Origin of the sequence: Brevundimonas sp. EYE_349, from assembly GCF_023147505.1 — a bacterium.
In the GTDB taxonomy this organism is placed as follows: Bacteria; Pseudomonadota; Alphaproteobacteria; order Caulobacterales; family Caulobacteraceae; genus Brevundimonas.
In genome coordinates, this window is the sequence record NZ_JAHXPB010000005.1 from 1 (window position 1) to 217,801 (window position 217,801).

The following is a 217,801-nucleotide window of genomic DNA, read 5'->3' on the forward strand; positions in this document are numbered from 1 at the left end:
CGAACGGCTCGAAGAACGCCCATTCCTCGTCCGACATCAAACCACGAACCAACGCCACTCTCCGCAAAGAGCAGCCTTGAATCAGTCATCTGGTGATTTGGGAATCCACTTTGTCCACACTACCTAGCGAGTGAGGTTTGGCTTCCCGAGGCGGCTCCGGCGGACGCGCAACTGAAATTCCAAATATACGAGATCGGCGGCGTAGGTTGGCCGGTGCAAGCGCGTTTCGCGGCTACAGAGATATCCAATGGCGTATGGTCGTTTTGGGAAGAAGTGTAAGTCTGCAATAGGTGGACAGCGAAAATCGCTTGATCAGATGATTGCCTTGCGAGCGGTCAGCGAAGCAGCAGTTACGTAGGGCCAGCGGGGATGTGTGACGTAATCGTCGTCCGGTCCGTCCGGCGGAAGGCCATCGATCACCGAGTCGAGTTCTCGTTTCAAGGCGTCGATAAAAGCCACCTCGTCGGTGCTAAGCAACATCGCGCCAACCGACGCTTCACCGAAATCGTTGTCGTCGAACAGGAAGTGGACAACCTGACTTGCGCCTACAACCAGCCTCTCGCGTCTTTGGGCAGCCCAAAGCGGTCGAGTGTCAGGCGTAGCGAGTTCCTGCAGACTTGAGATAAGCTGCGTTCGAATAAACGGATGGCTCAGATGTGCCCAACTGGGAGAGTAGATATCCATGGGCATGAGGCTAAGGGGCGAGGCAATAAGCTGCAACGTCATCAAGGGGTGGTTATCCGACGTTGGCTCCGGTATGGCTAGGCATGGGTATGAGACGGACATTGGCCCTTCGCCTGCTTGCAAGCTGGGTTCTGTCGTTGCTGGGTCTGAGCCTGTTTGCCATGAGCATCGGGGAGGCTAGCGAGGGCTTCTGGGCCGTCAGGCTTCTAAGTCTGTCGTCGTTTCCATTTGTCGTCTTTGCCCTAGCCGCAACCTTCATTTTCCCCCTCTCCATACGGGCGAGACCGACGCTATGGGCGGGCGGCGCAGGATTGCTTTCAATGGCAGCAGGTTTTGCTGTGGCAGCAGTCGCTGGATTGATGTTCGCGGCTCTAATCGCCGTGCCAGCATTCTTACTGTTTGTTGGTTCCGTGAAGGTCTGGCCCGGCTATGCCGACCCGGCAGCTGAGACTGCGAAAGTCCTCTAAGGGTAGATTTGCGACCTAGCCTACCAGTCTCAAAGCGGTCGCGTTACACTGCGACGAACCGGCGTTCCTCAGGAAAGTGTAGGGATTGCACTCCATTTTTGCGGCGCGGAGGAGGTTCACAATGCGTATCGTCTGTTCGGGACTGATTGCACTCTTTGCACTGTGTTTTTCCTCGGCTCAGGCTCAGGACGACGCGCCGCGCTGGTCCCTGGCGATCCACGGCGGGGCGGGCGTGATCGAGCGGGCCAGTCTGACGCCCGAGCAGGACGCCGCCTATCGCGCGGGGCTGCAGGCTGCGCTGGACGCCGGCTCAGCGGTTCTGGCGCAAGGCGGATCATCGCTCGACGCCGTTCAAGCCGCCATCCAGTCCCTGGAGGACAACCCGCTGTTCAATGCCGGGCGCGGCGCGGTCTTCACCGCTGCGGGCAAAAACGAGTTGGACGCCGCAGTGATGAACGGTGCAGACCTGACCGCAGGCGCAGTTGCGGGTCTGACACACACGCGCCACCCGATCGCTGCGGCGCGGGCGGTGATGGAGAAATCGCCCCACGTCATGCTGATCGGCGAAGGCGCTGAGAACTTCGCTGCTTCGGTCGGCCTGGAGCAGGTGGAACCGGGCTTCTTCTTCACCGAAAGCCGCTGGCAGGCCCTGCTCAAGGCCCTGCGCGACAAGGGCCTGCCCCTGCCCGCGCGCCCGCAAGGCGCGCCGCCCGAGCCGACGACGCTCGGCGCGCCGGTTCCGCTGGCCTCGCTCAATGAAGCCCCGCTGGACGAACGCAAGTTCGGCACGGTCGGCGCCGTGGCGCTGGACAGCCAGGGACGGCTGGCGGCGGGAACATCGACCGGCGGCATGACCGCCAAACAATGGGGCCGGGTCGGCGACGTGCCGGTGATCGGCGCAGGCACCTACGCCTCCAACGCCGACGGCTGTGCGGTGTCCGCAACTGGGTCAGGCGAGTATTTCATCCGGGCGACCGTGGCCCGCGACATCTGCCATCGCACCGCCGGGGGCGCATCGGTCCAGACCGCAGCCCAGGCCGAGATCAACGAAGTCGGCGCCATCGGCGGCGACGGCGGGGTCATCGTCATGGGCAAGGACGGCACGCCCGCCTTCGCCATGAACACCTCCGGCATGTACCGAGGCGCCGCCTCTTCGAGCACACCCGCCCATGTCGCCATCTATGCGGATGAGAACTGACCCATGCCCGCAGCCGACGCCGAACTGACCGTGATGGCTCAGGAGGAGCTGGACGCCGCCTGCGCCATGCCCTTCGTCGAGGTCAGGAAGATCACGCCTTGGGGCGACAGCTACGAGGGTTTCGCCCCCTCCGGCCGCACGGTCGAGATCGAGCGGCGCTACCTCTGGGCGGTCGAGCCCAAGGGAGGCGTCATCGTCGAGGTCGAGGTGCGCGACCGCGCCGCCCGCACCGGAGCCGAGGCCCGCGCCCTGCTGACGGCCGCCGATTGATCGGCCCGGTTCCCAATCCCGCAAATCCGGTCTAGGCCTGACGTCATGAAACTCGCCTCGCTCAAGCACGGCCGCGACGGCCGCCTCGTGGTCGTCTCCCAGGACCTGAACTGGTTCACCGACGCCTTCCTGATCGCCCCCACCCTTCAGGCGGCGCTTGACGATTGGGAGAACTGCGGCCCCCGCCTTCAGGCCCTGGCCGAGAGCCTGGAGCATGAGGGCGTGCCGCGCGGCCGCTTCCACGAGCGCGACGCCGCCTCGCCCCTGCCCCGCGCCTATCAGTGGGCCGACGGCTCGGCCTATGTGAACCATGTGGAGCTGGTGCGTAAGGCGCGCGGCGCGGAGATGCCCGACAGCTTCTGGACCGACCCGCTGATGTATCAGGGCGGCTCGGACGGCTTCCTCAGCCCCCGCGATCCCATCCCCCTGGCCGACGAAGCCTGGGGCTGCGACCTGGAGGCCGAGATCGTCGTGGTCGTCGGCGACGTGCCGCAAGGATCGACGCGCGAACAGGCCCTGGCCGCCATCCGCCTGGTCGGCCTGGTCAACGACGTGTCGCTGCGCAACCTGATCCCGGCCGAGCTGGCCAAGGGCTTCGGCTTCGTCCAGTCCAAGCCCGCCAGCGCCCTGTCGCCCGTGCTGGTCACGCCCGACGCCCTGGGCGACCGGTGGAAGGACGGCAAGCTGCACGGAACCCTGTCGGTTCAGCTGAACGGCCAGGACTTCGGTCGCGCCGACGCGGGGGTGGACATGACCTTCGACTTCGGAACCCTGATCGCCCACCTGGCCAAGACCCGGTCGCTGGGCGCCGGGACGATCATCGGGTCGGGCACCGTGTCCAACAAGGACGCCGACGGCGGCCCCGGCAAGCCGGTGTCCGAAGGCGGTCTGGGTTACAGCTGCATCGCCGAGGTCCGCACGGTCGAGACCATCCTGCGCGGCGCCGCCGAGACCCCCTTCCTCAAGCACGGCGACACGGTGCGGATCGAGATGCTGGACGACCGCCACCACACCCTGTTCGGCGCCATCGAACAGACCGTGGCCCCGCTTCCCAGCGTCGGCTGACGGCGCTAGGGTGATCGCGCCGGCCTCGGGGGAGAGGCCGCAAAAGGTCTTTGGGGAGAGACGCGACGTGACGCCTGAATAACTGATCCCGCTGGCGATCATTCCGATCATGCTGGTGCTCGTCCTGCTGAAGAACCGGCGCAAGCGCGTGCTGAAACCCCAGTTGCTGTGGATCATGCCGGCCGTCGTCGTACCCCTGATCGGGCTGGGCATCTGGGGCTCGGCCCAGAACCCTGATGTCGCGCACGCCCCCTTCGGCCCCGACGCCTGGGCGGTGCTGGCCGTCGGCGGCGTGCTGGGCGGGATCGTCGGCTGGTATCGCGGCAAGACCGTCACCATCGCGCGCGAACCGAACGGCGACCTGATGGCCCAGGCGTCGCCGTTGGGCCTGATCCTGCTGGTCGTGCTGTTCGCCGGCCGGTCTCTGCTACGCGACCTGATCGAAAGCCACGCCGCCCAGTGGCATCTGAACGCCCTGGCCGTCACCGACGCCTTCCTGGTCTTCGCCATGGGCCTGATCGTCCTGCAGCGCGTCGAAATGTACATCCGCGCCCGCCGCGTCCAGGCCGGCCGCCTGGACGAGCATGTGGAGGTCGCGGCGTGATCATGGGCGCGTTTCTAGGGCTGCTTCAAACAGCTTCGCCGGACTTGGCCTGGACAACCGTGCAACGCGGCGCCCTCAAAGCGGCATCCGCAGAATACGATGTAGGAATCACCCTGTCCGCTGCTTGCAGAGACTCCAGTTTCGTCGTGGCGATCGCCGGGCTTCCTCCCGTGGAAGGAAATGCCGAATACCGAAAGCTGGATGTTAGCCTGCGCGATAACACCCTTGTATCCTCCAACTGGAACATTGCGCCGAACAGCAGTGGTTCAGTCGTGGTTTCGCTGGCTCCATCCGTATATGCGCGACGTCTTCGCGCGACGGACAGCTTCACAATCCGCATTCCCGCACAGGGGGAAACGCCGGCTCGACGCTACCAACTCGCCCTTCCTTCCGATCACACGGCTCTGGATGCCATTATGGCGAGCTGCGACGTGCCGTTCGAAAATCCTGCGGACGCCGCCTACGATCCCAGCGAAACCCACATAATCTGGGAACGCACGCCTCGGATCACTATCCCCTCGACTCTACCATCAACCGACTATGCGGAGGTTCTGGTGCAGTGTTCGGTGGATGGTGAAGGTCGTCCGCAGGACTGCGCGGTTCTTGAGGAAAGGCCAGCGCGCTCAGGCTTCGCCCGCCACGCCATCCAGATGGTTCGAACAGGAAAGGTGCGCCAGATCAACGGAGAGCCGATCCAGGCCGGCAGCTCCTTTGCGACGGTGATGACATATCGCGTGCAAGACAGCCCAAGATAGATCACTGGCACTAGACCCGCCTCGCCCCTCTGTGGCATGAGGCGGTCCTTCCGCTGCGGGCGTGGTGGAATTGGTAGACGCGCTGGACTCAAAATCCAGTTCCGAAAGGAGTGCCGGTTCGACCCCGGCCGCCCGCACCACTCTTCGTCGGTTCAGCCCAGCTGCCGATGGAAGAACTCCGTCACATCCGCCAGCACCGTCGCCTTCTTGCGGAACAGGGGCGAAAAGGTCGCGATCAGGTCGGCGTGGTCCAGGCCGGGATAGAGTTTGGCCTCCGAGCGTCCGCCCACGGCCCGCATCCGTTCGTCCAGGATGATCGTGTCCTCGTCATGCACCACCGTGTCGGCCGTGCCGTGGCCCAGCCAGATCGGCGGGGCGTCGGCGCGCACGAAGGTCACCGGCTGGGTCAGGGTGGGGTCCGGCGCGCGGCCGAAGGCGTTCTTCGACGCCGCCACGTCGAACGGCAGGAAGTCGTAGGGTCCGGCCAGACCCGCCGCCGCCTTGATCAGGCCAGGTTGGCCGACGGCGGCCATATAGCGGCGATCCAGGGCGATCATCAGGGCCAGATGCGCCCCGGCGGAATGGCCCAGCACGCCGAGACGCTCAGGCTCGCCGCCATAGGCGCCCGCGACCTGGGCCGCCTTGACCGTGGCGGCGCCCGCATCCTCGATGAAGGCCGGGAAGACCACCTGAGGCACGACCCGATAATCCGGCAGGGCCACCACGAACCCCTTGGCCGCAAGGGCCTGGGCGGCCCAGCCATACTGGTCGCGCGACCCTGAATCCCAGCCTCCGCCATAGAAGAAGACCAGGGTCGGATACAGGCCCGGCGCGGAGGGCGCGTAGAGGTCCAGCCGCTGGCGAGGATCGTCGCCATAGGCGATGTCGCGGGCCACGCGCCGCACCCCGGGATCGCGCGGCCCCAGGGTGTTCAACAGGTTCAGCGGCGAACAGGCCGCGGCGACAAACCCCAGGGCGGGGGCGAACAGGCCGCGGCGGGTCATGCGTGAGTGTCCATAGGCCTCAATACGTTCCAAGCGCCGATTCGGTCGTCATCCGACGCGGCGCCCTAGCGCGCCCCGGCGATCAGGCGACCGCAGTCGGCGTCTTCCGCCAAGCCGGGATCGACGAAGGCGAACAGGGCTGTGACCGGCGCCACCACCGCGCCCAGCAGACCAGCCAGCCCGCCCTGCCCCACGACGCTGCCGACATCGACCCCGACCCTGGGCGCGCTCAAGGCCCCGGAGACGGTGATCGGCGCCCACAGGCGCAGCAGGCGCGGCTTCTTGGATTCGCCTTCGATGCGCAGGTTCAGCGTCTCGGCCCCCAGGTCGATCGACCCCTTGCCCTGGGCCAGGACGACGTCGGTGTCGATGACGAAGGTCCGGGCCGTCGCCGTGCCATTGGCGACGCCGAAATCCGCGACGGCGCAACGGATCTGACTCTCGGACTGATCGCCGCTGAGCAGCTTCAGCAGGCCCGCGCTGGCGTTGATGCCCAGCAGTTCGGCGAAGGCCGCACGCATCCGCCCGTTCGGCACCACCAGGCTCATCGACCCCTTGGAGGCGGCGGCGAAGTCGTGGATGGAGGCCCCCGGCCCCTCCAGCCGCGCCCGGCCCAGTGCACGCCCGCTCAACGGAACCGAGCCGTTGCGCGCCGGAATGATCGATTCCAGCGGATAGCCGGACAGTCGCAGGTCCACCGTGTTGTAGGGCGTGTCCCTGGTCGCATTGATGCGGGCCGTGCCGTTCAGTTCGCCGCGATTGAAGTTGAAGCTGATGGGGTCCAGCTTCAGGACGCCGTCCTTCAGATCGGCGCCCAGATTGACCGCGCGCACATCGAACTGGTTCGCCTTCACCGCGACGGCGCGATAGGTCAGAGAGCCGTCCATGGTCCGCAGCCGTTCGGTCTGCAGCTTGGCGTCAGGCAGCAGCTTGCCGCCCACGACCACCGGCGCCTCGGTATTGGTGCCCGCCGCATTGGTACGGGTCCGCGCGCCCAGAACGGCCGCCAGGTCGTCGATGTCCAACCGACGCGACCGCAGGTCGGCGTCCACCCTCAGGCGCTGGGCGGCGTCCACCCGCACCTGGCCCGACAGGTCCGACGCCCCGACCCGGCCGTCGAAATCCTTGAAGGTCCAGACCCGCTCGTTGCGGTTCAGCGCGCCCGACAGGCGATAGGGCGGGGTGTTCGGCAGGGTCACGCCGGTCAACAGATACAGGTCCGACAGGTCCCGACCCTGCATCGTCAGGGTGGCGTCGAACCGGCCCAGGTCGAACGGGCGGGTGATCGCCCCCTTGGCGATCAAAGACGATCCCGCCCCGCTGACATTGGCCTCGAACTGATAGGGTCGGTTGCGGCGGATGTTGATGAAGGGACCGCCCTCGATCTTCAGCGTAAGGGGTGATCCGTTCACCGTGCCGCGTCCCTCCAGCAGGAAGCCGGCGCTTCCGTTGGCCGCCTCACGCGCATTGACGGCGGCCTGCAACGTCATCTTCCGCCGCTGTTCGTCGAAGGACAGCTGACCGTCGGTGATGACCAGTTGCTGGATGACCGGCAGCTTCATTCCCTCGCCGGTGTCGGGCTTGTTGGGGTTCAGGTCCCAGCTCTTGCGGCCGTCCTGACTGGCGATCAGCACCACCCTGGGCCGGGTGAAGCTGAGCAGCGGCATCTCGATCTGGCCGGCCAACAGTTTGCGCAGCCGCACCGAGGCGTGGATCTCGTCCACATCGGCTGTATCCTGCTGGCGCGCCCAGTCCGGCCCGCCGATCTTCAAGCCCCGCACCACCGCCGAAGGCGTCCAACTGAACAGATTGACGTCCAGATCGCCAGTCAGGGCGATCTGGCGATCGTATTTCGCCGAGGCCCAGCGGCCTATCGGTCCACGCAGCATGTTCCAGTCGAAGAGGGCCAGGAACAGCACCACCGCCAGCGTCAGGACCAGAACCACCCCCAGCGCCCATTTCTCGGCTGCGCCGGGATGACGGGCCGCCGCATAGACGGGGTCGTTTTCGCGCACCCAGTCGCGCCAGACGCGCGCCTGCGCCACGGTCGGCGCCACCGCGCGACGGCGAAAATCCGATCCGAAGCTTCGCCAATTCAGTGGGTTGGACAAACGCGCATCTCCCTCTCGGATATGCAAACGCGCCACGATCACTTTGGCGCCGCAAGGTCAACAAAGCCGTGGATGTCGTCGATTTGACGCCTATCTGTCGTATATTCTTTACAATCGAAGAATTTGGCGCATATTTCGTCCGAGTCCTGATCTTAATTCGGGAAATGGAGGAGGTTTCCGATGATCCGTTTCGCTACGCCCGCCCTGATCGCCGCCGCCCTGATGGCCTCGGCCGCCCCGGCCCTGGCCCATTCGCCGCGCGAGGTGTCGCGCCAGACCCTGCGCGCCGAGACCCTGCAGTCCGTCATGGTCTGCGGCGGCGACGCCGAGGCGCGCCGCGCCTATCAGCAGACCTATGGGTCGGCGCCGTCGTTCGTCACCGCGCAAGAAGCCCTGGCCGCGCGTCAGACGGGCCAGCGCTGGGCGACGCCGCGCTGCATGACCGCCCATCAGTACAACCGCCTCGCTGGCCCGGCGGTCCAGCGCGCCTCGCTCTAGGGCTTCGCGTCGAGACCAAAAAAGAGGGGCGCGGTCGGCTGACCGCGCCCCTTTCTCGTGCCTGATCCGAAGCCCGGATCAGCGCGCCGGCGTCAGATATTTGTTCAGCCAGCCGAACACCTCGTTGTGCCATTGCAGGCTGTTGGCCGGCTTCAGCACCCAATGGTTCTCGTTCGGGAAGACGATCAAACGGCTGTCGATGTTGCGGCCCTGCAGGGCGGTGAAGGTCGACAGGCCCTGGGCGGTCGGGATGCGGAAGTCACGGTCGCCCTGAACCACCAGCATCGGCGTCTTCCAGTTGTCGACGTGGTTGGCCGGGTTGAACTTCTGATACCCCTCCGGGTTGCGCCACGGCGCGCCGCCATATTCCCACTCGGTGAACCACAGCTCTTCCGTCGAATACCCCATGGCGAAGGTGTCGAAGACGCCATCGTGGTTGACCAGGCATTTGAACCCGTCCGACCAGTTGCCGGCGATCCAGTTGATCATATAGCCGCCGTAGGAGGCGCCGAGCGCGCAGGCGTTCGACCCGTCCAGGAAGCTGTATTTCTGTTGGGCCGCCGCCCAGCCCTTCTTTAGATCCTCCAGAGGGCGGTCGCCCCAGTGCTGGCTGATCGCGTCGGTGAAGGCCTGGCCGTAGCCGGTCGAGCCGTGGAAATCGATCATCACCACCGCATAGCCCGCGCCCGCATAGGTCTCGGGGTTCCAGCGATAGGACCAGCCGTCGCCGAACGAGCCCTGCGGCCCGCCGTGGATCAGGAAGGCGACCGGATATTTGCGGCCCTCGACGTAGCCGACCGGCTTGATGACATAGCCGTGGACCGTCTCGTTGTTCCAGCCGGCGAAGCTGAACTGCTCATACTCGCCGAACTGTTTGGCGGCGAAGGCGGGGTTCGACTGCGTCAGGCGACGCGGCATCTCGCGGCCCAGATAGGTCTTGAAATACAGGTCGCCCGGCTCACGCAGGCTGTCTTGGGCGAAGACGAAGCCCGAGGGCGTCTGCTGGAAGGCCGAGACGTGGCCGCTGCCTGTGATCGGCGTCACCACCCCGTTGCGCGTATCCACCGCGAACAGCTTGGTCGATCCGACATCGCCGGCGGTGGTGTACAGGGTGTGGCCGTCGCGCGACCATTGCAGCGTATCGGCCGACCGATCCCAGTTCGAGGCGATCTCGCGCTTCTGGCCCGTGGCCACGTCCATCAGCACGATCTGATAGCGGTCGGCCTCGAAGCCCGGCCGCGCCATGGCGCGATAGGCCAGGGTGCGTCCGTCGGGCGAAAACACCGGGCCGGCGTCCCAGGCCTTGTTGTCCGCCGTCAGGTTGGTGAACGTGCCGTCGCCGGTCAGGCCGTTGGTCTTCCACAGGTCGAAGTTGGTGCTCCACGGCTCGGTCTGGCCCGCCAGGCGCGCCGAGAAGACCACGGCGTCGCCCGCCGGCGTGAAGACGAAATCGCTCTCGTCGCCGAACGGCTTGGAGGGCGTGTCGCCGTCGAAGCCCTTGGTGATCCAGGCCGGCGTTCCCGTCGCCTTGCCGTCGCGGCCGATGGACTGGACGAACAGGTGGTTTTGGGTGTGGTCGTTCCACGTATCCCAGTGACGCACGAACATCCGGTCATAGACCTGGCCGGTCGTCTTCCGCTCGGCCATGGCCTTGCCCATCTCGACCGAGGCGTTCAGGTCGGGGGCGTTCGGATAGACGGCCAGCGAGGCCGCCACCTTGTCACCGGTCGGGCTGACGCGATAAGCGTTCACGTCCAGCGGCAGATTGGTCACCTGAACCGGCGCCGAAGTGGGGGAGGCCACGCGCCAGACCTGGCTGGTCCCCGACTTGCCCGAAAGGAAGTACAGATTGCCGTCCGCGCTCCAGCGCGCGGTGTTGGCGCCCTGGTCCGAGATGGCCAGGCGGCGCGGCGCGGCGTCCGGCATGTTCAGGTCCAGCATCCACAGGCTGCCGGCCCGGCGGTTGGCCTCCACATCCGTGGTCGTGACCGAATAGACGACATAGCGGCCGTCCGGCGACACCTGCGGATCGCCCAGCCGATTGGCCGAGATCATGTCCTGATAGGTGAAGGCGTCCGACGTCGCGGGAACCGCCGGCTGGGGCGCCGGCGGAACCTGGGCCAGGGCCACGCCCGGAACGGCGCTCATCAGGGCGACGGCCGCGCAGGCGGCGGACAGAAGGGAACGGTGGCGCATGGGCTCTTCCTCGGAAATCTCGCTGCGGCATGGCGTAGCACCGCCGTTCGCCGGGCGAAAGTTGTCGCGAACGGCCAACTTAGCTAAGATGGTTGGTCCAAGGAGCGCGACATGACCATCGTCACCGTCCACCACGCCAAGACCCACCTGTCCAAGCTGATCGCCGCCGCCGAACGCGGAGAAGAGGTCGTCATCGCCCGCGGCGACAAGCCCGCCGTGCGGATCGTGCCGTTCGAGCCCGCCGCCAGGCCTGATCGCAAGCCGGGCCAGCTGAAGGGTATGGGCAAGTTCGACGAAAGCTTCTTCGATCCGCTTCCTGAGGAAGAGCTTCGGCTGTGGGAAGGACGCGGCGATTGAACATCTTGCTCGATACCCACGCCCTCATGTGGTGGGTCTGGGATGACGAGCGCCTGACGCGATCGGCGAGACAAGCCATTCGATCGGCCGAAACCATATTCGTGAGCAGCGTCTCGGCCATCGAGATCGCCATCAAATATCGGATCGGCAAACTGCCGAACGGCGAGATGCTGGCCGAGCATTTTCTTCAGGTCATGCAGAACGAAGCGTTCACAGAGCTTGCCATAACCTGGCGCGACGCGAGCCTTGCCGGCCGCATGGAGGGCGATCACCGCGACCCCTTCGACCGGTTGCTGATCGCCCAGGGTCTGCTGAACGAACTGACGCTCGTGTCCAACGAGCGCCTGTTCGACCGTTTTGGGGTCGCCCGGGTCTGGTGACCTATTGAGCCGCCGTGTAACGCCCCACCCAGTCCAGAATCTCCTGCTGCCAATCGACCCAGGTGCGGGGTTTCAGCACCCAGTGGTTCTCGTCCGGCACATGGACGAAGCGGCTGGGAACACCCTGACGCTGGAGGGCCGAGAAGGTGGCCAGACCCTGCTCCATCGGCACGCGGAAGTCCTTGGAGCCATGCAGCACCAGCATCGGCGTCTTCCAGTTCCCGACATAGGTTTCCGGGTTGAAGGCGTCATAGACATCCTTGCGCTCCCAGCTGGGTCCGCCGAACTCGTGGATGAAGTTGCCGATATCCATGGCGTTCATCAGTTGCGGCACGTCGAAAACGCCTGCGTGGTTGACCAGGCAGCGCCAGGGCCCGTTCCACTTGCCCGCGATCATATTGACCATATAGCCGCCGTAGGAGGCGCCGGTGGCGCAGGCGCGCTCGCCGTCGATCCACGGATTGTCGGCCAGAGCCGCCTCCCAGCCCTTCTGCAGGTCTTCCAGCGGGCGGTCGCCCCAGTGGTCGTTGATGGCGTCGGTGAAGGCCTGACCATAGCCGGGCGAACCGTGGAAGTTGACCATCACCACCGCATAGCCGGCCGAGGTGTAGATCTGCGGGTTCCAGCGATACGACCAGTTCTCGGTCCAGGGCGATTTCGGCCCGCCGTGGATGATGTAGACCGCCGGATAGCGCCGCCCCTCGACCGCGCCGACCGGCTTGAACACCCAGCCCTGCACCTGTTCGCCGTTCCAGCCCGCGAAACTATAGGCCTCGGCGGCGGGCAGTTGCAGGCGCGCGACCAGTTCGGCGTTGTGATGGGTGATCTGGCGCGGCTCGCCCGCCGTGCGGATGAAGATCTGCGTCGGGGCGACATAGCTTTCATGGGCATAGGCCAGAACGCCCGCGACCTCTTCATAACCGCCGACCGTCCCCTTGCCTGTCAGGGGCGTGACCTGACCCGAGCGCGCATCGACCGAAAAGAGGCGCTGCTGGCCTTCGTCCGCCGCCGAGACCAGCAGGGCGCGGCCGTCCGTCCGCCATTGCAGGCCGCTGGCCCCGCGATCCCAATCCGTCAGTTTCTTCGCGCCCGAACCATCGGCGTTGGCCAGCCAGACCGCCGCCTGATCCCCGCCGACATTCTCGCGCGGGGCCGACAGCCAGGCCAGTTGGCGACCATTGGGCGAGAAGACCGGATTGCCGTCCGCCCCCTTGTTCGCTTCCGTCAGATTGACCGGCGTCCCGCCATCAGGCGCCACGCGGAATACGTCGCTGTTGTTGGTGAAGGGCTCGCCCCGCCCTTGCGTCTGGGCGCCGTAAACCAGCACCTTGCCGTCCGGCGAAAGATCGAAGCTGGCGTCGCCCGCCGACACATCCGCATCCAGACCCGCCATCAGGTCACGCGGTTCTCCACCACCCAGCCCCGAGCCGTTCAGCGGCTGGTGGAACAGATGGGTGCGGCGCGTGTCGACCCAGTGGTCGAAATCGCGCAACGGCAGGCGGTCATAGGCTTGCAGGGTCGATTTGGCCCGCTCATCCAGCCGCGTCTTGGTGCAGGCCAGGGTGTCGCAATCGGTGAAGACCGAAACCGCCAGGATCAGCGAGCGGCCGTCCGGGGCGATGCGGAAGCCCGACACATCGAATGGTAGGGTCGTCACCTGGGCCGCCGCCGCGCCGGTGCGGTCTGTGCGCCAGACCTGGTTCGATCCGCCGCGCGCCGACAGGAAGTAGATCGCACCGCCGTCCGGCGCCCAGCGCGCGCCCGAGGCGCCGCCTTCGGAAATCGCCAGCTTCCTCGGCGCGCCGCCCGCGACATCAGCCAGCCACAGGCTGTTCACGCCCTTGTTGGCGTCCCAGTCGGTCGTGCGGACGGAATAGATGACCTGGCGGCCATCGGGCGAGACGCGCGGATCGCTGACCCGCTCCATCATCGCCATGTCGCGAAGGGACAGGCCGCGTGACGGAGCTTCGGCGGGCGCCGCTGCGGCGGCCACCGGCTGCGCCGTCTGGGCCAAGGCGGGCGCGACGGCCAGCAGCAAGGCTCCGAAGGCCGTGGCGGCCATCCAGCGTGAACGGATCATCTATCTCTGCTCCCCAAACTCAAGATCGCCTTGTTAGGGGGCCGATCCGTCCGCGCCAAGCCGTCATGCCGTCGCGCATCCGGCTTGCCCGTTTCCCGCGAACCGGCGACAAGCGGTCTTTCATGAACACCGCCTCGCCCCCCGCCCGACGCCAGCCGCACATCGTCGATGTGCTGATCGCCGAACGTGCGCCGCGCCTGACCGCCTCGCCCTTCTGGCACGTGGTGCGGCCGGCGCTTTACGGGGTGCTCGGCTATGGGGCGGCGGTGCGGATGGCCGACGCCATTCGGGACCTGTCGGGGGTGGAGACCTTCGACTATGTGTCCGACCTGCTGAAGCTGAAGGTCGCGACCAGCCATCTGGACCGCCTGCCCGTCTCCGGCCGCTGCATCGTGGTGTGCAACCATCCCACCGGCATCGCCGACGGGGTAGCCGTGTTCGATGCGATCAAGCGGCGGCGCAGCGACATGATCTTCTTCGCCAACGCCGACGCCATCCGCGTCTCGCCGCGTCTGGACGAGACCATCATTCCCGTCGAGTGGGTCCATGAGAAACGCACCCGCGAAAAGACCCGCTCGACCCTGAACGCGGCGAAGGAAGCCTTCGAGGCCGAACGCTGCGTGGTCATGTTCCCCGCCGGGCGTCTGGCGCGCGAGGTGAACGGCGTCCTGACCGATCCCGAGTGGGCGCCGACCGCCGCCTCCATGGCGCGCAAATACGATGCGCCCGTGGTCCCGATGCATGTCACCGGCCCATACAGCAAGCTGTTCCACACCTTTGATCGCTTCTCTCAGGAACTGCGCGACGTGACCCTGTTCCACGAGTTGTTGAACAAGGCGGGCAAGGATTTCGGCGTCGACGTCGGCCTGCCCATCCCCGCCGACCGGCTGGACGTGGACGCCGCCAAGGCGACCGAGGCGCTGAAACAGTTCACGGAACTGACCTTGGCCGCCGATCATGACGCGGTGTTTGCATGAAAATCGAACTGCCCGACGCCCGGGCCACCACCCGCCTGGGCCAGATCATCGCCCCCCTGCTGGCGCCGGGCGACAGCGTCCTGCTGTACGGCCCGCTGGGCATGGGCAAGTCGACCCTGGCGCGCGGGCTGATCCGCGCCCTGACCACGCCGGACGAGGATGTGCCCAGTCCCACCTTCACCCTGGTCCAGTTCTACGAAAGCAACCCGCCCGTCGCCCATTTCGACCTCTATCGCCTGACCCGTCCCGAAGAGGCGTTCGAGATCGGTCTGGACGAGGCGCTGGACGAAGGCTGCGCCGTCATCGAATGGCCTGAACGCCTGGGCGATGACCCTGCACGGTTCTTGGGGGCGGACCAGCTGATTATCGAAATCTCGGAACAGGGCGACGGCCGGCTTGCGACCGTTTCCGGCGTAGGCCGATGGGAAACGGGGCTGAAGGATTTGCATGTCTGACCGCGAAACCCTCCGTCTCGACTTCCTGAAGGCCGCCGGTCTGACCGAGGCCGTGCGCGCCCCCCTGCCCGGCGACGCCTCCACGCGGCGGTATGAGCGGCTGACCACAGCCGACGGCGCGTCCCTGATGCTGATGGATCAGGCGCCCGCCGCCGAAAGCCCGCCATGCGATCCGTCATGGACGCCGGATCAGCGCCGCGCCGCGGGCTGGAACGCCGTCGCGCGCCTGTCCGCCGGTCGGATCGAGGCCTTCGCCGCCGTCGCCGCCCATCTGAAACGCTTAAGCCTGTCCGCCCCCCAAATCCCGGCCCTGGATGCGCCGAACGGTCTGGCCGTTCTGGAGGATTTCGGCGACGATCTGTTCGTCCGGGTGATCGCGGACGGCGCCGACGAAACCCCGCTGTATCTTGGCGCCATCGAGGCTCTGGCCGTCCTGCACGACGCCGGAAACCCGCCCGAGGCCCTGCACGGTCCCGCAGGCGACTGGCCGATGCTGACCTATGACGAGACGGCGTTGCAGGGCGGGGCCGATCTGTTCGTCGAATGGCTGCCGAAGCTGGATGATCGGGTGTCGTTCGATGACGCCGCCATCGCCGACTGGCGCGCGGCCTGGGCGCCGATCGTAACCTCGGGCGCGGCGGGCGCCTCGGTCATGGCGCACCGCGACTATCACGCCGAGAACCTGATCTGGCTGCCCCAGCGCGACGGCGCCGCCCGCGTCGGCATGATCGACTTTCAGGACGCGGTGCGCGCCCACCCGTCGTGGGACCTGCACTCCCTGTTGCAGGACGCCCGCCGCGACGTGTCGCCCGCGCTGGAGGCCGAGGCGTTGGACCGCTATTTCGCCCTGCGTCCCGGCGTGGACCGCGCCGCCTTCATGGCCGACTATGCCGGTCTGGCTGCGCTGAACCAGGCGCGGATCATCGGCATCTTCGCCCGCCTGATCGCCCGCGACGGCAAGCCCCGGTATCGTCAGTTCCTGCCGCGCATGTGGCGGCATCTGAACGCCAATCTGGAACAGCCCGCCCTGGCGCCCGTCGCCCGCTGGTTCGACCGCCATGTCCCAGCCGAGGTCCGCGCATGACCGCCGCTCCGAAGACCGCGATGGTTCTGGCCGCCGGGCTCGGCACCCGGATGCGCCCCCTGACCGACGACCGGCCCAAGGCCCTGGTCGAGGTGCGGGGCCGCGCCTTGATCGACCATGTGCTGGACCGGCTGGCGGATGCGGGCGTCGAAAGGGCGGTGGTCAATGTCCACTGGTTCGCCGACCGGCTGGAGCAGCATCTGGCCGGGCGTGGTCGCGGACCGGACATCGTCATCTCCGACGAGCGCGCCGAACTGCTGGAGACCGGCGGCGGGCTGAAGAAGGCCCATCCCCTGCTGGGCGACGATCCCGTCTTCGTGGCCAATATCGACAGCGTCTGGATCGACCGGGGCGACGCTCTGGCCGATCTGGTCCGTCTGTGGAACTCCGAGACGATGGACGCCGCCCTGCTGCTGGCCCGTCGCGAAGGCGCCATCGGCTTTGAGGGCGACGGGGATTTCTTTCTGGACGACGGCAGGCTGACCTTCCGGGGCGAGGCGGCTTCGGCGCCCTTCGCCTATATGGGGGTCCACATCACCCGGCCCGGATACGCCGACCACGGCCCGGACGGCCCCTTCTCGCTCAGCCCCCTGTGGCGCAAGTCCGCCGCAGAGGGCCGCCTTTTCGGTTGCGTCCTGGACGGCGACTGGATGCACGTCGGCGACCCGCAGGCGCGCGACGACGCCGAGGCGAACCTGGCGGGCTTGGGGTGAGCCTGTTCGACCCCTTCGCGGCGTCCGGCTCGCGCTGGTACGCCATTCCGGCGCACCGGCCGTTCCTCGAAGATCTGGCCGCCGGCGTCCTTGACTGGCTGGGCGAACTGCCGCCCGAAACCCTGTCGGACGCCACCATACTGTTGCCCAACCGCCGGGCGGCGCGGGCCTTCACCGGGGCCTTGTCGAAGCTGGCGGACGGGCGGCCCGTCCTGCTGCCGCAGGTGCGGCCTCTGGGCGATCTGGAGGAGGATGAGCCGCCCTTCACGCCCGGCGCCCTGGGCCTCGATCTGCCGCCGGCCATCGCCCCCCTGACGCGCCGGTTCGAGATGGCGCGGATGATCGTGGAGCAGTTCGACAGCGACCTGACGCCGATGCGGGCGCTGGACCTGGCCGACGCCCTGGGCGGCTTCCTCGATTCCTGCCAATTGGAAGAGGTCCAGAACCCCGAACGGGTCGCCACCCTGGTCGACGGCGAGATGGCCGAACACTGGGAACGGTCCGCCGAATTCCTGAGCCTGGGCGTCGTCGCCTGGCCGAAACGTCTGGCCGAACTAGGTCTGGTCGATCCGGCGTGGCGGCGCGCCACCCTGCTGCGCCGTCTGGCCGACCTTTGGGACCGCGAGCCGCCGACCCAGCCCGTCATCGCCGCCGGATCGACCGGCACCGTGCCCGCCGCCGCCGATGTTCTGGGCGCCGTCGCCCGCGCGCCTCTGGGCTGCGTCGTCCTGCCGGGTCTTGATCTCGATCTGGACGACCGCGTCTGGGATCAGATCGACGAAGAGAACGAACAACACCCCCAGCGCGCCCTGAAACGCCTGCTGGAGCGCCATGACATCGACCGCCGCGCCGTGCGCCCGTGGTGCCAGCCGCCGGTCGCCCCCCGTACGGAGCAACGCGGTCTGGCCCGCCAGCGTCTGCTGAACGAAGCCCTGCGACCCGCCGATGCGACCGGAGACTGGCGCGAGGCCATACGCGACATCCGCGCCCGCGCCGCCGAGGCGGGCCGCGCCGCCGACCCCATCGCCGAGGGTCTGGAGGGACTGTCGGTCCTGAACCTGCGCCATGACGAGGAAGCCGCCGCCGCCATCGCCCTGATGATGCGCGAAACGCTGGAGGCGCCCGGCAAGACCTGCGCCCTGGTCACGCCCGATCAAGGGCTGGGCCGCCGCGTCGCCGCGCGTCTGGAACGCTGGGGCGTCGTGCCGGACGCCTCGGCCGGTCAGCCGCTGAACCGGATGCCTGCAGGCGTTCTGGTCGAGCTGTGCGCCCGCTGGATCGCCGCCCCGACCGATCCGCAGGTGCTGCTGGGTCTGTTGAAACATCCGCTGGTGCGGGTGGACCTTGGCGAGATCGACGTCGCCCGCGCCATCGCCGCCTTCGAGGACATGGCCCTGCGCGGCCCGCGCCACGCCAGTTTCGAGCGGATGAACCGCAAGCTGGACCGCGCATTGCGGCCCGACCGGGACGGCGCCCCGCCGTCAGACGGCCGCCTGAAACGCCACGCTCTGGCCCGCGCCCTGTCCGATCACCTGCAGCATCTGGTCGCCACCGCCCGCGCCGCCTTCGCCCCCACCGCCCCGCTGGACGCCGCCGCCCGCGCCCTGACCGTATTGATCGAGGCGCTGGCGGGCCAGAACGCCTGGGCCGGCGCGGACGGCGAATGCGCCGCCGGTCTGTTGTCGAACCTGATCACGGGCGGGGCCTCGCTGGGCGCCGTCTCGGCGGAGGAGACGGTCGAACTGGTCAAGGGTCTGCTGGCCGACGCCGTGGTCCGCACCGGCGGGGCGACCCACCCGTCGCTGCGCATCCTGGGGGCCATCGAGGCTCGTCTGGTGCGGGCCGACCGGATGATCCTGGCCGGACTGGAGGAAGGCGTCTGGCCGCAGGGCGCGCCGGTCGATCCCTTCCTGTCGCGCCCCATGCGAAAGGCGCTGGGCCTGCCCCCGCCCGAGCGCCGCATCGGCCAGAGCGCGCAGGACTTCGTTCAGGCCGCCTGCGCCGACGAGGCCATCCTGATCCATACCGAAAGGCGCGGCGGCCAGCCCGCCGTCCGGTCCCGCTGGCTGTGGCGCCTCGACATGCTGACGCGCGGGGCGAATACGGATGAGACGCCGGTCGCTGTTTCGGCCCCCGTCCATGTCGCCGACTGGACCCGCGCGCTGGACGCGCCTTTGCGCGACACGCCCGACTATGCGCGCCGTCCCGCCCCGACCCCGCCGGTGGACCGCCGCCCGCGCGAACTGCCCGTCACGGGCATCGAGCGCTGGGTGCGAGACCCCTACGCCGTCTATGCCCAGCGGATACTGGGGCTGAAGGTGCTGGACCGGCCCGGCGCCTCGGCCGAGGCCATGGCGCGCGGCAACGCCATCCACGACGCGATCGAACAGATGGTCCGCATCTGGCCCCACGCCCTGCCCGACGACTGCGCCGACCAGATCGCCGACCTGATCGTCAACGCCATGACCGAGGCCGGGTTCGAGGACGCCGCTTTGGCCCGCGAACGCCCGCTGGCCCGCAACGCCGCCCTGTGGCTGGAGAGGTTCGAGCGGGAACGGCGCGCGCGCGGCGCGACCCTGCTGATCGAACAATCGGGTGCCGTCGTCTTCGACGCCCCCGCCGGTCCCTTCACCGTCACCGCCCGCGCCGACCGGATCGAACTGGATGCGACAGGCGCGGCCATCATCGACTTCAAGACCGGCCAGACGCCCAGCCAGAAGCAGGTGGTGCAGGGGTTCGCGCCGCAACTGACCCTGACCGCCGCCATCCTGGCCGAGGGCGGGTTCGCCGCCCCGCCCACCGAGGCGACCGAGCTTCTGTACGTAAAGGTCACCGGCCGCCGCGATCCGGGGACGGTCGATGACGTGTCGCGTCAGGGCCGGGGCAACACCCAGACCGCCGCCCAGATGGCGACGCGCGAACTGGACCGGCTGAAGCTGGGCGTCGCGGCCTTCGATGACGCGGCGACGCCCTACACCTCATGGGTCGCGCCGCAGTTCATGGGCAACTTCGGCGGCAACTACGACCATCTGGCGCGCGTCTGGGAATGGCACGTCGTCGGCGGCGAGGACGAGGCGCCCGAATGACCGATCTGTCGCCCCCCAACCCCGTCGACATGGCCCGCGCCCATCAGGCGACCGCCGCCGATCCCGCCCTGTCGGTCTTCGTCACCGCCAACGCCGGTTCGGGCAAGACCACCACCCTGGTCAGCCGCGTGGCTCGCCTGTTGTTGAAGCGGGTGCGGCCAGGCGAAATCCTGTGCATCACCTACACCAAGGCCGCAGCCGCCGAAATGCAGGCGCGGCTGTTTGAACGGCTGGGCGAATGGGCGGTCGCCGACGACCGGGCGCTGGCGGCCGATCTGGCGCGGCTGGACGGGCGCGATCCCGCCAGCCTGACCGACGCCGAACTGTCCGAGGCCCGCGTCCTGTTCGCCCGCGCGCTGGAGACGCCGGGCGGGCTGAAGATCCAGACCATCCACGCCTTCTGCGAAAAGCTGCTGCGCCGATTCCCGCTGGAGGCCGGGGTGGCGCCGGGGTTCGAGGTGCTGGAGGATCAGGCGGCGCTGGCCCTGTCCCACGCGGCGCGAGAGGATCTGGCCCGTTACGCCCTGAACGACGGCGACGGTCCGGTGGGCCGCGCCTACGCCCATTTCGCCGTCGAGCTGGCCTGGGACGCCTTCCATTCCCTGCTGGACGCCATCGAGGCGAAACGCGAGCCGCTGCTGGACTATCTGGCGCGGATCGAGGCCGGAACCGCCCCCGGTCCGCACGAACGGGTCGGCGTCACCCGCGACGAGACGCCCGCCGAGATCGAGGCCGGGTTCATGGACTGGCTGAACCCCGCCGACTGGCTGGCCGCCGCCGAGGGGTTCGCCACGGGCGGCGCCAACGACAAGAAGCTGGCCGGGCAGATGCGCGATGCGGTTCCGCCCGCCACGACCCTGGCCGCCATGACGCCCATCTTCATCGATTCCAAGGGCGTGGCGCGCGACAGGTTCGGCACGTCAAAGGCCCCGCCCGGCGCGGCCTCCTATCTGGCGGATGTGTCGCTGAAATACGTCTCGACCCTGGACCGGGTGCGCGCCGCGCGCGTGGCGGACGAGACGGAAAAGGTGCTGACCCTGGCTCGCGTCCACGCCGCCCTTTACGAGGCCGCGAAACGGGCGAAAGGCGCGCTGGACTTCACCGATCTGGTCGGACGCACGGTCGAACTGCTGACCAAACGGGCCACCGCCGCCTGGGTTCTGTACAAGCTGGACGGCGGGATCGAGCATGTTCTGATCGATGAAGCGCAGGACACCGCGCCCGATCAGTGGGACATCGTCCGCGCCCTGACGGAACCCTTCTTCGCCGGATCGGGCGCCGAGCGTAAAGACACCGCCATCCCGCGCACGGTCTTCGCCGTGGGGGACGAAAAACAGTCGATCTACTCCTTCCAGGGCGCGCGGCCCGAACGGCTGCGTCAGGAGGCGCGGACCTATGACGCCCTGGTGCGCGAGGCGGGCGCCCACTTCCGCGAAGTACCGCTGGACACCTCCTTCCGCTCGACGGAAGAAGTGCTGCATTTCGTCGACGTCGCCTTCGACAGCCCCAGCCGCACCCGCGCCCTGGTCGGAGAGACGGGCGAAATCGCCATCCACCGCCCGGCCCGTCTGCAGCAGTATGGCGCGGTCGAACTCTGGTCCCTGTTCGAAGACCCGGCGGCGCCCGAGCGCGAGGCCTGGAACGCCCCCGTCGACAAGGAAGACAGCCGCAGCGCCCGCAAGCAGCTGGCCCAGTCGCTGGCCCGTCACATCCGCGAACAGGTTGCGGCGGGCGTCGCCATCTATGACCCGAAACAGCGCGGCGCCCTGCGGCCCGTGCGCTACGGCGACTTCCTGGTGCTGGTGCGCCGTCGCGATGCGACCTTCGAGGAGATCATCCGCGCCCTGAAGACCGAGGGCGTGCCGGTGGCGGGCGCCGACCGGCTCAAGCTGTCGAACCATATCGTCTTCGATGACCTGATCGCCCTGGCCCGGTTCGCCCTGTTCCCCGACGACGACCTGTCGCTGGCGGAAATCCTGCGCAGCCCCCTGTGCGACGTCGCCGATTTCGGGCCTGCCGATGCCCTTTATCCGTTGGCGGACAAGGTGGGACGAGAGGGGCGCAGCCTGTGGCGCGAACTGCAACGCCGCGCACATGAACACCCGGCCTGGACCGCCGCGCGCGATCTGATGACCGCCCTGATCGACGCACGCGACCGCGATCCCTTCGCCTTCTTCTCCGCCGCCCTGAACCGGGTCGGGCCGGACGGTCGTTCCGGCCGCGCCCGCATTCTGGATCGACTGGGCCGCGAGGCGGAAGAGGCCATCGACGAAACCCTGGCTCAGGTTCTGGCGGCCGAGGAACGCGGCGGACGCGATCTGGAAACCTGTCTGGCCCTGCTGGAACAGGCCGATGTCGAGGTGAAGCGCGAGATGGAAGGGGCGCGCGACGAGGTGCGCGTCATGACCGTCCACGGCTCCAAGGGGCTGGAGGCGCCCATCGTCATCCTGCCCGACACCACCGGCAAGGCGAAGCCGCAGGGACCGACCCTGATGCCCGCCACCCTGGGTGATGGAACCGAGGCCTGGCTGATGTGTCCGTCCAGCGCCAAGTCCGACTGCGCCGTCTCCGCCGAAGTGCGTCAGGCGCGCGTGGACCGCACCGACGCGGAATCCCTGCGCCTGCTCTATGTAGCCCTCACCCGCGCCCGCGACCGCCTGATCGTCATGGGCAGGAAAATGAGCCGCCCCAAGGAGACGGGCTATGAGGAGGGCAGTTGGTGGGACGTCATCGCCGGAACCTTCGAACGGCTGGCGCAGGACCGGCCTGACGCGGTTCAGTTGCTGGATGGCGGACGGCTGCGGTTCGGGGCCGATCCTGAAACCACGCTCCGCACTGTGTCGACAGCGGCCAGCGCCGTCCCCATCCCCGCCTGGGCCGCCACAGCGCCGCCCGCCGACGCCGCCGCCCGCTTCGCCTCGCCGTCGCGGATGGAGGGCGCCGCCATCCGCATTCCCGCCCCCTCCCCGCTGGCCAAGACCGAGGCGGGCGGCGCGTCGCTGGGCCGGTTCCGGCGCGGCGACCTGATCCACCGCCTCTTGGAACGCCTGCCCGACATCGCCCCCGCCGACCGCCCCGACGCCGCCGCCCGCCTGCTGTCGCGAGAGGTCGATCTGGACGCGGCCCAGCGCGCCGAAATGATCGCCGCCGCCTTCTCGGTGCTGGACGACGCCCGGTTCGCCCCGGTCTTCGGCCCCGGCTCCCGCGCCGAGGTCGCCCTGACCGGGTCCGCGCCCGACCTGCCCTCCGGCGTGTCGATCAACGGTCGCATCGACCGGCTGGTGGTCACGCCCGAGCGGGTTCTGGTCGTCGACTACAAGACCAACCGCCCCGCGCCGGACGTCATCGAGGCCGTCGATCCGGCCTATGTGCTGCAGGCGGCGGTCTATGTCGCGGTGTTGAAACGCCTCTATCCCGACCGTCCGGTCGAGGCGGCGCTGGTCTGGACCGACGGTCCCAAACTGATGCCGATCCCGCAGGCGATGCTGGAGGCGGCGCTCGCCCCTTGACCTCCGTCATCCTCGGGCTCGACCCGATGATGACGGAGGAAGAACGGCCGTGACGGCAGGAGTTGAATTGCCCGCGATTCGCTCCCACATCTGCGACCGAACCCGGACGCTTCCGGACAACCTCTATTCGCGCAAACAGCCAGGCCTTGCGGGCCGAGCGACAGCGCCCCAAGGAGCCCTTCATGGCGACTGTGAAAGTCACCGACGAAAGCTTTGACGCCGACGTCCTGAAAGCCTCGACCCCCGTTCTGGTCGATTTCTGGGCCGAATGGTGCGGGCCCTGCAAGCAGATCGGCCCGGCGCTGGAGCAGATCGCCGACGAACTGGGCGGTCAGGTCACGGTCGCCAAGATCAACATCGACGACAGCCCCATGACCCCGTCCAAGCTGGGCGTGAAGGGCATCCCGACCCTGATGCTGTTCAAGGACGGCCAGATGACCTCGATGAAGGTCGGCGCCATGCCCAAGGGCAAGATCGTCGAATGGCTGGCCGAGGCCGGCGTCAAGACCGACGCCGCCTGATCCGCTTAAGTCCCGCTGAACGATCGCGCCCGCCGGTTCCGACCGGCGGGCGTTTTCATGCTAGGATGCCGCCATGAGCGACGACGAACACATCACCGCCCCAGCAGCACCCGACGACCTGCCGAGCGAAACCTCGGCGCAAAAGGCGCTGCGTCTGAAGACCGCCAGGATCGACGCCCGGCCCAAGCCGCCGCGCGGGGGCCGGTTCCAGCGCGAGCAGAACGCCAAGATCGCCGCGGGCAAGTCGCGCCCGTGGATGAGCAAATAGGGACGGCGGACGCCTAGACCGGCCAGGTCTCGCGGCTGGCGCCCAGCACTTCGCCGGCCAGATACAACGACCCGCAGATGGCCACCCGGCCAGCGCCCAGACGCAGCGCCAGCTTCAACGCCTCATCGACCGATCCGGCGGGCGTGGCGGCCAGGCCATGTCCGCGCGCCACGGCCGCCAGGGCCGCCGGGTCCGCCGCCGCGCCATCGAAGCCGACAGTGAAGACGGTGGCCTGGCTGTCCTTCACCGCGGCGAAGAAGCCGCCCGCGTCCTTGTTGGCCAGCATGCCGCAGATCAGGGCCAAGGGGCGCGGCGCCCGCGCCTGGCGATCCGCCAGAAACGCCGCCAGCGCCCGCGCGGCGTGGGGGTTGTGCCCCCCGTCCAGCCACAGTTCGGCGTCGGCCGCCTTGGCCGCCTCGCCATAAGGGCCAGCCGAGATCCGTTGCAGGCGCGCAGGCCAGCGCACGGCTTTCAGCCCCTCGGCGATGGCGGCTTCCGGCAGGTCCAGCTCCAGCGCCGCCGCGATGGCCACGCCCGCATTGTCGATCTGGTGTGCGCCCGCCAGACCCGGCGCCGGCAGGTCCAGAAACCGTTCCTGATCCTGAAACGCCAGTCCGCCCCGCTCGGCCCAGGCGTCGAAGTCCACGCCCATGACGGTCAGGGGCGCATGAACCACCTGCGCCGCCCGTTCGATGGCGGCCATGGCGACCTCCTGCTGGCGGGCGATGACGCCCGGCGCGCCCGGCTTCAACACCCCGGCCTTCTCCGCCGCGATGCCCGCCAGGTCGGTTCCCAGGAACTCGGCATGGTCGTAATCGACCGGCGCGATGACGCTGAGCAACGGGCGTTCGATCACGTTCGTCGCGTCCAGCACCCCGCCCAGCCCCACCTCGATGATGGCCAGGTCGGCGGGGGTTTCGGACATGGCGACGAAGGCGGCGGCGGTCGTGCTTTCGAACACCGTCGCCTCACCGGACACGGCCTCGATCCGATCAAGGATGGCGTTCAGTTGATCATCTTCGATCAGCGTCCCGGCCAGCCGGATACGCTCGTTGAACCGCACCAGATGGGGCGAGGTGTAGGCGTGAACCTTCAGCCCCGCCGCCTCGGCGATGGCGCGGATCATCGACACGGTCGAACCTTTGCCATTGGTGCCGGCCACATGGATCACCGGCGGCAGACGCAGTTGCGGATCGCCCAGGGCCGCGCACAGGGCCTTCATCCGATCCAGCGACAGGTCGATCCGTTGCGGATGCCGCGCACGCAGGCGTTCGGAAATCGGATCCATCGGCCAGTCAGGCCGCCTGACGGGTTCCGCCCATCAACATCGACAGAATCTGACCCAGCACGCGCGGCAGTTCGGCGCGCGCCACCACCTGATCGACCATGCCCTTTTCCTGCAGATATTCGGCGCGCTGGAAGCCCGGCGGCAGTTTCTCGCGGATGGTGGCCTCGATCACGCGCGGACCAGCGAAGCCGATCAGGGCGCCCGGTTCCGCCAGATGCACGTCGCCCAGCATGGCGTATGAGGCCGTCACCCCGCCCGTCGTCGGGTCCGTCAGGACCACCGCATAGGGCAGTTTCGCCTGTTTCAGCTCTTCGATGGCCAGGGTGGTGCGCGCCATCTGCATCAGCGACAGGGCGCCTTCCTGCATCCGCGCGCCTCCGGCTGCGGTGAAGCAGATCAGCGGAACCTTGCGGGCCACGGCCTCGCGCGCCGCCTTGATGAAGGCCTCGCCCGCCGCCATGCCCAGCGATCCGCCCATGAAGGTGAAGTCCTGAACGATAACGACCGCATCCTGACCGCCGACCGAACCATAGCCGATGGCCATGGTGTCCTTGCGACCCGCCGCCTTGCGCGCCGCGCTCAGGCGGTCCTTGTAGGACTTGCCGTCCGAGAATTTCAGCGGGTCTTCCGGCACGTCCGGGGTGTCGATCGCCTCATATTTGGCGTCATCGAAGGTGGCGCGCAGGCGTGTCGGCGCATCGATGCGCATATGACGGCCCGACGGCGTGACCCACAGCGAGGTCTCCAGATCCGAGCGATACAGCATCTCGCCGCTGTCGGGATCCTTGACCCACAGATTGTCGGGGGTGTCGCGGCGCGAGACGATCTTGCGCACGCCCGGCGCAAAGCGGCTCAGCCATCCGCCGCGCTTTTCCTGAGGCTTGGTCTTGTCGTTCATCCGCGCGCTCTTAGACGGTTTCCGCCACGGAAGCACTAGCGGCGACGGATCGAACCGCGTCGCCCAGCAGCTTCACCTTGGCCAGAACGCGCGGCGCAGCCGGTTCGTTCGCGGCGACGGCGGCGGCGACTTCCTCGACCAGGGCCGAGCCGACGACCACGGCGTCCGCTACGCTGGCGATGGCGGCGGCCCGTTCCGGCGTCTTGATGCCGAAGCCGACCGCGACCGGCAGCCCCGAGGCGGCCCGCACCCGCGCCACGGCGGGCGCCACGACATCGGCGTCGGCTTCCTTGACCCCGGTCACGCCCGCCACGGCGACATAATAGACAAAGCCCGACGTGCCCTGGACGACGATCTTCAGACGGTCGTCATCGGACGTCGGCGTGGCCAGCCGGATCAGCGAGATCGACACCTTATCCAGCGCCTCGATCAGAGGCGCGGCCTCTTCCGGCGGGCAGTCGACCACGATCAGGCCGTCGATGCCGCAGTCGGCCGCATAGGCGGCGAAGGCGTCATAGCCCAGGCTCTCGATCGGGTTCAGATAGCCCATCAGCACGATGGGCGTGGCGTCGTCGCCTCTGCGGAATTCCTTCGCCAGATCCATGGTCGACCGCAGGCCGAACCCGGCCGCCAGCCCCCGGATCGCCGCCTTCTGGATCGGCGGCCCCTCGGCCATCGGATCGCTGAACGGAAAGCCCAACTCAATGATGTCGGCGCCCGCTGCGGGCAGGCCCTTCAGGATGGCCAGAGCCTCCTCGCGCGACGGATCGCCCCCCATCACATAGGGAACAAAAGCGGCGCGGCCCTCGGCTTTCAGCACCTTGAAACGTGCGTCGATGCGTGCGGTCGTCATTGATCTTTGCCCTCGGTCGCGGGTTCCCCGCAAGTGTCTCTCGCCAGGGCAATCACCATGACAGCCGTCTTTGCAGGATCGGACTCCCCCTCGACCGCGAAGGTCGAAACCAATCCGCCTTCGCAGGATTCAGGATTGTCTAAATCGGCTCCCCTGAGCCGCAAAAAGCCAAAGCTAACCTCGGGAGCTGATCGCACCATGAATCCCTGTTGCTCAAGCGCATGTGTAAAACGCTCACGGACCGCGCGCGCCTTCTCGCGAGGATACGCCAGGCACAAATAACGGTCGCCGCCTTCCTCTGACGCAGGGCACCCGCCGGCGACAACCGCGTCCGGGATATCCGGCAAAACAAACTCATCGCGCCAGTCCGCTTGCGACCCCATCAAGGTAAAGGCGGCAATAGACGCCAGTATCATTTCGGCGGCGTTCCAGCGGCGGCGGGCGCGGCCGATTGGGCCGCGCAGACATCGCCGGGAATGGTGGCGAAGCCCAGATAGGCGGGCAGTTCGGCGACGGCGGTCTTGGTCGTGTCGTAGAAGGCGACCATCTGCATGCCGTCGCAGCCGCCGGCCTCGCGGCGCTTGATGAAGACCACGCGGTTCTCGTCGCCGCCCGCCGCCAGCCAGGTCTTGGACGCCAGGTCTGCGATATAGGCGTCGGCCAGGGCGCCGATCTGACCCAGCGGGGCCGTCACGCACCAGGCGCGACCCGCCAGATTGTTCAGCCCGCCGCAGTCGGCCGACAGTTCCGCGCCGGGCAGCAGGCCGACATCGGCCGGTCCGCCCTGCTGGGCCGATTGGGGCGCGGCCGGCGCCGGCGTCTGAGCTTGAACGGCGGGGGCGCACAGGGCGAGCGCGGCGCTCGCGGCCAGCAGAAGACGCATCACAACTCCACTCCCAGATGTTTGGCGACCTGGAAGATGTCCTTGTCGCCGCGTCCCGACATCAAGAGGACGACATCGCCGCCCTTGCCGACTTCCTTCGCGATCTCGCCCGTCCGCGCCAGGGCGTGGGCAGGCTCCAGCGCCGGAATGATGCCTTCCAGCTTGGAGCACAGCTGGAACGCCTCCAGCGCCTCATTGTCCGTCGCCGAACGATATTCGGCCCGGCCGATGTCGTGCAGCCAGGCGTGCTCCGGCCCGATGCCCGGATAGTCGAGGCCGGCCGAGATCGAATGTCCTTCGACGATGTTGCCGTCCTCGTCCTGCAGCAGATAGGTCCGGTTGCCGTGCAGCACGCCCGACCGGCCGCCCTTCAGCGACGCGGCGTGATCGGGCGTATCCAACCCATGGCCCGCCGCCTCGACCCCGATCAGCCGCACGCCCTCATCCTCGATGAAGGGGTGGAAGGCGCCGATGGCGTTCGATCCGCCGCCGATGCAGGCGACCACGGCCTCGGGCAGCTTGCCCATCTGGACGCGCGACTGGGCCTTGATCTCCTTGCCGATCACCGACTGGAAATCGCGCACCATGGCCGGATAGGGGTGCGGCCCCGCCGCCGTGCCGATGATGTAATAGGTGTCCGAGACATTGGTCACCCAGTCACGCATCGCCTCGTTCATCGCGTCCTTCAGGGTCGCGGCGCCGGCGGTGACCGGAAACACCTCGGTCCCCAGCAGGCGCATGCGGAAGACGTTGGGCTGCTGTCGCTCCACGTCCACCGCCCCCATATAGACGGTGCAGGGCAGGCCGAAGCGCGCGGCGACGGTGGCCGAAGCCACGCCGTGCTGGCCCGCGCCGGTCTCGGCGATGATGCGGGTCTTGCCCATGCGCCGGGCCAGCAGGATCTGGCCCATGCAGTTGTTGATCTTGTGCGCGCCCGTATGGTTCAGGTCTTCGCGCTTCAGCCAGATATTGGCCCCGCCGAAATGGTCGGTCAGCCGCTCGGCGAAATACAGCGGGCTTTCGCGACCGACATAGTGGGTCAGAAAGCCGTCCAGCTCGGCCTGAAAACTGGGGTCTGCCTTGGCCGCCTTATAGGCCGCATCCAGTTCGTGGATCAGCGGCATCAGGGTTTCGGCGACAAACTGCCCGCCATAGGGACCAAACCGCCCCTTCGCGTCGGGCCAGGCGTAGGCGTTCGCCAGAGGGGCGGAATCGGCGGCTTGGAGAGGCGTCTGAGCGTTCACGGGTTCGACTTTCACGCGGGTAGGCGTCGTAATTACGACCGGCGCGCGTTTCGGATGAAGGCTGCGATCCGGCTGGCGTCCTTAACACCCGGCGCGCTCTCGACGCCAGAGGACACGTCCACCATCGGCGCGCCGGTGATCCGCAGCGCCTCGGCCACATTGTCCGGGTTCAGACCGCCCGCCAGGAACCACGGATGCCGGAACGCCCGTTCCGCCAGCAGGGTCCAGTCGAAAGCCACCCCATGTCCGCCGCTGTAGGTCGCGCCCTTGGGCGCCTTGGCGTCCAGCAGCAGATAGTCAGCCGCCGCCTCCATTACCTCCAGCCCGACCAGATCATCCGCGCCGGACACCCCTACCGCCTTGATTACAGGAATCTCGTAATCTGCCCGCGCATTGCGAACTTCAAGCGGCGTTTCCCGACCGTGCAACTGGATCATGTCAGGCTCAAGATCATGAACCAGGGCGTCCATCTCAGGACCGACCATATCCGCAAACAGCAGCACGGTCTTGGCCCGGCCGCGAGCCCGATCCACAAGCCGCTTCGCCAAGCTTGGTCCGGCGTATCGAGGACTGGCCTTCACCATCACGAAGCCGACGAAATCTGCCCCCGCATCCAGTGCGACGTCCAGGGTGTCCGGCGTGGTCAGGCCGCAGATCTTGATCTTGGTCGTCATAGGGAAACGACTTCAACATTTTTTAGCAGAGCAGCCGCAGCGAGATCCTTATCTAGCGTCGCCATGTCGTAGCCATGCCTCAACACCACGGCTAAGTGCAGGGCGTCAGGCGTCCTCAATCGAACCCCTTCGCGCAGCAGCAAGCGACAGCGCGAAAAATCCTGATCGTCCATGCGGCATTCTCCGCGACCTATGCGCCAGTCATCAAACGTGTTTTCGATTTGGTCACGTTTCGCGCTCTTCATGGCGCCAGACCTGACGCGCAACCCAAGGGCCGAACTAAACTCGGTCTCGGTCCACCGGCTGATCACGACATCCATCCTACGGATCAGCAGCGCCGCCGCCCACTCCGAATGAGCGTCCTGCACGAAGGCCGAAACGAGGACGCTTGTATCCAGATAAAGGGCCAAGATTCAGTCTTCGTCACGCATCTGACGAACCAGATCGACAGCGTTCAGTCCATCCGTGGGTTTGGCGCGGACGTGTCTGAACCAGTCCATATCGACGGTTCGAGGCGTCGGAACGACCTCCTGCGCCGGCTCCAGCCGCGCCACGGGCACGCCGCGTCGCGTGATGGTCACCGCCTCGCCCGCCAGCATGCGATCCAGCAGCTTGGGCAGGTTGTTCTTGGCTTCGGCGACGGAATAGCTGGACATGGCCATCAAGATAGCCATCCGCCGCATAATGTTCAATCAGCCGCCCGTCGGCTCCGCGAAGATCGACGCGATCTGCTCGGCGGTCAGCAGTCGCCATTCGCCGGGCGCCAGGTCGGGCGGCAAGACCAGTCCGCCCATCCGTTCGCGATGCAGGGTCTCGACGTGGTTGCCGACGGCGGCGAACATGCGCCGCACCTGGTGATACCGCCCCTCCGTCACCGTCAGCAGGGCCTCGGTCGGCGCCACGACCTCCAGCCACGCCGGGGCCAACGGCTTGTCCTCGCCTTCCAGCATCAGTTCGCCGGCGGCGAACAGATCGCCCTCGGTCCCGGCCAGCGGGCGCGCCAGCCCGGCGCGATAGACCTTGGCCACATGGCGTTTGGGCGAGATCACCCGGTGCAGCAGGTCCCCGTCATCGGTCAGCAGCAGGAGGCCCGAGGTCTGTTTGTCCAGCCGCCCTATGGTGGAGATGGCCGGATCGCGCCGACGCCACCGGTCGGGCAGGATGTCATAGACCAGCGCGCCCTCCTCCTTGTGCGAACAGGTCATGCCCAGCGGCTTGTTCAGCATCAGGACGAGGCCCGGCACGGGGTCCAGCGGCTCGCCGTCGATCTCCATCCGCTGGGTCAGTTCGGGCGTCACCGGGATGCGTTTGGACACATCCGTCAGATCCGCCCCGTCCAGCACGATCCCGCCCGCCTTGGCCATCCGCGCCATCTCGGCCCGCGAGCCATAGCCCATCGACCCCAGCAGGCGGTCGACGCGGGATGTGGGGATCTTGGCCATATCTTTCGTCATCCTCCGGCGAGCGCAGCGAGACCGGGGGACCCAGCGGCGCGCGCGAGCGCGAACCTGTCGCGACGTTGCTTCTCGACCATCAGTATAGCTGAGCCATCGCCTTCGGCGCCGCTGGGTTCTCCGGTCTGCGCCGCAAGCGGCTTGCCGGAGAATAACGAAACGAAGATCACTTCACCGCCTCGAACAGCTTGTAACCGCCCGCCTCCGCGACCAGCCGCACGCGCTTGAACGCCGCATTCAGTTCCGCCTCATAAGGCAGGTGCCGGTTGGCCACGATCCAGGCGACGCCGCCCTTCTTCAACAGCTCGGCGGCCTTGCGGATGAAGGCCTGACCCAGCCGCCGGTCCTCGGCGCCGCCGTCGTGGAAGGGCGGGTTCGAGACCACGAAATCCTTGTCGCCCTTGCCCTCCAGCGTCCGGGCGTCGGACCACCAGACCTTGGCCCGTTCGTCCCGGATGTTCTCGCGCGCGGCGCGGATGGCGCGGCGGTCCAGATCGACCAACTTCAGCTTGGTCACGGCGGGCGACCGCAATACGACCGTCGCCAACGCCCCATAGCCGCAACCCAGATCGACCCCCTCGCCCTTCATCGGCGGCAGATGCTGGGCCAGCAGGGCCGAACCCGGATCGATCCGGTCCCAGGCGAAGATTCCAGGCTGGGACCAGGCTTCCAGGCCCGGCACGATCTGCGGCCCGCCGGCCTGGATCGCCTCGTCGAGTCCTTCCACCCTTTCGGGGCGGATGACGGTGCATCGGCGGTGGTGCGCCTTGGCCGTCTCGGCGACCTCCAGGCCGAACGCCTTCAACTCCTTGCCCAGGCGCGACCCGCCCTTGTCCTTGGGCGCCATGACGTCCAGCCGCCCGCCGACATTCAGCGCTCTCAGCGCCAGGGCCAGGACATAGCGCCGCTCCAGCACGCCGGGCGGGGCGTAGATCATCACCGTATCGGCCGAACCGGGCGTCTGAGCCTCCAGCGCGGCCGAATCCGGGATCAGGGGTGAGGTCTGGGTGGCGCCGCCTGGTGGGTCGAAGACGACCGGCGGCCGGCCATAGAGAAGCGTGGCCATGCCTCAGAACCCCATTTGCAACAGCGCCAGCCCCACGACCCCGACCACGATCCGCCACCAGGCGAACACGCCGAAGCCGCGACGCGACACGAAGTCCAGCAGGAACCGCACCACCGCCAGGGCCGAAATGAAGGCCACCACGAAGCCCACGGCGATCAGGCCTACATCGCTGAAATCCAGCGTCTTGTGGTTCTTCAGCAGGTCGTAGGCGACCGCCGCGCCCATGGTCGGAAGCGCCAGAAAGAAGCTGAACTCGGCCGCAGAACGCTTGTCGGTCTTCAGCAGCAGGCCGCCGGCGATGGTGGCCCCCGATCGCGACACGCCGGGGATCATGGCCAGACACTGGAACAGGCCGATCAGGAAATAGATCCGCATCGGATAGGCCTCGGCGTCCAGCCATTTCGGCTTCTTGTCCATCCGGTCCAGCGCCAGCAGGATCAGCCCGCCCACGATCAGGGCGATGCAGATCACCTGAGGCGTTTCGAACAGCACCCCCTTGATGAAGTCATAGGCCAGGAAACCGATGACCACGGCCGGGGCGAAGGCGACGAGCAGGCCGATCAGGAACCGCCGCGCCTCGGGGTCGAACGGCCAGCGCGTCGCCAGTGTCCACAGCCGTTTGAAATAGACGCTGACGATGGCCAGCAGGGCGCCCAGCTGGATCACGATCTCGAACGTCTTGCCCGCGCTTTCGAACCCCATGAAATGGCCCAGCAGCAGCATATGGCCGGTGGAGGACACGGGAATGAACTCGGTCAGCCCCTCGACCAGACCCAGGATGATGGCCGCCAACCAGTCCGACATGGAAAACCCCGAAAACCAAAGCGCCGGGATCGCCGCGCGCCCGGATGTCTTCCCCTAGAGCATGATCGTTTCGGACGGAACGACCCCTTTGGGCCAGCGGTTGGCTTTCGGCCACGATTGCGCGAGAAGAAGCCGACAATGACGACGCCCGCACCCGCCCCCCTCGAAGACGCCCATCTCGCCACCCGGCGCATCACCCGGCTGTCGGTCGGGGTCGCGGTGGTGTTGATCGCGTTGAAGGCGTTCGCCCTGGGCGCCTCCGGCTCGGTCTCCATCCTGGCCAGCCTGGCGGATTCGGCGCTGGACCTCGCAGCGTCCCTGACCACCTTCTTCGCCGTGCGCTGGGCCGCCGCCCCGCCGGACGAGGATCACCGCTACGGCCATGGCAAGGGCGAGGCGCTGGCCGCCCTGGTCCAGGCCGGGCTGGTGTTCGCCTCGGCCGTCTTTATCGGGTGGGAGGGGCTGCAGCGCATCTTCGATCCCCGCCCGGTCACCGCCGGCGCCTGGGCCGTGGGGGTCATGGTCGCGGCCATGGCCATCACCGGCTGGCTGGTGTGGATGCAGACCCAGGCGCTGAAGAAGACCGGCTCCCTGGCCGTCGCCGGCGACCGCGCCCACTACGCCGCCGACCTGGCGGCCAACGCCGTCGTGCTGATCGGGGTGGCGTCCGGCGCCTTCCTGGGCGCGCCGGGGCTGGATGCGGCGGCCGGCGTGGTCGTCGCCGTCTGGCTGTTCTGGGGCGCGACCGGGATGTTGCGGGCCGCCGCCGACCATCTGCTGGACCGCGCCGCGCCCCAGGCCGACCGCGCCGCCGTCACCCAGGCCGTGCTGGCCGATCCGCGCGTCACGGGCGTGCATCAGTTGCGGACCCGCATGGTCGGGCCGGTCATGATGATCCAGATGCACGTCGATCTGGACGGCGCACTGACGCTGGACGCCGCCCACGCCATCGTGGTCGAGGCCGAACGCCGGGTGCTGGCGCGGTTTCCCGGCGCCGACATCCTGATCCACGCCGATCCGCGCGGACGGCCGCAGGCGACGCTCCCCGCGTCGCCCGATCCAGCTGCCGAGACGCCGGCGGATGCCCCGAATGCGGCCCCCGCCGCCCCGGTCGCCAAGGGCCCGTGGTCGTAAGGCGGTAAACGCCGATTTAACAGGTCGGGGCGCATCACCCCCTGATGGCCGACCCTTGCGTTCTCTTCCACTTCGCCTTCCAGCCCGCCTCTCGCGCCGCGCGTCTGGCGCTGGGCGAGGCGCGGATCGAATGGACGGATACGCCGGTCCGTCCGTGGGAGGAGGACTGCCCGGTCAACGACTTCAACCCGTCGGGTCTGCCGCCGGTGGTGCAGACGACCGACCGTGGGCGCCCGCTGACCCTGTGCGAACTGCCCGCCGTCCTGGGCTGGATCGAGGATCAGCAGAAGGGGCCGCTGCTGCTGCCCGCCGACGCCGGCGAACGGGCCGAGGCCCGCCGCCTGACCGGCTGGTTCGAGCGCCGCTTCATGGACGAGGTCGACGCCGTCCTGCTGCACGAGCGGATGGAGAAGCCCCTGCTCAAGCTGGGTCCGCCCGAGGCCCGCGCCCTGCGCGACGGCCGCGACGCCCTGAAATTCCACCTGGCCATGCTGGAGGACCTGATCGCCGCCCGCGACTGGCTGGCCGGCCGTCGCTTGTCCCAGGCCGACCTGATCGCCGCGGCCCACCTGTCGGTGCTGGACTATTTCGGCGAAATCCAGTGGAAGACCTGGCCCGGGCTGAAAACCTGGTACTCCAAGCTCAAATCCCGCCCCTGCTTCCGCCCCCTGCTGGTGGACCGCTTCGTCGGCGTCCCGCCGTCGGCGTGGTATGCGGATTTGGATTTCTAAAGCTGCAGTTGGCTACCGCATTGATTGAAAGAATAAAAAAGCGTTAACGCTTGGAAACTATACAAGCGACACTATATCGTGATTCAACCCTGGGGAGGACACGTTGGCTAGATGCACCGCACCAATAAGAGGGCATACTGGGGGTGGCGCAGCAAGCTGTCCCGCCTGTAGCAGCCGGTATGGTCGCGGCTCTAGCTGGGGGTATTCGCCGTCATATTCATCGCCGTCTTACTCGCCTCCAGCCACCTCGTCGTCAGGCGGAGGCAGCGGGCGAAGCACCGGCGGGGCTAGCAAGACCTCTAAACCCCGCTGGGCGCGAGCTGGCTCAGCCGTTTGGTACACACCTGCCGAGGTGCTTGAGCTCGAACCCGCACGAGCGCACGTCGAACAGCGAGCGACCGTTCCTGACCTTCGCGACGTATTCCTCTGCCACGCGTGGGACGACAGAAACGGAGCCGCTCAAGAGTTGCACGATCTGCTTGAGGCTCGCGGCGTGAGGGTCTGGTTTAGCCAGAAGGACATCCCGCTCGGAACGCCGTTCATGCGCGAGATCGACAGGGGACTAGCGAAGTCCCGCGTTGGCATCGTTTTGGTGACGCCAAGTTTTCTCAAACGCATCAAGAGTGAGGGAGTCGCTGACAAAGAGCTCTCCGTACTTCTCCATCGCGGCGCTATCGTACCCATCATCCACGGGGCCTCTTTCGACGAGTTGAACAACGAAAGTCCCATGCTGGCTTCTCGAGCCGGCCTCAACACCGAAGACGGATCGATGAGCGAAATCGCGACAAAGCTAGCTGATCTTGTCGCTGTATAATTGATGATACCATTGCCAAACTAAGAGGTGCTTCATGGCCAACATGTTCAAAAAGGGCGACATCGTCCAACTGAAGTCAGGCGGGCCAGCGATGACCGTCGATGCAGTTCCAGGCATAGATCCGAAGTTCAAGCACAAACCCGAGGGCGCCAAAAGGGACGACTATCACTGTGAATGGTTCAAGGGTGCTACAGCGGCCCGGGGCGATTACTCGGAGCATCTACTTCAGCCCTACGTCGCCCCTGTGAAGAAATGACGCTCGACGAGGCTGCGCAATGGATGCTGGAACGCTACGAGGCAGAGCGCTTCCTGTATCAGGAGGCAGCGGCTTCGCACTTGCTCCATCTCCACGATGAAGCCCTTGCCTATTACGACGCCAGCGGCAACGTCTGTGTCGGCAAGGGTGTGCTCGCCATCTTCAACAGGCTGATACCCGACGCGGTATATGAACGCGGGGAAAAATTCTGGCGCGACCGGCTCTCGACGGACCAGCCGGGAAGGCAGCAATAACAGCTGCTTTGCCGCGTCAAATCTCGACAATCAGCTCCCGGATCTGGACGCTGTTGATGGCCGCTACGATCGAATAAGGTTCTCGGCCTCTTCCACCAGCATTCGCGCCTTCAAGACGTCTCAGCGCACTCGTGCTATCCCCCGCCCCGTGTCCGACCGCCTGAAAACCTTCATCCGCCAGCGCGCGGCCGAGCTCGGCTTCGATGTCTGCCGGTTCGCCTCGGCCGCCGACGCCTGGCCGGCGGGCGAGCGGCTGCGGCGCTTCGTGGACGAGGGCCGGCACGGCGACATGGAATGGATGGAGACGACGCTGGATCGCCGCCAGCATCCCACCGCCATGTGGGACGAGGCGCGGACCGCCATCGTCCTGGGCATGAACTACGGCCCCGAGGAGAACCCGCTGGACCAGCTGGCCGACCGTTCGGCCGGATACATCTCGGTCTATGCGCGCGGCGACGACTATCACGAGGTCATCAAGGGCCGGCTGAAACAGCTGGCGGGTCAGATCGCGGCCCGCAACGGGGCCGACATCAAGGTCTTCGTCGACACCGCCCCCCTGATGGAAAAGCCGCTGGCCCAGCGCGCCGGCCTGGGCTGGCAGGGCAAACACACCAATCTGCTGAGCCGCACCCACGGCAACTGGCTGTTCCTGGGCACCATCCTGACCGCCGCCGAGATCGAGCCGGACGCCGCCGAGACCGAACACTGCGGCCGCTGCACCGCCTGTCTAGACGCCTGTCCGACCAAGGCCTTTCCCGCCCCGTTCCAGCTCGACGCCCGGCGCTGCCTGTCCTACCTGACCATCGAGTTCGCCGGGCCCTGGCCAGTCGAGTTCCGCACCCTGACCGGATCGCGCATCTATGGCTGCGACGACTGTCTGGCCGTCTGTCCTTGGAACAAGTTCGCGCAAGAAGCGCGCGAGATCCGGCTTTTGCCGCGCGAGGCCTTCGAGAGCCCGCGCCTGCATGACCTTCTGACGCTGAACGACGCCGCCTTCCGCGCCCTGTTCACCAAGAGTCCGGTCAAGCGGATCGGCCGCGACCGCTTCCTCAGGAACGTTCTCTACGCCGTCGGCAACTCAGGCGACCCGACCCTGATCGAACCGACCCAGGCCCTGCTGGCCGACCCCTCGCCCCTGGTGCGCGGCGCCGCGGTCTGGGCGCTGTGGCGGCTGATGCTACCCGCCCAGTTCGCGACCCTTGCCGAGACTACCACAGAGACCGACCCCCAGGTCTTGGCCGAATGGCGACAGGCGAAAACGCCTCAACCCGCATAATCGCCGCGACGAACCGCAGCGATTTCAACATCCTGAAGACGACCAGCGACCGCTACCCTATCGCCCTCGCACGCTGAGCTATACTGCCCGCCTGGTCTTTGACATTCGCCGCAGAACTGCAAACCACTCGCAAAAACCTGCAGAAAAGTGCACTCAAAAAAACTGCAATGCACTTTGCGTCTCCCCATGAAAGGGGGAGGGGGAGCGCGTAGCGGTGGAGGGGCTCTTGACGTCCCACAGGCGCCTGCGATGCGGCGCACAGCCCCTCCGTCACGGCGCCAAGCGGCGTCGCGCCACCTCCCCCGCTTCGCTGGGAGGAGCCAATCGGCCTCACCCCATCGCCGTGCCCGCGCCCGATCCGCCGCCCGGCACCTTGGCCACGTCCAGCAGCTTCAATCGGAAGATCAGCACGGAGTTGGCCGGAATCTTGGGATTGCCCTGCTCGCCATAGCCTAGCTCCGGCGGGACATAGAGCAGCCATTCGTCGCCCACGCGCATCTTCTGCAGCGCCTCGGTCCAGCCCTTGACCACCTCCTCGGGCGTGAACACCGCCGGAGCCCCACGCGCGAACGAACTGTCGAACACGGTGTTGTCGACCAGCTTGCCCTCGTAATCGACCTTGACCAGGTCGTTGCGGTCCGGGCTGGCGCCGCCCGCCGGGCCGGACTGGACCACCTTGTACTGCAGGCCGCTGGGCAGGGTCTGGACGCCTTCGGCCTTGGCGTTCTTCTCCATGAAGGCGGCCGCCTCGGCCTTGCCCGCATTGGGATCGACCGGCTCGGCCCGGCCGCAGCCCGCCAGCATCACCGCAGCAAGCAGCGCCGCCCTACCCCATCCGAAGTTCATAGCCGCGTTCCTTCAAGGCCTCGCCGATCTCGTCGGCGTGGGCGCTATCGCGCGTTTCGACCATGATGTCGAACTCGGCGCCCTTGGCCGGCACGTCCAGGGCCAGACGGTTATGGACCACGTCGATGATGTTGCCGCCCAGGCCCCCGATCACCGCCGCCATGGCCGACAACATCCCCGGACGGTCGTCGCCGAGAATGCGATAGACCAGCAATCTCCGCTCACGGACCATCTCGCGGTTCAGCACCACGGCCAGCATCCGCGCGTCGATGTTGCCGCCGGTCAGTTCGATGCCGATCTTCATGCCCTTGAAGGCCTCGGGGTTGGCCAGCATGGCGGCCAGACCGCCCGCGCCCGCGCCCTCGCAGACCGTCTTCTCCAGGGTCGCCATATAGGAGACGCCGCGTTCGAAATCGGCCTCCTCGCAGACATAGACCTGGTCGATCAGGTCATTGGCCAGGCCGAAGGGGATGTCTCCCACCGCCTTGATGGCGATGCCCTCGGCGATGGTCTGGCCGGTGCAGACCGGCGGCAGGCCCGCCCGTTTGGCGGTGAATGACGGATAGCGGGCCGCCTCGACCCCGAACACCTTGATCCCCGGCTTCATCGCCTTGGCCGCGATGGCCGTGCCCGCGATCAGGCCGCCGCCCCCGATCGGCACGATCAGGGCGTCGACCTCTGGCGCATCCTCCAGGAACTCGATGCCGCAGACGCCCTGGCCCGCCACAATCCCTTCGTCGTCGAAGGCCGAGACGAAGACATAGCCTTTCTCGGCCTCCAGCCGCTTGGCCTCTTCGGTCGAGCCGGTGAAGTCCAGCCCGTGGATCACCACAGTCGCCCCGTGCGAACGGGTGCCGTTGATCTTGGCGAAGGGAGTGCCCTCGGGCATGACGATGGTGACGGGCACGCCCAGCCGGCCGCCGTGATAGGCCAGGGCCTGGGCGTGGTTGCCGGCGCTGGCCGCCACCACCCCGCGCCTGCGCTCGTCGGCGTTCAGCAGCAGCAGGCGGTTCAGCGCCCCGCGCTCCTTGAAGCTGCCGGTGAAGTGCAGATTGTCGAACTTGACCCAGACCTCGGCCCCGGTCAGCTGCGACAGCCGGCGGGAATAGCGGGTCGGGGTGTGGTCGACCTGGCCCGCGATGCGGGCGCGGGCGGCTTGGATGTCGGCGAAGGTGACGGTCATGCGGCCTGTTTCGCGCGTTGTCGGGCCCCGGTCCAGAGCCGGGGCGTCTTGACCGTGGATGTCGCCCCTTGGGTCGTGCGATAGTGGCGCGGGTCGTTCCCCGCGACCCGTCGCTTTCGGAGGAAAAGCCCATGTCCCGCCGTCTCACCGTCGCCGCCACCGCCGTTGCGGGCCTGGCCCTGACCGCGCTCGCCGCCTGCGCCCCTACCGTTGGCGGCGGCTTGCCCGGCGTCGGCCCCGCCGCCTTCGCCGAATCGGACTTCGCCTGGTCCCAGACGCCCGGCCCCAACGCGATCCAGGGCCAGATCGCCTTCGCCCAGGACGGCAAGGCCTTCGCCTGCGTCGGCAATGTGGGCCTGACGCCCGACACTCCCTATACCCGCGCCCGCTTCCGCACCCTGTACGGCTCGACCGAGCGGGCCGCCGTGCCGGCCGCCGTGGTCCGCGCCCGCACCGTGGCCGACGCCAACGCCAACTACGTCACCTATGTCCGCGACACACAGTGCCGGGCCGGCCGGTTCCAGTTCGACGGCCTGCCGGACGGCGGCTGGTTCGTGATCGCGCCGGTCAAGGCCGATGGCGACCCCATCGTCCTGATGCGCCGTGTCCAGACGCGCGGCGGCCGAGTGGTGTCCCTCACCCTGTGATTCCATCGCCGCGTGTCACGAAGATGGCGACCCCGGTAACGCGGGTCGCCATCTTCTGGCCGCGAGCGACCCGGAGGGGTTAGGGCTTCTGTGTGCCAGTCGGGGGAGCGTCTTCTTTGTCCCAACACAACATCATCGGCTCCGAGGCCTTCACGCGCGGGCCGTCGGTCATCATCCGCAAGTACAAGTCTGGCGGCATGCGCCGCCGCCGCGCCAAGACAGTGGCCACCTTCATCGCCGGAGCTGCCGCCATGCTGACGGCCGGGCTGATCGCCGCGGCCGCCATCTACGGCCCCGCCCTGGCGAGCTGAGGCTAAAGGCCCGACCGAAGCGTCAGGCCAGCCAGACCATCATCCGCGTGTCCGCCTCGGCCGCCCGCGCGCGGCTCCAGGCGCGGCGCGTCTCGCCGGTGTAGAGGAAGCCGGCCTTTTCCAGCACCCGGCCCGAGGCGGGATTGTCGGCGAAATGGCCAGCGACCAACGCACGACGCTTCCACCTGCGGCTGGCCCAAAGCAGGGCGGCGTCCAGCGCCTCGGTGGCGAAGCCCCGACCCCAATACTCCCGCCCGATCCAATAGCCTGTCTCCGGCACGCGATCCTCGCCCTCGAACAGGCCGATCACGCCGATGGGACCGGCGTCCTCGTGATCGATGACGAAGGTGTTGGCCCGCGCCGGGTCTTGGGATGCGACCTGCAGCACGAAGTCGTCGGCGTCGCGAACCCGGAACGGGTGCGGCATCCGCTTGGTCATGCGCGCGATGTCCAGATCGTTGGCCAGGGCGGCGATGCGCGGCGCATCCTGGGGCGCGGGCGCACGCAGCACCAGGCGCCGCGTCTCGACGACGGGGGAGGTTTCAATGACGCACATGGCGATCGCCTCATTCTCTCGACCATCTCCTTGAAGGGCTCGGACGGTCTTCGAGGCGGGGAACGCAAACGGGGAGCCTGGTGATCCAGACTCCCCGCGGAATATTTCCCTGGTCCGGATCGGCTGCTGTCGTGAGCAACGCGATCCGGTGAAATCCCAGCTCGCGTTACTCGGCGGCCATCGCCACTTGGGCGTCGTCGTTCGCCGCGAGAATCGACACGTAACAACGGCCGCCACGTTTGGTCGTGAACTTCACCGCGCCCGGGGTCAGGGCGAACAGGGTGTGGTCGCGGCCCATGCCGATGTTCTCACCCGGGTGGAAGGTGGTGCCGCGCTGACGCACGATGATGTTGCCGGCCAGCACGCGCTCGCCGCCGAACTTCTTCACGCCGAGGCGCTTCGACTCGGAGTCGCGACCGTTGCGCGACGAACCACCGGATTTCTTGTGAGCCATCTTGCCGCTCCGTACTTTCTTGGTGCGCTACCGGCCGTTCGGCCTACTTGAGCGCGTCCGCAACTTAGGTCTGGCGCCGTGAAGCGCCGGTGAATGTCTTAGGCTTCGTCGCCGGCGGCTTCAGCCTTGGGCGCGGCCTTCTTCTTGGCCGGGGCCTTCTTGGCGGGAGCCGAGCTCTCGACCACGACGCCCTTGACCTCGGCGCCGTCCACGTCGGTCACGACCGTCTCGGTCGAACCCAGCGAAGAGGTCGCGCCGCGCGTGGCCAGGTTGCGGGCTCGCAGGTTGATCTCGGCCTTGGTGGTCAGATCGACCGTGCCGTCCCACTTGGCGGTCTCGCCGGCGCCTTCGATGCCGGTGATGCGCAGGACCGATTCCATCTGGCGATGGCCGTTGGTGCGGCGATAGCCCTGACGACGGGTCTTCTTGAAGATCTTGATCTTCTCGCCCTTGCGGGTCTCGACCAGGGTCGCGCCGACGAAGGCGCCGTCGATCAGCGGGGCGCCCAGGGTCACGCCCTTGTCGCCGCCCAGCATCAGGACGCTGTCGAACTTCAGCTCAGCGCCGGCGTCGCCGTCGAGCTTTTCGACGACGATGGTGTCGCCCGGTTGGACCCGGTACTGCTTGCCGCCGGTCTTGATCACCGCGTACATGTTGAAGCCTCAGCGCAAACGCAAAAAAAGATACGCCCCCCGGAGATACCCCCGGCGGCGAAGAGCGGCGACATATACGGAAGGGTGTTCGAGAGTCAACGCCGAACCCAGCGGAAATTCAGCCCCGCCCGGATTATACCTCGTCGTCGCGGCCCGATGACCTCAGTCCCGGCGCCCTCAGTCCAGAGCGCAAACGTCGGGCAGGCCGCGCAGCGCGCCGGCGTGGTCCAGGCCGTAGCCGACCAGGAAACGGTTGGGCGCCTCCCAGCCGACGAAGTCGGGTTCGGGCGCGCGCGGCTTTGGCCAGGGCTTGCGGGCGAAGACGCAGGTCAGGACCTCGGACGCCCCGCCCTCCCTGGCGATGCGGACCGCCTCGGCCAGGGACAGGCCGGTGTCGAACACGTCGTCCAATATAAGGACCCGCCGGCCCGCGATGGGGCGCTGGAACGGCGCGTAGACGTCGATCTTGCCCCGGCTGGACTGTTCGTCGCCATAGGAGGCCAGCCACAGGGCGTCGAAGCGGACGTTGCGGCCGACGCGGGCCAGGGCGCGGGTCAGATCGGCGGCGAACCACAGGCCGCCGGTCAGCAGGACGGCGGCCACCGTCTCGTCGTCGATCACGGGCGCGATTCGCTGGGCCAGTTCGGCGACGATGCGGGCGACATCGGCCTCGGGCAGGAGAACGGTCGGCGTCGGGGAGGGATCAGCCATGATGCGAGGCCGATACCGCCTGGCCATGGGACTTGTCCACCGCCGGCGTGTCGACGGCCGCGCCAGCCGGGCGCGCCTCGACCGGGGCGGCGTGCGACGTATCGGCGCCGGGCGCGGTCGCCGAGCGCAGACCATGCGAGGCGGCGCCCTGCCCCGTCGGGGCGGCGGAAGGCGACGCAGGGCTGGCGGCCGGCTGCGGCGCTGCAGACTGCGGATGATCGCCAGACGGCTTGGCGGGCGCGGGCGGCGGGGCGAAGTCCACGCCAATGCCTGCGCCGTGTCCGCCCGGATCAGGGATCAGGACGGCGAACCCCTGGACCTTGCCTGGCAGGACCGGCGGTCCCTCCATCTTGACGATCTTGGAGCCGACCTCGGCGCCTTGGGCGTCCAGCAGGGCGACGCGAATGGGGGGCGCCACGATCTCGGCGTCGCGCACGTTGCGCACCGCGCCGGACACCAGAACCATGCCCGGCCGGTTCGGCGCCGACTTCGCGGTCAGGGCCTCGAAGTCCAGGCCCACCACATTGACCGGGGCGCCGACCATCGCATAGGCCGAGGCGGCGCGGGGGAAGACCTGAACGATCTGGACCCGAAACACGAGGGCCGCCGCGATCAGGCCGATGAAGACCGCCGCGAGCCCGGCCCAGACCACCCCGTGGGCGGCCGCGCGCCGCAGCTTCTTCTGACGTTCGGCGCGGGCGCGAAAGGCGCGGGGTAACTCCGGCGCGGGCGTCTCGGCCAGACTGGGGGCCTCGGGCTCCGGCTCGGGCGCCGGCGTAGGGGCCAGGGGGGCGGAGACCTCGGGCGTCAGCGTCAGTTCCAGCGGTTCGTCAGGCGTCGCGCGCCACACCTCGCCGCACGACTGGCAGCGCACCTTGCGGCCTTCCGGCCCCACGGCGTCGTCCCTGATGAAATAGCTGGTGGCGCAGGCCGGGCAGGTCAGTATCATGTGGCTGACTGCGAGGCTGTCGCCCCCTCCCGTAAGGCGCGACGTCGCGCCCCTGTTCCTGAAACCCGTCATCCCATGCCGTCCGCCGAACCCGCCCTCATGACCGAGACCATGACCGAGACCGTGCGCCTGTCGGGCGTCGGCTTCGGCTATGCGGGCGCGCCCGACGTATTGCGGGACGTTAACCTCATTTTGCCGCGCGGCTCTTTCCACTTTCTTACCGGCCCGTCCGGGGCGGGCAAGTCCTCGCTGCTGCGCCTGCTGACCCTGGCGGACCGTCCGCTGCGAGGCGGTCTTCGCCTGTTCGGGGCCGATGTCACCCATATCGATCGGCGCGACATCCCCGCCTTTCGTCGCCGCATGGGGGTGGTGTTCCAGGATTTTCGCCTGCTGGACCATCTGTCGGCCTTCGACAACGCCGCCCTGCCCTTGCGGCTGGCGGGGGGCGCCGAAGCCGATTACGCCGCCGATGTGGAGGAGATGCTGAAATGGGTGGGCCTGGGCCGTCGCATGGACGCCCGCCCCCCGGCCCTGTCCGGCGGCGAGAAGCAGCGGCTGGCCATCGCGCGCGCGGTGATCGCCCGGCCCGGCCTGATCGTGGCTGACGAACCGACCGGCAGCGTCGATGCGGTGATGGCCGACAAGCTGCTGCGCCTGTTCCAGTCTCTGAACAAACTGGGCGCCACGGTGCTGATCGCCAGCCACGACCAGGGGCTGGCCGAACGCTCGGGCGCGCGCGTCCTGCGGCTGGAGGGCGGGCGGCTGCACGAGCCGGGGCGGGCCGCCGCATGATCCGCCTTTCGGATTTCAGCCTGACCAGCCGCCGGCCCGGTCTGTTGCCGCCCGCCGCCGCAGGCGAGCCGTGGCTGATGACGGTGATCGCCGTGCTATGTTTCCTGGCCTGTCTGGCCGCCGTGGCCGCCTCCGCCGCAGACCGCGCCGCCCACGGCTGGGCGCGCCAACTGGGCGCCGAGGCCACCGTCCAGGTGCGCCCCCGCGTCGGCGAGACCGGCGACACCGCCGCCGCCCGCGCGGCCGAGACCCTGTCGGGCGTCGCCGGGGTGGAGGAGGCCGCCGCCCTGGACCGCAAGGCGGCCGAGGATCTGCTGCGTCCCTGGCTGGGGGATGCGGTCCTGCCCGACCTGCCCCTGCCGCATCTGGTCACCGTGCGGCTGAACCCCCAGGCCCCCGCCAGCGCCGTCACCCTGAGCCGCGCCTTGGCCGAGGCGGGCCTGGACGCCACGGTCGACGACCACAGCCTGTGGCGCGGCGAGGTGGAGCGTTCGGCCAATCTGATCACCGTCCTGGCCGGGGCCGCCTTCCTGGCCACGGCCCTGGCTGCCGCCGCCGCCATCGCCTACGCCACCCGCGCAGGCCTGGCCGCCGGGCGGGACGTGATCCAGACCCTGAGCCTGAACGGGGCGACGGACGGACGGATCGCCAGCCTGTTCCAGCGCCGTTTCGGTCTGCTGGCCGCCGCCGCCGGCGCCATAGGGGCGGGCCTGGCCGCGATCTTGGTTGCTTTGCTGCGGCTGCTGGGCGGGTCGGGCGGCCTGACGGCGGCGCTGCCCGTGGCGTGGGGCGACCTGTTGCTGCTCTCGCCATGCCCGCTGCTGGCGGCTACGGTTGCGGTTCTGGCCGCGAGATTCGCCGCCATGCGGGTGTTGGCTTCGGGCGCGAGCGGGGGGGACGCATGAGACTGTTGAGCGTCGTCTTCATCGCCGGCCTGATCTGGCTGGTCGGACTGTTCGCCTTCGCCCACCGTGTGCGCGAACTGACGCCCGCCGAGGATCCCGCCCGCGCCGACGCCATCGTGGCGCTGACGGGCCCGTCGTCCGAGCGCGTCAACGCCGCCATCCGCCTGCTGGAACAGGGCAAGGGCGAGCGGGTGCTGATCTCGGGCGTCAACCGCGAGGTGCGCCGCCGCGAGCTGCGCGAACTGACGCCCGGCTCCAGCCGCCTGTTCAACTGCTGCGTCGATCTGGGCTTCGAGGCCGAGGATACGGTCGGCAACGCCCAGGAGATCGCCGCCTGGGCGCGGTCGAAGGGCTATCGCAGCCTGATCGTGGTGACGTCCGACTATCATATGCCGCGCTCGCTGGTGGAGATTCGGGGCCAGTTGCCGGGGGTCAAGCTGACGCCATACGCCGTCTCGACCCCATCGCTGGACAACGCGCGCTGGTGGCGGGCGGCGGTGACGGCGCGGCGCATGACGCTGGAATATATGAAATACCTGGCCGTCCTGGGGCGCGAAGGCCTGCGTCGCCTGACCCGCGAGCAGCCCGCCGCCGCCGCGACGCCCGTTTCCGCCGCCGAAGAAAAGGCCCCCGCTTAGGTGACTATGCTGCGCTCCCTCCTGTTCACCGTCTGGCTGTATCTGTCGATGCCGGTCTTCGCCGTCGGCCTGTCGCCGGCGCTTCTGATGCCGCATGGGTTCGCCATGGGCGTCATCCAGATGTGGGCCAAGTCGGTGCTGTTCGGCCTGCGCTGGATCGCCGGGGTTAGGGTGGAGTTCCGGGGGCTGGAGAACTGTCCGTCGGGCGCCGCACTGGTCGCCTCCAAGCACCAGGGGATGCTGGATATCGTCGCCCTGCTGGCGGTGCTGCCCGACGCCTGCTTCGTCATGAAGAAGGAGCTGATGCCCCTGCCCTTCTTCGGCTGGTTCGCCTGGAAGGCCAAGATGATCGCCGTGGACCGCGCTGGTCACGCCAAGGCGCTGAAGGACATGACCCGCCAGGCCAAGGACCGTCTGTCCGAAGGCCGCCAGATCGTCATCTTCCCCGAGGGCACGCGCAACGACCCCGGCGTGCCGGGCGACTACAAGCCCGGCGTCGCCGCCATCTATCGCGATCTGGAAGGCCCCTGCTGGCCCGTGGCCACCAACTCGGGCGTTCACTGGCCGGCCCACGGCTTTCGCCGCAATCCCGGGGTGGTGGTGTTCGAATTCCTGGACCCCATCCCCGCCGGCCTGAAGCGCGGCGCCATGATGGCGTTGCTGGAAAGTCGCATCGAAACGGCGTCGTTGGGGTTGTTGAAGCCAAACGGCCGGCCCGAGCGTATCGGGTGATCTGAACTACAATCGAGGAACTTCCATGTCCCTGCGCTTCCTGGCCATGACGGCCGCCATCGCCGCAACGGCCTTAGCCGGTTCCGCCTTCGCGCAGTCGCAGCCCTACGAACAGGTCCGGCCCGCCGCCGAAGGCTGGACCGTCGATCTGGGGGCGGGGGTGCTGTATCGTAACGACAGCAATGGCGACACCGGCTCCAAGACCACGGTCGCGCCCTGGATTTCGGCCAACTATCGCGACATCGTCTATCTGACGCCGATCGACGGTCTGGGCTGGAATGTGGTCAAGACCGACGATTTCCGCGCCGGGGTGCAGGTTCGCCCGCGCTTCTCGGCCGATGATATCGAGGGGCTGGCGCTGGACAGGCCTGGCTTCGGCGCCGATCTGGCCGCCTACGCCTTCAAACGCCTGCCAGGCAACGTCGTCGTCGGCGGCCGCATCAGCCGCGACATCAGCGACGTCAGCGAGGGCACCGAATACTACGCCTCCGTCGGCCATCAGCGGGTGACGCCGGTCGGGCTTCTGAACGCCTCGGTCTATGTGCGCGGCGGCGACGCCAAACTGGCCGACGCCTACTATGGCGTCAGCCCCTCGGAAGCGACGGCCAACGGCATCGCCGCCTATTCGCCGGGCGGCGGCCTGCAGGGCGCCGGCGCCAGTCTGATCCTGCTGGTTCCGATCGGCGACAAGTGGGGGGCTGGCGGCCTGCTCAACTATGAACGTCGGCTGGGCGACGTCGCCGACAGCCCCCTGTCCAGGAATGACGACGCCATCCGCACCGGCGTCTTCATCGCCCGTCGCTTCGGCGGCTGACGACGAAAAGGCGGCGACCGATCAGGTCGCCGCAAACTCGCTCATGGCGTCGATCACGGCGCGGTTCTGATCTTCCGTGCCGATCGTGATGCGCAGGCCCTGGGGCAGGCCATAGCCGCCGACCGGGCGGACGATGATGCCCTTTGTGTTCAGATAGTCGTTGGCGGCGGCGGCGCGGTCGGCGGCGTCGAACAGCACCAGGACGAAGTTGCCGGCGCTGGGCAGGACCTCGAAGCCGAAGCCGCGCAGGGCCTGGGTCAGGCGCGGCTTCCACGTCGTGATCAGCTCACGCGACGCCTCCTGGTGCGCCGTGTCGGACAGGGCGGCCGTCGCCGCCTCCAGCCCCGGAACCGAAACGTTGAATGGCAGGCGGATGCGGTCAATGGCCTCGGCCACCGCGACAGGCGCATAGCCGAAGCCGATGCGTAAGCCCCCCAGGCCGTGGATCTTGGAGAAGGTGCGGGTGACGACGATGTTCTCGGCGTCCCTGGCCAGCGGGAATGACGTCTCCCAGTCCGCCTCGGTCACATATTCCGCATAGGCCTCGTCCACGACCAGAATGACGTGCGACGGAAGGGCGGCGTGCAGGCGGCGAATTTCCTCGCCAGTGTTGTAGCTGCCGGTGGGGTTGGACGGGTTGGAGACATAGACGATCTTGGTGCGGTCATCGACTTGGGCCAAGAGGGCGTCGACCTCGGCCTTGAAGTTCGGCTCGGGCGCCAGCTTGACCTGGGCCTCGCAGCCCAGGGCGCTGATGCGGTAGGCCAAAAAGCCGTACTGGCCGCAGACGATGTTGTCGCCCGCCGTCAGATAGGTCTGGTTCAGCAGGGCGAAGACCTCGTCCGAGCCATTGCCGAAGATCAGCCGCTCTGGCTCCAGCCCGTGCAGATCGGACACGGCGGCCCGCAGTTTGCCGGCGCGGCCGTCGGGATAGATGTGGATGTTCCGGACGGCGGCTTCATAGGCGGCGCGCGCCTTTTCGCCTGCGCCCAGCATGTTCTCGTTCGACGACAGCTTCATCGGCTCGGCGACGCCCGCGATAGACGACTTGCCGCCCACATAGGGGGCGATGTCGAGGATGCCGGGCTTGGGCGTCGGGCCTTGGGGCGCAGGGCCTGGGGTCGCGGTCGCGGTCGCGTCGGTCATGAGAAGCCTTGAACTAATAGAGGGGGGCGGCGCCGATGACGCCGTTCAATCGGCCGGGCGCGGTCGTCAGCCGCCCGTCATCGGCCTGCACATAACCTGTCAGCACGAACAGCTTCAACCCGCCCGCCGCCGCCAGCGGGTCGGCGACCAGCCCAGCCTCGCCCAGGGCCTCCGCGATCTTGGTCTCGGACCAGCCGCTGTCGGTGACCCAGAAGCTGCGGTCGGCGCCGGTGGGCCCGGACGTCTCCCTGGCCACGACGAACGCCTGAGGCCGGCCGCGCCGGTCGTCCGGCAGGGCGGCGACGATCCGAAGGTCGGGCCGCGCCAGCAGCCGCCCCCACCACGGGCGGTCGGACGACAGGTCGATCACCGCGCGCGATCCCGAATCCGCCGCCTTCAGCGCGTCCTCTGCCGACAGGGGGCGGATGCCCAGGCCAAACCGATCCGTCGCCAGGGCCTGGGCCACGCCGCCGCTGGCGACCAGGGCCGGGCCGGTCGCCGCCTCCAGCCGACCCCAGACCGTCTTGACAACGGCGGCCTCGACCGGCGACAGGCCGTCCAGCAGCCCGCGCAGAGCGATGGCGGCGGCGTCAAGCCTGTCGCGTGGTCCCGCCGCGATGCGCGCGGCCACGGCGCGGACCACAGCCTGGTCCAGCGCCAGCAGGTCCGCGTCCATTTGCGGTTCGTCCAGCAGGCTCATCAGAACAACTTGGGCGCCGGGGCCAGGGGGAAGGGCCCCAGCCAGGTTCGTCCGTCGCGGAACACCAGCGTCAGCGGCAGTTGCTCCTGCCCCGTCGCCTGGGCCGCGCCCGCCGCTGCGGCCGCCCCCGCCGCGCCGATGCGATTGACCGCGCCCTGGCGCGTCGCCATCAGGCCGGACAGCGCCGGCAACGGCTTTTGCGCCTGCAGTTCCACCTGGCCCGTCAGTCGGCCGTTCGTGTCGGCCTTCAACAGGTCGCTGGTCAATGTGGCGCGGCTGTCGCCCGCCTGAAGATCGCCGCGCACGTCGCGGAAGGCGCCGCCCGCCCTGGTCCAGGCGGAAAAGACCCCGGCGGCGTCCCCGCCTGTCTTCAACAGGCTGGCCCGGCCGACCACGGCCTCCAGCTGGGTCGTCAGATAGCCGTCCTGGGCGAAACCCTCGACCGGACCGTCGGCGCGGCCCTGGCCGCCGACCAGACGGAACATTACGTCGACGTCGTCGGCCGGCGCGGTCGAGCCTTCCAGATGCGGGCGGGCGTAAAGCTCGATCCGTTCGGCGCGGGCGATGGGAAAGGGTTCGGCGCCGGTCTGGGTCGTGAAGATCGGATTGACCATCTCCAGCGCCAGATTGGGCCAGCGCTGGTCGATGCCGCTGGCGCTCATGCGGATGGCGTCGCCCTTGACCGCCACCTCGCCCTTGCCGGCGCGGGTCAGGACCAGCCCCTGCGGCGCCGCCACGACCCATTTGGTCGGCTGATAGGCGTTGGCTTCGGCCGTCAGCTCGGGCGCGGCCAGGGCGTGGCCCGACGGCATGCCGATCACCAGGCGATCCAGCACGACATGGGTGCGGAACGGCCAGCCCGTGATGGTCTTGTCATCGTAGCGCACAGTCCAGCCGCCCTGGCGCAGGGTTTGGACCTGGGCCTCCAGCCGCGTGTCGATCTGGCGCGTCAGATAGAACCACCAGCCGGTCCACCCCGCGAGGACGATCAGCACCAGGATGAAGGGCGCATACAGGCCCTTACGGCTGTGTCTCGCGGGCGGGGTTTCGGTCATGCAGGCTCCGGCGTTCGTCGTCCTATACCGCAGTCGGGCGACGGGTTTCTAGGCGGTCAGATCGGCCATTACGGCGTCGGCGGCGCGCCGGGCGTCCTCGGGCGCGATCTCCAGCAGCAGGCCGCGTTGTCCGGCGTTGATCAGGATGCGGTCGAACAGGATCGCGGTCTCGTCCAGGGCGGTCCTGACGACCTTTCGCTGACCGAACGGGCTGACCCCGCCGACCTTGAAGCCGGTCAGCCGCTCGGCGTCGGCGGGCTTCATCATATGGGCCGACTTGGCTGCGAAGACAGCCGCCAGCTTCTTCATGCTGACCTCGCAGTCGGAGGGCACGACGACGCAGGCGGGCGCGCCGTCGACCAGCGTCATCAGGGTCTTGAACACCTGTTCCGGCGCCCAGCCCAGGGCTTCCGCCGCCTGCAATCCCGTGCGCGGCGCGTCGGGATCGTAGTCGTAGGGGTGCAGGAGGAAGGCGACGCCGGCCTTGGTCAGGGCGACGGTCGCGGGAGTGGTCTTGGACATGGCTCAGGCCGGCTCGGGGTTCAGGAAACTGCGGGTCAGCTCCACCGCATCGGCCAGACCCATACGTTGCACCTCGGTTCCCGGCGGCAGGCTGGCGAACAGGCGGGTGGGGGTGGCGGCGTCCAGCATCAGGAACACCCCCTTGTCGTCGCCACGCCGGATCAGGCGGCCGAAAGCCTGGGCGATGCGTGCGCGGGCGATGGCGTCGTCATAGCCTTTTCCACCCAGACGTTCGCGCCGCGCCTTGTGCAGCAGGTCCGGACGCGGCCACGGCACCCGGTCGAAGGCCAGAACCCGCAAGGACCGCCCCGGCACATCCACCCCGTCCCGCACAGCGTCGGTGCCAAGGAGGCACGCGTTCTCCTCGACCCGGAACATGTCGACCAACGCCCCGACCTCCAGCGGATCGACGTGCTGGGCGTACAGCGGAAAGCCAGACTTCGCCAGGTCCGGCCCCAGCCGCTCATAGACCGCCTTCAGACGACGGATGGCGGTGAACAGACCCAGGCCCCCGCCCCCGGCGGCCAGGAACAGTTCGCGCATCGCCGCCGCCGTCTGGCGGGGATCGTCCTTGATCAGGTCGTTGACGACGATGACCCGGCTGTTGGCGGCGTAATCGAACGGGCTTTCGACCTTCAGGGTGCGCGGCGGCTCGATCAGCCGCGCCGATCCGGTCCGCAGCCGCGCCAGATCGAACGGGTCTTCCTGCAAGGGATCGGACAGGGTCGCCGACGTCACCAGCACCCCATGCGAGGGCACGATCACGGCGGCCTCCAGCGGCACGGTCGGGTCGATCCAGTGGCGGCGCAGGGCCACGTCGTGGATGCGGCCGAACGCCGTCTCGGCCGACAGCCAGTCGACGAAATCCGGGTCCGGTTGGTCGCCGCCGTCCTCCAGCGCCGCCAGCATCGACCGCCAGCCCGGCAGGGTCATGCGCGCGCGCCGGTCCAGTCCGCGCAAGGCGCCCTCGATGCGGGAGCGCTGCGACCCGTCCAATTCGGCGGCCTCGTCGTCCAGAATGTCCTCCAGATGCCGCGACAGGGCCAGCAACGGCGCCTCTATGGCCGCCAGGGCCTGGGCCGCCGCGCGCGCGGTCTCCGCCACAGGATCGGTGACGGGTTTCAGCGCGCACTCCATGCCGAACTCTGGCCCGCCATAGGTATTGGTCTCGGCCGTGCGCGCCCGCAACTGGTCCAGGGCGGCGGCCAGGAAGGCCTCGATCGGACCGATGGGATTGACCTCGCCCGAGGCGGGCGCGACCCGACCCGACACCCCCTCGCCCGGCAGGGCGGCGGCGGCGCGGATGGCGTCCTGCAACGCCTTCAGCGCCGCCTCATTGTCATTGACCATGTCGCCCAGGCGCTGCTCCAGCCCGCGCCCACGACGCCCCCGCCCCTCCGGCCCGCGAATCCAGCGACGCAGCTCCGCCGCCTCCTGACCGGACAGACAGGCGGAAAACGCGCTGTCGGCGGCGTCGAACAGATGGTGGCCCTCGTCGAAGACGATCCGCTTAAGGGCCGCCGTCTCGCCGTCCTGCTGCTGGCCCCGCGCCGACCGCGCGCCGTCGAACGCCGCCTGCGTCAGGACCAGGGCATGATTGGCGATGACCAGATCCGCGCGGCGGCTGGCGCGGATGGTCTTTTCGACGAAACAGGTGCGGTAGTGCGGACAGGCGGCGTGAACGCACTCGCCCCGCCGATCCACCAGGTTCCCCGCCCCCGCCGCATGGGCCGCCGGCTGGGCGAACAGGCCGGGCAGCCAGCCGGGAAAGTCCCCCCCCGTCATGTCGCCGTCGCGCGTATGCAGCGCCCAACGGCCGACCAGCGCCAAGCCGATCAGGTCGCCGTTCCCCAACTGGGCCGCCTGAACCATGTCCTGCAGGTTCAGGACGCACAGATAGTTTTCGCGCCCCTTGCGGATCACCGCCTTCTTCTTGCGCTCGGCCGGATCGGGCCACAGCGAATGGCTCTCGCGGTCGATCTGGCGTTGCAGGGCGCGGGTATAGGTCGAAATCCAGGCCGCCCCCTGGTTCCGCTCGGCCCACAGGGAGGCGGGCGCCAGATAGCCCAGAGTCTTGCCCGTGCCGGTCCCCGCCTCGGCCAGCAGGACGCGGGGTCGTCCCTCGTCGTTGCGCGGCGAAAAGGCGAAGGCGGCCTCGGCGGCGTAGTCGGACTGGCTGGGCCGCGTCTCGTCCAGGCCCGAGGCCTGAAGTAGCTTCTCCAGCCGGATGCGCGCGCTCTCGCTGTCGACCGGGGCCGATCCCGCCTCGCCCCGCGGCGCCTCGTCCTCCCACTCCGTCAGGCGCGACCAGACGTCGAGACCCGATCCGCGATGCTGGCGCGCCCGCACCCCGCCCGCCTCTAGCGCCTGAACCACCCGCTCACCCCAGGCCCAGCCTGCGCGCTGCATCGTCAGGGCCAGGACATAGGCCGCCTCCCGCTCAGGATAGGCCGGCTGCGCCAGTTCGCTCAGCAGCAGACCAGCCGCCTCGCGCAGCGCCGCCGCCTGTTCCTCCGCCGACTTCGGTTCGGCCAGACCTAGCGACAGGGCCAGCCCCGTCGGCGACGGCGCACAGAACCGCGCCGGTCGCACAAAGGCGTAAAGCTCCAACACGTCCTTCAGATCAGATGATCGCGGCGGCGGCGTCAGGCCCAACCGCCGCGCCGTCAGGGACGCATGGGCCACCAGAACCGGCCCGGTGGTGAAGAAGCCCTCAGCCGCCCCACGGCCGATCTTTCTGGCCCCCGCATCATCGCACACGGCCCCCGCGCCCGGCGGCGTCGCCAGTGCGGGCGGCAGGTCGAACCAGAGTTGGCGCCCGGTCTGGATCGTTTCTGCAATGACGGATTCGTCTGACACAGCCGATAGATAGCGAGCCTCAAAGCGAAACGGAACGGGAACATCTAGCGACCGGCGCTCTGGCGCGCTATTTCTGGCTCATGGCCGCCAAGACGAAGCTTCTGACCCCCAAGGGCCTGCTGGCCGTGACCCTGCTGGCGGCAGCGATTGTCGTCCTGATCGGATTCATCGCCTGGCCGCCGCTCAGCGCCGCCATCGCCCAGGATTCCTGCCTGGATTCAGGCGACGCATGGAACGGTCAGACCTGCGTGGGCGCTCGTCTGAGGTGACGTCCCTCCCCCCGCTTTTCGCCGACTGGTTCGCCAGCCGCGGCTGGTCGCCTCGGCGGCATCAGTTGGAGATGGTCGTGGCGGGTCAAGCCGGGGCGCACGCCCTGCTGGTCGCGCCGACTGGCGGCGGCAAGACGCTGGCGGGGTTTCTGCCCAGCCTGATCGATCTGGCGGAGCGGGGGCCGAGGCCTGAGATCGGGCCGGGATCGGGGGTCCACACCCTCTATTTGTCGCCGCTAAAGGCCCTGACCACCGACGTCGAGCGCAACCTTATGACCCCGATCCGCGAGATCGGGCTGAACATCCATGTCGAGACCCGCACCGGCGACACGAAACAGTCCAAGCGCCAGCGGCAGAGGGATTTCCCACCCGACATCCTGCTGACCACGCCTGAACAGCTGGCCCTGTTCTGCGCCTGGGAGGGCGCCCGAGCCTATTTCGCCGACCTGAAATGCGTCGTGCTGGACGAGGTGCATGCGATCTGGAGCGGCAAGCGCGGCGACCTGCTGTCGCTGGGCTTGGGCCGGTTGCAGAGCTTTGCGCCCCAGATGCGGCGGGTGGGGCTGAGCGCAACCATCGAAGACCCCGATCTGATCCGGGGATGGTTGGCGCCGGCTGGAGGCCCTCTCGATACTGTGACCCTGGTCAAGGGCGACCCCGGCGCGCCGGCGGTCATCGACGTGCTGATCTCGGAGGGCAAGGTGCCGTGGGCGGGCCATACGGGGCGGCACGCCATTCCCGAAGTCTATGCCGCCATCCAGCGCTCGACCCTGGCCCTGATCTTCGTCAACACCCGCTGGCAGTCGGAGTTCGTGTTCCAGCAGCTTTGGGCGATCAACGACGACAACCTGCCCATCGGCCTGCACCACGGCTCCCTGGCGGCGGAGCAACGCCGCAAGATCGAGGCGGCGATGGCGCGCGGCGACCTGCGGGCCGTGGTCTGCACCTCCACCCTGGACCTCGGCATCGACTGGGGCGACGTCGATCTGGTCATCCAGATGGCGGCGCCCAAGGGCTCCAGCCGTCTGGTCCAGCGGATCGGCCGGGCCAACCACCGGCTGGACGAGCCGTCGCGCGCCCTGATGGTGCCCGCCAGCCGGTTCGAGATGCTGGAGTGCCAGGCCGCGCGCGAGGCCGTCGCCGCCAACGCCTTCGACTGGGAGCCGATCCACATTGGCACCCTGGACACCCTGGCCCAGCACGTCATGGGCGTGGGCTGTTCCGAACCCTTCGACATGCAGGCCCTGTATGACGAGATCATCGGCTGCGGCCCCTATCGCGACCTGACGTGGGAGCAGTTTGAGGAGGTGGTCGATTTCGTCGCCACCGGCGGATACGCCCTGCGGACCTATGACCGCTTCGCCCGCATCGTGCGGACGCAGGACGGGCGCTGGAAGGTGCGAAACCAGCAGATCGCCCAGCGCCACCGCATGAATGTCGGCGCCATCGTCTCTGCCGGAACCCTGAACGTCCGCGTCGCCAGCCGCCGGGGCGGGGCGTCGCGCCAGCTGATCGGCGGTCGCAAGGTGGGCGAGGCCGAGGAATGGTATTTCGAACAGCTGACGCCCGGCGACACCTTCCAATTCGCCGGCCAGATCTGGGCGTTTCAGGGCATCACGGGCGCCGACGCCTTGGTGACGCACGCCAACGACAGCGACCCCAAAATCCCGTCCTGGGGCGGATCGAAGTTCCCGCTGTCCACCTCCCTGGCCGACCGGGTGCGCGACATGGTCCACGACCGCGACCACTGGCGCGTCCTGCCTCCCGACGTGCAGGAATGGCTGGAGTTGCAGGAAACCCGCTCGGTCATTCCCGACGCCGAATCCATGCTGGTCGAGACCTTCCCGCGCGGCAGCCGTCACTTCCTGGTCGCCTATCCGTTCGAGGGCAATCTGGCCCACACCACCCTGTGCATGCTGCTGACGCGGCGGCTGGACCGGCTGGGCGTCGGGCCGCTGGGGTTCGTCGTCACTGACTATTCGCTGGCCATCTGGTCGATCCGGCCGATGGACAGGATCGACCTGGACGCCCTGTTCCAGCCAGACATGCTGGGCGACGATCTGGAGGCCTGGCTGGAGGAAAGCTTCATGATGAAGCGGTCCTTCCGCAATTGCGCCCTGATCTCGGGCTTGATCGAACGCCGCCAGCCCGGCGCCGAAAAGACCGGCCGGCAGGTGACCTTCTCCACCGACCTGATCTACGACGTGCTGCGCCGCCACCAACCCGACCATCTGCTGCTGAAGACCGCCCGCGCCGACGCGGCTTCCGGCCTGCTGGACGTGTCGCGCCTGGGCCAGATGCTGACACGGATCGAGGGGCGAATCCGCCATCAGCCCCTGACCCGCCCGTCGCCCTTCTGCGTGCCGGTCCTGGTCCAGATCGGACGCGAGAGGGTAGGCGGGGACGCCGCCGAGATGATCCTGGACGAGAGCGCCGAAATGCTGATCGCCGAGGTGATGGACGACGACGAACCGGACGCCGTCACGGGCGGGGCGGTATGAACGCGGCCCTGCGTCAGACCCTGGCCCCGGCGCGCCGGACGTGCGGCTCCCTCAGCGTTCGGGTCGCGGGCGAGGTCTGCGTGCTGCGCTGTTCGGGGGCGATGTGGGTTCCGGCCCACCACACCCTGATCGTCGCCGATCTGCACCTGGAGAAGGGGTCGGCCTTCGCCGTGCGCGGCCAGATGCTTCCCCCCTATGACAGCCGCGCGACCCTTGATCGGCTGGAAGCCGAGGTCGAGGCGCTGGCGCCCGAACGGGTGGTCCTGTTGGGCGACAGTTTCCACGACACCAGGGCGGTTCCGCGCATGGCGGTCGAGGACCGGGCCCGACTGGATCGGCTGGCGGGCGGGCGCGACTGGCTGTGGCTGGAGGGCAATCACGACCGCGAGGCGCTGAAGCGTGACGCCGAAAGCGTCAGCCGCCTGCCCGGACGGATCGTCGGCGACATGATTTTGGGCCCGCTGCGTTTGACGCACGAGCCGGAGCCGCTGTCGGCCGAAGGCGACCGCCATGGCGAGGTGGCGGGCCACCTGCATCCAGCCGCGCGCGTCGCCGCCTATGGTCGCGGGGTGCGGCGGCCCTGTTTTGTAACGGACGGGCGCCGGATCGTGCTGCCGGCCTTCGGCGCCTTCACCGGGGGACTGAATGTGCGCGATCCGGCGGTGGCCAATCTGTTCGCGACCCCGCCGCTGGCCGCCGCCCTCGGACGCGACCGGGTCCATGCGCTGACTTGGTCAGTGCTGCGCTGATCCGTTTGGTGCTGGCGCGGCGTTCGTAAAGCGTTCAGCACGTCGCTTCACCGCGTCTTGGGGCGGGCCATGCACAGTGGGACGGCATCGGATCCAGGGACGCCCGCCTCATGCTCACGCCGCGCCACATCGTCATGGCCGCCCGCCTTATGTTCGTGGCCGCCAGCTTGAGTATGGCGGTGCTGATGCTGGGTCCGTTTCAGGGGGTGGAACAGATGTTCGGCCTGAACGACAAGACCGCCCATGTGGTCGCCTTCTATGGCTTGGCCAGCGGCCTGTTCCTGATCGCCCCGCGTCAGCGTCGCGACGATCTGGCCCTGTTCGTCGTCGCCGCCGCCTTCGCGCTTGAACTGCTGCAGGGGCTGACGGGGCGCACCGTCTCGATCATCGACTTCCTGGCCGGATCGGCCGGCGTCGCGGCCGCCTGGGCGCCAGGCCGTATCGAACAGTTGCGCGCCGCCTTCCGACAGTCGCCCGATCTCACGTTCAACGAGATGGCTCGCGCCGACCGCCGCCTGCGTCGACGGCGCCCACAGAACGAACGGCGCCGGCCGTCGCCCATAGCAACAGTTCGCGACTGACCCGCCTCAGCCGCGCGGCGCGATCCGCCAGACGGTGTTGGACAGATCGTCGGCGACCAGCAGGATGCGCTTGTTCTGGTCGAAGGACACCCCCACCGGGCGACCGCGCGCCTTGCCGTCCTTCAGGAAGCCGGTGGCGAAATCGACCGGCTGGCCGCTAGGCCGGCCATTGTTGAACGGCACGAAGACGACCTTGTACCCGGACGGATCCTGGCGGTTCCAGCTGCCGTGCATGCCGATGAAGGCGCCGTTGGCGAACGGGCCGCCGAAGCCGCCGTTGCGCGCGAAGTCCAGACCCAGCGCCGCCACGTGCGATCCCAGGGCGTAGTCCGGCTTGATCGCGCGCGCCACCAGATCGGGCTTCTGCGGCATCACGCGCGGGTCCAGGTTCTGACCCCAGTAGCTGTAGGGCCAGCCGTAGAAGGCCCCGTCCTTCACCTGGGTCAGATAGTCGGGCACCAGTTGCGGCCCCAGTTCGTCCCGCTCATTCACCACCGACCATAACAGGCTGGTGCCCGGCTCGATGGCCAGTGCGGTGGGGTTGCGGATGCCGGTGGCGATGGTGCGTCGCGCGCCGGTCGCCCGGTCGATCTCCCACACCACGGCGCGTTCTTCCTCGACCTCCAACCCGCGTTCGCCGATGTTGGAGTTGGAGCCGATGCCGACATACAGCTTGGTCCCATCGGCGCTGACCGTCATGGCCTTGGTCCAGTGGTGGTTCAGGCGCGACGGCAGTTCTGTGACCCGCTCGGGCCGGGTGCTGATGCCGGTCTGACCAGGCTGGAACGGGAAGCGGACCAGGGCGTCCTGCTCTGCGACGTAGAGATAGCCCTCCACCCAGGCCAGGCCGTAGGGGGCGTTCAGGTTCTCGACCAGAACGGTGCGCAGTTCCGGCACGCCGTCGTTGTTGGCGTCACGCAACAGGGTGATGCGGTTTCCGCCGTCGATCTTGGTATTGCCCTGTTTCTTGATGACGCCCGCGATGACGTCCTTGGGCCGCACCGCCGGCGCGCCCCCGCCGCGTCCTTCGGCGACCAGAACGTCGCCGTTGGGCAGCACCAGCATCTGGCGCGGAATCTTCAGATCGGTGGCGAAGGCGCTGATGGTGAAGCCTTCGGGCACGGCGGGCGTCTCGCCGTTCCAGGCCGCCGGCGGGCTGATCTTCATGGCTGGGACCAGGGTCTCGTTGACCCGGGGAAGGTCGGGCGTGGCGCCCTTCTGATTCAACTTGGGATCGCTCGAGGAGCCGCACGACGCCACCGTCAGGGCCACGGCCAGGGTCGCGGCGCTGGCGGCCAGGATGTTCTTGTTCATCGGACGATCTCCCGATCGGCATAGGCGGTCCAGCCGGCGACCAGGACCAGCAGGGTGCAAAGAAGCGACAGGATAAGGCCGAACGCGCCGACCGAGCTCCAGGCGTCCTGGCTGTGTTTGAAGGCGTTCACCAGGCCCAGCAGCCAGGCCAGGGCGAGCGTCGCCACATGAACGATCCGCCAGGTCGACCGCCCCCGGCGCAACGACAGCACCAGATCGACGATGGAAAAGACGCCCGCAATCCCGCCGAACACCAGGGCCAGCGCGATCGACCAGGCCGAGAAGTTCGACCATTGCATCTCCGCTGTCCGCAGATAGGCGATGTCGGTGAACAGGGCGAAGGTGAACAAGGCGACCGGAAACGCCAGCAACAGCCTGTGCAGCGGTCGGATCACCGCCCCCGAAATCTCATGGGTGTTCATGCCTGCCCTCTCCCTGTGTCAGGATGGGCTAACCGCCTGATCGCGAAATGGTTCACCGACCCGCAAAGGCCCGCCCTGCGTCATTTCGTTGCGCGGACCTCAGGGCTCCAGTTCGATGTCCCAGTAGAGGTAGTCAAGCCAGCTCTGGTGCAGATAGTGGGGCGGAAAGCGGCGGCCGGCGTCCTGGAGTTGCCAGGCGTTGGGGCGATACGGCTCGCGGCGGATCGGCATCATGGCCTGGCGCGGGGTGCGGCCGCCCTTGGCGAGGTTGCAGGGGCTGCAGGCGGCGACGATATTGTCCCAGGTCGTGCGTCCGCCCTGAGATCGGGGAATGACGTGATCGAAGGTCAGCTCGGTCGATCGCCCGCAATACTGGCAGGCGAACCCGTCGCGTAAAAAGACGTTGAAACGGGTGAAGGCTGGGCTGCGGTCCTGGTCGACATAGGATTTCAGCGCGATCACGCTGGGGAGCTGCATCTCCATGGACGGGGATCGCACCACCTTGTCATACAGGGACACCACGTCGACGCGGTCCTGATAGACCGCCTTGACCGCCTCCTCCCACGGCCAGAGCGACAGCGGATAATAGGACAGAGGCCGGAAATCGGCGTTCAGCACCAGGGCCGGGAAACCGGACGGCGGTCTATGGAGAACCTGCATCAGGCCCTCCCGTTCTGGCGGGGGGATTTTGAGGCGACAGAGGTGAGGACACGTCTCCTTCCCTAGTCTTATGGGGCTAGCCTACGCGCGATTCCCGTTCATCGCCATGACCGACGTGCAGCGTTTTCGTGACGCCCCCGCCTCAACTCCGCGCGGCATGAGTGGGAAAGCCCGGCAGGGTCCAGCCCCACCGCAGCGCCGCCGCTCGCAACAGGAAGCCGCAGAGGGCGGCGGCGATGGCGGCGGGCCACACGCCGACGCCTGGCGCCCGCAGCGCCATATAGACGGTCGCCGCCAGGATGGCCGCCGTGACGTTGATCTCTCGCCGCAGCAGGATGGACGGCTGGCCCGCCAGGGTGTCGCGCACCACCCCGCCGAAACAGGCGGTCAGCGTGCCCATGACGATGCAGATCAGGGCGGGCGCCCCGGCCGCCTCGGCCTTGGCCGCCCCCATGACGCCGTAGGCCGCCAGGCCGATCGCATCCAGCCATAATAGAGCGCGGAAACGCCAGTCGCGCTGCCCCACCAGCCACAGGGCCGTCGAGGCGAACAGGCAGACGGCCAGATAGCGCCAATCCTGAACCCAGAACACCGGCAGGCCCAGCAACAGGTCGCGCAGGGTCCCGCCCCCGACCCCGGTGATGGCCCCGAAGAAGGCGAAGGTGACCACGTCGTGCTTTTCGCGCGCGGCGGCCAGGGCGCCGGTGGCGGCGAAGACGGCCACGCCCGCGAAATCCAGCGCCGAAAGCACGGTCTGGGCGTTGCGCAGCGGCTCGGTCAGGGCGGGATCCAGCGGGGTCATGCGGGCGTCTCCAGCACGATATCGCCGCGCTTGACGCCCGTGTACCAGGCCCACAGCATATGGGTCGCGACCGCGCGATACGGTCGCCAGACCTCGGCGCGGGCGTAGGCCGCCTTCTGATCGGGCCGAACTTCGGCGCCGTCGGCCCAGCGGATCGCCTCCTGCAAGGCCACGTCCCCGCCGGGGAACACGTCCAACCGCCCCTCGCACATCAGAAGATAGGCCTCGGCCGTCCACAGGCCGACGCCCTTTAGCGCCGTCAACGCCGCGATGGCCGCCACGTCGTCCAGCTTCGACAGATGCTCCAGATCGATCTCTCCAGCCATCTGGGCGCGGGCCATGCCCTGGCCGTAGGTCGCCTTCTGACGCGACAGGCCCATGCCGCGTAACTGGTCCACATCGTACGCCAGCAGGCGCTCGGGCGTGATCCCGCCCAACCCCTCGCGCAACCGCGCCCAGACCGAGGCGGCCGAGGCCACCGACACCTGCTGCTCCACAATCATGCGAAACAGCCCCTCGAACCCGCCGATCCTCAACCGCCATTCGAACGGCGGCGTCTGGGCGTGAACGCGCGCCAGGGCCGGATCGGCGGCGACAAGCGCCTCGCGCGCGGCGGCGATGTCATCGGGCGTGGGTTGAAGCGGCATGACCTACCTATGACGCGCCGGGACGCTCAAGGAAATGCGGTCGATGGCGGATTTCGGCTGGCGACAGACCGAGCCAATAACTATTATTGGCTTCTTCATCGAGGAGGCCGCCATGACCATGACCGTCGAACTGGGCGCATTGGAGCAGGTCGTCGACCGGCTGGTGCGCGACGGCCGTTACGGCTCCAAGAGCGAAGTGCTGCGCACCGGCGTCCGACTGGTGCAGGAGCATGAGGCGCGGCTGGCGGTCCTGCTGGGCAAGCTGGAGGAAGGCATAAAGGCGGCTGACGAAGGGCGCGTTCGGCCGCTAGAAGCGGTTCACGCGGAGATTTTGGCGCGGTTCGGCACGGCTCACGACGAATGAAGGTCCTCGTCACCGAACCTGCCCAAGACGACATTCGAGAAATCGGCGAGTATATCCGACAGGACAGTCCCCCCGCTGCTGCACGTTTGGTGGAAGGACTGCTGGCCGCGTGTAGGGAGTTGGCGCGTAATCCCAACCGCTATCCCAAGGCTTCTACGCTTGGCCTGAGGAAACGGGCTCACGGTGCATATCTCATCTTCTATCGCGTCGGCCCTGTCATAGAAGTCGTCCGCATCCTTCACGCGGCCCGCGACTGGACGCATCTGCTGGACACGGACGAAGATTAGCCGTGTTCGCCACCCGCTTCGCCCCGTCTCCCACCGGCCGACTGCACAAGGGCCATGCCTTTTCGACCCTGACGGCCTGGTCGGCGGCGAAGGCGGCGGGCGGGCGGTTCGTGCTGCGGATCGAGGACATCGACCCGACACGATGCAGGCCCGAATATGTGGCCGGGATTCTGGAGGATCTGGCCTGGTTGGGGCTGGATTGGGAGGCACCGGTTCGGCGTCAGTCCGATCATCTGGACGACTACGCCGCCGTTATCGAACGCCTTAGGGCGCGCGAACTTCTCTATCGCTGTTTTCGCACGCGCAAGGACATCCTGAACGCCATCGGCGACGCGCCGCACGGCGCCATGGAGGCGGTGCGGCCGGGCCCCCATTCGGCGCAGGAGGAGGCGCGATTGCTGGCCTCGGGCGCGCCGTTCGCCTGGCGGCTGTCGCTGGATCGGGCGCGCGACGCGCTGGGCGAGGCGGTCTGGAACGGCATGACCTTCGTCGAAGAGGGCGAAGGTCCCGATGGAGAGACGGGCCCCCTGCCCGTCGATCCGGCGGCGGCGGGCGACGTCGTGCTGGCGCGCAAGGATACGGGGGTCGCCTATCATCTGGCCGTGACCCATGACGACGCCCTGCAGGGCGTGACCCATGTGATCCGGGGCCAGGACCTGTTCGCCGCCACCCCTGTGCAGCGGTTGATCCAGACGCTGATGGGCTGGCCGGCGCCGACCTATCGTCATCATCGGCTGCTGGCGGGACCCGACGGGCGGCGCTACGCCAAGCGGGATCGGTCGGTCACCCTGGCCGAGCTGCGCGCCGGCGGGCTGACGGCCGAGGCGCTCCGCGACGAACTGGGGTTCAGCTGCGGCGGCTGAAGATTCGCGAGGCGCCGTAGCCGGTCAGCGCCGCCAGCACGACGCACAGCACGCCGTACAGCCACGGGCGGCGATGGGCGAACTCGTAGATGTCGCGCTCCAGCCCCACCTTCTCGACCGTCAACGTCAGGTTGGAGACCGACTGCGGCTCGCCGTCCTGAAACAGCCAGACCTCGGCGTAGTATTTGCCGGTCGGCGCCACGGTCGGCAGCTTGACCTCGGCGCGGAACAGCCCTTTGTCCACGAACTCGACCCCTTGGGAATCAGTGTCGTAGAGGGCGGCGGCCTCCTTCAGCCGGATCACGGCGCGGCGCCAGTCCAGATAGTCGTCGCCCAGACGGCTGACCACGACGTCGCGCACGCCGTAACGCGAGACCGTGCGGCTCTCCTGCGGCGCGTCGATGCGAAGGTGATCGACCCCGACGCCCAGGCGCCGCAACTGACCGAAGTCGGCGATGTCGCTGAGCGGCCGGGTCGAGGCGGTCATGTAGAAGCCCGGCGCGCCCTCGAACACCACCGGCCGGCTGTTCAGCCAGACGCCCGAGGTGCGGGTCTTCTTGACCAGGCGGATCGGAGCGTCCGGCCCGCGGACCACCACGACGACGTCGGTCGGATCGGGCGTCGGATTGAACACCGCCCCGTACAGGACGATCGACGCGCCCCGGAAACTGGAATCGACATGGACCTGGGCGTCCGTCAGGGCGGCGGCGACGCGCAGGGTCCCGGTGGTCGCCTCCGAGCGGTCGGACGCAGGCGCGGCGACGGCGGCCGGTGCGGGATCGGGCGGCGGCAGGGCCTGGATCATTCCGGAATCCCCGGCGCCAGCATGAAGATGTCGGCAGGCCGCACGAACAGCTCCAGCCCCATCTGGATCCCGACCAGCAACACGATCAGCCCCAGGGCCGCGCGCAGCTCCTCGGCGCGGAACCGGCCGGCGAACCGGGCGCCGATCTGGGCCCCCACCACCCCGCCCAGCAGCAGGATGGTGGACAGAACGACGTCGACCGTCTGGTTGCGTCCGGCCTGCAGGATGGTGGTGATGGCGGTGGTGATGATGATCTGGAACAGGCTGGTTCCCACCACCGCGCCCGCCCGCATACGCAGGATATAAAGCATGGCCGGCACCAGGATGAAGCCGCCGCCCACCCCCATGATGGCCGACAGCACCCCGGCGAAGACGCCCAGGCCGAACGGCGGCAGGGCGCTGATGTACAGACCCGACTTGGGGAACTTCATCCGCAGCGGCAGGCCGTATAGCCACATCGGGCGGCGACGATCCTTGCGCGGCGCCGGCACGCCCCGGCGGCGGCGCAGGATTTCCGTCAGGCTCTCGTTCAGCATCAGGCAGCCGATGGCGCCCAGGAAAACCAGATAGGACAGGGCCACCACCAGATCGGCCTGGCCGAGCAGGCGCAGGTATCGAAACAGCTCCACCCCCGCCAGGGCGCCGACCGCCCCGCCGGTCGCCATGACCGACCCCATCTTGAAGTCGACCGCCCCCTGGCCGGCGTAGCGGATCACGCCCGAGGTCGAGGAGGCCACGACGTGGCTGGCCTGGCTGGCCACGGCGACGGTCGGGGGAATGCCCAGGAACACCAGGATCGGGGCCATCAGGAAGCCCCCGCCGATGCCGAACAGGCCCGAGACGAACCCGACCACCGCCCCCAGGATCACCAGGGTCGGCCAGTTCACCGAAACCTCGGCGATCGGCAGATAGATGTCCAAAGGACGGGCCTTCGGCTGGAGCGGTTACAGGTTCGCCGTCAGGCGGGGCGGAGGCGGTGTCTTAGCCTGAAGCCTGCGACGCTGTCTGCGACAAAGGCCGGGATTGGGCGACGAAGGCGTCGGCGGCGGTTCGGGCGGCGCGTTGATCCACGGCGCTGGCCTGCGGACGCAGCCGCGTCACGGCGGCCTGGGCCTCGGTGTCGCCGCCGCGCGCGGCGATCATGTACCACTTCAACGCCTCGGTCGGGTTCTTGGCCACGCCGTCGGCCCCGGTCTCATAGATGCGGGCGACGTTGTACTGACTGTCGGGCAGACCGCCTTGGGCCGCCTTCAGCAGCCAGGCCAGGGCCTCGGACTGGTTGGTCGCGCCGCCGTCGCCTTCGTACAGCTGCATCCCGTAAAGATGCATCCCGCGCGGATCGCCGCCCTCGGCCGCGCGGCGGCCCCATTGACGGCTCTTGGCCGGATCGGCCGGCACGCCGGCGGCCCCGTCAAGATACAGCTGTCCCAGATAGGTCTGGGCCGGGGCGTAGCCCAGGTCGGCGGCGCGGGTCATGCCCGCCAGGCCCGACATGTCGCCGCCATCCAGCTTGCCGATCGCGGCCTCGTAGTCGGCGGCGCCGGGGCCGGCGATGTCGAAGGCGGCGCGCGGTCCAGTCGGCGTCACGGCCGAGGCGGCGAGAGGCGTCGCCGACGTCTTCTGGTCGCTGGCTGGTTGAGACCCGCCCCCAAGGTTCGGCAGTTCGAAACCGGGCGCGCCGCCGTCCGTCAGCGACAGATAACCATAGACGCCGCCGGTCAGGGCGACCGCCGTGACCGAGGCCAGAAAGGTCTTCTTGACCGTGGAGCCGTCGCGGGCCGCCTGTCGGTCCAGCCGCTCCTGCAGCTTAGACTTGCCGCCGCGCTTCAGGCCGAAGCCTTGACGCGAGGTCGGTTCAGGCTCGGGCGGCGTGGTGATGGCGGCGCGGGCGGCGTCGATGGTGGAGCGGGTCGAGGAGGCGCGACCGGCGGCGGCGGCGGCCCCCATGCTGGCGCGCAACTGGCGCGGATCGACAAACTCGGTCTCGCCGCCGAAATCGTCCTCGTCCGCGTCCAGCGCGTTGGAAGGACGGGGTTCCGAAGCGGACGGCGTGGCGGAGAAGCCAGGCGAGGTCGCCTCCAGCGCATCGTCCACGTCGGCGCCGCCAAAACCGCTGAACGGCTGGATGACGGGTTCGCTCTCGGCGGTCGGCGCCTCGACGGCTTCAGCCTTCGGCTGGGGCTCCAAGAAGGCGCTGGCCGGGAAGGGCGCGGCGTCGGCGACGGCCGGCGTCACCGGATCGCTGGACCAGTCGCCTTGTTCCGTGAAGGTCTCGTCGGGGAAGGCGGCGGCGCGCCAGTCGCTCTCGATCGAGGCGGACTGGATAGGCGCAGGCGTCGTGCGTTCGGCGACCGCGCGAGACGAGGCGCTATCCAGAGGCTTGTCGCGGATCGGCGTCGGCGTGCGCGTCTCCATGCTCTCGCGCGCCTCGGCCAGCAGGCGCGCGGTGCGCTCCTCGCTCATCCGCATCCGCTCGGCCAGTTCGCCCGAGGCGCGGTCGTAGCGCTGCTCGATCTTGTCCGAGCTTTCCGACAGGCGACGGCTGATGTCGTCCAGCGCCTGCTGCGAGCGGCGCTCGGACTGGGCGATGCGGTCGCTCAGTTGGTCCGAGATGCGCGTGATCTCGCCGCCCAGCTTCTCCAGCGCCAGGGCGTGGCGGTCGTCGCTGGCCGTCAGGCGCTGATCGACACGATCCAGATGGCGGGCGAAATCCTGGTCCAGGCGGGCGGCGCGGCGCGCGACCTCGGCCTCGATGGTCTGGCCGACCGCCTCGGTGACGGCGCGGCCGATAGCGTCGGCGCGTCCGGCGCTCTCGCCCTCCACCTTCTGAACGCGGGCGCTCAGATTGCGGGCGATGCGCATGACCTCGCGACCCATGGCCTCCAGGCCCACGGCCGACTTCTGTTCCGAAGCCTTCAGCTGGTCGCCCACGGCCTGGACCGCCCGCTCGATGCGGTCGATCCGTGCGCCGGTTTCGGCGGCGTCCAGCCGTTGCATCATTTCGGCGCGATTGTTCTCGATCTGGCGCGACAGGCTTTCGGCCAGCTTTTCGAAACGGGCGGCGTCGCGCGCGCCTTCCGGCTCGACCCGGCTCTCGGCCGCGCGCATCCGCGCATCCAGTTCGGCGAACGAGCGTTCCAGCGTCCTGAGGGCCTCGGTGGTGCGGTTCTGCGCCGCGTCCAGTCGCGCGCCGACCTGGGCCATCAGTTCGGAGCCGACGCCCGGCCCGGCCGCCTTCTCGACCGCCTCCATCCGTTCGCGCAGGTCGTTGACGCCCAGGCGCTGGCGCTCCTCGATCTCGTACAGCCGCCCCGACAGGGCGCCCAGCGAGGTTTCGACCTTGGCGAAACCCTCCTGCGTCGTCGGACCCGTTTCGCGCTCGAAGGCGCGCAGGCGGCGATGGCCCTCGCGCAGCTCCTCGGCGATGTCGTCGATGCGGCGGGCATGGCCCTGCGTCTCGACGTCCTGGCCGTCCAGCCGACGCATGAGGCCGGCGACCGCCTGGTCCACGCCTTGAATGGCCACGGTCGAGCGGCGCTCGGCGGCTTCCAGCCGCGCAGCGATGGCGTCTATGGAGGCGCTGATCCGATGACCGTCGCTTTCGGGCAGTTCGTAGGCGTCGTCCAGCCGGCGACTGCGGTTGCGGCGCTCATAGCTTTCGGAAATCGGGCCGCGACGCGGCAGGGTGGCGTAACCCTCCTCCTCGTCTTCCATGATCATGGAGTTCAGCCATTCGCCCAGCGTCATGCCGGAACGACGCGCCAGATCCTTGGCGACTTCACGCGCCTTCGGATCGATCCCCTTAACGCTCCACGGCGCCGCTGCGCTCACTGATTCGTCTCCCGGCCCATGCGACGAAGGCTATACCGTCAATATCGAGGGTGTAAACTGATGGTTAACCGCAATATCTAGCAGCGGTCCGCCAATCCTGTGGACAGCGCCTCTGCGGCCCTGGATTACTGAATCATTACGGTTAATGCGCCGTGAAGATTAACCTCCGGGCAAGGGTTTCGCTTGCCAAGGCCCGCCGCTTTCGCCACCTGCGAAACCATGAGCCTGACCCTCACCCTCATCCTGCTGGGCCTGGCCCTCGCCCTCATGGTCTTCACCGGCTGGCGCGGGGCCTTGCCGCCCGATCCGATGAAGGGACCGCGCCTGATGCCCTGGCGGTTTCTCATGATCGGGGCCGCCGCCGTGGCCCTGCTGCTGTTGATCCATCTAGCGACCCTGTTCGGCGCTGAGCGCACGCCCTGGATCCCCGGCCGCTAGATCGGAAAGCTTGGCCTTAGGAACCCGACATGGGCCGGGCGGTTGATGGTGCGACCCATGAACGGAGACGCCACATGAGCGACAAACTGACCCCGGCCGAGGCCGAGAAGGAATTCTGGAAAAGCCTGAAGGAGTCCAACACCGGCATGCTGGGGATCGACCGCCCCGGCTATCACCACCAACCGATGACGGGCTTTGGCGAGGACGACACCGGGACGATCTGGTTCTTCACCCGCGACGACACCGACTTCGCCCGTGACGTCGCCGCTGGCGGCCAGAAGGGCATGTTCTGCTATCAGGCCAAGGACCAGAAGGTTCAGGCCTGCATCCACGGCGCCTTGGGCATCGATCAGGACCGCGCCAGGATCGACAAATACTGGAACCCCGTCGTCGCCGCCTGGTACCCGGACGGCAAGGACGACCCGCACCTGACCATGGTGCGTTTCGACGCCGACGACGGCCGCGTCTGGGTGTCCGACAAGGGCGCCATCGGCTTCGGCTATGAAGTTCTAAAGGCCAATATGACCAAGTCCATCCCCGACGCCGGCGGCGTGGCCGACGTGAAGCTTTAAGTCGGCTTCAGACGACGACACACAGTCCCAGCTCGACCGTAATTCCGTCACCTTCGGTTGTATCAGTTGCAATCTAGATTGCTCGAAGGATTATGTCGTGCTGGGATTTTTGACCGCTATGTCGATCGCCTGCGCGCCGCCGGACGGCGTCGCGGAGCTGCTTGACCGGCCCGAACACGTCATCATGATCGGCGAGTCGCATGGTACGGCGGAGGCGCCGCGCGCCGTTGGAGAAATCGCCTGCGCCGCCGCCGAACGTGGGCGGGTTGTAGTGGCCCTTGAGCTCGGCGAGACGCTTCAGCCAACGATCGACGCCTTCATGGCCTCGCCCGACCAAGCCTCGGCCTTGGCTACATTGCGCGGATCATCTTTGACCACGCGCGCGGTGCAGGACGGCCGCACCAGTCGGGCGCTCTTGGATCTGCTGAACAGGGTCCGCCAATTGAGAGCGTCAGGCCGTGACATCAGCATTAATCTGTTTCAACCGTCCAGCCTGGGTCGAGGCGATAGCCTGGATCAGGCATGGTACGAATTGAACATGGGATATCTGTTGGGGCGCGCGCGCCAACTGCACCCCAACGCCCGGGTCATCGGCCTGGCGGGCAATGTCCACGCGCGAAAGACAGCCATCGAGCGCTATCCCCATATAGGCCTGCCTGCCGCTGCCCATCTGCCTGCGCGCGAGACGATCAGTCTCAAGATCGCTCAGCAGGGCGGCGAAGCCTGGAACTGTTCAAACGATACGTGCGGGGTCAATCCGTCTCATGCCCTCTACGATGAGAATGCCCGCGGGGTGATCATGACCCCGCCGGAAGACGGCGGCTATGACGGCGTTCTGGCGCTCGGTCCGTGGACCGCGTCTCCCCCCCTTAACGTCGGACCATAGGTCGCGATCAGCCGCCCAAGCACCAGGCCAGTACGGCTTTCTGGGCGTGGATGCGGTTCTCGGCCTCGTCCCACACCAGAGAGCGCGGGCCGTCGATAACTTCGTCGGTGACCTCCTCGCCGCGGTGGGCGGGCAGACAGTGCAGGAAGACGGCGCCGGGTGCCGCCGTCTCCATCAGGGCCTCGTCGACCGTATAGGGCTCGAAGGCGGCCAGGCGCGCCTCGTAATCCTGATCGCCCATCGACACCCAGGTGTCGGTGACGACGACATCGGCGCCCTTCACCGCGTCCTTGGGATCGCTGGTCAGGGTGACGGCGGCGCCCCCCTTTTCTAGATCGCGCAGGTCGGGATGGTATTCGGCCGGGCAGGCGACGTTCAGGTGGAAGCCGAACCTGGGCGCGGCGTGCATGAAGCTGTGGCAGACGTTGTTGCCGTCGCCGATCCAGGCGATGGTCTTGCCGGCGACTGGCCCGCAATGCTCCTCGATGGTCTGCAGGTCGGCCAAAATCTGGCAGGGGTGCGAACGATCGGTCAGACCGTTGATGACAGGCACGGTGGAGACGCGGGCGAAGCGTTCGACATCCTCATGGTTGTTGGCGCGGATCATCACCGCGTCCACCATGCGCGACAGAACGCGGGCGGTGTCCTCGACCGGCTCGCCGCGCCCCAACTGCATGTCCGAAGCGGTGGCGATGATCGAGGCGCCGCCCAGCTGTCGGATGGCCGCATCGAAGCTGAATCGGGTGCGGGTCGAGTTCTTTTCGAAGATCATGGCCAGAACCCGATCCCGGCCCGGCGCATCGGCGTCGGCCCGCCCCTGGGGCCAACCCTTGCGCGCGGCCTTGCGGGCGTGGGCGTCGTCAAGAATGGCGCGCAGATCGGCAGCGCCGAGCCGGTGGATGTCGAGGAAGTGCCGGACCATTGCCTAACTCCGCTCATCCCCGCCAAAGCGGGGACCTGGTGCTTTGGGCGACAGACGCCCGGTGTGGGCTTCATCCCTTTCGCGGGGATGAGCGGTTTGAAATCAGGCGGCCAGCGTCTCGCGCGCCGCCTCGCAGGCGCCTTCGAAGCGGGTGATGGCCTCGCGGGCCTCGTCCAGCGTCAGGTTGAGGGGCGGCAGCATCCGAACGCAGTTGTCGCCGCCGCCGGCGATCAGCAGCTGTTGCGTGTCGCGCGCCAGGGCCATGAATTCGCGATTGTTCGGGACCAGCTTGACCCCGATCAACAGGCCCTTGCCGCGCACGTCCACGATCACGTCGGGGAAGCGCGCCTGAAGACCGGCCAGCTGCTGCTTCAGATATCCGGCGATCTCGGCGACATTGTTCAGCGTCTCGGGGCTGTTGATCAGGCCGAGCGCCTTCTGACCCACGGCCATGGCCAGAGGATTGCCGCCGAAGGTCGAGCCGTGGACGCCGACCGTCATGCCCTTGGCCGCCTTGGCCGAGGCCAGGCAGGCGCCGATGGGGAAACCGCCGCCCAGGGCCTTGGCCACCGCCATGATGTCGGGCGCCATGCCGGCCCATTCGTGGGCCCACAGCTTGCCCGTCCGGCCCATGCCGCACTGAACCTCGTCGAAGATCAGCAGCACGCCGTTGTCGTCGGCCATCTGGCGCATCCAGCGCAGGTCCTCGACCGGCGTCTCGCGGCACCCGCCCTCGCCCTGGACGGGCTCCAGGATGACGGCCGCCGTGGTCGGGTTCTCGAAAGCGGCCTTCAGCGCGTCCTTGTCGCCCCAGGTCAGCTGGTGGAAGCCCTGCATCGGCGGGCCGAAGCCCTCGGTGTAGCTGGGGTTCGCGGCGGCGTTGATCGCGCCATAGGTCCGGCCGTGGAACGAGCCGTCGAAGCCGTAGATGTCGATCCGCTCAGGCTGGCCATTGGCCGAATGATATTTGCGCGCCGTCTTCAGCGCGCATTCGACCGCTTCCGTGCCTGAATTGGTGAAGAAGACTACGTCGGCGAAGCTTGATGAGCACAGGGCGTCGGCCAGCGCTTCCTGGCCCGGAATGCGGAAGATGTTGGACACATGCCACAGCTTCTCCGCCTGGTCCTTGACCGCCTGGACCAGTTCGGGATGGGCGTGGCCCAGGCCGTTGGTCGAGATGCCGGCGACGCAATCGAGATATTCGGTCCCATCGGTCGCCCACAGACGCGCGCCTCGGCCGCGTTCCACTTCCAGCGGCGCGCGATTGTAGACACCCATCAGATGTTCAGTGGACACGGGACCAAGACCTCCAAAAGCGAGACGGCTCCGCCGCGAGCGACGGAGCCGGATTGATACGGAAAGGCGTTGTCGGATTAGTGAAGGGGTTAGTCAACACCGGCGCCGAGCAGGCCGCGGACGCGGACATCCGCGACGATGGCGCGCAGGGCCTGGATTTGACCGGCGTCCAGAACGCGCAGCGGCAGGACGAAGTTGGTGTTGGGCGCGGACCGGCCTTCGCGCGGGGTCGGCTGAACGCCTGGTATCTCGACAGCGGCCGTCACAGATTGCTGGGCGGTGTCGCAGGCGCGGTTTCGGCGGCGACGGCGTCGGCCTTGGCCTGGTTCTCGACCAGCCGCTTGTCCAGGGCCAGGCCCAGATCGGCGATGAACAAGCCGAACCGGGCGACGTCCACGCCTTTGAGATAAGACAGCTTGTCCTCGGTCGAGTGGATGCGCTGGAACACCGGCGGGACAAAGCCCTCCTTCAGGCCGTTGTTCTCGCCGCCGTTGAAGGCCAGCCACATCTGGTGGGCGCCGATCGCGTCCTGGGTTCCCAACGACACCACCGGCACCCCGGCGGCCGAGAAGGCGCGGTCGTCGCTGGGCGGATAGGTAGGATAGGGCATGCAGTCGAAGTTGCGCTCGGCGCACAGGCCGCGCAGCGTTTCCAGCACGAAGCGCGACTGCTCGCCGTTGTTCTCGCCGTACATGATGGTCTGGCCATAGGCGGCGACGTCGGCGTTGACGACGGCGGCGATGCGGTCCTTGCCGTGCGTCTCAAGGAAGGCCTTGGCGCCCAAGAGGCCCAGCTCCTCCTGGTCGGTGAAGACGAAGACGAAGCGGTGGGCGACCGGCTGGCCTTCCAGCGCCATGTCCAGGGTCTTGGCCGCCTCCATCATGGCCATGACCGAGCCGACATTGTCGACGATGCCCTGCGACAGGGTTCCGTCGCGCAGTTTGACCGCATCGTAGTGGGCGGTCATCACGATATCCTTGTCGCCCTGCCCCACGGTCACGACGACGTTTGAGCCCTGCATCGGACCAGTCGTGCGATTGCCGCCCTCGAAGGTCTGAACCTCGGGCGTGAAGCCCAGCGTGTTCAGAAACCCGACCAGGACCTGGGTTCGCTCGGCGTTGGTGGGCTTGACGAACTGGGCGGCGCCGGCGGCGATATCGGGCCGATCGCCAGCCTGCGGGGTGGCTTCCTGGGCGAAGGCGGGGACAGCGGCCAACAGGGCCGTGGCGGCGACAAGCGAACGGAACAGCATTGGCGGACCTTCCTGGGAGGAGCGATCCGCAACAGGTAGCGATCTAGCTCTTCAGGCGCCAGCCCGAGCGGAACACCAGCCAGCAGGCCGCGCCCATGGCGGCCATCAGGACGGCCGAACCGATGACACCGACCGCCAGATTGCTCTCGGCATGGCCGATGAAGCCATAGCGGAAGCCGTCGATCAGATAGAAGAAGGGGTTGTAGTGGCTGATCGACCGGAACGGCTCTGGCAGATTGTCGACCAGATAGAAGGTGCCAGACAGGAAGGTCATCGGCATGACGATGAAGTTCTGGACCGCCGCCAGGTGGTCGAACTTCTCGCTCCACAAGCCGGCCAGAACCCCGACCATGCCCATGATGAAGCTGGCCGCCAGGGCGAACCAGACGACGGCGAACAGATTGGCGATGTGCAGCGGCGCGAACGGCAGCACGCAGATCGCCGTGACCAGGCCGACCGCCAGACCGCGCGTCGCGGCGCCCAGCGTGAAGCCCAGGGTCAGCTCCAGCGGGCTGAGCGGCGGGGTCAGGAAGTCGGTCGCCGTGCCCATGATCTTGGCCTGGATCAGGCTGGACGAGGCGTTGGCGAAGGCGTTGTTCAACATCGCCATCATGATCAGGCCGGGCGCGACGAACAACGCAAAGGGCGTGCCGTGCAGCGGCGGCCGCGCATTTTGCAACGCCACCACGAACACCAGCATGTAGAGCAGGGTCGTCACCACCGGCGCCGCCACCGTCTGGGCCCCCACCTTCCAGAACCGCCGCACCTCGCGCAGATACAGGGTCTGCACCCCGATCCAGTTGATCCCCGGATAGCGACGCGGCTGCGGCAGGCCGGAGGGACGGGTTGCGATCAGGTCGGAGGTCGTCTCGGTCATGGACCGCCAGATGCGCTTTGCGTCCCTGCCGCGCAAGGGCGTCGTGAGGGGCGAGTAGTGAAGCGTGACCGTCTCGATGCAGTCGCCCCACTCACGATTCACGCGTCACCCCTCACGACCCGACCTTAACCTTAACGATGATTCAACATCTGGTTTCTGTGGACAGGATGATTCGCACATCTTGCGGTTCTTAACGGCTGGTTTACGATTAGTTGTAGGTCAAGACCCCGGAGGGGGAGCCTGGACCTAGATATTGAATCCAACTCGCTGGAGGGTGGCATGACCGCAGGCTGGACCGACGACCGCGTAGGCGCGCTGAAGAAGCTTTGGCTGGAAGGCCAGTCCGCAAGCCAGATCGCCAAGCAACTGGGCGGCGGGGTCACCCGCAACGCCGTGATCGGCAAGGTGCACCGTCTGGGCCTGTCGGGCCGGGCCGCCCCGTCGCAGCCGGCGCGCACCGTCGCCGCCACCTTCCGCACGACGCGCCCGCGCCCTGCCGCGCCCGCCACACCCGTCCCGGCGCCGGCCCAGCCTTCGGCCCCGCGCCGTCTGGAAGCCGTCCAGCCCAAGCCGGTCCAGCCGGCCGCGCCCGTCCCCGCCCCGATGCCGGACCTGCCGGGCACCGCCACGGTCATGACTCTGGGCGCGCATATGTGCAAATGGCCGATCGGCGACCCGTCGTCGCGCGAGTTCAGCTTCTGCGGCCGCCGCGCCTCGGAAGGCGTCTATTGCGTCGAACACGCCCGCGTCGCCTACCAGCCCCAGATCAAGCGTGGCAAGGACGGCTCGTCCGACCTGGCCCGCAGCCTGCGTCGCTACATCTAAGCGCGCTATCGCTCGCCGCGCGGTCGCTCACGATTTGAGCGCGGCGTTCTGCGCAAATCCCCCTCGCCGACTCGCGCAAGCAAGTCGGCGAGACTTCAGGGGCGGGGGCTGCGGTTCATCCGGGTTGACGCAGCTCCATCCTCTTCGAAAACGTTATGTAAGAGAGCAGGCGAGCATCAGCCGGCGATCGGTGATCCAAGCTTGGATTCCGCCACGTTCCAATTGAACACTTCGCCCGTCGATTTCTGAACGGCGAACCATCCTAGGTTTGTGCTACATATTCCGTCGCAATCCCGGCCGCTATGCAGGGACAAGACATAATAGCCCGTAGGATTGGTTTCGGCCGCTACGTGGTCGCAGAACGCCGCCGAAGCCCCCAGCAAAAGACGACTATTCGCGACGCGGTCCATGGCCAGTTCGCAGGCCTGCTTTTCGCTCATTCCGTGGGTGGAAGAACAGCCGAAAGACGACATAGCCGCAAAAGACGCCAACACCGCTACGCGTTTCATATCACCTTCAACTGGCGCTTTCAGTTCAACACCCGCCGCGCATCCGGCGTATCCAGCGAGAAGGCCGGAATCTCGACCTCGAAGCTGCGGCCTTCCGCATCCGTCATGGAATAGGCCCCGACCATGGACCCGCTGTCGGCGCCCAGCGGACAGCCCGAGGCGTAGGAATAGCTGGCGCCGGCTTCGATCACCGGCTGTTCTCCGACCACACCCGGCCCGGCGACCTCTTCGACATGGCCGTGCGCGTCGGTGATGGTCCAGCGGCGCGCCATCAGCTGAACCGTCGATCCCGACAGGTTCACGATCTCGATATGATAGGCCCAGACCCAGCGCCCCGCCTCGGGATCGGACTGACCTGCCAGATAGCTGGGCCGGACCCGGATCAGGATGCCGTTCGTTTCGGCGCTATAGGCAGGACCATCGTGCATGGGCTATATGCTCGCCCCGCCGCGCGCGGGCTGCAAGCGCGACTTGAAGACAAGTCGTGAAAACCGTGTGAGACAGACGCCATGAGCATTTTCCAGGCGCCGCGCCCCGGCATCCTTCCCGCCCAGTCCATCGAGACGCTGATCGCGACCGGCGCCATCACGTCTGACACCGCTTTCGATCACGACCAGGTCCAACCCGCCAGCCTGGACCTGCGCCTATCGGACCAGGCGTGGCGCGTGCGCGCCTCCTTCCTGCCCGGCAAGCGCAAGGTCGAGGAGCGGATCGCCGACGTGGCCATGCACGCCATCGAGATAACCGACGCCGGCGTCGTGCTGGAAAAGGGCTGTGTCTACATCGTGCGCCTGCAGGAGCGACTGAAGCTGCCGCAGGGCCTGATCGCGCGCGCCAATCCGAAAAGCTCAACCGGCCGCGTGGACGTCTTCGTCCGTCTGCTGACCGATCGCGGCGCCAGCTTCGACGACGTGGACGAGGGCTATGACGGCCCCCTCTATCTGGAGGTCGCGCCCCAGACCTTCTCCATCCTGGTCCGGCCGGGCACGCGCCTGAACCAGTTGCGGCTGAAGGCGGGCGATCCGCCCAAGCTGGAAACCCGCTCGGTCGGCGTCGATCTGCAGGGCGGCGACATCGTCGGCTTCCGCGGCCGCCGCCATGCGGGCGTGGTCGATCTGGACCATATCGACGGGCATGATCCGCGCGACTTCTGGGAGCCGCTGTCCTTGCGTCGCGGTGAACTGCTGCTGGATCCGGGCGAGTTCTACATCCTGGCCTCTTCCGACGATGTGGAGATCCCCGTCGATCAGGCCGCCGAAATGACCCCCATCGACCCGTCGGTCGGCGAGTTCCGCGTCCACTACGCCGGCTTCTTCGACCCCGGATTCGGCACGGACGAGGCGCATGGCGCGGGCTCGAAAGGCGTGCTGGAGGTCCGCACCCACGACACGCCGTTCCTGTTGGAACACGGCCAGATCGTCGCCCGCCTGGTCTATGAACCCCTGACCGAACGCCCCAGCCGCCTGTATGGCGAAAGCGGCAGCCACTATCAGAACCAGGGCCTGAAGCTGTCGAAGCATTTCAGGGTGTGGTGACGACGTGACCGCCAGTGTCTCCTCCCTGCTTCGTGGGGAGGTGGCTCGAAGCGCAGCGAAAAGACGGAGGGGTTCTTCCAGCGCGAAGAACGGAAGCCCGTGGGGCTTCAAGAGCCCCTCCACCGCTTCGCGGTCCCTCTCCCCATCTCCGATGGGGAGGAGACTTGATCTCGTCACGTCAGCTTGTCCGCCTTCCGCAGCCCTGGGAACATCGCCGACCAGGCGCCCGTGGCCGCCAGCGCGCCGAAACCGCCGAAGACCGCTGCGCCCACCGCGCCCAGCAGGCGCACCATGACGCCAGAATAGGCCTCGCCCAGTTCGTTCGAGGCGCCGATGAAGAGCATGGACACCGACGACACCCGTCCGCGCATATGATCGGGCGTGGCCAGCTGGATCAGGGTCTGGCGCACATTGACGCTGATCATGTCCGCCGCCCCGCCGATGAAAAGGACCAGGCCGGACAGCCAGACGATGCGCGACAGGCCGAAGGTGATGGTGCAGATCCCGAACACCGCGACCGCCGCGAACATCCACACGCCCCCGTGCCGGACGATCGGATAGCGGCTCAGATAGATGGCCATGACCATGGCCCCCACCCCGAACGACGCACGCAGCAGACCGAACCCTTGCGGCCCCACATGCAGGATGTCGCGCGCGAAGATGGGCGTCAGCAGGGCCACGCCCGCCAGCAGCACCACCACCAGATCCAGCGATATGGCGCCCAGCACGATCTTGGTCTTCCACACATAGGCGAGCCCCTCCTTGACCGAATCCACCGGCGACAGTGGGTTGGCCTAGGGCGCGGGCTTGCCGCTGGTGCGGATCAGGATGAAGGCGGCGACGGCCAAGAGGAACATCCCCAGCGACACCGCATAGGCCAGGGGCACATTGACGCCCACGATCACCCCGCCCAGGGCCGGGCCGGCGATAGCCCCGGTCTGGAAGGCGATGGACTGGGCCGCGATGGCGGGCGGCAAGGCCTTGCGACCCACCACCATCGGCAGGAAGGCTTGGCTGGCCGGGGCCAGAAAGGCGCGCGCTGCGCCGAACAGGGCCGCGACCGCCAGCAGCCCCCACAGCGGCGGCGCGCCGTGAAGCGCCATGGCCAGGAACGACGCCGCGCAGGCCGCCTCGACCAGGATGGAGATCCACACGGTCCGCTTCCTGTCGCGCCGATCCGCCATCGCCCCGGCCGGCAGGGTGAAGGCCAGCAGCGGCAGGAACTGACACAGGCCGACCAGCCCCAGATACAGGCTGGCCTCTTCGATCGGATGATCGCGCCGCGCGATCTCATAGACCTGCCACAACAGGGCCGAGGACTGGATCTGGATGGCCAGAACCGCCACGACCCGCCCGAACCACAACAGGCGGAAGTCGCGTATCCCCCACGGGCTGGACGGCCCCTCGGGCGGCGCAGGCGGAACGGGCAGGGCGGCGGGGCCGGTGTCGATGGTTTCTGTGGTCACGTTCGTCTGGGAGATTTCGGATAGGGTTGGCGCTCGCGGTGGAAATAACGATCCGCCCCGTCGGGCAGGACCATATCAATATCGGGATAATCGCAGGCGGTGACCGTCGGGCTGCGCGTGCCGACTTCCAGCAGAACCGCGTCGCGGCCCGATCGGTTCTCTATTTTGTGGCCGTTCGGCACGCCCGCCTTGAACCCAGCGAAGTCGCCGGCGCGCAAGGTCGTCTCGCCGTCGTCCTCGATCAACACCACCTCGCCCTCGACCACCATGACGAACTCGTCCTCTTCGGCGTGCCAGTGACGCTGGCTGGACCAAGCGCCGTCCGGCAGGCGCAACAGGTTGACGCCGAACTGGCTCAGGCCCGCCGCATCGCCCAGTTTCCATCGGCGGCGCGGCTTGCACGGGCCGGCGAACTCCTCGGGATAGCTCGTGCCATCGCCTCTCGGCGCGGTCTCGACATCGATCTTCGGCATGGGCCTTCTCGCCTCCCCGCGATGTCCCTAAAGCATAGGCGCATGAACCGCGCATCAACTCCCGTTATCGATCCTGTCGAACTGACCCAGGCGCTGATCCGCCGCCCGTCCGTCACGCCCGCCGACGAGGGGGCGATGGAGGTGCTGGAGCGCCATCTGACGGCGCTGGGCTTCACCTGCCGCCGCCTGGCCTTCGAAGGACCGGGTGGCCAAGGCGTCCATGCCCGGATCGAGAACCTGTACGCCCGGCGCGGGACCGCCTCGCCCAACCTCTGTTTCGCCGGCCATACGGACGTGGTCCCGACCGGCCCGTCGGACCAGTGGTCGGCCCAGCCGTTCGAGGCCGAGGTCCGCGACGGCGTCCTCTATGGCCGGGGCGCGGTGGACATGAAGGGCGGGATCGCCGCCTGGGTCGCAGCCGTGTCGCAGGTGTTGGCGGACGGCGAACCCAAAGGCTCATTGTCCTTCCTGATCACAGGCGACGAGGAGGGGCCGGCGCTTCACGGCACCAAGCGGGTAGTCGAAGCCCTAGCCGCCGAGGGCGAGGTCATCGACGCCTGCGTGGTCGGCGAACCGTCGTCGTCGCAACATCTCGGCGACATGATCAAGGTTGGGCGGCGCGGCTCGCTGAACACCTGGATCACGGTGCAGGGCAAGCAGGGCCACGTCGCCTATCCCGAGCGGGCGGCCAATCCGGCGCCGGTGATCGCGCGTCTTATGAGCCGGCTGAACGACCACGTTCTGGACGATGGGTATGAGGGGTTCCCTCCGTCGAACTTGGAGATCACCACCATCGACATCGCCAATCCGGCGACCAACATCATTCCAGCCCAGGCGACCGCGCGGCTGAACATCCGATTCAACCCCAGTCATACCGGCGACGCCTTGATCGACTGGCTGAACCGCGAGGCCGGCGCCATGCAGGCCGAGACCGGACTTCAGATCACCCTGGAGCATCTGTGCTCGGGCGAAGCCTTCCTGACCGAGCCGGGCGCCTTCGTGGAGGCGGTTCAGGACGCGGTCGAGGCCGTGGCGGGCCGCCGCCCCGAGGCCTCCACCACCGGCGGCACCTCCGACGCGCGCTTCATCCGCGCCCTGTGCCCGGTGCTGGAACTGGGCCTGGTCGGCCAGACCATGCACCAGATCGACGAACGCGTGCCGACGGCGGAGTTGGAGACGCTGACGGCCGTCTATCGCCAGGTGATCGAGACGGTGTTCGAGCGGTTGTAAGCGCGGCCGTAGACACTTAATCTAGCCCACTTGGCTCACCTCAGACCGGACCTGCCGATGAGTCCGAAATGGGTGGTTAGGGGACTTTGCGCGGCTCATGCCGGTATTCGGGATGTTCGGCTATCCAATCTCGGATGCTCAGCCTCTCACTTTCGCTCGATGTGTGGGGAAGTATGCTGCAACCGACAACTTTGACCTTCAGACGACCAACCTCATCAGGCTCAAGAACTTCTGTTGGGGTTCCGCCTCTTGCTTCACACCACGCGCTTTGCGGCACACTACGAAGTTCAGGATAAACATCCAGCAGAGGGTGGTGGGGCGCACACGCTGTGAGAAGCAATGCCGAAAATCCCGTCGCTACCGATGCTCTCATGACTTCATACTGGCAGTCCGATCCGAGTGTCCGCAATGGGTCGAAAGCCGCAGGCGATCCAAGCGCGAAAAGCAGACATCATAGGCGCGGGCCGAGACTTGAACCCGGCGTCTTCAGGGCGAACCTGATGCACTCTCCAGTTATGCTACCGCGCCCGCCCTCAGCATACGGCAGCGTCGGATGTCCGCAACGGGTCGGTTTGCGACCTCTCCTCACGCCGCGATAGCCATCGCCTAACTCCGCTCCAAAAACCGCAGCGCCGTCAGGACATGCGTCTTCACCCCCAACGGCAGGACCTTCTCGTTGGGTGAGAACTCCGGCGAGTGATTGGGCGCAGAGGTCGCGGGGTCCACGCCGTCGGGGCTGGCGCCCAGGTGGTAGAAGACGCCGGGGATGACCTGCTGGAAATAGCTGAAGTCCTCAGCCACCGTGGTCGGGGGCGTGGCGGGGTTGACGTTCCCCTCGCCCGCCGCCTCGGTCAGGACCGGGGCCAGCCAGGCGGACAGGCCGGGGTCGTTGAACACCAGGGCCGCGTTCTGTTTGACGCCGAACTCTGCGGTGGCGCCGTAGGCCTCGGCGACGTGGTCGATGGCGGTCTCGGCGCGGGCGACCAGGGCGTCGCGCTGGGCCGTATCGAAGGTGCGAAGCGTACCTGACAGCGTCGCGCTGTCTGGGATGATGTTGTAGCGGACGCCGGCGTTGATCGTGGCGATGGTGAAGACGGTGGGGGTCGTGGTCGGATCGACCGTGCGGGCCGTCAGGGTGTTCACCGTCTCGACCACCTGACCCGCCACCGCGATCACATCGACCCCGCGCCAGGGCCAGGCGCCGTGCGTCTGCCTGCCCTTCAGGCTGATGTCCACGCGGTCAGACGCCGCCATGAACCCCTCGGGCCGATAGAAGACGCTGCCCGGACGGCCAGGCACGACGTGCAGGCCGAAGATGGCCTCGGGCTTGGGATCGTTCAGGGCCCCTTCGGCGATCATCAGGGCCGCCCCACCCTTAGGCTCGCCCGGAGGCGCGCCTTCTTCGGCCGGCTGGAAGACAAAGACCACCGTGCCGGCGATCCGGTCCTTCATCCCCGCCAGCACCTCGGCCGCGCCCAGCAGCATGGCCATATGCATGTCGTGGCCGCAGGCGTGGGCCACAGGCACCGTATTGCCCATGTATGTTCCGGTCGCGGTCGAGGCGAAGTCCAGGCCCGTCGCCTCCTGAACCGGCAAGGCGTCCATGTCGGCGCGCAGGGCCACCGTCCGCCCCGGTCGCGCGCCGCGCAGCACGCCGACCACCCCCGTCTTGCCGACGCCGGTGCGAACCTCCAGCCCCAGCGACCGCAGATGATCGGCGATGACTCCGGCCGAGCGGGTCTCGGCGAAGCCCAGTTCAGGATGCTGATGAAAGTCGCGTCGCCAAGCCACGACCTCGGGCAGGACCCGCTGCACGGCGGCGTCGACGCTGGCGGCATCGACGGCCTGCGCCTTTGCAGCGCCGGCCGCGACAAGCAACGCCAGGGTGGAGACGGCGAACAGTCGGCGCATGTGAAGGTCCCGTGAAATTTTCAGCCCGCCCGCAGGTGACGGCGCCGCGACCGCTTGTGCAAGACGTCGCGAACGGCGATTTCTGTCCGCATGGCCGAGAAAGACTTCAAGAGCGCGAGGACGCAGTGGCGGGACGTGGTCCTGGTGTGCCGCAAATGCTCCAAGAAGCTGGACGGCGGCTTCGGCCCGGACGGCGATCTGACGCTGAAGAAGGCGCTGCGGAAATACCTTCGCCTGAAGAAGGGAAAGTCGGGCCGCAAGGGCGAGTTGGTCGTCACCGGCGCCGACTGTTTCGACATCTGCCCCAAGGGGGCGGTGGTGGCGGTCAATACGGCCGAACCCAAGAAGCTGTTGATCGTGCCGGCCGGCGCCGACCTGTTCGAGGTCAAGACGCGGCTGGGCCTGGACGACGGGCGGCGGCTGAAGGCGGCCGATCAGAACTAGGATCAATCGACATTCGGTCGAAATCTTGGATCGTCATTACGGGGCTGAATGTCGATCAAGCCTCAGGCCCGGCGACCAACTGGCGCCTTTCTTCGGGCCGCAAGCCGTGTCAGAGCGAAGCCATGGATGACACTCGCATCGAAAAGCGCGTCGGGGTTCAGGCGACCTCGGACCGGATTTGGGATCTGGTCGCGGACCTGGCAGGCTGGAGCGCCTGGAATCCGGTCGACGCCGATGTCGAGGGCGTCATCGCCTTTGGCGGCCGCCTGACCATGACCGAAGCCTGGCCAGAGATGGCGCCGCATCAGTCGCTGGCCCGGATCGTCGAATGGCAGCCGCGCGGGCGGCTGCTCTGGGCGGAACGGCGCGGCTTTCTGTTCCAGAGTCTGCGCTACATCCAGATTGAGGAGCTGGCGCCCGGCAACTGCATCGTCGCGGTCGGCGTACGCTTCTCCGGCCTGCGCGGCGAGCTGTTCCACGACAAGCATCGCCCCGCGATCCGAAAGGCCCACGAGGCCATCGCCGAGGGGCTCAAGGCCGCCGCCGAAGCAGGCTAGTTTCCAGCCTTCATCATGTCGATGACGTTCAGGATCGCCGGTCCCAGGATGACGATGAACAGCACCGGCAGGAAGAACAGGATCATCGGCACGGTCAGTTTGGCCGGAAGCGCCGCCGCCTTCTTCTCGGCCGCAGACAGGCGCAGATCGCGGTTCTCCTTGGCCATGACGCGCAAGGCGTTAGCCAGCGGCGTGCCATAGGTCTCGGCCTGGGTCATGGCCGTCGCCACCGCCTTGACCCCCGGATGGTTGGTCCGCTTGCCCAGGTTTTCATAGGCCACCCGTCGGTCGGGCAGGTAGGATAGCTCGGCCGACAGCAGCGACAACTCCTCGGCCAGATCGATGGACGACGGCCCCATCTCCTGACTGACCTTGGTGATCGCCGCCTCGATCGACATCCCGGCCTCCACGCAGATCAGCATCAGGTCGAGCGCGTCGGGGAAGGCTTGCATGATCGAGGTGCGGCGCTTGTCGATGCGATTCTTCAGATACAGGTTCGGCGCATAGAAGCCCGCCACCGCAGCCGCCATCACCAGCGTCAGCTTGTTCATCGTGGGCCAGTCCACGACATTGATGACGAACATGTAGAAGGCCGCGACGATCATGAAGAGGATCGGCGAGGCGAAGCGGAAGAAATAGAAGGTGGTCAGGGGCTTTGGCCCGCGGAATCCGGCCTGGATCATCTGTCCGGCGACCTTGGGGTCTTCCAGCAGCTTGGTCAGGTTCAGCCGGTCCACGACCCGCTTCTTGAACCCTTCGTCGGTGTGACGCAGCGCGCCCTGCCCGGCGGCCATGCTGGCGCGCGAACGGCGCTTCAGATCGTCGCGGCGTTCGGCGACCGCCTTCATCCGCTTGTCCAGGTTCACCCCGCCGGTCATCGACGACAGCAGGGTCAGGACGGTGGCGAAGACCAGCACGCCCACGCCGATGCTGAGTAGGTTCTGCGGATCGGTGATGAAGCGGATGAAGCCTTCCATTCCGCCCGCCTCAGAACTTGAACGAGATCATGCGCTTCATCACGAAGACGCCTGTGGCCATCAACACCGCCGCGATCAGCAGCAGGAAGTTGCCGCGAATATCGGTGAACAACTGAATCATATAGGCAGGCGTCGTCAGCATGACCATCAGCATCACCGCCGGCGGCAGGGAGGCGATGATGCCGGCGGACGCCAGGGCCTCGGACGAAAGGGCCTTGATCTTCTCGCCCATCATCCGGCGCGCACGCAGAACCGACGACAGATTGCTCAGCGCCTCGGCCAAATTGCCGCCGGTCTTCTGCTGGATGGCGATGACGATGGCGAAGAAACGCAGTTCAGGCGTCGGCATCCGCTGATACATCCGGTCCAGCGCCTGCTCCAGCGTCATGCCCACCCCCAGGCCCTCCACCAGGGTCTGGAACTCCGGTCCCAGCGGCAGGGGGCTTTCCCGGCCGATGATCTTGAAACACTCATGGACCGGCAGACCCGATTTGATCCCTCGGACGATGATGTCCACCGCATTGGGAAACTCCAGCGAGAACTTCTTCATCCGCCGCTTCGCCAGGAAGCCGATGACCCAGCGTGGCGCGCCCAGGCCGAAGATCAGCCCCACGCCGATCACCACCAGGATCGGCAGACCCAGCGCCAGGGCGACCAGAAGGGCGACCACCCCGATCACGGCCGAGACGATGTAGAAGGCCCGCGCCCCCATCCTCAGGCCGGCCTGCTTCAGGCGCGCGTCCAGGGTCGTGCGCGCCTTGCGGTCGCGCCGATCCGCCTCCTGAAGCTGGACCAGTATCTGTTTGCGGCGCGCCTCCGGGGTGTTGGCGGCGACGGCCTTGCGGGAGTTTGCCGGGTTTTTCTTGCCGTCCCCGATAGCCTGGGCGCGCTTGACCGCCTGGGACGAGGAGTCCTCGCCGCCGACGAAGACCCAGCCCAGGCCGCCGATGGTGATAAAGGCCAGAACGGCGGCGAGGATCGGCAGCATGATCTACTCCGCCGCGTCCAGGGCGTCGGCCAGTTCCCGCTCCAACCCATAATAGCGGGCGCGGTCCCAGAAGCGCGGGCGGGCGATGCCGGTCGAACGGTGACGGCCGACGATCTTGCCGTTTTCGTCCTCGCCGGTGATGTCGTAGACGAACAGGTCCTGGGTCACGATCACATCGCCTTCCAGACCCACGACCTCGGTGATGTGGGTGATCCGGCGCGAGCCGTCGCGCAGGCGGGCGGCTTGGATGATGACGTCCACCGATCCCACGATCATCTCGCGGATGGTGCGCGATGGCAGGCCGTATCCGCCCATGGTGATCATGGACTCCATCCGGCTGATGGCCTCGCGCGGACTGTTGGCGTGAAGCGTACCCATGGAGCCGTCGTGGCCGGTGTTCATGGCCTGCAACAGGTCGAAGGCCTCGGGTCCGCGGACCTCGCCGACGATGATCCGCTCCGGGCGCATCCGCAGGCAGTTCTTGACCAGATCCCGCATGGTGATCGTGCCCTGCCCCTCCAGGTTGGGCGGGCGGGTCTCCAGGCGCACGACGTGCGGCTGCTGCAACTGCAGTTCGGCGGCGTCCTCGCAGGTGATGACACGCTCGGTCGGGTCGATAAAGGCCGTCAGGGTGTTCAGCAGCGTCGTCTTGCCCGACCCGGTGCCGCCCGAGATGACCAGATTGCATCGCGAGGCGCCGATGACGCCCAGGACGCGCGCGCCCTCGGGACTGATGGAGGCGTACTCCACCAGATTCTTCATCGTCAGCTTGTCCTTCTTGAACTTGCGGATCGTCAGCGTCGGGCCGTCGATCGCCAGCGGCGGGGCGATGACGTTGACGCGCGACCCGTCCGGAAGACGGGCGTCGCAGATGGGGCTGGATTCATCGACGCGGCGGCCGACCTGGCTCACGATCCGCTGACAGATGTTCATCAGCTGGGTGTTGTCGCGGAAGCGGACGTTGGTCAGTTGGACCTTGCCGGCGACTTCGATGAAGACGCGCCCCGCGCCATTGACCATGATGTCGGCGATGTCGTCGCGGGCCAGCAGCGGCTCCAGCGGACCGTAGCCCAGCACATCGTTGACGATGTCCTGAACCAGATGCTCCTGCTCGGCGACCGACATGGAGACGTTCTTGATCGCCACCAGTTCGGAGACGATGTCGCGGATTTCCTCCGACGCCGCCTTCTGGTCCAACTGGGCCAGTTGGGACAGGTCGATGGTGTTCATCAGCGCGTTGAAGATGGTCGTCTTCGTGGCGTGATAATAGTCGCTCTGTTCACGGACGATCTCGGCGACCGCCTGGGCCTTCTTGAGCTGTTCCAGTCCGGCGGTGGGCTTGGGACCCGCGCCGTTCATGGCCGGGCGCGCCGCCTCGGGCTTGGGACGCGGGCGTGACGCCAAGGCGTCCAGGCGGTCCGCCGACGCCGAGGCGCCCGAAGCGGGCGGCGCGTCTGCGCGAGCGAAGGCCTCGGCCGCCGGCTCGAAATCGTCGCCCGCGAAAGCATAGGCCGCAGCGGGCTTTTCGGCTGGCGAGGCGGGCGCGGCGTCGGCCCTGAACACGGACACAGGTTCAGCCGCGACTGGCGCAGGCGCCGGGGCGGGACGTGCGGGCGCCGGAGCGACGCCGGGCTGACCTGTGCGCTTGCCGAACATCTGTCAGCGCTTCTTGAACATGCCGGCGAACAGGGACTTGGACGCGCCGTCGGCGGGCTTGGCGGCCTTTTCCGTCTTGCCGGCCTTGGCCGGTTTTGCGGCCTTGCCCTTCGGGCCGGCGACGGCCGGCAGCTCGCGACGCGACACGATCTGGGCCAGGGTCTGGAAGGCCTCAGCGGCCTTGGTCTTGGACCCGGCGTCCAGGATCATCTGGCCATTGTTCGCCGCCGCCCCGAAGGTCTTGGCGTCGAACGGGATCATCAGGCTGGCGTGGACGCCCAGGGCGGCGCCAAAGTCCTTGGCCGGGATTTCGGGGCGACCCGGCACGCCGATCTGGTTCAGCACCAGACGCGGCGGCGCATCGTTAGGCCGTCCCTGACGGATCAGGTCGATCATGTTCTTGGCGTTGCGCAGGCTGGCCAGGTCGGGCGTGGCCACCACCACCACCTCGTCGGCGCTGATCAGGGTGCGGCGCATCCACGGCGACCATAGATGCGGCAGGTCCAGCACCACGAACGGCGCGGTGGCGCGGATCTGGTTTGTCACCTCTTCGAAAGCCTCGGTCGAGATGTCCCAATCCGTGTCCAGACTGGCGGGCGCGGCGAACAAGCTCAGCTTGTCGGTGCAGCGCACCATCATCCGGTCCAGAAGCGTCGCGTCCAGCCTGTCGGGCTGGCCCAGGGCGTCGGCGACGCCGTTAAGCGGATCCTGATTGAAATCCAGCCCGGCCGTCCCGAACGGCAGGTCGTAATCGACGATCACGGTGTTGGCGCCGATCCGTTCGGAGATCGCATAGGCGGTATTGTGCGCCACGGCCGAGGCCCCCGCCCCGCCCCGCGCGCCGACGAAGGCGATGGTGCGTCCGACGAAGGGCTGGGCGGGATCGTTGAACAGGCCGCCGATGGCCGCGATCAGCTGCAGCGGCTGCAAGGGCGCGACCAGATATTCGCTGACGCCGCGCCGCATCAGCTCGCGGAACAGGATGATGTCGTTGGTCGCCCCGACCACGATGACCTTGGTGCCGGCGTCGCAGACCTCGGCCAGCTGATCCACCTCCCAGAGCAGGGTCTGGGGGTCCTTCAGGCATTCGACGATGATCAGCGGCGGCGTCGGCTCGTGCTGATAGGTTTCGACCGCCGCGGCGACGCCGCCGATGCGGATCTGGGTCGTGGCGCGCGACAGGCGCCGGTCCTGCGCCGCACGCTCGGCGGCGGCCAGCGTATCCTGGCGCTCGGCGAAGACATGGATGGCGATGCGCGGCACCGACACCTCGCCGATGGCGGCGGCGGGGGCCAGGCTGGTCGGGGCCAGGGTCGCGGGCGTCAGGTCCGGCGTCGTCGGATAGGGTTCGGCCAGACTGGCCTCGGCCTGGGCCACCACCTCGCCCACCGGATTGTATCCGTCGGCCGGCATGGCGTCGGACCCGGCGGTGAACGGCATGGGCGCACGCGCCGGCGCCGCGGGCAGGTGGTCGAAGTCCAGGTCCGCGTCGAAGTCGTCGTCGAACGCTTCGAAGGGGCGGGGGGCGGGCGCTGTACTCATGGCTTCAGTTCACCGCGCGCGAGACAGCGGTCTCCCGCACCAGGGTTTCCGCCTCGGCCGAGGTCTGTTTGCCGGCGCGGTATTGGTCGAAGACCACGGTGCGGCGGCTGGCGTCTGGGGGCGTCATGGCGCGCGGCCGCTGGATGTCGCGCGGATCGGCGATCTGGGCGGCCAGATTGGCCGTCACCGCACAGCCGAAGTTGGAGGCGGACTGGTTGTCGCCCGAGCGGCTCAGATTGCCCCAGTTGCGCCCGCACTGGGGCACCACGGCGCGCAGGGTCTCGAAGCCCACCACCACTGGCGCGCGGGGGTCGGGCGCGGCATAGCTGACCAGGCGGATGCGGTCGGCCGGCACGCCCCAGGCGGACAGGGCGGCCTGCACGGCGTAGGCCTGGTTCAAGGCGACCGGATCGGCGCCGGCCGGGGTCTCGATCACCAGCGGCCCGCCCTCGGCCTGGGCGTAGCGGCCGATCAGGCCCTGAAGCGCGGCGTTCTGGGTCGATGACAGGCCGGCGTCATGCACCGCCAGGGCGATACGGTCCAGGTTCGGCTCCACCTGCAAGGCATAGCGCGAGGTCGGCGTCAGCGGCGGCTCGCCGCCCAGGCTGGCCGGGCCGCCGACACAGCCGCCCAGGGCCAGGGCGGAGAGGGTCGCAAGAGCGATAATCGGGGTGCGGATCATGGGGCGCTCACTCGATCACATAGCCGACCGAACCCGCAGGGGGCGCGTTCGGCAGCCCATAGACCTGGTTCAACTGGCCGAAGAGAATGGTCTGGCTGTCGGAGGCGATCCGCAGACCGTCCGCCGGCGTCTGCATCCGATCAGGCGAAGTCGGGCTGACGATATAGGGCTCCACGATCACCACCAGTTCGGTCTCGCCCATCAGATAGTCGCGCGACCGGAACAGTTGGCCCAGCACCGGCAGATTGGTGACGCCGGGCAGGGAATCGACGGCCTGACGGCTGTTTTCCTGCAGCAGGCCGGCGATCATCATCGAGCCGCCCGAGGGAATTTCGATGGTGTTTTCGCTGCGCCTGACGGTCAGCCCCGGCAGGGTGATGGACGAGGGCGTGCCGGCGCCGATGGTCAGGCCGCCCTGAGACGACAGTTCGGACACCTCGACCTTGACCTGCAGGCTGATGCGGCCTCCCGACAGCACGACCGGGCGGAAGGCAAGCCCGACGCCATACGGCTTGTACTGAACGGTGATCTGTCCCTGAGCGTCGCGGCTGGCCGGCACCGGGAATTCGCCGCCGGCCAGGAAGCTGGCCGCTTCGCCATTGACGGAGGTCAGGTTCGGTTCGGCCAAGGTCCGCAGCAGGCCTACCCGCTCGAACGCCTTGATCATGGCCTCGCCCTTGTTCAGGCCATTGGAGCCAGGGCCCGTGCCGGGCTGGGCGGTGTCCCAGTTTGGCGCGTCCTGCGGGCCGTTCACCGTGAAGGGGCACAGCGCGCCGGGCTGCCATCCCGGCCCGACGCAGGGCGCCTGCATCTGATAGTTCTTGGTCGTGTCGATCGAAGGACCGGCGCTGATCCCGCCCAGCAGTGTTCCGTTGATGCCCCAGGTGGCCGCGTTGCCCAGCAGCCATTGGGTGTCGCCCAACCGCCCGACCACGGCCGAGGTGTTGAAGCCCAGTTGTTTGATGACGTTGCGCTGCACCTCGACCACGCGCACCTTCAGCGTCACCTGATCGGAACCCGGCACGGTGATCAGGTTCAGCACCTTTTCGGGCGCGGAGACGAAGGCCGTGGCGATGCGCGCCGCCTGGGCCGAGACGGCCGGGTTTTCCGCCACGCCGCTCAGGATGATGCTGTCGTTGACGGCCTCGGCCTTGACCTGGCTGCCCGGGATCATCCGGTTCAGCGTGTCCTGAAGCGCGCTGGTGCCGGCGTCCACCCGCACCCGCAGGCTCAGGATCGTGCGCCCGGCGGCGTCCAGGAAGACCGCATCGGTCTCGCCCGGCGCGACGCCGATCACGGTGATGCGGCGCGGCGAATGCAGCATGGCCTCGGCCACCTGCGGGTTGGACACGATCACGTCGCGCGCGTCCGCCGGCAGATCGACGGCGAAGGATGTGCCGCGCGGCAGGTTGATCAGTTGCGGGGCCGCCCCCATCGACACGGCGGCGCGGGTCTGGGCCACGCCTGCGGGCGCCACGGCCAGACCCGCCAGAAGCGCGCAGGCGATGGCGGCGGTCTTCTGTCGGGGGAAGCGGCGCATCGGATCGACTTTCATGGCACGGCCACCACTTCGGGCGCGCCGCCGCGATAGATGCGAACGGCCTGAGGTCGGGACTGGGCGGGCGTGGGTCTGCGCGTCGCGCCCGACGGCCCGGCGGTGTCGGCGTAGGACCGCAGCGACAGGGAAAGTTCGCCTTCCGACTTGGCCTGCGCCACCAGCACGGCGTCCTGCGGACGAACCTCAAGCGTGGCGGTCGCGCCGACCACCGCCTGGGCGTCGTCGCCGACCCGCGTGGCCTGGTCGATGGCCAGGACCTTGATGTTCTGAAGGACCACGCCGGACACATATTTGGACTTGGATCCACCCTCCACGCCGTCGCGGTTGGTTTCAGCGGTCATGACCACATCCACCCGGTCGCCCGGCAGGATGAAGCCGCCAGCGGCTGATTCCACCGTCACGGCGATGGCCATGGCCCGCATCCCAGGCTCCAGATAGGCGGCCATGTAACCGCTGTCGCCGGCGCGCACGATCTTGCGCGCCAGGATCGGCTCGCCGGCCAGAATGGGTTCACGCACGACCGCGCCGATATAGTCGGACTTGGCGCCGGTTCCGGCGATTTCGGTCGCCGCCTTTGCGACACGTTGGACAGCGCCCGCAGCCTTCTGGGCGGCGTTGTCGGTGGCGGGGCGGTCTGAAACGGGCGTGGCGCCATCGGTGATGAAGACCGGCGCGACCTCGTCGACGGGCCAGTCCTTCCAGGACAGATCGGCCTCTGTGATCCGTTTGCCCGGCTGCAGATCCTTGGCCGCGACCAGAACCTTGGCCATAGGACGAACCTCGACCGGCGCGGCGGCGGCGGGCGCGGCGGGGGTGTTGGACGACGATCCCATGGCCCGGACCACCAGGGCCAGGCCGATGGCCGATACGGCGGCGATGCACAGAACGACGATACGGGCGGGCTTCATCCAGATGGTCTCCGGCTGGCGCCCTGAGTCGCGGATTCAGTCCCCGACGCCTACCGTTAACGATCATGCCGCCTATCGGTTAACGCTTCCTAAGCGCGCCGAACGCTGGTCAGCTTGGCCTTAACGTCCTGATGCATAAGCCAGAACCAGTCCGCTCTCGGGCAGGGCCATCAGGGCGCCGATGGCGATGGCGACGCCGTAGGGGATGTCGCCCTTGGGCTGCATCAGATTGATGACCCATCCTTGGGAAACCGAGGGCGCGACCATAGGGAAATATTGGCGCGCCATGATCAGCAAAAGACAGAACAGGCCGCCCGCCACGCCCGTCCACAACAGGAAGGGCGCCACGCCGCTCAGCCCCATCCAGAGGCAGCTGGCGGCCAGAAGCTTGGCGTCGCCCCCGCCGATCCAGTTCAGGGCGAACATCCCCATCCCGATCATCAGCGCGCCAACCCCGACGCCCAGGTGAATGGCGATGTCCATCGGCCCCACGCCAACCAGAAGCGCCGTCGGGAAGAAGGCGCCGATCAGGGCCAGCGAGATCCAGTTGGGAATCTTCATCGTGATCAGGTCGTGCAGACCACCGACGATGACCAGGGCCGGGAAGACGCCCAGCAGGATGAGCAGCAGAATATCCATGACCGCCATCCTGTCGGACAGGACTTAAGGTTGGGTTTCCGCCATGCGAAAAAGGCCGGAGCTTTTCAGCTCCGGCCCCCATCACGTCGATCACTCGACGGTCGGTTGGGTCAGGACTTACTGCGGCAGCGCGTCCGTAATTTTCTTGAAGGTGCCGTTCAGATTCTTGCTGAGCAGGCCCAGCGTGGTGATCAGGGCGACGGCGATCAAGGCTGCGATCAGGCCGTATTCGATGGCGGTGGCGCCCGATTCGTCTTTGGCGAAGCGCGAGATGAACTTGGTCATGGGGATAGTCCTTTTCAAATGGTCCAGCGAGCAACTTGGCGGGGGGAGCCGGTAGCCCGCTTGACCCCCAAACGCAGGATCACAATGCCGCCCCCCCGTTAAATCTGAGTCACGAGGTTTGGTTACGCGCGGATTCACCAAAGAAAATTCTCATCTTCGTGCTTCAGTGTTTGTTGAGGATCGCTGAGCCATCATGCGCGTGTCCGCGTCCGCACGCGCCGTTGTTCAGAGCCGCCGATGTCCCGCATCCCCGCCGTTCTTCTGGCCGCCGCCGTGTTGGCCGTCCCTGTCGTCGCCAATGCTCAGGACGGGGCGCTGAATGTCGAGATCGACCGTTCCGCCCGCGTTCAGCTACGCGGGGTCGCCGCCTCGATCATCGTCGCCAATCCTCAGATCGCCGACGTCTCCATGGTGGACGCCAACACCCTGTTCATCGTCGGCAAGGGCTATGGGGTGACCGAGGTGGTTGCGGTCGACGGGGTGGGCCGCACCCTGTTTCAGCGCGAGATCGTCGTCTCCGGCGGTTCAACCGGCTCGGTGCGGGTCTGGCGCGGCGCCCAGGCGACGGAAATGACCTGCGGCGCCTCCTGCTCGCCCAGCGTCCGCAGCGCCCCCGTCGCCGCCCCGACCGCGCCCTGATCCGCCGCCCATGATCGCGCCCACCCTTCTGGCGGCCTGTATGCGGCGCGCACGCCGCCGCCAGGGGCGCGAGGGCGTCGCCGCGATCGAGTTCGCCATGGTGGCGATCCCTTTCCTGATGATGATCTTCGCCATCCTGGAACTGGGCATGGTGTTCGTGATCGACTCTCTACTGGAGACGGCGACGACCCAATCCGGCCGGCTGGTGCGGACGGGTCAGGCCGATCAGCAGAAGTTCACAGCTACCCGGTTCAAGACCGAACTTTGCGACCGGATGACAGTGTTCAAGAACGACTGCGCCAGCCGCGCCACTGTCGATGTGCGCGTCATCCCTCAGTTCGCCACGCCCGATCCGCCCGAGCCGATCACCAATGGCCAGATCGATCCGACCAAGGCGATCTACGACGGCGGCAATCCGGGCGATCTGGTTCTGGTGCGCGTCTGGTACGTCCATCCGCTGGTCACGCCGCTGCTTAATCAGGCCACGTCGCGCATCGGGGCGGGCAAGGTGCTGCTGATGTCGGCGACGGCATTCCGCAACGAGCCCTGGACGAAGTCTGCCGCAACATGACTTGTCTTGGACAACTGGTGAAGGATGCGCGCGGCGCGGCGGCGGTGGAGTTCGCCTTTCTCGCCCCCCTGCTGATCCTGTTCTACTTCGGCATGGTGGAATATTGTCAGGGCTATATGGCGCTGAAGCGCACCGGCCACGTGGCCTCGATGGTTGCGGACCTGGTGTCGCAGAACGACAAGGTGACCAAGACCCAGATCACAGACATCTTCGCCATCGGCGATCAGATCATCAAGCCGTTCTCCAATTCGCCCCTGACCCAAAGGGTCAGCAGCGTCACCCGCGTCGATACGACGACCTACAGGGTCGATTGGAGCGTGAGCCGAGGCGTCGCCGGCAAGCTGACTGTGGCCGACGCCAAGATCCCGTCCGACATGCTGGCGGCCGGAGAGTCCGTCATCGTGGCGGAGGCCAATTACGACTATGCATCGCCGTTCGATCTGGTCGCGCCCTATTTCACCCGTTTCGAGCGAATGGCCTACCTGCGCCCGCGTACGGTCGACGTCATCGCATGCAGCACCTGCTGACCGCTACGCTCGACGCCCGATCAGGGCTTCGCGCATGGCGGATATCTTGACGTCGGTCTCCGCCTCTTCTGCGGCCGGATCGCTGTCTGCGACGATGCCGGCGCCGGCCAGGGTCCGGTAGCGCCACACGCCGTCCGTCCGCACGAACCCGGCCGTGCGGATCAGGACCGAGGCGGTCATCGATCCCCCCTCCCCGATCAGGAACAGCGATCCGCACCAGGGTCCGCGCGGCGGTTCGTGGGCGGCGATCACCTTCATCGCCTGGTGTTTGGGCGCGCCGGTGATCGAGCCGGGTGGGAAGGTCGCCTCCAACAGCTCCGCCGCGCCAGCCCCGACACGCGCCGTTCCCGTCACGGTCGACACCAGATGATGCACGGTCGGGTGCCGCTCGACCGCGAACAGGGCCTCCACCTGCACCGACCCCGGCTCGGACGCCCGCGCCAGATCGTTGCGCATCAGGTCCACGATCATCAGGTTCTCGGCCCGGTCCTTGGCACTGGCCAGCAGGTCGGCGGCCAGGGCGGCGTCGCGCGCCGGATCGGGGTCGCGCGGCCGGGTGCCCTTGATCGGCCGGGCCTCGATCCGCCGGCTGGCCGCGTCGAAGCTCAGGAACAGTTCGGGCGAGTTGGACACCAGCGCCCGATCGCCGATCCGCCAATAGGCGCCGAAGGGCGAAGCCCGGTCCTGCTGCAACCGCATGAAGACCTCGAACGGATCGGCATGCGGCTTCAGCCGTCCCGACCAGGCGCGCGCCACATTGGCCTGGAACAGCTCGCCCGCCGCGATCCGATCCACCACATCCGCCACCGCCGCGCGATAGGCTTCGGGCGGCGCCTCGGCGGAAAAGGTTTCGGCAGGCGCCCCGGGCGATGCGACGGATCGGGCTGTGGCCAACCAGGCCAGCGCGCGATCCGCCGCCGCCTCGGCCTGCAAGGTCGTCGCCCCTCGCCCGGTCGCCTGGACCCAGCGCGCCTGGTGATCGAAGGTCAGCATCGCGGGATAGCGGGCCAGCATCAGGTCCGGCCAGACGGCCTCACGCCGTCCCGTCGCCGCCCGCGCGCCGGCGTCATAGGCCGCCAGGCCCACCGTCCCCGCCGAGAACGCGGGGTCGCGCAAGGCATCGAAAAGGGCCGCCACTCCAAGCGGTCCAACCTGGACCATGTCCGGCTGAACCGCGACGTGCGACCAGCGTTCGTTTGATCCCCCGCCGGAAATCAAGGCCAGCAGCCCGTCGCCGCCGTCCGCCGCCAGTCCCGCCGCCACCATCACCGGCTCGACCCAGGCGGCGTCGCGCACCACTCGATGGCTCAGCACATCGCTCACGCCGACAGCCGCTCCACGATCCGGTCGCGGCGCGCGGCGTCGACCTCCAGCGCATCACGCAAATAAGCCTCGACCGAGCCATGTCGCGCCTCGACCTCGGCCAGGGCCGCGTCCAGATAGGCGGCCTCGACGCCCAGGAAGGCCACCACCGCATCGTCGGCGGCGACGCGGCCGGTCATCTTCTGCAGCTGCCGCGCGATCGACGGCGCCCGTCCGGCCAGGTCCACCGCCGCATTGGTCAGCAGATAGTCCTCGACCATGTCGTCGCGCGACACGCCCAGCAGATGATGGGTCAGAGCGGCCAGGAACCCCGTCCGATCCTTGCCCGCCGCACAGTGGATCAGCACAGGTCGGTCCTGATCGGCCAGGGCCTGGAAATAGCGGCTGAATACATCCCTGTGCGCCGGATCGAACGGCAGGCGGCGATAGGTGTCCTGCATGAACCGCCGGCCGGACGCCGGCGTCAGGTCCTGGGTCTTCAGAAAGGTGATGTGGGGCGCCTCCACCCCGTCGTCGATCCCGCCCTCGATCACCCGGCCCGACCAGCCGTCCGGACGGCGCGACGGCTGGTCGCGACGCTCGCCGGGCCGACGCAGATCGACCACCGCGCCGATATCCAGAGCGCCCAGCCGCTCCAGATCCGCCGCGCTCGCCCGCGCATGGTGGGCGGAACGGAACAGATGGCCGGGCCGTAGCCGGCGCCCCGCCGCCGTGGCGTAGTCGCCATAGTCGCGAAAGTTGTCGATGGCCTCGAAGGCGTGAAGGCGGTCGCTCATGCGCCGCCTTCTACCCTGTTTTCACCGCGCGGGCAGCAGGTCCGCCATCGCATCCAGATAGGCCACGAAGGCGGCGCGGCCTTCCTCGGTCAGACTGGCCTCCGTCAGGGGCTTTCGACCCCTGAAGCTTTTGGTCATGGCGACGAACCCCGCCTCCTCCAGCTTGCGCAGATGGACCGACAGATTGCCGTCCGTGGTCTGCAGTCGCGCCTTCAGCGTAGCGAAATCCGCCGTGTCGGCCCCCGAAAGAAAGGCCATGATCCCCAGGCGGATGCGCCCATGAATGACCTCGTCGATACGGCCGATGTCGAAATCGTCCGCCATGCTCAGACGCTCTCCGCCGGTTCCTGGCGCATGAGGATCAGGCCGGGAACCAGGGCGACAGCGATCAAAATGGCGGCGAACACCAGATAGATCAGCGGGCTGTCGATGAACCAGGCCACCGCCACGGCGCCGACGTAGGCGCAGATCGCCGTCATCGACATCCAGCGCGTGCGCGTCATGGCCGCGCCGATCATCCAGGCCGAGCCATAGGCGACCAGCACCGCCGTCGGCATCACCGCCATCCACGACCAGTTTCCGGTTTTCACAGACAGGGCGACCAGGGCCAGCCAGGTGACGAAGATGCCGTAACCGACCGCCTCCCACGCCGATCCGACCGCCTTGTTGCCGGCGGAATTGAAGCCGGACTTCTTCTTGATGCGGCCGATCAGAACGGTCAGGGCGACGGCGAACACCGCCCCCGCGACGACCCAGATCCATAGCTGCGACCATGAGTTCAGCCTGACCAAGCCCGATTGAACGGCCCATTGGATCAGGCTGGTCGATCCGTACACGACGGCGGCCGTGACCAGGATCGGTCCCGCCAACAGGGGCGCGTGGCGCCCCTCGTGCGCCAGGCTGCGCATATAGGCGATATCGTCGTGAATGGCCTGGGTGTCGCGGGTCATGTTGGTTTCCTCCCAAAAATCGATGAGAGAAAATCAGCCATAAACTTTGTGATGTAAAGTTCTTTTTATAGCCTGACGGCCGAGCCATGAAAAAGGGGACGAAGCCGAAGCCTCGTCCCCTGATTTCCGATCGGTCGCGCCCCTTATAGTCGGGGCGTGCCGCCGCGTCCGCGAAGTCCGCCGGCCACCAGGGCGATGACGAACAGGATGATGGCGACGACGGCGACGAATTTGGCGATTTCGAACGAGAAGTTCGCAATGCCGCCGAAGCCGAGAACGGCCGCGACCAAGGCCACGACCAGGAAGATAATTGCCCAGCGCATCATGGGTTTAGCTCTCCTGAGTTGATGTTGCCGTCGGCGACCCTAGAGCCCTCGTCGGTCCGTTGCATCAACGTCGTGGCGTCTTGGCCGTTCCCTCGTCTGCTGAGATTCCCATCAGCGGCGGCGACGGCGCGAATAGCCGCCCTGATCCATCTTGCGGTCCGCGACCATGCTGGCGACGATGGCCGCGAGGGCCGGATTGCGCAGCAGCAGGAAGGCGGCGCCCAGACCGCCCACAGCGCCCACGATGGGGCGTTCGCGAACGATGTGGATTACCTTACCCAGCAGGCCGGACGGTTCTTCATCCTCATCGTCCTCCTCGTCGTTCCCGCTGCGCAGGAAGACCAGGATCACGATCAGGGCGACCACGGCGAACAGGCCGAAGGTGACGGCGGCGGCGCCCAGCGGCGTCAGCTTGAGGCTTAGCGCATAGAAGATCGAAAGCCCCAGGAAGATGACGGCCAGGAAGGCGCTGGCCGCGACGACGGCGGTCGCGACCAGCTTTTTGACGAGACCCTTGAACATCAGCGGCGACGACCGGCCAGCAGCATCCCCAGGATGACGCCGACGCCCAGGGCCACGGCGGTCGATTGCAGCGGACGCTCCTGCACCCGCTCGACCACATAGCGCTGCGCCTCGTCCAGACGTTCGGCGGCGTCGTCGTAATATTCGCGGCCCCGGGTGCGGGCGGTGTCGTAATAACCGCGCGCCTGTTCGCGCACCTCGTCGCCCTTGGCGCGCAGCTTGGCCTCGGCCTCGGCGGCCTTTTCGCGTAGGCGCTGGGTTTCTTCGCGGGCGCCGGTCTTCAGATCCTCCTTGAGGGTCTTCAGGTCGGCCTTGATGTCTTCTCGGGCCTTGGTGCTGGCCATGATGCGCGCTCCGTTGAAAGCTTGACGGTAGAGAATAGAGAACCCCGTATTGCAACGCCACTCCCCTGACGAGGTTCCCGTCGCTCGATCCGCGCGGCGCTTGCGCAAGCCTCTCGTCAGCCTCCGACCGGCGGATTAAGAACGAGACCATGACCCAATGGCTGTTCCCGCCCCGCCCCACGCCGTCCCTGCCCATCGTCGGCCATGACGCGCGGTTTCCCGTGCGCCGCATCCTGTGCGTCGGCCAGAACTACGCCGCCCATGCGCGCGAAATGGGATCGGACCCGGACAAGCAGACGCCCTTCTTCTTCTCCAAGCCCGGCGACGCCCTGGTGTCGGACGGTGCGGACCCGGCCTATCCGTCGGCGACCGAAAACCTTCATTACGAGGCCGAACTGGTCGCCGCCATCGGCCCCAGGGAAGACGGCCTGATTGGCGTCGTGGGCTGGGCGGTCGGCTGCGACCTGACGCGCCGTGACCTGCAGGCCGAGGCCAAGAAGACCGGCCGCCCCTGGGACGCCGCCAAGGGGTTCGACCAGTCGGCGCCGTGCGGCCCCGTCACCCTTGGCGACCTGCCGGATCCCGCGGGCGCCATACGCCTGACCGTCAATGGCGAGGTCAAACAGGACAGCGTTCTGGACGACATGATCCTGAACCCTGATCGCATCGTCGAGGCGGCCGGCGCCCTGTGGTCGCTTCAGCCCGGCGATCTGATCTTCACCGGCACGCCGTCCGGCGTCGGCCCCGTCAAGCCGGGCGACCAGGTCGTCGTCACCATCGCCGGGCTGGAGACCCTGCGTTTCGAGGTTCAGCCGTGATCCTGCATGGCTACTGGCGCTCTGGGGCCAGCTACCGGGTGCGGATCGCCCTGGCGTTGAAGGGCGTCGGCTACAACCTGGCGGCCCACGACCTGAGGAAGGGCGAACAGAAGACGCCGGACTATCTGGCCCTGAACCCCCAAGGCATGGTGCCGGCTCTGCAGGACGGCGACCGCGTCCTGATCCAGAGCCCGGCCATTCTGGAGTGGCTGGAGGAGACCCATCCCGCCCCGGCGCTGCTGCCGGCCGCCCCCGACGACCGCGCCGTGGTGCGCGCCATGTGCGCCCTGATCGGCTGCGACATCCATCCGCTGAACAATCTGCGGGTGCTGAAGGCTTTGCGGGCCGAGTTCGGCGCCGACCAGGCCGCGATCGACGCCTGGGCCGCCGGTTGGATCGCGCCTGGCTTCGACGCGCTTCAGGCCCTGGTCGCCCGCCATGGCGCGGGTTGGTGCTTCGGCGACGCCCCAACCCTGGCGGACTGCTATCTGATCCCGCAAATCTATTCGGCCCGCCGATTCAACATGGACCTGTCGCCCTGGCCCGGTCTTCTGGCCATAGATATCCAGGCGCTGGACCACCCCGCCTTCCACGCCGCCCACCCGGATCGCCAGCCCGACGCCGACTGAAAACACCGGCGCCGACGCATATCAGCGGTGGATAAGTAGGGTTCGCTTAAGGTCTCGCTCAGCGTCCCTTAAGCATTGCGCGTCAAAGTGCGGGGGTGTCGTATTCCCCCGCCACACCTTCGGCGTCGTCGCCCATCCATCGCCTGGCCTTGGCCGTGGTGACCGCGCCCGAGCGCGCGCCGGGCGCTTTCATGAGCGCCCCGTCCGGCGCGCGCGAGGATGCGATGCGGTTCCTGCTGCAGACCGGGGCGGATGCGGGCGTCAAACTGATCGCCACCCGGCCCGATGGCGACGGCGAACGGCTGCTGGGCCAGGCCTGGCCCTTTCCCTCGCCCTTCCAGGTCACGGTTCGCACCGTGGCCCTGAGCGAAGGTCTCGATCGGGTCGAGGCGCGCGCTCGCCGCTCGCTGGAGCGGATGGGTCTGCCGCGCGGCGACGTCCTTCTGATCTTTAACGCCGCCGATCTGGCCGGCGCCGAGGGCCGGGCCCTGTGGGATCGCGCGCGCAATCTGAAGGATCGCGGCCTGTTCCGCCGCATCGGTTTCTGCGCCGCGATCGAGGACGGTCCCGCCCTTCTGGCGCGCCGCCTGGAGGCCGACGTCGTCCAGGTGCCGTGCAGCCTGCTGGATCAGCGCGCGGCCCAGGACGGCGTGTTGGAGGCCATCGCCGACACTGGCGCCAGCGTGCATCTGTCGTCCGTCTTCGCCGACGGCCTGCTGTTCGCAGGAGGCGAGGACCTGCCGCCCGAGCTGGCCAGCCACGCCCAGGCCCTGTCGCGCACGCGCCGACGTCTGGCCGAGCAACGCTGCGACCCCATGCAGGCCGCCCTGGCCTACGCCCTGTCGCTGAAAGGCGTGGACAAGGTGGTGGCCAGCGTCGCCTCGGCCGCCGAACTGCGCGCCATCCTGGCCGCCGCCCACGCGCCCTGCCCCAACCTGGACTGGTCAGCCCTGGCGCTTGCGGCGCCGGCGGCCTTCGCCGCCGACGCCCGCGCCCGGATCAGTAGCGCAGCCTGATGCCGACATAGCCGGACAGACCGGCTTCGCCGTAGCCCAGCAGACGCTGATAGTGTTCGTCGAACAGGTTCTCGACGCGCGCCGTCAGGGTCACATTGTCCGTCAGCGCATAGGCGCCGTTCAGATTGGTGATGACGAAGCCGTCACGCATGCCGCCCGAATCCGGCATCTCGCCTTCCGCCCGCACCGTCACCGCGCCCGACAGGCGTTGTCCGGTCCAGCCCAGGGTCGCCGACCCGGAGTGTTCCGCCACGCGCAGGATCGGAGCCTTGGTCACCGCATTTTCGGCGTCGGTCCAGGCATAGGCGGCCGTCAGATCGAAACCGCGACCCAGATCGACCCGGCCTTCCAACTCCACGCCGTCGGTGCGGGTGCGGATCAGGTTGACGTAATAATACTCAAAGCTGGCCGGATTGTAGTAGCCGTCGATCTGGTTCTCGACCTCAAGACGGTAAGCCGTCAGGCGACCATCGAAACGGCCGTCGTTCGAGCGCCAGCCCAGAGCCAATTCACCGCTCTCCGCCTTTTCGGGAACCAGTTCGGCCACCTTGGTGCTCGGCAGGACGAAGCAGAAATCGCAAACCGTCTGGGCGACGGACGGCGTCTTGAAGCCGGTGCCGTAAGCGCCGCTGAAGGTCAGGCCGGCGCCCAGATCATAGGCCGCCGAAATGCGCCCCGTGGTCTTGCCGCCATACTTGTCGGTTTCGTCGTGGCGCAGGCCGGCCGTGACGCTCAGGCGATCCGTGGCGTTGAAACGGGCCACGCCGAACACCGAGTCCACGTCCAGTTCAGCCTTGACCCTGCCGTCCAGATCCGCCTGGGTTTCCTCATGCTCGGCGCCGAAGCTGTAGGCCAGACGGGCGTTCTGATCACGGCTGTCCGCCTGCCAGCGGTAAAGGCGGTGCTGGCCGCTATAGACCGACGGATAGGCGCTCTTGGCGACGCGGTCGATGTCGGAGGCGGCGACCGTGAACTTGTGATCCAGGCCCAGGACATCGGCGACACGCAGGCGAACCAGACCCGACTGATTGACGGTCGCCGCCGTATCCAGCGCATCGACCGGGCCGAAACCGTCGACATCGGCGTCGGTGTCGGAGTAACGATAGCTGGCGTCGACGCCAAAGCGGTCGTTCAGCTCATAACGGGCGCGGGCGCTGACGGTGGTGTTGTCGAAGCCGTCCTTCTCGGTGTTGCCGTTGATCTTGTCAGCCGCCGAGAAACCGTCGCTGTGGAACTTGGAGACGGAGACGCCATAGGCGAACTTCTCAGTGGCCACGCCCAGGCCCAGACGACCGCGCGCCGTGCCGTACGAACCGGCTTCGGCATTGGCCGACACGCCGTTCAACTCACTGGTGGTGAAGGAAATGACGCCGCCGATCGCGGACGAGCCCCAAAGCGACGACTGGGGGCCGCTGAGCACCTCGATGCGCGAAACGTCGCCCAGGTCGAAGCCCGAGAAGTCGAAACCGCCCGCCGGCTGCGAGGGGTCGTTGACGGCTACGCCATCCACCAGCACCAGGGTCTTGTCCTGGCTGGCGCCGCGCATCCGCACCGAGGCGACGCCGCCGAAGCTGGCGCGATAGACCGACAGGCCGGGCACGTCCGACAGGATGTCAGTGGCGAACACGGCGCCGCGCTCTTGGATGGTCTGGCTGTCGATGACGCGCGCGCCCGGCGTCTCGGCGACGATGGCGGGCAGGCGGGTGGCGGTGACGACGACGTCGCTGACCTGGGTCGTGTCGTCGGCCAGGGCGGGTGCGGCGATGGCGACGACCGAGAGCGCGGCCGAGGCGAGCAGAATGGAACGCTTCATTGAGCGATATCCCCGTTTCCGGTCCCGCGAATGCGCGCGAGAGACCGTCATGAGCGAACCGACCCGCCAGACCGGCGAAGGGTCTGGACGGCGCAAGATCGGGTCGCTGCAACGGATGGAGACCGCGCCTCTGCCTGTGCCCGGACAGGGGCGAGCGACTTTGGGCGGCCAGGTCTCCTGGCTTGCGGTTCATCAAACATCGCCCTCGCCTTCCCAGCCCTGGGGCCAGTGGCGCCGGGATCACCGACCCCGGACGGACGACGCTCTCGCCGCCTACAGTTGCGGGAACAGCCGTGGCGTCTGACCACGTTCCCTAAACCGCCTGACGGGGCCTATCGCAGGGGGGACAAGCCTGTGCAAGGCTGGCGGAACGGGCTTGAGGCGTCGGTTCCGATCCGTCACCCTAGGGCCACATGAACGCCCCCGCCAAATTCCCCGATAATGGGCCTCCTCCCGAAATCGCCGCCGCCATCGAGGGCGCGACGCCCTTCATGGCCCAGTATCTGACAGCCAAGGCGGGGCAGACGGACGCCATCCTGTTCTTCCGCATGGGCGACTTCTACGAGCTGTTCTTCAAGGACGCCGAGGTGGCGGCGGCGGCTCTGGGCATCACTCTGACCAAGCGGGGCAAGCACCAGGGCGAGGACATTCCGATGGCGGGCGTGCCGGTCCACGCCATGGAGGGCTACCTCGCCCGACTGATCCGCATGGGCCACAAGGTCGCCATCTGCGAACAGCTGGAAGACCCCGCCGAAGCCAAGAAGCGCGGCGGCAAGGCCGTGGTGCATCGTGGCGTGGTCCGTGTGGTCACGCCGGGAACCCTGACCGAAGACAGCCTGTTGGACGCGCGCGGCGCCAACCGTCTGGCGGCGGTGGCGGTGCGCAAAGGCCGTGCTGCGGTCGCCGTGGTCGAACTGTCGTCCGGCGCGGTCGACAGCGTCGCCTGCGCCATCGAGGACCTGGGCGCGGCGCTGGCCGCCTTCCGTCCGTCCGAGGTGCTGGTCACCGACCGGATGTACTCCGACGAGACGACGTGCGACGCCCTGAACGGCTCGGGCGGGGTGGTCCAGGCCCTGGCCTCGGCCATCGCCGAACCCCAAGCGGCCCGGGCGCGGGTCGAACGCCTGTACGGCGTGGCGGCGCTGGACGGATTCGGCGCCTTCGAGGAGGCCGAGGTTTCGGCGCTGGGTCTGATCGCTGCTTATCTGGAGACGACCCAGGCGGGCAAGGTTCCCGCCCTGGCCCCGCCGCGCCGTCTCGGCGACAGCGGGTTTCTGGCCATCGACCCGGCGACGCGGGCCAGTCTGGAGATCGACCGCACCCAGCGCGGCGAGCGCGAAGGCAGCTTGCTGGCCTGCATTGACCGCACCGTCACCTCGGGCGGGGCGCGGGCGCTGGCGGAACGGATCGCCCGGCCGTTGCGCGATCCCCTGGCCATCAACGAACAGCTCGACGCCGTCGAATGGATGCTGGAGCGCCGCGACCTGCGGCGCGACCTGCGCGACGGCCTGAAAACCTCATCGGACGTGGCCCGCGCCGTAGGGCGTCTGGCGCTGGGACGCGGCGGCCCGCGCGATCTGGCCGCCGTGCGCGTCGGCCTGTCGATTGCGGAGGGCATCGCCGGTCTGTTTATCGGACAGGTCGATCCCCTGACCGGCCAGCCGCGCCGCATCGCCCTGGCGCTGGACCGGCTGACCCTGTCGGCGGATCTGTCCCGGCTGAAGGCCGATCTGGTCGACGGTCTGGTGGAGGAGCCGTCGCATCTGGCCCGCGACGGCGGCTTCGTCCGCCCCGACTATCGCCCCGAGCTGGACGCCGCCCGCACCCTGCGAGACGACAGCCGTCGCGTGGTCGCCGACCTTGAGGCCCGCGCCGTCGCCGAATCCGGCGTGCCGTTCAAGGTCAAGCACAACGCCGTCCTGGGCTATTTCCTGGAAACCTCGGCCAAGGCGGCGGAAGGGTTGCTGCGCGCCGGTCCCGACAGCCCCTTCATCCACCGCCAGACCCTGGCGGCTCAGGTCCGCTTCACCACCGTCGAACTGTCGGAACTGGACGCCAGGATCAGTCAGGCCGGGCACCGCGCCCTGGCCATCGAGGGCGAGATCTTCGAAAGTTGGCGCCGCGAGATCGCCCGTCTGGCCCAGCCGTTGCAAGCGGTGGCCGAGGCCCTGGCCGAACTGGACGCCCACGCCGCCCTGGCCGAATGGGCGCAGGAGGTGGGCGCGACCCGCCCCGTCGTGGACGACACCCTGATCTTCTGCGTCGAGGCCGGGCGCCACCCCGTCGTCGAGGCGGCGGTGAAGGCGCAAGGCGATCCCTATACCCCCAACAACGCCCGTCTGGATGGATCAGGCGGCGACTGCGCCCGTCTGGCCATCGTCACCGGGCCGAACATGGCCGGTAAGTCGACCTTCCTGCGCCAGAACGCGCTGCTGGTGATCCTGGCCCAGGCGGGCGCCTTCGTGCCGGCCCGGTCGATGCGGCTAGGCGTGGTGGACCGGCTGTTCAGCCGTGTCGGCGCGGGCGATGACCTGGCGCGCGGCCGCTCCACCTTCATGATGGAGATGGTCGAGACCGCCGCCATCCTGACCCAGGCCACGCCCCGCAGCTTCGTCGTGCTGGACGAGATCGGACGCGGGACCGCCACCTACGACGGTCTGGCCATCGCCTGGGCCACCGCCGAGGCGCTGCACGAAACCAACCGCGCCCGCACCCTGTTCGCCACCCACTATCACGAGTTGGCCCAGCTGGAGACGCGGCTGGACCATGTCTGCAACCTGTCGATGGTCGCCAAGGAGTGGAATGGCGACCTGGTCTTCCTGCACGAGGCGGCGCCCGGCGCCGCTGACCGTTCCTACGGGGTTCAGGTGGCCAAGCTGGCGGGCGTGCCGACGTCCGTGGTCACCCGCGCCCGTTCGGTGCTTGAGCGTCTGGAGGGCGAAAAGGCCGCCGCCGCCCGTCTGGACGACCTGCCCCTGTTCGCCGTCGCCGAGCCGGAGCCGGTGCGCGGCTCCTCGCCTCTGGAACTGGCGTTCCGTGACGTCGATCCCGACGACCTGACCCCGCGCGAGGCGCTGGAGGCGCTCTATCGGCTGAAGGGTCTGGCCTGATGTGACGAAGGCCCGGACGTCGCCGTCCGGGCCTTGCTTAGAGTGTCGATCCGTTTCGGATCAGGCCTGCATCATCCAGCCTTCGACATCCATGGCCGCCTGACGGACGGCTTCCGAACGGGTCGGGTGGGCGTGGCAGGTGCGGGCGATGTCTTCCGACGCGCCGCCGAAGCTCATGGTGATGGCCGCCTCGTGGATCATCTCCCCGGCCTGCGGGCCCATGATGTGGACGCCCAGCACCTTGTCCGTCGCGGCGTCGGCCAGAACCTTCACGAAGCCGTCGGTCTCGTGATTGATCTTGGCGCGGCTGTTGGCGGCGAAGGGGAACTTGCCCTTCTTGTAGGCGACGCCGGCGGCCTTCAACTGGTCCTCGGTCTGACCGACCCAGGCCACTTCGGGGAAGGTGTAGACGACGCTCGGCACCAGGGCGTAGTCGACGTGGCCGTATTTGCCGGCGATGGTGTCGATCACGGCGACGGCGTCTTCTTCCGCCTTGTGCGCCAGCATCGGACCGTGGGTCACGTCGCCGATCACCCAGACGCCGTCAGCCACCTTGAAGTGGTCATGGTCAATGAAGCCGCGCTTGTCCGGCGTCACGCCCACGCTCTCCAGACCCAGGCCGTCCGTATAGGGACGACGGCCGATGGCGACCAGAACGACATCGCCCTTGATCGTTTCTGCGGCGCCGCCGGCCGAGGGTTCGACCGTCAGTTCAACTCCGTCCTTGCCCGCCTTGGCGGCCGTGACCTTGGCGCCCAGTTTGAAGACCATGCCCTGTTTGGTTAGTGTGCGCTGGAAGGCGGTGGCGACCTCGGTGTCCATGCCGGGCGTGATCCGGTCCAGGAACTCGACCACCGTGACCTCGGCGCCCAGGCGGCGCCAGACCGAGCCCAGCTCCAGGCCGATGATGCCCGCGCCGACCACGATCAGCTTTTTCGGCACGGCCGGCAGCGACAGGGCGCCGGTGGAATCGATGACCTTGCCGTCTTCGAACGCCACGCCCGGCAGCGGGGTCGGCTCGGAGCCGGTGGCGATGACGATGTTCTTGGCGTCCAGCGTCTGGACGGCGCCATCGGCGGCGGTCACCTCGACCTTGCCCTTGCCGACGATCTTGCCCTTGCCCTTGATCCACTCGACCTTGTTCTTCTTGAACAGGAACTCGATGCCCTTGGTCAGGCCCAGGACGCTTTCGTCCTTGGCGGCGTGCATCTGGCCCAGGTTCAGCTTGGGCGAGACCTCGATGCCGATCTTGGCGAATTCGGTATTGGCGGCGTTCCACAGTTCCGAGGCGTGCAGGAGGGCCTTCGACGGCATGCAACCGACGTTCAGGCAGGTGCCGCCCAGGGTCGAGCGCATCTCGACGCAGGCCACCTTCAGGCCCAGCTGGCCGGCGCGGATCGCGGCGTTATAGCCGCCAGGGCCTCCGCCGATGATGACGACGTCGTAGGCGGCGGTGGCTTCGGCCATGGTATCCTCTGGTCTTCTGGCGCGCGGGAAAAGGCGCGCGGACACTAGCGCCGACCCCGCACGGGTCAACCGCTGCCCGCCATATGGGGCCGCCTTTCGACCAATTGCAGAGGGTCGACCGACGAAAAAGGGCCAAGCGTCGCCGCCCAGCGCCTTCGATCATCATCAGACGGCGCGCTTACAGCTTGAAGCGCACGCCGACGAAGACGTTGTAGCCGAACTTCTCGTACTCGTAGGTCCGCTCCTTGACGCCGTAGTAGCGCACGCCCGCGCTGTCGGTCAGGTTCTTGGCTTCGCCGAACAACTCGATCCCGTTGCCGAAGTCGTAGCTGGCGGTGAAGTCCAGCTGGCCGCGTCCCTCGACCCACAGGTCCAGGCCCGGGCGGGTGGCGTCGATGGCTTCCAGGAACTCGCTGCGGTGGGTGTAGGAGACCCGGGCGCTCAGCCCCTCGCGCTCATAGAAGAGGGCGGCGTTGTAGGTGGTGTCCGACTGGCCCGGCAGGACGAAGGTGTTGCGGCCCGCATAGGAGGCGCGGCTCTTGATCTCGGCGTCGGTCAGGGTGAGGTTGGCGAAGACGCCAAAGCCCGAAGCCCAGCCGGGCAGGAAGCCGAAGGTCTGCTGCCAGTTCAGTTCGATCCCGGCCAGATGACCATCGGCGTTCTGGGCCTCGGTGACCTCGGCGAAGCCCGATGGCGCGGGCTGATAGGGCACGCCGGCGGTGACCAGGGTGAAGCGGTAGTCGGACAGGTCCTTGTAGAAGGCGTTGGCCGAGATCACGCCCAGCGGACGCAGATAGTACTCCAGACCCAGGTCGATATTGTTCGACAGGGTGGACTTCAGGTCCGGGTTGCCGCGCGAGACCGTGGTCTTGACCTTGGTGACGCCGTTCTCGTCGACGTTCTCGCTGGTCTCCAGCAGGCGCGGGACGATGTCGGTGTAGTCCGCGCGCGAGATGGCGCGGGTCAGGGCGAAACGGCCGATCAGGTTTTCGCTGAAGTTGTGGCGCAGCGTCAGGTTGGGGAAGACGTCGGTCTGGTCGCGGCTGACGGTGACGGGGGTCAGGACGCTGGCTGCGTTCACGCTAGTCGCGGAGCCTTCGAAGTCGGTCTTTTCGACGCGCAGGCCGATAAGGACATTGGTCGCGCCCACATCGAACCGGGCCTGGCCGTAACCGGCGAGAATGTCTTCGTTGGCGCTGTAGTCCGCCGTGATCGATTGCGGCGTGCGGCGTGACGCCGCGGTCGTGGACGTGGCGCGGATGCCGTCGAGATAGTCGGTTGCAAGACCGTGATCGAACTTCACGCCCAAATTGTAGTCGTAGTTCTGCGACGGACGGTCGCTTAGCAAGCCCGCCAATGCGCCAGGGTTCACCGGGGCGGTTTGCGTGCGGTCGCGGAAACGCTCTTCGTCGGCGCTGACGTCGCGCGTGCTGTATTTGGCGCCGAACTTCAGCGTCACTTCACGGCCGCCGATGACGGTCGGCAGTTCGTAATTCGTCTTGAAGGACACGTCTTCCTGCTCGGTCGTGTTCGAGCGGAAGGTGTTCTCTCGGAATGAGAAGTTGGATGGAGTCGAATAATAGGTCCCTGCGAACGGCGAATAGGTCGGAGCGTAGTGGTTCGTCGTATCGTAGGTCAGCGTCTGCGTACCCGAGCGATACACCAGCTCGTCGCGGTGCGGATAGGTCTGCTCGCTCCTGGCCCAGGCCAGGGTCGCGTCCCAGACGGCGCCATTACCGAAGGTGTATTCGCCGCCCAGGTTCAGGGTGGTGATCTGGTTGTTCTGCTCGCGGTGACGCAGGGCCTTATAGAGGCGCGCGCCGGTGAACTCGCCCGCCTGATCGGTCAGCCCCGCCTTGGGCTTGCCGTCCGAATAGGTGAAGCGCAGGGTATTGCGGTATTCGTCGTCGTTGAACTCGGCGAAGGAGCCACGCAGCCAGGCGCGCAGCTGATCGCTGGGCCGCCATTCGAGAGCGCCGGTCACCGCCTTGCGCGTGCGCTTGGTCTCATAGTCCTTGAACAGGGTTTCTTCGAGATAGTAGCGGCCGAAGGTGGCCGCGACAGCAGGGTCCGCGCCCAGGGTCCAGGCGTTCTCGACGTTGTCGGGACGGCGGTTGGTCTCTGAATAGCTGACCGACACCAGGGCGCCGAAGGTCTCGTTCGTACCGAAGACGTTGGACGCCGTGGCGCCCGCGCGGGTGTCGGAGCCGCCGTAGTCATTATAGCTGCCGCCCGCATAGCCGCTGAGGGCCAGACGGCGCTTGTCGAAGGGCGAGCGGGTCTTGATGTCCACGGCCCCGGCGATGGAGTCCGCGTCCTGGCTGGGGCGCAGGGTTTTGGAGACCTCGACGGTCGAACGATGTCCGAAGGCAGGGTGTCCAGATCGACCGCGCGGGTCGAGGCCGAGACGGCGGGAATGGCCACCCCGTCGACCGAGACGGCGGTGAAGGTCGAGGGCGCGCCGCGCACATTGATGTAGCGACCCTCGCCCTGGTCGCGCTGGATGGCGATGCCCTGAACGCGCTGCAGGGATTCCGCCACGTTCGGGTCGGGGTAGCGGCCGATGGCGTCGGCCGACAGGATGTTGACGGTGCCGTCGGCGTTCTTCTGCTGGTTCAACGAACGGGCCACGCCGTCGGTGATCACGCCGGTGACGATCACGTCCGCCACGTCGGTCGCCGAGGTGGAACCCAGGACGATGGCCACGTTCGCGTTTTCGCCGCGCGTGGTGACGACCGTCTGGCTGGCCGAGGGCAGCCCGAGGTAGCGCACGTCCAGAACCATCTGGCCCGCCGCGGTCGGCAGGGTGAACTCGCCCTGGGTGTTGGTCACGACCCGCTGGCCCGACCCGCGCACCACGACCTCGGCGCCGGGCAGGGGCGCGCCCGAGGCGTTGGTGACCCGGCCATAGATCACGTCGCCCGCGACGGCCGCGGCGGAAGCAACCACGGCGTCAGCGGTCTCAGCATGGGCGACGGCGGCCATCGGCGCCAGGATCATCGGCGCCATCAACATGGGCTTGAGCGCGGCGCTCATCAGCAGGTTCGGTTTCATCTCTTGTCCCCCTCGGCCCGCGACGTTTCGCTTTGGCCGATGAGGGCGGCGCTTAACCTTTGGCGACGACGCGAAAGCGACGTTTCCGAGACGCCCGTTTCGCGGTTTTCCGACAGCGGCATGACGGTTGATCCCTTGTCGGATCATCGGTCATCGAACGGACGCCGAACCGTTACGACGTCGCCGTTGACCAAGCCGTCGCCGCGGCGAAAGGACGCCCGCACACCGTTCCGGACCCCGCCATGCGCCGCCCTCGTCTTCGCCTGCCGACCGCCTGCGCCCTATTGTCGCTTCTGACCGGTTGCGCCGGGCACGAGGTCGATTTCCAGGGTGAAGGCGCCGGCGTCGTCGGCCCCTGCGCTCAGGTCCAAGCCGTGCTGGAGACCCCGCCCGTCGGCGCCTCCGGCCAGGACGCCGCAGACGACCCGGCCGTCTGGGCCAGCGCCACGCCCGTCATGGTGATGGGCCAGGCCACGCCCGGCTTCGTCGCCGGTGCCGACAAGAAGTCGGGCCTGTATATCTACGGCTTCGACGGCCGCATTCTCCAGTTCCTGCCCGAGGGACTGCTGAACAATGTCGATGCGGTCGAGGGCCTGTCCATCGATGGCCGCCCGCAGTTGGTGCTGGGCGCCAGCGACCGCACGCCGGGCAGGACGGGCATTTCACTCCATGTCTTCGACCCGGCCGGCCCTCGTCAGAACGGCGTGCGCTATTGGGGCCATGTCGCGACCGACGTGATCGAACCCTACGGCTTCTGCTTCGCCCGTCGCGGCCCGGAGGTTCACGCCATTCTGGTCGGGCACGAAGGTGAACTGCGCCAGTTCGTCCTGGGCGCCGACGCCGCCGGCCGCCCGACCGCCCGCCTGGTCCGCACCGCAGAGATCGGCTCCATCTCAGAAGGCTGCGCCGCCGACGAGGCGAGCGACGCCCTCTATATCAACGAGGAAAACGTCGGCCTGTGGCGCTATGGCCTGGACCCGGCGTCCGGCGCGGCCCGCACCCTGATCCGGCCCATCGCCAAGGACATTCTGGTCGCCGACGCCGAAGGCCTGACCGCCATAACCGACGCCTCGGGCCGCTATCTGATCGCTTCCAGCCAGGGCGATTCCACCTTCCCCGTCTGGCGCATCGACGGCGCGGCGCCGCAATACAAGGGCCGCTTCAAGATCGTGAACGGCGTAGTGGACGGCGTCACCGGCACGGACGGCCTGGCGGCCGCCAGCGGTCAAGTCGGCCCCTTCCCCGATGGCGTCGTCGTCATCCAGGACGACGTCAACGACGGCGGCGCCCAGAACTTCAAATACGTCGATTGGCGCGATGTGCGTCGAGCGTTGGGGCTGTAGCCTCCGCCATCCTCGTGCGAGGTTCGCCAAGACCGGCATCCCTTACACTCTAGATCTGAATCCGGAAGTCGGTGTCGGGGTCCGCAGCTTGTTTCCCCAGCAAGGGATTCAGCGGTTTGGCTAGGTTCAATCGACATTCAGTCGGTCGAATTATCAGATCGTCATTCCGGGGCTGAGCGAAGCGAAGAACCCGAAACCCAGGGCTGCGGTCGCGCTGCTGAACGCATCCGACGCCGGATGCGCGCCCTCCGGGTTCCGGGTTCGTCCTTGGATACCCCGGGATGACGATTTTAAGTTGAATGTCGATTAGCCTTAGTCGCTCTGCAAGCCGATCGAAGCTATGCTGACGCGAAACCTAGGAGGGTGCGCGTCATGATGGAACTACTGCTTGCGATGGCCCTCGCAGGGCAGCAACCCGAGCGGACCCTGCCCTTGGCGGAGGTCAAACAAGCCGATCCTCTAGTCCTGGCGCCGAAGGTGCTGCCAGTTGAGACGGCGGAGCGCATCACCGGCGGCTGGGTGCGACGCTACTGGATGCCGGGGCAGGTCTACCGGGCGCTCTTTTGGGAACAGTCCCAGCCCGAACGAGACGGAATCTGCGCCCGGCGGGTGCATGTGGTCTCGGCCGGCAATCCAAGCGCGCCCGGCAATCTAGACGACCCGGAGATGGTGTTGACGGTCAGCGATCTGGGCTCGGGGATGCAGTATGGGCCGTCTCATCCCGAGCCGGCGACTGAGACGCGGTGCGCCGAGTTGACCGGCTATATCGGGGGGTCCGAGGGGCAGGTGGACGGCCAGCTGAAAACACTCACCCGGCTGACCGAGGCGATGCGGTTGGCGGCTGGGACAGATGATCTGCCGTTCGCCCTCGAGTGTGATCCGCAAGAGTCGGCCACGGCCTGTAATGATCCCAGGCGAGCCTTGGCGGAGTTGCCCTTGGACAAGCTGCTGAGCGTTCGGCCAAGCCGTCACTTGCCGCCGCGCAACGCCTCGACCCCGCCGGGACCGAGGCTTTTCGTGCAGACGGGCGCGCCCCGGAACTGGAACGCCGCCGAGGTCGAGTTCGACACATCGGGACCCGGCGCAAGATCTTGGATCGTGACCCTGACCGGCGACGAGCAGGTCGAAACCGTGCGGCTTCGGTCGGCGATGATAATTCGTCACTGACTCTGTCGTTCGCCACTTTTGGGCGCGGTCCAGAATGTCAGCCGGCGAAAAGGTTCGCTCCCGCCGCCTAGAAAACAGTCGGAAAGTCCGCATTCAGGCGCAATACGGCTGAATGCCTGTCTTTCAGGTCAAGCCCGCGGTTGGCGATCCCCTACTGATCCTCGTCGAACTTGCGCGCGACCAGATCGGTCAGGGCCTCCATCGCCTCTTCGGCGTCCGGGCCTTCGGCGGAGACGTCGATGCTGCAGCCGATGCCGGCGCCCAGCATCAAGAGGCCCATGATGGAGCGGGCGTCGACCGTCACCCCGTCGCGGGTGACGTGGATCTCGCTTTCGAAACTGGAGGCCAGTTTGACGAACTTGGCCGAGGCGCGGGCGTGCAGGCCGCGCGTATTGCAGATGTTCAGGGTCGCCGCGACGGTCATTTCTCGCCCGCCAGCACCCAGGAGGCGACCGAGATGTATTTGCGCCCGGCGTCCTGCGCATGGGCTACGCAGGCTTCCAGCGTCTCGCGCCCGCGCACGCTGGCCAGCTTGATCAGCATGGGCAGGTTCAGGCCGGCGATGACCTCGGCGTGGGTCTGCTCCATCACCGAGATGGCCAGATTGGAGGGCGTGCCGCCGAACATGTCGGTCAACAATATGACGCCGTCGCCGTCGTCCACGGCCGCCGCCGCATCGACGATGTCGCGACGCCGACGCTCCATGTCGTCTTCGGGACCGATGCAGATGGCCGCGACGCCGCGCTGCGGGCCGACCACATGCTCCATCGCCGACAGAAATTCTGACGCCAGCCCGCCGTGGGTGACGATGACCAGACCGATCATGAGGACTTCACTCGCATCCCGCCCCGAACCGTCCCGAACGTTCCCCCGCCCGGCGAGGAGGCCGGACGCCGTCCTTTCCTGGACCGCAAGGGGGGTGTCATAGACCTGTCTTTCGGCGTTTCAAAGCGTCTCCAACACCGCTGCGACCACATCGACGGCCGAAGCGGGGCGCGGGTCCAGCGTCAGGAAGGGCAGGTCCACCCCGCAGAACGCCCGCGATTGCGCCTCGGGCAGCCGTTCGACCGGTTCGTGCGTGCAGACGACGGCCAGCGCCGCTCTGACCAGCGGCCGTGTCGCGGCGGTCACGATTCCCAGGCCCCGAACCTCGATTCGCCCCGCTATGGCGACTGGCGCGCGGGCGTAGAGCGCGCCGTTCGACGCCCAGACATGGGTGTAGTCGTCGCTGACCAGCCGCCCGCCGCGCCCGATCAGCCTTAGGCCCAGGTCGCTTTTACCCGCGCCCGATGCGCCCAGGATCATCACCCCGCGCCAGCCGCCCCCCTGGCGCACGGCGACCGTGGTGGCGTGGATCGGGGCGGCGGGCGTCATGCCCGGCGGCCGACCGCGGGGAACAGGATTTCGAACCGGGCGCCGACAACCTGACCGTCCTGCATCTGGTTCTCGGCGTGGACGCGGCCGCCGTGCGCCTCGACGATCTGGCGCACGATGGACAGGCCGAGGCCCGAGTTGGAGCCGAACTTCGCCCCTTGCGGCCGCGAGGTGTAGAAGCGTTCGAACACCGTCTCCAGGTTCTCGGGCGGGATGCCCGGCCCCTGGTCCTCGACCCGCACGCGGACCGGCAGGTCGTCGGTCGTCTCTTCCAGACTGACGCGGACCGCCCCGCCCGAAGGGCTGAAGGAGCGGGCGTTGTCGATCAGGTTGCGGAACACCTGGCCCAGCGGCCCGTCGCGGCCCATGACGCGCAGCGGCGTCTCGGGCGCCTGGAACAGCACCGGGATGTCGCCGGGCTTGGCCGTGGTGTCATAGACGCCCGCGATGTCGGTCAGCAGTTGGTTCAGCGTGATCGGGCGGGGCCGGTCGCGCGACAGTTCCGCATCCAGGCGCGAGGCGTTGGAGATGTCTGTGATCAGCCGGTCCAGGCGCCGCACGTCCTGTTGCAACAGGGCTGTCAGCTTCTCGCGGTGGGCGTCGGTCCTGACCAGCGGCAGAGTCTCCAGCGCCGAGCGGATCGAGGTCAGGGGGTTCTTGATCTCGTGCGAGACGTCGGCGGCGAACCGTTCGATGGCGTCCATGCGGGTGGACAGGGTGTCGGTCATGGATTCCAGCGACCGGGCCAGATCGCCGATCTCGTCCTTGCGATCCTCCAGATCGGGCAGGGAGATGGCGCGCGCGCGTTGCAGCTTGACCTGATCCGCCGCCGCCGACAGCCGCATGATGGGCCGCGCCACGAACAGATGCAGCACCAGCGAGGCCACCAGATTGACCCCCAGCGCCACCAGGGCGAACGGCACCAGGGCGCGGCGCTGGGCGCTCAGAATCTCGTCCACGTCGCCGGATTCGACCGTCAGCACCCCCAGCACCTGACGCACATGCCGCACCGGGATGGAGACGGACACCACCCGGTCGCCGGATTCGTTGCGTCGCAGCGTCGCCTGGGGCGCGCCCTCCAGCGCGGCGTTGACCTCGGCGGCCAGCTCGCCGTCGGCCCGCGCGATCCGGCGCTCAGACACCAGCTTGGCCGCGGCCCCGTCGTCGGTCGGCGACCCGGCCGAATGGGCGTCCGGCAGGGGGCGTCCGCCGATGGCCTCGGTCACCTGATAGCTGTCCACCAGCAACAGGCCGTTGATGTCGTACAGCCGCACGCGCTGCCCCGCCGGGATGAACCGGTCAGTCAGCCACAGGGAGGCGCGGATGGGGTCCAGTTCGGGCGTCGGCTCGCCCCGCGTCACGCCCTCCTCGCGCAGCACATTGGCCAGCAGTTCCGCCTGGACGGTCAGAGATTCCTGACGCGCGCCGACCAGCCCCTTGCTCCATTCGTTCAGCAGCAGGGCGCCGCCGAACAGGATCAGCAGGCTGAGCAGATTGAGCGCCAGGATGAAGCCGCCTAGCCGCGATCCGCCGAAGCGGAACAACGGCCGGCGCACGCGCTCCTCGTCGGGCTCTCGCCCGTCGGGACGATCAGCTCTCGCGGTAGCGGTAGCCGACGCCATACAGGGTCTCGATCGCGTCGAACTCGTTATCTACGGCGCGGAACTTCTTGCGCATCCGCTTCACGTGGCTGTCGATGGTGCGGTCGTCGACATAGACCTGGTCGTCGTAGGCGGCGTCCATCAGGTTGTCGCGGCTCTTCACGAAGCCGGGCCGCTGGGCCAGGGCCTGCAGCAGCAGGAACTCGGTCACGGTCAGCTTGACCGGCTTGCCGTCCCAGGTCGATTCGTGGCGCGCCGGGTCCATCGACAGCTTGCCGCGCTTGATCGCCCGGCCCGAAATCTCTGCGACGGCTTCCGGCTCACCGCCGTCGGCGCCGGTGCGGCGCAACAGCGCCTTGACCCGTTCGATCAGCAGACGCTGGCTGAAGGGTTTGTGGATATAGTCGTCGGCGCCCAGGTTGAAGCCCAGGATCTCGTCGATCTCCTCGTCCTTGGACGTCAGCATGATGACCGGGATCTGCGAGGTCTGGCGCAGGCGACGCAGCACCTCCATCCCGTCCATGCGCGGCATCTTCACGTCGAGGATGGCCAGGTCGGGCGGCGTGGATTCCAGCGCGGCCAGGCCAGAGGCCCCGTCATGATAGGCGGTGATCTTGTGGCCATGGCTTTCCAGCGCCAACGACACGGACGCCACGATGTTCTCGTCGTCGTCGACCAGGGTGATGTTCGCCAAGGGTGTCTTCTCCTGAACTTTGCGGTCCCGCGAGCAGGAACGCGCTTCAAGCGTAACCGTTCGATCACGGTCACATTAGGGCTATGACGCCCCGACCCGAAGGGAATTCGCTCAGAACGCCCTCGCGCAAGTCCTGGCCAAGATGGTTGGTTCCGCTGGCGATTTCAACGCGGCGGCGCCCCGGACGGGGCAGGGAGGGTATTCGGCGGCGAAAACCTCGCTTTAAAGTCTTCGGGTCAAAGGATCGCCGCATGGCCGGTCCGATCCACTACGAAGTCTATGTCCGCAAGACCGCGCCCGCGGCCTGGACCCTGCTGATCGCCACCGAGAACCGCAAACAGGCCATCGAGGCGGCCGAGGACCAGTTGCGGGACCGATTCGCCGTCGCGTCGCGCGTCACCAAGGAGACGCTGGACCCCGAGACGATGGAGTTCGCCTCCGTCACCATACTGACGCTGGGCGCGCCCGAGCCGCTCAGGAAGAAGGCGGCAAATGCGACCCACCGCCCGGCCTGCTCCAGCCCGGCGGAACTCTATTCGCCCCACGCCCGGGCCGTGATCGGGCGCGTGCTGGAAGACTGGTTGCGGCGCGAGGGCGTGACGGCCTTCGAACTGCTGCACCGCCCCGATGCGGCCGAGCGGCTGGAGGCGGCGGGGATCGAGCTTCAGCACGCCATTCAGAAGGTCGCCGTCCCCGAAAGCCAGTCGACCGGCCAGGACGTCCACACCGTCGTCCGCCATTATCAGAAGCTGACCGAACTGACGATCGCGCGGCTGCGCAAGGCCGGACGCGACGGCCTGTTCCCGGCCCTTCAGGACACCTCCATCGCCGACCTGGCCCATCGGTTCAGCGGCGCGCCGGACCGGGCTTTGCGCATGGGCGGAGTAGTCGCCGGCGCCCTGGCCGAACACAGCGGCGCGCGGGCGCGGCTGTCGGCCCTGATGGATCTGATGGACGCCGCCCCGACGGACGGCCCGCCGCGCGCCCTGATCGTGGTGGCGGTCGAGCAGATCGTCGCCGAGATGCTGGCTCTGCGCCAGAACCTGAACGCGGTGCTGGGCCCGGCCCTGGATCAGGGCGCCAGTCTAGCCGCCATCGTGCGGATGGTGGCGCCGGACGAGATGGACGGCCTGCTGAAGCTGGACCCGCGCCTGGACCTGATGATGCCCGCCATCGACGGGCCCGCTGCGCGACTGGGTGTCCATTTGGCCGCCGGGGAGTTTCCACTGCTGGCGGCGGCTCTGGCCCGGATGGTGACGGGCGAACTGACCAGCCCGCGCCGGCTGCGTCCCAACGATCCGGTCGGCGAGATCGACATCCTGCGCCTGCTGGCCATGGCCCTGACCGCCGCGGCCGGTCGGCTGCTGACGCTGGAGGAGGTGCAGACCGCCTTCGTGGAGCGCTCCAAAAGCCTGGTCACGGCCGATTTCGTCGCCGCCTATGTCGCCGGCTGCCAAAGCGTGCTGGCCGAGGCCGCATACCTGACGCGCCTGTGCGAGAATGTGACCGGCGGGGCCAACAAGCGCGCGGCGGCCCGCTGGCTGGGCGCCTGCATCGGCGCGCTGCGCTTCGAGACCGAGATGCGTCAGGCCGCGCCCGGGGGGCCCAGCCCGTCGCAGAAGCTGGCCATACTGGCGCGGCTGCAACGGGCGGTGCGGGCCGCCAACCTGGGCGAACACGACGAGAAGCAGATTTCGGACGTCATCGGCGCGGTCGGCGCCCGTCTGGAGGCCGACGCCGGCCTGGTCGCCCAGATCGCGCGCGCACCCGCCCCTGCGCCGAAAAAGCTGGCCGCCCTGCTGAAACTGGCCGCCGGGGAGGCCGGACCGCTGGGGCCGTCGGCCGAACGCGCCCGCGCCGAAGCCGTCCGCCTGCTACGCGCGCCCGAAACCCGCACCGCCCTGTCCGCCGCGCCCGACAGCGTCGCGGCGCTTCGCGGCCTGATGCAGGCGGCGGGCCTGGCGGCGTAAGCCCCAGACGCCGAACCCGTTTAACCGACGTTTGCGATCGCGCCCTGAAAGACAGGGCTGCGGAGCGGCCTAATGATTGGCCGGCGCCGGGCTGGTGGCGGCGGGCGGCGCGGCCGGCGTGGCCTGGGTCGCAGCGGGCGCGCCATCGGCCGGCGTCGCGCCGGTCGGCTCGCTCGCGGCGGCGCCTTCGGTCACGGGCGCTTCGGCGCCGGCGGCGGGCGCGGCGGCGCCCGGCTGACGCGAGGGATCGGGCGCGGGAATGGCGAAGCCGCCGGACCCTTGGGTCCGCAGCCAGGCGATCAGATTGATGCGCGTCTGGGTGTCGCGGATGCCGGCGAAGGACATCTTGGTGCCCGGCACGTATTTGGCCGGGGCGGTGATGAAGCTGTTGATCTGGTCATAGCCCCAGGTCGGCGCCTCGGCCTTGTGCTTGGTCATGGCGTCGGAATAGGCGAAGCCCGCGCGGTGCTCGACCGGACCGCCGACCACGCCCCACAGGTTGGGACCAATCTTGTCGGCGCCGCCCTGGTGCGCGTCGTGACAGGCCTGGCAGCGCGCGAAGGCGGCCTCGCCGGCGGCGAGATCGGCGGCCGGCAGAACCGTGCCCCAGTCCGGGGCCAGCTCGGGCGCTTCACCGCCTGCGGCCTCTTCCGGCGCATCGACGAAATAGCCCATCTTTTCCGGTGGCGCGGAATGATAGACCAGGCCCGATGCCTGCTGGACCACCAGGATGACGAAGGCCATCCCCAGGGCCGCGCCGAAAATCTTGTTCCACTTCAGATCGCCGCTCATGCGCCCCGTCGCTCCCCTCTGCCGCTTCCAGGCCGTTGAACCGCCCGGTCATAGTCTTGCCTTGGGCTGTCTGGCACGCTAGCGCGACCTTCGCAACCGGCCCGGCAAGCGCCGGCCCCGCAAGGCGTCAGGGAAGCCCATGAATCCTTTGATAATGATACCCGCTCGCATGGCGGCGACCCGGTTGCCGAACAAGCCGCTGTCCCTGATCGGCGGCGTCCCCATGATCGTGCGCGCCTATCGCCAGGCCGAGGCCTCGGGCCTGCCGGTCGTGGTCGCGGCCGGCGATCCCGAGATCGTCGAGGCGATCGAGGCCGAGGGCGGGCGCGCCATCCTGACGGACCCGGCCCTGCCCAGCGGGTCGGACCGCATCCGCGCCGCGGTGGACGCCATCGACCCCGAAGGCGATTTCGACGCGGTGATCAACGTCCAGGGCGACATGCCCTTCGCCAGCCCCGGCCTGGCCACGGCCTGCGCGGCCATCCTGCACGGCGAGCCGGCCTGCGACATCGCCACCCTGGTCGCCGCCGAAGCCGAGGCGTCCGACAGAACCAACCCCGACGTGGTCAAGGCGGTGCTGGCCCTGGGCGAGGGCGAGCGCCAAGGCCGCGCCCTGTATTTCACCCGCTCCACCCTGTATGGCGACGCGCCGGTGTGGCGTCACATCGGCGTCTATGGCTATCGCCGCGAGGCCCTGAACCGCTTCTGCGCCGCGCCCCCGTCGCCGCTGGAGAAGCGCGAAAAGCTGGAGCAGTTGCGCGCCCTGGAGATGGGGATGCAGATCTGGGCCGCCGTCATCGACGAAGCCCCCTTGTCGGTCGACAATCCGGCGGACCTGGAGGCGGCGCGGGCGTTGGCGTGATCACGCTCGTTGGACTCTGAAAAAACAGTCCAGCGAGTCCAATTTCAGCTTTAGGCCATTGTTATTCCTAGCGAATCTTCGCCAATCGACTTGGACTGCCCAAGGCGGCGCTCCTGGTGCGCCACGACGATGTCAAAGACCCGGCGGCGGTTATAGGCCGGATCGAACCCCTGTATGGCAAAGGGTCGATCCGACGACTCATGCCTTTGAAACGGCGTGGGTTCGTGGTCGAAATTAGGATGGGTGACAGTGTTTCTCCCTCCCCCTGCGGGGAGGGGAGAAGACCGAAGCCTATTTTTCCTCGACCCAGGCCTGGATCAGGCTGTGGGCGATGGCGAACGGGGGCGGCGCGCTGATGGTCGGATGGTCGCCGGCCAGCACCGCCCGGGCCTCGGCGCGCGTCAGCCAGGCCACTGATTCCAGCTCGGTCTGGTCGGGCCGGGCCTGATCGTCGGACACCTTGGGCTATCAGACCGATCATCAGCTGGGACGGAAATGGCCAGGGCTGGCTGGAGTGGTAGGTCGCCGAGACCACGGTCAGTCCCGCCTCCTCCTTCACCTCTCGGGCGCAGGCCTCCTCGATCGATTCGCCCGGCTCCAGAAAGCCGGCCAGCGCCGACATCCGCCCCGGCGCCCATGCCGCCTGACGCCCCAAAAGGCAGATCGGCTCGGCCCCGCCGGTGTAGATCGGCAGCATGATGGTGACGGGATCGACGCGGGGGAAATGCTCGGTCCCGCAGGCCGGGCAGCGCCGCTTCCAGCCGCCCGAAGCCGTCTCGCACAGGGCGCCGCAGTTGGCGCAGAAACCGTGTTTGCGCCGCCAGTCGAACAGGCTTTTCGCCCCTCCCGCCATGGCCGCATCCGCCGTCGGCAACAGGGCCGCGGCCGCGCGCATGTCGTGAAACACGCCTAGGCCGCCGACCGGCCCGTTGGCGGGGTCGATGGAGCCCTCGAACTCGATGGCGAAGACCGGCTCGTCCTTCCACAGGCCCAGAAAGGCCTCGCGGTCGCGCACCAGGGTCCGCGCGTGTTTCATCGACAGCCAGACCAGACGCGGGCCCTGATCCGTCTCCTCGATCAGCGGCCGTCCCTCCCACAGCACCAGGGCCTGGGCGTAGGGCTTGTCCGCCTGTTCGGCCAGCCAGTCGGGGTCGTTCCTGAGATCGCCGGCCCGGTCGAGCGGATTGCCGGCGAAGATGTTCTGATGCGCCATGCGTCCTTGTAGCTCTTGATTCCAACCGTCGCACCCGTCATATCCCCAATCGGAGATCGCGGGCGAAGGCTTCGCCAATCTGGTCAGGGCCGGAAGGCAGCAGCCACAACGAATTCCCCTTCGGGTCGCGGTCTCCACCCTTTCATTCTTTTTCGCGCTAACGCTCGCGACGCGGTCGCTCGCTGCTTGAGCGCGTTTTTGCGCGAACGCTCGCCGCGCGGCGGCTCGCTGCTCCGCCATCTCGGTCATTGTCGGAGACGGCTGACTATGAGACGGTCGTTATATGAAGTGGCTGTGGCTCATTCTGATGCTGCCCTTGTGCGCCTGTGGATCAGGGCCGATCGAGCCGCGCCCGCTGCTGACTGAGATTCGCATGCCCCCTGGGATGGGGCGCGACTTCGGCGTTTCGCCGTCCGACGCGGCCGAAATTGGACTTCATGCCGATGGAACGGTTGAAGTCTCCACCTGGTCTGGCGGGCGAGCGCGCCTCGATTCAAAGATCGAGATTGGCCGAAGCCTTTATGCCCTCGGCGTTGACGTCAAACATCCGATCTATGTGCGGGCGGACAAGGTCGCGCGTTATCGGGACGTTGAAATGATCATGCGGGATCTGTCCATGCGAGGGTATACGATTAAGGAACGCGCCAATCTAGGTTCTGCCTGATCGACGCAGATCGGCTTCATTTTTTTAATGAGCGGCCGGCTTCGCCCCGCCCCCTTGCCGCTGTAAGACCTCATCCATGACGGACAGCGACACCAACATGGACGGCCCCCCCTGGGAAGAGGACGAGGTCGTGGAGCGCGACGAGAACACTGACGACATGTTCGGCGCGCCCGCCGGGGCGGCTGAGCCGGTCGCTGCGGCCGCCAAGCCTGTCGCGGCCACGCCGGCTCCGTCCGAGGTCGAGGCCCATGTCGACGACGGCGCCGCCTACCAGGTGCTGGCGCGCAAATACCGGCCGCGCACCTTCGAGGATCTGATCGGGCAGGAGGCGATGGTCAGGACGCTGACCAACGCCTTCGCCACCGGGCGGATCGCGCACGCCTTCATGCTGACCGGGGTGCGGGGGGTCGGCAAGACGACGACCGCGCGTCTGTTGGCCCGCGCCCTGAACAACGAAACCGACGTCATCGACAAGCCGTCGCTGGCCCTGACCGCCCACGGCCGGCACGACGCAGCCATCATGGCCGGCCAGCACATGGACGTGCTGGAGATGGACGCCGCGTCGCACACCGGCGTCAACGACATCCGCGACATCCTGGAAAGCGTCCGCTATGCGCCGGTCGAGGCGCGCTACAAGGTCTATGTGCTGGACGAGGTGCATATGCTGTCGACGCAGGCGTTCAACGCCCTGCTGAAGACGCTGGAGGAGCCGCCGCCCCACGCCAAATTCATCTTCGCCACCACCGAGATCCGCAAGGTGCCGGTGACGATCCTGAGCCGGTGCCAGCGGTTCGACCTGCGCCGGGTCGAGCCGGAAATCCTGGTCGAACATCTGGGCCGGATCGCGCACCGCGAAGGCATGAAGATCGAACAGGACGCCCTGGCCCTGATCTCGCGCGCAGCGGAAGGCTCGGTGCGAGACGGCCTGTCGCTGCTGGATCAGGCGCTGGTTCAGGCCGAGCGCGGGCAGATGGTCAAGACCGACACGGTGCGCGACATGCTGGGTCTGGCGGACCGGACCCAGACCATCGCCCTGTTCGAAAGCGTCATGGCCGGCCGCACGCCCGAGGCGCTGGAGAATTTCCGTACGCTTTACGGATTCGGCGCCGATCCGGTGCAGGTGACCAATGACCTCTTGGAGCATTGCCACGCGGCCTCGGTCGCCAAGATGCTGGGCCCGAATGCGACGCGCCTGCCCAATGATCAGGCGCAGAAACTGACGGCCCTGGGCGCGGCCATTCCGGCGGCGACCCTGTCTCGCACCTGGCAGATGCTGCTCAAGGCGCTGGATGAAGTGCGGCGCGCGCCCAATCCGGCCGATGCGGTGGAAATGGCCATCGTGCGCCTGGCCTACGCCGCCGATCTGCCCGGACCGGAAGAGGCGCTGAAGCGGTTGCAGTCCGGCGAACCGATGGGCGGCGGGGCTGGCCCGCGCGGCGGCGGTGGAGGCGGCGGCGGCGGAAGCTCGGCGCAGCTGGCGGCGCGGCCGGTCATGGCCCCGGCCCTGCCCGACCCGCAAAGCTTCGAACAGGTCGTGGCCCTGATCGGACAAAAGCGCGAGGTCGGGCTGCAGATGGACGTGGAGCGGTTCGTCAAGCCGGTCTCGTTCAAGCCAGGCGCCATCGTCTATGAAAGCGTTCAGGGGGCGCCGGTGGAGCTGGCGCGCAAGCTGTCGGCGCGCCTGCGTGAATGGACCGGCCGCACCTGGCTGATCGCCGCCAACGGCCAGGGCGGCGGCGAAACCCTAATTGAACAACAGAAGAAGGCCCGCATCGCCGAACGCGCCGAGGTCGAGGCCAATCCCTTCGTCCAGGCCGTCCTGCTGGCCTTTCCCGGCGCCAAGCTGGGCGAGATCCGCACCATCGCCCCCACCGTCGTCACGCCGGAAATCCCCGATGCGGCCGAGGACGACGACGAGGACTGAGGTCGTTTCGGTCAAGTCGATAGCCGGTCCATAGTCGTCATTCCGGGGCGTCCGAAGGACGAACCCGGAACCCAGGAGGCTTCATCGAGCGTCGAGGGTTCCAACAGCCCGCGTGTGGCCCTGGCTTCCGGGTTCTTCGCGACGCTTAGCCCCGGAATGACGCTGGGAGAATAATCAGCCGATGGGGACCCGCCCCTACCGCGGCGCGCGCTTGGCCAGTATGCGTTGCAGGGTGCGGCGGTGCATGCCCAGACGGCGCGCGGTTTCCGAGACGTTGTGGTCGCACAACTCATATACGCGCTGGATATGCTCCCAGCGGACGCGGTCAGCGCTCATGGGGTTTTCGGGCGGTTCGGGCGCCTCGCCGGTGGCCAGCAGGGCCTTGACCACGTCGTCGGCGTCGGCGGGCTTGGACAGATAGTCGACGGCGCCGGCCTTAACCGCCGCGACCGCCGTGGCGATGGCGCCATAGCCCGTCAACATGACGATGCGGGCGTCCTGACGCTTTTCGCGCACCGCCTCGACGATCTTCAGCCCGTTGCCGTCCTCCAGCCGCATGTCCAGAACGGCGAAGGCGGGGGCCTTGTCGCGCAGGGCCTGGGTCGCCTCGGCGACGGATTCGGCGGTCGTCACCTGAAAGCCGCGCGCCTCCAGCGCCCGTCCCATGCGGGTCCGCAGGGCCTGGTCGTCGTCCAGCAGCAACAGGGACTTGTCGGGCAGGGCGGCGATGCGGGTTTCGAGTTCGGACATTGTCTTGGTTTCTCCTGCCCCTTCAAGTCGGGAGCGGTAGCGCGCGGGTCAAGGTCAAGGTTCCGCCTGCGACGCTTCGACCCAGCGGGGTCACGCCGCGACTTCCAGCGCGGGCCGGGCCCAGCGCACGGCGACACGCGCGCCGCGTGGGACCGCCTTGGCCTCGGGCGCGGCGTCCGGCTGGGGCAGGCCCTGGCCCACACTGACCGATCCGCCGGTGCGTTCCAGAAGCGTGCGAGCGATGAAGAAGCCCAGGCCCATGCCGCCCTGACTGGGGGCGATAGGGGCGTCGACGGCGTCTCGGCGTTTAGACGGCCGGGCGGCGGCGGCGATCTGGGCGGCCAAGGCCTGGCGCGCCTTGCCGTGGGGCCGGCTGGTCACATAGGGCTCGCCCAGGCGGGGCAGGATGTCGCCGGAGAAGCCCGGCCCGTCGTCCAGAATGTCGATCTCGATCCAGCCGGCGTCGACCACCGCCTGGACGCGCACGGTGGCGGCGGCGAAATCGGCGGCGTTCTCGACCAGGGTGGACAGGCCGTGGATCACCTCGGGCAGGCGGCGCACGCGCGGAGCGGGCTGGCCGGGCGGGGTCTTGACCAGGACGTCGAACGCCAGGTCGAAGCCCCGGTGCGGCTCCACCACCTCTTCCAGCAGGGCCTTGAGCGACACGTCGGCGTAGAGGGCGTCGTCACCCTCCGGCTGTTGCGACAGCTGGGTCAGTATGCCCCGGCAGCGTTCGGCCTGTTGCAGGATCAGGGCGGCGTCCTCGGCCGCGTCGCTGTCGGGGGCCGAGGCCCGCTGCAGCTCCTTGGCGACGACCTGGATTGTGGCCAGGGGCGTGCCCAGTTCATGCGCCGCCGCCGCCGCCAGACCGCCCAGCGCCGCCAGCCGCTGTTCGCGTTGCAGCACGTCCTGGGTCGTGGCCAGGGCCAGCTCCAGCTTTTCGGCGTCGGCCGCCACCCGCCAGGCGTAGCCGGCGGTGAAGACCACCCCCGTCACCAGGGCCATGGCCATGCCCAGTCGGTAGAGCAGCGGCAGGTGGAAATCCTCGTAGGGGCGCCACGGCAGCGGCTCGGACCAGAAGAACAGGATGCCGACCGCCACCAGGGCCAGCACGCCCAACACCAGAGCCTGACGCGCCGGCAGGGCCGCCGCCGCGATGGTCACCGGCGCGACAAGCAACAGGCAGAAGGGGTTCTCCAGCCCGCCGGTCAGGGCCAACAGCACGCCCAGCTGGAAGATGTCGAAGCCGAGGTGGATCGCCGTCTGGCGGCCGTCGGGCAGGCTGGCCTCCAGCCGCCGCACCCGCGCCATGGCGCCCAGGTTCACCGCCGCGCTGATGGCGATCACGATCAGGCAGGGCCACAGCGGCAGGGGGAAGTGCAGCACCTGATGCGCAGTCAGGATCGCCGCGCTCTGGCCCAGGATGGTCAGCCAGCGCAGCACGATCAGGGTTCTGAGCGAAAACCCCCGTCCCCGTCGCGGCGCGTCGCGCCAGCCGTCGAGGGGATCGGACGGCAGGGCATGGGGCGATGGCGCGCCCTGCGGCGCGATGCGGGCTTCTGTCGAGGTCACGCGACTTCTATAGACCGACCAGAACCATTTCGTGAGAGGTCGTCATGCCGCGTCGTTCCGTCCTGCTGTTCGCCGGCGCCTGCATCGCCGTGGCGGCGGCGCTGGCCATCATCACCGTGGTCGTGGTCAGCGGGCGCGGCGCGCCGGCGAACGGCGCGGAGACGACCTCGACCGGCCAGCCGCTGATCGGCGGCGACTTCCAGTTGGTCGACCAGGACGGCCGCACGGTCGACCAGACGATGCTGAACGGCAAATGGAGCCTGGTCTTCTTCGGCTTCACCTATTGCCCCGAGTTCTGCCCCACGACCCTGGCCGAACTGGCCGCCGTGCAGCAGCGGCTGGGCGACAAGGCCCAGAACCTGCAGATCGTCTTCGTCAGCATCGACCCCCAGCGCGACACGCCGCAGATGCTGAAAGACTATCTGTCGTCGGACGGCTTTCCCAAGGGGACCATCGGCCTGACCGGCACGCCCGAACAGGTGGCGACGGCGGCCAAGGCTTACCGCGCCTTCTATCAGAAGGTGGGCGAGGGCGAGACCTATACGATGAACCACTCCCTGACCGTCTATCTGATGGGGCCGGACGGCCGTTTCCGCACCGCCGTCGCCTATGGCATGGGGCCGGACAAGACGACCAAGATCATCGAGGACGCGATGGCGCGGGGGTGAGTTCTTCTCTGCTCGTCATCCTAGGCCTTGCGCTTGGGATGCATACGCCCGGTGTTTAGGTTTGGCGGCCGGCGCCTGTCGATCAACGGGCGCGTCCGACTCGATGAATCCTAGGCACAAGGCCTAGGATGACAGGTGTCGTGGAAGCGCATTCGACTAAGGGCTGTTCCGCAGCCTCATAATCCTTTTGCAGGGTGCGGCGTTATATGTTGCCCTGCACAAACGGCCCTCAGCCGTCACGGACCGTCATGCTCTACGCCTTTCACGAACTCGCCTATCAGTCGGCCCTGCCCTTCCGCATCGGGGCGCAGCTGGCCCGCAGCTTCTGGACCTCGCCGCTGAACCCGGCGGCCGACACCGCCGTCGGCCGAACCGCCTACGCCTCGGCCGAACTGTTCGAGAGCGTCACCCGGCGCTACGGCAAGCCGGCCTGGAAGCTGGAGACGCTGGAGATCGGCGGCAAGACCGTGCGAACCACCGAACAGGTGATCTGGCAGAGCCCTTGGTGCCGCCTGGTCCGGTTCGCGCGCAACATCGGCGACCTGAAGCGCGCCAAGAAGCCCGCCTCCGGTCCGGCCGTCCTGATCGTGGCCCCGCTGTCAGGTCACTACGCCACCCTGCTGCGCGGCACGGTCGAGGCCTTTCTGCAGGACCACGACGTCTATGTCACCGACTGGATCAACGCCCGTCAGGTGCCGATGCTGGAGGGACGGTTCGACTTCTTCGACTATATCGACCACATCCGACTGATGCTGGCCGAGATCGGGGGACGCGCCCACGTCGTCGGCGTCTGCCAGCCCGGGCCGCCGGTTCTGGCCGCCGGCGCGGTGATGGCCGAGGACGGCGACGAGAACCGGCCCCTGTCCATGACCTTCATGGGCTCGCCCATCGATGCGCGCCTGTCGCCGACCGTGACGAACCAGCTGGCGGAGGAAAAGCCCTTCACCTGGTTCAAGTCCAACATGATCCACACCGTGCCCCTGCCCTATGCGGGGTTCGGGCGGCGCGTCTATCCGGGGTTCGTCCAGCTCTACAGCTTCATGTCGATGAACGAGGATCGGCACCGCGACGCCCACTGGAGCTATTTCAACAGCCTGATCGCCGGGGACGGCGACGGGGTGGAGAAGCACGAGGAATTCTACGACGAATACCTGTCGGTGCTGGACCTGACCGAGGAGTTCTATCTGCAGACCATCGACATCGTCTTCCAGCAGCATCTGCTGGCGCGGGGCCTGCTGGAACATCGCGGGTGCAAGGTCGATCTGACCAAGATCACCGACATCGGCCTGATGACCGTCGAGGGCGAGAAGGACGACATCTCCGGCGTCGGCCAGACCCAGGCGGCCCACGGCCTGTGCCCCAATGTCCCCGAGGATCGGCGCGTCCTCTACGTCCAGCCGGGCGTCGGCCATTACGGCGTGTTCAACGGCCGTCGCTTCCGCGACGAAATCTATCCCCGCGTCCGCGATTTCATCGCCCAGAACGAGGCTGTCGGTGGCGTACCGCAACGGTCAGCGGCTGCCGCTTGACGAAGGCGGGGCCGGCGTCGGTCCCGTCCTGAGACTGTCGGTCAATCCGCGCGCCCGGCGCCTGTCGGTGCGGATCGACGCGCGGGCCGGCGAGGCGGTGGTGATCGCGCCCAGCGAGCGCGGCCTGACCCAGGCCGTCGCCTTCGCCCGGACCAAGGCCGTCTGGATCAGCGAACGGCTGGCGGTGCGGCCCAAGGGCCGGCCGCTGGAACCGGGCCAGGTCATTTCCCTGCGCGGTCGCCCCGTGCGCTTGGAGGCGGCGCCCGGCGCGGTCGCGGCGCGTCTGGTCGAAGAAGGAACGGTCATCCGCTCAGGCGGCGAGGACGACGCCTATGCGCGCCGGGTCGAGAACCTGCTGAAACGCGAGGCGCGCGACACGCTGGTGGAACGTACCGGCCACCATCTGCGGACGCTGGGCCAGGGACCGGTCAAGGTGTCCATCGCCGACACCCGGTCGCGCTGGGGCTCGTGCAGCCCGCACAATCGCACCATCCGCTATTCCTGGCGGGTCATCATGGCCCCGCCGCCGGTCATCGACTATCTGGCCGCCCACGAGGTCGCCCATCTGGTCCATGCCGACCACAGCCCGGCCTATTGGTCAGTGGTCGAACGGCTGGTCGGAGATCACAGGCCTTGGCGGAAGTGGCTGAAGGATCACGGCGGCGCGCTGCACGCCGTGGGCCGGTAGGAAAAGAGACGACGGATGGCGACAGGGGCGGAAACTCCTGCAGTGGGGCGCGTTCGATAGGCGCCCTCCACCTCAGGAACGCACCATGAAAGCCATCCTTCCCCTGACCGTCGCCCTCGGCCTGGCGCTCGCCGCCTCGTCCGCCTCGGCGCAAAGCCAGACGGCGATGAACGCCAGCGCCGCCCAAGACCTGCAGCGCGCCGACCGGGCGCTGAACAGCCAGTACACCACGACCATGGGTCGGCTGTCGCCCGCGAGCCGGACCCTGCTGCGCAACGCCCAGCGCAGCTGGATCAGCTTCCGCGACCAGCAATGCCGGGTCGAAGCGTCCGGCGTGCAGGGCGGGTCGGCCTATCCGATGGTCCATTCGGGCTGTCTGGCGCGCCTGACCAACGAACGCACACAGCAACTGCGGACCCTGGCGCAATGCCAGGAGGGCGACCTGTCCTGCCCGCGCTGAACCCGTTTCGGGTCGGATAAAGACAAAGGGAGGCGACCGCGGGGTCGCCTCCCTTTTTCTGTGGTCGCGGCGGCATCGGCCGGTCAGAAGAACAGGGCGTCGCCCTTGCGTTCGGGCTGGGGCCGTCCCTCGGGCTGCTGGTTCGGCGGATCGCGATAGCCGGGCGGCGGGCCGGAAGGCTTGGTCGGCTGCTGGGGCGCGGACTGTTTGGGCGGCATCGGCTGAACGACGGCGCCGGGCTGGTCCGCATAGGGTTCGCCCTGATTGGGATCGACCGGATCGACCAGGACGCCGCCCTGATCAAGGCCGCTCATCAGGTCGCCGACCGGATCGGGCGCGACCCAGCCCTCGGGCATGGCGGGGCCATTGGGGATGGCGGGGGCGTTCAGGCGCGGCAGGGCCGCCTCCATGAAGCCCTTCCAGATGGCGGCGGGCGAGGAGCCGCCGGTCACGCCGCGCATGGCGGTGTTGTCGTCCTTGCCGACCCAGACGGCGGCGACGAAGCCGCCAGTGTAGCCGACGAACCAGGCGTCCTTGTAGTCCGAGGTGGTGCCGGTCTTGCCCGCCAGATCGCGGCCGGCGATGGCCGCCGACCGGCCCGAGCCGCCCGTCACCACGCCCCGCAGCATCTGGTTCATGTAATAGAGCGGCGGATTGTTGATCGCCTGGCCGCTCTGGCCGCTCTCGCGCTGATAGATGACGCGGCCCTGGGGCGTGCGGATGCGGCTGATGCCGTAGGCCTCGACGCGGCGACCGCCGTTGGCGAAGGCGTCATAGGCGGTGGCCATCTCCAGCGGCGACACCTCGACGGCGCCGAGCGCCATGGCCGGCTCCAGGCCGATGCGGCTCTCGATGCCCAGTCGGCGCGCGGCGCGGGCCACGCTGTCGCGCCCCACCTGATCGGCGACCGAGGCCGCCACCGTATTGGTCGACTGGGCCACCGCCTGGGCGATGGTCATCGGACCGCTGAAGGCGCCGGAATAGTTGCGGGGCGACCAGTTGCCGATGGTGATCGGCTGATCGACCACCGGAGTCTGGGGCGTGAAGCCCGCCTCCATGGCCGCCAGATAGACGAAGGGCTTCCATGACGAGCCCGCCTGACGGCGCGCATCGACGGCGCGGTTGAACTGGCTGTCGGCGTAGGAGGCTCCGCCGATCATGGCCCGCACCCGGCCATCGCCGTCCAGGGCGACAAGGGCTGCCTGCTGCACGCCCTTCGCGCCGTCGCGGTCCAGGATGCGGCGCACCGACCGTTCGGCGGCCGTCTGCAGGGTCAGATCCAGGGTGGTTTCGACCACCATATCCTCGGTCGGTTCGCCGACCAGGCCGCGGATCGACTTGTCCAGCCAGTCGATGAAATACTGGGCGTGCTGGGTCGCGAGCGTGCGCGAGACGATGACCGGCTGGGTCACGGCCTGTTCGCGCTGGGCGGCGGTGATCACGCCGGCCTCCTCCATCTCGTTCAGGACGACGGTGGCGCGGGCGGCGGCGCGCTCGCTCTCGGACACCGGCGAATAGCGCGAAGGCGCCTTCAGCAGGCCCGCCAGAAGCGCGGCCTCTCCGACGGTCAGATCCTTGGCCGACTTGTCGAAATAGCGCTGCGACGCCGCCTCGATCCCATAGGCGCCGGCGCCGAAATAGACCCGGTTCAGATAGAGGGCCAGGATCTCCTTCTTGGAGAATTTCATCTCCAGCCAGACCGCCAGCATCAGCTCCTGCACCTTGCGGCGCAGGTTCTGGTCGGGCGTCAGGAACAGGTTCTTGGCCAGCTGCTGAGTCAGGGTCGAGCCGCCCTGAACCACCCGTCCGGCGCGGACGTTGGTGGCCATGGCGCGCATCATGCCGATGGGGTCAAAACCGGGGTGGTGATAGAAGCGCCGGTCCTCGATGGCGATGAAGGCCGCCGGCACATAGTCCGGCAGGGCGTCCAGATCGGCGGGCGGCGCCATCTGGGTGCCCCGTGTCGCGATCAGGGCGCCGTTGCGGTCCAAATAGGTGATCGAGGGCTGGCGATCGACATTGTACAGGCTGGAAGTGTCGGGCAGGCCGCGCGCGAAGACGGCGAAGAAGACGACCAGGAAGATCAGCCCCCAGACCGCCAGAACCGCGCTCCAATACAGCAGCCGTTGAAGCCCGGACCGGCGGGGCTTGCCCTGGGCCTGTGGTCCGCCCGCGTTCACTGGTCCCGCCATGTCCATCCTTCAGATGCCGCGCCGGAAGCGACGCGGTTCGCCTAAGCCGTTCTCATATCGCCTAAGCGACGCCGCCGAAACGCCCTCGCCCAGATCACGCGACCGTGAGCGGCCATTTCGCCGAAAGAATGGCGTCCAGAAGCGCACCCCAACAGGCTTTCGGATGGATTATCGCGCCAGGAAAGCGTCCAGCGCGCCGTAAAAGACCTCGGGTTGGTCGAACATGATGAAGTGGGCGCTGTCGTCGATCCGCTTCAGGGTCGCGCCCGGCAGGCCGGCGTAGGCGGCCTGATAGATGGCGTCGGTGATTTCCGGGGTCATGCGGGCGTCGTTGAACTTGACGTAAAGCACCTCGGTCGGGGCGGTGATCCGGGGCAGTTCGGGGCGCAGGTCGGTGGCGACCAGTTCGCGGAAGGCGGCGGCCGAAACCTTCTGGTCGCTGTCGCGCATGTTCTGCAGCGCCAGTTCGCGGCGGCTTTCGGTATTGATCATGCCGGTTATGGAGGCCGTGGCCTGGGCGACATAGACCTCGCGCGGGCTGTTGGCCTGGGCGGCCCAGATCTGGTCGGCGACGGGGGCGACCGTCTCGGCCGTCGCGCCGGGGGCCGAGAACATGGCGCCCATGAAGGGGATCATGTCCACCACCATCAGCCGCCCCACCTGATGCGGGTGGCGCGCCGCCAGCATCAGACCGATGGTCCCGCCCATGGAATGCCCCACCACGACCGGCTTGGTCAGCCCCCGTTCGCGGATGTAGCGGGCGATCTCCTCGGCGACGGGGGCTGCGACGGAGGTCAGGGTCTGACCGGTCTGGGCGTTGCCGGCGGCGGGCGCCCCGGCGAAACCGTCAACCTGGATGCGATGAATGCGCCAGCCCGGACCGTTGCGCCCCGCCAGATGATCCACCGTCCCCTGCCAGATTTGGGGCGAGGAACTGAGGCCGGGGATCAGGATGATGTCGCGGCCGTTCGTGTCGCCATCGACGCGCACCTGGATGCGGTCCGACTGGAAGGCCACGGCCCCATCGCCGGGATGCGCTGCGTGGCCATCCTGGGCGGCGGCCGCGACGGGCGAGGCCAGGATGGCCGCGGCGATGGCGAGGATGCGAAGCATGGCGAAACGTCCCTTCGACGCCGTGGGCGGCGTTCTTCGGCAGAGACTTAATCGCGTCCGGCCGCAGAGGGAAAGATGTGGGCAGGACAAACCGTCCCGCGCGTCTCCGGCCCAGCCCTCTATGGCGACGGCGGCTGCGCTGTTAAACAGCGCGGATGACCGCCGCCCCTGTATCGTCGCCCTCCGCCGAAGCCGCCCCGTCCAAGGCCGGCGCACAGCCGTTCGGCAAGGGGTTCGTCACCGACGCCTGGTATTTCGTGGCGCTAGGTCGAGACGTCGCGCCCGGCAGCCTGAAACGTCACGAGATCATGGGCGAGCCTGTCTTGATCGGACGCACCAAGGCGGGCCAGGTCTATGCGATGCGCGACATCTGCCCCCACCGGGCGGCGCCCCTGTCGGCGGGCCGGTTGGTCGACAAGCCCGGCGAGGGCGAGACGGTCGAATGCCCCTACCACGGCTGGCGCTTCCAGCCCGACGGGGTCTGCGCCGCCATCCCGTCCCTGGTCGAGGACCAGGCGTTCGAGGCGAACCGCATCCGGGTTCGGTCCTATCCGGTGCGTGAAAGCCAGGGGATCGTCTTCGTCTGGATGGCGTCGGACGCCCGAAACCCGATGGACCCCGACCACGCGCCGCCGGTCTTTCCCGGCGTTGTGGGGGGCGAGGCCAAGCTGGTCGAGGCCATGGATTTCGACAGCCACATCGACCACGCCGTTGTCGGCCTGATGGACCCCGCCCATGGTCCCTACGTCCACCAGCAATGGTGGTGGCGGTCCGAACATTCGATGCACGAAAAGGCCAAGGCCTTCGCCCCGACCGACTATGGCTGGGCCATGGTGCGCCACACCCCGTCGTCGAACAGTCGCCTCTACAAGATTCTGGGCGGCGCGCCCGCGACCGAGATCACCTTCCGCCTGCCCGGCTATCGCTGGGAGCATATCCAGGTGGGCGAGAAACAGGTGCTGGCCCTGACCTGCCTGACCCCGATCACCGAGACCAAGACCCGCATCACCCAGATGTTCTGGTCCGACCACTGGGTGTTCAACATCGCCAAACCCTTCCTGCGGATGGGCGTGGTCGCCTTCCTGAAACAGGACGGCGGGATGGTGAACCTGCAGAACGAAGGTCTGCGCTACGACCCCGCCCTGATCTGGATCGACGACGCCGACCGACAGGCGAAATGGTATCAGCAGCTGAAGCGCGAATGGGCCAGGAGCCGGGGGGAGGACCGAGCCTTCGTGAACCCGATCCAGCCTGTGACGCTGAGGTGGAAGAGCTGAGGGAGGCCGTCTCCTCCCCATGCAATGGGGAGGGGGACCGCGTAGCGGTGGAGGGGCTCTTTAAAGTCTCACAGACGCTGGCGATGCGGTAAGAACCCCTCCGTCTCTCCGCTGCACTCCGAGCCACCTCCCCATGAAATGGGGAGGAGACTGAGCGTCCTAGATCTTCAGCCCGTTCTCTTTGGCCAGATCGGACAGTTTCACCATCGGACGCGGGCCCCAGTGGGCGATGACTTCCGAGGCGGCGAGGGAGCCGAGCCTAGCGGCGTCTTCCAGCGGCAGATCGCGCGCCACGCCCAGCAGGAAGCCGGCGGCGTACTGATCGCCGGCGCCGGTGGTGTCGATGACCTTGGCGACCGGATAGGCGGCGACGACGATGCGCTCGTCGCCCTTGATCACGACCGAGCCATGTTCGCCGCGCGTGACGGCGGCGATCTCGACGATGGCGGCCAGTTGCGCGGCGGCGGCGTCGAAGTCTTCGGTCTCGAACAGGGCGCCCAGTTCGGCCTCGTTGGCCAGGACGATGTCGGCGGACTGGGCGACGAAGTCGAGCAGTTCGGCGCGCCAGCGGGCGACGACGAAGGTGTCGGACAGGGTGATGGCGACCTTGCGGCCCGCCGCATGGGCGGCGGCGGCGGCGCGTTCGAAGGCGGCGCGGGCCGGGGCCGGGTCGAACAGATAGCCTTCGAGATAGACGATCTGGCTGGCCGCGATCAGGGCCTCGTCGATGTCGTCGGCGAACAGTTGGTTCGCGGCGCCCAGGAAGGTGGCCATGGTGCGCGCGCCGTCCGACAGGACGTTGATCAGGCAGCGCCCGGTGCCGAAGCCCTGGTCGGCGCCGCCAGTCAGGACCGGGGTGTCGAAATGCACGCCCGCCGCGCGGATGTCGTGGGTGAAGACCTGGCCCAGCACATCGTCGGCGACCTTGCCGATATAGGCCGCCCGTCCGCTGAACGAACCGACGCCTGCGACAGTGTTGCCGGCCGACCCGCCCGAAGCCTCCACGCCCGGCGCCATGGCGTCGTACAAGGCGGCGCTGCGTTCGGCGTCGACCAGTTGCATCGAGTTGGGCGCCAGATCCTGGGCGGCCAGGAAGGCGGCGTCGCAGGGGCTGAGCACGTCGACGATGGCGTTGCCGACGGCGCAGACGTCGTATTGGGCGGTGTTCTGGGTCATGATCGCGCCTTAGCGTCTGGAAGACCGCGCGTCACCCGAAATCATATAAGGAAGCCCTTATATGCCCGTTCCCACTTCGATATGACGATCGCATGACCCAGATCGCCGTGCTGACCCCCGATCCATCCGATCGCTCCTACATCGGGCGCTGGCCCGAGGTGCTGGCGCGGCTGAAGGCGACGCTGGAGACCACTGGCGCGCGCGTGGTCGCCACGCCTTGGACCGATCATGTGGACCACGCCGCAGGCCTGGCGGACCACGATCTGATACTGCCGGTCATCGCCTGGGGCTATCACCGCGACCACGATCGCTGGCTGGCGGGGTGCGAAACCTGGACCCGCGCGGGCCTGACGATGGACAATCCGGCCGACGTGCTGCGCTGGAACTCCGACAAGGCGTATCTGGCGCGGCTGGCGGACAAGGGCGTGCCCACCCCGCCGACCCGCTGGACCGACGGCGTTACCCAGGATCAGGTGGACGCCGTCTTCGCCGAGACCGGCGCGCCGGTCCTGATCGTCAAGCCGACGGTGTCGGCAGGCGCCTTTCGCACCCTGCGGCTATCGCCCGGCGAGGCTCTGATCGAGGCGCCGGAGGGGGCGTCGATGATCCAGCCCTATCTGAAATCCATTGAGACCGAGGGGGAGACCTCGCTGCTGTTCTTCGGCGGGCGGTTCAGCCATGCGGTCAACAAACGTCCCGTGCCGGGCGATTTCCGCATCCAGATGCAGTTCGGCGGCCTTTACACGACCGTGACGCCGGATGACGCGGCCATGGCTCTGGCGCAGCAGGTGCTGGCGGCCATCGACGAGCCGCTGCTCTACGCCCGTATCGACCTGGCGCGCGACGACGCCGGACGGTGGGTGCTGATGGAGGCCGAACTGATCGAACCGGACTTCTATCTGGATCACGACCCGGCGAACGGCGCGGGCTTCGCCGCCGCCGTGAGTCGACGATTGGGCGGCTGAGCGAGCGCTCCGGTCAGAAGGCCTCCCATTCCCCGCCGCCCGCCACCAGTCGGGGCCGCGTCGGCGCGGTTTGATCGCGCGCGAAGGTTTCGATGCGCGCCTGGGCCTGATGGACCGCGGAATCATGCGCCGGGGGCGCGGCGGCGCCGGCGACGGCGCTGACGGTGAACCGGCCGACGAGGGCCGCCAGTTCGGCCGCCTCTCGCGTCAGATTGAGGCTGGCGGCGGTCGATTGTTCAACCATGGCGGCGTTCTGCTGAGTGACCTGATCCATCTCGTTGACGGCGGTGTTGACCTCGGCCAGGCCGACCGACTGTTCCTGGGTGGAGGCGCGGACTTCGCCCATCAGGGTGGTGATCTCGGCGATGCGGTCGGCGATGCCGGTCAGCACCTCGCCCGACTGGCGCACCAGGTCCACGCCCTGTTTCACCTGGCCGGCGCTGGACGAGATCAGGGTCTTGATCTCCTTGGCGGCCTCGGCCGACCGCTGGGCCAGGGCGCGGACTTCGGAGGCCACGACGGCGAAGCCGCGCCCCGCCTCGCCGGCGCGCGCGGCCTCGACCCCGGCGTTCAAGGCCAGCAGATTGGTCTGGAAGGCGATCTCGTCGATAACCCCGATGATCTGGTTGATCTGGCCCGAGGAGTGTTCGATCTCGCCCATGGCGGCGACGGCGCGCTGAACCACCACGGCCCCGACTTCGGCCTGGCTGCGGCCCTGTCCGACGACGCTGTCCGCGGCCTGGGCGTTCTCGGCGGTCCTGCGCACCGTGGCGGTGATCTGATCCAGAGCGGCGGCCGTCTCTTCCAGACTGGCGGCCTGACGTTCGGTGCGGCGCGACAGGTCGTCGGCGGCCTGGCTGATCTCATGGGCGCCGGCCTGCATGGCCACGGCGTTAACGCCGATCACCCCGACCGCATCGTCCAGCGCCGCCATGGCCGCATTGAAGTTGTCGCGCAGGGCGGCGTAGTCGCCCGGAAACGCGTCTTCGATCCGATAGGCCAGGTCGCCGGCGGCCATGGCCGACAGGCCCCGCGCCGTGCCCTGAACCACGGCGGTCTGGATGGCCGCCGCCTGGTGTTCCGCCGCGAGACGCCGTTCGCGTTCCTCCTCCACGGCGGTCACGTCAATGGCGAATTTGACGACCTTATAGACGCGTCCCGTCGCGTCGAAGACGGGGTTGTAGCTGGCCTCGATCACGACGCGGCGACCATCTTGGCCATAGCGGACGAACTTGTCGCTGACGAACTCGCCCGCGTTCAGCCGCCGCCAGAAGTCGGCGTAGGCCGGGCTGTCGACCTCCGCGGGATCGACGAACATCCGGTGATGACGCCCGACGATGTCGTCCAGCGCATAGCCCAGGACGGACAGGAAGTTGGCGTTCGCCTCACGGACCGTGCCGTCCAGATCGAACTGGATCACCGCCTGCGAGCGATCGATCGCGGCGACCATGCTGCGCAGTTCGGCGACGGCGATATCGTCGTCGCGGTTTCGAAACAGGCGCATGTTCAGGACTTTCAAGACAAAAAAGCAGGAACGGGAATCGCACGGCGGAGGTTTAGAAGCCGTGCGGCCTTAGTTAGCAAGCTAAGGCTCAACCCTGACGGTTTCTGCTTCGCGCGCGCCGTGCAAATCTGCTTTTTCCCCGGTTTTCAAAGAGGTCCGGCTTGTCGGCCATCGCGCGAGAGACGCTGCAGCGGCAAGTCGCCATGCAGATCATGATCACGGCGAAACGCTGGAAGATGCGGGTCGCCGACCTTTTCCGCGATCATGGCCATACGGGCGCGCCGACCGTAGTGCTCTATATTCTGGCGGATCATCCCAAGGGTCTGACGCTGTCGGAACTGTCCGAGCGGATGGAGCTGTCGGGCGCCTCCTTGACGCGGCTGGTCCAGCGGCTGGAGCGCGACGGCATGGTCAGCCGTCGCCGCATGGTCGGCGACGGACGCTCGTGGTTGATCGAAATGGAGCCGGGCGGCCATCAGGCCGTGAAGGAATTCGAGGTCCACGCCTCGGCGATGCGTCAGCGGATGTTCCAGGACGTGTCCGAGGCCGACATGGCCGCCGCGTTGCGGGTGCTGAACGCCCTGTCCGACAGGCTGGTCAAAGGGCCGGACGCCTTCAGAGCGGCGCAGCGGCTTCCCCCGACGCCATAAGCCCCGCCCGCGACGGACACAGGTCGGCGATCAGGCAGGACAGGCATTTGGGCTTTCGCGCCGTGCAGGTGTAGCGACCGTGCAGGATCAGCCAGTGGTGCGCCTTGGGCAGCCAGTCTTCCGGCACCACCTTGAACAGCTGAGCCTCCACCTTGTCGGGCGTTCCCGCATTGGCCAGGCCCAGCCGGTGCGAGACGCGAAAGACGTGGGTGTCGACGGCGATGGCCGCCTCGATCCCCAGTTCGTTCAGCACCACCGAGGCCGTCTTTCGCCCAACGCCGGGCAGGGACTGAAGCTCGGCGCGGTTCAGGGGAACCTGCCCGCCGTGCTGCTCCAGCACGATGCGGCTCAGCGCGATGACGTTGCGGGCCTTGCCGCGATAAAGGCCGATGGAGGCGATGTAGGGGATCAACCCCTCTTCGCCCAGGGCCAGCATCTTTTCGGGCGTGTCGGCGACCTGGAACAGGCGGTCGGTCGCCTTGTTGACCGAGACGTCCGTGGCCTGGGCCGACAGGGCGACGGCGACCACCAGCGTATAGGGGTTGGAGAAGTTCAGCTCGGTCTTCGGATCGGGCATGACGCCGGACAGACGCTGGAAGATTTCCTCGACCCGATCCTCGTCAGGCGGCCAGCGCAGGACGGGGATGGGGGCGCCCGTCATGACCGCGGGGCGTTTGGCGGCCGGCTTGACGGCGGGTTTTCGGGGTTTGACCGGCTTCATGACCCGGCCTCTTCCAGACGCCGGCGGGGCCGAACGCCAAGGGCGGACAGGGCGGCGTCGGCGGCGCGCTCGCCCTCCATCCAGGCGCCGTGGGCCGTGCCGTAATAGACAGGGGCCGTCGCCTCTCCAGCCAGGAAGAGGCGGTCCTCGACCGAGACACGCAGTTTCGCCCGATCCGCCGCATGGCCCGGCAGGGCGTGGGAATAGGCGCCCTGCGACCAGGGATCGACGCCCCAGCCGCTGACGGCGACCGCCTGAAGCCGTCGGCGCATGTCCGACCCCAGGGCCGAGACCAGTTCGGCGACCGCGAAATCCGCCAGGGCCGCCGGCCCTTCCGCCTCCAGTCCCCAGGCCAGGTCGGCCCCGAAATAGGCCTCGATCATCGGCCGCCCGAACGGCCGCAGGTGATAGCCGCCGGTCTGGGCCGTGTCGGTGCGGGTCCACAGCTGGGTGTCGGGCTGGAAATCTGCGGCGCCGCGCACCGTCATATGCACCTTGGACGCCAGTCCCAGCGGCACGCCCGCCGTCGCCTCCAGCAGGGCGGGCGCCGGCGGGTCGATGCGGACGGTCTCGTTGGCGATCAGGCTGTTGGGCGTGGTCAGGATGACGATCCGCGCGGTCAGTTCGCCCCGGCTGGTCTCCAGCCGCAGCAGGGGGCCGGAGCGGTCGATGCGGCGCACGGCGCAATCCGTCGCCGTGACCGGGGCCGCCGCCTGGCCCAGCCGCGCGATCAGCCGGCCGTATCCCTCGCGCACCCGCCAGTTCACGCCAGTGTCGCCATAGGCGTCGTAGTCCAGGCTGGACACCTGGGCGAACCGCGCGCCGTTCAGGGCGCCGGAGATGGCGTCCATATGGGCGTTCCAGCGGCTGTCGGGATCGAAGAAGTCGGACGCCGGGCGATCTTCTCCGCGCGTGGCGGCCTCGGCGACGCGCTGGTCGAAGGCGGCGAAGGCTTCGCCGAAGGCGGCCTGGTCCGCCGACGTCATCTCGTGGTCGAAAGCCTGGCTGCGCCAGGGCGGCGGGGTCTGGTCCAGTGTCAGCCCCTCGGCCTCCACCCGGCCCGCCAGAACATTGTCGTCGGCGGAATGCAGCCAGCCGCAACCCATATCCAGGCCCTCGCCCTCGATCCGCTGGGTGAAGGCGCGCCCGCCGATCCGGTCACGCGCCTCCAGAACCAAGAGCGAAAGCCCGGGCCGCATCAGGCGCCGCGCCGCCGCGATCCCCGCCGCGCCAGCTCCCACCACGACCACGTCGACTTGGGACGGAAGGGGATTGGAGGCCTGGGCGAAGTCGGTCATGGGGCGCGACAGATACACGAAATCGGACCCGCCCGGACAGGACGCAAAACATTCGTATCCAGGGTCATTGATTTTTGGACAGTGAAGTCCATTTTAGCGCCGCTTCAATCGGTCGCACCCCTCCCCCGGATTTCGCCATGTCGCCTGAACTCAAGAAACGTCTGCCGTTGATCGCGGCGGGGATCGTCGTCGTGGCCCTGATCGTCGGCGGCACGGTCTGGTGGCTGAACGGCCAGCGGTGGGAGAGCACAGACAACGCCTTCGTCCAGGCCGACACCACCCTGGTCAGCCCGCAGTTGTCGGGGCGCGTGACCGAGGTTCTGGTGGGCGACAACCAGCGGGTCGAGGCCGGCCAGATCCTGGTCAAGCTGGACGATTCCGACCAAAAGGCCCAGTTGGCCCAAGCCGAGGCCAATCTGGCCGCCGCCATCGCCGCCGTGGGCCATGTCGACGCCCAGGCCGAGCAGGAACAGGCCACCATCGCCGCCCGCGCCGCCGCCGTCAGCCAGGCCCACGCCCAGGCCGGCCTGGCCCGCGCCGAGGTCGATCGTTACGGCAGGCTGGCCGAACAGGGCTGGGTCTCGCAGCAGCGCATACAGACCGAGCGCGCCTCGGCCGCCACCGCCGCCGCCAGCGTGCAGCAGGCCCAGGCCGCCCTGGTCGCCGAACAGCGCACCGCCGGCGTGCTGGGCTCGACCCGCCAGCAGAGCGTCGCCGCCGTCGAACAGGCTCGCGCCGTGGTCGATCAGGCGCGGATCGCCCTGGAGCGCACCGTCATTCGCGCACCCGCCGCCGGCGTCGTGGGCGCCCGCAGCGTGCGGCCCGGCCAGATCGTCAACGCCGGCACGCAGCTGATGTCCATCGTACCCCTGACTCACACCTATATCGTCGCCAACTTCAAGGAGACGCAGCTGGATAAGGTGCGCCTGGGTCAGGCGGTCGAAATTTCCGCCGACGCCTTTCCCGGCCGCAAGATCCAGGGCCGGGTCGACAGCTTCGCCCCCGCCACCGGGTCCGAGTTCGCCCTGATCCCGGTCGAGAACGCCACCGGCAACTTCACCAAGATCACCCAGCGCGTGCCGGTGCGGATCGTGGTCAGCGGCGAGGACCGGAACCTGGCCCTGCGTCCGGGCCTGTCGGTCGACGTCAAGATCGACCTGAAGAGCCAGGGCGGCCAAAGCTTCGCCGAGGCCGCGACCGGGACTGTGACCGGAGCCGCAGCCCAGTGACCGCCGCCGCCCCCGCCGCTGACGGCGGGGCCCCCGCCGCGTCAAAGGGCCCCGTCGCCGGCCATCCCGAGATCAACTGGACCATGCTGCTGCTGGGCTTCGCCGGCATGGTTGTGGGCCAGTTCATGGCTATCCTGGACATCCAGATCGTCGCCGCCTCCCTGCCCCAGATCCAGGCCGGGGTCGGCGCCTCGGCCGACGAGATCAGCTGGATCCAGACCGCCTATCTGATCCCCGAGGTGGTGATGATCCCTCTGTCGGGGTTCCTGTCGCGCCTGTGGGGCACGCAGCGGCTGTTCCTGGCCTCCTGCGCCGGCTTCGTCCTGATGAGCATCGCCACGGGCCTGTCGTCGTCGATCGACATGATGATCCTGTTCCGTGCCATTCAGGGTTTTGTCGGCGGGGCCATGATCCCGACCGTCTTCGCCGTCGCCTTCACCGCCTTTCCGCCGGACAAGCGGGTCACGGCCAGCGTGGTCATGGGTCTGATCGTCACCCTGGCCCCGACTGTTGGGCCGACGCTGGGCGGGCACCTGACGGAGTGGCTGAGCTGGCGCTGGCTGTTCTTCATCAACGTCGGGCCGGGACTGATCGTGCTGTTCCTGGTCGGGCGCTACGGCAACTTCGACAAGGGCGATCCGTCCCTGGCCAAGGGGTTCGACTGGTGGGGCCTGGGCCTGATGGCCGTCTTCCTGATGTCGATGCAGTTCGTGCTGGAGGAAGGGGCCAAGAACGACTGGTTCGACGACACCCACATCCTATTGCTGACGGTGGTGGCCGCCGTGACCGGGCCGATCTTCGTGTGGCGGTCGCTGACCTATCGCCAGCCGATCGTTGAGCTGCGCGCCTTCGGCAACCGCAACTTCCTGGTCGGTTTCATCATGACCTTCATCGTCGGGTTCGCCCTGTTCGGCGGCACCTTCCTCTTGCCGCTGTTCCTGGGTCGGGTGCTGCACTATTCCTCGTCGGAGGTGGGCACCACCATGGTCGTCTCCGGCCTGGCCATGTTCGCCACCGCGCCCTTCGCCGGGCGGCTGGTGCGCAAGATGGATGCGCGCATCCTGATGTTCGGCGGCTTCATGATGTGCGCCTGGGGCATGTGGGAGGCGCGACTGGTCACCGAAAACTGGGGCTTCTGGGAGTTCGCCTCGGTCCAGGCGTTCCGGGGCATAGGGGTGATGCTGGCCATGATCGCCTCACAGCAGGTGACGATGGCCACCCTGCCGCCGCACATGGTCAAGAACGCCTCGGGCCTGGTCAACCTGGCGCGCAACGTCGGCGGCGCCTTCGGCCTGGCCATATTGAACACCAGCCTGACGTCCAACACCGCCCTGCATATGACCGAACTGACCAGCGCCATCGGCCAGGGCGATCAGGCGGTGCGCCAGATGCTGGCCGGCATGACCCAGCGGTTCGCGGGCACCATCGACCCGGCCGCCTCGGCGATGAAGGCCATCTACGGGATCCTGCAACGGCAGGCGACCACCATGGCGTTCGGCGACGCCTTCGCCCTGTTGGGCGTCATGTGCGCGGGCGCGGCCTTCGTCACCCTGCTGGCCCAGCCGGTGAAGGCCCAGGCCGGCGCCCCGCCGTCGGACGCCCACTGATGGCGCGCCGTCGCGGGCAGGTGGACGAGAAGAAGAGCGAGGCGATCCTGGACGCCGCCGCCGCCCTGTTCGCCGACAAGGGCCTGCAGGCCAAGATGGACGAGATCGCCAAACTGGCCGGCGTGTCCAAACAGACGGTCTATAACCGTTTCGCCTCCAAGCTGGAGATCGCCCAGGCCCTGGCCGCCAAACGGGTGGAGGACATCGTGGCGCCCCTGCGCACCGCCGGCGATCCGCAGACGGTGCTGGAGACCCTGGCCCTGACGCTGCTGAACCGGGTGTGCAGCGCCGACAAGGTCGGCTCGATGCGGGGGGTCGCCCTGATCTCCACCGAGGCGCCGGAGATCGCCCACGCCATCTATGAGGCCGGGCCGCGCCGAAGCCTGCGCGAGATGGCGGCGTGGCTGGCCGAACAGACGCGGCTGGGCCGGCTGCACGTCGGCGATCCCGAGCAGGCGGCCGAGATGTTCGCGGGCCTGGTGCTGGGCCACAGCCATCTGCGCGCCATGCTGGATGTGCCGCAACTGGCGCCCGAGAAGCGTGCGGCGCGGGCGAAGGAGGCGGCGCGCATCTTCGTGGCCGCCCATGCGCCCAAATCGTCTCCAGCCCCGTCGCTTCAGGCGACTTCCTGATCCGGGCGCGCTAACGTCGCCGCGTCTAGTAGAGTGAAAGCCTGCCCATGCTGATCCACCTGTCCTCTTGGCCCGAGATCGACGCCCGCCTGAAAGACGGCGGGGCGCTGTCCAAGACGGTGGTCGTGCCCATCGGATCGAACGAGCAGCACGGCCCGACCGGCCTTCTGGGTACCGACTGGCTGTGCCCCGAGATCATCGCCCACGAAGCCGAGAAGACCGACGCCAACCTGATCGTGGCGCCCACCTTCAACATCGGCATGGCCCAGCACCACCTGGCCTTTGCGGGCACCATCTCCCTCCGCCCCTCGACCTTCATGGCCGCGATCACCGACTGGGTGTCGTCGCTGAGCCGCCACGGGTTCGAGCGGATCTATTTCCTGAACGGCCACGGCGGCAATGTCGCCACCATCGAGGCGACCATCTCGGAAATCTACGCCGAGTGGAGCTTTGTCGAGGATCGGCCGCCGTTTATCCTGAAGCTGAAGAACTGGTGGGACCTGCCGGGCGTGAACGGCCTGTGCAACCGGTTGTTTCCGACCGGCCACGGGATGCACGCCACCCCGTCCGAGATCGCCGTGACCCAGGCCGCCTATCCCGACCGGATCAAGACGGCCGACTATTCGCCGCAGATCGCGCCGAACGGGCCGATCCGCGACGCCCTGGACTATCGCGCCCGCTTCCCCGACGGCCGCATCGGATCGGACCCCGCCCAGGCCAGCCCGGAGAAGGGGCGGCAGATCATCGAGGCGGCGATCCCCGGCCTGCTCGACGACGTCGCGGCCTTCGCCGCCGAAGTCCAGCCGGAGGTCGCGTCCTGAGCCGCCGGACCCCCACGGTCGCGGACGCCGCCATGGTCGGGGCCGAGTTGATGGCCGCTTCCGCCGAGGTGATCGCGGCCCGCACCGGCCGGATGGCGCAGGGCCTGACCAGCGCCAAGGGACAGGATTTCAAGGAGCTGTCGCTGATGAGTTCGGAGAAGGCCGAGGCCTTGTCCGCCTCGGCCGGGGCCGTCGCCGCCAGCGCAGGGGCCATCGGCCAACGTCTGGGCCGCGTGGCGATGGACGAGGGCGCCCATGTCCTGCGGGCGGCGGCGGCCGTGACCCAGGCCCGCACGCCCGCCCAGGCGGCCGAGGCGCAGTTCAGCTATGCGATGGGGTGGTGGAGCCGGGCGGCGACCCAGGCCATGACCCTGAACGGCGAATTGCTGAAGGCCCAGGCCGAGGCGATGGCCCCCATCCACAAGACCGCCGTCGCCAATGCGAAACGGCTGCGCAAGAAAACTTAGCGGCTTCGATATCCCCCGCCTGGTCTGGTCGTCATTCCGGGGCGTCGGAAGGACGGTCAGAGGCGGCTGGCGGCCGGAATCAGACCGGCTCGACGAGCTTCAGCTTGGGCTTCTTGACCTTGGCGGGCTTGGCCGGGCGGTCGGCCTTGCGCGCCGCCTTTTCGGCCTTGCGGGTTTCCTTCTCAGCCGCCTTCAGCGCCTTCTTGGCGGCCTTGGCCTCGGCCTTGGCGGCGTCGGGGGCGGCGTCAGCGGCGGCGGCCAGTTCGGCCAGCTGCGCCAGGAAGCTCTCGCGCTGTCCCTTGGGCAGCAGGGCCATGATCCGCTTGTCGGCGGCGTCGACCAGCGGGCGGGCGGCCTCCAGCCGGGCGGCCCCTTCCGTGGACAGACGCACGGCCTTGGCGCGGGCGTCCAGCGTCGAGCGTTCGCGTTCCAGCAGGCCCTTGGCGGTCATGCGCGTAACCAGATCGGCCAGGGTCGAACGATCGATGCCGGTCATGCGGACGAGTTCGGTCTGGGTCAGGCCCGCCTTGAGCGACACCGCCTCCAGCACCGCGAACTGACGCTGGGTCAGGCCGTCGGCGCCCGTCTCCTCGGCGTAGATGTCCAGCGCGAGTTGCAGCGCGCGATGCATCAGATGGCTGGGCGAGGCGCCCAGAGGCCCGACCCTGCGCCCTGACTTACCGGCCTTCACCATCGCACCGCTCCCCTAAAGTTTCGTCCGAACACGTATCAGCTCAGCTTTACGATTTGACGGGAAAAGCGCGTCGATTCCGTGACAGTTCCGCTTGCAGTTCTACAATCCCGTATCGGGCGAGACCGGAGCGGGCTCCTCGTCCTTGATCATGTGCTTCATGATGAAGAAGACCTGCCAGACGCCAAACACGGCCGAGGCGATCCACAGACCGCCGCGGAAGGCGACCCAAGTATCGTCCGACTGGGTGCGCCACACGATCTCGTTCACGATGCACACGGCCGCGAAATACAGGCCGTAGCGCAGGGTCAGGCCGCGCCAGCCCCGGTCGGTGATCTTGATCGCCTCGCCCAGCAGATATTTGAACGGATAGCGGTTAAGCGGCAGGGAGCCCAACAACACCGCCGCCAGCAGCCCGTTCTGGATCGACAGCTTGATCTTCAACAGGTTCGGGTCGTGGAACAGGATGGTCAGCACGCCGAAGATCAGCGCGAAACCGCCCGTCAGCAACGGCAGCTGCGCCAGCCGCTTCTCCACCGCATAGCCGACGATCAGCGCGATCAACGACGCACCGACCAGAACCCAGGTCGCCTGGACCAGAGCCTCTTGCCCGTCGAGGCCCCGTGCGAAACGGTTGACGGCGTAGGCGGCCATGAAGGCGACCAGGGCGCCGAAATCGACGGCCTGACGAATGCTGGAAGCCTTTTTCGACGTCTCGGTCATGTCAGTCTTCCAGTCCGACCAGCGAGCGGGAGAAGGCGCGGGCGTCAAAGGATTGCAGGTCCTCGACCCCCTCGCCCACGCCGATCAGCATCAGGGGGGCGTCCGACGCCTGGGCCACCGGCACCAGCACCCCGCCGCGCGCCGTGCCGTCCAGCTTCGTCATGACCACGCCGGTCACGAAGGCGGTGCGGCCGAAAATCTGTTCCTGGGCCAAGGCGTTGCGGCCCACGGTGGCGTCCAGCACCAGAAGCGTGTCGTGCGGCGCATCGGGATCGACCTTTTTCAGCACGCGGACGATCTTCAGCAGTTCGTCCATCAGGGCCGACTTGTTCTGCAGCCGCCCGGCCGTATCGATCAGGACGACGTCGTAACCTTCGGACCGCGCCTTCTGATAGGCGTCGAAGGCCAGACCCGCCGCATCGGCGCCGTCGCGACGGCTTTCGAAATCGGCCCCGGCCCGTTCGGCCCAAACCTTCAGCTGTTCGCGCGCGGCGGCGCGGAAGGTGTCACCGGCGACGATCATCACCTTGGCGCCCTTGGCCGTCAGATCGGCGGCGATCTTGCCCAGGGTCGTGGTCTTGCCCGAGCCGTTCACCCCGACGAACAGGACGACATAGGGTTTGGGTCCGCTCAGCGGATCGAAGGTCGCCTGGCGCGGCGACAGTTCGGCGGCGACCGCCTCGGCCAGGGCCTCCTTGACCTCGCGTTCCGGCGCGTCCTTGCCGAACTTCAGCCCACGAAAACGTTCGACGATCCGGGCCGAGGCGGCCGGGCCGAGGTCGCTTTCCAGCAGATGCTCCTCCAACTGCTCCAGGGACGCCTCGGACAGAGGCTCCTTGACGAAGGTGGCGACGACCTGATCGGTCATCTGTTTGGAGGAGCGCGAGAGCCCAGCGGACAGGCGCTGGAACCAGCCTTTTTTCGGCGTGTCGGTCATGGGATGGCTTTAGCGGGGGCGAAGGCGGACGTCATCCGCATTCGCAAAAAGAGGCTCTTGCTGCGGATCGCCGACAGAATATACGTTTAGCATACGTTTCATATAGTCGGGACCGGACATGGGCATCGTCAACATCGAGGACGAACTGCACGAGCAACTGCGTCGGGCGGCAAAGGCCTCCTATCGCTCCATCAACGCCCAGGCGGCCTTCTGGATCAGGATCGGCATGTTGGGCGAGACGAACCCCGGCCTGACGTTTCAGGAACTGGTGGCGCGCGAGCTGAAGGCGGCGGGCGTCGCGGCGCCGGCGACGACGGGCGCGGCGGCGTGACCAAGACGCCGCAGGAGATCGAACTGATGGCCGCCTCTGGCCGGCTGCTGGCCTCGGTCTTCACCCATCTGGACAACATGGCGCTGGAGGGGATGACGACGCTGGAAATCGACGCCCGGGTCGAGCGGTTCATCGTCGATGTCTTGAAGGCGCGACCGGCCAGCAAGGGCCAGTACGGCTATGGCTTCGTGCTGAACAGTTCGATCAACCAGGTCGTCTGCCACGGCGCGCCCTCGGCCGACGACGTGCTGAAGAGCGGCGATATCGTCAATCTGGACATCACCCTGGAGAAGGACGGTTTCATCGCCGATTCCTCCAAGACCTATCTGATCGGGTCGGTGGGGCCGCAGGCGCGCCGTCTGGTCCGCACCACCTACGAGGCGATGTGGAAGGGCATTCGCGCCGTGCGACCCGGCGCGCGCCTGGGCGACATCGGCTTCGCCATCGAGCGTCACGCCAAACAGGCGGGCTATTCCGTCGTGCGCGACTATTGCGGGCACGGCATCGGCCGCGAGATGCACGAGGAGCCGCAGGTGCTGCATTTCGGCCGTGCGGGGACGGGCGTCACCCTGCGCGAAGGCATGACCTTCACCATCGAGCCGATGCTGAACCAGGGCGTCCACACGGTTCTGACCGAGGACGACGGCTGGACCGTGGTCACCTCGGACGGAAAACTGTCCGCGCAATTCGAGCACACGGTGGCGGTGACAAGGGACGGCGTGCGGGTGCTGACCCAGCGCCCGGACGAGAAGGCGGAGCGCTAAGTTGCGGCGACATGCCTGAGGACAGGCTTGCGGTTCGTTACGCTCCGCACGCCTCGCCTCGGCGAAGACGATTCCGTCCCCTCATCTTTCGCGCCTATATGGGGTCGAAGACCGGCCAGGCCGGGTGCAGGACGATCCGATGACCGATGCTTCTTCCTTCTTCTCGCCCAAGACCCAAGGGTTCGTGCGCGTGGCGGCGGCGACGCCCGTGGCGCACGTCGGGGATCCGAAGGCGAATGCGGGCGAGCATCTGGCGCTGATCCGCCAGGCGGGCGAACAGGGCGTGGACCTGATGGTCTTTCCCGAGCTGTCGCTGTCGGCCTATGCGATCGACGACCTGCATATGCAGGCGGCCCTGCTGGACGAGGTGGAGCGGCAGATCGCGGTCCTGGCCGAGGCGACAGCCGGCGCCGATCTGATCGCCGTGGTCGGTGCGCCGATCCGCAGCGGAGACACCCTGTTCAACTGCGCCGTGGTGATGGGCGGGGGCGAGGTGCTGGGCGTCGCGCCCAAGACCTATCTGCCCAACTACCGCGAATATTACGAGAAACGCTGGTTCGCGCCAGCGACGGCGCGGACCGAAGACGTGATCCGGCTGAACGGCGAGACGGTGGATTTCGCGCCGGGACTGATCTTCGAGGCGGCGAACCGGCCGGGCTTCGTCTTCGCCGTCGAGATCTGCGAGGACTATTGGGCGCCGCTGCCTCCGTCCACGCGGGCGGCGCTGGCGGGCGCGCGGATCCTGCTGAACCTGTCGGCGTCCAACATCGTCATCGGCAAGGCGGACGAGCGGGCGATGCTGAGCGCCAGCCATTCGGCGCGCACCCTGTCGGCCTATGTCTTCGCCGCATCGGGCTGGGGCGAGAGCACCACCGACTTGGCCTGGGACGGTCAGGCGACGATCCATGAGCTGGGGTCGAAACTGGCCGAAGGCGAGCGGTTCGCCCTTGAGAGCCATCTGACGATCGCCGATGTGGACGTGGACCGGATCGGGCTGGATCGGTTGAGGAACGGCACCTTCGCCGAATGCGCCAGAAACGAGGGCGAGGCGGCGACCGTCGTGCCCTTCCTGGCGCGCGAGGATCATGAAGCCAGCGAGTTGATCCGGCCGCTGGACCGGTTCCCCTTCGTACCGGACGACGCCGGGCGGCTGGATCAGGACTGCTACGAGGCGTTCAATATCCAAGTGCAAGGGCTGATGCGCCGGATGACGGCCACAGGCGCCAACTCGCTGGTGATCGGCGTGTCCGGCGGGCTGGATTCCACCCAGGCCCTGCTGGTCGCCTGTCGCGCCTTCGACCGGCTGGACCTGCCGAGAACCGGCATATTGGCCTATACGATGCCGGGGTTCGCGACCTCGGACGGGACCAAGTCCAACGCCTGGGCGCTGATGACCGCGCTGGGCGTCACGGGCGCGGAAATCGACATTCGCCCCGCCGCCGAACAGATGTTCCGGGACATCGGCCACCCCTATGCCGAGGGTCAGCCGGTCCACGACATCACCTTCGAAAATGTGCAGGCGGGCCTGAGGACCGACTATCTGTTCCGGCTGGCCAACCAGAACAAGGCGTTCGTTCTGGGGACCGGGGACCTGTCGGAACTGGCGCTGGGCTGGGCCACCTATGGCGTCGGCGACCATATGAGCCACTACAACGTCAACGCCGGGGTGGCCAAAACGCTGATCCGGCATCTGATCCGCTGGGTGGCGACAGGCGATCTGATCGGCGGAGAGGCGCGCGAGACGCTGCACGCCATTCTGGACACCGAGATTTCGCCCGAATTGGTGCCCGCCAAGGATGGGGTGATCCAGTCGACGGAGGGGACGGTCGGCCCCTATGCGCTGAACGACTTCTTCCTGTTCTACCTCAGCCGGTTCGGGATGAAGCCGTCCAAGGTCGCCTTCCTGGCGCACCAGGCCTGGGGCGATGCGGGGGCGGGCGAATGGCCGGCGAATACGCCGGACGACGAGAAGGTCGAATACGATCTGGCGACGATCAAGGGCTGGCTGAGGAAGTTCCTTAATCGCTTCTTCCAGACGGCCCAGTTCAAGCGATCAGCCCTGCCGAACGGGCCAAAGGTCGTGACGGGCGGGTCGCTGTCGCCACGCGGCGACTGGCGAGCGCCGTCGGATGGCTCTGCCCGGGTGTGGCTGGATGAGCTTGAGGCAAACGTGCCGGATTAAGGCAGGCCACGCAATTCCCGCACGGCTTGTATGGATATTTGGTCCTCTGGCCGCTAGAAGCGTCGCCATGACCGATGACGTGACCAAAGACTCCAACGGCAACATCCTGGCCGATGGCGACAGCGTGACCCTGATCAAGGATCTGAAGGTCAAGGGATCGGGCGGGGTGACCCTGAAGCGCGGGACCCTGGTCAAGAACATCCGCCTGACCGGCGATCCCGACGAGATCGAGGCCAATGTCGAAAAGGTGCGCGGCCTGGTCCTGCGCACCGAGTTCGTGAAGAAGGCTTAAGGCCCCTCTTCCCAAGCGTGATATCAGCCGCCATCTAGCGGCCTATGATCGACACCCTCGCCGCCCCGACCTCGACCGCCGCAACGACTGGCAAGATTCCCGTCACCGTCCTGACCGGCTATCTCGGCGCGGGCAAGACGACCCTGCTGAACCGCATCCTGACCGAGGATCACGGCAAGCGTTACGCCGTCATCGTCAACGAGTTCGGCGAGATCGGCATCGACAACGACCTGGTGGTCGGAGCCGACGAGGACGTGTTCGAGATGAACAACGGCTGCGTCTGCTGCACGGTGCGCGGCGACCTGATCCGCGTGGTCGCGGGCCTGATGAAGCGGCAGCGTCCCGGAAAGCCCGCATTCGACGCCATCATCGTGGAAACGACGGGCCTGGCCGACCCCGGCCCGGTGGCGCAGACCTTCTTCGTCGACGAGGACGTCAAGGCCAAGACCCAGCTGGACAGCGTCACGACCCTGGTTGACGCCAAGCACGTGATGGCGCGGCTGGACGATTCCAGGGAGGCCCGCGAACAGGTGGCCTTCGCCGACCGGATCATCCTGAACAAGGTCGATCTGGCGACGGCGGACGAACTGGAGACGGTCGAGGCGCGTCTGCGGGCGTTGAATCCGCTGGCGCCCATCGTGCGAGCCGAACGATCGAACGTGCCGCTGGATCAGGTGCTGGGCCTTCACGCCTTCGATCTGGAGCGGATTCTGGAAGTGAAGCCGGACTTCGTGAACCCGCCGCATGGCGCGGACGGCCATGTGCACGACGAACACTGCGGCCACGATCACCACCATCATGACCACGACCACGGGCATGACCACCACGATCACGATCATGGCGCGCGGGGGCACGCGCACCAGGACGACATCAAGGGCATCTCCCTGTCGCTCGACCGTCCGCTGGATGGGGCGAAGTTCACGGCCTGGCTTGACCGGTTGCTGGGCGAGCAGGGCCAGGACATCCTGCGCGCCAAGGGCATCATCGACGTTCAGGGCGAGAACCGCCGCCTGGTCTTCCAGGCCGTCCACATGATCCTGGAAGGCGATCTGCAACGCGAATGGGGCGTCGCCGAACGCCGCTGGAGCCGCGCGGTCTTCATTGGCCGGGATCTGGACGAAGCCGAACTTCGCAAAGGCTTCGAGGCCTGCGCGGCCTAGCGTCCCGCCACTTTTACGCCGCACTCCCTCCGCAGCCTGTAGTTAGGCGGAGGGAAACCATGAAGCGATTGATTCTGACGGCCTGCATGGCGTTGCTGTGCGGCTGTTCGACCTATACGACGCCCGGCGCTGGGGTCGAACTGGGCGCAATCACCGAGAACGACGGCGACATCGCCGCCGCATTCGCTCGCCAACCGGCCGTTGTTTTTCCTGCTCGGATGGCCGTCGCTCGTGTCGCTTCGGCAGGCTATCGAAGCGCCTCCAACAGCAGCATGGGCACGGGCGCGTTCGGCATTGTGACGACACGCGACATCGAGACGGATGAAAGCCTCGCAAGGCTGGCGCAAATGCCGCGCATTTCCGCCGTCGCCCCTGTAAGTCGCCTTTTGGTCTCGCCAGATTTGAAAGACACCCGAGACCTGCGCGCCGCCGCAGCCCAACTGAGGGCGGATGTCATCCTCGTCTATACGATCGATACGCGCTTCCGCACCGAGAGCGCAGCGCTTGGCCCTCTGCAGACCATCGCCCTCGGCTTTCTTCCCAGCAAGAAGGCGGTCGTGAACGCCACCTGCGCCTTTATCCTTATCGATGTGCGAACCGGCTTTGTTTACGGAACGGGCGAGACGACGGCGACCGAAGACCAGCGCTCCAATGTCTGGGGCAGCGAGAACGCCATCGAGGCGGCGCGACTGAGAGCCGAACGAAAAGCCTTCGAGGACGGCCTGGGTGAAGTCGCCAAGCTCTGGTCATCCGTCGTCGCGGCCCACGGCGGCCAAGGCTAGAAAAAAGACCGCCGGATCACTCGGCGGTCTTTTTCCTTAATTACTTCCCGAACAGCTTGTTCCAGCGGCGCTTCTCGCGGGCCTTCCAGGCGCCGCGATGATAGGCGTCGGACCCGATCAGGGGAACCACGGTGGTGGCTTCGGCGAAGACCATCTGTTCGTGGGTCGTTTGAACCTTGCCCCAGGAGGCGGCCTCTTTCAGCGTGGACGACGAGCAGGCGCCGTCGCGGACGTCGGCGACGGTGATCTGGACCGCATAGCGGTGCATCTCGGCCTCAACGCCCAGAATTTCGGCGCAAACGACCGTGTCCTGGGCGAAGTTCTTGGGCACGCCGCCGCCGACCATGAACAGGCCGGTGACGCCCGCCGCGATCTTGATGTCGGTCAGTTCGCGGAAGTCGGCGATGGCGTCCAGCATCAGATAGGGCTGGCCGGCGGCCGCGCGTTCCTTCTGGTGCTTGACCAGGCCGAAGCCGGCGGAGGAGTCGACAAAGGCCGGGCAGAAGATCGGCACGCCCTCTTCATAGGCGGTTTGAATCAGCGAGCCGGGCTTCTTCGCATTCCCTTCGGACAGCCACTTGCCCATCTCCCAAATGAACTCGCGGCTGGAATAGCCGCGCGGCTCCAGACGGTCGGCGATCTCCAGGATGGTGTGGTCGCAGGCCTGAAGCTCTTCCTCGTCGATATAGGTGTCGTAGATGCGGTCGATGTAATTGTCGCGCAGGACGTTGTCGTCCACCTGACCGGCGGCCTGATAGTGTTTGAAGCCCAGGGCCTCGAAGAAATCCATGTCCACGATGGAGGCGCCGGTGGCGACCACGGCGTCGACCATGCCGAACTTCACCATGTCGCGGTACACGTCCATGCAGCCGCCCGCCGAGGTCGAACCGGCCAGGATCAGCCAGGGCGAGCAGTCCGCATCCTCGATGGCCATGGAGAAGATGTCGGCGGCGCGGGCGGTGTCGCGCGACGAAAAGGACATCTTGCGCATCGAGTCGATGATCGGTCGGGCGTCGAAGCTGGTGATGTCGACGTGTTCGACCACGTTTTGGAGCAGCTGGGCCTTGGTGTTCGATTGAACGGGAGCGTTCATTTCGGCGGTTTCCCTGTGATTTGAGCGCCCGTCGAACAAGCAGACGTGCCGGGACGGAGCGACCGACAGGACCGATAGACGCCCAACCTGCAGCCGTCACCCTCGGACTTGATCCGAGGGCCGAAGGTCCCGCCGTGCTCTCTCCGCAATGGAGACGCACAGCAGCCGATCCTGGGGTCGAGCCCGAGGATGACGGATATGAGGTGCGGGCGCCCTACTTCCGGCGCGACTTGCGCTGACCGGCCTTACCCTTGGGACGTGACAGGCGCACGACCTTGCGCGCGTTCTCTTCCGCCGTGGTGCGCACGGTGGGAATGGAGCGCGGCGCCAGGCCGTACAGCGAGGCCATCGGGGCGTCCCCGACCGCGGCGATGTCGTGTTCGCCATAGCCGTTGAAGCCGGTCGACATGGCGACGCCGTAAGCCCCCAGCATGCCGATCTCGATGAAATCGCCTTCGCGCACATCGGCCGGCAGCCAGAACGGGCCCGGCATATGGTCGATGCTGTCGCAGGTCGGGCCGTAAAACTGGAAGGCCTTCAACTCGCCCGACGCTTCGCCGTCCCGGACCAGCTTGGTCGGGAAGGGCCAGCGCGAGTGGGTCGCGTCGAACAGCGAACCGTAGGAGCCGTCGTTCAGATACAGGGCGTCGCCCTTTCGCAGATCGACGCGGGCCAGGATCGACGAGGATTCGGCGACCAGCGCCCGACCGGGCTCGCACCACAACTCGGTCGTTTCCGACACCGGCATCTCGTTGAAGCCGCGATGGATGGCGTCGGCGTATTCGCTCATGTCCGGCGGGACCATGCCGGGATAGACCGAGGGGAAGCCGCCGCCGACATCGACGATGTCGACGATCACGCCCGCGCGGCTGATCGACCGTCCGACCTGGGCCATCGCCGCCTGATAGGCGGTCGGGCGCATGCACTGCGAACCGACGTGGAAGCTGACGCCCATCAGGCCTTCCTTGACCGCCTGGCGCGTGGCCAGCAGCAAGGCGGGAGCCTGATCCGACGACACGCCGAACTTGCCCGAAAGGGTATAGGCGGCCCCATCGGCCGAGACGGCCATGCGAACCACAAGGTTCAGGTCGTCGGCGCCGCCGGTGGCGTCGAGGATCTTGTTCAGCTCTTCCACGCAATCCAGCGAGAAGGTGCGGACGCCGTGGTCAAAATAGGCCTTGGTGATCGCAGACCGGCTCTTGACCGGATGCATGAAGGCCAGACGCACGTCATGGCTGACCGAACGGACCAGTTCGATTTCGGCCACGGACGCCACGTCGAAGGCGCGAACGCCAGCCTCGATCAGGGTCTCGATGACCCAGCGCGAGGGATTGGCCTTCACTGCATAGAAGACGTCGGCTTTCAGATTATCCTGGAACCAGCGCGCCGCTACGGATACCGAACGCGGCCGCACGAGTGCGACGGGACGTTCAGGAGGCCGCTCACGGACCAGGTCCAGGGGAAATTGGTACGTGCGCAATTCACGTAACCCCCTGCTAATTGTTAACCCAGACCGGCGTTAGCAGCGCGTAACGGTTAGACCTACGGGGTCCGCCGGAGAGCGCGATATGGGGGCTGTGGACTGTCATGTAAAGCGGTAATTTCATGGCGGGGCCTGGGTTTGATCGGACCGGGACTGTCACAAATGTCCGTCCACCTCCGAAATGGCCGCGCCGACGGCAACCTTGGCCTTTGGCTGTCGTTCAGACGGCGGAGGAGCGGATGAATCGGTGGATATTCCTGTTTCGACGGATGTCGCGGCAGCTGTGGTGGCGGGCCAGCCTTTATGCGGCGTTGGGCGTGGTCGCGGCCCTGGCCGGCGCCTGGGGCGCGCCGTTCGCCCCGCCCGTGCTGGCCGAGCGGTTCGGCGGGGATTCCGTCGAGGCGGTGCTGACCATACTGGCGTCCAGCCTGCTCGCCGTGGCGACATTCTCGCTGGGGGCCATGGTCACCGCCTACACCAGCGTCTCCAGCGCCGCGACGCCCCGCGCCGCCGCCCTGATCACGGGCGACGAAAGCACCCAAAAGGCCCTGGCCACCTTCGTCGGGGCCTTTCTCTACGCCATCGTCGGGGTCACGGCGATCAATGCGCAGTATTACGGACCTGGCGGCCGGGCGATCATCTTCCTGTTCAGCCTGGCGGTGGTGGCCCTGGTCGCCTTTCGTCTGCTGACCTGGGTCAGTCGCCTGACGCGGCTGGCGCGCCTCAGCCATACGGTGGAGCGTGTCGAGGCCGAAACCCTGGTCGCCCTGACCGCAGAGGCGAAGCGGCCACGCATGGGCGCGTCGGCTGGCGTTCTGGATCGAGGGCCGGTCGTGACGGCCGCGCAGACCGGCTATGTGCTGAACGTGGACATCCAGAGCCTTCAGGCCGCGGCCGAGCGAGCTGACGGCCGCATCCAGGTCATCGCCCGCCCCGGCGCCTTTGTGATGCGGGGCGAACCCCTGGCGCGGCTGAGCGGCGACGCCATAGACGCCGATGCGGTGCAGACCGCCTTCACCCTGGGGCGGGAACGGTCGTTCGATCAGGATCCGCGTTACGGGCTGATCGTCCTGGGCGAAATCGCGGACAAGGCTTTGTCGGCCGCCGTCAACGACATCGGCACCGTGGTCGGGGTGATCGGTTCGGGGGTGCGGCTTATGGATCTGTGGGCCGACGCGGCGCCGGAGGATCGGCCGCCCTGCGACCGCGTGCTGGCCGAGCCCTTGTCGGCGCACGATCTGCTGGACGACATCTTCGGCCCTGTGGTCCGTCACGGCGCCCACGACCTGACCAGCGCGATCAGGCTGCGCAAGGCCCTGGCCTCCCTGTCCGTCCACCCGGTTCTGGCTGAACCGGCGTCAGTGATGGACGCGCGGCTGATGCAGGATGCGGACTTCGCCAATGTCGCGGACGCCGAGCGGCTGCGGCGCTGCGGCGCCCAGGCCCGGACAAGCGCGGGCTAGACGAAATCCCTCGCGCCGTGCGATTAGGACTTGCCCAAACGCCTTCGTCGCGTCATGCGGCGCCCCTTCGCCACAGCCTCTCAGCGAGTTCATGAGTTCATCCGCAGCCGCCGTCGCCCCCGGGCTAGTCCAGGCGCGTGACGTGTCGAAGACCTTCGGATCGCGAAAGGCGCTGGACGGCGTCTCGATCTCGGTCGCCTCGGGCGAGATGGTCGCCCTGATCGGGCCGTCCGGGTCGGGCAAGTCCACCTTGCTGCGCTCCATCACCGGGCTTCAGTCCATCGACGCCGGCAAGGGGACCATTCAGGTCTTCGGCGAGACGGTGCAGAAGGACGGCCGCGTCACCGGCGCGGTGCGCAAGGCGCGCGGCAAGCTGGGCATGATCTTCCAGCAGTTCAATCTGGTCGGCCGCCTTAGTCTGTTCTCCAACGTCATGCTGGGCGCCCTGGGCCGCCTGCCCTCGTGGCAGGGCCTTCTGGGGATGTGGCCCCAAGCCGACAAGGACAAGGCCATGGCGGCCCTGCACCGCGTCGGCGTCAGCGACTACGCCGCCCAGCGCGCCAACACCCTGTCGGGGGGCCAGCAACAGCGCGGCGCCATCGCCCGCGCCATCGTCCAGGGCGCCAAGGCCATTCTGGCCGACGAACCCGTCGCCTCTCTGGACCCGGTGTCGGCGCGCAAGGTGATGGAGCTGCTGGTCGAGCTGAACAAGCGCGACGGCCTGGGCGTGATCGTCACCCTGCACCAGGTCGACTACGCCATCCGCTACTGCGACCGGGTCATCGCGCTACAGGGCGGCAAGATCGTCTATGACGGCCCTTCCACGGCGCTGGACCAAAAGCGCCTGATCGAAATCTACGGTCCCGAATTCGAGGACGCGTTCTGGGAGACCAAGGCATGAGCCTGTCCCGTATTGCCCCCACCCGCCGCCTGATGGCGGCGGCCGGCGCCGCCGTGATGATCCTGGGCCTGGCCGCGTGCGGCGGCGGCGACAAGACGGCTGCGGGCGGCGCGCCCACGGAGCTGACCTTCTCGATCCTGTCGGCGGAAGGCCAGGCGTCGGCCGGCCCGCTGTGGCAGCCGCTGCTGGACGACATGTCCAAGGCCGTCGGCGTTCCGGTAAAGCCCTATTTCGGCTCGAACTACACGGTTCTGGTCGAGGCCATGCGCGGCAACCACACCCAGGTCGGCTGGTTCTCGGCCAAGCCCGAGGTGGAGGCCATCGACCGCGCCAAGGCCGAAGTCATCGCCCGCACCGTCAACCGCGAGGGTCTGGACAGCTATCAGTCGACCCTGATCGTCAAGAAGGGGTCTGGCATCACGCTGGACAAGGTCCTGGCGTGCGGCAAGCAGTACAACTTCGGCATCGGCGACGCCCAGTCGACGTCCGGCACCCTGGCGCCCCTCACCTTCCTGTTCAATCCGCGCGGCGTGGTCCCCAGCCAGTGCTTCAAGACGGTGCGTTCGGCCAACCACCAGGCCAACGCCTTCGGCGTGGCGACCGGCGTGATCGACGTGGCCACCTCCAACAGCGTCAACACCCTGTTCATGCGTAAGGAGAACCCGCAGCTGGCCGCCCAGATCGAGGACATCTGGACCTCGCCCCCCATCCCCGAAAGCGGCATCGTCGTGCGCGAGGACCTGGACCCGGCGTTGAAGGAAAAGATCCGCAGCTTCTTACTGACCTATGGCCAGGGCGAAGGCGCCGAGGCAGAGCGTCAGCGCAAGATCCTGGCGGACCTGGAATATTCGCGCTTCGCGGCCGCCGACGACAGCTATCTGGACCCGATCCGCGAGATGATCGCCGACCAGAAGCTGGGCGAGGCCCGCGCCAAGGGCGACACCGCCGGCGCCGCCGCCGCCGAGCGTGAACTGCAACGCCTGCGCAGCCTGCGCGAGGTCCGTCCTTGACCGCGACGACGTCTCCCGCCCCGGCCATTCCGGCGGCGCCCAAGAAATCGACCCTGGCCTGGGTCGCCGACATCCTGGTCTGGGGCGGCGTCGCGGCCGTCCTGCTCTACAGCATCGACGCGGTGGACCTGGGCAATATCTCGCGCCTGTTCGCGGGCAACGACAGCACCAAACTGTTCGTCCACGACCTGCTGCGGCCGGACTTCGCCGACTGGAAGATGTTCGTCGCCAAGATGTGGGAGACGGTCCAGATCGCCCTGTGGGGCACCTTCCTGGCCGTCCTGCTGGGCATTCCCCTGGGTCTGGCGGCGGCGCGCAACATCGCCCCCGTCTGGATCGTGACGCCGGTGCGCTGGGTGATGAACCTGCTGCGTTCGGTGCCGGACCTGGTGATCGGCCTGCTGTTCGTGACCGCCGTGGGCCTGGGGCCGCTGGCCGGCGTCCTGGCTATCACCCTGAACACCGCCGGCGTCCTGGCCAAGCTGTTCTCTGAAGCGGTGGAATCCATCGACAAGGGGCCGGTCGAGGGCGTACGCGCCACCGGCGCCGGCAAGCTGCACGAGATCGTCTGGGGCGTGCTGCCGCAGGTCGCGCCGCTATGGACGTCGTTTGCGCTGTACCGCTTCGAGTCCAACAGCCGTTCGGCGACGGTGCTGGGCCTGATCGGCGCCGGGGGCATCGGCCAGGTGCTGTTCGACAGCATGAACGCCTTCGATTTCCGCGCCGTCTCGGCCATCGTGATCGTCGTCGTGGTCGCCGTGACCCTGATCGACACCCTGTCGCAGGTCATGCGTCGCCGCCTGCTGTGACAGGGCGCTGACCGGCGACAAAAACCGTCACAAACCTCTGGTCTAAGCGTCGCGAAATCGAGGCTCAGGGAGAGCGACTGATGATCCGTTCACTGAAATACGCCGCGGCGGCGACCGCCCTGATGGCCCTGGCGGCCTGCGGCGACGGCGGCGCGGGCGGTTCGCCATCGGGAACCCGGTCGGGCATCTGGGCGGCAGGGTCGTCCACCGTCTTCCCGTTCGCCACCCGCGTCGCGGAAACCTTCGCCCGCACCTCGGGCGGGGCTGCGCCCCGCGTCGAATCCCTCGGCACGGGCGGCGGCATTCAGGCCTTCTGCCAGGGCGTCGGCCCCAATACCCCCGACATCGCCAACGCCTCGCGCCAGATGAAGCAGTCCGAGTTCGATCTGTGCGCCAAGAACGGCGTCAAGGACATCGTCGAGATCAAGATCGGCTTCGACGGCATCGTCATCGCCACCGCCCGTAACGGCAACGGCTTCAACTTCGAACTGAACGACCTGTACGAAGGTCTGGCCAAGGACGTGCCGGGTCCGAACGGAACCTTCATCGCCAACCCGACCAAGACCTGGAACGACGTGAACAAGGGCCTGCCGGTCCAGCGCATCCAGGTCTATGGCCCGCCGCCCACCTCGGGCACGCGCGACGCCTTCCTGGAGCTGGGCATGACGCCGGGCGCCAAGCTGGTCCCGGGCGTCAAGGCCATCGAAGGCGACAAGGATCGGTTCGAAGCCATCGCCCACACTCTGCGCGAGGACGGCGCCTGGATCGACTCGGGCGAGAACGACAACGCCATCGTCCAGACCCTGACCCGCACGCCGGGCTCGCTGGGCGTGTTCGGCTATTCCTTCCTGGAGCAGAACCTGGATACGGTGAAGGCCGAGACCATCGACGGCGTCTCGCCCACCGCCGACACCATCGCCAGCGGCGCATATCCGCTGTCGCGCAGCCTCTACATCTATGTGAAGAAGGCCCACATCGGCGTGATCCCCGGCCTGCAGCAGTTCGTTCAGGAATTCCTTTCGGAAGGTTCGGCCGGCAAGGGCGGCTATCTGGCCGACCGCGGCCTGATCCCCCTGCCGGAAGATCAGCTTCTGGCCCAGCGTGCGACCATCGCCGCCATGTCCCCGATGGCGCGTCCCGCCAAATAAGGTCGGAACCGACCGCCGTCCCGCCCCTTCTTTCGCCGGCCCGCACCGGCTAGAAGGGGCGGCATAGCTGTCAGGATTCATTTATGACCTCCACGCCCACGCGCCTGCGCAAGGCCGTATTCCCCGTCGCCGGTCTCGGCACGCGGGTTCTTCCCGGCACCAAGACGACGCCGAAGGAACTGCTGAACGTCGTCGACCGCCCCATCCTGTCCTACATCGTCGAAGAGGCGCGAGAGGCGGGAATCGAGCATATCGTCTTCGTGACCGGCCGCTCAAAGGAAGCCATCGAGGACTATTTCGACCACCAGATCGAGCTTGAGGCCCAGTTGGAGGCCAAGGGCAAGACCGAGATCCTGGCGGCCATGAACGCCGAACTGGCGCGCCCCGGCGAAATGAGCTTCACCCGCCAGATGCAACCCAAGGGCCTGGGCCACGCCGTCTGGTGCGCGCGCGACATCATCGGCCATGAGCCGTTCGCCGTCGTCCTGCCCGATGTGATCGTGGACGGCAAGCCCGGCGCCCTGAAGCAGCTCGTCGAAGTCTATGCCGAGACGGGCGGCAATCTGATCGGGGTGGAATCGGTCGATATCGAGCAGGCCCACAAATACGGCATCGTCGATCCCGCCGTCCGCGAGGGCAATCGCATCGCCATGAAGGGGATGGTCGAAAAGCCCGCCCCGGGCACGGCGCCGTCCAATCTGTCGATCGCGGGCCGCTACATCTTGCAGCCGGAAATCTTCGACCTGCTGGCGACCCAGGAGCGCGGCGCCGGCAACGAGATCCAGCTGACCGACGCCATGGCGCGGCTGATGCGGACGCAGACCTTCACCGCCGTCGAATATGCGGGCGTGACCCACGATTGCGGCGACAAGATCGGCCTGCTTCGCGCCAACGTCGCCCTGGCGCTGAAACGCCCAGACCTGGGCGAGGCCGCGCGTCAGGCGGTTTCGGCCCTGCTTTAACCCTGGGGAAGCTTGCGGGGGTTCCGGTTCGCACCGGCCCCTGCTAACCCTCCGCCAAATCATCAGGAGACGTATCATGGCGACGAGCGAAGGCTGGGACATGCCCACCGGAGACCTCATGAAGGGCAAGAAGGGCCTGATCATGGGGGTCGCGAACTCCAACTCCATCGCCTGGGGCATCGCCTCGCAACTGGCCACCCAGGGCGCCGAATTGGCCTTCACCTATCTGGGCGAGGGGCTGGAGCGCCGCGTGCGTCCGCTGGCCGAAAGCGTCGGCGCCAAGCTGTTGATCCAGGCCGACGTCACCGACGACGCCTCGATGGACGCCGCCTTCGCCGAGCTGGAAAAAGAGTTTGGCACGATCGACTTCGTCGTCCACTCGGTCGCCTTCGCGAACAAGGATGAGCTGAAGGGTTCGTTCGTCGAAAACACCACGCGCGACAGCTTCCTCCTGGCCCTGAACATCTCGGCCTTCAGCTTCGTGGACGTGGCCAAGCGTTCAGCCAAGCTGATGCCCAACGGCGGCTCAATGATCACCCTGACCTATCTGGGGTCCGAGCGGGTCATTCCGAACTACAACACCATGGGCGTGGCCAAGGCCGCGCTGGAGGCGGCGACCCGCTATATCGCGCGCGACCTGGGACCGAAGAACATCCGAGTCAACGCCATCTCGGCCGGGGCCATGCGCACCCTGTCGCTGGCCGGCATCTCGGGCGGACGCGGCCTGCACTCCAAGTCGGCGCAGTTCTCGCTGATCAAGGAAGAGACATCGATGGAGGGCGTCGCGGGCGCGGCCCTGTGGCTGTGCTCGGACCTGGGCCGTTCGACCACGGGCGAAGTCGTCCACGTCGACGCGGGCTTCCACGCCGTCGGTCTGCCGGAGGATTTCGAGGGCTGATCCCCCCGGATCATGGAACAATCAGGGGCCGCCGGCCGATCCGGCGGCCCTTTTTGCTTTCGGGGCGCAACGGCCCCGCTTATCCGTGTGGCCATGAGCGCCTCCGATATCCCGCCCCCCGCCAGCTTCTCCGCCGCCGCCGTGGCCACCGTCGTCGGATTCGGCGGCACGGTCGCCCTGGTCGTTCAGGCGGGCCAGGTGCTGGGCGCCAGCCCGCCCCAGATCGTTTCGATGGTCACCGCCCTGTGCCTGGGCATCGGCCTGCCGGGACTGCTGCTGAGCTGGCGATTAAGGATGCCGGTCGTGCTGGCCTGGTCGACGCCGGGCGCGGCCCTGCTAGCGGCCTCGACGCTGGGTCTGGGCTGGGCCAACGCCATCGGGGCGTTCTTATTCGCGGCGGTCCTGATGGTGCTGACGGGCCTTTTGCCCGTGCTGGGTCGGCTGGCGCAGAGAATCCCGGCCTCCGTCGCCTCTGCCATGCTGGCGGGGGTACTGCTGCCCTTCGTGCTGAGGCTGTTCAAGGTTGTGCCGGACGAGATGGGGCTGGCGGTCGGGCTGCTGGCGATCTTCATCGTCGCAAGGCGGATGTGGCCCGCCTGGGCGTTGCCCGCCGTGCTTTGCGTCGCCTTCGGCGTTCTGGCTTTCAAAGGTCAGATCGGCCTGCCGCCGGGAACCGGCCTGTTCGGCGGTCTGACGCCCGTCATGCCCGCCTTTGACTGGAAGGTCGCCGTCAGCCTGGGTCTGCCGCTGTTTCTGGTCACGCTGGCCTCGCAGAACCTGCCGGGGCTGGTGGTGCTGAAGGCTGCGGGCTACGAGCCGCCCGCCAACCGCCTGATCTTCGCCACCGGCTTGACCAGCCTGATCGCCGCCCCCTTCGGCGCCCACGGGGTCAATCTGGCGGCCATCACCGCCGCAATCTGCACGGACGCCGACGCCCATCCCGATCCGGCCAAACGGTGGATGGTCGGCGTCATCTATGGTGGGTTTTATGTGATCGTGGCGCTGTTCGCAGCGCCTCTGGCGGGGCTGTTCATCGCCATGCCGCCTGCCGTTCTGGCGATCATTACGGGGCTGACCCTGATCGCGGCCCTGACCGGGGCGCTGAGCGCCATGCTGGCCAAGACTGAAGAGCGGGAGGCCGCCGTCCTGACGTTCGCAGCCACCGGCTCCGGCCTGGCCTTGTTCGGGATCGGCGCAGCCTTTTGGGGACTGGTCGTAGGTTTCGCCGCCCTGGCGGCGATGCGCTGGATCAGACCGAGGGCCTGACCCAGCGTCGCTTCGTTCTGCGGCCTAACGCGCTTCGCGCTGCTTGAGGCCGCCTCTGTGACCTACCGCGCGTCGCGCTGCTTGAGGCCGGTTAGTCGCGCAGCGAGGCCGGGACCTGGCCGCCGTTTTCAGCCAGCTTCTGCCAGACCGCCTTGGACAGGGCGATGTTCTGCTCGGCCGAGCCGTGCTCGCCGGCGTGGACATTCAGCTCCTCGGCCAGCTCCTTGCGGGCCGCCAGGCTGGAATCCAGGTCCAGCAGCTTCAGGAGGTCCACGATTGAGGTGCGCCAGTTGCCGCCGCCGCCCTTTGACGCCGCCAGATCGCTGAGCACCGCCTCGACGTCCACAGGCGGAAGCGCAGGGGTAGCGGCCGGTGCGGCGCCGGGCGCGGGTTGGGCCGAAGGCGCCGGGGTCTGCTGCGGGGCCGTCTTGGGCTTGTGGCCCGTGATCTTGTTCCAGATCGAAGAGAAGATACCCATTAGTCTCGCTCCAGTTGATGCCGTCAGATAATGCCCGCCAGCGGCGACGGTTCAGTGACGCGCCGGAATCTCCAGTCCGCGCTGCACGGCCGGCCGCGCCAGACCCCGTTCCAGCCAGGCGGCGACGCGCGGGAAATCCTTGAAGCCCACGATCTCGCCGGCCTCATAGAAGCCGATCAGATTGCGGACCCAGCCCAGGGTGGCGACGTCGGCGATGGAATAGTCTCCGACAATCCAGTCTCGACCGTCCAGCTGCGTCTCCAGCACGCCCAGCAGACGTCGGCTTTCGGCGACGTAACGGTCGCGCGGGCGCTTGTCCTCGTAGTCCCTGCCGGCGAAGCGGTGGAAGAAGCCCAGCTGGCCGAACATGGGGCCGACCGCCCCCATCTGGAACATCAGCCACTGGATCGTCTGATAGCGGGTCGCCGGATCAGCCGAGAGCAACTGCCCGGTCTTCTCCGCCAGATAGATCAGGATGGCGCCGGATTCGAACAGAGCCAGCGGCTGGCCGCCCGGACCGTCGGGGTCGATGATGGCGGGGATCTTGCCGTTGGGGTTCAGTGACAGAAACTCCGGCCCCCAGGTCTCGTTGGCCGTGATGTCGATCAGGTGCGGTTCATAGGCCAGGCCGACCTCCTCCAGCATGATCGACACCTTCACCCCGTTTGGCGTGGGCAGGGAATAGAGCTGGATGCGGTCGGGATGCTGGGCCGGCCAGCGCTGGTTGATCGGGAAGGCGGACAGGTCGGACATGGGACGAACCTCTGGCGGTTGAACCTCCCATGTCGGTAGGGCGTCGTGATTTGGCAACTGCGATGGGCGCCGTTTTGATCGCGGGCTTGTGTCTGGAACCGCGCAGGAGACGGCGCCAGCTTGGCCGTGGCCGACAGTCGGTCAAATCCAGGGAGAGGCCCGATGGCGCACAAGTTCGAAGTCTATCAGGACAAGGCCGGCGAATACCGCGTCCGCTTCAAATACAATTCCGAGATCATCTTCTCGACCGAGGGTTATTCCGACAAGTCGGGGGCCAAGCGGGCCATCGAATCGATCAAGAAACACGTCGGCGACGCCCCGGTCGAGGACGCCTAGTCGGGCTCCCGCTCGCCCACCTCGGTCGGCGGCGCCGCCATCAGCCAGCCGTCGGCCAAGTGCAGTTCCGGCGTCGCCTCCTTGGTGAACGGCAGATACCAGGTCGGGCCGCCGGCGGCGGGCGCGATCTCCAGCATGTCGTCGGCGCCGAAGTTCTGGACCGACTTCACCACGCCCATGACGGCGCCGGCGACGTCGCGGACCTGCACGCCCAGAAGGTCGGCGAGATAGAATTCGTCCTCGTCCGGCTCGGGGAAGCGGTCGCGGGGGACGTGCAGCTTCAGGCCGCGCAGGGCGTCGGCCTGTTCCTTGGTGGCGATCTCCTTGGCGCGGCCGACGACGCCGTTCTTGTCGGGCCGGGTCGAGGTCAGGGTCAGGGCCACGGTCCCGTCCGCGCGCAGCAGCGGGCCATAGGCGGTCAGGGCCAGGGGATCGGCGGTGAAGGCGGTCACGCGCACCTCGCCCCGCACCCCGAAACCACCGCCGACCTGGCCGACGAGGATCAATCTGCTTTCCGTGGTCATGGTCGTCCTTAGCGCATGAAAAAGGCGGCGCCGGAAGACGCCGCCCTGATCATCGTCAAACCGAAAGGCTTAGCCTTCGGCCTTTTCCTCGGTCGCTTCGGCGGCCGGAGCGTCTTCGGCAGGCGCTTCCTCGGCAGCCGGAGCGTTCTTGGCGGCTTCGGCGGCGGCGGCGGCCTCTTCCTTGGCGCGGGCGGCGGCTTCAGCGGCCTCGACCTTGGCGGCGGCTTCGGCTTCCAGGCGGTCGGCTTCGCGCTGGGCGCGTTCGGCGGCGCGCTCTTGCGCCTTCTTGCCGGGCTGGGCCTTGTTCGGGTTGTTGCTTTGCGTCCACTTGACCTTCTGGCCCAGAGTCTCGTCCTGCGACAGGAAGCGCGCGACCCGGTCGGTCGGTTGGGCGCCCTTGCCGAGCCATTCGGCGATACGTTCGACCTTCAGGGCGACGCGCGGCTGAGCGCCGTCCTTGGGCAGCATCGGGTTGTAGCTGCCGACCTTCTCGATGAACTTGCCGTCACGGGGCGAGTGCGAGTCGGCGACGACGATGTGGTAGTAGGGGCGCTTCTTGGCGCCGCCGCGGGCCAGACGAATCTTCAGCATTCAAGTCTCTTTCTAGGAAGTGGTTATTTCTTGGGAGGGAAGCCCGGAAGACCCGGCAGGCCCCCCGGAAGTTGTCCGCCGCCCAGACCCGCGAGGCGGTCCTGGATGGCTTTCAGATCGTCGGCGGAGGGTTCGGCCATCTTGCCGCCGCCCAGCGCCTTGAGGCGGGCCATGTCGGGACCGCCGCCCATGCCGGGCAGTCCGCCGCCGCCGCCGAGGCCGCTCAGCATGGCGGCCATCTGCTGCATCTTCTTGGGTCCGCCGCGCGCCATCGACTTGACCACATCGGCCATCTGGCGGTGCTGTTTCAGAACCCGGTTCACGTCCTGCACATCGACCCCGGCGCCGGCGGCGATGCGCTTCTTGCGCGATGCATTCAGCAGGTCGGGCTTCTTGCGCTCGGCCTTGGTCATCGAGGAGATGATGGCTTCCTGACGCAGGATCATGCGGTCGTCGATGCCGCTGTCGGCCATCTGGTTCTTCATCTTGGCCACGCCGGGCAGCATGCCCATGATGCCCTGAAGCCCGCCCATCCGCTTCATCTGCTGAAGCTGGCCGGCCAGGTCGTCCAGATCGAACTGACCCTTGGCCAGTTTGCGGGCCATCTTCTCGGCCTTGGCCTGGTCCAGATCCTGGCTGGCCTTTTCGACCAGGGCGACGATGTCGCCCTGGCCCAGGATGCGGCCGGCGACGCGACGGGCGTCGAAGACGTCCAGCGCATCGACCTTTTCGCCGGCGCCCAGATATTTGATCGGCAGGCCGGTGACGGCGCGCATCGACAGCATGGCGCCGCCGCGACCGTCGCCGTCGGCGCGGGTCAGGACCAGGCCGGTCAGGGGCAGGCGCTCGTGGAAGGCCTTGGCGGTGCGAACCGCGTCCTGACCCGTCAGGCTGTCGGCGACCAGCAGGGTCTCGACGGGTTTGGCGATGTCGGCGACCTCGGCCACCTCGTTCATCAGCCCTTCGTCCAGGGTGATGCGGCCGGCGGTGTCCAGGATGAGGACGTCGAAGCCCTGGAGCTTGGCGGATTGCAGCGCCCGGCGCGTGATCTGGACCGCGCTCTCGCCCGCCACGATGGGCAGGGTCGCGACCTCGATCTGCTTGCCCAGGGTGGCCAGCTGCTCCATCGCGGCCGGACGGCGCGTATCGAGGGAGGCCAGCATGACCTTCTTGCGATCGAATTTGGTCAGACGCAGCGCCAGCTTGGCGGAAGTCGTCGTCTTGCCCGACCCCTGCAGACCGGCCATCAGAACGACGGCGGGCGGGTTGGCGTTGGTGTTCAGCGGGACCGGCTCTTCGCCGCCGAGCATCTCGATCAGGCCGTCATAGACGATCTTGACCACCTGATCGGCCGGCTTGACCGAACGGATGACTTCTTCGCCGGTCGCGCGTTCGGTGGCGAAGGCGATGAATTCCTTGACGACCGGCAGGGCGACGTCGGCCTCCAGCAGGGCCACGCGCACTTCGCGCATCGCCTCGGCGACGTCCTTTTCGGACAGGGCGCCGCGCCCGGTGATCCGGTCGAATACGCCTGTCAGCCGCTCGTTCAGAGCCTCGAACATTCACTACCTCATGGCGACGGGTGAAACGGCTCCATACGACAACGGCCCCCGGCGACGATCACGTCGGCGGAGGGTTCTCGCCCACCTCGTTCTCTCCTTGGAGAGCTGTCGTGTGGGTGGAGACGCGAGGTTCACTTGCGTCGGAAGCGGCGGCTTATGAAGGAAAACCGGCCGCAAGGCAACCGCAGCGAGTCAATCGCGCTATAAGCCTGACCTTCAGTAAGACATTTAGCGGATTGTCATCATCGTGCTAAGAGCCGCGCCCTTTATAGGGGCGGCGTTGTCGCCAGGGTTTTTGACTTCGGGAGAAGCACGAATGAGCAAGGTGCTGGTTATCGGCGCGGGCGGCGTCAGTTCGGTGGCCGTCCACAAGATGGCGATGAATACGAACATCTTCTCGCATATCACCCTGGCCAGCCGCACCAAGTCCAAGTGCGACGCCATAGCGGAATCGGTGAAGTCGCGCTTTGGCGTGGCCATCGACACCGCCGCCATCGACGCCGACGACGTGGCGGCGACCACGGCCCTGATCCAGAAGGTGCAGCCCGAACTGGTCGTGAACCTGGCCCTGCCCTATCAGGACCTGTCGATCATGGACGCCTGTCTGGCGGCGGGCGTGAACTATCTGGACACCGCCAACTACGAGCCGCGCGACGAGGCCAAGTTCGAATACAAGTGGCAGTGGGCCTATCAGGACCGGTTCAAGGACGCGGGCCTGATGGCGCTGCTGGGTTCGGGCTTCGACCCCGGCGTGACCTCGGTCTTCACCACCTACGTCAAGAAGCACCTGCTGGATTCCATCGAGATGCTGGACATCCTGGACTGCAACGGCGGCGACACGGGCCTGCCCTTCGCGACCAACTTCAACCCCGAGATCAACCTGCGCGAAGTGACGGCGAACTCGCGTCACTGGGAGAACGGCCAGTGGGTCGAAGGCCCGGCGCTGAGCCACAAGCAGGTCTTCGACTTCGAAGGCGTGGGCGAGAAGAATATGTACCTCATGTACCATGAGGAGCTGGAATCGCTGGCGAAATTCTATCCCGAGATCAAGCGCATCCGCTTCTGGATGACGTTCGGCGACAGCTATCTGAAACACCTTGAAGTGCTGGAAAACATCGGCATGACCTCGATCGAGCCGATGCAGTTCCAGGGCCGCGAGATCATTCCGATCGAGTTCCTGAAGGCCCTGCTGCCCGAGCCCGCCTCGCTGGGTCCGATCACCAAGGGCAAGACCAACATCGGCGTCATCGCCACCGGCCTGAAGGACGGGGTCAAGAAGACGGTCTACATCAACAACATCTGCGACCACGAAGAGGCCTATGCCGAGACCGGCAACCAGGCGGTCAGCTACACCACCGGCGTCCCCGCCATGATCGGCGCGGCCCTGATGGTGACCGGCCAGTGGAAGGGCGACGGCGTGTTCAACATGGAACAGCTGGACCCCGATCCCTTCATGGACATGCTGAACCAGCACGGCCTGCCGTGGAAGGTGCAGGACCTGGACGCCCCCCTGGACTTCTGATCGGACCGATTGAATGCAGACCCAGGCCGGCGATCCGGGCGCCTTTGCGCATTTCGACCTGAACCGCGTCGCCTCGCCCGCCTTCGTGGTGGACGAGGCGGCCGTCCGCCGCAATCTGTCCGTGCTGAAGGGCGTGCGTGACGGAGCGGAGGCGCGCGTGCTTCTGGCGCTGAAGGCGTTTTCGATGTGGTCGCTGGCCGATGTGGTTGGCGAATACCTCGACGGGGTCTGCGCCTCGGGCCTGTGGGAGGCGCGGCTGGCGCGCGAGTTCTACAAGGGCGAGCTGACAACCTATTCGCCGGCCTATACGGCGCAGGACCTGCCCGAGATCCTGCGTCTGTCGGACCACGTCATCTTCAACAACCCGGCCCAGATCGCCCGCTTCGACGATCTGATCGCTGGGGCGCGGGCCGAAGGGCAAGTGTTCGAGATCGGCCTGCGGCTGAACCCCGAACATTCCGAAGGCGAGGTCGCCAAATACGACCCGGCCCAGCCCTGCTCGCGCCTGGGTTTTCCGGTGTCGCAACTGAAGCCCGAACATCTGGATGGGGTGGACGGGCTGCATATCCACGCCCTGTGCGAACAGGACTTTCAGCCGCTGTCGCGCATCTGGGCGGCGGTGGAGCCGAAACTGGCCCCTCTGCTGGGAGGGATCAAATGGCTGAACCTTGGCGGGGGGCACCACATCACCCGCGCCGACTATCAGACCGACGATCTGATCGCCTTCGTACGCGATCTGCAGGCCAGGCACGGGGTTCAGGTCTATCTGGAGCCGGGCGAGGCCGTGGCGCTGGACGCCGGCATCCTGATCGGGGAAGTGCTGGACGTGTTCGACAACGGCATGCCCATCGGCATCACCGACATCTCCGCCACCTGCCATATGCCCGATGTGATCGAGGCGCCCTATCGCCCCGCGCTGCTGAACGAACCCGAACACGGCGTAACGGTGCGGCTGGGCGGGCCGTCGTGTTTAGCCGGCGACATCATCGGCGACTACGTCTTCGCCGAACGGCCGACGCCCGGAACACGGATCGCGTTTTTGGACCAAGCCCACTATTCGATGGTGAAGACCAACACCTTCAACGGCGTGCCGCTGCCGTCCATCGTGCTGTGGAACTCCCAGACGGATGCGCTGAGGACGGTGCGCGACTTCGACTATTCGGCCTTCCGCGACCGACTGTCGTAGGCGCAATAAAAAGGGCGGCTGGCGCCGCCCTTTCCCGACCTATTCTTCCTTGGGTTCGTCCGCCGCCGGGGCGGCGTCGGGCTTGGGCGTGGAGCCCGGTTCGGTGACGACGACGCCTTCGGGCGCGGCAGGCAGTTTCGACAGGTCGCCGCCGACGCGCAGAACGTCCAGCGCCCGCTGAAGCTGATAGTCCTTTTCCTTGTCGAACTTGTCGCCCGGGGCTTCGCGCGGGGTGTGCGGACCCTTGCGCTCGGCGCCGATGGAGGCGTCCAGCGCCGTGGCGTAGGCGGCCTCGGAATAGATGAAGCTGGAGCGTGAGACGATGCGGGCCTCGGCCTCGGACCGGGCGACCTCCAGATCCGGCTCGATGCCGATCTTCTGGATCGACGCGCCGGAGGGGGTGTAGTAGCGCGCGGTCGTGATCGACAGGGCGCCGTCCTGGCCCTGGCGCAGCGGGATCACGGTCTGGACCGAACCTTTGCCGAAGCTGGTCAGGCCGACGATGGTCGCGCGCTGATGATCCTTCAGGGCGCCGGCGACGATTTCCGACGCCGAGGCCGAGCCGTAGTTGACCAGAACGACCAGCGGCAGACCGCCGGTGATGTCGCCGGGCTTGGCGGAATAGCGCTGGATCTGTTCGGGCTTCCTGCCGCGCTGACTGACGATCTCGCCGCGTTCCAGGAAGGCGTCGGACACGTCGATGGCGGCGTTCAGCAGGCCGCCGCCGTTGTTGCGCAGGTCCAGGACATAGCCCTTCACGCCCGGCTTCTCGGCCTTGATCTTGGCGATGGCCTCGTTCAACTCGCGGCCGGTGTTCTCGTTGAAGGTCGAGACGCGCAGATAGCCGAAGTCGCCTTCGACCCGGCCCGTGACCGACTGGACCTTGATGACCTCGCGGGTCAGGACGACCTCCAGCGGATCGGACCCGTCGCGCAGGAAGGTCACCTTGACGCTGGTGCCCACGGCGCCGCGCAGTTTCTCGGACACCTGACTGACCGTCAGGCCCGCCGCGTTCTGACCCTCGATGGAGGAGATGACGTCGCCCGCCTGGACCCCGGCCTTGGCGGCGGGGCTGTCGTCCATCGGCGAGATGACCTTCACCATGCCGCCGTCGGCGCTGATGGTCAGACCGACGCCCGAATACTGACCCTCGGTCCGCTCGCGCAGTTCGCTGTAGTTGGACGGCGGCAGATAGTTGGAATGGGGGTCCAGCGCGGTCATCATGCCCGCCAGCGCCGCCTCGATCAGCTTCTTGTTGTCGACCGGGACGACATAGGCCTGCTCCACGATCCCGACCACGTCGCCGAACAGCTCCAGCATGCGGAAGGTTTCGTTGCGGGGCGTCTGGCTTGAGACAGCAGCGGCGGAGCCGCCGAGCACCAGTGCGGCGCAGCCGACGAGGAGCAGTTTACGCATTCGGTCTCTTTCGGTCGGGCCGATCATTCAAGGCGCCCGTTGGAAGGGTAAGGCCCCGCAGACACGACCAAATCGTGGCGACGCGGCGTCCCGCCGATAAAATCAGCGTCGGAGGATAATGCAAAGGACTATTGCAGGTTCAGCGCAACCACGGCCCCGGATCGATGGGTCGTTCGTCGCGGCGCAGTTCGAAATAGACATCGCCGTCCGGCCCGCTTCGGCCCAGGGTCTGGCCGTCCGCCACACGCGCGTCGCCGTGGACGTCGACGCTTTCCAGCCCGGCGATCACCGCGCGCCAGCCGGGGCCGAGGTCCAGCACCACCACCTGCCCCCAGCCGGTCAGCGGCCCGGCGTAGGCGACCTTGGCGTCGGCGGGCGCCTTGATCGTCGTCCGGTCCGCGCGCCAGCGCCAGCCGGACGTCCCCGGCCCCCAGGTCTGGGTCGGCGCGCCGCCGACCGGCGGGCTGAGACGGGCGCGGTTGGCGGGCAGGCGCGCCGTGCGCGTCTCGACGGCCTCGGCCTCCGGCACGGCGCCGCCCAGATCGCGAATGCGGCGCTCCAGAACGTCGGCGGCGCGTTCGGCGGCCCGCGCCTCGGCGTTCAGCACGGCGGTCAGGGCGGTCTTGCGCGATGTCAGCCCCTCGATCTCGGCCCGACGATCCCCCTGGGCGCTCTCGGTCGTCAGCAGGCGTTCGGACGACAGGACGGCCAGGCGCCGGATGCGCATGATCTCGGCCTGACGCGCCGCAAGGGCCTGGGCGCGGCGCTCCAGGTCAGGGGTCATGGCCTTGAGCAGGATGGAGGCGCGCACGGTGGCGATGGCCTTGTCCGCCGGGACCAGAAGCGGCGGGGGAGGGCGGCGGCTCATCATCTGCAGCGCGCTGAGCAGGCGGCTCTGGGCGCCCCGCTCACGCGCCAGGCTGGAGACCAGTTCGGCCTCGCGTTCGCTGAGTTGCCTAAGACGCGCGCGCTGATCGTCGATCTGGCGGTCGTCGTTGCGGGCGTCGGCGCGCAGGGTGGCCAGACGGCGCTCCAGCTGGGCCAGTTCGACCTTGGCGGCGTCGGCGTCGGCGCGAAGACGGCGCGCCCGCACCGCCTCGTCGCGATATTCGGCCTGGATGCGCGACAGTTCGCTTTCCGGCGCCTGCCGTCCCACGGCGGGCGCGGCGCAGACAAAGCCGGTCAGCAGGGCGAGGGAAAGGGGCAGAGCGCGACGCATCTCAGTCGCGATGATACGGCGATCCGGCCAGGATGGTCACGGCCCTATAGAGCTGTTCGGCCAGCATGGCGCGGGCCAGGGCGTGGGGCCAGGTCTGAGGGCCGAAAGCCAGGGTCGAGGATGCCGCAGCCCGCACGCTGTCGTCCAACCCGTCCGCCCCGCCGATGGCGAAGACCAGACGGCGTTCGCCCTGATCACGCAGCCTGGCGATATGGTCGGCGAAGGCGCGCGAGGAATAGGTCTTGCCGCGTTCGTCGCAGGCGATCAGGTGCGCGCCCTGGCTGGCGGCCAGGATCAACTCGGCCTCTGGCGCCTTGCCCGGCTTCCGGGGTTCCAGATCGATCAGTTCCAGGGGCCCCAGGCCCAGCGCGCGTCCCGCAAGGGTGGCGCGCCGGGCGTAGTCGTCGGCCAGCGTCGCCTCAGGCCCCCGGCCCGGCCGGCCGATGGCGACGATGCCCAGCTTCATGGTGTCAGTCGCGCGCGGTGCGGTGCGCGGAATCGACAGCCCAGATCTTCTCGATGTTGTAGAAGGTGCGGACCTCGGGGCGGAACAGGTGGACGATCACGTCGCCGGCGTCGATCAGCACCCAGTCGCAATGCGGCAGGCCCTCGACCTTGGCCTTGCCCAGACCCTGCTCCTTCAGGGTGCGCAGCAGGTGGTCGGCGATGGCGCCGACGTGACGGTGCGATCGGCCGGACGCCACGATCATGGTGTCGGCCATGGCGCTTTTGCCCTTCAGGTCGATCAGGACCAGGTCCTGGGCCTTATCTTCGTCGAGGCGGCTCAGCAGGGCTTCTTCCAGCGGGGTGGAGCCGACCGGGCGGGGGGCGGACTCGCCAAAAGCCAGGTTGGATTCAGGGCCGTCTTCGGAATGGAGAGGTTCGATAGGGTCCATCTCGTGCGCCGTGTTCGAAACGGCGGCGTCTTGCGTATCGTACGCGGGCGAGGGGGTCAGCGGAGGGCTCCGGGAGCGTTGACTAAAGACGCCCTCTAGCACGGATGGGCCGAAACGTGAACCGGCGCCGCAATCACGCCCCCGTGGGCGATGCTGTGGGCGATCCCGAGGATGCGCCCGCGCGGCGCGCCCCGGCGCTGCGAATGGCCGTCGAGGACAGCGGATTCAGCGGCGCGGTAAGATAGGTCCAGGCCGGGGCGACCAGGGTCGGCAACAGGCCCGCCTCGCGCTCGGGAATGCGGAAACCGGCGAAGCGGGCGGCCGCCGGGGCGGTGCGGCTGTCCAGCAGAGAGCCCGGCCGGGCGATCACCGCGACCGGCATCAGACGCATGATGTCGGTCCATCCGCGCCAGCGGTGGAAGCTGGCCAGATTGTCCGACCCCATCAGCCAGACGAAATGCACGCCGGAATGCCGCGCGACGAGAAGGCGCAGGGTGTCGACCGTCCAGGCGGTGCCGGCCCGGCTCTCGAAATCCGAGACGATCATGGACGGGCCGTGGGCGTGGGCGCGGGCCGAGGCCATCCGCTCGCCCAGGGGGGCGCTGTGGCGGGCGTCCTTCAGCGGGTTCTGAGGCGAGACGAGCCACACCACCCGGTCCAGGCCCAGACGGCGCATGGCGGTTTCCGCCACATGGGCGTGGCCGTCGTGCGCCGGATTGAACGAGCCGCCGAACAGCCCGACCTTCATGCCCGGCGCCAGGATCAGGCCGTCGCGCAGCGCCCCGGAACGGGGGCCGGCGCCTTTGGGCGCGGGACCGGCGTGGAAGAAGGACAAACGGCGTCTCGGGCGGGGAGTTATGCTCAGCGGCGCCCTTATAGCGCGGGACTTTGTTCAGCCTACAGAAATCATTTCAGACGGCGGCTTCGAACAGGGCGTCGCGCGCGATGTCGGCGTGGGTCATGGGGAACAGATGCCCCCCGCCCCGCACCACGTCGACCTTGACGTTCGGAAGGCCGCGCGGCGCCGCAGGCAGTTGGGTCAGCGCCCCATGTTCGGCCTTCAGGATATGGACGGGCCCAGCGTAGCGGCGCAGCGCGCGCCAGGGATCGTGCGCCTGGGCGGCGTAGTTGGCGGCCTCCCACGCCGGGGCGGCGGCTAGATCGAAGCCGTCCTGGCCTTCCGTCTCGACCAGCCCCTCGGACAGATAGTCGGCCAGAACCGCGTCTGGCCAACCCTTGAAGGCGCCGCGCCCTCGATAGGCCGCCATGGCCTGTTCGCGGCTGTCGAACCGGCTGCGACGGCGGCGCGCAGCCGCCGCGATCGGGATGCGTCCCACGAACCGATGGGCGAAGGGCAGGTTGAAGGCTGCGACCGCCGCGCGTTTCCAGATTACCGGATCGAACAGCACCAGGCTGGAGACTCGATCGGGCCTTTCAGCCGCGGCCAGCAAGGAGGCGGTCCCGCCCATTGAATGACCGGCCATCACCACCGGCGGCCCGTCCACCGCCTCTAGCAGCGCCAGCAGGTCGTCGCGGTGATCGCGCCAGCTGGTCTTGGGTCGGGCGAAGGTCGGCAGGGTCGAGCGGCCGTGGCCGCGCAGGTCCGGCGCCCAGATGCGCAGCGACGTCGAGAGGGGCGACAAGAGGCTGCGATAGGTGGCGGCGTTGAAGCCGTTGGCATGGCTGAAGATCAGATCGACCGGCCGGTTCGGATCACCGAAGTCCAGCACCGCCATCTCGCCGGCGCCCCAGCGATTGTCGATGGGCACGGACAGGCGGCGCGGTGGGGACATCAGCGCCGCATCCATGATCAGGCCGCCTCGCGACAGGCGGCGCAGCGGCCGTGCGCCTCGATGGTGGTGCGGACGATGGCGTAGCCGGCGGCCGAGGCGGCGGCGGCCATGGCGCCATGGTCCGGGCCTGTGACCTCCCGCGTTGCGCCGCAACAGTCGCAGATCAGGAAGGCGGCGGCGTGGATGGCGTCGCCCTCTTCGCTGCTGCAGGCGACATAGGCGCTGATGGAGGCGATGCGGTGGGCCATGCCCAGCCGCTCCAGAAACTCCAGCGCGCGATAGACGGTGGGCGGCTTGGCGGCCTGGCCGTCCTCGCCGAAGCGGGCGATCAGGTCATAGGCCTTGACCGGCTCTCCGGCCTCCAGCAGCAGGGCCAGCACGCGGCGGCGTTGGGCGGTCATCCGCTCGCCGTCCTTGACCGCGCGCGCCTCGGCCTGGGCCAGGGCGCGATCCAGCGCGCCGCCCTTCAGGCCGGAATGGTCGTGATCGTGATCGCAGGCGCTGCCCATGGCCCACAGCTAATGGCTGAGGCCCCTGGCTGCAACCGAAGCATCGCGGGTTTGCCGCTGACGCGGGCTTGGGTTAGAAGGCGCGCCTCATAACTTCATTATCCAGAGCGTCCTCGCTTCATGACCGACACGAACAACTCGCCGCTCGAAGGCAATGTCCTCTTCTATGTGAACCCCGAGCCGCTGGATCAGAGCGTTCATGGGACCTTGGGCGTCAATCCGACCGACAAGCCCTACGCCTTCGTGGCCCAGACGAACATCGTACCGCTGACGGTCACCGAGTTCGCCGCCGCCGCCCTGTCGTATCCGATCATCTTCACCGGCGATAACCGCCAGCCGGTCGTGGTCATGGGGCTGCGCCAGGGTGAGAACCTGTTCGTCGCCGACGACGGCGAATTCCGCGCCGACGCCTATGTGCCCGCCTATGTCCGTCGCTATCCGTTCGTCTTCGCCGACGACAAGCAGAACCAACGTCTGATCCTGTGCATCGACCGCGGCGCGGCCATCGTCGCCGAGGGCGGCGAGAACCCGCTGTTCGTCGAGGGCCAGCCCAGCGACTACACGAACATGGCGATGGAGTTCTGCAACAACTTCGAACAGGAACGCCAACGCACGGAAAGCTTCGTCCAGCTGATCAAGGACCTGGACCTGCTGGACACGCGCGACGCCGTGTTCACGCCGCGCAACCCCGACGGCACGCCCGGCGAGCCGCAGAAGCTGGCCGAATACTACGCCGTGTCGGAAGACAAGCTGCGCGCCCTGCCGGCCGAGAAGCTGGCCGAGTTGCGCGACAACGGCGCCCTGGGCCAGATCTACGCCCACCTGGTGTCGCTGCTGGGCTGGGACCGCCTGATCGCCCTGGCCTTCCTGCGTCAGGCGCAGCCGACGACGGTCAACTAAGACGGACGTTCAGACCAAAAAAGACGCCCCGACGGTTCGCGCCGTCGGGGCGTCTTCATTTTCAGCGCCGCGAGAAGACCGCGCGCGTCAGACACGAGAAGACCAGCCGCCCCGCCTCGTCCAGCAGGTCGTGCGAGGCGATGACGATGCCCTTTTCGTCGCCGACCGGATCCTTGCCCATCACCGTCATCCGCCCGCGCAACAGCTCGCCCGCCGGGGGATTGCGCATATAGCGCAGGCCGTCGACGGCCAGGACCTTGGTCTGGGCCCAACCGCCAGACTTGTCGGCGGCCAGACGGCTCCACAGCACATAGACCATGGCGTCCGGCGCGCCATAGGCCATGTCCCAACCCGGCGCGAACCGTTCGACGAACACATCCAGCGCCGACTGATCGACCGCGCAGGCGCCCAGGGGCACGACCTGTCCCACTTCCAGGTCTTCAAAATGGACGTGCAGCGGGTCGCTCATGCGCGGGCCTTCCGTGACAGTATCAGGCGGGTTCCTCGGAAACCCGGACCAGCAACTTGCCGTCGTGATCGCCCGTGAACAAGCGGTTCAGCGAATCGACCGCGCCTTCCAGGCCGTCCTCGACGTGCACCTTCCATTTCACCCGGCCATCGGCCAGCCAAGGCCCCATCTCGGCGACCATCTCCTTGGCGCGCGCGGCGTAGTCCAGGACCAGGAAACCCTGGACATGCAGACGATGGGTGATGATGCGCGCGAAGTTCGGCGACGGCGGCGCCTTGGTCGCATTGTAGGACGAGACCAGGCCGCACACCGCCATGCGGCCATGCACCTTCAGGCGGTTGAACACCGCAATCATGATGTCGCCGCCGACGTTCTCGAAGTTCAGATCGATGCCGTCCGGGGCCAGCCGGTCCAGCGCCTCGCCCACGTCCTCGTTCTTGTAGTCGATGGCCGCGTCAAAGCCGAGTTCGTCGGTCAGCCAGGCGCATTTCTGCGGCCCGCCGGCGATGCCGATGACGCGGCAACCGCGCTGTTTGGCGATCTGGCCGGCGATGGAGCCGACCGCCCCGGCCGCCGCAGAAATGACGATCGTCTCGCCGGTCTTGGCCTTCAGCACATCGGTCACGCCGAAATAGGCGGTCAGGCCCGTCATGCCCAGCACCGACATATTGGCCGTCAGCGGCAGGCCCGGCGCGCGGTGGACCGGACGCAAGCCGCCCTCCGACACGACGGCGTAGTCGGCCCAACCGCCCGAGGTCGGCATGACCACGTCGCCGGCCTTGAACCGGCTGGAGCGTGAGGCCTCGACCACGCCCAGGGTCAGGCCGCGCATGACCTCGCCGATTCCCACCGGCGGCAGATAGCCTTCCGTATCGTTCATCCAGGTGCGGTTGGTGGGGTCCAGCGACAGATAGACGGTGCGGACCAGCACCTCGCTCTCGGCCAGATTGGGGACGGGCGTCTCGACCAGCTCAAGGTCGCCGGGCTGGATCAGCCCCTTGGGCCGTTGGCGCAGCACCCATTGTCGATTCGTCTTGCCGCCTTTCGAAGCCATCCGCGTCTCTCCTGAAGGTTTTCTTTGACCACCATCTTGAGCCGGACGGGACGGCGGGTCGAGACGAGGCGCAAGAAAAAAGCGGCCCTTGCGGACCGCTTTGAAGTGGCATCATCGAGAATGAGGCGCGGAGGCGGCATGACCGGCTGTCGCCAGTCAAGTCGGGGGGCGTCGCCGCCTCCGCACTCCGATAACGGCGCCGCGTGGTGGCGGTTCCCGGCGGCCTTGCTTTTCTTTTCAGCCGGTCCAAACCCCGTCTGCACCACGGAAAAGGCCCCGTCGCCACGGGCGATCGGGGCCTTATAGCCACCAGCCTGGCTCAGACCTCAGGCGGCCTGTTTCTGGCGGGAGGGGTGGAAGAACAGCGCCTGACTAATCGCCGCCTTCACCGTTTCCGGCTGGAACGGCTTGGTGATCAGGAAGGTCGGCTCGGGCCGTTCGCCCGTCAGCAGACGCTCCGGGAAGGCGGTGATGAAGATCACCGGCACGTCCAGCGTCTTCAGGATGTCCTTCACCGCGTCGATCCCGGATGACCCGTCAGCCAGCTGAATGTCGGCCAAAACCAGGCCCGGCTTGTGGCGAGCGACGGCGTCGATGGCCTCGTCATGCGTGGTGGCGGTGCCGGTGACGCGGTGGCCCAGTTCCTGCACCAAACTCTGGATGTCGGCCGAGATGATGGCCTCGTCCTCGATCACCAGGACGTCGGTGGCCAGTTCGGCGTCGATATCGGCCTGGGCGTCGGCGATCAGCCGCTCGACGTCGCGCGGGTCCGCCGACAGGATCTGGGCCGCCTCGGACGGGGTGAACCCTTCCAGCGCGGTCAGAAGGAAGGCCTGGCGCGAACGCGGCGCGATGCGCAGCAGCCGCTGCGAGGCGTCGCCGGTGGTCTCCAGCTCGCCCGTTTCCAGCTGGGCGCCGGTCGATGACCAGATGGCGTGAAACACGTGATAGAGAGCCACGCGGGGCGTCATGTCCGAAGACAGCTGCTGCTCGCCGGCCGCCAAAGCCTCCAACGCGACGCGCACATAGTTGTCGCCCGTGGATTGATCGCCGGTCAGGGCGCGGGCGTAGCGACGCACGTAAGGCAGGTGCGGCGCGAGTCTAGCCAAAAGGCTCATTCAGATAGTCCCCGACAAATCTCCGCCGTCCCGGCAAGGGAAAGCGCTACAGCGATGCTGAACGTATCATATCGGTCGCGGTTCCCCAGTTTCGATCAAGCTTGGGCGTAAAATCTGTTTCATGGAGGAACCGGCCCGGCGGGACGACGTTAAGGGCTGGCATCTCTGCGACGACCGTTGGGTGGGCCTTGTTCTGTCTATGATTGATTCTAATGACTCCTCGCGCCTGGGGGGCGCCGACAAAACAGGGGAGGCAGACCTGGAAGAAGCCCGCCTTCGCCAACAGGCCATCGGCGTGAAGCTGCGCCATATGTTCGACGAAGTCGTCAACGAGCCGGTGCCGGACGAGTTCCTGGAAATCCTGAAACGCGCTGACGCCAGGGCGGCGGACGGTCCCGCATGAGCACCTCACGCCTGGGAGCCGCCCCGAAGCCGGCGTCAGCCGACGACGAAGGCTTCAAGCGCGAACTGGTGCTGCTGATCCCGCATCTGCGCGCCTTCGCCCGCACCCTGACCGGCGATCCCACCGCCGCCGACGACCTGGCGCAGGACGTCATGATGAAGGCCTGGGACGCGCGCGCCAGCTATCAGATGGGCACCAACATGAAGGCCTGGACCTTCATGATCCTGCGCAACCAGTTCTATTCGGAGAAGCGCCGCTCGTGGCGCCAGTCGCAGCTGGACCAGGAAGCCGCCGAACGCACTCTGGTCGCCGTCGATGACCCCGAGGCGCCCGTCGCCCTGGACGAACTGCGTCAGGCGCTGAAGACCCTGCCGGAAGAACAGCGCGAAGCGCTGATCCTGGTCGGCGCCGGCGGCTTCGCCTACGAAGAGGCGGCCGAAATCTGCGGCTGCGCGGTCGGCACCGTCAAGAGTCGCGTCAGCCGGGCGCGACGCGCGCTCCTGGCCACGCTGGAAAAGGGCGGTTACAGCCGTGACGGCCAGGCGGCCGGCGAGGCCATGCGGACCATTCTGGGCGAGGCCGACAGGCTGGCCGGCGCACGGAGCTGATCGGCGGTGAATGCGCCGTCTGACGCCCCACGGCCGCGCCTGGCCCGCACATGGACGAAGGACCGGTTCCAGGGCATCCGCTTTCGGCTGGGCATGGCCATGGCCATGGCCCTCCTGCCGATATTCGTCCTCAGCCTGATCCAGACCCAGGCCGATTTCCGACGTCAGGCCGAGGACCGTCAGGTCGATCTGCAGCTGGCGGCCGAACGCAGCGCGTCGGACGCCAAGGCGCAGTTGGACAGCGCCCAGGTTCTTCTGCGCGCGCTCAGCCCCGACGCGGCTGGGCCCTATTGCGCGGCGCGGCTCACGGCCCTGGTCGGTCGGCTGGACGGCTATGAGGGGCTTTATCGCATCAGCCCGACCGGCGAGGCGACCTGCGCCTCCGATCGACAGGGCGGCCTGCGGTCCGGCGTGGCGCCCGCGACGAACGCCCCGTGGTTTCAACGTCTGCGCAACGGCGAGGACCTGGTGGTCATGCGCGCGCCCGAGGACGCCGGCTATCACGCCGCCCTGATCGTGGCGACGCGGGCCGAACGGCCGATGGGCCGATTCGACGGCGCCATGGTGGCGGTGATCCCGCTGTCGGCGCTGCAACCCGACCTGAACGACCCCGCCCTGCCCTCAGGCTCTCAAGCGGCCCTGACCGACGGCGGCGGGCGCATACTGACCGCCAGCGAGGCCGGCGTCTTCCGCCTGTCTGGAGGCGACGATCTGGCGGGCTGGGTTTCGCGGGCGCGGGCGCAGGGGTCAGCCGTGTTCGAGGCGCGCGACGCTAGCGGCGAGCGGCGCGACTACGCCGGGGCGGCCCTGGCCGGCGGCGATCTCTACGCCCTGCTGTCCGCCCCGTCTCAGGGGCTGCTGTCCTGGGCGCGGCTGAATCCGATCGGCACGCTTCTGCTGCCGCTGGGCGCCTGGCTGACGGCGTTCGCGGCGGTGATGCTGTTGTCCGAACGCATCTTCATTCGCTGGCTGGACTATCTGGAGCGGGTGGCGGCCATCTATGCGCGGGGGCGGTTTTCCGTGCGGCCGCTTCAGGCCATGAACGCGCCCGCCGAAATCCGCACCATGGCCAAGACGCTGGACGAGATGGCCGAGGCCATCACTGCACGCGACCGTGAACTGACCGACGCCCTGGCCGAGAAGGACGCGCTGATGCGCGAAATCCATCACCGGGTGAAGAACAATCTGCAGATCATCTCGTCCCTGCTGTCGATGCAGCAGCGGGCCCTGACCGACGCCCCGGCCAAGGCCGCGTTGGGCGACACGCGCCAGCGGATTTCGGCGCTCGCCCTGATCTATCGCACCCTTTATCAAAGCGCCGACATCCGCCACGCGGATGCGCGCGAATTCCTGAATGAATTGGTCGGCCAGCTGATCGCCAGCGAGGTCGGGCGCGGCCCGGTGGTCATCAGTTCGGTGGACGCCGATTCCCTGCACGTCGATCCGGACAAGCTGGCGCCGCTGGCGCTGTGGCTGGTCGAGGCGGTCACCAACGCCCAGAAGCACGCCTTCGCGCTGAACGGCGGCGAGCTGAAGGTGCGGTTCCGCGTCCAGGGCGACACCTCGGTTCTGGAAGTCGAGGACAACGGTCCCGACGCGCCCGCCGGCGCGGAGGTCGGGGTGGGACGCACCCTGATGAGCGCCTTCGCCAAACAGCTGCGTGGCGAAACCGAATTCGTAGCGGCGCCGGGCGGCGGAACCATCGCCCGCATGACCTTCGCCACGCCCGAGGCGCTGATGCCGGTCGATCCGCTCGACAAGTCTGCGGACGGCAAAGGAACCGCCGCCGGGGGGTCGCGTTGATCAGGCAAGACCGGGGTGTTCGCCTCGGCCAACCCTGGAGTCTCTTCATGCGCAAGATGTTCGTTCTGGTCGCCGCCGCCGCCGCCCTGACCACCGCCGCCTGCAACACAGTCGAAGGCGTCGGCCGCGACACCCAGGCCGCCGGCCAGGCCGTCACCGGCGCCGCCCAAGACGCCAAGAACTGATTTCGACGCAGCCCCGGCTGCATCGACCGACTTGCAAGGCCCCGCTTCGTCGGGGCCTTGTTGGTTTCAGGACCGCCTTCAGGAGATCGCCGTGAACGACACCGCCCGCAACGCCGGCCTGGCCCTGCTGAAACAGCACGCCCTGATCGCAGGCGAGCCCATCCTGGCCAACGGATCGGGCGTCGCCGTGGACGACCCGGCGACCGGCGAAGTTATCGGCCATGTGCCGAACCTGGGAGCCGTCGAGACCGAGCGCGCCGTGGCGGCCGCGACCGATAGCTTCATCGACTGGTCCCGATCTGATCCGCACAAGCGCGCGACCTTTCTGCGAGCCTGGGCCGCGCTGATCGACGAGAATATCGAGGGTCTGGGCGCGTTGATGGCGCTGGAGAACGGCAAGCCGTTCGAGGAGGCCAAGGGCGAGGTCGTGTATGCCAACGGCTTTCTGAAATGGTTCGCGGGTCAGGCCGAGCGGCTGATCGGCGAGACCCAGGACAGCCCGCTGGGCCATCTGATCCTGACCTATCGCGAAGCCGTGGGACCGTGCGCCCTGATCACGCCCTGGAACTTCCCCGCCGCCATGCTGACGAGGAAGCTTGGCCCGGCCTTTGCGGCGGGCTGCACCGCCGTGGTCAAGCCGGCCAGCCAGACGCCGTTCACCGCCATCGCCTTGGCCGAGTTGGCCTATCAGGCGGGCCTGCCGAAGGGCGCTTTGTCCATCGTCACCGGCGATGCGGCCACGATCGGCAAGGCGCTGACCGACAGTTCCGACATCCGCAAGCTGAGCTTCACCGGCTCGACCGGCGTGGGGCGCAAGCTGGCCGAGCAGTGCGCGCCCACGCTGAAGCGGGTGTCGATGGAGCTGGGCGGCGCCGCTCCGCTGATCGTCTTCGCCGACGCCGATCTGGACCTGGCGGTCGCGGAAACCATCAAGGGCAAGTTCAGGAACTCGGGCCAGACCTGCGTCTGCCCCAACCGCGTTTATGTGCAGCGATCGGTCGCCGAGACCTATGCCGAAAAACTGGCCGCCGAGGTGTCGAAGATCAAGGTCGGCGCCGCCTTCGAAGACGGCGTGAAGGTCGGGCCGCTGATCGAGGACAAGGCTATCGACAAGGTCGAGAAGCACGTCGCGGCGATCAAGGCGGACGGCGGGCGCGTCCTGACCGGCGGATCGCGCCATGAGCTGGGCGGCCGCTTTTTCCAGCCCACCGTCACCCTGGGGGGAAACGACGAACTGTTCCGCGAGGAAGAGACCTTCGGCCCGATGATCCCGGTCTTCGTCTTCGACACCGAGGAGGAGGCGCTGGAGAAGGCCAACGCCAGCGACTACGGCCTGGCCTCCTATCTGTTCACCCGCGATCTGGACCGGGCCATGCGGTTCTCGCGCCGGATCGAGGCCGGGATGTGCGGGGTCAACACCGGCCTGATCTCCACCGCCGTCGCCCCGTTCGGCGGGGTCAAACAATCCGGCTATGGCCGCGAAGGCTCGATCCACGGCATCGACGAGTATGTAGACATCAAGACGGTGACCCTGGCGTTGAAGCCCGGCTGACGGGCAGGGGTAAAGGGCGGCTTGCGCTGCAACCGCCGAGGGTTAAGGTGCGTCCATGTTGACCGCACTTCTCGCCGCCGTCCTAATCCAGACAGCTCCGGCGCCATCGCCGCCTCCCGTCGTCTGGGCCGAGCCGCCGAGGGTTGAAACGCCGCCCAAGGCGCTGGAAGCCGGCGCTTCGGGATCGGTCGTGCTGCGATGCGTCTTCATGGAGAACGGCGCCGCCACGAACTGCGTCGTCGTTTCCGAGACGCCTGCGGGCATGGGCTTTGGTCGCGAGGCCATCCGCGGCGTCAGAACGGCGCGCGCTCAGCCCGGCCAGACCGGACCGCGCGAAGTCAGACTGAACTTCTCGACACGATGATCCTTGCGGTCACGCCTGTAATTCGTCGCGCTTCTGCGGCATAAGCCCGCGATGAAGTTCCTCGACCAGGCCAAGATCTATATCCGCTCCGGCAACGGCGGCGCGGGCTCCGTGTCGTTCCGACGCGAGAAGTTCATTCCCAACGGCGGTCCCGACGGCGGCGACGGCGGCAAGGGCGGCGACGTCTGGATCGAGGCGGTCGAGGGGCTGAACACCCTGATCGACTATCGCTATCAGCAGCATTTCAAGGCCCAGACCGGCCACCACGGCCAGGGCCGCCAGATGCATGGCGGCAAGGGCGAGGACGTGCATCTGAAGGTGCCCGTCGGAACGCAGGTTCTGGACGAGGACAAGGAAACGGTCCTCTTGGACATGGATGTGGCCGGCAAGGTCGAACTGCTGCTGAAGGGCGGCAACGGCGGCTGGGGCAATGTGCGCTTCAAGGGGCCGACCAATCAGGCGCCGACCTACGCCAATCCGGGCCAGGAGGGGCAGGAACGCTGGATATGGCTGCGGCTGAAGCTGATCGCCGACATCGGTCTGGCGGGCCTGCCCAATGCGGGCAAGTCGACCTTCCTGTCGGCCGCCAGCGCCGCCAAGCCCAAGATCGCGGACTATCCCTTCACCACCCTGGCGCCGAACCTGGGGATGGTGGACCTGTCGCCGTCCGAGCGGTTCGTCATCGCCGACATCCCCGGCCTGATCGAGGGCGCCAGCGAGGGCGCGGGCCTCGGCACCCGCTTTCTGGGTCACGTCGAACGCTCGGCCAGCCTGATCCACCTGATCGACGGCACGCAGGACGACGTGGTCGAGGCCTACCGGATCATTCGCGGCGAACTGGAGGCCTATGGCGAGGGCCTGGCGGACAAGGCCGAGATCCTGGCGCTGAATAAGATCGACGCCCTGACGCCCGAGGCGCGCGAGGAGAAGGCCGCCGAACTGGAGGCCGTCGCCGGTCGTCGCCCCATGCTGGTGTCGGGCGTGTCGGGCGAGGGCGTGCCCGCCCTGCTGCGCGCCGCCTGGGCCGAGGTGAAAAAGACCCGCGGCGCCCTGGCCGGCGAGAGCGAGGCGGACCAGATCAGCGGCTGGCAGCCCTGATCAGCCCTCCGCCGCAGGCTCCGGTCTGGGCTTGCGGCGAACCGGCTTGGGCTTGTCGGTCGTCTTGCCCTCGTCCGCATAGGGTTCGCCGTCGCCGGACAGCAGGACCGCCATCCAGCGCGATCCCCTGAACTCGGCCAGGATGGCCATCGCCATCACCGCCAGCGGCGTGGACAGGAACATGCCGACTACGCCCCACATCTTGCCGCAGAAGGCCAGGGCCAGCAGCACCACCACCGGGTCGATGTTCTGATTGTCGCCCTGCATCCGGGGCTGGATGAAGTTGCCGACCACGAACAGTATGACCTGCAGCCCGACCAGAAGGATGGCGGCGGGCCAATAGCTTTCGAACTGCGCCAGGGCGAAGATCGGCGGCGCCAAGCCCGCGATCGCCCCGCCCAGAACGGGAATGAAGCCGACGATGAAGATGACGAAGGTCCAGAACTCCGGGTTCTGAAGCCCCACGGCCCGCATCAGAATCCAGGCGACGACGCAGATCATCACCCCGGTCACCGACTGGACCCAGATATAGCCCTCGACACCGCCGCGCACGCGCTGGAACACCGCCACGGCCTCGTCCCGCTGGGCCTTCTGCGGGAACATGGCGACGATCTTCTTTCGGAACCCCGCCTGGGAGGCCAGCAGAAAGCCCAGATAGACCATCACGAAGAAGGCGCCGGACACGATCCCCTGGACCTGGAAGGCCATGGAGGTCAGCCACCCGCGCACATCCACGCCGTTGATCAGGTCCTGGGCCGTGGGCGGATTGTTCAGCCGCACCAGCCCATAGACGTCGCGAATGATCTGATCGATGCGCGGGCCGATGTTGGCCGAGACGCCCGACGCCTCGCCGAAGAAGCCGGCCGCCCCGTTCACGATGATGGCGATGGAGGCGAAGAAGGCCAGCACCACCAGCGTCAGAGCCGCGATCCCCGCCCACCGATGGCTCAGCGGCGTGCGCGCCTCGACCGACCGCTTCACCCCGTCGATCATGATCAAAAGGAAGATGGCCATGGCCAGCGGGGTCAATATGTCCCGCAGCCAGTACAGCGCCGCCCCCGCCGCCACGGTGGCGATCAGGGCGACGGCGTTTCGGGACACGGTCGAGGACGGAACAGCGACGGGGCTTTTCATCCTGGTCTTGTCGAACCGTGCGACGGCGGCGTCAATCGCTGTTCCGGCGGCGTTTGGAACGCGCTAGACCTTTCGTCGAGACGCCATCGGAGACCCCAATGCCCGACGCCCTGCCCGGCCTGTTCCTCGGCCAGTCCGACACAGCTCAGCCGGAAAACCTGCTGTTCAACCGCGCCAACCGCCACGGCGTGGTCGCCGGGGCCACCGGCACGGGCAAGACGGTGACGTTGCAGATCATGGCGCAGGGCTTTTCCGACGCAGGCGTGCCGGTCTTCTGCGCAGACGTAAAAGGCGACCTGTCGGGCATTTCGCAGGTCGGCGCGCCCAGCGACAAGCTGATCGCGCGCGCGACCGAAATGGGCCTGACCCTGACGCCGCGCGCGGCGCCGGTCGTGTTCTGGGATCTTTACGGCCAGAAAGGCCACCCGATCCGCACCACAGTCTCCGAGATCGGCCCGGTGCTGATGGCGCGGATGCTGGATCTGAACGAGGTTCAGGAGGGCGTGCTGACCGTTGCATATCATGTGGCCGACAGCGAAAAGCTTCTGCTGCTGGACTTCGACGATCTAAGAAGTCTCTTGGCATATGTCAGCGAAAACGCATCGAGAATCGGCAGAGAAGTAGGCGCCGTCGCCCCAGCCTCTATCGCCGCCATTCAGCGTGCATTACTGCAGCTAGAAAGAGAAGGCGGCGCGGGTTTCCTAGGTGAGCCAGCACTGAGGCTGGATGACATGGTGCGCACCAGCTTGGATGGCCGAGGCCAAGTAAATGTTCTCGACGCCACAAGATTAATGAACAATCCTCGCCTGTACGGGGCCTTCTTGCTTTGGTTACTTTCTGAGCTTTTTGAACAATTTCCAGAGATTGGTGATCCTGAAAAACCTAGAATGGTTTTCTTTTTCGACGAAGCTCACCTTCTTTTCCGCGACTCTCCCAAGTCCTTACTCGAGAAAATCGAACAACTGGTGCGCCTAATACGCTCAAAAGGCATCGGTATCTATTTCGTCACACAGAATCCAGCAGACATTCCGCCAACGGTATTAGGCCAATTGGGCAATCGCATTCAGCATGCGCTTCGTGCCTATACGCCAGCCGAGCAGCGTGGCTTGAACTTGGCAGCCGAGAGCTTCCGCACCAACCCAGCATTCGACACAGCCGAGGCGATCCAGGCGCTGGGCGTGGGCGAGGCCCTGGTTTCCGTGCTGGACGAGAAGGGCGCGCCGACCGTCGTGGCCCGCACCAAGATTCGCCCCCCGGCCTCGCGCCTGGGGCCCGCGACCGACGCCGAGCGCGCGGCGATCATGGCCGCCAGCCCGGTTCGCGGCCTGTACGATCAGGTCCTGAACCGCGAATCCGCCGCCGAAATCCTGGCCAACCGCCACAGTGCGGCCGATCAGGCGGCGGTTCAGGCGAAAGCCCAGGCCGAGGCCGACAAGGCCGCCCAGATCAAGGCCAAGGCCGACGAGAAAGCGGCGCAGGCTGCAGCAAAAGCGCAGGCCCAGGCCGAGGCGCGGGCGGCGCGGACGACGGCGGCCCCGCCTCGCCGCTCCACGCGCGAAACGCCGATTGAGGCCCTGACCAAGTCGGTCCTTCGCACCGCCGGGTCGACCCTGACGCGCGAACTGATGCGCGGCATCTTGGGCGGCCTCAAGAAACGCTAGATCGGGCCTGAGGTCTTGCAACGGGGCGGGGGCGAGCGCATCTCCCGCCCATGTTCATCCAGACCGAACCCACGCCCAATCCCAACGTGCTGAAGTTCCTGCCCGGCCGCGACGTGTCGCCGGCCGCCGCCCTGGACTATCGCACCATCGACGAGGCGACGGCCTCGCCCCTCGCCGAGGCCCTGTTCGAGCTGGAAGGCGTCGACGGCGTCTTCTTCGGCGCGGACTATGTGTCGGTGACCCGCCAGCCCCAGGGGCCGGAATGGTCGGAAATGAAGGCGCCGATTCTGGGCGTCGTCATGGATCATTTCGTCTCGGGCCAGCCGCTGACGCGCGGTGCGGACGCGGAAGTCGACGGCCATGCCGAGGACGACAGCGAGATCGTCGCCGAGATCAAGGCCCTGCTGGACAGCCGCATCCGCCCGGCCGTGGCCCAGGACGGCGGCGACATCCTGTTCGATTCCTTCGACGAGGCGACCGGGGTCCTGGCCCTGCGCATGCGCGGCGCCTGCTCGGGCTGCCCGTCCTCGTCCGCCACCTTGAAGGCCGGCGTCGAGCAGATGATGCGCCACTATGTGCCGGAAGTGACGCGGGTCGAGCAGACGCTGTAACGTCTGAAACCTTTTCGTCCTCGCCTTGGACACGCCGGTGCGCCATCCTGCGGGCTATGTCGCGTTTCATTCCCGATCCCGAAGCCCTGCGCCTGGGCGAGGCGCTGGCCGCCCTACGACGCGAGCGAGGCCTGTCGCAGGCCGAGGCTGGCGCGCGGCTGGATATGACCAGCCAAGGGTGGGGCCTGTATGAGGCCGGCCGACGCTCCGGCCTGTTTCGTCCCGATGTGCAACGCCGCCTGACCGGCGCGCTGGATTCCACGCCCGAGGCGTTGGCCTTAGCGCTAGGGCCAGAGACCGCGCCTTCGACCGGCAGGACGCCGACCGTCGCGTCGTCCGCGCAGGCTGTGGAAAGCCGGGGCCGCGCATTCGCCGGCGCTCCCAGCCAGATTCGCCGCCTTCAAGTCCTGAACGACGACTTGTCGCCCTGGGCGGATTCGGGGGTGGTGCTGGAATATGCGCTCGGGGTCTGGCCACGGCGTGGCCAAGGCTGCGTGATCGAGCTCGGCGGCGAAACCCGCGTCCGCATCTATGAGACCGGCGACGCGGAAACCGTCACCGTTCGCGGCGCGGCCCACTCGGACAAGATGGAGGTTCTGGCTCGCGGAGCCATCGACCGCCTGTCGGCCGTAACCGCAAGGCTAGAGCGGGAATGAAACAAAATCGTTGATTTCATCGCTCAGGCGTGAAACACACTCGTTATGGTCAATCCTCGCCACAACCTCTCTCCAAGGGCCGCTGAGCCGGTCGACGTCTTCGTCGGGGCACAGATCGCCGCGCGACGCATGGCGTTGGGCCTGTCGCAGTCGGCGCTGGCGGACCAGGTGGGCGTCAGCTTTCAGCAGGTGCAGAAATACGAAAGCGGGCGTAACCGCATATCGGCGTCGCGCCTGCATGGACTGGCCGTGGCGCTGGGCGCGCCCATCCAGGCCTTCTTTCCTCACAGAGTCGAGCCGTCGCCCGACCCAGACGCCGCCCTGCTGCGCGCCGTTTGCGCCACGGTCGAAGGCCGCACTCTCGCCCTCAGTTTCGCCCGAATGGAGAGCCGCGCCGTGAGGCAGGCCGTCACGCAGCTAGTAGAGGTTCTGGCCAAGCCCGCCTAAAAGGGCGCCATGAGACTTCTGGTGATCGATACGGCGCTCGGCGCCTGCACGGCGGCGGTGTTCGCGGACGGCCGTCCGCTGGCCGTGCAATTCGAACCGATGATCAAGGGGCACCAAGAGCGGCTGGGCGGCCTGGTGCGCGACGTGATGGCCGAGGCGGGCGGAGGCTTCGAGAGCCTGGACCGGATCGGCGTGACGGTGGGCCCCGGCTCCTTCACGGGCTTGCGGGTCGGCCTGGCCTTCGCCCAAGGATTGGGCGCCGCCCTGGATCGGCCGGTCGTGGGGATTTCGACCCTGGACGCCCTGGCCGCATCGCGGGGGTCGCCGGACAGGCCGCTGGCGGCCCTGATCGATGCGCGGCGTGGGCAGGTCTATGCCCGATTGTTCGCTGATGGCGCACCGCTGGGCGACGCCGAGGCCCTGGCGCTGGAACAGGCGGCTGAACGGATCGCTTCGCTCGGCCCCGCTGTCGCCCTGGTCGGAAACGGCGCGGCGGTTTTGTCGGCCGCCTTTCCCGACCTGAAGATTTCGCAGAGCGACGAGAGAGCCGCCCCGGCGCCCGAGGCCCTGGCACGCCTGGCGGCCGCCGCCGATCCGGCGACCCATCCGCCGCGTCCGCTTTATCTGCGCGCGCCGGACGCCACCCCGCCCAGCCGCCTGCCGGGCCAACCGCGCCAGCCGGCGGCATGACCGCGACGACCCCGGACGTTCTAGCCGCCCTGCATGCCGAGGCTTTCGCCTCGCCGTGGGACGCCCAGGCCTTCACCAACCTTCTGGCCCAGCCGGGCGTGCTGCTGGGTCTGGATACCGACGGCTTCATCCTGATCCGCGTGGTGCTGGACGAGGCGGAAATTCTGACCCTGGCGGTGCGACCCGATGCACGTCGCCAGGGCCTGGGCCGGCGTTTGGTCGAGCGCGCCTGCGTCGCCGCCAAGGCCGCCGGCGCCGCTACCCTTTTTCTGGAAGTGGCCGAGGACAATGCGGCGGCGCGCGCCCTGTACGCCCGCGCCGGCTTCGTCGAGATCGGCCGTCGAAAAGCCTATTACCCCGGCCCGGACGGGCGCCGGATCGACGCCCTGGCCCTGCGTCGCGATCTGTCTGTCGATCCCCTCACGCCGGCGCTTCCCTGACGCGCGACGAATCCCTATCCTAGGGGGATGGACCGGATCGAAAAACTTTGCGCCGACCGCGGCATGCGTATGACCGAACAGCGCCGGGTGATCGCCCGCGTGCTGTCGAACGCCGAGGACCACCCCGATGTCGAGGAGCTGTACCGCCGCGCCTCGGCCATTGATCCGCACATCTCCATCGCCACCGTCTATCGCACCGTGCGCCTGTTCGAAGAGGCGGGCGTGGTCGAGAAGCATGATTTCGGCGACGGGCGCAGCCGCTATGAAGAGGCGGGCGACGATCACCACGACCACCTGATCGACACCAAGTCGGGGGAGGTGATCGAGTTCTTCGACGCCGAGATCGAGCGCCTGAAGACCGAGATCGCCGAACGTCTGGGCTTCCAGCTGATCGGCCACAAGCTGGAGCTTTACGGCGTGCCGATCGAGGGCGCCGAACCGTCGCAGCGCGAAGGCCTGATCTTCAAGCGTCACGCCGCGCGGGTCGATCCGGCCGATGTGGACGCGGGCTGAGCCTGTTTTCTTGCCCGTCTTGTCGTCGCCTGTCCGGGCGATCATAAGCCGCCCATGACCGATACCCTGGTTTCCAAGCCAGCCAAGGCGACGGATGCGACCAAGCGTCTGTTCATCAAGACCTATGGCTGTCAGATGAATGTCTATGACAGCGAGCGCATGGCCGATGTCCTGCGCCCGCTGGGCTATGCCACGACGGAGGATGTGGCCGAGGCCGACTTCGTCATTCTGAACACCTGCCACATCCGTGAGAAGGCGGCGGAAAAGGTCTATTCCGAGCTGGGCAAGATGCGCGAGCTGCGCGACATCAAGCGCGAGACCGGCGGGGACATGACCATCGCCGTCGCCGGCTGCGTCGCCCAGGCCGAGGGCGAGGAGATCATGAAGCGCCAGCCCGCCGTCGACATCGTCGTCGGCCCGCAGGCCTATCATCAGCTGCCCGAGCTTCTGACCCGCACGGCGCGGGCGCGGGGCGAGCGGATCGGCGCCGACTTCGCCCCCGACGACAAGTTCGACGCCCTGCCCGCTGCGCGCGGAACCAAGGGGCCGACCGCCTTCCTGACCGTGCAGGAGGGGTGCGACAAGTTCTGCACCTTCTGCGTCGTGCCCTATACGCGGGGCGCGGAATGGTCGCGGCCCCTGGCCTCGGTGCTGGAGGAAGCGCGTCAATTGGCGGATCGGGGCGTGCGCGAGGTCACGCTGCTGGGCCAGAACGTCAACGCCTATGACGGCGAGCGGCCCGACGGCAAGAAGGCGACCCTGGCCGAGCTGGCCTACGCCCTGGCCGAAATCCCCGGCCTGGACCGCATCCGCTATACGACCAGCCACCCCAACGACATGAGCGACGACCTGATCGCCGCCCATGCCGATCTGGACGCCCTGATGCCCTATCTGCACCTGCCGGTTCAGGCGGGGTCGGACCGCATCCTGCGGCTGATGAACCGCAAGCACGGGCGCCAGAAATATTTCGACCTGATCGACCGCATCCGTCAGGCGCGGCCCGACATGGCGCTGGCGGGGGACTTCATCGTCGGCTTCCCCGGCGAGACCGACAGGGAGTTCGAGGACACGCTGGATCTGGTGCGGCGGGTGAACTACGCGGGGGCCTTCGCCTTCATGTATTCGCCCCGCCCCGGCACGCCGGCCGCAGGCATGGGCAAACAGGTCGAGCCGGAAGTGGCCAGGGAGCGGCTGCACCGTCTGATCGCCCTGCTGACCGAACAGCAGACCGCCTTCAATGAATCTCAGGCGGGCAAGGTTCTGAACGTGCTGTTCGACCGCAAGGGCCGCCACGCCCACCGTCGCCAGGCGATCGGCCGATCCCCCTATCTGCAGTCGGTCCATGTCGATGATGCGGATCATCTGATCGGCCAGATCGTTCCGGTCGAGATCATTGTGGGTCAGCAGAACAGTCTGCACGGCCGACTTGTCACACCCCACGGGCCCCAGCAGCCGAACGCTGCGCCGACCCAATCAGAAAAGGCCGCTTGATGGCGAGAGAGTCCGAGTTCGTACCGCTGAATGACGCTGAACTGCGCGCGGTCATCGGGCCGAACAGCCGCCACGTCGCCCTGATCGAGGACGCCTTCAAGGTATTGGTCGAGGCGCCGGGCGGCGGGGTCTCGGTCAACGGCGGCACGCGCGATCGATCCGACGCCCGCCGGGTGATCGAGGATCTGGCCAAGCGCGCGGCCCTGGGCGCCGAGGTCACCGAGGCCGATGTGCGCGCCGCCCTGGGCCAGGCGCGCGGCGGAAAAGGCACGCCGGGCATGGCGGCGGCCGGGGTATCCCTGCCGGGCGGCAAGCGCGGCGCCATCGTGCCCAAGACCAAGGCCCAGGCCGCCTATCTGGACATGCTGGGCCGGTGCGAACTGACCTTCGGCGTCGGACCTGCGGGCACCGGCAAGACATTTCTGGCGGCGGCCTATGGCGCGTCCCTGCTGCGGCGCGGACAGGTGGACCGGCTGGTCATCACCCGCCCGGCGGTCGAGGCAGGCGAGAAGCTGGGCTTTCTGCCCGGCGATTTGAACGAGAAGGTCGACCCGTATCTGGCCCCGATCTGGGAGGCGCTGAACGACATCCTGGGCGCCGAAGACGTGCAGCGCCGCCGCGACAAGGGCGAGATCGAAGCCGCCCCCATCGCCTTCATGCGCGGCCGCACCCTCAGCCACGCCTTCGTCATCGTCGATGAAGCCCAGAACACGAGCCGTCTGCAGATGAAGATGGTGCTGACCCGTCTGGGCGAAGGGGCGCGGATGGTCGTGACGGGCGATCCGTCGCAGATCGACCTGTTGAACCCGCGCGATTCCGGCCTTGCCCACGCCCTGCGGATTCTGGACGGGGTCGAGGGGGTGGGGGTGCTGAAGTTCGACGCCTCGGACGTGGTGCGCCACGCCATGGTCGAGCGGATCGTGCGCGCCTATGACGCCGATGCTGCAAGGGGACGCCCTGCCTCGGACCGTGAAGACCTGGCATGATCGAGATCGAAGTCGAGGCGGACGACTGGTCCGCCGCCCTGCCTGAGGTCGAGGCCGTGGTCGAGCGTGCGGCGACGGCGGCTCTTGGAACGGTTCAGGGCGATGTCGTCGTCCTGCTGACCGACAACGAGACGGTGCGGGACCTGAACGCCCGGTTCCGTGACAAGGACAAGCCGACCAATGTCCTGTCCTTCCCGGCGCCCGAACTTCCCGAGCTTCTCGGCGCCGCGCCGCATCTGGGCGATATCGTCCTGGCCTACGGCGTTTGCGCCGACGAGGCTGTGGCGCAGAAGAAGACCCTGCCCGATCATCTCAGCCATCTGGTGGTCCACGGCGTGCTGCATCTGCTGGGCCGCGACCACGAGGACGAGGCCGAGGCCGAGGAGATGGAGGCCGAGGAGCGCGAAATCCTGGCCGGGATCGGTGTCGCCGATCCCTATGCCGCCGAGCAGGACTAACCGATGTTTGCCGACGCCCTGCTGGACCGTCTCGCCGCCCCGATCAGGGCCTTGCCCGACAGGAAACGCGCCCTGACCTGGCGTCTGATCCGCATCGTCCTGGCCCTGCTGGCGGGGGCGGGGACGGCCTTCGCCCATCCGCCGTTCGGGGTGTTGATCGGTCTGTTGGGCTATCCCCTGCTGATGATCCTGTCGGAGCGGTCCGACACGGTGCCCGGCGCCTTCTGGATGGGATGGCTGGGCGGGTTCGCCTATTTCTTCGTCGGCTGCTGGTGGGTGGCCGAGGCCTTTTTCGTCAATCCCGAACAGGCGTGGATGGCGCCCTTTGCGGCCAGTCTGCTGCCTGCGGGCCTGGGTCTGTTCTGGGGCGCGGCGACGGCCCTCTATCGGCGGTTCGCGCCCATCGGGTCGGTGCGGGTCCTGTTGTTCGCCGCCCTGTTCTGCGCCGCCGAATGGCTGCGCGGCCATGTGCTGACCGGGTTTCCCTGGAACCCGGCGGGCGCGACCTGGAAGGCGGGCGGCGGCATGTCCCAGTTCGCCTCGGTCGTCGGCGTCTATGGCCTGAGCCTGATCACCGTCGCCGCCACATCGGCCTTTGCGCCCCTGATCGGGCCGGGTCTGAAACGCAGCCGCCTGATCTCGGCATGCCTCGGCGCCCTCGCGCTGATTTCGGTCGGCGTCTTCGGCGCGGTGCGTCTGGCCCAGTCGGACGTGCAGTTCACCGACACGGTGGTGCGTCTGGTTCAGGCCGATGTGAAACAGGAGACGAAATGGTCGCCCGAGACCTATCGCTCTATCGTCGACCGCTATGTGCGGCTGACGGCCCAGCCGACCGCCAACCCGGATGGTCGCGCGCCCAATGTCATCGTCTGGCCCGAAGGGTCGCTGCCCGCTTCGGCCAATGACGTCTTTGCATCGGAAGACGCCCGCGCCATCGCCGCCGCCGTGCGGCCGGGCCAGACCCTGCTGGTCGGTCTGGCGCGCGGACAGGGCGATCTGACAGCGCCCGACGGCGCGCGTTATTACAACAGCCTGTTCGCCCTGTCCGGCGAAGGTCAGGCGGGTCTGCGGGTCGCCGCCGTCTATGACAAGCACCGTCTGGTGCCGTTCGGCGAATACCTGCCGCTGGGGTCGGTGATGACCTCCATCGGCCTGCGCAGCCTGGTCCATATGCCCAGTGATTTCTCGGCGGGACCGAAGCCGGAGCCGATCTCGATCCCCGGCGCCCCGCGCGCCCAGATTCTGATCTGCTACGAAAGCCTCTATCCCGGTTTCACGCCCGGCGCGGCGGGCCGTCCCGACTGGATCGTCAATGCGTCCAACGACGCCTGGTTCGGCGCCACATCCGGCCCGCGACAGCATCTGAATCTGGCCAGCTATCGCGCCATCGAGACGGGCCTGCCCATCGCACGCGCCACGCCGACCGGCATTTCGGCGATGATCGACCCCTGGGGCCGGATCGTGGACGGCCAGAAGCTGGAGCCGGGCGTGATGGGCGTGATCGACGCGCCCCTGCCACGCCCGACCAACGTCACCTTCTACGGCCGGTTTGGCGACTGGCCGCTGGCGCTGGCCCTAATGGCTATGCTCGCTCTATCCTTGTGGCCGCTGATCCTGCGATCTAAGGTGAGAACGGGGCTATCGGCGATCTGAAGCGGGGGCGAGGACAATGGCGCAGGACAAGGACGAGACCATCCACCCCGTGGATCGCCATGTCGGCCGTCGCGTCCAGGAGAAGCGGCTGAACCTGGGTCTCACCCAGACCGCCCTGGCCAATGCGGTCGGCGTCAGCTTCCAGCAGGTGCAGAAATACGAAAAGGGCACGAACCGCGTTTCGGCGTCCAAGCTGTTTGAAATCGCCCAGTTCATGAAGGAGGAGATCGCCTTCTTCTTCGACGGCGTTCCGCTTCGGCAGCCCGGCCTGTCCGAGGCTGCGGCGCCCGGCTTCGACCACGACTTCCCGATGACCAAACAGAGTTTGGAGATCGCCAAACTGGCCCCCCGCCTGCCGCTACGAAAGCAAAAGGCGGTCGTGCAGATCATGCGCGAAATGCTGGACGAAGGCGTGGGCGACGACGCCTGAAATCTAGCCGATGGCCGTGATCTCGGCCGCCTGCCCGGCCACCTGCACTTCTTCCCCGACGCGGCGGCCCATGACGGCGCGCGATAGCGGCGAGACGTGGCTGACCGAACCGGCCGCCGGATCGGCCTCGTCCTCGCCGACGATGCGCCAGGTCTGGGTGCGGCCGTCGTCGCGTTCGATGGTGACGGAGCCGCCGAAGCGCACGACGCCCTCGTCCTCGCCCGGCTCGACCAGTTGGGCCGAGGCGCGTCGCGCGGACCAGTAGCGCAGGTCGCGCGTCGCCCGGGCCATGGCGGTGCGGTCGCTCTCTATCGAACCCTGCACCTGGGCGGCCGTATAGGCGGCGCGCGCCGAGGCCAGTTCGGCCTCGATCAAGGCCAGACCCTGCGGCGTGACCAGATTGGGATGGGGCGAAATCGGGCGATCCGCCAGGTCTGCGGCGGTGGCCTCTAGATCTTCTTCTCGGGTGAAGGCGACGCTCATGGTACGGAACATAGCGACGCCCGCGCCTATAGCCAGAGCCGAGCCGACCGGGCAAAGCGAGGCGATGAACGAATCCATCAGACAGGTTCATGTGATCGGTGCCGGTCCGGCCGGCCTGATGGCGGCCGAACGACTGGCCCAGGCAGGGCTGGGCGTCGTGGTCCACGACCGAATGCCGTCGGTGGCGCGCAAGTTCCTGATGGCCGGACGGGGCGGGCTGAACCTGACCCATTCCGAGGCGACTGAGCGGTTCGTCAGCCGCTACGGCCCCGCCCAGGCGGCTGTCGGCGGTTGGATCGAGGACTTCTCGCCGGAGGACCTGACGCAATGGGTCGAAGGTCTGGGCCAGCCGACCTTCGTGGGATCCAGCGGGCGGGTCTTTCCCAAGGCGATGAAGGCTTCGCCCCTGCTGCGCGCCTGGCTGGCGCGGCTGGAGACGTTGGGGGTCCTGGTCCGCACCCGCTCGCGCTGGACCGGATGGCGAGACGGGGCGCTGGCGTTCGAGACGCCGGAAGGCCAGCGGCAGGAACGGCCAGCCGCCGTGGTTCTGGCCCTAGGCGGCGCCAGCTGGCCGCGCCTGGGGTCGGACGGCGCCTGGACCGCTTGGCTGGGGGCGCCCACGACGCCGTTTCGGCCCGCCAACGTCGGTTTCGACGTCGCCTGGTCGCCGCTGTTCCGCGAGCGGTTCGCCGGTCTGCCGCTGAAGGGGATCGCACTCAGCCACGGCGACCGATCCATCAGGGGCGAGGCGATGATCGCCGGGTACGGGCTGGAGGGCGGCGCCGTCTATGCCCTTTCGGCCGCTCTGCGCGATGCGATCGAGGCGGCGGGTCAGGCCGAGGTGCGGATCGACCTGAAGCCCGACATCGACATGGAGCGCCTGACCAAACGGCTGGATCGGCCGCGCGGCAAGACCAGTCTGTCGAACCATCTGCGCAAGACGACCGGGTTGGAGCCCGCGGCGGTGGCCCTCCTGCATGAAGCCGGCCCGCCGCCCGCCGAACCCCACGCCCTGGCCAATCGCATCAAGGCCCTGCCTCTGACCCTGGCCGGCGTGCAGGGGTTGGAGCGGGCCATCTCCTCGGCCGGCGGCGTCCGGCTGGACGGCGTGGACGCAAGGCTGATGCTGCATGCCCGGCCGGGCGTCTTTGTCGCGGGCGAAATGTTGGACTGGGAGGCGCCGACAGGGGGCTATCTGCTGCAGGCCAGCTTCGCCTCGGGCGTCGTGGCGGCCCAGGGCGTGATCGACTGGCTCGACAGCCAGGGCTGAGACGGGCAGGGTCGGCCGGTTCGATAAGGAGTTCTCGATGCGCCACGCCCTCCCCGCCGTTTCCGCCCTAGCCCTGATGATGGCCTGTGCGCCCGCCCTGGCCCAGCAGGCGCCGGCGATCGACGCCGAACGGATGAACCAGGCGGTGCGGGTGCTGGCCTCGGATGAGTTCGAAGGCCGCGCCCCCGCCTCGCCCGGCGAGGAGAAGACCGTCGCCTGGCTGGTGGAACAGTTCCGGGCGGCGGGCGCCCAGGGCGGCGGGCCGGATGGCGCCTTCGTCCAGGTCGCCCATCTGTCGCGCACGCGCCAGGACGGCCCGGCCGTGGTGGCCGCCCATGTCGGGGGCCGCACCCTCGACCTGCAGCGCGGGCCGGACGTGCTGGTGTCCAGCGACCGACCAGTGAACCACATCACCGTGACCGACGCGCCGGTGGTCTTCGTCGGCTACGGCGCGACGGCGCCCGAGCGCCAGTGGGACGACTTCAAGGACGTGGACGTGCGGGGCAAGGTCATCGTCGTCCTGGTCAACGACCCCGATTTCGAGGCCGCCGAGGGCGAGCCGGTGGCGGGCAAGTTCGACGGCCAGGCCATGACCTTCTACGGCCGCTGGACCTACAAATTCCTGGAGGCGGGGCGTCGCGGCGCAGCCGGCGTCCTGGTGGTGCATGAGACGGCCGCCGCCGGCTATCCCTGGTCGACGCTGCAAAACTCGTCGGCGGCGGCCAAGTTCGATATTGTGCGCGCCAACCCCGACGCCGAGCGCGCGCCCTTCCAAGGCTGGATCCAACGCGCCAAGGCGGAAGAGCTGTTCACCGCCGCCGGCCTGGATTTCGTCGCCCTGAAGGCCAGCGCGCGTCGCGCCGACTTCAAGCCCGTCGTCCTGCCCGGCCTGACCCTCAGCGTCGATTTCGGCCAGATCGCCGACCGGGTGGAGACCAGGAACGTCATAGCCCGCATTCCGGGTTCGGAGCATCCGAATGAGACCGTGATGTATGGCGCCCACTGGGACGGCTATGGCGTCGGCACGCCGAACGCCCAGGGCGACAAGATCTATAACGCCGCCGTGGACAATGCGACCGGGGTCGCCGCCCTGCTGGAACTGGCCCACGCCTTCGCCGAGGGACCGCGCCCGAAACGGTCGGTCGTCTTCGCCGCCTGGTCGGGCGAGGAGGCGGGCCTGCTAGGCTCGACCTATTACGCCGCCAATCCGGTCTGGCCGCTGGATACCACGGTCGCCAACATCAATGTCGACAGCCTGCTGCCCGGGACCGAGATCGACCCCAACGTCGTGGTCATCGGCAAGGGCAAGAACCAGCTGGACGACGTGCTGGCCCGCCACGCGACGCAAGCCGGCCGCACCCTGATCGCCGATCCGGCGCCCCAGGCCGGCGCCTTCTATCGCTCCGACCACTTCCCCCTGGCCCTGCGCGGCGTGCCGGCCCTGTTCCCCGCGGCGGGTTTCACCGGCGCCAGCGCGGCCAGCCGCGACTATGTCCAGAATCGATACCATCAGCCTACGGACGAATGGAATGACACCTGGAAGATGGACGCCGCAGCTGCCGACGTGGCCCTGATCTATGCGGTCGGGCGCGAACTGGCCGACAGCGACCAATGGCCGGAATGGAATGCGGGCGCCGAGTTCGGACCGGCGCGGGATGCGTCCAGAGCGGCGCGGCGTTAAAGCTCCAGCTGAAGCTCGGGCGCGGCGGCGGTGGTCGCGGCGCCCAGCGGCAGATGCAGGATGAAGGCGGCGCCCTTGCCCGGTTCGCTTTCGACCTCGGCCCAGCCGCCGTGCAGTTCAACCAGCGCCTTGACCAGGGCCAGGCCTACGCCAGGGCCGCCCCGCTCGCGCCGCACGAAGCGGTCGAAGACGTGGGCCTGCAGATGATAGGGGATGCCGCGCCCGGTGTCGGAGACCGTCAGGCGCACCTCTGACGGACCGGCCTCGGCCTTCAGCACCACCGCCCCGCCGTCCGACACCGCCCGCGCGGCGTTCTCCAGCAGGTGATCCAGCGCCTGGCCGATGCGATGCTGGTCGGCGCGGATCGGCTTCAGATCGGTCGGACAGCTTAGGGTCAGGCTGGCGCCGCGCCCCTCGATCCGGGCGCGGACCTTTTCGCCCGCCTCGGCCAACAGATCGCAGACGCGCAGGTCGCCCAACGACAGCTCCATCTCTCCGGCGTCGATCTGGGCCATGTCCAGCACATCGTCGATGGAGCGCGCCAGCTGGCTGGCCGCGACGCGGATGGCGCCCGCGTGCTGGCGGCTGCGGTCGGGCAGGTCGCCCATCGTCTCCAGCAGTTCGGAATAGCCGACGATGGTCGTCAGCGGCGTGCGCAGTTCATAGGAGACGCTGCCCACGAACTCGCGCTTCAGGGCCTGGCTTTCGGCCAGGGCCTGTTCGCGCTGGACCAAGGCCTGTTCCAGCCCGCGCCGAGCCGTAACGTCGGAAAAGGCGACCAGGGTCGCGCCATCCGGCAGGGGGCGGGTCTGCCAGGCGGCGACGCGGCCGTCCACCGTTCGCCCCTCTCCCGAAATGGCGACCCGGCTTTCGGGATCGGGATCGGCGACGCGAGCCTTCAGCCCCAGCCACAAGGCCGGATCGGGCAGGACCGCCTTGCAAGGTTCGGCCAGGGCGTCGAAGTCGGCCAGGGTCGCGATCCGCTCGGCCGACAGGCTCCAGAAGGTCTCGAACGCCTCGTTATGCAAACGCAGACGGCCGTCGGACCCGAACACGGCGACCGCGTCGTTCAGCTTGTCCAGAGTGGCGCGCTGAACCTGAATCTGGGCGTTGAACCGGCTGCGCAGCTTCAGCTCGTCGGTGATGTCCGAGAAGATCAGCAGGATGCCGCCCAACGGGTGGGGCTGGCGAACCACGCGCAAGGTCCGCCCGTCCGGCAGGGACCAGCTGTCGTCGGGCGAAGCCTCGGACGCGCCGTAGAAGTCCAGCTCGTGCGCCTTCCACCCGGCGTAATCGACCACCTCGGGCAGGCTGCGGCGCTGGCGCAGCCGGTCCAGAAGTTCGGCGTGGGTCGGGCGTTCGTCCAGCCACGCCGGGTCGATGTCAAACAGGGTCTGGAAGGCGGTGTTATGGAAGGCCAGCCGCTTCTGCGGGCCGAAGATGGCCACGGCGTCCGCCAGGTGGTTCAGCGTCTCGTCATGGGCCTCGACATGGCGGCGCAGGGTGTCGCGGGTCTCTTCCGCCTCGGTGACGTCGATGGCGAAGGCGGTGACGGCGCCGCCGCCCGCCGGTTCGGCGATGATGCGCCAGGCGCGTCGGGCGCCGCCCCCGGTCGTCCAGCGAAAGCCCTCCTGACGCACGCCCAGCCGGGCGGCCTCGGCGACCAGGGCGTCGGCCCCGCGATCGAACGACAGGCCGCTTTCGATGGCGGCGTCCAGGGTCTCGACGTTGGTCGCGTTCAGCCAGGCGCGATTGGCCCAGGCTAGCTTGCCCGCGCCGTCCACCACCCAGGTCGGGGTGGGCGAGGCGTCGCCCAGCATGGCCAGGCCGCTCTCGGTCGCATCCGCTCCGGTCAAGGTGAAGCGCGAGGCCGGCGACAGACGCAGCCAGGCCGCGCCCCCCGCGACCCGACCCTCGATCCGCCAGGGCTCCACATCGTCCAGTGCGACCAGGCCTTCGAACGCCTGACCCGATTGCACCAGGGCGTCAATCAGGGCGCCATGCGTCTGTCTCAGGCGGGCCAGAACGGCGGCGCCCACGTCTTGGCTGTCCTCGGCCAGCCGCGCCACCAGCTCCGCCGATCCAATGGGCGCTCCGGCCGCCTGACCGTTGGGCGTAAGGGCCAGGCTGACGTCGTCGAAGGCGCGCAGCATGGCGTCGTGGCGGCCCAGGCTGGCCAGGGCCTCGACGCGCTCGCGCTCGGCGTCGTCAGCGGCGGCGTTCAGCCGGCCGCGCATCAGCAGGGCCCAGGCGCTGACGGCCATGGCCAGTCCGGCTGCGCCTGCAGTGGCGACATAGGCGATGTCGGCCTCGGCCATTCGTGTCCTTGGAAAGTGCGCGCCGCGATTCGCTAACCATAACGCCAACTGCGCGAAAATGCGGCAGTCTCATGATCGCGTCATTGCGCCCCGTTGCGAAGGGCGATCGGCGCGGCGATATCGCGGTCATGACCGACCCCATCGCCCCTTCGCTCGACGACTTCGCCCGGCTGGCGCGTCAGGCGTTCGACGCCCTGCCCGGCCCCTTCCGTCACGCCGCCGGCGAGGTGGTGATCCGCATCGACGACTTCGCCGACGAGGCGACCCTGGCGGAAATGGAGATCGAGGATCCGTTCGAACTGACGGGCCTGTATCACGGCGTGGACATCGGCCGGCGCGACGGCCTGGGGCCGGCGGTCGAGCCGTCGCGGGTCTTCCTCTATCGCCGTCCGATCCTGGACGAATGGTGCGAGCGCGGCGACGTGGGGATCGCCGAACTGATCGCCCACGTCCTGATCCACGAGATCGGCCACCACTTGGGCCTGACCGACGACGACATCCACGCCATCGAGGACGACGCCGACTGAGGCCGGGTCAGCGGTCCGCCGGATAGGGCGTCGTCACCGCGCCGGAGATCATCCCGGGAATGGCCTCGCCCAGGCCCAGCAGGATGAACTGGATCGCAAGCGCACACAGGATCAGGCCCAGCACCTTGACCACGATGGCCATGCCCACCTCGCCCAGCAGGCGGCTGAGCGACCCTGTCAGGGCGAAACAAACGAAGGACACGGCGCAGGCGGCCGCGATGGCGACCAGCGAGCCCATGGTCCCGGCATAGCCCAGCTTGGCCGCCTCGCCCGCCTGGATGATGACCGCCGAAATGGCGCCCGGCCCGATCATCAGCGGAATGGCGAAGGGCACGACCAGGCGCTGGAACCGGCGGCGGGCATAGCCGCGCACGTCCTTGGCGTCGCTCAGCGCATCCTTGTCGGCGAACATGGCCAGGAAATCGCCGCGCGCCATGTCCAGCCCCAGGAACAGCAGCAGAATCCCCCCCGCGATGCGGAAGGCGGCCAGGGAGATGCCGAAGAACTGCAGCAGGCCCAGACCCGTAAACAGGAAGAAGGCCAGAAAGACGGTGGCGAAGGCGCAGATCAGGGCCGAGACCGAAATCCGCTGACGCAGCGTGGCCCCCGCCGTGGCGGCGGCGAAGATCGGCAGGTTGCCGATGGGGTCCAACAGGGCGAACAGGGTCACGAACAGGTTGACACCCAAATCGACTGCGTTCATCGCCTGCCCTCGCCTTCAATCCGTCCACGCCGCTTGCCGACGCGCCCCTTGGTCGTCCGGCATAGCCGCTAAGCGCGAGTCCGTCGATGACCCAGACCTCAGTTGCGGCCCCCGGCTCGCGGATCATCTGCGCCCTGGACGTCCCGACCACCGACGAGGCCGCCGCCCTGGTCGAGCGGATCGGCGATGCGGTCGGCTTCTACAAGATCGGGCTGCAGCTGTTCGCGGTGGGCGGCATGGACCTGGCGCGCCACCTGAAGGCCCAGGGACGCCAGGTGTTCCTGGACTGGAAACTGCACGACATCGGCGCGACGGTGGAGAAGGCGACGGCCAATCTGGCCGGGGCCGGCTGCGATCTTCTAACCGTCCATGCGCGGCCCCAAGTGATGGCGGCGGCGCGGCGCGGCGCGGCCGGATCGACGCTGAAGGTGCTGGGCGTGACCGTCCTGACCAGTCTGACGGCCGAGGATCTGGCGGCGGACGACCACAGCCTGTCGCCGGGCGACCTGGTGGAGTTGCGCGTGCGCCAGGCGCTGGACGCCGGGATCGACGGCGTCGTCTCCAGCCCGCACGAGGCGGCGCGCGTCCGCGACCTGGCCATCGCGGCGGGACGACCGGACTTTCTGATCGTGACGCCGGGCGTGCGGCCGGTCGGCGCGGCGCTGGACGATCAGGCGCGGGCGGCGACCCCGGCCAAGGCCCTGCAAGCCGGGGCGACCCATCTGGTGATCGGTCGGCCGATCACGGCCGCCGCCGATCCGCGCGCGGCGGCCCTGGCCATCGCCAACGAGATCGCCCCGATCTGAGACAGACCGGGGCGACGACGACACTTCATTGTCGCCGGGCGGTCAGCCCCGCTCGCCCGGCTCCTGGGCGTAGCGGTGACGCGGCGGCGCGTGGGGCGCCGGCGCCTCTGGCGGCGGCAGGTCGCCGTAATAGCTGGGCGGGGGAGGTGGCGGCGGGGGCGCTGCGTTCACTTCCGGCGGCGCCACATAGACCTGGGCCGGGGCGACGTTGACCGGCGCCGACTGTACATAGACGGGCGACTGATCGACATAGACCGGACCGCCGACCTCCACCTGGGCGGGGGCGACATTGACCTGGGCTGGAGCGACCTGGACCCGTTGCGGACCGATGTTGACGGGGGCGGCCTGGGCGTAGATCGGCGCCTGATCCACATAGACGGGCGGTCCGACCTCGACCTGGGCCGGGGCCAGGTTGACCTGGGCCGGGGCCACCTGCACGCGCTGGGGCCCGATATTGACCGGAGGCGCCTGAACATAGATGGGCGGCTGTTCGATATAGGTGGGCGGACCCATCTCGACCTGGGCGGGGGCGATGTTTACCTGGGAAGGGGCGACATAGATACGCTGCGGCGCGACCTGGACCGGCGGGGCCTGCACATAGACCGGCGGCTGCTCGACGTAACGCTGCTCGTAGCGCTGTTCATAGCGAACCGGCGGGCGCACGGGCGGGCGGCAGTTGCAGTCGACCGGACGGCCTGGATACGGGCGCCAGCCGATATAGTCGCGACCGAAGCCATAGACCGGATAGCCGACTGGCGCGCTGACGGGCGGGCGACCGACCAGCACCGGGGCCGAAGTCACATAACCGCCGCCATAGCCGCCGCCGTAATAGCCGTCCGAATAGCCGCCGCCCCCCACATAGGTCGTGCCCCCGCCGACATAGCCGCGCTGGAAGGTGGACGAGCTGGAGTAGGAGCGGGCGTTGATGGCCGAATAGGCGGTCGCGCCGGCATAGGCCCCGGAGTTGGCGTAGGCGTTGGAATAGGCGTTGGCCCCGCCATTCACGTTCACATTGACGTTGTGATTGGCGTTGTAGTTGCCGCCGCCGTAATGGCCGCCGCCGCCACATCCGCCGCCGCAGCCGCCCGGCATTCCGCCGTGGCCGCCGGGACCTCCGGCTAGGGCGGGCGCTGCGGAGAGCAGCAGAGCCGCCGACGCGGCGGTGATCATCGACTGTATCGTCACGGGACAAGCTCCTCTGAGTTGTCCCCATTCTGGCAAAACCGGCGCCTGTTTCTTAAGCGAAGGTTAACGCCGCCCTGGCCCCCATGATCGCCCTGTCAGAAATCCACAGCGATGCCCTTCTTCTCCCAATCGCCGAACCGGGTCGGCTCCGGCCCTCTCGGGCCGCCATGCTCGGGATCGGCCTGGACGCCCGCCGTCTGGGCTGTCTGCTGCTGCGCGCGGCGATCCGCCGCCTCCTGCAAGGCGCGACGGGCGGCCGCGCTCAACGGCCGCTCGGACGTGGCATGGGGCACGTCGGCGTTGAAGACGGGGCCTGTCGGCGGCGTCTGGTCGTCGCCGTTCGGCGCGGGGGTGGGATGTTCGGTCACAGGGCGGCTCCCTTGAGGCTTGGTGCGCCTTTCCTCAAATAGACGATCAAACCCGTGACGCCAGACGCTGAGGCCGGATCGGGCCTGGAACCGCGATGAACCATCTGAAGACCTTCGCCCTGCTCGCCGCGATGACCGCTCTGTTCATGGGCCTGGGGTATCTGATCGGCGGCGCGACGGGCATGGCCGTCGCCCTGCTGTTCGCTGGCGGGATGAATCTGTTCAGCTACTGGAACGCCGACAAGATCGTGCTGAAGATGTACAAGGCCCAGCCGGTCGACGAGCAGCATCCCAATGCGGTCGTCCGCAACTATGTCGCCGATGTTCGCCAGATGGCTCGGGACGCGGGAATGCCCCAGCCCCAGATCGCCATCATCCCCAGCGACCAGCCGAACGCCTTCGCCACCGGCCGCAACCCTGAAAACGCCGCCGTCTGCGCCACCACCGGCCTGCTCGACATGCTGACCCGCGAGGAGGTTCGCGGCGTGATGGCCCACGAACTGGCCCATGTGAAGAACCGCGACACCCTGACCATGACGGTGACGGCGACCATCGCGGGCGCCATCGCGGCCCTGGCCAACTTCGCCCTGTTCTTCGGCGGCAACGACCGCGAGCGTCCGGGTGGGATCATCGGCGCACTGGCCCTGATGCTGCTGGCCCCCATGGCGGCGGGTCTGGTCCAGATGGCCATCAGCCGCAGCCGTGAATATGAGGCCGACCGCGTCGGCGCCGAGATCGCGGGCGATCCCCAGGCCCTGGCCAGCGCCCTGCAGAAGATCGAGGCCTACGCCAAACGCATCCATAATCCCACGGCCGAGCGCAATCCGGCCTCGGGCCAGCTGTTCATCATCAATCCGCTGGCGGGACGCGGGGCGGACAATCTGTTCTCGACCCACCCGGCGACCGGCAACCGCGTGCGCGCCCTGATGGAGTTGGGCGCCAAGATGGGAATGCAGCCGCGCGCGACACAATCCGCGCCGGAACCGACCCAGCCCCGCCCTGCCGCGGGTTTCACCGCCAGCACGACCGGCGTGCCGACCACGCCGCCCCCGTCCAGAGGTCCGTGGGGCTGAGGCGACGAAAACGATCCGCGTCCCGACCGGGGCGGTTCGCCACACCCTGTCGGATTTGCGTAAACCGGCGTCATCGCGTCAGATGCCGCCCATCTGAATCATGGGGCTGTTTGTTGAATGTCGCGTCTGCTCGCCTTTGTCTCCGCCGCCGCTCTCCTGGCCACCCCTGTCATGGCCCAGTCCGTTGACCGGGTCGCCATCAACGGCATCATCGACCAGGGACTGAACCAAAGTCAGGTGATGCAGAACGCCGCCTATCTGACCGACCGGATCGGCGGACGGATGACCAACTCGCCTCAGATGCGCGAGGCCGAGCAGTGGGCGCAACAGCAGTTCCGCAACTATGGCCTGTCCAACGTCCGGGCCGAGGGTTTCGAGTTCGGACGCGGCTGGTCCATCGTCCGCTCCAGCGCCCGGATGACGACGCCCCGCCCGCTGGACCTGCGCGCCATCCCGGTGGCCTGGACGCCCAGCACCAACGGAACCATCAGCGCGGGCGTGATCGTCGCCCCCCTGTCCAAGGTCGAGGATTTCGACAAATGGCGCGGCAAGCTGTCGGGCAAGATCGTCATGATCTCCCTGCCCGGCACGGGGTCGGAACCGACTGAACCCGCATTCCGCCGCCTCAGCGCCGCCGACCTCGCCGACCGCAACACCTACGTCCAGCCGCAGTATTCGCCCGAGGCCATCCGCAAGTCGCTGGAGACCGCCGACTTCGCCTCGAAACTGGACGCCTTCCTGGTCGAACAGGGCGCCCTGGCCTGGGTCCGCATCTCCCAGCGTGACGGCGGCCTGCTGCACGGCACGGGCTACACCTATCAAATCGGCGCTACGCCGAAGCTGGCGGGGATGGAGCTAGCGGCCGAGGATTATCGCCGTCTGGCCCGCCTGGCCCTGACCGACACGCCGCCGACGCTGGAGCTGAACAGCGAGGTGCGTTTCCATGACGAGGACGTCAACGCCTACAACATCCTGGCCGACATCCCCGGCACGGCGCGCGGCACGGAATACGTCATGGCCGGCGCCCACCTGGACAGCTGGGTCGCCTCGGACGGCGCGGTGGACAATGCGGCGGGCAGCGCCGTGGTCATGGAAGCCGCGCGCATCCTGAAGACCCTGGGCGTCCAGCCCAAGCGCACCATCCGTTTCGCCCTGTGGAACGGCGAGGAGCAGGGCATCCTCGGCTCTCTGGCCTACGTCGATCAACATCTGGCGACGCGCGCGCCGTCAAACGATCCCGCCCTGGCCCATCTGCCGAACAACCGCACCTGGCGCAGCCGCTGGCCGGTCCAGCCGCGCGCGGGCTATCGCGATCTGGTCGCCTATTTCAATCTCGACAACGGCTCGGGCAAGATCCGGGGCATCAACGCCGAGGGCAATGTCGCCGCCGCCCCGATCTTCCAGGAATGGCTGGCCCCCTTCGCCAGCATGGGCGCCACCACGGTGTCCCTGCGTCCATCCGGCGGAACCGACCACGTCTATATGCAGACGGTCGGCATTCCGGGATATCAGTTCATTCAGGACCCGCTCGACTATTCCAGCCGCCTGCACCACACCAGCATCGACAGCTATGACCACCTGAAGGCCGAGGACCTGCGTCAGGCGGCCATCATCCTGGCCAGCTTCCTGCTGAACGCCGCCAACCGCGACGCCCCCCTGCCCCGGATGCCGCTGCCGACCGAGCCGACCCCGAGCGACCCGTTCGAATACCGGGCGGACTGAAACGAAAAAGGGGCGAGGAAATCCTCGCCCCTCATCAATTAGAAGGCTTCAGGCGCGCTCGACGCACAGGGCCACGCCCATGCCGCCGCCGATGCACAGGGTCGCCAAACCCTTCCTGGCGCCCGAACGCTTCATCTCGAACAGCAGGGTCGTCAGGATGCGCGCGCCCGAGGCGCCGATGGGGTGGCCGATGGCGATGGCGCCGCCGTTGACGTTGACCTTGGCCGGATCGAGGCCCAGCTCCTTGACCACGCAAAGGCTCTGGGCGGCGAAGGCCTCGTTGGATTCGACCAGATCGAGATCAGCGACGCTCCAGCCCGCCTTCTCCAGCGCCTTTCTGGATGCCGGGATCGGTCCCGTGCCCATGATCGACGGATCGACGCCCGCCGTGGCGTAGGAGGCGATGCGGGCCAGCGGCTCCAGCCCGCGCGCCTTGGCCTCATCGGCGCTCATCAGCACCAGAGCCGCGGCGCCGTCGTTCAGGCCCGAGGCGTTGGCGGCGGTGACGCTGCCGTCCCTGGTGAAGGCCGGACGCAGCTTCTGCATGGCCTCGATGGTCGCGCCGTGGCGGATGTATTCGTCCTGGTCGACGATGACGTCGGCCTTCTTGCCGGGGATGACGACGGGCGTGATCTCATCGGCGAACTTGCCGGCCTTCTGGGCAGCCTCGGCCTTGTGCTGGCTGGCCAGGGCGAACTCATCCTGGGCCTCCCGGCTGATCGCCCACTTTTCGGCGATGTTCTCGGCGGTCTGGCCCATGTGATAGCCGTTGAAGGCGTCCCACAGCCCGTCCTTGATCATGGTGTCGACGAAGGCGACATCGCCCATCTTGTGACCATTGCGAAGCTGCTGGGCGTGCGGCGCCTGGCTCATGCTTTCCTGACCGCCCGCAACCACGATCTTCGCATCCCCTAGCGCGATCTGCTGTGCGGCGAGAGCCACGGCGCGCAGGCCCGAGCCGCAGATCTGGTTGATGCTCCAGGCTGCGGCCTCCTTCCTGACCCCTGCGCCCACGGCGGCCTGACGCGCTGGGCCTTGCCCGGCGGCGGCCTGCAGCACATGGCCCAGGATCACCTCATCGACCTCATCGCCGGACACGTCGGCGCGCTCCAGCGCCGCCTTGATGGCGATCTCGCCGAGCTTGGACGCCGGCAGGGCGGCCAGCCCCCCCATGAACGATCCGACCGGCGTGCGGGCGGCGGAGACGATGACGACCTCGGTCATGGGATTTCACTCTCTAGGGAATAAAGATGCGTGGCCGTTTTGCCGCATCGCGGCGGCTTCGTCACCTGCGACGAGGCGCCCACCGGCTGATTCAGCGCTTCGTCACCCTGTCGGCGCATTGTGGCGGAACGATAAGCGCGATCTGGGATTGGATTGGCCATGCTGCGCACGATCAAACGTCTTGTCGCCCACGTCTGCACGCCGGACGAGCTGGACATGATCGACCATTATCCGACGCGGGCGGAAAAGCTGGCGGACCTGTGGGTCCATGTTGTCGGACTGATGCTGGCGGCGGTCGGCGGGATCATCCTGGCGGGCCTGGCGGGGGTCTACACCGGCATCGGCGGGGTGCTGGCCACCGCCATCTATGCGCTGTGTCTGGTGGGAATGCTGACGGCCTCCACCATCTACAACTGGACCAACCCCTGCGCGGCGCGGCCGGTTCTGCGGCGGCTGGACGAGGCGGCCATCTTCCTGATGATCGCCGGCAGCTACACCCCCTTCACTACCCAGCGGTTCGAGGGGGTGTGGGCCGTGGGCTTCACCACCCTGATCTGGACCTTGGCCTTCATGGGCGCGGGCGTGAAGCTGTTTGCGCCACGCATCTCGGATCGGTTCTGGAGCGGGGTCTATGTCGTCTTCGGCTGGCTGGCGGTCGCCGCCCTGAAACCGATGGTCGAAACGGTTCATCCGATCGCCCTGGCCCTGCTTGTGATCGGCGGGCTGATCTACACCGCCGGGGTCTTCGTCTTCATCAGCCCCAAGGTCCGTTTCCGTCGCGCCATCTGGCATGGGTTCGTCGTGACCGGCGCCACCGTGCATTGGGCGGCCGTCTTGGTCGGCGTCGTCCTGGCCCCGGCCTTGACGCACTGAGAAAACGCTCAGCATCCGGCGCATCGTCGCCCCCTCTGGCGCTTGAGCGCGCAAGGGGGGATAGTGATGCGTTGCAACATCGCGAGAACAAGCGTGGCTGACGAAAAAACCAAGGGTGGAAACAAGGATGCGACCGAGACGGTCGTGATCAAGAAGTATGCGAACCGACGCCTCTACAACACGCGAACCAGCGCCTATGTGACGCTGGAAGACCTGGCGACCATGGTCCGCGAGGGTGTCGAATTCGTCGTCTACGACGCCAAGACCAACGACGACCTGACGCGCCAGATCCTGACCCAGATCATCTTCGAGGAGGAAAGCCGGGGCGAGGCCCTGCTGCCGGTCCAGTTCCTGCGTCAGCTGATCGGCTTCTACGGCGGCCAGATGCAGGGGGTTCTGCCCTCCTATCTGGAGATGTCGCTGGCCAATTTCGGCAAGCAGCAGGAACAGTTCGCCAGCCAGATGAGCCGCGCCTTTGGAACCGGCGCGGGCGCCAGCTTGATGGAGGACGCGGCCCGCGCCAACATCGCCATGTTCGAACGCGCCATGCAGATGTTCCCCGGTTTCGGCTACGCCCGCGCCGAACCCACCGCCGAAACGCGCGCTGAACAGACCGCTTCACCAGAGCCGGCCGCGAGCGCGCCTGACGCCCTGGACGAAATGCGCCGCCAGATGGACGAGATGCGACGCCAGATCGACAAGCTGGCCAGCGCCAAGCCCAAATGACCGACCGTATCGGCGCTGTCGGCGGGCCCGAGCGCATCGAGCGGCGCGAGGGCGAACGGCGCGAGCGCGAGCGGCGCGCCAACCCGCCCTCGCGCGATCTGGTGGCCCTGGATGCGCCCGAACTCCAGGCCAAGACGCAGGACCGCCCGGCAAGAGCTGCCGTGCAACCGGCCGCCGAACCCGGCGCGGCCGCCTTCGTCGCCCAGCAGATGGGCCAGAGCGGCCAGAAGCGCGGCCTGCGCGGCGGCCCGCCCGTGCTGGACGCGGCCCGCTCCGCCTATCTCGGAACTGAATATTCCGGCGCGGCCGAGCGCCGCCCGACCACGGGCAGGACGACCAAGACCGACATCTGACCAGGCGGCACGGGGTTTGCTGGAGGCGCCGTCACACGCCTCACGTCGGACCCGATCATGCCCGCCGCCTTCAGCCTCGCCGCAAAATTCTTCGACGTCGCCGTCGTGGCCCTGATCTTCTCGGCCTTTTCCTAGGCACACGCGCCTTCGGCCGTCGGCCTTCGTGAGGTCGCCGGGCCCCACGTGCCGGAGAGGTCACGCCCCGCCGAAGTCGAAATCTTTGCGTGAGGCGATGATGGTGACGATGAAGCCGGCCAGCACGTCCAGCAGGATCATCGTCACGATCAGGAAGAAGGTCGAGGTGGCGAAACCCGGCAAAAGCAGGAACTCGATCAGCACGCCGATGAACAGGATCATCGACAGGGCGTGATTGATGATGGCCACCCGCTGGCTTGACGTCGACTTCAGCAGTTCGAAGAACAGAAGGATCAACCCCAGGAACAGGATCAGATCGCCCGAACCGATGGTCCATTGCGCGCCGGACGTCATGGTGACGGCGAACAGCGGATCGCGCAGCAGCACGTCGGCCTGCGCCACGCCCGCGTCGCCAGAGCCGCCGAACAGCACCACGATATTGTAGAGGACCACCGGGATCAGCAGCAGCGGAATGGCGATCAACATGGTCGGTCCTCTACGCGACCCGCCCCCCGGGCTCTTCGCGTCCATTCCTTATGAATAGCCCCGTTTGCGACACGCCGCCACAGGGCCGCCGCGGTCCCGTCGTCCCAATCAGGACGGGGGAAAGCCGCCCGCCCGGCTGAGCGCCGAGGGCGCCGGTCGGCCGATGGCCTGACCGATCCAGCGCGCCGTCTCGATCAGGGCGTCCAGGTCATAGCCCGTCTGGAACCCGCCGCGCTCCAGCATATAGACCAGGTCTTCGGTGGCGATATTGCCCGTGGCGCCGGGTGCGAACGGACAGCCGCCGACGCCCCCGACTGAGGCGTCCAGCACGTCGATCCCAGCCTGAACCCCGGCATAGGCGTTGGCCAGGCCGGTATTGCGGGTGTCGTGGAAATGCAGGCGCAGGGTCGCGCCGGGGGCTGCGGCCCTGGCCGCCTCGACCTTCCGCGTCACCGCCCAGGGATCGCCGGCGCCGATGGTGTCGGCCAGACCGATCTCCCGGACGCCCATCGCCGCGATGGCCCCGACCATGTCCGCGACCTGATCGACCGAGACCTCGCCGTCGAACGGACAGCCCCAGACGCAGGAGATCATGGCCGACAGCGACGGCGCGCCTTCGGACGCCTCGGCGTTGTGCCGCCGCGCCACGATGTCCGCCAGCATGCCCAGTTGGTCCTTCACAGCCAGGCCCTGGTTCTTCAGACCGAAGCCGTCCGTCGCGGCGACCGAGACATTGACCTCGTCCACCCCGGTCGCAAGCGCCCGGTCATAGCCCTTGCCGTTGAGGACCAGGCCGATGCGGCTGCGCTCCGGCTGACGCGGCAGGGCGGCCATGACCTCTTCGGCGCCGGCCATCTGCGGCACATATCTGGGATGGACGAAGGAGACGGCCTCGATCCGTTTCGCGCCCGCCGCCTCCAGCCTGCGCACCAAATCGGCGCGCACGGCGGGCTCGAGAACCGCCTTTTCGTTCTGCAGCCCGTCGCGCGGGCCGACTTCGACGATCTGGATGAAGCGACCCATTACTCGGCTCCCGCGGCGGCGTTGCCGTTTCTGGGCGGCGGCGCATAGACCGTCAGACTGACCTCGTCCCCGGCGGAATAGTTGTAGCCGTTGACCACCCCGACCGCCCGGCCCGAGACGCCCAGGCGCGCGGCGGCGGCGCGGAAGGCGTCGGCGTCACGGCCTTCGACGATGGCGGGCCGGCCCTCGGCCAGGGCTTCGGCGGCCCCTTGCGCGTCAGTCAGTTCGGTGTCGCGTCCGGTCAGGAAGACGAAGCTGGGCTCATGGAAGCCGGTGATGGCCACGGGGCCCGGCGTGCGGCCTTGACGCGGATGCAGGTCGGCGGCCTCCAGCGTCCGCTCAAGCTGGGGCGCGATGGCCAGGGGGCGCAGTTGGCGGATGGTGCCGGCCAGCGCCGCGTGCGCGACGATCCCGAAGGCCAGCGAGGCGATCAGGGCCGCGACCGGCGCCCGGTTCAAAAGCAGGAAGGCTCCCATGGCCCCGGCCGCCAGAGCCATGACCACTGTCAGCGCCGCCCAGGTCTGGGCGGTTGAGGTGCCATAGACCGTCAGCCCATACACCGTGATGCCGATGATCAGGATCGCCGCGAACCCGGCCAGGATTGCGCCCGTGATGCGCGAAACCTTGCCGATGGGCCGGGCCAGGGCGGCGGCGGCCAGAAGCGCCAGCCCGCCGAAGGTCGGCAGGGTGTAGTGCCACAGCTTGGTCGGCGCGAGTTCGAACATCAGCCAGCCCGGCAGCACCCAGCAGACCAGGAACCGGATCGCCGGCTCGGCCCGCCGGTTCCAACCCGTCGAGACGGCGGCGGGCAACAGAAGGGTGGAGGGGAAGAACAGCAGGGGCGCCAGCAACAGATACATGCCGGGGAAGCCCGAATGGCTCTCATGGGCGCCGGCGATCTTGGGCGCGAGATCGCCCCCGATGGCCTCGCGCCAGAAGCCGCCGTCGGTGGCGATGGTGATGGCGATGGCCCATGGCCCCACCATCAGGGCGACCAGCGGCAGTCCCCAGCCCCAACCGAGGCGATAGAGCCATTTGACGTTCCGGTCCCAGATCGACACGGCGATGACGGCCAAGGCGATGACCAGAAATCCGATGGGCCCCTTGATCAGGACCGACAGGCCCAGCCCCGCCCAGAACAGGAATTTGTGCAGCCGTTCCGGCCGCTCCCCGGCCCGGGTCGCCATATAGATGCGCGCCAGGGCCGCCATGGCCAGGGTGGTCGCCCCGCACAGCATGGCATCGGTCTTGGCGATGCCCGCCTCGGTGGACAACAGGAAGGTCGCCCCCATGATCGCTCCGCCGAGGAAGCCGACGCGACCGCCCAGCATCGCCGACCCGGCCCAGGCCACCGCCCAGGCCGCCAGCACTGCGCCCAGCAGGGACGGAATCCGATAGGGCGCGATCTGGCGATCCTCGACGTCCGAGGTCAGGGCCACCGCCGCCGCCTGCAGCCAGTAGATGCCGACCGGCTTCTTCCAGCGCGGCTCGTCCTGGAAGCGGATATCCACATAGTCTCCACTCTCGACCATCTGGGCCGTGGCCTGGGCGAAGCGGCTCTCGTCGCGATCCAGCGGCGGCATCAGCAACAGGCCCGGCAGGCCGGCGATCAGCGTCAGCAGGGCGGCGAACAGCGGCCCCCTCCAACCGGCGATAAGGTGATCCAGGTTCAGGCGGTTCATCCGAGCGTCGTATCACGCCCACGACGCTCGCCGGAAGCGCTCCCTCGCAGGACCGCCCGTCATCTGGCGTCCGAACGACGGAGAGGCGGCGCGGCCGCGCGCCCCCGCCCCGCCCGCCCGCCATGAGACGCAAGGTCGCACCGTCCGTTTCACTCGCGCCCGCGGATGCGCTAAGGAGCCACGAATGATCGACCGCGCCGCCTCCGCCCCCGACATCTCCGTCGTCGTGCCCGTTCACGACGAAGCCGGCGCCGCCGTGCCTTTGGCGCGCGAGATCGCCGCCGCCTTCGCCGGGCGTTCGTATGAAATGATCTTCGTGGACGACGCCTCCAAGGACGCGACCCTGGCCGAATTGAAGGCCGCCATGACCGAACTGCCGGCCCTGCGCGTCCTGTCTCATGGAACGAATGCGGGCCAGAGCCGTGCAGTGCGCACCGGCGTCCTGGCGGCGCGCGGTCCCGTCGTGGTGACCATGGACGGCGACGGTCAGAACCCGCCCGCCGACGCCCCACGCCTGGTCGACGCCCTGATCGCGGCGCCCGCCGACGTCGGCCTGGTCGGCGGCCGCCGCGCCAAGCGTCAGGACACCCAGGCCAAACGCCAGGCCTCGATCTGGGCCAACCGCATCCGCCGCAAACTGCTCGGCGACGACGCCGACGACACGGGTTGCGGCCTGAAGGCCTTTCGCCGCGACGTCTTCCTGCGCCTGCCCTATTTCGATCACATCCACCGCTACCTGCCGGCGCTGATGATCCGCGAGGGGTTCAAGAACCAGTATCTGGACGTGGACCACCGCCATCGCGAGACCGGCCGATCCAAATACACCAACTGGGGCCGGCTGCGCGCGTCGGTCTCGGACCTGATGGGCGTCATGTGGTTGAAGACGCGTTCGCGGAGACCGGGCGCGATCTCGGAGTTCTAAACGCCGGTCTGTCTCGTCTCCGGCCCCCGTCCCCGCAATCGGGGAGGAGACGGTCGGTCAGGCCGCCTCGGCTCCCGCCGCCTGCTCCGCCTTCCTCAGCGCCGAGGCGCGGACTTTTTCGC

At 67.8% G+C, this 217,801-nt stretch carries 227 protein-coding genes, 2 tRNA genes, 1 other RNA gene, 3 pseudogenes and 1 riboswitch (1 of these 234 cut by a window edge); of the genes and pseudogenes, 119 read left to right on the forward strand and 114 right to left on the reverse strand.

The window, feature by feature from the left end; translation table 11 throughout:
- Positions 1 to 312: 312 nt before the first annotated feature.
- Positions 313 to 726 (reverse strand): hypothetical protein, encoded by a 414-nt coding sequence (locus KZX42_RS10080; protein ID WP_248119156.1) that lies wholly within the window; start codon positions 724 to 726, stop codon positions 313 to 315.
- 59 nt (positions 727 to 785) lie between these two features.
- Here KZX42_RS10080 and KZX42_RS10085 point away from each other — a divergent pair, with 59 nt between their 5' ends.
- The 7 genes from KZX42_RS10085 (at position 786) to KZX42_RS10115 (ending at position 5,183) form a co-directional block, all read left to right on the forward strand.
- On the forward strand, positions 786 to 1,151 hold the full coding sequence (locus tag KZX42_RS10085; RefSeq protein WP_248119157.1) for a hypothetical protein: 366 nt from the start codon (positions 786 to 788) through the stop codon (positions 1,149 to 1,151).
- 121 nt (positions 1,152 to 1,272) lie between these two features.
- Positions 1,273 to 2,349: an isoaspartyl peptidase/L-asparaginase gene (locus tag KZX42_RS10090; RefSeq protein WP_248119159.1), complete on the forward strand. Its 1,077-nt coding sequence runs from the start codon at positions 1,273 to 1,275 to the stop codon at positions 2,347 to 2,349.
- Between the two features lie 3 nt (positions 2,350 to 2,352).
- Positions 2,353 to 2,619 (forward strand): hypothetical protein, encoded by a 267-nt coding sequence (locus KZX42_RS10095; protein ID WP_248119162.1) that lies wholly within the window; start codon positions 2,353 to 2,355, stop codon positions 2,617 to 2,619.
- Positions 2,620 to 2,664: 45 nt separating this feature from the next.
- The gene (locus KZX42_RS10100; RefSeq protein WP_248119164.1) at positions 2,665 to 3,684 is read left to right on the forward strand and encodes a fumarylacetoacetate hydrolase family protein; all 1,020 of its coding nucleotides are present in this window, start codon (positions 2,665 to 2,667) and stop codon (positions 3,682 to 3,684) included.
- A 109-nt stretch (positions 3,685 to 3,793) separates the two neighbouring features.
- Positions 3,794 to 4,288, forward strand: coding sequence for a CcdC protein domain-containing protein (locus KZX42_RS10105; RefSeq protein WP_248119166.1), 495 nt, complete (start codon positions 3,794 to 3,796; stop codon positions 4,286 to 4,288).
- Entirely contained in the window at positions 4,285 to 5,043 is a 759-nt protein-coding gene (locus tag KZX42_RS10110) for a hypothetical protein (RefSeq protein ID WP_248119167.1), read from the forward strand. The genes KZX42_RS10105 and KZX42_RS10110 overlap by 4 nt, the downstream gene beginning before the upstream one ends.
- A 55-nt stretch (positions 5,044 to 5,098) precedes the next feature.
- Positions 5,099 to 5,183: transfer RNA gene (locus KZX42_RS10115), tRNA-Leu, on the forward strand.
- A 12-nt stretch (positions 5,184 to 5,195) separates the two neighbouring features.
- Here KZX42_RS10115 and KZX42_RS10120 read toward each other — a convergent pair.
- Positions 5,196 to 6,047 (reverse strand): alpha/beta hydrolase, encoded by an 852-nt coding sequence (locus KZX42_RS10120; protein ID WP_248119170.1) that lies wholly within the window; start codon positions 6,045 to 6,047, stop codon positions 5,196 to 5,198.
- A 65-nt stretch (positions 6,048 to 6,112) separates the two neighbouring features.
- On the reverse strand, positions 6,113 to 8,158 hold the full coding sequence (locus KZX42_RS10125; protein ID WP_248119173.1) for an AsmA family protein: 2,046 nt from the start codon (positions 8,156 to 8,158) through the stop codon (positions 6,113 to 6,115).
- 180 nt (positions 8,159 to 8,338) lie between these two features.
- Between KZX42_RS10125 and KZX42_RS10130 the strand changes: the two genes are divergently transcribed.
- The gene (locus KZX42_RS10130) at positions 8,339 to 8,656 is read left to right on the forward strand and encodes a hypothetical protein (RefSeq protein WP_248119175.1); all 318 of its coding nucleotides are present in this window, start codon (positions 8,339 to 8,341) and stop codon (positions 8,654 to 8,656) included.
- 78 nt (positions 8,657 to 8,734) lie between these two features.
- Here the strand turns inward: KZX42_RS10130 and KZX42_RS10135 are convergent, their stop codons facing one another.
- Positions 8,735 to 10,852: a S9 family peptidase gene (locus KZX42_RS10135; protein WP_248119176.1), complete on the reverse strand. Its 2,118-nt coding sequence runs from the start codon at positions 10,850 to 10,852 to the stop codon at positions 8,735 to 8,737.
- 111 nt (positions 10,853 to 10,963) lie between these two features.
- Here KZX42_RS10135 and KZX42_RS10140 point away from each other — a divergent pair, with 111 nt between their 5' ends.
- Together KZX42_RS10140 and KZX42_RS10145 are read left to right on the forward strand one after the other, a co-directional pair.
- On the forward strand, positions 10,964 to 11,209 hold the full coding sequence (locus tag KZX42_RS10140) for a type II toxin-antitoxin system prevent-host-death family antitoxin (protein WP_248119177.1): 246 nt from the start codon (positions 10,964 to 10,966) through the stop codon (positions 11,207 to 11,209).
- A complete protein-coding gene (locus KZX42_RS10145; RefSeq protein ID WP_248119179.1) occupies positions 11,206 to 11,589 on the forward strand; it encodes a type II toxin-antitoxin system VapC family toxin in 384 nt (127 codons plus the stop codon). Before KZX42_RS10140 ends, KZX42_RS10145 begins: the two co-directional genes overlap by 4 nt.
- A gap of 1 nt (position 11,590) precedes the next feature.
- Here KZX42_RS10145 and KZX42_RS10150 read toward each other — a convergent pair whose 3' ends face one another.
- A complete protein-coding gene (locus tag KZX42_RS10150; protein WP_248119180.1) occupies positions 11,591 to 13,669 on the reverse strand; it encodes a S9 family peptidase in 2,079 nt (692 codons plus the stop codon).
- Between the two features lie 122 nt (positions 13,670 to 13,791).
- Here KZX42_RS10150 and KZX42_RS10155 point away from each other — a divergent pair, with 122 nt between their 5' ends.
- From KZX42_RS10155 to KZX42_RS10190, 8 genes are all read left to right on the forward strand, one after another.
- Positions 13,792 to 14,646: a 1-acyl-sn-glycerol-3-phosphate acyltransferase gene (locus tag KZX42_RS10155; protein ID WP_248119181.1), complete on the forward strand. Its 855-nt coding sequence runs from the start codon at positions 13,792 to 13,794 to the stop codon at positions 14,644 to 14,646.
- Positions 14,643 to 15,101 (forward strand): tRNA (adenosine(37)-N6)-threonylcarbamoyltransferase complex ATPase subunit type 1 TsaE, encoded by a 459-nt coding sequence (gene tsaE, locus KZX42_RS10160; protein WP_248119187.1) that lies wholly within the window; start codon positions 14,643 to 14,645, stop codon positions 15,099 to 15,101. The genes KZX42_RS10155 and tsaE overlap by 4 nt, the downstream gene beginning before the upstream one ends.
- Complete coding sequence (amgK, locus tag KZX42_RS10165; RefSeq protein WP_248119189.1) at positions 15,094 to 16,185, forward strand: N-acetylmuramate/N-acetylglucosamine kinase AmgK; 1,092 nt, start codon at positions 15,094 to 15,096, stop codon at positions 16,183 to 16,185. Before tsaE ends, amgK begins: the two co-directional genes overlap by 8 nt.
- 20 nt (positions 16,186 to 16,205) lie before the next feature.
- The gene (gene murU / locus KZX42_RS10170) at positions 16,206 to 16,898 is read left to right on the forward strand and encodes an N-acetylmuramate alpha-1-phosphate uridylyltransferase MurU (protein ID WP_248119489.1); all 693 of its coding nucleotides are present in this window, start codon (positions 16,206 to 16,208) and stop codon (positions 16,896 to 16,898) included.
- Positions 16,895 to 19,984: a double-strand break repair protein AddB gene (gene addB, locus KZX42_RS10175; RefSeq protein ID WP_248119191.1), complete on the forward strand. Its 3,090-nt coding sequence runs from the start codon at positions 16,895 to 16,897 to the stop codon at positions 19,982 to 19,984. The genes murU and addB overlap by 4 nt, the downstream gene beginning before the upstream one ends.
- Positions 19,981 to 23,493, forward strand: coding sequence for a double-strand break repair helicase AddA (gene addA, locus KZX42_RS10180; RefSeq protein WP_248119193.1), 3,513 nt, complete (start codon positions 19,981 to 19,983; stop codon positions 23,491 to 23,493). The genes addB and addA overlap by 4 nt, the downstream gene beginning before the upstream one ends.
- A 182-nt stretch (positions 23,494 to 23,675) precedes the next feature.
- Complete coding sequence (trxA, locus tag KZX42_RS10185; RefSeq protein WP_248119194.1) at positions 23,676 to 24,014, forward strand: thioredoxin; 339 nt, start codon at positions 23,676 to 23,678, stop codon at positions 24,012 to 24,014.
- A 73-nt stretch (positions 24,015 to 24,087) separates the two neighbouring features.
- Positions 24,088 to 24,282 carry a hypothetical protein gene (locus KZX42_RS10190; RefSeq protein ID WP_248119195.1) on the forward strand — a complete coding sequence of 65 codons (195 nt, stop codon included), beginning with the start codon at positions 24,088 to 24,090 and terminating at the stop codon, positions 24,280 to 24,282.
- Positions 24,283 to 24,295: 13 nt separating this feature from the next.
- Here the strand turns inward: KZX42_RS10190 and KZX42_RS10195 are convergent, their stop codons facing one another.
- From KZX42_RS10195 to KZX42_RS10250, 12 genes are all read right to left on the reverse strand, one after another.
- Complete coding sequence (locus KZX42_RS10195) at positions 24,296 to 25,570, reverse strand: folylpolyglutamate synthase/dihydrofolate synthase family protein (protein ID WP_248119196.1); 1,275 nt, start codon at positions 25,568 to 25,570, stop codon at positions 24,296 to 24,298.
- Between the two features lie 7 nt (positions 25,571 to 25,577).
- A complete protein-coding gene (gene accD, locus KZX42_RS10200; protein ID WP_248119198.1) occupies positions 25,578 to 26,468 on the reverse strand; it encodes an acetyl-CoA carboxylase, carboxyltransferase subunit beta in 891 nt (296 codons plus the stop codon).
- A 10-nt stretch (positions 26,469 to 26,478) separates the two neighbouring features.
- On the reverse strand, positions 26,479 to 27,321 hold the full coding sequence (gene trpA / locus KZX42_RS10205; protein ID WP_248119200.1) for a tryptophan synthase subunit alpha: 843 nt from the start codon (positions 27,319 to 27,321) through the stop codon (positions 26,479 to 26,481).
- Positions 27,318 to 27,737 (reverse strand): hypothetical protein, encoded by a 420-nt coding sequence (locus KZX42_RS10210; protein WP_248119202.1) that lies wholly within the window; start codon positions 27,735 to 27,737, stop codon positions 27,318 to 27,320. Before KZX42_RS10210 ends, trpA begins: the two co-directional genes overlap by 4 nt.
- Positions 27,734 to 28,204 carry a hypothetical protein gene (locus KZX42_RS10215; protein WP_248119203.1) on the reverse strand — a complete coding sequence of 157 codons (471 nt, stop codon included), beginning with the start codon at positions 28,202 to 28,204 and terminating at the stop codon, positions 27,734 to 27,736. The genes KZX42_RS10210 and KZX42_RS10215 overlap by 4 nt, the downstream gene beginning before the upstream one ends.
- Complete coding sequence (gene trpB / locus KZX42_RS10220) at positions 28,204 to 29,406, reverse strand: tryptophan synthase subunit beta (RefSeq protein WP_248119490.1); 1,203 nt, start codon at positions 29,404 to 29,406, stop codon at positions 28,204 to 28,206. Before trpB ends, KZX42_RS10215 begins: the two co-directional genes overlap by 1 nt.
- Before the next feature lie 74 nt (positions 29,407 to 29,480).
- Complete coding sequence (locus tag KZX42_RS10225; protein WP_248119205.1) at positions 29,481 to 30,122, reverse strand: phosphoribosylanthranilate isomerase; 642 nt, start codon at positions 30,120 to 30,122, stop codon at positions 29,481 to 29,483.
- Positions 30,119 to 30,532 carry a type II toxin-antitoxin system VapC family toxin gene (locus KZX42_RS10230; protein WP_248119207.1) on the reverse strand — a complete coding sequence of 138 codons (414 nt, stop codon included), beginning with the start codon at positions 30,530 to 30,532 and terminating at the stop codon, positions 30,119 to 30,121. Before KZX42_RS10230 ends, KZX42_RS10225 begins: the two co-directional genes overlap by 4 nt.
- A gap of 3 nt (positions 30,533 to 30,535) precedes the next feature.
- Positions 30,536 to 30,796, reverse strand: a complete 261-nt coding sequence (locus KZX42_RS10235; RefSeq protein WP_248119209.1) for a type II toxin-antitoxin system prevent-host-death family antitoxin — start codon at positions 30,794 to 30,796, stop codon at positions 30,536 to 30,538.
- An 18-nt stretch (positions 30,797 to 30,814) separates the two neighbouring features.
- Entirely contained in the window at positions 30,815 to 31,564 is a 750-nt protein-coding gene (locus KZX42_RS10240) for a pseudouridine synthase (protein ID WP_248119211.1), read from the reverse strand.
- Positions 31,565 to 31,742: 178 nt separating this feature from the next.
- Positions 31,743 to 32,642 carry a class I SAM-dependent methyltransferase gene (locus tag KZX42_RS10245; protein WP_248119212.1) on the reverse strand — a complete coding sequence of 300 codons (900 nt, stop codon included), beginning with the start codon at positions 32,640 to 32,642 and terminating at the stop codon, positions 31,743 to 31,745.
- Between the two features lie 3 nt (positions 32,643 to 32,645).
- Entirely contained in the window at positions 32,646 to 33,446 is an 801-nt protein-coding gene (locus KZX42_RS10250; protein ID WP_248119218.1) for an undecaprenyl-diphosphate phosphatase, read from the reverse strand.
- 138 nt (positions 33,447 to 33,584) lie between these two features.
- Between KZX42_RS10250 and KZX42_RS10255 the strand changes: the two genes are divergently transcribed.
- From KZX42_RS10255 to queG, 6 genes are all read left to right on the forward strand, one after another.
- Entirely contained in the window at positions 33,585 to 34,580 is a 996-nt protein-coding gene (locus tag KZX42_RS10255) for a cation diffusion facilitator family transporter (RefSeq protein ID WP_248119219.1), read from the forward strand.
- A 44-nt stretch (positions 34,581 to 34,624) separates the two neighbouring features.
- On the forward strand, positions 34,625 to 35,311 hold the full coding sequence (locus tag KZX42_RS10260) for a glutathione S-transferase family protein (protein ID WP_248119221.1): 687 nt from the start codon (positions 34,625 to 34,627) through the stop codon (positions 35,309 to 35,311).
- A gap of 352 nt (positions 35,312 to 35,663) precedes the next feature.
- On the forward strand, positions 35,664 to 36,125 hold the full coding sequence (locus tag KZX42_RS17335; protein ID WP_292047890.1) for a toll/interleukin-1 receptor domain-containing protein: 462 nt from the start codon (positions 35,664 to 35,666) through the stop codon (positions 36,123 to 36,125).
- A gap of 34 nt (positions 36,126 to 36,159) precedes the next feature.
- Positions 36,160 to 36,381 (forward strand): DUF2158 domain-containing protein, encoded by a 222-nt coding sequence (locus KZX42_RS10270; RefSeq protein ID WP_248119225.1) that lies wholly within the window; start codon positions 36,160 to 36,162, stop codon positions 36,379 to 36,381.
- Positions 36,378 to 36,635, forward strand: coding sequence for a hypothetical protein (locus KZX42_RS10275; protein ID WP_248119227.1), 258 nt, complete (start codon positions 36,378 to 36,380; stop codon positions 36,633 to 36,635). The genes KZX42_RS10270 and KZX42_RS10275 overlap by 4 nt, the downstream gene beginning before the upstream one ends.
- A 148-nt stretch (positions 36,636 to 36,783) precedes the next feature.
- Complete coding sequence (queG, locus tag KZX42_RS10280) at positions 36,784 to 37,911, forward strand: tRNA epoxyqueuosine(34) reductase QueG (RefSeq protein ID WP_248119228.1); 1,128 nt, start codon at positions 36,784 to 36,786, stop codon at positions 37,909 to 37,911.
- Between the two features lie 330 nt (positions 37,912 to 38,241).
- Here queG and KZX42_RS10285 read toward each other — a convergent pair whose 3' ends face one another.
- Together KZX42_RS10285 and KZX42_RS10290 are read right to left on the reverse strand one after the other, a co-directional pair.
- Positions 38,242 to 38,757: an FKBP-type peptidyl-prolyl cis-trans isomerase gene (locus KZX42_RS10285; protein ID WP_248119230.1), complete on the reverse strand. Its 516-nt coding sequence runs from the start codon at positions 38,755 to 38,757 to the stop codon at positions 38,242 to 38,244.
- A complete protein-coding gene (locus KZX42_RS10290) occupies positions 38,738 to 39,940 on the reverse strand; it encodes a threonine ammonia-lyase (protein WP_248119231.1) in 1,203 nt (400 codons plus the stop codon). The genes KZX42_RS10285 and KZX42_RS10290 overlap by 20 nt, the downstream gene beginning before the upstream one ends.
- Positions 39,941 to 40,071: 131 nt before the next feature.
- Here KZX42_RS10290 and KZX42_RS10295 point away from each other — a divergent pair, with 131 nt between their 5' ends.
- Together KZX42_RS10295 and KZX42_RS10300 are read left to right on the forward strand one after the other, a co-directional pair.
- Positions 40,072 to 40,587 carry a hypothetical protein gene (locus tag KZX42_RS10295; RefSeq protein WP_248119232.1) on the forward strand — a complete coding sequence of 172 codons (516 nt, stop codon included), beginning with the start codon at positions 40,072 to 40,074 and terminating at the stop codon, positions 40,585 to 40,587.
- A gap of 116 nt (positions 40,588 to 40,703) precedes the next feature.
- Positions 40,704 to 40,898, forward strand: coding sequence for a hypothetical protein (locus tag KZX42_RS10300; protein WP_248119233.1), 195 nt, complete (start codon positions 40,704 to 40,706; stop codon positions 40,896 to 40,898).
- Positions 40,899 to 40,920: 22 nt separating this feature from the next.
- Here KZX42_RS10300 and KZX42_RS10305 read toward each other — a convergent pair whose 3' ends face one another.
- From KZX42_RS10305 to KZX42_RS10325, 5 genes are all read right to left on the reverse strand, one after another.
- Positions 40,921 to 41,454, reverse strand: coding sequence for a GNAT family N-acetyltransferase (locus KZX42_RS10305; protein WP_248119234.1), 534 nt, complete (start codon positions 41,452 to 41,454; stop codon positions 40,921 to 40,923).
- A 166-nt stretch (positions 41,455 to 41,620) separates the two neighbouring features.
- Positions 41,621 to 41,908 carry a 50S ribosomal protein L27 gene (gene rpmA / locus KZX42_RS10310; protein ID WP_248119235.1) on the reverse strand — a complete coding sequence of 96 codons (288 nt, stop codon included), beginning with the start codon at positions 41,906 to 41,908 and terminating at the stop codon, positions 41,621 to 41,623.
- 98 nt (positions 41,909 to 42,006) lie between these two features.
- Positions 42,007 to 42,561: a 50S ribosomal protein L21 gene (gene rplU, locus KZX42_RS10315; RefSeq protein ID WP_248119236.1), complete on the reverse strand. Its 555-nt coding sequence runs from the start codon at positions 42,559 to 42,561 to the stop codon at positions 42,007 to 42,009.
- A gap of 177 nt (positions 42,562 to 42,738) precedes the next feature.
- The gene (locus KZX42_RS10320; protein ID WP_248119237.1) at positions 42,739 to 43,272 is read right to left on the reverse strand and encodes a phosphoribosyltransferase family protein; all 534 of its coding nucleotides are present in this window, start codon (positions 43,270 to 43,272) and stop codon (positions 42,739 to 42,741) included.
- Entirely contained in the window at positions 43,265 to 44,221 is a 957-nt protein-coding gene (locus KZX42_RS10325; protein ID WP_248119238.1) for an MJ0042-type zinc finger domain-containing protein, read from the reverse strand. The genes KZX42_RS10320 and KZX42_RS10325 overlap by 8 nt, the downstream gene beginning before the upstream one ends.
- Positions 44,222 to 44,332: 111 nt before the next feature.
- Between KZX42_RS10325 and KZX42_RS10330 the strand changes: the two genes are divergently transcribed.
- From KZX42_RS10330 to KZX42_RS10350, 5 genes are read left to right on the forward strand one after another with little or no spacing between them, the layout of a single operon-like run.
- Complete coding sequence (locus KZX42_RS10330) at positions 44,333 to 45,013, forward strand: ATP-binding cassette domain-containing protein (RefSeq protein ID WP_248119240.1); 681 nt, start codon at positions 44,333 to 44,335, stop codon at positions 45,011 to 45,013.
- Positions 45,010 to 45,918 carry an ABC transporter permease gene (locus KZX42_RS10335; protein WP_248119242.1) on the forward strand — a complete coding sequence of 303 codons (909 nt, stop codon included), beginning with the start codon at positions 45,010 to 45,012 and terminating at the stop codon, positions 45,916 to 45,918. The genes KZX42_RS10330 and KZX42_RS10335 overlap by 4 nt, the downstream gene beginning before the upstream one ends.
- Entirely contained in the window at positions 45,915 to 46,556 is a 642-nt protein-coding gene (locus KZX42_RS10340; RefSeq protein WP_248119244.1) for a YdcF family protein, read from the forward strand. The genes KZX42_RS10335 and KZX42_RS10340 overlap by 4 nt, the downstream gene beginning before the upstream one ends.
- Positions 46,557 to 47,288, forward strand: coding sequence for a lysophospholipid acyltransferase family protein (locus tag KZX42_RS10345; protein ID WP_248119245.1), 732 nt, complete (start codon positions 46,557 to 46,559; stop codon positions 47,286 to 47,288).
- Positions 47,289 to 47,313: 25 nt separating this feature from the next.
- Positions 47,314 to 48,102 carry a MipA/OmpV family protein gene (locus KZX42_RS10350; RefSeq protein WP_248119247.1) on the forward strand — a complete coding sequence of 263 codons (789 nt, stop codon included), beginning with the start codon at positions 47,314 to 47,316 and terminating at the stop codon, positions 48,100 to 48,102.
- Positions 48,103 to 48,123: 21 nt separating this feature from the next.
- Here the strand turns inward: KZX42_RS10350 and hisC are convergent, their stop codons facing one another.
- Genes hisC through KZX42_RS10375 form a run of 5 tightly spaced genes read right to left on the reverse strand, consistent with a single transcriptional unit; the run spans position 48,124 to position 54,384 of the window.
- The gene (gene hisC, locus KZX42_RS10355) at positions 48,124 to 49,248 is read right to left on the reverse strand and encodes a histidinol-phosphate transaminase (RefSeq protein ID WP_248119249.1); all 1,125 of its coding nucleotides are present in this window, start codon (positions 49,246 to 49,248) and stop codon (positions 48,124 to 48,126) included.
- 13 nt (positions 49,249 to 49,261) lie between these two features.
- Entirely contained in the window at positions 49,262 to 49,948 is a 687-nt protein-coding gene (locus KZX42_RS10360) for a hypothetical protein (RefSeq protein ID WP_248119250.1), read from the reverse strand.
- Positions 49,948 to 51,003: a DUF2125 domain-containing protein gene (locus KZX42_RS10365; RefSeq protein ID WP_248119252.1), complete on the reverse strand. Its 1,056-nt coding sequence runs from the start codon at positions 51,001 to 51,003 to the stop codon at positions 49,948 to 49,950. The genes KZX42_RS10360 and KZX42_RS10365 overlap by 1 nt, the downstream gene beginning before the upstream one ends.
- Before the next feature lie 48 nt (positions 51,004 to 51,051).
- Entirely contained in the window at positions 51,052 to 51,525 is a 474-nt protein-coding gene (gene ybaK, locus KZX42_RS10370) for a Cys-tRNA(Pro) deacylase (RefSeq protein ID WP_248119254.1), read from the reverse strand.
- Between the two features lie 3 nt (positions 51,526 to 51,528).
- Positions 51,529 to 54,384, reverse strand: coding sequence for an ATP-dependent DNA helicase (locus tag KZX42_RS10375; protein WP_248119256.1), 2,856 nt, complete (start codon positions 54,382 to 54,384; stop codon positions 51,529 to 51,531).
- A gap of 80 nt (positions 54,385 to 54,464) precedes the next feature.
- On the opposite strand from KZX42_RS10375, the gene KZX42_RS10380 reads away from it, so the two are divergent.
- The 4 genes from KZX42_RS10380 (at position 54,465) to KZX42_RS10395 (ending at position 58,484) form a co-directional block, all read left to right on the forward strand.
- On the forward strand, positions 54,465 to 54,653 hold the full coding sequence (locus KZX42_RS10380) for a hypothetical protein (protein ID WP_248119257.1): 189 nt from the start codon (positions 54,465 to 54,467) through the stop codon (positions 54,651 to 54,653).
- Positions 54,650 to 57,154 carry a ligase-associated DNA damage response DEXH box helicase gene (locus tag KZX42_RS10385; protein ID WP_248119259.1) on the forward strand — a complete coding sequence of 835 codons (2,505 nt, stop codon included), beginning with the start codon at positions 54,650 to 54,652 and terminating at the stop codon, positions 57,152 to 57,154. Before KZX42_RS10380 ends, KZX42_RS10385 begins: the two co-directional genes overlap by 4 nt.
- A complete protein-coding gene (gene pdeM / locus KZX42_RS10390) occupies positions 57,151 to 57,903 on the forward strand; it encodes a ligase-associated DNA damage response endonuclease PdeM (protein WP_248119260.1) in 753 nt (250 codons plus the stop codon). The genes KZX42_RS10385 and pdeM overlap by 4 nt, the downstream gene beginning before the upstream one ends.
- Positions 57,904 to 58,013: 110 nt before the next feature.
- Positions 58,014 to 58,484: a hypothetical protein gene (locus KZX42_RS10395; RefSeq protein WP_248119262.1), complete on the forward strand. Its 471-nt coding sequence runs from the start codon at positions 58,014 to 58,016 to the stop codon at positions 58,482 to 58,484.
- Between the two features lie 6 nt (positions 58,485 to 58,490).
- Here KZX42_RS10395 and KZX42_RS10400 read toward each other — a convergent pair whose 3' ends face one another.
- The 5 genes from KZX42_RS10400 to KZX42_RS10420 all read right to left on the reverse strand — a co-directional run bounded on the left by KZX42_RS10400 (position 58,491) and on the right by KZX42_RS10420 (position 62,329).
- Positions 58,491 to 59,798 carry a sorbosone dehydrogenase family protein gene (locus KZX42_RS10400; protein WP_248119264.1) on the reverse strand — a complete coding sequence of 436 codons (1,308 nt, stop codon included), beginning with the start codon at positions 59,796 to 59,798 and terminating at the stop codon, positions 58,491 to 58,493.
- Positions 59,795 to 60,220 carry a DUF2231 domain-containing protein gene (locus KZX42_RS10405; RefSeq protein WP_248119265.1) on the reverse strand — a complete coding sequence of 142 codons (426 nt, stop codon included), beginning with the start codon at positions 60,218 to 60,220 and terminating at the stop codon, positions 59,795 to 59,797. The genes KZX42_RS10400 and KZX42_RS10405 overlap by 4 nt, the downstream gene beginning before the upstream one ends.
- A gap of 99 nt (positions 60,221 to 60,319) precedes the next feature.
- Positions 60,320 to 60,880, reverse strand: coding sequence for an HNH endonuclease (locus KZX42_RS10410; protein ID WP_248119267.1), 561 nt, complete (start codon positions 60,878 to 60,880; stop codon positions 60,320 to 60,322).
- A gap of 142 nt (positions 60,881 to 61,022) precedes the next feature.
- Positions 61,023 to 61,682, reverse strand: coding sequence for a trimeric intracellular cation channel family protein (locus tag KZX42_RS10415; protein WP_248119268.1), 660 nt, complete (start codon positions 61,680 to 61,682; stop codon positions 61,023 to 61,025).
- On the reverse strand, positions 61,679 to 62,329 hold the full coding sequence (locus tag KZX42_RS10420) for a DNA-3-methyladenine glycosylase 2 family protein (RefSeq protein ID WP_248119270.1): 651 nt from the start codon (positions 62,327 to 62,329) through the stop codon (positions 61,679 to 61,681). Before KZX42_RS10420 ends, KZX42_RS10415 begins: the two co-directional genes overlap by 4 nt.
- Before the next feature lie 112 nt (positions 62,330 to 62,441).
- Between KZX42_RS10420 and KZX42_RS10425 the strand changes: the two genes are divergently transcribed.
- Genes KZX42_RS10425 through gluQRS form a run of 3 tightly spaced genes read left to right on the forward strand, consistent with a single transcriptional unit; the run spans position 62,442 to position 63,843 of the window.
- Positions 62,442 to 62,693 carry a type II toxin-antitoxin system ParD family antitoxin gene (locus KZX42_RS10425; protein ID WP_248119272.1) on the forward strand — a complete coding sequence of 84 codons (252 nt, stop codon included), beginning with the start codon at positions 62,442 to 62,444 and terminating at the stop codon, positions 62,691 to 62,693.
- The gene (locus KZX42_RS10430; protein ID WP_248119274.1) at positions 62,690 to 62,980 is read left to right on the forward strand and encodes a type II toxin-antitoxin system RelE/ParE family toxin; all 291 of its coding nucleotides are present in this window, start codon (positions 62,690 to 62,692) and stop codon (positions 62,978 to 62,980) included. The genes KZX42_RS10425 and KZX42_RS10430 overlap by 4 nt, the downstream gene beginning before the upstream one ends.
- Before the next feature lie 2 nt (positions 62,981 to 62,982).
- Complete coding sequence (gene gluQRS, locus KZX42_RS10435; RefSeq protein WP_248119275.1) at positions 62,983 to 63,843, forward strand: tRNA glutamyl-Q(34) synthetase GluQRS; 861 nt, start codon at positions 62,983 to 62,985, stop codon at positions 63,841 to 63,843.
- Here gluQRS and KZX42_RS10440 read toward each other — a convergent pair.
- From KZX42_RS10440 to KZX42_RS10450, 3 genes are all read right to left on the reverse strand, one after another.
- Positions 63,827 to 64,648 carry a TIGR02186 family protein gene (locus KZX42_RS10440; protein WP_248119276.1) on the reverse strand — a complete coding sequence of 274 codons (822 nt, stop codon included), beginning with the start codon at positions 64,646 to 64,648 and terminating at the stop codon, positions 63,827 to 63,829. The two genes, gluQRS and KZX42_RS10440, sit on opposite strands and share 17 nt — an antisense overlap.
- Positions 64,645 to 65,568, reverse strand: a complete 924-nt coding sequence (locus tag KZX42_RS10445; RefSeq protein ID WP_248119277.1) for a sulfite exporter TauE/SafE family protein — start codon at positions 65,566 to 65,568, stop codon at positions 64,645 to 64,647. Before KZX42_RS10445 ends, KZX42_RS10440 begins: the two co-directional genes overlap by 4 nt.
- A gap of 61 nt (positions 65,569 to 65,629) precedes the next feature.
- Positions 65,630 to 68,479 (reverse strand): hypothetical protein, encoded by a 2,850-nt coding sequence (locus KZX42_RS10450; protein WP_248119279.1) that lies wholly within the window; start codon positions 68,477 to 68,479, stop codon positions 65,630 to 65,632.
- 219 nt (positions 68,480 to 68,698) lie between these two features.
- On the opposite strand from KZX42_RS10450, the gene KZX42_RS10455 reads away from it, so the two are divergent.
- From KZX42_RS10455 to KZX42_RS10465, 3 genes are all read left to right on the forward strand, one after another.
- On the forward strand, positions 68,699 to 68,917 hold the full coding sequence (locus KZX42_RS10455; protein WP_248119281.1) for a hypothetical protein: 219 nt from the start codon (positions 68,699 to 68,701) through the stop codon (positions 68,915 to 68,917).
- A gap of 74 nt (positions 68,918 to 68,991) precedes the next feature.
- Positions 68,992 to 69,489: a pyridoxamine 5'-phosphate oxidase family protein gene (locus tag KZX42_RS10460; RefSeq protein ID WP_248119283.1), complete on the forward strand. Its 498-nt coding sequence runs from the start codon at positions 68,992 to 68,994 to the stop codon at positions 69,487 to 69,489.
- A gap of 97 nt (positions 69,490 to 69,586) precedes the next feature.
- Positions 69,587 to 70,375: a hypothetical protein gene (locus tag KZX42_RS10465; RefSeq protein WP_248119285.1), complete on the forward strand. Its 789-nt coding sequence runs from the start codon at positions 69,587 to 69,589 to the stop codon at positions 70,373 to 70,375.
- A gap of 7 nt (positions 70,376 to 70,382) precedes the next feature.
- Here the strand turns inward: KZX42_RS10465 and argF are convergent, their stop codons facing one another.
- The 5 genes from argF to KZX42_RS10490 form a co-directional block, all read right to left on the reverse strand.
- Positions 70,383 to 71,297: an ornithine carbamoyltransferase gene (gene argF, locus KZX42_RS10470; RefSeq protein ID WP_248119287.1), complete on the reverse strand. Its 915-nt coding sequence runs from the start codon at positions 71,295 to 71,297 to the stop codon at positions 70,383 to 70,385.
- Between the two features lie 102 nt (positions 71,298 to 71,399).
- Entirely contained in the window at positions 71,400 to 72,593 is a 1,194-nt protein-coding gene (locus KZX42_RS10475; protein WP_292047901.1) for an aspartate aminotransferase family protein, read from the reverse strand.
- A gap of 89 nt (positions 72,594 to 72,682) precedes the next feature.
- On the reverse strand, positions 72,683 to 72,859 hold the full coding sequence (locus KZX42_RS10480) for a hypothetical protein (RefSeq protein WP_248119289.1): 177 nt from the start codon (positions 72,857 to 72,859) through the stop codon (positions 72,683 to 72,685).
- Complete coding sequence (locus tag KZX42_RS10485; RefSeq protein WP_248119290.1) at positions 72,856 to 73,845, reverse strand: M20/M25/M40 family metallo-hydrolase; 990 nt, start codon at positions 73,843 to 73,845, stop codon at positions 72,856 to 72,858. Before KZX42_RS10485 ends, KZX42_RS10480 begins: the two co-directional genes overlap by 4 nt.
- Before the next feature lie 43 nt (positions 73,846 to 73,888).
- Positions 73,889 to 74,722, reverse strand: coding sequence for an ABC transporter permease (locus KZX42_RS10490; protein WP_248119292.1), 834 nt, complete (start codon positions 74,720 to 74,722; stop codon positions 73,889 to 73,891).
- Positions 74,723 to 75,001: 279 nt separating this feature from the next.
- Here KZX42_RS10490 and KZX42_RS10495 point away from each other — a divergent pair, with 279 nt between their 5' ends.
- Positions 75,002 to 75,547, forward strand: a complete 546-nt coding sequence (locus KZX42_RS10495) for a GcrA family cell cycle regulator (RefSeq protein ID WP_248119294.1) — start codon at positions 75,002 to 75,004, stop codon at positions 75,545 to 75,547.
- Between the two features lie 176 nt (positions 75,548 to 75,723).
- Here the strand turns inward: KZX42_RS10495 and KZX42_RS10500 are convergent, their stop codons facing one another.
- Both KZX42_RS10500 and apaG read right to left on the reverse strand, forming a co-directional pair.
- Positions 75,724 to 76,056 (reverse strand): hypothetical protein, encoded by a 333-nt coding sequence (locus KZX42_RS10500; protein WP_248119296.1) that lies wholly within the window; start codon positions 76,054 to 76,056, stop codon positions 75,724 to 75,726.
- A gap of 20 nt (positions 76,057 to 76,076) precedes the next feature.
- Positions 76,077 to 76,484, reverse strand: a complete 408-nt coding sequence (gene apaG, locus KZX42_RS10505) for a Co2+/Mg2+ efflux protein ApaG (RefSeq protein ID WP_248119297.1) — start codon at positions 76,482 to 76,484, stop codon at positions 76,077 to 76,079.
- Between the two features lie 81 nt (positions 76,485 to 76,565).
- On the opposite strand from apaG, the gene KZX42_RS10510 reads away from it, so the two are divergent.
- Positions 76,566 to 77,591: a 2'-deoxycytidine 5'-triphosphate deaminase gene (locus KZX42_RS10510; protein WP_248119298.1), complete on the forward strand. Its 1,026-nt coding sequence runs from the start codon at positions 76,566 to 76,568 to the stop codon at positions 77,589 to 77,591.
- A gap of 173 nt (positions 77,592 to 77,764) precedes the next feature.
- Here KZX42_RS10510 and KZX42_RS10515 read toward each other — a convergent pair.
- Positions 77,765 to 79,057 (reverse strand): annotated as a pseudogene (locus KZX42_RS10515) (MFS transporter).
- The gene (locus KZX42_RS10520; RefSeq protein WP_248119299.1) at positions 79,054 to 79,530 is read right to left on the reverse strand and encodes a cupin domain-containing protein; all 477 of its coding nucleotides are present in this window, start codon (positions 79,528 to 79,530) and stop codon (positions 79,054 to 79,056) included. Before KZX42_RS10520 ends, KZX42_RS10515 begins: the two are co-directional and overlap by 4 nt.
- Positions 79,531 to 79,572: 42 nt before the next feature.
- On the opposite strand from KZX42_RS10520, the gene dapE reads away from it, so the two are divergent.
- Entirely contained in the window at positions 79,573 to 80,760 is a 1,188-nt protein-coding gene (gene dapE, locus KZX42_RS10525; RefSeq protein ID WP_248119300.1) for a succinyl-diaminopimelate desuccinylase, read from the forward strand.
- Positions 80,761 to 81,215: 455 nt separating this feature from the next.
- Here dapE and KZX42_RS10530 read toward each other — a convergent pair.
- Together KZX42_RS10530 and KZX42_RS10535 are read right to left on the reverse strand one after the other, a co-directional pair.
- A tRNA-Arg gene (locus tag KZX42_RS10530) sits at positions 81,216 to 81,288 on the reverse strand.
- Between the two features lie 78 nt (positions 81,289 to 81,366).
- Positions 81,367 to 82,671: an amidohydrolase gene (locus KZX42_RS10535; RefSeq protein ID WP_248119301.1), complete on the reverse strand. Its 1,305-nt coding sequence runs from the start codon at positions 82,669 to 82,671 to the stop codon at positions 81,367 to 81,369.
- A 90-nt stretch (positions 82,672 to 82,761) separates the two neighbouring features.
- On the opposite strand from KZX42_RS10535, the gene KZX42_RS10540 reads away from it, so the two are divergent.
- Both KZX42_RS10540 and KZX42_RS10545 read left to right on the forward strand, forming a co-directional pair.
- On the forward strand, positions 82,762 to 83,115 hold the full coding sequence (locus KZX42_RS10540) for a hypothetical protein (RefSeq protein ID WP_248119302.1): 354 nt from the start codon (positions 82,762 to 82,764) through the stop codon (positions 83,113 to 83,115).
- A gap of 122 nt (positions 83,116 to 83,237) precedes the next feature.
- Complete coding sequence (locus tag KZX42_RS10545; RefSeq protein ID WP_248119303.1) at positions 83,238 to 83,672, forward strand: SRPBCC domain-containing protein; 435 nt, start codon at positions 83,238 to 83,240, stop codon at positions 83,670 to 83,672.
- Here the strand turns inward: KZX42_RS10545 and KZX42_RS10550 are convergent.
- The 9 genes from KZX42_RS10550 to KZX42_RS10590 form a co-directional block, all read right to left on the reverse strand.
- Complete coding sequence (locus KZX42_RS10550) at positions 83,669 to 84,649, reverse strand: type II secretion system F family protein (RefSeq protein WP_248119304.1); 981 nt, start codon at positions 84,647 to 84,649, stop codon at positions 83,669 to 83,671. The genes KZX42_RS10545 and KZX42_RS10550 overlap by 4 nt on opposite strands.
- A 10-nt stretch (positions 84,650 to 84,659) precedes the next feature.
- On the reverse strand, positions 84,660 to 85,637 hold the full coding sequence (locus KZX42_RS10555; protein WP_248119305.1) for a type II secretion system F family protein: 978 nt from the start codon (positions 85,635 to 85,637) through the stop codon (positions 84,660 to 84,662).
- A gap of 3 nt (positions 85,638 to 85,640) precedes the next feature.
- The gene (locus tag KZX42_RS10560; protein WP_248119306.1) at positions 85,641 to 87,293 is read right to left on the reverse strand and encodes a CpaF family protein; all 1,653 of its coding nucleotides are present in this window, start codon (positions 87,291 to 87,293) and stop codon (positions 85,641 to 85,643) included.
- A 3-nt stretch (positions 87,294 to 87,296) separates the two neighbouring features.
- Positions 87,297 to 88,835, reverse strand: a complete 1,539-nt coding sequence (locus KZX42_RS10565) for a cellulose synthase operon protein YhjQ/BcsQ (RefSeq protein ID WP_248119307.1) — start codon at positions 88,833 to 88,835, stop codon at positions 87,297 to 87,299.
- Positions 88,836 to 88,839: 4 nt separating this feature from the next.
- Positions 88,840 to 89,517 carry a CpaD family pilus assembly protein gene (locus tag KZX42_RS10570; RefSeq protein WP_248119308.1) on the reverse strand — a complete coding sequence of 226 codons (678 nt, stop codon included), beginning with the start codon at positions 89,515 to 89,517 and terminating at the stop codon, positions 88,840 to 88,842.
- Between the two features lie 7 nt (positions 89,518 to 89,524).
- Positions 89,525 to 91,057: a type II and III secretion system protein family protein gene (locus tag KZX42_RS10575; RefSeq protein ID WP_248119309.1), complete on the reverse strand. Its 1,533-nt coding sequence runs from the start codon at positions 91,055 to 91,057 to the stop codon at positions 89,525 to 89,527.
- 11 nt (positions 91,058 to 91,068) lie between these two features.
- Positions 91,069 to 91,983, reverse strand: a complete 915-nt coding sequence (cpaB, locus tag KZX42_RS10580) for a Flp pilus assembly protein CpaB (RefSeq protein ID WP_248119310.1) — start codon at positions 91,981 to 91,983, stop codon at positions 91,069 to 91,071.
- Positions 91,984 to 92,103: 120 nt separating this feature from the next.
- Positions 92,104 to 92,622 carry a prepilin peptidase gene (locus KZX42_RS10585; protein ID WP_248119311.1) on the reverse strand — a complete coding sequence of 173 codons (519 nt, stop codon included), beginning with the start codon at positions 92,620 to 92,622 and terminating at the stop codon, positions 92,104 to 92,106.
- Positions 92,623 to 92,739: 117 nt separating this feature from the next.
- Entirely contained in the window at positions 92,740 to 92,907 is a 168-nt protein-coding gene (locus KZX42_RS10590; RefSeq protein ID WP_248119312.1) for a Flp family type IVb pilin, read from the reverse strand.
- Between the two features lie 237 nt (positions 92,908 to 93,144).
- On the opposite strand from KZX42_RS10590, the gene KZX42_RS10595 reads away from it, so the two are divergent.
- From KZX42_RS10595 to KZX42_RS10605, 3 genes are read left to right on the forward strand one after another with little or no spacing between them, the layout of a single operon-like run.
- Positions 93,145 to 93,546, forward strand: a complete 402-nt coding sequence (locus KZX42_RS10595) for a pilus assembly protein N-terminal domain-containing protein (RefSeq protein WP_248119313.1) — start codon at positions 93,145 to 93,147, stop codon at positions 93,544 to 93,546.
- 10 nt (positions 93,547 to 93,556) lie between these two features.
- Positions 93,557 to 94,117: a TadE/TadG family type IV pilus assembly protein gene (locus tag KZX42_RS10600; protein ID WP_248119314.1), complete on the forward strand. Its 561-nt coding sequence runs from the start codon at positions 93,557 to 93,559 to the stop codon at positions 94,115 to 94,117.
- Positions 94,114 to 94,644 carry a TadE/TadG family type IV pilus assembly protein gene (locus KZX42_RS10605; RefSeq protein ID WP_248119315.1) on the forward strand — a complete coding sequence of 177 codons (531 nt, stop codon included), beginning with the start codon at positions 94,114 to 94,116 and terminating at the stop codon, positions 94,642 to 94,644. Before KZX42_RS10600 ends, KZX42_RS10605 begins: the two co-directional genes overlap by 4 nt.
- 3 nt (positions 94,645 to 94,647) lie before the next feature.
- Here the strand turns inward: KZX42_RS10605 and KZX42_RS10610 are convergent, their stop codons facing one another.
- The 7 genes from KZX42_RS10610 to KZX42_RS10640 form a co-directional block, all read right to left on the reverse strand.
- Positions 94,648 to 95,967: an anthranilate synthase component I family protein gene (locus KZX42_RS10610; RefSeq protein WP_248119316.1), complete on the reverse strand. Its 1,320-nt coding sequence runs from the start codon at positions 95,965 to 95,967 to the stop codon at positions 94,648 to 94,650.
- A complete protein-coding gene (locus KZX42_RS10615; RefSeq protein WP_248119317.1) occupies positions 95,964 to 96,743 on the reverse strand; it encodes a tyrosine-protein phosphatase in 780 nt (259 codons plus the stop codon). Before KZX42_RS10615 ends, KZX42_RS10610 begins: the two co-directional genes overlap by 4 nt.
- A 21-nt stretch (positions 96,744 to 96,764) precedes the next feature.
- A complete protein-coding gene (locus tag KZX42_RS10620; RefSeq protein WP_248119318.1) occupies positions 96,765 to 97,067 on the reverse strand; it encodes a transcriptional regulator in 303 nt (100 codons plus the stop codon).
- A 2-nt stretch (positions 97,068 to 97,069) separates the two neighbouring features.
- A complete protein-coding gene (locus KZX42_RS10625; RefSeq protein WP_248119319.1) occupies positions 97,070 to 97,693 on the reverse strand; it encodes a hypothetical protein in 624 nt (207 codons plus the stop codon).
- A gap of 143 nt (positions 97,694 to 97,836) precedes the next feature.
- Positions 97,837 to 98,019, reverse strand: coding sequence for a DUF1328 domain-containing protein (locus tag KZX42_RS10630; RefSeq protein WP_087121113.1), 183 nt, complete (start codon positions 98,017 to 98,019; stop codon positions 97,837 to 97,839).
- 111 nt (positions 98,020 to 98,130) lie between these two features.
- On the reverse strand, positions 98,131 to 98,541 hold the full coding sequence (locus tag KZX42_RS10635; protein ID WP_248119320.1) for a hypothetical protein: 411 nt from the start codon (positions 98,539 to 98,541) through the stop codon (positions 98,131 to 98,133).
- On the reverse strand, positions 98,541 to 98,885 hold the full coding sequence (locus KZX42_RS10640; RefSeq protein ID WP_248119321.1) for a DUF883 domain-containing protein: 345 nt from the start codon (positions 98,883 to 98,885) through the stop codon (positions 98,541 to 98,543). The genes KZX42_RS10635 and KZX42_RS10640 overlap by 1 nt, the downstream gene beginning before the upstream one ends.
- A 149-nt stretch (positions 98,886 to 99,034) precedes the next feature.
- Between KZX42_RS10640 and KZX42_RS10645 the strand changes: the two genes are divergently transcribed.
- From KZX42_RS10645 to KZX42_RS10655, 3 genes are all read left to right on the forward strand, one after another.
- Positions 99,035 to 99,703: a fumarylacetoacetate hydrolase family protein gene (locus KZX42_RS10645; RefSeq protein ID WP_248119322.1), complete on the forward strand. Its 669-nt coding sequence runs from the start codon at positions 99,035 to 99,037 to the stop codon at positions 99,701 to 99,703.
- Entirely contained in the window at positions 99,700 to 100,332 is a 633-nt protein-coding gene (maiA, locus tag KZX42_RS10650; protein WP_248119323.1) for a maleylacetoacetate isomerase, read from the forward strand. Before KZX42_RS10645 ends, maiA begins: the two co-directional genes overlap by 4 nt.
- Before the next feature lie 95 nt (positions 100,333 to 100,427).
- Positions 100,428 to 101,348: an aldo/keto reductase gene (locus tag KZX42_RS10655; RefSeq protein ID WP_248119324.1), complete on the forward strand. Its 921-nt coding sequence runs from the start codon at positions 100,428 to 100,430 to the stop codon at positions 101,346 to 101,348.
- Here the strand turns inward: KZX42_RS10655 and KZX42_RS10660 are convergent.
- Complete coding sequence (locus KZX42_RS10660; protein WP_248119325.1) at positions 101,332 to 103,161, reverse strand: TonB-dependent receptor; 1,830 nt, start codon at positions 103,159 to 103,161, stop codon at positions 101,332 to 101,334. The two genes, KZX42_RS10655 and KZX42_RS10660, sit on opposite strands and share 17 nt — an antisense overlap.
- Positions 103,162 to 103,331: 170 nt before the next feature.
- Positions 103,332 to 103,477: riboswitch (cobalamin riboswitch) on the reverse strand.
- 175 nt (positions 103,478 to 103,652) lie between these two features.
- On the opposite strand from KZX42_RS10660, the gene mutS reads away from it, so the two are divergent.
- Positions 103,653 to 106,271, forward strand: coding sequence for a DNA mismatch repair protein MutS (gene mutS, locus KZX42_RS10665; protein ID WP_248119492.1), 2,619 nt, complete (start codon positions 103,653 to 103,655; stop codon positions 106,269 to 106,271).
- 60 nt (positions 106,272 to 106,331) lie between these two features.
- Here the strand turns inward: mutS and lpdA are convergent, their stop codons facing one another.
- From lpdA to KZX42_RS10680, 3 genes and pseudogenes are all read right to left on the reverse strand, one after another.
- On the reverse strand, positions 106,332 to 107,738 hold the full coding sequence (lpdA, locus tag KZX42_RS10670; protein WP_248119326.1) for a dihydrolipoyl dehydrogenase: 1,407 nt from the start codon (positions 107,736 to 107,738) through the stop codon (positions 106,332 to 106,334).
- Between the two features lie 178 nt (positions 107,739 to 107,916).
- Complete coding sequence (locus KZX42_RS10675; protein ID WP_348983627.1) at positions 107,917 to 110,271, reverse strand: TonB-dependent receptor; 2,355 nt, start codon at positions 110,269 to 110,271, stop codon at positions 107,917 to 107,919.
- Positions 110,157 to 110,939: pseudogene (locus KZX42_RS10680) on the reverse strand (carboxypeptidase regulatory-like domain-containing protein); the annotation flags it as partial. The gene KZX42_RS10675 and the pseudogene KZX42_RS10680, both read right to left, overlap by 115 nt.
- 95 nt (positions 110,940 to 111,034) lie before the next feature.
- Here KZX42_RS10680 and KZX42_RS10685 point away from each other — a divergent pair.
- Positions 111,035 to 112,135, forward strand: a complete 1,101-nt coding sequence (locus KZX42_RS10685; RefSeq protein WP_248119327.1) for a phytase — start codon at positions 111,035 to 111,037, stop codon at positions 112,133 to 112,135.
- Positions 112,136 to 112,507: 372 nt separating this feature from the next.
- Positions 112,508 to 113,302, forward strand: coding sequence for a hypothetical protein (locus KZX42_RS10690; protein WP_248119328.1), 795 nt, complete (start codon positions 112,508 to 112,510; stop codon positions 113,300 to 113,302).
- Positions 113,303 to 113,453: 151 nt separating this feature from the next.
- Here the strand turns inward: KZX42_RS10690 and KZX42_RS10695 are convergent, their stop codons facing one another.
- The 5 genes from KZX42_RS10695 to KZX42_RS10715 all read right to left on the reverse strand — a co-directional run bounded on the left by KZX42_RS10695 (position 113,454) and on the right by KZX42_RS10715 (position 116,971).
- The gene (locus KZX42_RS10695; RefSeq protein WP_248119329.1) at positions 113,454 to 113,726 is read right to left on the reverse strand and encodes an HPr family phosphocarrier protein; all 273 of its coding nucleotides are present in this window, start codon (positions 113,724 to 113,726) and stop codon (positions 113,454 to 113,456) included.
- The gene (locus KZX42_RS10700) at positions 113,723 to 114,127 is read right to left on the reverse strand and encodes a PTS sugar transporter subunit IIA (RefSeq protein ID WP_054764347.1); all 405 of its coding nucleotides are present in this window, start codon (positions 114,125 to 114,127) and stop codon (positions 113,723 to 113,725) included. The genes KZX42_RS10695 and KZX42_RS10700 overlap by 4 nt, the downstream gene beginning before the upstream one ends.
- 120 nt (positions 114,128 to 114,247) lie before the next feature.
- A complete protein-coding gene (locus tag KZX42_RS10705; protein WP_248119330.1) occupies positions 114,248 to 114,676 on the reverse strand; it encodes an HPr kinase/phosphatase C-terminal domain-containing protein in 429 nt (142 codons plus the stop codon).
- Positions 114,673 to 116,298 carry an ATP-binding protein gene (locus KZX42_RS10710; protein ID WP_248119331.1) on the reverse strand — a complete coding sequence of 542 codons (1,626 nt, stop codon included), beginning with the start codon at positions 116,296 to 116,298 and terminating at the stop codon, positions 114,673 to 114,675. The genes KZX42_RS10705 and KZX42_RS10710 overlap by 4 nt, the downstream gene beginning before the upstream one ends.
- Entirely contained in the window at positions 116,267 to 116,971 is a 705-nt protein-coding gene (locus KZX42_RS10715; protein ID WP_248119332.1) for a response regulator transcription factor, read from the reverse strand. Before KZX42_RS10715 ends, KZX42_RS10710 begins: the two co-directional genes overlap by 32 nt.
- Before the next feature lie 251 nt (positions 116,972 to 117,222).
- Here KZX42_RS10715 and KZX42_RS10720 point away from each other — a divergent pair, with 251 nt between their 5' ends.
- Entirely contained in the window at positions 117,223 to 118,941 is a 1,719-nt protein-coding gene (locus tag KZX42_RS10720; protein WP_248119333.1) for a hypothetical protein, read from the forward strand.
- Between the two features lie 69 nt (positions 118,942 to 119,010).
- Here the strand turns inward: KZX42_RS10720 and KZX42_RS10725 are convergent, their stop codons facing one another.
- A complete protein-coding gene (locus KZX42_RS10725; RefSeq protein ID WP_248119334.1) occupies positions 119,011 to 119,733 on the reverse strand; it encodes a cytochrome c family protein in 723 nt (240 codons plus the stop codon).
- 139 nt (positions 119,734 to 119,872) lie between these two features.
- On the opposite strand from KZX42_RS10725, the gene KZX42_RS10730 reads away from it, so the two are divergent.
- Positions 119,873 to 120,595: a 3-deoxy-manno-octulosonate cytidylyltransferase gene (locus KZX42_RS10730; protein ID WP_248119335.1), complete on the forward strand. Its 723-nt coding sequence runs from the start codon at positions 119,873 to 119,875 to the stop codon at positions 120,593 to 120,595.
- 291 nt (positions 120,596 to 120,886) lie between these two features.
- On the opposite strand, the pseudogene nudC reads toward KZX42_RS10730, so the two are convergent.
- Positions 120,887 to 121,808, reverse strand: a pseudogene (gene nudC / locus KZX42_RS10735) (NAD(+) diphosphatase).
- Between the two features lie 48 nt (positions 121,809 to 121,856).
- Between nudC and ffs the strand changes: the two are divergent.
- From ffs to KZX42_RS10750, 3 genes are all read left to right on the forward strand, one after another.
- Positions 121,857 to 121,950: signal recognition particle sRNA small type (ffs, locus tag KZX42_RS10740), an RNA gene on the forward strand.
- A gap of 141 nt (positions 121,951 to 122,091) precedes the next feature.
- Positions 122,092 to 122,472, forward strand: a complete 381-nt coding sequence (locus KZX42_RS10745; protein ID WP_248119336.1) for a hypothetical protein — start codon at positions 122,092 to 122,094, stop codon at positions 122,470 to 122,472.
- 76 nt (positions 122,473 to 122,548) lie between these two features.
- A complete protein-coding gene (locus KZX42_RS10750; protein ID WP_248119337.1) occupies positions 122,549 to 124,396 on the forward strand; it encodes a DNA polymerase III subunit gamma/tau in 1,848 nt (615 codons plus the stop codon).
- Between the two features lie 195 nt (positions 124,397 to 124,591).
- Here KZX42_RS10750 and KZX42_RS10755 read toward each other — a convergent pair whose 3' ends face one another.
- Together KZX42_RS10755 and KZX42_RS10760 are read right to left on the reverse strand one after the other, a co-directional pair.
- Complete coding sequence (locus tag KZX42_RS10755) at positions 124,592 to 125,146, reverse strand: ActR/PrrA/RegA family redox response regulator transcription factor (protein ID WP_248119338.1); 555 nt, start codon at positions 125,144 to 125,146, stop codon at positions 124,592 to 124,594.
- 90 nt (positions 125,147 to 125,236) lie between these two features.
- A complete protein-coding gene (locus KZX42_RS10760; RefSeq protein WP_248119339.1) occupies positions 125,237 to 126,718 on the reverse strand; it encodes an ActS/PrrB/RegB family redox-sensitive histidine kinase in 1,482 nt (493 codons plus the stop codon).
- A gap of 44 nt (positions 126,719 to 126,762) precedes the next feature.
- Here KZX42_RS10760 and KZX42_RS10765 point away from each other — a divergent pair, with 44 nt between their 5' ends.
- From KZX42_RS10765 to KZX42_RS10780, 4 genes are all read left to right on the forward strand, one after another.
- Entirely contained in the window at positions 126,763 to 127,386 is a 624-nt protein-coding gene (locus KZX42_RS10765) for an SCO family protein (protein WP_248119340.1), read from the forward strand.
- 248 nt (positions 127,387 to 127,634) lie between these two features.
- Complete coding sequence (gene phaZ / locus KZX42_RS10770) at positions 127,635 to 128,915, forward strand: polyhydroxyalkanoate depolymerase (protein ID WP_248119341.1); 1,281 nt, start codon at positions 127,635 to 127,637, stop codon at positions 128,913 to 128,915.
- Positions 128,881 to 129,603 (forward strand): SprT family zinc-dependent metalloprotease, encoded by a 723-nt coding sequence (locus tag KZX42_RS10775; protein WP_248119342.1) that lies wholly within the window; start codon positions 128,881 to 128,883, stop codon positions 129,601 to 129,603. The genes phaZ and KZX42_RS10775 overlap by 35 nt, the downstream gene beginning before the upstream one ends.
- A gap of 85 nt (positions 129,604 to 129,688) precedes the next feature.
- Positions 129,689 to 130,063, forward strand: coding sequence for a lysozyme inhibitor LprI family protein (locus KZX42_RS10780; RefSeq protein WP_248119343.1), 375 nt, complete (start codon positions 129,689 to 129,691; stop codon positions 130,061 to 130,063).
- An 83-nt stretch (positions 130,064 to 130,146) separates the two neighbouring features.
- On the opposite strand, the gene KZX42_RS10785 is transcribed toward KZX42_RS10780, so the two are convergent.
- Both KZX42_RS10785 and KZX42_RS10790 read right to left on the reverse strand, forming a co-directional pair.
- Positions 130,147 to 132,255 (reverse strand): PBP1A family penicillin-binding protein, encoded by a 2,109-nt coding sequence (locus KZX42_RS10785; RefSeq protein WP_248119344.1) that lies wholly within the window; start codon positions 132,253 to 132,255, stop codon positions 130,147 to 130,149.
- A 168-nt stretch (positions 132,256 to 132,423) separates the two neighbouring features.
- Positions 132,424 to 133,368: an alpha/beta hydrolase gene (locus tag KZX42_RS10790; protein WP_248119345.1), complete on the reverse strand. Its 945-nt coding sequence runs from the start codon at positions 133,366 to 133,368 to the stop codon at positions 132,424 to 132,426.
- A 155-nt stretch (positions 133,369 to 133,523) separates the two neighbouring features.
- On the opposite strand from KZX42_RS10790, the gene KZX42_RS10795 reads away from it, so the two are divergent.
- On the forward strand, positions 133,524 to 134,645 hold the full coding sequence (locus tag KZX42_RS10795; protein ID WP_248119346.1) for an aromatic ring-hydroxylating dioxygenase subunit alpha: 1,122 nt from the start codon (positions 133,524 to 133,526) through the stop codon (positions 134,643 to 134,645).
- Positions 134,646 to 134,804: 159 nt separating this feature from the next.
- Here KZX42_RS10795 and KZX42_RS10800 read toward each other — a convergent pair whose 3' ends face one another.
- Entirely contained in the window at positions 134,805 to 135,821 is a 1,017-nt protein-coding gene (locus tag KZX42_RS10800; RefSeq protein WP_248119347.1) for an adenosine kinase, read from the reverse strand.
- 92 nt (positions 135,822 to 135,913) lie between these two features.
- On the opposite strand from KZX42_RS10800, the gene KZX42_RS10805 reads away from it, so the two are divergent.
- Entirely contained in the window at positions 135,914 to 136,786 is an 873-nt protein-coding gene (locus tag KZX42_RS10805) for a transporter (protein ID WP_248119348.1), read from the forward strand.
- A gap of 13 nt (positions 136,787 to 136,799) precedes the next feature.
- Here the strand turns inward: KZX42_RS10805 and KZX42_RS10810 are convergent, their stop codons facing one another.
- On the reverse strand, positions 136,800 to 138,290 hold the full coding sequence (locus KZX42_RS10810) for a methyl-accepting chemotaxis protein (RefSeq protein ID WP_248119349.1): 1,491 nt from the start codon (positions 138,288 to 138,290) through the stop codon (positions 136,800 to 136,802).
- A gap of 161 nt (positions 138,291 to 138,451) precedes the next feature.
- On the opposite strand from KZX42_RS10810, the gene KZX42_RS10815 reads away from it, so the two are divergent.
- Positions 138,452 to 138,940, forward strand: a complete 489-nt coding sequence (locus KZX42_RS10815) for a MarR family transcriptional regulator (RefSeq protein WP_248119350.1) — start codon at positions 138,452 to 138,454, stop codon at positions 138,938 to 138,940.
- Here KZX42_RS10815 and nth read toward each other — a convergent pair.
- Positions 138,906 to 139,661, reverse strand: a complete 756-nt coding sequence (gene nth, locus KZX42_RS10820) for an endonuclease III (protein WP_248119351.1) — start codon at positions 139,659 to 139,661, stop codon at positions 138,906 to 138,908. The two genes, KZX42_RS10815 and nth, sit on opposite strands and share 35 nt — an antisense overlap.
- Positions 139,658 to 140,959: an NAD(P)/FAD-dependent oxidoreductase gene (locus KZX42_RS10825; protein WP_248119352.1), complete on the reverse strand. Its 1,302-nt coding sequence runs from the start codon at positions 140,957 to 140,959 to the stop codon at positions 139,658 to 139,660. Before KZX42_RS10825 ends, nth begins: the two co-directional genes overlap by 4 nt.
- A 137-nt stretch (positions 140,960 to 141,096) precedes the next feature.
- Here KZX42_RS10825 and KZX42_RS10830 point away from each other — a divergent pair, with 137 nt between their 5' ends.
- From KZX42_RS10830 to KZX42_RS10850, 5 genes are all read left to right on the forward strand, one after another.
- Entirely contained in the window at positions 141,097 to 142,188 is a 1,092-nt protein-coding gene (locus tag KZX42_RS10830) for an HlyD family secretion protein (protein ID WP_248119353.1), read from the forward strand.
- A gap of 71 nt (positions 142,189 to 142,259) precedes the next feature.
- On the forward strand, positions 142,260 to 143,795 hold the full coding sequence (locus KZX42_RS10835; RefSeq protein ID WP_248119494.1) for a DHA2 family efflux MFS transporter permease subunit: 1,536 nt from the start codon (positions 142,260 to 142,262) through the stop codon (positions 143,793 to 143,795).
- Complete coding sequence (locus tag KZX42_RS10840) at positions 143,795 to 144,427, forward strand: TetR/AcrR family transcriptional regulator C-terminal domain-containing protein (protein ID WP_248119354.1); 633 nt, start codon at positions 143,795 to 143,797, stop codon at positions 144,425 to 144,427. The genes KZX42_RS10835 and KZX42_RS10840 overlap by 1 nt, the downstream gene beginning before the upstream one ends.
- 47 nt (positions 144,428 to 144,474) lie before the next feature.
- Entirely contained in the window at positions 144,475 to 145,248 is a 774-nt protein-coding gene (locus tag KZX42_RS10845) for a creatininase family protein (protein WP_248119355.1), read from the forward strand.
- 50 nt (positions 145,249 to 145,298) lie between these two features.
- Entirely contained in the window at positions 145,299 to 145,715 is a 417-nt protein-coding gene (locus tag KZX42_RS10850; RefSeq protein ID WP_248119356.1) for a phasin family protein, read from the forward strand.
- A gap of 79 nt (positions 145,716 to 145,794) precedes the next feature.
- Here the strand turns inward: KZX42_RS10850 and KZX42_RS10855 are convergent, their stop codons facing one another.
- The 3 genes from KZX42_RS10855 to ftsY form a co-directional block, all read right to left on the reverse strand.
- On the reverse strand, positions 145,795 to 146,409 hold the full coding sequence (locus KZX42_RS10855; protein WP_248119357.1) for a MarR family transcriptional regulator: 615 nt from the start codon (positions 146,407 to 146,409) through the stop codon (positions 145,795 to 145,797).
- A 99-nt stretch (positions 146,410 to 146,508) separates the two neighbouring features.
- Complete coding sequence (locus KZX42_RS10860) at positions 146,509 to 147,129, reverse strand: septation protein IspZ (protein WP_248119358.1); 621 nt, start codon at positions 147,127 to 147,129, stop codon at positions 146,509 to 146,511.
- 1 nt (position 147,130) lies between these two features.
- Positions 147,131 to 148,066, reverse strand: coding sequence for a signal recognition particle-docking protein FtsY (gene ftsY, locus KZX42_RS10865; RefSeq protein ID WP_248119359.1), 936 nt, complete (start codon positions 148,064 to 148,066; stop codon positions 147,131 to 147,133).
- 118 nt (positions 148,067 to 148,184) lie between these two features.
- On the opposite strand from ftsY, the gene KZX42_RS10870 reads away from it, so the two are divergent.
- The 6 genes from KZX42_RS10870 to KZX42_RS10895 all read left to right on the forward strand — a co-directional run bounded on the left by KZX42_RS10870 (position 148,185) and on the right by KZX42_RS10895 (position 153,577).
- Positions 148,185 to 148,397, forward strand: a complete 213-nt coding sequence (locus tag KZX42_RS10870; RefSeq protein ID WP_248119360.1) for a ParD-like family protein — start codon at positions 148,185 to 148,187, stop codon at positions 148,395 to 148,397.
- The gene (gene map, locus KZX42_RS10875) at positions 148,394 to 149,161 is read left to right on the forward strand and encodes a type I methionyl aminopeptidase (RefSeq protein ID WP_248119361.1); all 768 of its coding nucleotides are present in this window, start codon (positions 148,394 to 148,396) and stop codon (positions 149,159 to 149,161) included. The genes KZX42_RS10870 and map overlap by 4 nt, the downstream gene beginning before the upstream one ends.
- 139 nt (positions 149,162 to 149,300) lie before the next feature.
- Entirely contained in the window at positions 149,301 to 151,343 is a 2,043-nt protein-coding gene (locus KZX42_RS10880) for an NAD(+) synthase (RefSeq protein ID WP_248119362.1), read from the forward strand.
- 67 nt (positions 151,344 to 151,410) lie between these two features.
- The gene (locus KZX42_RS10885) at positions 151,411 to 151,635 is read left to right on the forward strand and encodes an alkylphosphonate utilization protein (RefSeq protein WP_017506643.1); all 225 of its coding nucleotides are present in this window, start codon (positions 151,411 to 151,413) and stop codon (positions 151,633 to 151,635) included.
- Between the two features lie 44 nt (positions 151,636 to 151,679).
- On the forward strand, positions 151,680 to 152,795 hold the full coding sequence (locus KZX42_RS10890) for a GTP-binding protein (protein WP_248119363.1): 1,116 nt from the start codon (positions 151,680 to 151,682) through the stop codon (positions 152,793 to 152,795).
- 59 nt (positions 152,796 to 152,854) lie between these two features.
- The gene (locus tag KZX42_RS10895; RefSeq protein WP_248119364.1) at positions 152,855 to 153,577 is read left to right on the forward strand and encodes a hypothetical protein; all 723 of its coding nucleotides are present in this window, start codon (positions 152,855 to 152,857) and stop codon (positions 153,575 to 153,577) included.
- Between the two features lie 40 nt (positions 153,578 to 153,617).
- On the opposite strand, the gene KZX42_RS10900 is transcribed toward KZX42_RS10895, so the two are convergent.
- Positions 153,618 to 154,670: a deoxyhypusine synthase gene (locus KZX42_RS10900; RefSeq protein WP_248119365.1), complete on the reverse strand. Its 1,053-nt coding sequence runs from the start codon at positions 154,668 to 154,670 to the stop codon at positions 153,618 to 153,620.
- A 214-nt stretch (positions 154,671 to 154,884) separates the two neighbouring features.
- Positions 154,885 to 156,150: a type III PLP-dependent enzyme gene (locus KZX42_RS10905; protein WP_248119366.1), complete on the reverse strand. Its 1,266-nt coding sequence runs from the start codon at positions 156,148 to 156,150 to the stop codon at positions 154,885 to 154,887.
- A gap of 242 nt (positions 156,151 to 156,392) precedes the next feature.
- Between KZX42_RS10905 and KZX42_RS10910 the strand changes: the two genes are divergently transcribed.
- The 8 genes from KZX42_RS10910 to KZX42_RS10945 all read left to right on the forward strand — a co-directional run bounded on the left by KZX42_RS10910 (position 156,393) and on the right by KZX42_RS10945 (position 164,610).
- Positions 156,393 to 157,616 (forward strand): DUF2254 domain-containing protein, encoded by a 1,224-nt coding sequence (locus KZX42_RS10910; protein ID WP_248119367.1) that lies wholly within the window; start codon positions 156,393 to 156,395, stop codon positions 157,614 to 157,616.
- Between the two features lie 91 nt (positions 157,617 to 157,707).
- On the forward strand, positions 157,708 to 158,517 hold the full coding sequence (gene phnC / locus KZX42_RS10915) for a phosphonate ABC transporter ATP-binding protein (protein WP_248119368.1): 810 nt from the start codon (positions 157,708 to 157,710) through the stop codon (positions 158,515 to 158,517).
- Positions 158,514 to 159,527: a phosphate/phosphite/phosphonate ABC transporter substrate-binding protein gene (gene phnD / locus KZX42_RS10920; protein ID WP_248119369.1), complete on the forward strand. Its 1,014-nt coding sequence runs from the start codon at positions 158,514 to 158,516 to the stop codon at positions 159,525 to 159,527. Before phnC ends, phnD begins: the two co-directional genes overlap by 4 nt.
- Positions 159,524 to 160,336: a phosphonate ABC transporter, permease protein PhnE gene (gene phnE, locus KZX42_RS10925; RefSeq protein WP_248119370.1), complete on the forward strand. Its 813-nt coding sequence runs from the start codon at positions 159,524 to 159,526 to the stop codon at positions 160,334 to 160,336. Before phnD ends, phnE begins: the two co-directional genes overlap by 4 nt.
- An 80-nt stretch (positions 160,337 to 160,416) precedes the next feature.
- Positions 160,417 to 161,484, forward strand: a complete 1,068-nt coding sequence (locus tag KZX42_RS10930; RefSeq protein WP_248119371.1) for a substrate-binding domain-containing protein — start codon at positions 160,417 to 160,419, stop codon at positions 161,482 to 161,484.
- A gap of 83 nt (positions 161,485 to 161,567) precedes the next feature.
- Positions 161,568 to 162,446 (forward strand): UTP--glucose-1-phosphate uridylyltransferase GalU, encoded by an 879-nt coding sequence (gene galU / locus KZX42_RS10935; protein WP_248119372.1) that lies wholly within the window; start codon positions 161,568 to 161,570, stop codon positions 162,444 to 162,446.
- A gap of 76 nt (positions 162,447 to 162,522) precedes the next feature.
- Complete coding sequence (locus KZX42_RS10940; RefSeq protein ID WP_248119373.1) at positions 162,523 to 163,344, forward strand: enoyl-ACP reductase; 822 nt, start codon at positions 162,523 to 162,525, stop codon at positions 163,342 to 163,344.
- Between the two features lie 93 nt (positions 163,345 to 163,437).
- Positions 163,438 to 164,610, forward strand: a complete 1,173-nt coding sequence (locus KZX42_RS10945; protein WP_248119374.1) for a benzoate/H(+) symporter BenE family transporter — start codon at positions 163,438 to 163,440, stop codon at positions 164,608 to 164,610.
- 91 nt (positions 164,611 to 164,701) lie between these two features.
- Here KZX42_RS10945 and KZX42_RS10950 read toward each other — a convergent pair whose 3' ends face one another.
- Positions 164,702 to 165,088 (reverse strand): DUF3597 domain-containing protein, encoded by a 387-nt coding sequence (locus KZX42_RS10950; protein WP_248119375.1) that lies wholly within the window; start codon positions 165,086 to 165,088, stop codon positions 164,702 to 164,704.
- A gap of 51 nt (positions 165,089 to 165,139) precedes the next feature.
- A complete protein-coding gene (locus tag KZX42_RS10955; protein WP_248119376.1) occupies positions 165,140 to 165,841 on the reverse strand; it encodes a glutathione S-transferase N-terminal domain-containing protein in 702 nt (233 codons plus the stop codon).
- A gap of 162 nt (positions 165,842 to 166,003) precedes the next feature.
- Between KZX42_RS10955 and KZX42_RS10960 the strand changes: the two genes are divergently transcribed.
- The gene (locus KZX42_RS10960; RefSeq protein ID WP_087120843.1) at positions 166,004 to 166,177 is read left to right on the forward strand and encodes a DUF1508 domain-containing protein; all 174 of its coding nucleotides are present in this window, start codon (positions 166,004 to 166,006) and stop codon (positions 166,175 to 166,177) included.
- On the opposite strand, the gene rimM is transcribed toward KZX42_RS10960, so the two are convergent.
- From rimM to ffh, 3 genes are all read right to left on the reverse strand, one after another.
- Positions 166,174 to 166,701 carry a ribosome maturation factor RimM gene (gene rimM / locus KZX42_RS10965; RefSeq protein ID WP_248119377.1) on the reverse strand — a complete coding sequence of 176 codons (528 nt, stop codon included), beginning with the start codon at positions 166,699 to 166,701 and terminating at the stop codon, positions 166,174 to 166,176. The genes KZX42_RS10960 and rimM overlap by 4 nt on opposite strands.
- 69 nt (positions 166,702 to 166,770) lie before the next feature.
- Positions 166,771 to 167,292: a 30S ribosomal protein S16 gene (gene rpsP, locus KZX42_RS10970; protein WP_248119378.1), complete on the reverse strand. Its 522-nt coding sequence runs from the start codon at positions 167,290 to 167,292 to the stop codon at positions 166,771 to 166,773.
- 23 nt (positions 167,293 to 167,315) lie between these two features.
- Positions 167,316 to 168,854, reverse strand: coding sequence for a signal recognition particle protein (gene ffh / locus KZX42_RS10975; RefSeq protein ID WP_248119379.1), 1,539 nt, complete (start codon positions 168,852 to 168,854; stop codon positions 167,316 to 167,318).
- A gap of 316 nt (positions 168,855 to 169,170) precedes the next feature.
- On the opposite strand from ffh, the gene KZX42_RS10980 reads away from it, so the two are divergent.
- Complete coding sequence (locus KZX42_RS10980) at positions 169,171 to 170,376, forward strand: saccharopine dehydrogenase family protein (RefSeq protein ID WP_248119380.1); 1,206 nt, start codon at positions 169,171 to 169,173, stop codon at positions 170,374 to 170,376.
- Between the two features lie 13 nt (positions 170,377 to 170,389).
- Positions 170,390 to 171,562 (forward strand): carboxynorspermidine decarboxylase, encoded by a 1,173-nt coding sequence (locus tag KZX42_RS10985; RefSeq protein WP_248119381.1) that lies wholly within the window; start codon positions 170,390 to 170,392, stop codon positions 171,560 to 171,562.
- A gap of 39 nt (positions 171,563 to 171,601) precedes the next feature.
- On the opposite strand, the gene KZX42_RS10990 is transcribed toward KZX42_RS10985, so the two are convergent.
- The 7 genes from KZX42_RS10990 to KZX42_RS11020 form a co-directional block, all read right to left on the reverse strand.
- The gene (locus tag KZX42_RS10990) at positions 171,602 to 172,978 is read right to left on the reverse strand and encodes a S41 family peptidase (RefSeq protein WP_248119382.1); all 1,377 of its coding nucleotides are present in this window, start codon (positions 172,976 to 172,978) and stop codon (positions 171,602 to 171,604) included.
- A gap of 139 nt (positions 172,979 to 173,117) precedes the next feature.
- Entirely contained in the window at positions 173,118 to 174,197 is a 1,080-nt protein-coding gene (locus tag KZX42_RS10995; protein WP_248119383.1) for a peptidoglycan DD-metalloendopeptidase family protein, read from the reverse strand.
- 1 nt (position 174,198) lies between these two features.
- The gene (rlmH, locus tag KZX42_RS11000) at positions 174,199 to 174,663 is read right to left on the reverse strand and encodes a 23S rRNA (pseudouridine(1915)-N(3))-methyltransferase RlmH (protein WP_248119384.1); all 465 of its coding nucleotides are present in this window, start codon (positions 174,661 to 174,663) and stop codon (positions 174,199 to 174,201) included.
- 4 nt (positions 174,664 to 174,667) lie between these two features.
- The gene (rsfS, locus tag KZX42_RS11005) at positions 174,668 to 175,093 is read right to left on the reverse strand and encodes a ribosome silencing factor (RefSeq protein ID WP_248119385.1); all 426 of its coding nucleotides are present in this window, start codon (positions 175,091 to 175,093) and stop codon (positions 174,668 to 174,670) included.
- 133 nt (positions 175,094 to 175,226) lie between these two features.
- Positions 175,227 to 175,928, reverse strand: a complete 702-nt coding sequence (locus KZX42_RS11010; RefSeq protein ID WP_248119386.1) for a nicotinate-nucleotide adenylyltransferase — start codon at positions 175,926 to 175,928, stop codon at positions 175,227 to 175,229.
- 76 nt (positions 175,929 to 176,004) lie between these two features.
- Positions 176,005 to 176,901, reverse strand: coding sequence for an alpha/beta hydrolase (locus KZX42_RS11015; RefSeq protein ID WP_248119387.1), 897 nt, complete (start codon positions 176,899 to 176,901; stop codon positions 176,005 to 176,007).
- Between the two features lie 2 nt (positions 176,902 to 176,903).
- Entirely contained in the window at positions 176,904 to 177,395 is a 492-nt protein-coding gene (locus tag KZX42_RS11020) for a Fur family transcriptional regulator (RefSeq protein WP_248119388.1), read from the reverse strand.
- Positions 177,396 to 177,515: 120 nt separating this feature from the next.
- Between KZX42_RS11020 and KZX42_RS11025 the strand changes: the two genes are divergently transcribed.
- Entirely contained in the window at positions 177,516 to 178,295 is a 780-nt protein-coding gene (locus KZX42_RS11025) for a SapC family protein (RefSeq protein ID WP_248119389.1), read from the forward strand.
- 61 nt (positions 178,296 to 178,356) lie between these two features.
- Here KZX42_RS11025 and KZX42_RS11030 read toward each other — a convergent pair whose 3' ends face one another.
- The 3 genes from KZX42_RS11030 to KZX42_RS11040 form a co-directional block, all read right to left on the reverse strand.
- Positions 178,357 to 178,764 carry an acyl dehydratase gene (locus KZX42_RS11030; protein WP_248119390.1) on the reverse strand — a complete coding sequence of 136 codons (408 nt, stop codon included), beginning with the start codon at positions 178,762 to 178,764 and terminating at the stop codon, positions 178,357 to 178,359.
- Between the two features lie 22 nt (positions 178,765 to 178,786).
- Positions 178,787 to 179,818, reverse strand: a complete 1,032-nt coding sequence (locus KZX42_RS11035) for an NADP-dependent oxidoreductase (RefSeq protein WP_248119391.1) — start codon at positions 179,816 to 179,818, stop codon at positions 178,787 to 178,789.
- A gap of 326 nt (positions 179,819 to 180,144) precedes the next feature.
- Positions 180,145 to 180,936, reverse strand: a complete 792-nt coding sequence (locus tag KZX42_RS11040) for a response regulator (protein ID WP_248119392.1) — start codon at positions 180,934 to 180,936, stop codon at positions 180,145 to 180,147.
- 199 nt (positions 180,937 to 181,135) lie between these two features.
- On the opposite strand from KZX42_RS11040, the gene KZX42_RS11045 reads away from it, so the two are divergent.
- The 7 genes from KZX42_RS11045 to obgE all read left to right on the forward strand — a co-directional run bounded on the left by KZX42_RS11045 (position 181,136) and on the right by obgE (position 186,949).
- On the forward strand, positions 181,136 to 181,339 hold the full coding sequence (locus KZX42_RS11045; protein ID WP_248119495.1) for a NepR family anti-sigma factor: 204 nt from the start codon (positions 181,136 to 181,138) through the stop codon (positions 181,337 to 181,339).
- Positions 181,336 to 181,947 (forward strand): sigma-70 family RNA polymerase sigma factor, encoded by a 612-nt coding sequence (locus tag KZX42_RS11050; protein ID WP_248119393.1) that lies wholly within the window; start codon positions 181,336 to 181,338, stop codon positions 181,945 to 181,947. Before KZX42_RS11045 ends, KZX42_RS11050 begins: the two co-directional genes overlap by 4 nt.
- 99 nt (positions 181,948 to 182,046) lie before the next feature.
- Positions 182,047 to 183,750, forward strand: a complete 1,704-nt coding sequence (locus KZX42_RS11055; protein WP_248119394.1) for a sensor histidine kinase — start codon at positions 182,047 to 182,049, stop codon at positions 183,748 to 183,750.
- Between the two features lie 47 nt (positions 183,751 to 183,797).
- Entirely contained in the window at positions 183,798 to 183,935 is a 138-nt protein-coding gene (locus KZX42_RS11060) for an entericidin A/B family lipoprotein (RefSeq protein WP_248119395.1), read from the forward strand.
- Between the two features lie 91 nt (positions 183,936 to 184,026).
- The gene (locus KZX42_RS11065) at positions 184,027 to 185,487 is read left to right on the forward strand and encodes an NAD-dependent succinate-semialdehyde dehydrogenase (RefSeq protein WP_248119396.1); all 1,461 of its coding nucleotides are present in this window, start codon (positions 184,027 to 184,029) and stop codon (positions 185,485 to 185,487) included.
- Positions 185,488 to 185,542: 55 nt separating this feature from the next.
- Complete coding sequence (locus KZX42_RS11070; RefSeq protein ID WP_248119397.1) at positions 185,543 to 185,851, forward strand: TonB family protein; 309 nt, start codon at positions 185,543 to 185,545, stop codon at positions 185,849 to 185,851.
- A gap of 51 nt (positions 185,852 to 185,902) precedes the next feature.
- Positions 185,903 to 186,949 carry a GTPase ObgE gene (gene obgE, locus KZX42_RS11075; RefSeq protein ID WP_248119398.1) on the forward strand — a complete coding sequence of 349 codons (1,047 nt, stop codon included), beginning with the start codon at positions 185,903 to 185,905 and terminating at the stop codon, positions 186,947 to 186,949.
- Here the strand turns inward: obgE and KZX42_RS11080 are convergent, their stop codons facing one another.
- A complete protein-coding gene (locus tag KZX42_RS11080) occupies positions 186,950 to 188,083 on the reverse strand; it encodes an AI-2E family transporter (protein WP_248119399.1) in 1,134 nt (377 codons plus the stop codon).
- A gap of 98 nt (positions 188,084 to 188,181) precedes the next feature.
- Between KZX42_RS11080 and KZX42_RS11085 the strand changes: the two genes are divergently transcribed.
- Genes KZX42_RS11085 through KZX42_RS11140 form a run of 12 tightly spaced genes read left to right on the forward strand, consistent with a single transcriptional unit; the run spans position 188,182 to position 198,119 of the window.
- Positions 188,182 to 189,744 (forward strand): helicase HerA-like domain-containing protein, encoded by a 1,563-nt coding sequence (locus KZX42_RS11085; protein WP_248119400.1) that lies wholly within the window; start codon positions 188,182 to 188,184, stop codon positions 189,742 to 189,744.
- 50 nt (positions 189,745 to 189,794) lie between these two features.
- Positions 189,795 to 190,355, forward strand: a complete 561-nt coding sequence (locus KZX42_RS11090; RefSeq protein ID WP_248119401.1) for a NifU family protein — start codon at positions 189,795 to 189,797, stop codon at positions 190,353 to 190,355.
- Positions 190,356 to 190,411: 56 nt separating this feature from the next.
- Positions 190,412 to 191,011, forward strand: a complete 600-nt coding sequence (locus KZX42_RS11095; protein ID WP_248119402.1) for a helix-turn-helix transcriptional regulator — start codon at positions 190,412 to 190,414, stop codon at positions 191,009 to 191,011.
- Between the two features lie 45 nt (positions 191,012 to 191,056).
- On the forward strand, positions 191,057 to 191,458 hold the full coding sequence (locus tag KZX42_RS11100) for a helix-turn-helix transcriptional regulator (protein ID WP_248119403.1): 402 nt from the start codon (positions 191,057 to 191,059) through the stop codon (positions 191,456 to 191,458).
- A gap of 9 nt (positions 191,459 to 191,467) precedes the next feature.
- Positions 191,468 to 192,148 (forward strand): tRNA (adenosine(37)-N6)-threonylcarbamoyltransferase complex dimerization subunit type 1 TsaB, encoded by a 681-nt coding sequence (gene tsaB / locus KZX42_RS11105; protein ID WP_248119404.1) that lies wholly within the window; start codon positions 191,468 to 191,470, stop codon positions 192,146 to 192,148.
- Entirely contained in the window at positions 192,145 to 192,588 is a 444-nt protein-coding gene (gene rimI, locus KZX42_RS11110; protein ID WP_248119405.1) for a ribosomal protein S18-alanine N-acetyltransferase, read from the forward strand. Before tsaB ends, rimI begins: the two co-directional genes overlap by 4 nt.
- A 27-nt stretch (positions 192,589 to 192,615) precedes the next feature.
- Positions 192,616 to 193,101 carry a Fur family transcriptional regulator gene (locus KZX42_RS11115; protein WP_248119406.1) on the forward strand — a complete coding sequence of 162 codons (486 nt, stop codon included), beginning with the start codon at positions 192,616 to 192,618 and terminating at the stop codon, positions 193,099 to 193,101.
- 54 nt (positions 193,102 to 193,155) lie between these two features.
- Positions 193,156 to 194,592: a tRNA (N6-isopentenyl adenosine(37)-C2)-methylthiotransferase MiaB gene (gene miaB, locus KZX42_RS11120; RefSeq protein ID WP_248119407.1), complete on the forward strand. Its 1,437-nt coding sequence runs from the start codon at positions 193,156 to 193,158 to the stop codon at positions 194,590 to 194,592.
- Positions 194,592 to 195,578 carry a PhoH family protein gene (locus tag KZX42_RS11125; protein ID WP_248119408.1) on the forward strand — a complete coding sequence of 329 codons (987 nt, stop codon included), beginning with the start codon at positions 194,592 to 194,594 and terminating at the stop codon, positions 195,576 to 195,578. Before miaB ends, KZX42_RS11125 begins: the two co-directional genes overlap by 1 nt.
- Entirely contained in the window at positions 195,575 to 196,036 is a 462-nt protein-coding gene (ybeY, locus tag KZX42_RS11130; protein WP_248119409.1) for an rRNA maturation RNase YbeY, read from the forward strand. The genes KZX42_RS11125 and ybeY overlap by 4 nt, the downstream gene beginning before the upstream one ends.
- 3 nt (positions 196,037 to 196,039) lie before the next feature.
- A complete protein-coding gene (lnt, locus tag KZX42_RS11135) occupies positions 196,040 to 197,689 on the forward strand; it encodes an apolipoprotein N-acyltransferase (protein ID WP_248119410.1) in 1,650 nt (549 codons plus the stop codon).
- Positions 197,690 to 197,705: 16 nt separating this feature from the next.
- Positions 197,706 to 198,119: a helix-turn-helix transcriptional regulator gene (locus tag KZX42_RS11140; RefSeq protein WP_248119411.1), complete on the forward strand. Its 414-nt coding sequence runs from the start codon at positions 197,706 to 197,708 to the stop codon at positions 198,117 to 198,119.
- Between the two features lie 3 nt (positions 198,120 to 198,122).
- Here KZX42_RS11140 and greA read toward each other — a convergent pair whose 3' ends face one another.
- On the reverse strand, positions 198,123 to 198,602 hold the full coding sequence (gene greA, locus KZX42_RS11145; RefSeq protein WP_248119496.1) for a transcription elongation factor GreA: 480 nt from the start codon (positions 198,600 to 198,602) through the stop codon (positions 198,123 to 198,125).
- A 64-nt stretch (positions 198,603 to 198,666) separates the two neighbouring features.
- Here greA and KZX42_RS11150 point away from each other — a divergent pair, with 64 nt between their 5' ends.
- Both KZX42_RS11150 and KZX42_RS11155 read left to right on the forward strand, forming a co-directional pair.
- On the forward strand, positions 198,667 to 199,872 hold the full coding sequence (locus tag KZX42_RS11150; RefSeq protein ID WP_248119412.1) for a TIGR03862 family flavoprotein: 1,206 nt from the start codon (positions 198,667 to 198,669) through the stop codon (positions 199,870 to 199,872).
- Positions 199,873 to 199,909: 37 nt separating this feature from the next.
- Entirely contained in the window at positions 199,910 to 201,553 is a 1,644-nt protein-coding gene (locus tag KZX42_RS11155) for a M28 family peptidase (protein WP_248119413.1), read from the forward strand.
- Here the strand turns inward: KZX42_RS11155 and KZX42_RS11160 are convergent.
- Positions 201,550 to 203,871 (reverse strand): PAS domain-containing sensor histidine kinase, encoded by a 2,322-nt coding sequence (locus tag KZX42_RS11160; RefSeq protein ID WP_248119414.1) that lies wholly within the window; start codon positions 203,869 to 203,871, stop codon positions 201,550 to 201,552. The two genes, KZX42_RS11155 and KZX42_RS11160, sit on opposite strands and share 4 nt — an antisense overlap.
- 128 nt (positions 203,872 to 203,999) lie before the next feature.
- Here KZX42_RS11160 and KZX42_RS11165 point away from each other — a divergent pair, with 128 nt between their 5' ends.
- On the forward strand, positions 204,000 to 204,398 hold the full coding sequence (locus tag KZX42_RS11165; RefSeq protein ID WP_248119415.1) for a metallopeptidase family protein: 399 nt from the start codon (positions 204,000 to 204,002) through the stop codon (positions 204,396 to 204,398).
- A 7-nt stretch (positions 204,399 to 204,405) separates the two neighbouring features.
- On the opposite strand, the gene KZX42_RS11170 is transcribed toward KZX42_RS11165, so the two are convergent.
- On the reverse strand, positions 204,406 to 205,101 hold the full coding sequence (locus KZX42_RS11170) for a MarC family protein (protein WP_248119416.1): 696 nt from the start codon (positions 205,099 to 205,101) through the stop codon (positions 204,406 to 204,408).
- Between the two features lie 86 nt (positions 205,102 to 205,187).
- Here KZX42_RS11170 and pyrF point away from each other — a divergent pair, with 86 nt between their 5' ends.
- On the forward strand, positions 205,188 to 205,907 hold the full coding sequence (gene pyrF / locus KZX42_RS11175; protein ID WP_248119417.1) for an orotidine-5'-phosphate decarboxylase: 720 nt from the start codon (positions 205,188 to 205,190) through the stop codon (positions 205,905 to 205,907).
- A 42-nt stretch (positions 205,908 to 205,949) separates the two neighbouring features.
- Here pyrF and KZX42_RS11180 read toward each other — a convergent pair whose 3' ends face one another.
- Positions 205,950 to 207,077, reverse strand: a complete 1,128-nt coding sequence (locus tag KZX42_RS11180; RefSeq protein WP_248119418.1) for a hypothetical protein — start codon at positions 207,075 to 207,077, stop codon at positions 205,950 to 205,952.
- Between the two features lie 110 nt (positions 207,078 to 207,187).
- Positions 207,188 to 207,460: a DUF1674 domain-containing protein gene (locus KZX42_RS17340; RefSeq protein WP_248119419.1), complete on the reverse strand. Its 273-nt coding sequence runs from the start codon at positions 207,458 to 207,460 to the stop codon at positions 207,188 to 207,190.
- Between the two features lie 95 nt (positions 207,461 to 207,555).
- On the opposite strand from KZX42_RS17340, the gene htpX reads away from it, so the two are divergent.
- Together htpX and KZX42_RS11195 are read left to right on the forward strand one after the other, a co-directional pair.
- On the forward strand, positions 207,556 to 208,533 hold the full coding sequence (htpX, locus tag KZX42_RS11190) for a zinc metalloprotease HtpX (RefSeq protein ID WP_248119420.1): 978 nt from the start codon (positions 207,556 to 207,558) through the stop codon (positions 208,531 to 208,533).
- A 117-nt stretch (positions 208,534 to 208,650) separates the two neighbouring features.
- Positions 208,651 to 210,255 carry a M20/M25/M40 family metallo-hydrolase gene (locus KZX42_RS11195; RefSeq protein ID WP_248119421.1) on the forward strand — a complete coding sequence of 535 codons (1,605 nt, stop codon included), beginning with the start codon at positions 208,651 to 208,653 and terminating at the stop codon, positions 210,253 to 210,255.
- A gap of 48 nt (positions 210,256 to 210,303) precedes the next feature.
- Here the strand turns inward: KZX42_RS11195 and KZX42_RS11200 are convergent, their stop codons facing one another.
- Positions 210,304 to 211,479: an acetyl-CoA C-acetyltransferase gene (locus KZX42_RS11200; RefSeq protein ID WP_248119422.1), complete on the reverse strand. Its 1,176-nt coding sequence runs from the start codon at positions 211,477 to 211,479 to the stop codon at positions 210,304 to 210,306.
- 159 nt (positions 211,480 to 211,638) lie between these two features.
- Between KZX42_RS11200 and KZX42_RS11205 the strand changes: the two genes are divergently transcribed.
- The 3 genes from KZX42_RS11205 (at position 211,639) to KZX42_RS11215 (ending at position 213,431) form a co-directional block, all read left to right on the forward strand.
- Entirely contained in the window at positions 211,639 to 212,352 is a 714-nt protein-coding gene (locus KZX42_RS11205; RefSeq protein ID WP_248119423.1) for a hemolysin III family protein, read from the forward strand.
- Positions 212,353 to 212,445: 93 nt separating this feature from the next.
- On the forward strand, positions 212,446 to 213,078 hold the full coding sequence (gene phaR / locus KZX42_RS11210; RefSeq protein WP_248119424.1) for a polyhydroxyalkanoate synthesis repressor PhaR: 633 nt from the start codon (positions 212,446 to 212,448) through the stop codon (positions 213,076 to 213,078).
- A complete protein-coding gene (locus KZX42_RS11215) occupies positions 213,075 to 213,431 on the forward strand; it encodes a hypothetical protein (protein WP_248119425.1) in 357 nt (118 codons plus the stop codon). Before phaR ends, KZX42_RS11215 begins: the two co-directional genes overlap by 4 nt.
- Positions 213,432 to 213,626: 195 nt before the next feature.
- Here the strand turns inward: KZX42_RS11215 and KZX42_RS11220 are convergent, their stop codons facing one another.
- The 3 genes from KZX42_RS11220 to KZX42_RS11230 all read right to left on the reverse strand — a co-directional run bounded on the left by KZX42_RS11220 (position 213,627) and on the right by KZX42_RS11230 (position 216,757).
- Positions 213,627 to 214,052 (reverse strand): hypothetical protein, encoded by a 426-nt coding sequence (locus KZX42_RS11220; RefSeq protein WP_248119426.1) that lies wholly within the window; start codon positions 214,050 to 214,052, stop codon positions 213,627 to 213,629.
- Between the two features lie 108 nt (positions 214,053 to 214,160).
- On the reverse strand, positions 214,161 to 215,075 hold the full coding sequence (locus tag KZX42_RS11225; protein ID WP_248119427.1) for a hydroxymethylglutaryl-CoA lyase: 915 nt from the start codon (positions 215,073 to 215,075) through the stop codon (positions 214,161 to 214,163).
- Positions 215,075 to 216,757, reverse strand: a complete 1,683-nt coding sequence (locus tag KZX42_RS11230) for a glycosyltransferase family 39 protein (protein ID WP_248119428.1) — start codon at positions 216,755 to 216,757, stop codon at positions 215,075 to 215,077. The genes KZX42_RS11225 and KZX42_RS11230 overlap by 1 nt, the downstream gene beginning before the upstream one ends.
- A gap of 184 nt (positions 216,758 to 216,941) precedes the next feature.
- Here KZX42_RS11230 and KZX42_RS11235 point away from each other — a divergent pair, with 184 nt between their 5' ends.
- The gene (locus tag KZX42_RS11235) at positions 216,942 to 217,679 is read left to right on the forward strand and encodes a glycosyltransferase family 2 protein (protein WP_248119429.1); all 738 of its coding nucleotides are present in this window, start codon (positions 216,942 to 216,944) and stop codon (positions 217,677 to 217,679) included.
- 57 nt (positions 217,680 to 217,736) lie between these two features.
- Here the strand turns inward: KZX42_RS11235 and rlmN are convergent, their stop codons facing one another.
- Positions 217,737 to 217,801 carry the end of a 23S rRNA (adenine(2503)-C(2))-methyltransferase RlmN gene (gene rlmN / locus KZX42_RS11240; RefSeq protein WP_248119430.1) on the reverse strand. It continues 1,108 nt past the right edge of the window, so 65 of the gene's 1,173 nt are visible here — the last part of the coding sequence; its start codon lies off the right edge, out of view — the gene reads right to left on this strand; it ends in the stop codon at positions 217,737 to 217,739.

What these genes read in the sequence shown, in the direction of transcription:
- KZX42_RS10360 (WP_248119250.1), bottom strand. Translation starts at nt 49,948, where the DNA reads ATGAGCCTGCTGGACGAACCGCAAATGGACGCGGACCTGCTGGCGCTG.
- KZX42_RS10335 (WP_248119242.1), top strand. Translation starts at nt 45,010, where the DNA reads ATGATCCGCCTTTCGGATTTCAGCCTGACCAGCCGCCGGCCCGGTCTG.
- KZX42_RS10700 (WP_054764347.1), bottom strand. Translation starts at nt 114,127, where the DNA reads ATGATCGGTCTGGTCATCGTCACCCACGGCGGGCTGGCGTCAGAATTT.
- ybeY (WP_248119409.1), top strand. Translation starts at nt 195,575, where the DNA reads ATGATCGAGATCGAAGTCGAGGCGGACGACTGGTCCGCCGCCCTGCCT.
- KZX42_RS11220 (WP_248119426.1), bottom strand. Translation starts at nt 214,052, where the DNA reads ATGTTGATCGCCATTCCGCTGCTGCTGATCCCGGTGGTCCTCTACAAT.
- KZX42_RS10850 (WP_248119356.1), top strand. Translation starts at nt 145,299, where the DNA reads ATGGCCGCTTCCGCCGAGGTGATCGCGGCCCGCACCGGCCGGATGGCG.
- KZX42_RS10440 (WP_248119276.1), bottom strand. Translation starts at nt 64,648, where the DNA reads ATGATCCAGGCCCTGCCGCCGCCCGATCCCGCACCGGCCGCCGTCGCC.
- rpsP (WP_248119378.1), bottom strand. Translation starts at nt 167,292, where the DNA reads ATGCTGAAGATTCGTCTGGCCCGCGGCGGCGCCAAGAAGCGCCCCTAC.
- KZX42_RS10575 (WP_248119309.1), bottom strand. Translation starts at nt 91,057, where the DNA reads ATGCGCCGCTTCCCCCGACAGAAGACCGCCGCCATCGCCTGCGCGCTT.
- KZX42_RS10330 (WP_248119240.1), top strand. Translation starts at nt 44,333, where the DNA reads ATGACCGAGACCGTGCGCCTGTCGGGCGTCGGCTTCGGCTATGCGGGC.
- KZX42_RS10120 (WP_248119170.1), bottom strand. Translation starts at nt 6,047, where the DNA reads ATGACCCGCCGCGGCCTGTTCGCCCCCGCCCTGGGGTTTGTCGCCGCG.
- obgE (WP_248119398.1), top strand. Translation starts at nt 185,903, where the DNA reads ATGAAGTTCCTCGACCAGGCCAAGATCTATATCCGCTCCGGCAACGGC.
- trxA (WP_248119194.1), top strand. Translation starts at nt 23,676, where the DNA reads ATGGCGACTGTGAAAGTCACCGACGAAAGCTTTGACGCCGACGTCCTG.
- KZX42_RS10255 (WP_248119219.1), top strand. Translation starts at nt 33,585, where the DNA reads ATGACGACGCCCGCACCCGCCCCCCTCGAAGACGCCCATCTCGCCACC.
- KZX42_RS10105 (WP_248119166.1), top strand. Translation starts at nt 3,794, where the DNA reads ATGCTGGTGCTCGTCCTGCTGAAGAACCGGCGCAAGCGCGTGCTGAAA.
- KZX42_RS11045 (WP_248119495.1), top strand. Translation starts at nt 181,136, where the DNA reads ATGATTGATTCTAATGACTCCTCGCGCCTGGGGGGCGCCGACAAAACA.
- murU (WP_248119489.1), top strand. Translation starts at nt 16,206, where the DNA reads ATGGTTCTGGCCGCCGGGCTCGGCACCCGGATGCGCCCCCTGACCGAC.
- KZX42_RS11165 (WP_248119415.1), top strand. Translation starts at nt 204,000, where the DNA reads ATGACCGACCCCATCGCCCCTTCGCTCGACGACTTCGCCCGGCTGGCG.
- rsfS (WP_248119385.1), bottom strand. Translation starts at nt 175,093, where the DNA reads ATGGACCCTATCGAACCTCTCCATTCCGAAGACGGCCCTGAATCCAAC.
- KZX42_RS10825 (WP_248119352.1), bottom strand. Translation starts at nt 140,959, where the DNA reads ATGACCGACTTCGCCCAGGCCTCCAATCCCCTTCCGTCCCAAGTCGAC.
- KZX42_RS10550 (WP_248119304.1), bottom strand. Translation starts at nt 84,649, where the DNA reads ATGGAAGGCTTCATCCGCTTCATCACCGATCCGCAGAACCTACTCAGC.
- KZX42_RS10810 (WP_248119349.1), bottom strand. Translation starts at nt 138,290, where the DNA reads ATGCGCCTGTTTCGAAACCGCGACGACGATATCGCCGTCGCCGAACTG.
- KZX42_RS10565 (WP_248119307.1), bottom strand. Translation starts at nt 88,835, where the DNA reads ATGAGTACAGCGCCCGCCCCCCGCCCCTTCGAAGCGTTCGACGACGAC.
- pdeM (WP_248119260.1), top strand. Translation starts at nt 57,151, where the DNA reads ATGAACGCGGCCCTGCGTCAGACCCTGGCCCCGGCGCGCCGGACGTGC.
- KZX42_RS10940 (WP_248119373.1), top strand. Translation starts at nt 162,523, where the DNA reads ATGGCGACGAGCGAAGGCTGGGACATGCCCACCGGAGACCTCATGAAG.
- KZX42_RS10290 (WP_248119231.1), bottom strand. Translation starts at nt 39,940, where the DNA reads ATGACCGTCACCTTCGCCGACATCCAAGCCGCCCGCGCCCGCATCGCG.
- KZX42_RS10605 (WP_248119315.1), top strand. Translation starts at nt 94,114, where the DNA reads ATGACTTGTCTTGGACAACTGGTGAAGGATGCGCGCGGCGCGGCGGCG.
- KZX42_RS10640 (WP_248119321.1), bottom strand. Translation starts at nt 98,885, where the DNA reads ATGGCCAGCACCAAGGCCCGAGAAGACATCAAGGCCGACCTGAAGACC.
- KZX42_RS11155 (WP_248119413.1), top strand. Translation starts at nt 199,910, where the DNA reads ATGCGCCACGCCCTCCCCGCCGTTTCCGCCCTAGCCCTGATGATGGCC.
- KZX42_RS11160 (WP_248119414.1), bottom strand. Translation starts at nt 203,871, where the DNA reads ATGGCCGAGGCCGACATCGCCTATGTCGCCACTGCAGGCGCAGCCGGA.
- KZX42_RS10765 (WP_248119340.1), top strand. Translation starts at nt 126,763, where the DNA reads ATGCCGCGTCGTTCCGTCCTGCTGTTCGCCGGCGCCTGCATCGCCGTG.
- KZX42_RS10660 (WP_248119325.1), bottom strand. Translation starts at nt 103,161, where the DNA reads ATGAAGCGTTCCATTCTGCTCGCCTCGGCCGCGCTCTCGGTCGTCGCC.
- KZX42_RS10790 (WP_248119345.1), bottom strand. Translation starts at nt 133,368, where the DNA reads ATGCTTCGCATCCTCGCCATCGCCGCGGCCATCCTGGCCTCGCCCGTC.
- KZX42_RS10520 (WP_248119299.1), bottom strand. Translation starts at nt 79,530, where the DNA reads ATGCCGAAGATCGATGTCGAGACCGCGCCGAGAGGCGATGGCACGAGC.
- KZX42_RS10250 (WP_248119218.1), bottom strand. Translation starts at nt 33,446, where the DNA reads ATGTCGGACTGGTTGGCGGCCATCATCCTGGGTCTGGTCGAGGGGCTG.
- trpA (WP_248119200.1), bottom strand. Translation starts at nt 27,321, where the DNA reads ATGACGACCGCACGCATCGACGCACGTTTCAAGGTGCTGAAAGCCGAG.
- miaB (WP_248119407.1), top strand. Translation starts at nt 193,156, where the DNA reads ATGACCGATACCCTGGTTTCCAAGCCAGCCAAGGCGACGGATGCGACC.
- KZX42_RS10560 (WP_248119306.1), bottom strand. Translation starts at nt 87,293, where the DNA reads ATGTTCGGCAAGCGCACAGGTCAGCCCGGCGTCGCTCCGGCGCCCGCA.
- KZX42_RS10630 (WP_087121113.1), bottom strand. Translation starts at nt 98,019, where the DNA reads ATGATGCGCTGGGCAATTATCTTCCTGGTCGTGGCCTTGGTCGCGGCC.
- KZX42_RS10095 (WP_248119162.1), top strand. Translation starts at nt 2,353, where the DNA reads ATGCCCGCAGCCGACGCCGAACTGACCGTGATGGCTCAGGAGGAGCTG.
- KZX42_RS10990 (WP_248119382.1), bottom strand. Translation starts at nt 172,978, where the DNA reads ATGCGTAAACTGCTCCTCGTCGGCTGCGCCGCACTGGTGCTCGGCGGC.
- KZX42_RS11050 (WP_248119393.1), top strand. Translation starts at nt 181,336, where the DNA reads ATGAGCACCTCACGCCTGGGAGCCGCCCCGAAGCCGGCGTCAGCCGAC.
- KZX42_RS11235 (WP_248119429.1), top strand. Translation starts at nt 216,942, where the DNA reads ATGATCGACCGCGCCGCCTCCGCCCCCGACATCTCCGTCGTCGTGCCC.
- KZX42_RS11080 (WP_248119399.1), bottom strand. Translation starts at nt 188,083, where the DNA reads ATGAAAAGCCCCGTCGCTGTTCCGTCCTCGACCGTGTCCCGAAACGCC.
- tsaE (WP_248119187.1), top strand. Translation starts at nt 14,643, where the DNA reads ATGAAAATCGAACTGCCCGACGCCCGGGCCACCACCCGCCTGGGCCAG.
- KZX42_RS10215 (WP_248119203.1), bottom strand. Translation starts at nt 28,204, where the DNA reads ATGCGTCTTCTGCTGGCCGCGAGCGCCGCGCTCGCCCTGTGCGCCCCC.
- rimM (WP_248119377.1), bottom strand. Translation starts at nt 166,701, where the DNA reads ATGACCACGGAAAGCAGATTGATCCTCGTCGGCCAGGTCGGCGGTGGT.
- KZX42_RS10795 (WP_248119346.1), top strand. Translation starts at nt 133,524, where the DNA reads ATGACCGCCGCCCCTGTATCGTCGCCCTCCGCCGAAGCCGCCCCGTCC.
- KZX42_RS10485 (WP_248119290.1), bottom strand. Translation starts at nt 73,845, where the DNA reads ATGCTGTTCCGTTCGCTTGTCGCCGCCACGGCCCTGTTGGCCGCTGTC.
- KZX42_RS10615 (WP_248119317.1), bottom strand. Translation starts at nt 96,743, where the DNA reads ATGAGCGACCGCCTTCACGCCTTCGAGGCCATCGACAACTTTCGCGAC.
- mutS (WP_248119492.1), top strand. Translation starts at nt 103,653, where the DNA reads ATGGCCCAGTATCTGACAGCCAAGGCGGGGCAGACGGACGCCATCCTG.
- KZX42_RS10270 (WP_248119225.1), top strand. Translation starts at nt 36,160, where the DNA reads ATGGCCAACATGTTCAAAAAGGGCGACATCGTCCAACTGAAGTCAGGC.
- KZX42_RS10510 (WP_248119298.1), top strand. Translation starts at nt 76,566, where the DNA reads ATGAGCATTTTCCAGGCGCCGCGCCCCGGCATCCTTCCCGCCCAGTCC.
- KZX42_RS11140 (WP_248119411.1), top strand. Translation starts at nt 197,706, where the DNA reads ATGGCGCAGGACAAGGACGAGACCATCCACCCCGTGGATCGCCATGTC.
- KZX42_RS10150 (WP_248119180.1), bottom strand. Translation starts at nt 13,669, where the DNA reads ATGATCCGTTCACGCTGGATGGCCGCCACGGCCTTCGGAGCCTTGCTG.
- KZX42_RS10245 (WP_248119212.1), bottom strand. Translation starts at nt 32,642, where the DNA reads ATGGCCACGCTTCTCTATGGCCGGCCGCCGGTCGTCTTCGACCCACCA.
- KZX42_RS10130 (WP_248119175.1), top strand. Translation starts at nt 8,339, where the DNA reads ATGATCCGTTTCGCTACGCCCGCCCTGATCGCCGCCGCCCTGATGGCC.
- rlmH (WP_248119384.1), bottom strand. Translation starts at nt 174,663, where the DNA reads ATGAAGCTGGGCATCGTCGCCATCGGCCGGCCGGGCCGGGGGCCTGAG.
- KZX42_RS10845 (WP_248119355.1), top strand. Translation starts at nt 144,475, where the DNA reads ATGCTGATCCACCTGTCCTCTTGGCCCGAGATCGACGCCCGCCTGAAA.
- KZX42_RS11035 (WP_248119391.1), bottom strand. Translation starts at nt 179,818, where the DNA reads ATGGCTTCGAAAGGCGGCAAGACGAATCGACAATGGGTGCTGCGCCAA.
- KZX42_RS10415 (WP_248119268.1), bottom strand. Translation starts at nt 61,682, where the DNA reads ATGACCCCGCTGGATCCCGCCCTGACCGAGCCGCTGCGCAACGCCCAG.
- KZX42_RS11085 (WP_248119400.1), top strand. Translation starts at nt 188,182, where the DNA reads ATGCCCGACGCCCTGCCCGGCCTGTTCCTCGGCCAGTCCGACACAGCT.
- KZX42_RS10620 (WP_248119318.1), bottom strand. Translation starts at nt 97,067, where the DNA reads ATGGCGGACGATTTCGACATCGGCCGTATCGACGAGGTCATTCATGGG.
- phnD (WP_248119369.1), top strand. Translation starts at nt 158,514, where the DNA reads ATGAGCCTGTCCCGTATTGCCCCCACCCGCCGCCTGATGGCGGCGGCC.
- KZX42_RS11020 (WP_248119388.1), bottom strand. Translation starts at nt 177,395, where the DNA reads ATGGGCAGCGCCTGCGATCACGATCACGACCATTCCGGCCTGAAGGGC.
- KZX42_RS10840 (WP_248119354.1), top strand. Translation starts at nt 143,795, where the DNA reads ATGGCGCGCCGTCGCGGGCAGGTGGACGAGAAGAAGAGCGAGGCGATC.
- KZX42_RS10730 (WP_248119335.1), top strand. Translation starts at nt 119,873, where the DNA reads ATGAATCCTTTGATAATGATACCCGCTCGCATGGCGGCGACCCGGTTG.
- lnt (WP_248119410.1), top strand. Translation starts at nt 196,040, where the DNA reads ATGTTTGCCGACGCCCTGCTGGACCGTCTCGCCGCCCCGATCAGGGCC.
- KZX42_RS10225 (WP_248119205.1), bottom strand. Translation starts at nt 30,122, where the DNA reads ATGACGACCAAGATCAAGATCTGCGGCCTGACCACGCCGGACACCCTG.
- KZX42_RS11195 (WP_248119421.1), top strand. Translation starts at nt 208,651, where the DNA reads ATGTCGCGTCTGCTCGCCTTTGTCTCCGCCGCCGCTCTCCTGGCCACC.
- KZX42_RS10395 (WP_248119262.1), top strand. Translation starts at nt 58,014, where the DNA reads ATGCTCACGCCGCGCCACATCGTCATGGCCGCCCGCCTTATGTTCGTG.
- KZX42_RS10870 (WP_248119360.1), top strand. Translation starts at nt 148,185, where the DNA reads ATGGGCATCGTCAACATCGAGGACGAACTGCACGAGCAACTGCGTCGG.
- KZX42_RS10545 (WP_248119303.1), top strand. Translation starts at nt 83,238, where the DNA reads ATGGATGACACTCGCATCGAAAAGCGCGTCGGGGTTCAGGCGACCTCG.
- KZX42_RS10780 (WP_248119343.1), top strand. Translation starts at nt 129,689, where the DNA reads ATGAAAGCCATCCTTCCCCTGACCGTCGCCCTCGGCCTGGCGCTCGCC.
- ybaK (WP_248119254.1), bottom strand. Translation starts at nt 51,525, where the DNA reads ATGTCCAAGACCACTCCCGCGACCGTCGCCCTGACCAAGGCCGGCGTC.
- KZX42_RS10425 (WP_248119272.1), top strand. Translation starts at nt 62,442, where the DNA reads ATGACCATGACCGTCGAACTGGGCGCATTGGAGCAGGTCGTCGACCGG.
- KZX42_RS10950 (WP_248119375.1), bottom strand. Translation starts at nt 165,088, where the DNA reads ATGGGTATCTTCTCTTCGATCTGGAACAAGATCACGGGCCACAAGCCC.
- KZX42_RS10410 (WP_248119267.1), bottom strand. Translation starts at nt 60,880, where the DNA reads ATGCAGGTTCTCCATAGACCGCCGTCCGGTTTCCCGGCCCTGGTGCTG.
- KZX42_RS10890 (WP_248119363.1), top strand. Translation starts at nt 151,680, where the DNA reads ATGATCGACACCCTCGCCGCCCCGACCTCGACCGCCGCAACGACTGGC.
- pyrF (WP_248119417.1), top strand. Translation starts at nt 205,188, where the DNA reads ATGACCCAGACCTCAGTTGCGGCCCCCGGCTCGCGGATCATCTGCGCC.
- KZX42_RS10785 (WP_248119344.1), bottom strand. Translation starts at nt 132,255, where the DNA reads ATGGCGGGACCAGTGAACGCGGGCGGACCACAGGCCCAGGGCAAGCCC.
- KZX42_RS10240 (WP_248119211.1), bottom strand. Translation starts at nt 31,564, where the DNA reads ATGGCCAAGATCCCCACATCCCGCGTCGACCGCCTGCTGGGGTCGATG.
- KZX42_RS10645 (WP_248119322.1), top strand. Translation starts at nt 99,035, where the DNA reads ATGACCCAATGGCTGTTCCCGCCCCGCCCCACGCCGTCCCTGCCCATC.
- rplU (WP_248119236.1), bottom strand. Translation starts at nt 42,561, where the DNA reads ATGTACGCGGTGATCAAGACCGGCGGCAAGCAGTACCGGGTCCAACCG.
- KZX42_RS10685 (WP_248119327.1), top strand. Translation starts at nt 111,035, where the DNA reads ATGCGCCGCCCTCGTCTTCGCCTGCCGACCGCCTGCGCCCTATTGTCG.
- KZX42_RS10500 (WP_248119296.1), bottom strand. Translation starts at nt 76,056, where the DNA reads ATGAAACGCGTAGCGGTGTTGGCGTCTTTTGCGGCTATGTCGTCTTTC.
- KZX42_RS11090 (WP_248119401.1), top strand. Translation starts at nt 189,795, where the DNA reads ATGTTCATCCAGACCGAACCCACGCCCAATCCCAACGTGCTGAAGTTC.
- KZX42_RS10405 (WP_248119265.1), bottom strand. Translation starts at nt 60,220, where the DNA reads ATGAACACCCATGAGATTTCGGGGGCGGTGATCCGACCGCTGCACAGG.
- KZX42_RS10260 (WP_248119221.1), top strand. Translation starts at nt 34,625, where the DNA reads ATGGCCGACCCTTGCGTTCTCTTCCACTTCGCCTTCCAGCCCGCCTCT.
- apaG (WP_248119297.1), bottom strand. Translation starts at nt 76,484, where the DNA reads ATGCACGATGGTCCTGCCTATAGCGCCGAAACGAACGGCATCCTGATC.
- KZX42_RS11115 (WP_248119406.1), top strand. Translation starts at nt 192,616, where the DNA reads ATGGACCGGATCGAAAAACTTTGCGCCGACCGCGGCATGCGTATGACC.
- KZX42_RS10455 (WP_248119281.1), top strand. Translation starts at nt 68,699, where the DNA reads ATGAGCCTGACCCTCACCCTCATCCTGCTGGGCCTGGCCCTCGCCCTC.
- KZX42_RS11095 (WP_248119402.1), top strand. Translation starts at nt 190,412, where the DNA reads ATGTCGCGTTTCATTCCCGATCCCGAAGCCCTGCGCCTGGGCGAGGCG.
- KZX42_RS10155 (WP_248119181.1), top strand. Translation starts at nt 13,792, where the DNA reads ATGAACACCGCCTCGCCCCCCGCCCGACGCCAGCCGCACATCGTCGAT.
- KZX42_RS11180 (WP_248119418.1), bottom strand. Translation starts at nt 207,077, where the DNA reads ATGATCACCGCCGCGTCGGCGGCTCTGCTGCTCTCCGCAGCGCCCGCC.
- KZX42_RS10570 (WP_248119308.1), bottom strand. Translation starts at nt 89,517, where the DNA reads ATGATCCGCACCCCGATTATCGCTCTTGCGACCCTCTCCGCCCTGGCC.
- dapE (WP_248119300.1), top strand. Translation starts at nt 79,573, where the DNA reads ATGAACCGCGCATCAACTCCCGTTATCGATCCTGTCGAACTGACCCAG.
- KZX42_RS10585 (WP_248119311.1), bottom strand. Translation starts at nt 92,622, where the DNA reads ATGGATATTCTGCTGCTCATCCTGCTGGGCGTCTTCCCGGCCCTGGTC.
- KZX42_RS11015 (WP_248119387.1), bottom strand. Translation starts at nt 176,901, where the DNA reads ATGGATGCGGCGCTGATGTCCCCACCGCGCCGCCTGTCCGTGCCCATC.
- KZX42_RS11205 (WP_248119423.1), top strand. Translation starts at nt 211,639, where the DNA reads ATGCTGCGCACGATCAAACGTCTTGTCGCCCACGTCTGCACGCCGGAC.
- KZX42_RS10830 (WP_248119353.1), top strand. Translation starts at nt 141,097, where the DNA reads ATGTCGCCTGAACTCAAGAAACGTCTGCCGTTGATCGCGGCGGGGATC.
- KZX42_RS10860 (WP_248119358.1), bottom strand. Translation starts at nt 147,129, where the DNA reads ATGACCGAGACGTCGAAAAAGGCTTCCAGCATTCGTCAGGCCGTCGAT.
- KZX42_RS11070 (WP_248119397.1), top strand. Translation starts at nt 185,543, where the DNA reads ATGTTGACCGCACTTCTCGCCGCCGTCCTAATCCAGACAGCTCCGGCG.
- KZX42_RS10880 (WP_248119362.1), top strand. Translation starts at nt 149,301, where the DNA reads ATGACCGATGCTTCTTCCTTCTTCTCGCCCAAGACCCAAGGGTTCGTG.
- KZX42_RS11125 (WP_248119408.1), top strand. Translation starts at nt 194,592, where the DNA reads ATGGCGAGAGAGTCCGAGTTCGTACCGCTGAATGACGCTGAACTGCGC.
- KZX42_RS10635 (WP_248119320.1), bottom strand. Translation starts at nt 98,541, where the DNA reads ATGTTCAAGGGTCTCGTCAAAAAGCTGGTCGCGACCGCCGTCGTCGCG.
- KZX42_RS10720 (WP_248119333.1), top strand. Translation starts at nt 117,223, where the DNA reads ATGGCCGGTCCGATCCACTACGAAGTCTATGTCCGCAAGACCGCGCCC.
- KZX42_RS11215 (WP_248119425.1), top strand. Translation starts at nt 213,075, where the DNA reads ATGACCGACCGTATCGGCGCTGTCGGCGGGCCCGAGCGCATCGAGCGG.
- KZX42_RS10080 (WP_248119156.1), bottom strand. Translation starts at nt 726, where the DNA reads ATGACGTTGCAGCTTATTGCCTCGCCCCTTAGCCTCATGCCCATGGAT.
- KZX42_RS10285 (WP_248119230.1), bottom strand. Translation starts at nt 38,757, where the DNA reads ATGAACTTCGGATGGGGTAGGGCGGCGCTGCTTGCTGCGGTGATGCTG.
- KZX42_RS10895 (WP_248119364.1), top strand. Translation starts at nt 152,855, where the DNA reads ATGAAGCGATTGATTCTGACGGCCTGCATGGCGTTGCTGTGCGGCTGT.
- KZX42_RS11060 (WP_248119395.1), top strand. Translation starts at nt 183,798, where the DNA reads ATGCGCAAGATGTTCGTTCTGGTCGCCGCCGCCGCCGCCCTGACCACC.
- KZX42_RS10275 (WP_248119227.1), top strand. Translation starts at nt 36,378, where the DNA reads ATGACGCTCGACGAGGCTGCGCAATGGATGCTGGAACGCTACGAGGCA.
- KZX42_RS10745 (WP_248119336.1), top strand. Translation starts at nt 122,092, where the DNA reads ATGAAGTGGCTGTGGCTCATTCTGATGCTGCCCTTGTGCGCCTGTGGA.
- phaZ (WP_248119341.1), top strand. Translation starts at nt 127,635, where the DNA reads ATGCTCTACGCCTTTCACGAACTCGCCTATCAGTCGGCCCTGCCCTTC.
- KZX42_RS11030 (WP_248119390.1), bottom strand. Translation starts at nt 178,764, where the DNA reads ATGAGCGACCCGCTGCACGTCCATTTTGAAGACCTGGAAGTGGGACAG.
- KZX42_RS10325 (WP_248119238.1), bottom strand. Translation starts at nt 44,221, where the DNA reads ATGATACTGACCTGCCCGGCCTGCGCCACCAGCTATTTCATCAGGGAC.
- KZX42_RS10140 (WP_248119177.1), top strand. Translation starts at nt 10,964, where the DNA reads ATGACCATCGTCACCGTCCACCACGCCAAGACCCACCTGTCCAAGCTG.
- KZX42_RS10725 (WP_248119334.1), bottom strand. Translation starts at nt 119,733, where the DNA reads ATGAGCGGCGATCTGAAGTGGAACAAGATTTTCGGCGCGGCCCTGGGG.
- KZX42_RS11100 (WP_248119403.1), top strand. Translation starts at nt 191,057, where the DNA reads ATGGTCAATCCTCGCCACAACCTCTCTCCAAGGGCCGCTGAGCCGGTC.
- KZX42_RS10995 (WP_248119383.1), bottom strand. Translation starts at nt 174,197, where the DNA reads ATGCGTCGCGCTCTGCCCCTTTCCCTCGCCCTGCTGACCGGCTTTGTC.
- KZX42_RS11040 (WP_248119392.1), bottom strand. Translation starts at nt 180,936, where the DNA reads ATGAGCCTTTTGGCTAGACTCGCGCCGCACCTGCCTTACGTGCGTCGC.
- KZX42_RS10495 (WP_248119294.1), top strand. Translation starts at nt 75,002, where the DNA reads ATGACCGCAGGCTGGACCGACGACCGCGTAGGCGCGCTGAAGAAGCTT.
- greA (WP_248119496.1), bottom strand. Translation starts at nt 198,602, where the DNA reads ATGAGCGTCGCCTTCACCCGAGAAGAAGATCTAGAGGCCACCGCCGCA.
- KZX42_RS10800 (WP_248119347.1), bottom strand. Translation starts at nt 135,821, where the DNA reads ATGACCCAGAACACCGCCCAATACGACGTCTGCGCCGTCGGCAACGCC.
- KZX42_RS10595 (WP_248119313.1), top strand. Translation starts at nt 93,145, where the DNA reads ATGTCCCGCATCCCCGCCGTTCTTCTGGCCGCCGCCGTGTTGGCCGTC.
- KZX42_RS10210 (WP_248119202.1), bottom strand. Translation starts at nt 27,737, where the DNA reads ATGATACTGGCGTCTATTGCCGCCTTTACCTTGATGGGGTCGCAAGCG.
- KZX42_RS10320 (WP_248119237.1), bottom strand. Translation starts at nt 43,272, where the DNA reads ATGGCTGATCCCTCCCCGACGCCGACCGTTCTCCTGCCCGAGGCCGAT.
- KZX42_RS10305 (WP_248119234.1), bottom strand. Translation starts at nt 41,454, where the DNA reads ATGTGCGTCATTGAAACCTCCCCCGTCGTCGAGACGCGGCGCCTGGTG.
- KZX42_RS10885 (WP_017506643.1), top strand. Translation starts at nt 151,411, where the DNA reads ATGACCGATGACGTGACCAAAGACTCCAACGGCAACATCCTGGCCGAT.
- KZX42_RS10420 (WP_248119270.1), bottom strand. Translation starts at nt 62,329, where the DNA reads ATGCCGCTTCAACCCACGCCCGATGACATCGCCGCCGCGCGCGAGGCG.
- cpaB (WP_248119310.1), bottom strand. Translation starts at nt 91,983, where the DNA reads ATGAAGCCCGCCCGTATCGTCGTTCTGTGCATCGCCGCCGTATCGGCC.
- KZX42_RS10695 (WP_248119329.1), bottom strand. Translation starts at nt 113,726, where the DNA reads ATGACCGTCGCGGCGACCCTGAACATCTGCAATACGCGCGGCCTGCAC.
- KZX42_RS10535 (WP_248119301.1), bottom strand. Translation starts at nt 82,671, where the DNA reads ATGCGCCGACTGTTCGCCGTCTCCACCCTGGCGTTGCTTGTCGCGGCC.
- KZX42_RS10900 (WP_248119365.1), bottom strand. Translation starts at nt 154,670, where the DNA reads ATGAACGCTCCCGTTCAATCGAACACCAAGGCCCAGCTGCTCCAAAAC.
- KZX42_RS10930 (WP_248119371.1), top strand. Translation starts at nt 160,417, where the DNA reads ATGATCCGTTCACTGAAATACGCCGCGGCGGCGACCGCCCTGATGGCC.
- amgK (WP_248119189.1), top strand. Translation starts at nt 15,094, where the DNA reads ATGTCTGACCGCGAAACCCTCCGTCTCGACTTCCTGAAGGCCGCCGGT.
- KZX42_RS10625 (WP_248119319.1), bottom strand. Translation starts at nt 97,693, where the DNA reads ATGACCCGCGACACCCAGGCCATTCACGACGATATCGCCTATATGCGC.
- KZX42_RS10235 (WP_248119209.1), bottom strand. Translation starts at nt 30,796, where the DNA reads ATGGCTATCTTGATGGCCATGTCCAGCTATTCCGTCGCCGAAGCCAAG.
- KZX42_RS11150 (WP_248119412.1), top strand. Translation starts at nt 198,667, where the DNA reads ATGAACGAATCCATCAGACAGGTTCATGTGATCGGTGCCGGTCCGGCC.
- rpmA (WP_248119235.1), bottom strand. Translation starts at nt 41,908, where the DNA reads ATGGCTCACAAGAAATCCGGTGGTTCGTCGCGCAACGGTCGCGACTCC.
- KZX42_RS10945 (WP_248119374.1), top strand. Translation starts at nt 163,438, where the DNA reads ATGAGCGCCTCCGATATCCCGCCCCCCGCCAGCTTCTCCGCCGCCGCC.
- KZX42_RS10400 (WP_248119264.1), bottom strand. Translation starts at nt 59,798, where the DNA reads ATGAACAAGAACATCCTGGCCGCCAGCGCCGCGACCCTGGCCGTGGCC.
- KZX42_RS10295 (WP_248119232.1), top strand. Translation starts at nt 40,072, where the DNA reads ATGTCCCGCCGTCTCACCGTCGCCGCCACCGCCGTTGCGGGCCTGGCC.
- rimI (WP_248119405.1), top strand. Translation starts at nt 192,145, where the DNA reads ATGACCGCGACGACCCCGGACGTTCTAGCCGCCCTGCATGCCGAGGCT.
- accD (WP_248119198.1), bottom strand. Translation starts at nt 26,468, where the DNA reads ATGAACGACAAGACCAAGCCTCAGGAAAAGCGCGGCGGATGGCTGAGC.
- KZX42_RS10540 (WP_248119302.1), top strand. Translation starts at nt 82,762, where the DNA reads ATGGCCGAGAAAGACTTCAAGAGCGCGAGGACGCAGTGGCGGGACGTG.
- KZX42_RS10955 (WP_248119376.1), bottom strand. Translation starts at nt 165,841, where the DNA reads ATGTCCGACCTGTCCGCCTTCCCGATCAACCAGCGCTGGCCGGCCCAG.
- KZX42_RS10555 (WP_248119305.1), bottom strand. Translation starts at nt 85,637, where the DNA reads ATGCTGCCGATCCTCGCCGCCGTTCTGGCCTTTATCACCATCGGCGGC.
- addA (WP_248119193.1), top strand. Translation starts at nt 19,981, where the DNA reads ATGACCGATCTGTCGCCCCCCAACCCCGTCGACATGGCCCGCGCCCAT.
- KZX42_RS10960 (WP_087120843.1), top strand. Translation starts at nt 166,004, where the DNA reads ATGGCGCACAAGTTCGAAGTCTATCAGGACAAGGCCGGCGAATACCGC.
- KZX42_RS11230 (WP_248119428.1), bottom strand. Translation starts at nt 216,757, where the DNA reads ATGAACCGCCTGAACCTGGATCACCTTATCGCCGGTTGGAGGGGGCCG.
- KZX42_RS10430 (WP_248119274.1), top strand. Translation starts at nt 62,690, where the DNA reads ATGAAGGTCCTCGTCACCGAACCTGCCCAAGACGACATTCGAGAAATC.
- KZX42_RS10600 (WP_248119314.1), top strand. Translation starts at nt 93,557, where the DNA reads ATGATCGCGCCCACCCTTCTGGCGGCCTGTATGCGGCGCGCACGCCGC.
- ftsY (WP_248119359.1), bottom strand. Translation starts at nt 148,066, where the DNA reads ATGACCGACACGCCGAAAAAAGGCTGGTTCCAGCGCCTGTCCGCTGGG.
- KZX42_RS10380 (WP_248119257.1), top strand. Translation starts at nt 54,465, where the DNA reads ATGGCCGCCAAGACGAAGCTTCTGACCCCCAAGGGCCTGCTGGCCGTG.
- KZX42_RS10710 (WP_248119331.1), bottom strand. Translation starts at nt 116,298, where the DNA reads ATGGCGTCGGCTACCGCTACCGCGAGAGCTGATCGTCCCGACGGGCGA.
- KZX42_RS10340 (WP_248119244.1), top strand. Translation starts at nt 45,915, where the DNA reads ATGAGACTGTTGAGCGTCGTCTTCATCGCCGGCCTGATCTGGCTGGTC.
- phnC (WP_248119368.1), top strand. Translation starts at nt 157,708, where the DNA reads ATGAGTTCATCCGCAGCCGCCGTCGCCCCCGGGCTAGTCCAGGCGCGT.
- tsaB (WP_248119404.1), top strand. Translation starts at nt 191,468, where the DNA reads ATGAGACTTCTGGTGATCGATACGGCGCTCGGCGCCTGCACGGCGGCG.
- KZX42_RS10910 (WP_248119367.1), top strand. Translation starts at nt 156,393, where the DNA reads ATGAATCGGTGGATATTCCTGTTTCGACGGATGTCGCGGCAGCTGTGG.
- KZX42_RS10690 (WP_248119328.1), top strand. Translation starts at nt 112,508, where the DNA reads ATGATGGAACTACTGCTTGCGATGGCCCTCGCAGGGCAGCAACCCGAG.
- ffh (WP_248119379.1), bottom strand. Translation starts at nt 168,854, where the DNA reads ATGTTCGAGGCTCTGAACGAGCGGCTGACAGGCGTATTCGACCGGATC.
- KZX42_RS10100 (WP_248119164.1), top strand. Translation starts at nt 2,665, where the DNA reads ATGAAACTCGCCTCGCTCAAGCACGGCCGCGACGGCCGCCTCGTGGTC.
- KZX42_RS10195 (WP_248119196.1), bottom strand. Translation starts at nt 25,570, where the DNA reads ATGGATCCGATTTCCGAACGCCTGCGTGCGCGGCATCCGCAACGGATC.
- KZX42_RS10805 (WP_248119348.1), top strand. Translation starts at nt 135,914, where the DNA reads ATGACCCAGATCGCCGTGCTGACCCCCGATCCATCCGATCGCTCCTAC.
- KZX42_RS10980 (WP_248119380.1), top strand. Translation starts at nt 169,171, where the DNA reads ATGAGCAAGGTGCTGGTTATCGGCGCGGGCGGCGTCAGTTCGGTGGCC.
- KZX42_RS10755 (WP_248119338.1), bottom strand. Translation starts at nt 125,146, where the DNA reads ATGTCCGAACTCGAAACCCGCATCGCCGCCCTGCCCGACAAGTCCCTG.
- KZX42_RS11225 (WP_248119427.1), bottom strand. Translation starts at nt 215,075, where the DNA reads ATGGGTCGCTTCATCCAGATCGTCGAAGTCGGCCCGCGCGACGGGCTG.
- KZX42_RS10590 (WP_248119312.1), bottom strand. Translation starts at nt 92,907, where the DNA reads ATGACCAAGTTCATCTCGCGCTTCGCCAAAGACGAATCGGGCGCCACC.
- KZX42_RS10705 (WP_248119330.1), bottom strand. Translation starts at nt 114,676, where the DNA reads ATGACGCCCGCCGCCCCGATCCACGCCACCACGGTCGCCGTGCGCCAG.
- KZX42_RS10855 (WP_248119357.1), bottom strand. Translation starts at nt 146,409, where the DNA reads ATGGTGAAGGCCGGTAAGTCAGGGCGCAGGGTCGGGCCTCTGGGCGCC.
- KZX42_RS10490 (WP_248119292.1), bottom strand. Translation starts at nt 74,722, where the DNA reads ATGACCGAGACGACCTCCGACCTGATCGCAACCCGTCCCTCCGGCCTG.
- KZX42_RS10090 (WP_248119159.1), top strand. Translation starts at nt 1,273, where the DNA reads ATGCGTATCGTCTGTTCGGGACTGATTGCACTCTTTGCACTGTGTTTT.
- KZX42_RS10365 (WP_248119252.1), bottom strand. Translation starts at nt 51,003, where the DNA reads ATGACCGAAACCCCGCCCGCGAGACACAGCCGTAAGGGCCTGTATGCG.
- KZX42_RS10750 (WP_248119337.1), top strand. Translation starts at nt 122,549, where the DNA reads ATGACGGACAGCGACACCAACATGGACGGCCCCCCCTGGGAAGAGGAC.
- KZX42_RS10135 (WP_248119176.1), bottom strand. Translation starts at nt 10,852, where the DNA reads ATGCGCCACCGTTCCCTTCTGTCCGCCGCCTGCGCGGCCGTCGCCCTG.
- nth (WP_248119351.1), bottom strand. Translation starts at nt 139,661, where the DNA reads ATGAAGCCGGTCAAACCCCGAAAACCCGCCGTCAAGCCGGCCGCCAAA.
- KZX42_RS10350 (WP_248119247.1), top strand. Translation starts at nt 47,314, where the DNA reads ATGTCCCTGCGCTTCCTGGCCATGACGGCCGCCATCGCCGCAACGGCC.
- KZX42_RS10985 (WP_248119381.1), top strand. Translation starts at nt 170,390, where the DNA reads ATGCAGACCCAGGCCGGCGATCCGGGCGCCTTTGCGCATTTCGACCTG.
- galU (WP_248119372.1), top strand. Translation starts at nt 161,568, where the DNA reads ATGACCTCCACGCCCACGCGCCTGCGCAAGGCCGTATTCCCCGTCGCC.
- KZX42_RS10460 (WP_248119283.1), top strand. Translation starts at nt 68,992, where the DNA reads ATGAGCGACAAACTGACCCCGGCCGAGGCCGAGAAGGAATTCTGGAAA.
- KZX42_RS11025 (WP_248119389.1), top strand. Translation starts at nt 177,516, where the DNA reads ATGACCGACACGAACAACTCGCCGCTCGAAGGCAATGTCCTCTTCTAT.
- hisC (WP_248119249.1), bottom strand. Translation starts at nt 49,248, where the DNA reads ATGACCGACGCGACCGCGACCGCGACCCCAGGCCCTGCGCCCCAAGGC.
- KZX42_RS10190 (WP_248119195.1), top strand. Translation starts at nt 24,088, where the DNA reads ATGAGCGACGACGAACACATCACCGCCCCAGCAGCACCCGACGACCTG.
- argF (WP_248119287.1), bottom strand. Translation starts at nt 71,297, where the DNA reads ATGGTCCGGCACTTCCTCGACATCCACCGGCTCGGCGCTGCCGATCTG.
- htpX (WP_248119420.1), top strand. Translation starts at nt 207,556, where the DNA reads ATGAACCATCTGAAGACCTTCGCCCTGCTCGCCGCGATGACCGCTCTG.
- KZX42_RS11055 (WP_248119394.1), top strand. Translation starts at nt 182,047, where the DNA reads ATGGCCATGGCCCTCCTGCCGATATTCGTCCTCAGCCTGATCCAGACC.
- KZX42_RS11170 (WP_248119416.1), bottom strand. Translation starts at nt 205,101, where the DNA reads ATGAACGCAGTCGATTTGGGTGTCAACCTGTTCGTGACCCTGTTCGCC.
- lpdA (WP_248119326.1), bottom strand. Translation starts at nt 107,738, where the DNA reads ATGGCCGAAGCCACCGCCGCCTACGACGTCGTCATCATCGGCGGAGGC.
- KZX42_RS11200 (WP_248119422.1), bottom strand. Translation starts at nt 211,479, where the DNA reads ATGACCGAGGTCGTCATCGTCTCCGCCGCCCGCACGCCGGTCGGATCG.